Genomic DNA, 223,561 nt, shown 5'->3' with positions numbered 1-223,561 from the left:
AGCATGAAGCCCTGCGCGCGCGGGCAGCCCAGCTCCAGCAGGGTCTTGGCGGCCGCGACGGTCTCGACGCCCTCGGCGACCACCTCGAGTTCGAACGCGTCGGCCAGCGCCAGGATGGCCCGCACGATCGCCAGGTCGCCCGGACTGCTGCCCAGGTCGCGCACGAAGCTGCGGTCGATCTTCACGGTGTCGACGGGAAGTGACTTGAGGTGCGTGAGAACGCTGTAGCCCGTGCCGAAGTCGTCGATCGCGATGCGGACACCGACCTCTTTGAGCGCGGCCAGCGTGTGGCGGGTGGCCTCGATGTCCTGCACCACCACACTCTCGGTGATCTCGAGGCAGACCGCGGAACCATCCACGCCGAACTCGTCGAGGGTGCCGGCGACGGTCGCCGCGAAACCGTCCGAGACCAGTTGCACCGGTGAGACGTTGATGCGCAGGATCGCGTCGCCGGCGGTGCGGCGCGACCTCCAGCGGGCGAAATCGGCGCAGGCCGAGCGCATCACCAGGCGGCCGAGTTTGCCTGCGAGATTGATGGATTCAGCGACCCCGATGAACGACTCGGGCAGCAGCAGCCCCCGCGTGGGGTGCCGCCAGCGGACCAGCGCCTCGGTGCCGAGCACCCGTCCGGTGCGCATGTCGACCTCGGGCAGGTAGTGCAGGACCAGCGCACTGCTGGCCTCGTCTATCACGCCTTCGAGGTGCAGTTCGATGTCGTTGCGGATGGCGTGCTGCGACGCCATCTCCGTGGTGAACACCGCGGTCTTGCTGCCGCCGGTGCTCTTCGCCGACAGCGCGGCCTGATCGGCACGGCGCAGCAGGTCCGATGTGGTGTCGTCGCCGGGGGTGCCGACGGCCACACCGATGCTGACCGTGCGCGCGAGCATCTCGCCGTCGATCACCACCCTGCGCTGCAGCCAGGTCTGCAGCCGGCGGGCGAAGCTCTCGACCGTGCGGACGTCCATCGGCTCGTCGGGCACCACCACGAACTCGTCACCGCCGACGCGGGCGATCACGGCGGGTTTCTCGGTGCCGGCCCGCAGTCGCTCGGCGAACATCTTGATGAACTGGTCGCCGGCGCTGTGCCCCAGGTAGTCGTTGACGGTCTTGAGACGGTCGAGGTCGAGGAAGAGCACCGACACCGGCCCGGGCTGCCCCTCGGCGAGCCGGGCATCGAGGTGCGCCATCAGGGCCCGGCGGTTGAGCAGCCCGGACAGATCGTCGTGTTCGGCGAGGTACTGGAGCTGCTCCTCGGCGGCGATCCGGGCCTGCAACTGCGCGAACAGGGTGGCGATCGCCTGCAGCGCGTTCAGCTCCTCCGCGGTCCACTCGCGGTCGCCGGTCTTGATGAAGCCGAGGATTCCCGAGGTGATCTCACCCGACAGCAGCGGGACGCAGGCCATCGACACCGACGGCACGCCGGTGCCCTCCTCGATACGGCGCTGATAGTCGTCGTTGGTCGGCTCGGGGCGCACGATCAACGGCGTCTTGAGGTATTCGGCCTGCCGGAAGACCGGGTCGGCCTCGGAGAAATAGATCACCCCGATCGGATCCGGATCCGGGAAGGGATCGCGGATCGGCCACTCGGCCACCAGCCTGGTGGCCTTGATGGCATGGTCGTTGTGACGCAGGAAGCTGAAGTCGACCCCGAGGTGGGCGACGACGTCGGCGAGGACCCGGGTGCAGCTGTCGACCACGTTGGTGGCGGTGGCCGCCATCAACTCCGCGGCCGCCGCGGTGACGACCTGATCCAGGCTCCGGGTCATGTGCTCACGGTATCCCGCAGGGCGTTCACCGGGTGGGTGACCACGCTGGTACGGCCGTGTTCACGAACCCTCGCCCGCCAGTGCGAAGCGGCCGTCGGCGGTCTGCTCCACCAGCCCGTCGACAAGCAGCGAATCCAGCGCGCGGTCACGCTGCGCCGGGTCGGTGAGCCACACGACGTCGAGTTCGGCGCGGGAGACCGGTGATTCACTGCCGCGCAGCACGTCGAGCAGGCGACCCCGCACCTGGCGGTCGGTGCCCGCGTAGCGCTGCACCTTCCGGGCCGGTGTCGTCGCCGCGGGGAACCCGAGCGTGCGCCAGGTGCACGACCCGAGCGGGCACAGTCCGCACCGCGGCGCGCGGGCTGTGCACACCGTCGCGCCGAGTTCCATCACTGCGATCGAGAATCGCGGCGCCGCAGCGTCTTCCGGGAGCAGGGCCGCGACGTCGTCGAGGTCGCGGCGGCTCGGCGGGCTGTCGGCGCGGCCGTGCACCGCGCGGGCGATCACCCGGCGGACGTTGGTGTCGACCACCGGCACCCGCTGCCCGTAGGCGAAGCAGGCGACCGCTCTTGCGGTGTACGCGCCGATGCCGGGAAGGGTCAGCAACACCTCGACGTCCGAGGGCACCTCGTCACCGTGTTCGTCCGCGATGACCGTCGCGCACTCGTGCAGACGCTTCGCGCGGCGCGGATACCCGAGCTTGCCCCAGGCGCGCAGCACGTCGGCGACGCCGGCCGCCGCGGTCGCCGAGGGGGTGGGCCAGCGCGCGATCCAATTCAGCCAGACCGGTTCCACGCGGGCCACCGGCGTCTGCTGCAACATGAACTCGCTGACCAGGATCTGCCACGGTGTCACGCCGGGACGGCGCCAGGGCAGATCCCGCTGTTCGCGGTCGTACCACGCCGTAAGGACGGCCGGATCGATCATCTCTCAACCACTCAGGCACAATATGCGGCATGCCGCAGACCAGCCCGGTGACCGCGTGGAAGGCACTCAAGGAGGGTAACGAGCGCTTCGTCGCTGGTCGGCCCGAACATCCGAGTCAGAGCATCGACCACCGTGCCAGCCTCGCCGAGGGGCAGCGGCCCACGGCGGTGGTGTTCGGTTGCGGTGACAGCCGGGTGGCCGCCGAGATCATCTTCGACCAGGGCCTCGGCGACATGTTCGTGGTGCGCACCGCCGGTCACGTCATCGACTCCGCGGTGCTCGGCTCCATCGAGTTCGCGGTGACGGTGCTCGAGGTGCCGCTGGTGGTGGTGCTCGGCCACGACAGTTGCGGTGCCGTCAAGGCCACGCTCACGGCGCTCGACGACGGTGTGGTGCCCGGTGGGTACGTGCGAGACATCGTCGAGCGGGTCACCCCGTCGATCCTGGTGGGCCGTCGAGACGGCCTGTCCCGGGTCGACGAGTTCGAGGAGCGCCACGTCAACGAGACCGCGGTGCAGCTGCGCGACCGGTCCACCGCGATCGCCTCGCGCATCGACGCGGGCAAGGTCGCCATCGCCGGTGTGACCTACCACCTGGCCGACGGCCGGGCCCAGCTGCGCCATCACCTGGGCGACATCGGCGAGGCCTAGCAGGCTTTTGGCTCTTCGCGCGAGCGCTCATCGCGCGACACGCCGGGTCACCTCGGACGTTCCGGCCTGACCGGGCCTTACCGTTGGTGTGTGCTGGATCTGGAACCGCAAGGCCCGCTGCCGACGCAGATCTATTGGCGGCGCAGAGCTCTCGCGCTGGGCATCGCGGTGGTGGTCATCGGGATCGTCGCCGCGGTGGTCGTGATGGTGGTGTCGGGCGGTTCCGGCGCGGAGACGAAGAACGCCGACAAGCAGTCCGCCGCCCCCGCCGAAGCCGGGCCCACGCCGCTGCCGGGGGAGAACCCCGAGGTCAAGACCCCGATCGTGCCGCCGCCCCAGCAGGCGCCGCCGCCCACCCCGACACCCACCGCGGCGGTCGCCCCGCCGCCGGTGCTGCAGGAGGGCGACGACTGCCCGGATTCCACGCTCGCGGTCAAGGGCATCACCAGCCAGCCCGAGTACGTCGTCGGCGATCAGCCGAAGTTCACGATGGTCGTCACCAACATCGGCCTGGTCGCCTGCAAGCGTGACGTGGGCGCGGCCGTGCTGGCGGCGTACGTGTACTCGCTCGACAACACCCGCCTGTGGTCGAACCTCGACTGCGCCCCATCGAACGAGACGCTGGTCAAGACGTTCGCCCCGGGCGAGCAGGTCACCACCGAGGTCACGTGGACGGGGATGGGCTCGGCCCCGCAGTGCCCGCTGCCCCGGCAGCCGATCGGCGCGGGCACCTACAACCTGATCGTCCAGCTGGGCAACCTCCGGTCGTCGCCGGTGCCGTTCATCCTGGCGCCCTCGACCCCGCCGGGTCAGGCGCCTGCGCCCGGCGCGCCGGGTGGGCAGCCCCCGGCTCCCGGCGCGGGCTAGGGCGGTCAGGCCAGCCGGTCGGCGATCGTCGACTCGGCCAGCAGCGACAGACCTTCCCTGATGTGGCGCGCCCACATCGAACCGATGCCGTCCACCGACTGCAGATCGTCGGCGCTCGCGGCGAGCAGACCCTGCAGTGAGCCGAACGACCGCACCAGCAGGTCGACGTGCGCGAACTGCAGGCGGGGGATGCCGGCCATGGCGCGGTAACCGCGGGAGCTCATCGCCGAATCCTGCGCTTCCAGCGTGGACGGGTACCCGAAAACCCTTGCCAGCGTGGTGAAGTCGAGAAGTTCGTTGTCCGACAGCGAATCCAGCTCCTCGAGCGTCGCGCTGACCTGTGCCGGGGTCGGCGGATCGGGGTTGGCGTGGTAGTCGCGCACGATCAGCTCGCGGGCGGTGTCGTTGTCGCCGACGAGTTCCTCGAGCTGCAGTTTGAGCTGACGGCCGTCGGTGCCGAGTTCCACGACGTCGGCGTCGATCTCCAGGCTGATCCGCCGCACCATCTCCAGCCGCTGGACGACGGTCATCACGTCGCGCAGCGTGACGAAGTCCTCGATCTCGGCGGTCGACAGCTGGCGGCTCACCTCGTCGAGGCGGGACTTGTAGCGCTCGAGGGTGGCGATGGTCTGGTTGGCCCGCGACAGGATCGTCGGGGTGTCGGGCACCACGTGCCGTTCACCGGCCACGTACACGGTCACGATGCTCATCGAGTGGCTGACCGAGATCACCGGATAGCCGGTCTGGATCGCGGTGCGCTCGGCGGAGCGGTGACGGGTGCCGGACTCGTCGGTCGGGATCGACGGGTCGGGCACCAGCTGGACGTTGGCCCGCAGGATCCGGGTGCCGTCGCTGGACAGCACCACGGCGCCGTCCATCTTCGACAGCTCACGCAGCCTGGTGGGGGCGTAGCGCACGTCGAGTTCGAAACCGCCGTCGCAGATCGCCTCGACGCTGTCGTCGTAACCGAGCACGATCAGCGCGCCGGTGCGGCCGCGCAGGATGCGCTCCAGACCGTCGCGCAGCGGCGTGCCCGGTGCCAGCCGGCCGAGCGTCTCGCGCAGCGTCGGACGGGCCAGCTGGACGACGTTGCCGCTCGTCCTGGCGGTCTTCACGGCCATCATGCCTCCTGGGTCATCGGCCGCCATTGTCCGCGATGCGGTCCAGCACCCGCAACGCCGCCGAGATGTTCTCGGCGGGCAGCAGCCGCAGACCCGGCGGCACACCCGTCGTGCCGGGCGGGACGACGGCGGTGGTGAACCCGAGCCGGGCGGCCTCCGCCAGGCGGCGGTCCATGCCCGTCACCCGGCGCAGATCACCCGCGAGACCGAGTTCGCCGATCACCACCGAGTTGGCCGGCATCGGCCGTTCCTTGCGCGCCGAGGCCATCGCGATGGCGACGGCGAGATCCGACGACGGATCGGTCAGCCGCATGCCGCCGACCGTCGACAGGTAGATGTCGCACGGACCGACCTGGAGCCTGGCGTGTTTGTCGAGGACGGCGGCGATCATCGCGGCGCGGGCCGAGTCGATACCGCTGACGGCGCGGCGGGGGTGCGGGCCGGTGGGCGGGCCGACCAGCGCCTGTACCTCGCCGATCAGCGGCCGCTTACCGTCGAGCGTCACGGTGACCGCGGTGCCGGCCACCGGGGTGTCCCGCTGGTCGCGGAACAGCCCGGACGGATCGGCCACACATTCGATGCCGTTGTCGTGCAACTGGAAACAGCCGACCTCGTCGGCGGCGCCGAACCGGTTCTTCACCCCGCGCACCATCCGCAGCGTCGAGTTGCGGTCGCCCTCGAAGTGCAGCACCACGTCGACGAGGTGTTCCAGGGACCGCGGCCCGGCGATCGCGCCGTCCTTGGTGACGTGGCCGACCAGCACCATGGCGATGCCGCCGCGGCCCGCGGCTCCCTTGGCGTACTGGGTGAGCGCGGTGGTGACGGCCCGCACCTGGGTGACGCCGCCGGTGACACCGTCGTTGTCACTGGTGGACATGGTCTGCACCGAGTCGACGACGACGAGGCTCGGCTGCACGGCGTCGATGTGGCCGAGCGCGGTCGGCAGATCCGATTCGGCGGCGAGGTAGAGCTCGTCGTGCGCGCAGCCGGTGCGCTCGGCCCGCAACCGCACCTGCCCCGCGGATTCCTCGCCGGTCAGGTACAGCGCCCGCCGACCGGAGACGGCCCAGCGGTGGGCGACCTCGAGGAGCAGGGTCGACTTGCCGACGCCCGGATCACCGGCCAGCAGGGTCACCGAACCGGGAACCAGCCCGCCGCCGAGGACGCGGTCGAGTTCGCTGATGCCGGTCGCGTCGTGTCTGGTCCGGCCCGGGTCGATGCTGCTGATCGGCACGGCGGGGGAGGTGGGTGCCACGGCGCGACGGGCGGGGGCGCCCGCGACGGCGGCCAGGACCGCGACCTCCTCGACGGTTCCCCACGTGCCGCAGTCCGGGCAGCGGCCGACCCATTTGGCGGTGAGGTGCCGGCACTCGGAACAGCGGTATTGCGAACGTGCCTTGGCCACGGGACGACGGTATCGGTCGGGGCCGACAGATCCAGCCCGGCGCCGGCCCGCGGCCGGCGCGTGTCGCGCTGGGGTCAGTGTCCGCCGGAGTGGTCGGCGCCGCCGCCGCTCTCGTCACGCCGCGGCGCCTCGCCGGCGGAGATCGGAACCTGGACGGTGACCTCGCCGCTGCGCTGGAACGTGAACGTGAACGGGTAGGTCAGCCCGTTGGTGATCGGCTTGGTCAGCTTGACGTCGGCGGTGAGCGGTTCGGCCGGCTCGACGCTCTCCAGCGCGGCGGCCTGTCCGTCGGGCTCGCCGGCGACCAGCACGCCGCTCGGCGCGATCGACGCGTCCCCGCGCACCGGCACCGAGCCGATGTCGGAGCGGATCGACACCAGCTTGTCGGGCTGGTCGGGTGAGTCGTTGGTGGCGACGAAGAGCAGTTCGACGTCGCTGCCCGGACGGACGTAGTCCGAGGTCTGCGGGGCGCGCAGGTGGACGTTGCGCAGCGAGATGTCACCGGTCCCCGCGTTGACGCCGTTGACGGCGGGCGCCTGGGTCGCGGTCTGGGAGACCTGGCCGGCTCCGCAGGCGGTCAGGCCGAGTGCCAGCCCGCAGGCGGCCAGCCCGGCGGTGACGGCAGAAGCGCGCGGATGGTTGCGGTTCACTCAAGCCTCCTGCAGAGGGTCGCCCAGCTGTCGTACACAGTTCGACTATGCAGAGTAGTAGGTGACGGTCGGCGGTGACCACGGTGGGCTGCGCGGCGCGAGCAGGCGCACAGTCCAACGGTGTTGCGCGGCACGTACACCGGGGGCCGGTCGGCAGTGGTAACGGCGTTCTCGACCGGTCTCGCGTTGCACGAAAACGACACCCTGTCAAGTCCTGATCTTCATCCGTTGTGCCCCTGACCTGCACAGTTGTTCCGCACGTGTCAGCGGCCCGTGTTAGCATGGACACGTGAAAGGGGCTCGAAACTGATGATTTTCAAGGTCGGAGACACCGTTGTTTATCCACACCACGGTGCTGCGTTGATCGAAGCGATCGAAACCCGAACCATCAAGGGCGAGCAGAAGGAGTACCTCGTCCTCAAGGTCGCCCAGGGCGATCTCACTGTTCGAGTACCCGCTGACAACGCCGAATATGTCGGGGTGCGTGACGTTGTCGGCCAGGAGGGTCTGGACAAGGTCTTCCAGGTGCTGCGTGCGCCGCACACCGAGGAGCCGACGAACTGGTCTCGCCGTTACAAGGCGAATCTGGAGAAGCTGGCCTCCGGCGACGTGAACAAGGTCGCCGAGGTCGTGCGTGACCTGTGGCGCCGCGACCAGGAGCGTGGCCTGTCCGCAGGCGAGAAGCGCATGCTGGCCAAGGCCCGGCAGATCCTCGTCGGTGAGTTGGCGCTCGCCGAGAACACCGACGACGAGAAGGCCACCATCATCCTCGATGAGGCACTTGCCGCCGCGTCCTGACGCGCGATGACCACAGTGGCCGTCGTTCCGGCCGCGGGATCCGGGCAACGGCTCGCGGCCGGGGCGCCCAAGGCGTTCGTGAATCTCGCCGGGCGGCCGATGCTCGAACACGCCATTGCCGGGCTGCGGGATTCCGGTGTCGTCGACAGCATCGTGGTCGCCGTCCCGCCGAGCCGCACCGACGAAGCGAAACTCGTCTTCGGCGGTGAGGCCGTGATCGTCGCGGGCGGCGCCGACCGCACCGAATCGGTGAGTATCGCGCTCGCCGCCGTCGGCGACACCGACTACGTGCTCGTGCACGACGCCGCACGCGCTCTCACGCCACCGTCTCTGGTGGTCCGCGTCGTCCGTGCGCTCGAATCCGGGCACAGCGCGGTGGTGCCCGGACTCCCGGTGGCCGACACCATCAAGGCCGTCGATGCGAACGGCGCGGTGCTCGGCACACCCGAACGGGCGGGACTGCGGGCGGTTCAGACCCCGCAGGGGTTCCACGTCGACGTGCTGCGCCGCGCCTATGCCCGGGTGGGCGAAGGCGGTTTCACCGACGACGCGTCGATGGTCGAACAGGCCGGTGGACAGGTTCAGGTCGTCGACGGCGACCCCCTCGCGTTCAAGATCACCACCCCGCTCGATCTGGTCCTGGCCGAGGCCATCCTGGCGGGCCGGCGGTGAGCCTGCCGCGCGTCGGCGTGGGCACCGATGTGCACCCGATCGAGGCGGGACGGCCCTGCTGGTTGTTGGGCCTGCGATTCGACGGCGCCGACGGGTGTGCGGGGCATTCCGACGGCGACGTCGCCGCCCACGCGCTCTGCGATGCGCTGCTGTCGGCGGCCGGGCTCGGCGATCTCGGCGAGGTCTTCGGCACCGGGCGGCCCGAGTGGGAGGGTGTCAGCGGCGCCGACATGCTGCGCCACGTCCGGGAGCTGTTGCGGGATAACGGTCTGCGGGTGGGCAATGCGGCCGTCCAGGTGATCGGGAACCGGCCGAAGATCGGACCGCGGCGGGCCGAAGCGCAGGAGTTGTTGTCCGGGCTGATCGGCGCTCCGGTGTCGGTTTCGGCGACCACGACCGACGGGCTGGGGCTGACCGGCCGGGGTGAGGGGTTGGCCGCGATCGCCACCGCTCTCGTGGTCGATGAGGGATAACGGCATATCGGCCGGTAAGCTGGCACGTCGTGACCGATCGCGCTGAAGCCGGCCGGTCGGCGACATCGCCGACGGGGCTGCGTCTCTACGACACCATGGCGGGTGCCGTGCGCGATTTCGTGCCGCTGCGACCCGGGCATGTGTCCATCTATCTGTGCGGGGCGACCGTGCAGGGCCTCCCTCACATCGGGCATGTCCGCAGCGGGGTGGCGTTCGACGTCCTGCGGCGCTGGCTGACCGCCAAGGGTTTCGACGTCGCGTTCATCCGCAACGTCACCGACATCGACGACAAGATCCTCAACAAGGCCGCCGACGCGGGGCGGCCGTGGTGGGAGTGGGCGGCGACCTACGAGCGCGCGTTCACCGCCGCCTACGACGCGCTCGGCGTCCTGCCGCCGTCGGCCGAACCGCGGGCGACCGGCCACATCACCGAAATGGTCGAGTTGATCGAGCGGTTGATCCAGCGCGGGCACGCCTATACCGGTGGCGGGGACGTCTACTTCGACGTGTCGACGCTGCCCGACTACGGCAAGCTCTCCGGGCACCGCATCGACGACGTGCACCAGGGTGAGGGCGTCGCGACCGGGAAACGCGATCAGCGCGACTTCACGCTGTGGAAGGGCGCCAAACCGGGTGAGCCTTCGTGGCCCACGCCGTGGGGCCGGGGCCGGCCGGGCTGGCACACCGAATGCGTCGCGATGTGCGAGGCGTACCTCGGCGCGGAGTTCGACATCCACGCCGGCGGAATGGATCTGGTGTTCCCGCACCATGAGAACGAGATCGCCCAGGCCGAAGCGGCGGGGGACGGCTTCGCCGCCTTCTGGCTACACAACGGCTGGGTCACCATGGGCGGCGAGAAGATGAGCAAGTCGCTGGGCAATGTGCTCTCGATTCCCGCTGTGCTGCAACGTGTCCGGGCCGCCGAACTGCGTTACTACCTCGGCAGTGCGCACTACCGGTCGATGCTCGAGTTCTCCGAGACCGCGCTGCAGGACGCGGTGAAGGCCTACGCCGGGGTCGAGGATTTCCTGCACCGCGTCCGCACCCGGGTGGGCACGGTGGTGCCCGGTGAGTGGACGCCGAAGTTCGCCGCCGCACTCGACGACGACCTGTCGGTGCCGATCGCGCTCGCCGAGGTGCACGCCGCGCGCGCCGTGGGCAACCGGGCGCTGGACTCCGGCGACCACGAGACGGCGATGACGCAGGCCCGCTCGATCCGCGCCATGATGGGCATCCTCGGCTGCGACCCGCTCGACGAGCGGTGGGAGTCGCGCGACGAGACGTCGGCGGCGCTGGCCGCGATCGACGTGCTGGTCCGGTGGGCGCTCGACAGCCGTGCCGAGGCGCGCAACCGCAAGGACTGGGCGACGGCCGATCAGATCCGCGACCGGCTCAAGGAAGCCGGCATCGAGGTCACCGACACCGCCGACGGTCCGCAATGGTCGCTGCTCGACGGCGACAGCAAGGATGCCTGACGATGGCGGGTAACTCGAAACGCCGTGGCGCCGTTCGCAAAGCGGGCACCAAGAAGGGCCCGACCGTCGGCTCCGGCGGCGTGCGGCGGCGCGGGCTCGAAGGCCGCGGCGCGACACCGCCGGCCCACGAGCGGCCGCACCACCCGGCGGCCAAACGGGCCGCCAGGGCGCAGAAGCAACAGCAGCGACGTCCGGCACGCAAGACCGACGAGACCGAACTGGTGCTCGGCCGCAACCCGGTGGTGGAGTGCCTGCGCGCGGAAGTGCCTGCCAGTGCCCTGTATGTGGCGCTGGGCACCGAGGCCGACGAGCGGGTCACCGAGGCCGTGCAGATCGCCGCCGACGCGGGCATCCCCATCCTCGAGGTGCCGCGTCCGGACCTCGACCGGATGAGCAACAACGCCCTGCACCAGGGGCTGGCGCTGCAGGTGCCGCCGTACGACTACGCCCACCCCGACGATCTGCTCGCGACGGCGAAGGCCGACGGCGCACCCGCGCTGCTGGTCGCACTCGACAACATCTCCGACCCCCGAAATCTCGGCGCGATCGTGCGGTCGGTGGCGGCGTTCGGCGGACACGGGGTGCTGATCCCGCAGCGCCGCTCCGCGTCGGTGACGGCGGTCGCCTGGCGTACGAGTGCCGGTGCGGCGGCGCGGCTTCCGGTCGCCCGGGCCACCAACCTCAACCGCACGCTGAAGAGTTGGGCCGACGCGGGCCTGCAGGTGGTCGGCCTCGACGCCGGCGGTGACACCACACTCGACGAACTCGACGCCACCGGCCCGGTGGTGGTGGTCGTCGGGTCGGAGGGCAAGGGGCTGTCGCGCCTCGTGCGCGAACACTGCGATGCGGTGGTGTCGATCCCGATGGCCGGCCCGACCGAATCGCTGAACGCCTCGGTGGCCGCCGGGGTGGTGCTCGCAGAGATCGCCCGCCGGCGCCGCGGCTGACTCACACCCCGAACAGCCGCAGGCCGACCCAGAGTCCCGACACCGCCAGAACCAGGGTCAGCGGCACCGTGCACAGCCCCACCACACTGAAGCTGACCACGCCGGTGGGCACGTCAGATCGATGAGTGACGTTGCGCCACAACAGGTTCGCCAACGATCCCACATAGCTGAGGTTGGGTCCGACGTTGACGCCGATCAGTACCGCCAGCACCGCCGCGGGTCCGGCGACCGCCACCAGCGGCAGCAGCACGAGCACGGCGGGCAAATTGTTGACCAGGTTCGACAGCACGGCGGCCACGGCCGCGACCCCCAGTAGAGCGGCGAAGCCGGTACCGTCGGGAAGGAGCGACCCCAGCGCCTCGTCCAGACCGTTGCGCGTGACCGCCTCGACCACCACGCCCAGACACAGCACAAACATCAGGAACGGTACGTTGGCCGACCGGGCGATACCCCGCACGGTGCTGCGGCGCTGTACGAGCCCGCGGACACCGAGCGCCACGGCGCCGGCGAGTGCGGCCCAGGCCGGGGAGACGTCGATCAGGGACGTCACCGCGAAACCGGCCAGCGTCAGGGCGAGCACGACGAGGACGAACACCGGCATCTCCGGATCGGGCAGCGGTTCGTCGCGCCGCGGCGCCGCCGCGAGTTCGCGCGCGAAAACGACCCGTAGAACGGCGTATTCGACCAGCACCGCGGCCAGCCACGGCAACGTCATCAGCGCGGCGAAGTGCATGAACGACAGGCCGGCGGCGGTGAACGCCAGCAGGTTGGTCAGGTTCGACACGGGCAGCAGCAGCGATGCGGAGTTGGCCAGATGGGCGGTGGCGTAGGCGTGCGGGGCCGCCGGGACGGCCAGTGTGCGGCAGGTGGCCAGCACGACGGGGGTGAGCAGGACAACGGTCGCGTCGAGGCTGAGGACCGCGGTGGTGCCGGTGGCGATGACGAACACCACGCCGAGCAGTCGACGGGGATCGCCCGCACCCGACCGGGCCATCCAGACCCCGGCCGCGTGGAACAGCCCGGCGTCGTCGCACAGTTGAGCCAGCACCAAGACCGCCGCGAGGAACCCGACGACCGGTGCCAGCCGGGCGATCTCGGTCACGGCGTCGTCGACGGAGACCGTGCCCGTGGCGATCAGCAGGCCGGCAGCCGGAACGGCTGCGACGGCCTCGGGCCAGCCGCGCGGCCGCACGAGCGCGAACGTGAGCACGACGGCAAGCAGCGCCAACGCGAGGACCAACGCGAAACCCCGTCAGGCCCACGGATCGGCGCGCTGCCACAGCGACGGCAGATGCAGCGGGACGCCGTCCCGGTCGGCCAGCCGGGTCAGGACGCGCATCGTGACGTCGAGGTCGTCGGCCACGTACGGCAGGGCACGCAGCGGTTGGTGCAGCGGCCGGAAGAAGTCGTCCCAATGGATCAGCACCACCCGGCGGCCGCCGACCGCGCGCACGGTCTCGTCCCAGTAGTCGCGCAGGTAGGTCTCCGGCTGCCGCCCGAGTTGCCCGACACCGAGGTAGACCACGTCGGCGTGCCTGCCGTGCAGTGCTCCCGGGACGAATCCGGCGCTGCCGACGACGAGCATGGTGCGCGCGGACGGCCGGTGCCGGACGAGCACCGACCAGGCCTCACCGCACCGGTAGGCGGACGCCCTGGCCGGCGGTGTCACGGGAGCAGTGATGGCACCCGGGAAACGGTCGGGTGGGCAGTGCCCGGACTCGACGAGGGTCAGATCGTAGGCGCCGACGGTGAGGGCGTCACCGGATCGGGCTGTGCGCACGCGGCTTTCGGGTAGCCCGTGGCCGAGCCCGAGTTGCGCGGCCGACGCCCCGCCGATCAGTGCCGCGCCGGTGCGCTCGGCGACCAGGGCCGAGTCGAGCGCGTGGTCGAAGTGGGTGTGCACGGGCAGGACGGCGTCGAGCCGGTCGGAGCGCAGCCTGGCCAGGCAGCCGTCCACCCGCGGCGCCGACGGGGCGATGCGGCGCAACCCGACCGACGCCAGGCCGGGCCGGGAGAAGAAGCCGTCGGTCATGACAGCCGACGAGCCGTCGTCGATCAGCAGGGTGGTGACGCCCGCCCACGTGACGGTCAGCGGGGTCTGCGGGGTGGCGGCGGGGACGTCGAACCACCGCGCGTGATCCCGCAGATCGGGCCGTCCCGCTCGCAGGCGCATGCGCCCCACTGTAGGCATCGCGGTCAGACGGTGCCGCGTTCCGAACTGCGCATCCCAGCGAACGCCGCGGCCAGACAGGCGACGGCCACCACAACGGCGAACCACGGAAACACCGCGGCGAGTTCCCAGGTCGTCGCCGCCCAGCCGGCCACCAGGGTGGGCACCGCCATCGCCGTGTAGGCCGCGAGGTAGAAGGCCGACATGGTCTCACCCCGTCTGGCCGCGGGGACCACGTTCGACAGGTGGCGCAGCGAGCCACCGAAACCGAGCCCGAACGTCGCGCCGAGCAGGGCGGCGGCCACGAACACCAGTGGCCACTGATGGCTGAGCAGCACGGGGATGGTGAGCAGCAGCGAGACGGCCATGCCGATGTCGCCGACGATTGCGGCCCGGCGCGCGGGCACCCGCGTGGCCGCGAGCTGCGCGAGCGCGGCGGCGAACGCCGTCGTCCCGACGACCGCGCCACCGAAGACGAGGTTGTCGATGTGGGTCTGCCGCGCAGCCAGCGAGGGGTACAGCGACAGCAGCACTCCCAGTACCGACCACGACGCCATGGCGCCCAGTGCCGAGAACCAGAAGTCACCCTTGATCTCTTGGGGCACCGCGGGTTTGGCGATGCGGATCCGTCCCCGCGTGCGTGCGCTGTGGGGTTCCCGCAGCGCCAGCAGCCCGGCGCCGACGACTAGGCAGACCACGGCGACGACGGCATACGGCGTGCGCAGCGGATGCGGTGCGTACTGGGCCAGCAGCGCCGATCCGAGGATCGCGACGGTCATCCCGATGTTGAAGCTCACGCCGCTGAGCTGACCGGAGCGCACGCCGTGGTGGGGGCGCAGATCCAGCAGTGCGGCCGCCCCGGCGACGACGATCGAGCCGACCGCGGCGCCGTGAATGGCCCGCGCCAGCAGCAGGAGAGCCATGTTGTCGGCGACCAGGAACACCCCGAGGCCGACCACCAGGGCGGCCAGCGCGACGATGAGCACGGGCTTGCGGCCCACGACGTCCGAGATCTTCCCGGACACCAGGACCGCGCCGAGCGCGGCGACTGCGTAGACCGCGAAGATGATCGTGGTCGCCAGCGGGGAGAGATGCCAGTGGGTTTCGTAGATCCCGTAGAGCGGTGCAGGCAGGCCGGATACGCCGAGCGCGACCCCGCTCAGGACGAGCAGCAACGGGTAGGCCCAGCGCTGCGTATCGTCGCCGATCGAACGGTCGAACGCCACCATCGGTCACCTTCGGGTTTGACGGACATCGAACCCGATCGAGGGTACGCTCGGTTCGGCGATGATCAAACCCGCGTGGTGAAGGACACTCTGATGACCGACGGCACGACGACCGCCGATCCGGTCGGACCGGTGCAGCAGGTGCTCGGCGCGCTGCACGACCCGGTGCGTCTCGAGGTCGTCAGGCGGTTGCACAACGCGGGCGCGCCCCTGCAGTGCGGTGCGCTCTACGACGGCATCAACAAGTCGACGGCCACCCATCACTTCAAGATCCTGCGCGAAGCCGGGATCACCGAGCGGTTGGTGGTCGACGGCCTGACCTATCAGCGTTTGCGCCGCGACGAACTCGAGGCCGCCATCCCGGGGCTGCTCGACAGCGTGGTGCGCAGCGCCAACAGGCAGGCCGGCGTCAGCTGAACGGGGCGATGGTGACGCCCTCGGCGATCAGCCGATCCCGTACGGCGGCGGCGATGTGCACCGCTCCCGGCGAATCCCCGTGCACACACACCGAATGCACCGACACGTCGACCGTCGACCCATCGATCGCGGTGACGCGGCCCTCCGTGACCATCGTGATCACGCGCTCGGCGACCTCGTCGAGATCGTGGACCACCGCGCCGGGCTCCCGTCGCGACACCAGTTGCCCGTCGGGCTGGTAGGCCCGGTCGGCGAACGCCTCGGCCACCGTCTGCAGGCCCAGTTCTCGTGCTTCGGCGAACAGTGCCGACCCCATGAGGCCCAGAACCGGCAACCCGGGGTCCACGGCGTGCACGGCGGCTGCGACCGCGCGGGCCTGATCGCGGTTGGTGACGACCGTGTTGTACAGCGCGCCATGGGGTTTGACATAGGAGACGGCGGTGCCCGCTGCGCCGGCGAGGGCTGAGAGCGCGCCGATCTGGTACATCACGTCGGCGGTCAGATCCTCGTCGGTGACATCGATGAACCGCCTGCCGAAGCCGGCGAGGTCCCGGTAACTCACCTGCGCGCCGATCCGCACTCCGCGGGCGGCGGCCGCCCGGCACACCCGGGCCAGACCCGCGGGGTCGCCGGCGTGAAAACCGCACGCCACGTTGGCCGATGTGACGATCTCCAACATGGCGTCGTCGTCGCCCAACGTCCACACGCCGAATCCCTCGCCGAGGTCGGCGTTGAGGTCGACGGACATCGCTGTCACCGGGTCAGCTTAATGCGGTGACCCGCCCGCGAGCGTGATGCGGTGGTGGGCGGCCCGGATCAGCCCGGCGTCGTGCGTGGCGGCCAGCACCGTGGTTCCGCTGTCGGCGAACTGTCGCAGGTGCTCGGTTACGAGGGCGCTCGCGGCACGATCGAGCCCGGTGGTCGGTTCGTCGAGCAGCAGCAGCGGCGCCTGCTGCGCGAAGGCCTGTGCCAGCAGGACCCGTTGCCGTTGTCCGCCCGACAGGTCGCCCAGGCTGTGGTGTCTGACGTCGTCGAGTCCGAGTTCCGCCAACCACTGCTCGACCACGGCGCGATCGGCACGGGAGGGGCGACGCACCAGACCGAGCCGATGCCACCGACCCATCATCACCGCTTCCGCGGCGGTGATCGGGAAGGCGTCGGTGACAGCGCTGCGCTGGACCGCGAACGCGACGTTCGCCGCGGTGATCTCGACGGTGCCACCGGTCGGGCGCAGGGTGCCTGCGAGCAGGCCGAGCAGGGTCGACTTCCCGGACCCGTTGGGCCCGGTCACCGCGGTCAGGGCGGCTGGGCGCACGGACAGGTTCAGGCCACGGAAGACCGCGGCGCCCGGATAGCCGAAGTCGACGTCGACGAGTGTGACGCGCGCCGGCCGATTGTCCGACTTGTTGATAATGATTTTCATTACTGATAGAACTCTACGCCATGACCGACTGGTTGACCGAACCGTTCGAGGCCGACGTCGTCGTGCGGGCGCTGGCCGCGGGCGTGCTTGCGGCGTGCGTCTGCGCCCTGGTCGGATGCTGGGTCGTGTTGCGCGGCAGCGTGTTCCTCGGCGACGCCATGGCGCACGGGATGCTGCCGGGGGTCGCGGTCGCGGCGCTCGTGGGAGGGAACTTGATGCTGGGCGGACTCGTGGCCGCGGTGGCGATGGCCGTCGGGATCGCCGCTGTCGGCCGGTCAGCGCGGCTCGCATCGGACACGGCGATCGGCCTGCTGCTCGTCGGCATGTTGGCGCTCGGCGTGGTCATCGTCTCGCGGTCGCAGAGTTTCGCCGTCGACCTGACCGGCTTCCTGTTCGGAGACGTGCTGGCGGTGCGCACCGGCGATCTGGCCGTGCTGGCGGTCGCCCTCCTGCTCACCCTCGCCGCCGTCGTCGTCGGCCAAAGGGCCTTCGTGGCCGTCACGTTCGATCCCCGCAAGGCCGCGACGCTCGGCCTCCGCCCCGAGCTGGCGGTGCCCGCGCTGACGGTGCTGGTGGCGATCGCCATGGTGGCGTCGTTCCATGTGGTCGGAACCCTGCTCGTGCTCGGCCTTCTCATCGCACCGCCCGCGACCGCACTGCTCTGGGCGCGCTCGGTACCCCGGGTCATGCTGATCGCCGCGGCCCTCGGGTCGGCCGCCGTCGTGACGGGGTTGGTGATCTCGTGGCACGCGGGAACCGCGGGCGGAGCGACCATCGCCGGAGTCGCCGTGCTGGCGTTCTTCGTCTCGACGGCCGCCAGTCGCCTGCTCACGAGGTGGCGGCGCGCATCCGCGGTGGCGGTCGGCGCGTTCCTGGTGGTGGGTTGCTCAGACGGTGGCGCACCGCCCCCCGGGGAGTCGCCCGCCGGTGGCGCTGACATGGTCGTGATCGACGGGGCGCGCGAGGTCGACGGACCCCTCACCCGGTTGGTGCTCGCCGATCCCGGATCCGGCGCCACCGCGGTCTACGACGCCGAGACCGAGACCGAGACCGCGGTCGGCTCGTTCGGGCCGGTGACGGCGATCAACGGCGACGGACGCTTCGCGTATCTGAGCGCCGGGGACCGAACCACCATCGTGGACGCCGGGACGTGGACGTTCGACCACGGCGACCACAGCCATTACTTCGTCACCGAGCCGGCACGGGTCGGTGGACTGGACGCGGGGGTCGAGTCCGTCGCCGCGAGCAACTCCGTCGTCGCGGTGCGGACAACGGGCGGTGGCGTGGAACTGCTCGACCGTGATCGACTCGGTGACGCCGCCACCGAGCCTCCGCGCGACCTGTCCGTCGGTGAGGGATGGTCAGCAGTCGTGCCGTACGGCAGCAGGTTGGTCGCCGTTACCGGCGCGGGACGGATGCAGGTCGTCGATGCCGATGGCGCCACCGATCTCGACGGTGAATGTCGCGCTCCCACATGGAGTTCGGTGACTCGGCGGGCGGTCGTGCTGGGCTGCCGGACCGGCGCGGTGCGGGTGACCGGCGGTGAGGGACAACTCGCCGTCACCAGCATCCCGTTCCCTCACGGTGTGCCTGCGCGTCGGCCCGCCCGGATGGAGCAACGGGACCGGGCCGACGTGTTCGCCGGTGTCACCCCGGACACCGTCTGGGTCCTCGACAGCAGGCAGCGGTCGTGGACGGTGATTCCCGCTCCCGGCGCGGTCACCGCCAACACCGCCGGTGACGGAACGGCGCTCGTCCTGTACCGCGACGGCACCATCGGGGAGTTCGACGTCGACACCGCCGCAGAGATCGCGCGCGCCGCGGTGTTCGCCGGTCCCGTTCCCGAGGGCGAACCCGCTCCGGTCATCGAGCTCGACACCGACCGCGCGTACGTGAACAACGCCGCGGCGCGGGAGATCTACGAGATCGACTACGCCGACGGCCTGCGGATCGCGCGCGTGTTGCGCACCGAGGTGGCGCCCGGGCTGATGGTGGAGACGGGTCGATGACGCGACGACACCTGGCCTGGCTGCTCGTCCTTCTCTGTTCCGCACTGACCGCGTGTGGTGACCACGGTTCGGCGCGCGGCCGCGAGATCTTCGTGACCACCAACATTCTCGGCGATGTCGTGCGCAATGTGGTCGGCGCCGCAGCACCGGTACGGATCCTGATGCCGCCGAACGCCGATCCGCACTCGTTTGCGCTCTCCGCTCGGGATGCGGCCGCGATATCTGGTGCCGGTCTGATCATCTCCAACGGACTCGGCCTCGAGGAGGGCGTGGCCCGGCACGTGCACACGGCCGCCGACGACGGTGTGCCGACACTGGCGGTGGGGGACGAGGTGGACGCGAACCCTTATGCGGAAGGCGACAGCGTCGGCGCGCCCGATCCCCACTTCTGGATGGACCCGCAACGCATGATCTCCGCTGTGGACGCCGTCACGGCCGCCGTCATCCGGGACGTCGACGGGGTCGACGCCTCGGTCGTCTCGCGCAACGCCGACCGGTACCGGGAACGCCTGCGGGAACTGGACCGGTTCATGACGGACCGATTTCACGACGTCCCCGTCGGGCGCCGCAACCTGGTCACCAACCACCACGTGCTCGGTTATCTGGCTCACCGGTTCGGGTTCCGGGTGATCGGTGCGGTCGTACCGAGTGGCACGACACTGGCCGCGCCGAGCGCTTCGGATCTCCAGTCGCTCGTCGAAGCCGTCGAATCCGCGGACGTGAGCGCGGTTTTCGTCGACACGTCCCAACCGGACCGGCTGGCTCGCGCCCTCGCGGAACAGGCTGGAGTCGCCGTGCGGATCATCCCGCTCTACACCGAATCGCTCGGTGCGGCCGGAACCCCGGGCGCGACGTACCTCGACATGATGCGCGCGAACACCGACGCCATCGTCGCCGGCCTGCGGTAGGCGCAGGCCGACTCGTCACTGCTCGGAAGGGAGCGACATGAAGGATTCGCGGTGGATGTACCGCGTCGGGACACTGCCCTGCGCCGTCGCCGTTCTGGCGGCGTGCGCCGGCACCGGCAACGGTGAGCGCGCCCCCGTGATCGACGAGCCGCTCGTCGCCACCTACGACGGCGGTCTCTACGTCCTCGACGGCAACACCCTCGACGTGAAGCAGGACATTCCGCTCGACGGCTTCCTGCGGGTCAACCCGGCGGGAGACGACGCACACGTCCTGGTGACCACCGACGAAGGATTCCGCATCCTCGACGCTGCCAGTGGACGGCTGACGGACCACACGTTTCCCGCCGCCGACGCCGGCCACGTCGTGAATCACGGCGAACACACCGTGTTGTTCGCCGACGGAACGGGTGAGATCACCGCCTTCGATCCACACGCGCTCGAGAAGGACGCAATGCCGGCGACCGACACGTTCACGACGCCGCAGGCACACCACGGCGTCGCGGTGATCCTGTCCGACGGCACCCTGGTGCACAGTGTCGGCGACTCCGAGAACCGATCCGGAGCTGTTGCCGTGCAGGGCGGTCGGGAGATCGCCCGAAGCGAGGAGTGCCCCGGCATCCACGGTGAGTCGGTCGCCGCCGACGAGGTCGTCGTCCTGGGCTGTGAGAACGGCGTGCTCAAGTACGCAAACGGGACGTTCACCAAGATCCCGAGTCCCACGCCCTACGGACGGATCGGGAACACCCGCGGCCATGAGGATTCGGCCGTGGTGCTGGGCGACATGAAGATCGACCCGGACGCCGAGTTGGAGCGCCCGCAGCAGTTCGCGCTGATCGACACCAGCACCGACCGACTCCAGGTCGTGCCGATGCCGCCGTCGGTGAGTTACTGGTTCCGGTCGCTGGGCCGCGGACCGCAGGCCGAAGCGCTGATCATGGGGACCGACGGAAAGCTCTACGTGTTCGACCCGGTCACCGCGGACGTGCTGAAAACCGTTCAGGTGACCCAGCCCTGGACCGAACCCGGCGACTGGCAGGACCCCGGACCCGCGGTGTTCACCCGCGAGGAGGCCGTCTACGTCACCGATCCGGCGACCAGGCAGATCCACCTGGTCGACCTCCGGGCAGGCACCGTGACGGCGTCGGCGACGCTCGAGCACGCCCCCAACGAGCTCACCGGGGCGGTCGGGCACGACCACTGATCGCGTTCAGTCCCAGCGGTTCTCGGTGACGAACTCGTCCAGCGGGCGGCCCAGTGCCCACCGGTCGAGTTCGAGCACCGGGCGGTCGGGGAACTCCGGCACCGGCCCGAGGCACAGCACCGCGACGGGGTCGGCGCCGTCGGGCATCCCCAGCAGAGCGGCGAGGCGGCGCGGGTCGAAGATCGACACCCAGCCCATGCCGAGCCCTTCGGTGCGGGCCGCCAGCCACATGTTCTGGATCGCACACGACACCGACGCCAGATCCATGTGCGGCAGGGTGCGCCGCCCGAACACGTGTTGCTCGCGGCCGTCGCGCAGGGCGACCACGAGCAGTTCGGCGCAGTCGAGGATGCCCTCGACCTTGAGCGCCAGGAACTCCTCACCCCGGGGGCCGAGCGCCGCCGCGGTGCGGTGGCGCTCCTCGTCGACCAGGGCGTGGATGTCGCGCCGGATGTCGGGATCGGTGATGCGGATGAACCGCCACGGCTGCATCAGCCCTACGTTGGGGGCCGCGTGAGCGGCGGCGAGCAACCTGCCCAGCACGTCGTCGGGCACCTTCTGCCCGGGGACGAAGCGCCGCATGTCGCGGCGTTCGGTGATGGCGCGGTACACGGCGTGGCGTTCGGCGTCGGTGAACGCGTGGTCGGTCACACCGGTCAGCCTAGAATGCGACGATTCTGTCGTGACACATGCCGACGTCCTGATCAGCGCAGCAGAACTCGCGGATCACCTCGCCGAAGGCCGCGCGGTCACCGTCCTCGACGTCCGTTGGCGACTCGGGCAGCCCGACGGCCGCGCCGCCTACGCGAGCGGTCACCTCCCCGGCGCCGTGTACGTCTCCCTCGAGGACGAACTGTCCGATCACACCGTCACCGGCCGCGGCCGTCACCCCCTGCCGCCGGGCGCCGCGGTTCAGGCCGCCGCCCGCAGGTGGGGCGTGCGCGAGGGCGTGCCCACCGTCGTCTACGACGACTGGAACCGCGCCGGTTCGGCGCGCGCCTGGTGGGTGCTGACCGCGGCCGGTATCGCCGACGTCAGAATCCTCGACGGCGGACTGGCCGCCTGGCCGGGTCCACTCCGGACCGGCACGGTGACGCCGCATCCGGGTGACGTGATCGTGGCTCACGAGGATCTGTACCGCGGCGCGCTGCCCACGCTGACCGCCGACGAGATCGCCGCGTTCGACGGCGTGCTGCTCGACGCGAGGGCGCCCGAACGGTTCCGCGGCGAGTCGGAACCGGTCGATCCGGTGGCCGGCCACATCCCCGGCGCCGAGAACGCCCCCAGTACGGACATGCTCACCGCCGACGGCACGTTCCGCCCCGCCGCGGACCTGGCCGCGGTCCTCGACCGCGTGCGCGGGGAGGTCGGCGTGTACTGCGGCTCGGGGGTGACCGCCGCGGTGGTGGTCGCCGTGCTGCGCGCCGCCGGTGTCGAGAGCCGACTGTTCCCGGGTTCCTGGTCGCAGTGGTGCGCCGACCCGGCGCGCCCGGTGGCCGTCGGCGACTGAGCCGCCTCGAATCGCATCTGGAAATGCAAACCGTTATCATTAGCGCGTGGTATTGAACCCTCGACGTGTGCTGGCGACCGGTCTGGCGGCGGTGTTGCTGCCTCTCTCGATGACCGCCTGCTCCGGCGGCGACGATGCGGCGGCGCCGAGCGCGCAGCCCGGCGGCGACTGCCCGGCAGAGCCGCTGTCGGTGGTCGTGAGCGTCGACCAGTGGGGTGGCATCGTCTCCCAATTGGCCGGCCAGTGCGCCGAGGTCTCCACCGTGGTGGCGAGTTCGTCGGTCGATCCGCACGACTTCGAACCCGCACCCAAGGACGCGGCGCTGTTCGAAGGGGCGCAACTGATCGTCCTCAACGGCGGCCACTACGACGAATGGGCCGCCAAGCTGGCGGCCGGATCCGCACCGGACGCGCCGGTGATCGACGCGACCGAGGTCAGCGCCGATGCGGTGAACGCCGACCACGGCAACCCGCACGTCTGGTACGACCCCGCCGCCGTGACGGCGGTGGCCGATGCGGTGACCGCCGAACTCGGCAGGCTCGCACCGGATGCCGCGGCCTACTTCGCCGAGCGTCAGGCCGAATTCGGCGACGCGCTCGCGCCGTATCACCAGATCGTCGGATCGCTGCGCGCCACCGCCGCGGGCAAGACCTACGCCGCGACCGAGAACCTCTTCGACGACATGGCCGCCGCCGTCGGGCTGACCAACCGCACCCCCCAGGGCTATCAGGCCGCCGCGGCGAACGAGAGCGATCCCTCGCCCGCCGACCTCGACGCGTTCCTGCGCCTGCTGACCGACCGCGGCGTGGACGTTCTCATCTACAACGTTCAGACCGAAGGGTCAGTGCCACAACAGATCCGGGCCGCCGCCGAACAGGCGGGCGTCCCGGTCGTCGAGGTGACCGAGTCGATGCCGCCCGAGGCCGCGTCGTTCCAGACCTGGCAGGTCGACCAACTCTCCGCGCTGGCCGAGGCGCTGGGTGTCGGCGGCTGAGCCGGCGCTGACGTTCCGTGACGTCAGCGTGGTCCGGGGACGTCACACGGTCTGGTCGCAGGCCGACTTCGACGTTCCCGCCGGCGGTGTCGTCGCGGTCATCGGCAGCAACGGCGCGGGCAAGACCACCCTGCTGCAGGTGGTGCTCGGCCTGCTGCCGCCCTCGACCGGGCGGGTCGAGGTGTTCGGCCGCCCACCGGGTGTGCTCAACGGGCAAATCGGCTACGTGCCACAGAACTACGGATCCAACGCCGGCGAGGCCGTCCGTGCCAGGGACGCGGTCATGCTGGGCCTCAACGGGCACCGATGGGGTCTCGGCCGGTCCTCGCGCACGGACCGCGAGCGTGTCGAGCGGGCGCTGTCCGCCACCGACGCGACCGCGATCGCCGACCGGCGGCTCTCCCAGCTGTCGGGCGGGCAGCGTCAGCGCATCGCCCTGGCAGAGGCGCTCGTCGGCCGCCCGAGGATGCTCATCCTGGACGAACCGCTGGCCGCACTCGACATGCGCAGCCAGCACGAACTCGTCGCACTGGTCAAGACGGTCAACGAGCAGTTCGGGGTCACCGTGCTGGTGGTCGCGCACGATCTGAATCCGCTGCTGCCGATCCTCACCGGAGCGATCTACCTGCTCGACGGGCACCCGCACTACGACACCCTCGACGGGGTGGTCGACGAGAAGCTGCTCACCCACCTGTACGGCGCCGTGGTCGAAGTGGTGCACACCCCGCAGGGCGATCTCTTCGTGCGGAGGATGCGGTGACGACCTCGGTGCTGGCGCTGTCCTACCAGGACAACTGGTGGCAGATCCTGACGTCGGCCTTCATGCGCAACGCGCTCGTGGGTGGCACCGTCGTCGCCTTGGCCGCCGGGCTGATCGGTTATTTCGTCGTCGTGCGCAACACCGCGTTCGCCGCGCACGCGCTCGCCCACATCGGCCTGCCGGGCGCGACGGGCGCCGTGCTGCTCGGCCTTCCGGTGGCGCTGGGGCTCGGGGTGTTCTGCATCGGCGGCGCACTGGTGATCGGTGCCCTGGGCCGGCGGGCGGCCGACCGCGAGGTGGCGACGGGGACCGTGCTGGCCATGGCGACGGGTCTGGGACTGCTGTTCAACTCTCTGGCGACGCGCAATTCGAGCACGATGACGAACGTGCTGTTCGGCAACCTGCTCGCGATCACCGGTGAGCAGATCGTGTCGTTCGCGGTGCTGCTCGGCGTGCTGGCGGCCGGCATCGGCGTCATCTACCGGCCGCTGTTGTTCACCTCGGTCAACGCGCAGGTGGCCGACGCGAAGGGCGTGCCGGTGCGCGGGCTTTCGGTGATGTTCATGGTGCTGCTCGGTCTCACGGTGACCATGGCCGTCCAGGCGGTCGGGACGCTGCTGCTGTTCGCGTTGGTGGTCACACCAGCGGCGGCGGCGATCATGCTGACCGCCAGGCCCGCGGTCGCCATCGCGCTGTCGACGGCGATCAACCTTGCCGCGGTCTGGGTGGGTCTGGCGCTGTCGGCGATGTTCAACGCCCCGCCCAGCTTCGTCATCGTCACCATCGCCTGCGGTGTGTGGGCGGCGGTGTGGGCCGTCGAACGCGGACTGCGTTCGTCGGCCGATCGTGTGCTGGTGACCTGACGGCGGCCGGATCGGCTAACGTGACGGAGCATGTCCAGGAGTCCGGAGCCGCGGCGACACGCGACCCTGGCCTCGCTGGCGGCCGAGCTGAAGGTCAGCCGCACCACGATCTCCAACGCGTACAACCGGCCCGACCAACTGTCGGCCGAACTGCGCGAGCGAATCTTCACCGCTGCCAAGCGACTCGGTTACCCCGGGCCCGACCCGGTCGCCAGATCGCTGCGCACCCGCAGGGCCGGTGCCGTCGGCCTGATGATCACCGAACCGCTGAACTACTCCTTCAGCGATCCGGCCGCGTTGGACTTCGTTGCCGGCCTTGCCGAATCGTGTGAAGAGGCCGGCCAGGGCCTGCTGCTGGTCGCCATCGGGCCGAACCGCAGCGTGGAGGACGGGTCGGCGGCCGTCCTGGCCGCAGGTGTCGACGGTTTCGTCATCTACTCGGCCAGCGACGACGATCCGTACCTGCCGGTCGTGCAGCAGCGGCACCTGCCGGTGGTCGTCGTCGACCAGCCCAGAGACGTCCCCGGTACCTCCCGCGCCGGCATCGACGATCGGGCGGCGATGCGCGAGCTCACCGAATACGTTCTGGGCCTTGGCCACCGGCAGATCGGGTTGCTCACCATGCGGCTCGGCCTCGAGCGGCCCCACGGCACCTCGCGCCCCGCGATCGCCGATCCGGACCGGTTGCGGACACCGCACTTTCACGTGCAGCGGGAACGCATCGGCGGCGTGTACGACGCGATCGCGGCGGCCGGTCTCGACCAGCGCGCGGTGACGGTCGTCGAGAGCTACGAGCACGGGCCCACCTCGGGCGGTGCGGCGGCCGAGGTGGCATTGGCCGCCAATCCGCGGGTGACCGCGTTGATGTGCACGGCCGACGTGCTCGCGCTGTCGGCGATGGACTATCTGCGCTCGCGCGGCATCTACGTCCCCGGGCAGATGACGGTCACGGGGTTCGACGGGATCCCCGACGCGGTGCGCCGCGGACTCACCACCGTCGTGCAACCCAGCATGGAGAAGGGGCGTCGTGCCGGCCGGCTGCTGCACCGGCCGCCCCGCGACGGGCTGCCCGTCGTCGACATCCTCGACACGCACATGGTGCGCGGCCGCACCGCGGGCCCGCCCGCCTGACTACGTGGCGCTCGTGGCGCGCCACAGGTCGACCGTGGGCGCCAGCGCGTCGACGAGCATCGGCAACTGCGGCGCCATCGCCAGGCAGGCCACCGCGGCGAGCAGCCCCGCCGACTCGGTGATCGCCACCACGCGCTCGTCGAGGGTGCGCAGGCCCAGGTCGGCGGCGGCCGCGTCGTAGGCCTCCCGGCCCTCGGGCCCCACCAGCGCGAGGTCCGACTCCACCGCGCCCAGCGTCACCAGTTCGAAATCCGACCAGTACTCGCCGGCCGCGGTGACGATCATGTTGTGGAACGGGGCGTCGCCGTGAATGGGCTGGACGTCGACGCCGGGGAACTCCGACTCGAACGTCGCTCGTGACGTCAGCACCGGTCCGATGCGCTCCCAGTCCTGGTGCGCGCGAACCAGATCAGCCCTGTCGAGCAGGTCGGGGTGGTGCTCCAGCTCGGCCAGTGCCTCGGGGATGTAGGTGCCGAACTGTGTGAAGAATCCCAGCTCTGCGCCGTCGTGGTCGCGCAGTGCGGCGTGCAGACGCGCCGTCGATGCGCACCGGCGCCGCCAGTCCGGCTCGGCGTCGGTGACCGCGTCGAGATACCGCCAGAAAGTCATCGAAAAGCCATCTCGGACAACGGGTTCGCGCGGCACCAGGGGGCTGGGCGGCACCACCGGCAGCCCACGGTCGGCCAACCAGCCCGCGACCGCGAGCTCGGCTCGCTGCTGCGCCGTCTGCCGGTCCGGGTGTGCGCGGAGCGCAGGCGGCAGCACCGTCGGCACGCGCACCGCCACCGGCGCGGGCGCCAGGTGCACGATGACCGAGAACACGTCGTAGAGCACCCGCGGTTCGTCGACGTGCAGGCCGAGGTCGCGCCCGGCGGCGGTCGCGGCCGCGACGGCGCGGGCGGTGCGCGACGCCAGATCGTCGGGAGACAGCATCGACGGTGGTCCGGTCACACCTGCCGGCGCGCGGCCAGCAGGTACTCCAACGCCTCGGCCACGTCCGCGGGCTCGTCCACCCGATAGGCCGCAGCGGTGTCGCCGGGGCCGACCTTGACCCCGATGTCGCCGTCGCGCATCCGGCGGAACGCCTTCTCGTCGGTCACGTCGTCGCCGAAGAACACCACCGCCGAGGCGTCGTGCTGATCGCGCAGGATGTCGACCGCCTGGCCCTTGTCGGTGTGGATGACCGCGAACTCCTTGACCGCCTTGCCGTCGGTCACCTGCGCATCCCAGCCCGCGGCCGCCCGGTCGGCGCGGCGCATCGCCGCGTCACCGTCGTCCGCTGAGGCGTTGCGCACGTGCAGCGCGACGCTCGCGGGCTTGAGTTCGGTTGTCACGCCGGGATGGTCGGCGGCGATCGCGTCGAGGGTCCGCTTGATCTCGACCAGCAACGCCTCGGCCCGCGCGTCGACCGGCGAGACGAACCCGGTGTCGAACTCAGACCCGTGGCTGCCGACGAGGTGCACCCGCTCGGAGGCTCCGGAGAGCGCTCTGAGGACGGCCAGTGCGCGCCCGGAGATCAGCGAGACCGCGGTGGCGGGCAGCGTGGCGAGCTCCTCCAGGGCCGCCGCCGATGCGGACAACGGGCGGGCGTCGGCGGGGTTGGCCACGATCGGCGCGAGAGTGCCGTCGTAGTCGCAGGCGATCAGCAGTCGGGGACATCGCGCGGCGCGGTCGAGCGCCTGGCGGAGTTCTGTCGGTACGCCGTCGGCCACGCGTTCAGATCTTAGGGCGGTCGCCGTCGCCGATGAGCAGCCGCACCGCCAGGTCGAGCCGTTTGCTCACGTCGGTGGCCGAAGCGCGGCGGGTCAGCCACGCCAGCAGATTCGACAGCCAGACGTCGGAGATGACGCGGGCGATGTGGTACTGGTCCTCGGTCGGTTCACCGTCGCTCATCGCGCGGGCGAACATCGAGTCCATCAGCTTGCCGACGTGATCGACCTCACCGGCGGCCGAGGCGTCGGCGAACACGAATGCGCGCGTCATGGCCTCGGTCAGCAGGGGGTTGCGCTGCATCGCGCGGTTGAGCTTGCCGACCATGAAGTTCAGCCGCTGGTAGGGCGTGCCACCGGCGAGTGCGGCCCGGTCGGTCTTGGCGTCGATCCGTTCGAACTCGCGGCCCAGCGCCGAGACCAGCAGGTGCACCTTCGACGGGAAGTAGCGGTACAGGGTGCCGACGGCGACGTCCGCGCGTTCGGCGACGGCACGCATCTGCACGGCCTCGTAACCGCCTTTCGACGCGATCGCGAGCGTGGCGTCGAGGATCCGCTTGCGCCGCTCCCGCTGCGCCTCGGAGCCGAGTTCGGATTCCGCGAGCACCGCCACGTTCGTCACCTCGCGTGGCCGTGAACCCGAGCCGCTTGCTGGCATTGAGACCTCGGACATGCCGTATGACGCTCCTTCGTTCTGCGTATCCCCCCGGAAACGATACGCATGCCGATCTCCGTTCTCTCACCTCAGCACTGGCGTCACACCGACGTGTCCTGCTGCGATGCCGGTCGACTTGACGGTCGAACACTGTCACCATTAGAACACGTTCTAGTGAGGAGCATCGCCTTCTCACCCGACGCGAGGAGTCCGGAAATGACCCAGTCAGTGCTGTCGGGGTCCGGCCCCGGTACCGACGAGCAGTTTGCTGCCCGGGAAATGGTGCGCGACTGGGCCGCGGCGTCGCACGCGTCGGAAGCCGCCCGCGAAGTCGAGCAGGGCGATGCGGACGCCTGGCGGCGGGCCTATGCGGGCCTGGCCGAACTCGGCATCTTCGGGGTCGCGGTCCCCGAGGACCAGGGCGGTGCCGGCGGGACCGTCGAGGACCTGTGCGCGATGGTCGACGAGGCCGCCGCGGCCATGGTGCCCGGACCCGTCGCCACGACGGCGCTGGCGACGCTGGTGGTGACCGATGCCGACCTGCTCGAGGCGCTGGCGTCCGGGGAACGCACCGCGGGTGTCGGCCTGACGGCCGAGTTGACCGTCGACAGTGCCACCGCTTCGGGCGTCGCGCCGCACGTGCTCGGCGCCGATCCCTCCGGGGTGCTGCTGCTGCCCGCCGGCGACGTGGTCGTCCTCGTCGACGCCACCGCCGACGGGGTGACGGTCGAACCGCTGACCGCGACGGACTTCTCCCGTCCGCTGGCGCGGGTGGTCCTCGACGACGCACCCGCCGTCACGCTGGACGTCACCGCCGGACGGTTGGCGGATCTCACCGCGACGCTGCTCGCCGCGGAGGCGGCCGGTCTGGCCCGGTGGCAGCTGGTCACCGCGACCGAATACGCCAAGGTGCGCGAACAGTTCGGCAAGCCGATCGGCAGCTTCCAGGCCATCAAGCACATGTGCGCCGAGATGCTGCTGCGCGCCGAGCAGGTGTCGGTGGCGGCGGCGGACGCGGCCCGCGCCGTCACCGAGGGCGACGAGCGGCAGCTGAGCATCGCGGCCGCGGTCGCGGCGGCCGCGGGGATCGACGCGGCGAAGGCCAACGCCAAGGACTGCATCCAGGTGCTCGGGGGCATCGGCATCACCTGGGAACACGATGCGCACCTGTATCTACGCCGGGCGTACGGCATTTCGCAGGCCCTCGGCGGCCGCTCGCGCTGGCTGCGCCGCATCGCCGACCTGACCCAGCAGGGGGTGCGTCGCGAGCTGCGGATCGACCTCGACTCGGTCGAGGGGCTGCGGCCCGAGATCCGCGCCGCGGTCGCCGACATCGCGAAGCTGCCCGCCGACCGACGTCAGCCCGCGCTCGCCGAGGCCGGTCTGCTCGCGCCGCACTGGCCGAAACCGTTCGGCAGGGCCGCGTCGCCGGCCGAGCAGCTGCTGATCGACCAGGAGATGGCCGAGGCGCAGGTGGTCCGGCCCGATCTGGTCATCGGCTGGTGGGCCGCGCCGACGATCCTCGAACACGGCAGCCCGGAGCAGATCGAGCAGTTCGTGCCCGCCACCCTGAGCGGCGAGCTGTCGTGGTGCCAGCTGTTCAGTGAGCCGGGCGCAGGGTCCGACCTCGCCGCGCTGCGCACGAAAGCCGTTCGCGTTGATAGGGGTTGGAAGCTCACCGGGCAGAAGGTGTGGACCTCGGCGGCGCACAAGGCGCACTGGGGGGTGTGCCTGGCGCGCACCGATCCGGACGCTCCGAAACACAAGGGCATCACGTACTTCCTCATCGACATGAAATCGCCGGGCATCGTGATCCGCCCACTGCGCGAGATCACCGGCGACGAACTGTTCAACGAGGTGTTCTTCGACGACGTGTTCGTCCCCGACGAGATGGTGGTCGGGAAGGTCAACGACGGGTGGCGGCTGGCCCGCACCACGCTGGCCAACGAACGGGTCGCGATGGCCGGCGGCACCGCGCTGGGCAACCCGATGGAGGAACTGCTGCGCACGGTGGCCGAACGCGGCCTCGACGCCGCCGATCAGGACCGGCTGGGGCACCTGATCCTGACCGCGCAGGTGGGGTCACTGCTGGATCAGCGGATCGCGCAGAAGGCGGTCGGCGGCCAGGATCCCGGTGCGGAGTCCAGCGCCCGCAAGCTGATCGGCGTGCGATACCGGCAGGGGCTGGCGGAGTTCCGGATGGATCTGTCCGACGGCGCCGGCGCCGTGGTCAACCAGCAGGTGCACGACTTCCTCAACACCCGGTGCCTGACCATCGCCGGCGGCACCGAGCAGATCCTGCTCACCCTCGCCGGGGAGCGCCTGCTCGGTCTGCCCCGGTAGCTCAGCCGAAGGTGGTCTGCGCGCAGGCGTCCGGGGTGGTCAGATTCACCCCGCCGTAGACCACCTGGATGTGGCTGCAGACGATGAACACGGCCCGCGAGGCCACCTGACCGGTGGTCCATTCGGTCGGCATCGAGGCCCCGTCGACGCGGTAGCGCTCGATCGGCCCGCCGCCGAACGAGGTCACCGAGATCTCGACGTCGCGCAGCGATTTGTACATCTTCGACAGCACGTTGTTGTGGTTGGCGCCTTTGAGCGCACGCGGTGTGCCCGACGGCGCGCTGTATTCGACTTCCTGCCACACGTTGCGGTCGTTGCTGCGCACGGTGATGGTCTGCCGGGACCAGGCGTCGCCGGGGAAGCCGGTCGGCCCGCCGGGGGTCAGCAGGTTCGCCGTGGTGTCGAACGTGCAGCGGTTGCCCAGGCAGTTCGCGTTGACGTGCATCTCGATCTTGGTCGCCGCATCGACGGCGATGGAGGTCAGCGCCGAGTTGGACGCGGCCGCCGCCGTCGCGGGTTGGGTGAGCAGTGCGGTCAGCAGTGCCGCCGCACCAGCCGCTGCGAGCCTGTTCATCGTGTTGAAGTTAGCCCTTCGCTATTCGTCGTAGGTGACTTCGACCGAATCCGAACGCGGCACCGCCTGGCAGCCCAGGATCAGGCCCTCGTCGAGGTCCGACTGCTCGAGCACGTCGTTGACCTCCATCTCGACCTCGCCGCTCTTCTTGAGCACCGCGCAGGCGCCGCAGTGGCCCTCCCGGCAGGAGAACGGCGCGTCGAGCCCCTTGTCGAGCAGTACGTCGAGGAGTTTCGCGTTGCGCGGCCAGCGGACCTCGTGGGTCTCGCCGTCGAGGGTCACCACGGCGGTCGCGGGGCCCTCGTCGCTGTCGTCCTCCTCGATCACCACCGCGGCGAAGGGATCGGACTCCAGCGATTTGAAGACCTCGATGTGGATCTTGTCCGCCGGGGTGCCCGCGCTGGTCAGGGCCTCCTCGGCGGCGGCCATGAACGGACCCGGACCGCAGATGTAGGCGTCGTGGCCGGTGTACGGGGCGGTCAGACCGGCGAGCGCGGTCGCGGTGGGCAGGCCCTGCACGGACTCCAGCCAGTGCACGACGGTGAGCCGGTCGGAGTACTTCTCGGCGAGCTCCCGCAGCGCGGAGGCGAAGATGACGTTCGCCTCGTCGCGGTTGGCGTAGACCAGCACCACCTTCCCGCCGCCCTCGACCAGCGCCGATTTCAGGATGGCGAGCATCGGGGTGATGCCGCTGCCCGCCGCCAGCAGCAGGAAGTCGGTGTCGAGCGATGTCGGCACGAAGGTGCCCGACGGCGCCAGCACGTGCATCTTCATGCCGGGATGGGCGTTGTCGCACAACCAGTTCGAGGCATAGCCGTCGGCGGTGCGCTTGACGGTCACGGTCAGCGGGTCGTCGGTGAACGGCGAACTGCACAGCGAGTAGCACCGCGCGACGGATCCGGTCCGGTCACTGGGCACGCGCAGCGTGAGGAACTGGCCGGGGGAGTAGCGCAGCCGTTCGGCGGGGATGTCGGCGCCGGCCTTGAAGACCAGCGATCGCGCGTCGGCGGTCTCCTCGACGACGTCGGCCACCTCCAGTTCGAGCACGTGGCTACCGAGTGGCTCGTCCGTCACGACGCGCACCTTTCTGTCCGGTCCGGGATGGCAGAACTAGAACAGGTTACAAAAATGCACCTTCGCAGGTCCAGCCGCTGCAGCGTCACGCTGCTCGACACAAATCGTAACGTGTTCTAATCTTCTTACAGCCCCGTTTCAGTCCCGCATCTTGGAGGCAGGCAGTGACGTCCATTGAACAGCGCGACGCGCAGGCGGTCCTCAGCGGTATCGACGACCTGCTGCCCACCGTGCGTGAGCGTGCGCAGGAAGCCGAAGATCTGCGCCGCCTGCCCGACGAGACGGTGAAGGATCTCGACGAGATCGGTTTCTTCAAGCTTCTCCAGCCGCAGCAGTGGGGCGGTATGCAGTGCGATCCGACGCTGTTCTACGAAGCGGTGCGCCGCCTCGGCAGCGCGTGCGGGTCGACCGGCTGGGTCGCCTCGATCATCGGCGTCCACAACTGGCATCTGGCCCTGTTCGACCAGAAGGCCCAGGACGAGGTCTGGGGTGACGATGCGTCGGTCCGGGTGTCGTCGTCGTACGCGCCGATGGGCGCGGGCACGGTGGTGGACGGCGGTTACCGGGTCAGCGGCGCGTGGCAGTGGTCCTCCGGATGCGACCACGCCACCTGGGCGTTCCTCGGCGGCCCGGTCATCAAGGACGGCAAGCCTGTCGACTTCGGCAGCTTCCTGATCCCGCGCAGCGAGTACCGCATCGACGACGTCTGGAACGTGGTCGGACTCAAGGGCACCGGCAGCAACACCGTCGTCGTCGAGGATGTCTTCGTCCCGCGGCATCGCTTCCTGTCCTACAAGGCGATGAACGACGGCACCGCGGGAGGATTCGAGAACAACACTGCTCCGGTGTACAAGATGCCCTGGGGCACAATGCATCCCACGACCATCAGCGCGCCGATCATGGGGATGGCCTACGGCGCCTACGACGCCCACGTGGAACACCAGGGCAAGCGGGTGCGCGCCGCGTTCGCCGGCGAGAAGTCCAAGGACGACCCGTTCGCCAAGATCCGCATCGCCGAGGCCGCCAGCGACATCGACGCCGGCTGGCGTCAGCTGATCGGCAATGTCGGCGAGGAGTACGCACTCCTGGCCGCGGGCAAGGAGATTCCGTTCGAACTGCGCGCGCGGGCACGCCGTGACCAGGTGCGGGCCACCGCCCGAGCCATCGCCTCCATCGACCTGCTGTTCGAGGCGTCCGGCGCCACCGCACTCGGTATCGACCAGCCCGTGCAGCGGTTCTGGCGCGACGCGCACGCCGGCCGGGTCCACGCCGCCAACGAGCCCGAGCGGGCCTACCTGATCTTCGGAAACGACGCGTTCGGGTTGCCGCCGCAGGACACGATGGTCTGATCTTCCGAGATGACCTCCTACATCAAGCAAACCGAGTCGCAGGTCGACATCTCCTTCGAGTCCACCTCGAGATTCGCGGACGTGCGTGGCAAGGGTCCGGACATGCGCCTGCACTACCACGAGGCGGGCGTCAGCCATTCCGAGACCGTCGTGCTGCTGCACGGCGGCGGGCCCGGTGCGTCGAGTTGGTCGAACTTCTCGAAGAACATCGAGGTGCTGGCGCGGCACTTCCATGTGCTGGCGGTCGACCAGCCCGGGTACGGCCTGTCCGACAAGCACACCGAACACGAGCAGTACAACCGCTACAGCGCCACCGCGCTGCTGAACCTGTTCGACCACCTCGGCATCGAACGCGCGGCGCTGGTGGGCAATTCGCTCGGCGGTGGCACCGCGGTGCGGTTCGCGCTCGACAATCCCGACCGGGCGGGGCGGCTGGTGCTGATGGGCCCGGGCGGGTTGAGCGTCAACCTGTTCGCGCCGGACCCGACCGAGGGCGTCAAGCTGCTGGGCCGTTTCGCCGCGGACCCGACGCGCGAGAACATCGAGAAGTTCCTGCGGATCATGGTCTGGGATCAGAGCCTGATCACCCCCGAGCTGGTCGAGGAGCGGTTCCGCATCGCCAGCACGCCGGAGTCGTTGGCCGCCACTAGGGCGATGGGCAAGTCGTTCGCGGGTCCGGACTTCGAACTGGGCATGATGTGGCGCGAGGTGTACAAGCTGCGCCAGCGGGTACTGCTCATCTGGGGTCGCGAGGACCGGGTGAACCCGCTCGACGGTGCGCTGGTCGCGCTCAAGCAGATTCCCCGCGTACAACTGCATGTCTTCGGCCAGTGCGGACACTGGGCGCAGCTCGAGAAGTTCGACGAATTCAACAAGCTCACCATTGATTTCCTCGGAGGCGCGCAATGAGCATCCGTTCCCTGGGCTATCTGCGGATCGAGAGCACCGACGTCGCCGGGTGGCGGGAGTACGGCCTCAAGGTGCTCGGCATGGTGGAGGGTGCGGGCCAGACCGACGGCGCCCTCTACCTGCGGATGGACGAGTTCCCCGCCCGCCTGGTCATCGTTCCGGGCGAGCGCGACCGGCTGCTGCAGTCGGGGTGGGAGACCGCCAACGCCGCCGGCCTGCAGGAGATCCGCAACCGCCTGGACATCGAGGGCACCCCGTACAAGGAGGCCACGGCCGCCGAACTCGCCGACCGCCGCGTCGACGGGATGATCACCTTCGACGATCCGTCCGGCAACACCCTCGAGGTGTTCCACGGCGTCGCGTTGGAGCACCGCCGGGTGGTCAGCCCCTACGGCCACAAGTTCGTCACCGAGGAGCAGGGGCTCGGTCACGTCGTGCTGACCACGCGTGACGACGCCGAGACGCTGCACTTCTACCGCGACGTCCTCGGCTTCTACCTGCGCGATTCGATGCGCCTGCCGCCACAACTCGTGGGTCGGCCCGCCGACGGTGCGCCGGCCTGGTTGCGGTTCCTCGGGTGCAACCCGCGCCACCACAGCCTGGCCTTCATGCCGGGTGAGACCCCCAGCGGCATCGTGCATCTGATGGTCGAGGTGGAGAACGCCGACGACGTCGGCCTGTGCCTGGACCGGGCGCTGCGCCGCAAGGTGAAGATGTCGGCGACCCTCGGCCGTCACGTGAACGACAAGATGCTGTCGTTCTACATGAAAACGCCCGGCGGCTTCGACGTCGAATTCGGTTGCGAAGGGCTCGAAGTCACCGACGAGAACTGGATCGCCCGGGAGAGTACCGCGGTCAGCCTGTGGGGCCACGACTTCAGCGTCGGCTTCAAGTAACCGCGGATCCACCGTGACCGAGACGACGATCGACCCCCGCACTTTCCGCAATGTGCTGGGCCAGTTCTGCACCGGCATCACGGTGATCACCACCGTGCACGACGGCGCACCCGTCGGGTTCGCCTGCCAGTCGTTCGCCGCGCTGTCCCTCGAACCACCACTGGTCCTGTTCTGCCCGACCAAGGTGTCGCGCTCGTGGAAGGCGATCGAGGCCAGCGGCCGGTTCTGCGTGAACGTGTTGCACGAGAAGCAGAAAGACGTCTCCGCGCGCTTCGGGTCGCGCGAACCGGACAAGTTCGCCGGCATCGACTGGACGTTGTCGAAACTGGGCTCGCCGATCATCGACGGCACGCTCGCGCACATCGACTGCACGGTGCACTCGGTGCATGACGGCGGCGACCACCTCGTGGTGTTCGGATCCGTCCACTCGCTGTCGGAAGGTGGCGCCGACGAGCGCTCGCGCGAGGAGAATTCAGCACGGAAGAAGCCGCGGCCGCTGCTGTTCTACCGCGGCGAGTACACCGGAATCGAACCCGACAAGAACTCGCCCGCGCACTGGCGCGACGACCTCGAGGCTTTCCTCACCGCCACGACTCCCGACACCTGGCTGTAATCCGTGACATATTGACGGTTGTGCCGAACACCGTCATGCGGCTCTCCGCCGCGATGTGCGCCCTCCTGATGGCCGCGGGGTGCTCCGAAAACCGCCAGGGCTCAGCCGAATCCGGGCCCTCACCCGCTGATTCGACCGCGGAGCCTCGCGCCGCCGCGGCCGAATCGCCGGGGGAGATGACCGTCGTCTACGAGGACGCCACGACACCGGAGGCGATCAACGGTCGCAGGATCCTCACCGACAGTGGGCTGCTCGATGCGCTGGCGGCCGACGTCAACGACTCCCTGGTCCTGCCGGAGGACGTCCGACTGATCGGTGCGCAGTGCGACGAGGCGAACGCCTTCTGGAGTTCGGAGGACCGGACCGTCACGATCTGTTACGAGGATGCGGATCTGAGCCTGACCACCTTCGAGCAGGCCGCAGACCCGGACCCCCTCGCCGCCACGATCGGTGCGGAGCGGGCGACGTTCTATCACGAACTCGGGCACGCCACCCTGGACCTGTACGACCTGCCGTTCACCGGGCGCGAGGAGGACGTCGCCGACCAGCTGGCTGCGGTGCTGCTGCTGGAACCCGACGACAGCGGGGTCAGCAACCCGGACGATGTGCGGGCCGCGGTCGCCTATGCGCGGATGTTCGAGGCGAACAGTCAGCAGGACGGCGGGGCGGCCGAGGACTTCCCGTTCTGGGATGTGCACGAATACGACCTGGCGCGGATGTACAACTTCCAGTGCTGGATCTACGGCGCCGATCCGCAGGGCAACGCCTTCATCGTCGACGAGGGTCTGGTCCCCGAGGACCGCGCCGACTCCTGCGAGGGGGAGTACGACCGGATGTCGCGCGCCTGGTGGGACATGCTCGACCCGCATCTGCGTGACGGCTGACGAGTCACGGCGCTCGAGATCGGCGTCGCCGACCCGAACCCGCTGTCGCGCCGGGGATCTGGCGGCTGATGGCCTCGACTCGGGCGGCGTCGACACCCCACGGCTCCGCGAGGCCGAGGCGGGTGTCGAGATCCCAGAGCACGCACTCCTCGCCGGGTCGGGCGACCAGCGACCAGGCGATGACCGTTCGACGCAGTTGTTCGGCCATCGGATCGACCGCGGCCACGACTCCGGCGGGGGCGCCGCCTTCGGGATGATGATGCAGGAAGCAGCCGTAAGCCTCCATGCAGAACGTGGCGTAGCGGGCGGTGCAGAGAATGAACCCGTGCCAGGCTTCGTCGACCGCGCGCGACGGCATTCCGATGACCTGGTTGTCCCAGATCGCCGGAGCACAGCACCGTAGCCACTGCCGCAGACCGGTGGCGACGAGCTCCCGCGGCTGCCACGGACAGGTCTTGAACACGGCCGGAGGCAGCTCCAGATCCGCCACGGCCGCGCTCACCCGATCCAGCCGATGCCTGTTGTGGCGCAGCACATTTTCACTGTATGCGGCGACACCGGATCGGCGTACGCTTTGGCCATGAGCGCCACAGGCATGGTGGTGTCCATTCTCGCGGTGATGACATGTCTGGTCATCACGTCCATCTTCGTCGGCCGTTACCGGCGGGCCCATGACGACGGATCTCACGGCGACCGTTGGACGAGCGGTTCCGGCGGGGGCGGAAGCAGCGGCTGCGGGGGCGGTGGCTGTGGAGGAGGAGGCGGCTGCGGTGGCGGTGGTGGCTGCGGTGGAGGGGGTGGCTGACCATGGAGGTGGCAGCGCTGATCGGTTCGGCCGTGCTGGTGGTCGCGGTGCTCGCCGCAGGCGGCTTCGCGTGGCACCGTCGGCGTGCCCGACAGCTGACCGCTCACGACCGTTACCGGCGCGACATCTCGTATCTGTGGAGTGACAGGGAGGTGCTCCGGGCGAGACGGAGGTCCCGCGCCCGGAACCAGGGGGGTTTCTGGGCGGCCGGTGCGGCCGGTGCCTATTACGTCGACGGTGACGGTGACGGCGGCGGCTGCGGAGGCGGAGGTGGCGGCTGTGGAGGCGGTGGCTGCGGCGGCGGCGGAAGCTGAGCCCTACGGCGCGCCGAGCAGCACATCGCGCTGATCGTCCACCCGGTCGCGGATGGCGTCGACCACCGCGGCCACCTCCGGCCGGCGCAGCGTCTCGGCGCGGGTCACCAGCCAGTAGGTCAACCGCACCGACACGGTCCGCGGCAGCACCCGGACGAGGTCGTCGTGCCGGTCGGCCATGAAGCAGGGCAGCAATCCCAGCCCGGCGGCCGCACGGGTGGCCTCCACGTGGACGAAGACGTTGGTGGAGGTCACCGACTCCCGCATCGCCGGCGCGAAACCGGTGGCCGAGTCCAGGTCGTCGACCTGCAGCATCGAGTCGATGAAGTACACGAGCGGATACCCGGCGAGGTCGTCGACATCTGCCGGCATCCCATGCTCGGCGAGGTAACTGCGCGCGCCGTACAGTCCGAGGCAGTAGTCGCCGAGCCGGATCGCCTCGGCGCGGTGGACCTGGGGTTCGCCCACCACCACTTCGATGTCGAGGCCCGAACGCTGCTGTGAGGCGCGGCGTGTGGTCGCGACGATCTCGACGGCGACGCCGGGGTGGTCGCGCTGCACCCGGGCGGCGGCGGGCGCGGCGATGTAGGCGCTGAACCCGTCGGTCGCCGAGATCCGCACCACGCCCTCGAGCGCACGCCGGCCGGCCGGGTCGACGGTCAGCGACCGGACCGCGGATTCGACGGCCTCGGCGGCGGTCAGTGCCTCGCGGCCGAGTTCGGTCAGCTCCCAGCCGCCGGCCACCCGCGCCACCAGGCGGCCACCGACGGACTGTTCCAGCGCCGCGATGCGCCGCGAGATCGTCGTGTGGTTGAGGCCGAGTTCGTCCGCGGCCGTGGTGTACCGGCCGGTGCGGCCGACCGCGAGCAGGACGAGGAGGTCGTCCGCGCTGGGGCGACGGCCCGACATAGCGGTCATGTGTGCAGTTTCGCAGATCGCGGCTGCGAAGTTGGCCATTGCCGGGGGCTCGACCTGCATGAATACTCACGTGTATGTGTGGCCAGTCACATCCAGGGGACCGATATGTCCCCGGTCATGAATGGAGCCAGCGATGAGCGCCCCGATCCCGTCCCAGCCGGACACCAGCCCACCCGGATCGATCCCGACCGGACTCAAACGCGTCGTGGTCGCCTCCATGGCCGGCACGGTCGTCGAGTGGTACGAGTTCTTCCTCTACGGCACCGCCGCCACCCTCGTGTTCTCGAAGGTGTTCTTCGCCCAGGGCGGTAATGACCTCGACGCGATCCTGGCGGCATTCGTCACGTATGCGGTCGGGTTCGTCGCCCGTCCACTCGGCGGCGTGGTGTTCGGCCACTTCGGCGACAAGTACGGCCGCAAGAAGCTGCTGCAGTTCAGCCTGATCCTCGTCGGCGCAGCCACCTTCCTGATGGGCTGTCTGCCCACCTTCGGCCAGATCGGATACTGGGCGCCGGCACTGCTGGTGACGTTGCGCTTCATCCAGGGTTTCGCCGTCGGCGGTGAATGGGGCGGCGCGGTGCTGCTGGTCGCCGAGCACAGCCCGAACCGCGAGCGCGGATTCTGGGCGAGTTGGCCGCAGGCCGGCGTGCCCGTCGGCAACCTGCTCGCCACTGTGGTGCTGCTCGTGCTCACCGCCACCCTGCCCGAGTCGGCGTTCCTGTCCTGGGGCTGGCGCGTGGCGTTCTGGCTGTCGGCGGTGGTGGTGCTCGTCGGCTACTACATCCGCACCAAGGTCACCGACGCGCCGATCTTCGTCGCCGCCCAGCAGGAGGTCGAGCGAGCCAAGGCCACCTCCTACGGTGTGGTCGAGGTGCTCAAGCGCTACCCGCGCGGCGTGTTCACCGCGATGGGTCTGCGGTTCGGCGAGAACATCATGTACTACCTGGTCGTGACGTTCTCGATCACCTATCTCAAGGTGCAGGTGGGCGCCGACACCAGTGACATCCTGTGGTACCTGCTGGTCGCGCACGCGGTGCACTTCGTCGCGATCCCGGTCGTCGGCCGGCTGTCCGACATGTTCGGTCGCCGCCCGGTGTACCTGGTCGGCGCGGTCCTGGGCGCCACGTGGGGCTTCTTCGCCTTCCCGATGATGAACAGCGCCAACTACGCCGTGGTCACGGCGGCGGTGACGATCGGCCTGGTGATCCACGCGATCATGTACGCCCCGCAGCCCGCCCTGATGGCCGAGATGTTCCCGACCCGGATGCGGTATTCCGGTGTGTCGCTGGGGTATCAGGTCACCTCGATCGTCGCCGGATCGCTGGCGCCGATCATCGCGGTGAAACTGCTCGACGTCTACGACTCGTCGGTGCCGATCTCGGTGTACCTGGCCGTGGCGTGCGCCATCACCCTGGTGGCGGTGCTGTTCAGCCGGGAGACCCGCGGCATCGACCTGGCCGACCTCGACGTCGCGGACCGGGAGGACCTCGCGCGGGTGGAGGCGTCGAGAACCGGTGCCGCATGAGCGATCTGGCCGGACGCACCGCGTTGGTGACGGGCGGTGCCGGCGGCATCGGTGAGGCGTGCGCGCGCGAACTCGCCGCCCGCGGCGCCACGGTCACCGTCGCCGACCGCGACGAGGCCGCCGCCACCGCACTGGCCGACGAGATCGGCGGCAACGCATGGGTGGTGGACCTGCTCGACGTGTCCGCGCTCGAAGGGTTGGCGCTGGACACCGACATCCTGGTCAACAACGCCGGTGTGCAGCGCATCGACCCGATCGTCGATTTCGCGCCGGAGAACTTCCGGATGCTGATGACGCTGATGGTCGAGGCGCCGTTCCTGCTCATCCGCGCGGCGCTGCCGTACATGTACGCGCAGAAGTTCGGGCGGATCATCAACATCTCGTCGGTGCACGGACTGCGCGCGTCGGAGTACAAGGTCGGCTACGTCACCGCCAAGCACGCGCTCGAGGGCCTGTCCAAGGTGACCGCGTTGGAGGGCGGACCGCACCAGGTCACCAGCAACTGCGTCAACCCCGGCTATGTGCGGACCCCTCTGGTCACCAAACAGATAGCCGATCAGGCCAAGGTGCACGGTATCGGTGAAGATGACGTGGTGACCCAGATCCTGCTCAAGGAGAGCGCCATCAAGCGCCTCGTCGAACCATCCGAGGTCGGATCGCTGGTGGGCTGGCTGGCCTCACCGCAGTCCGGCATGGTGACCGGTGCGGCCTACACCATGGACGGCGGATGGAGCGCCCGGTGAGCGAACCACAGTGGACGCCCACCGAGGACGACGTCAGCAAGGCCAGGGTCACCGATTTCGCCCGTTTCGTGCAGCAGCGCACCGGCGCCGACGTGTCCGACTACCACGCGCTGTGGCAGTGGTCGGTCGACGACCTCAACGGGTTCTGGGGCGCGCTGTGGGAGTATTTCGAACTCGGTGACCCGCCCGCCGAGGTGCTCGCCGATCCGGCGATGCCGGGCGCGCGCTGGTTCCCGGGGACGCGGCTCAATTACGCCGACCAGGTCCTCAGGCACGCGCGCGACGATCGGCCCGCCATCCTCTACGTCGCCGAGGGCGGAGACGTCACCGAGATGTCGTGGGGCGAGATGCTCACCGCTGCCGCGGGGTTCGCGCGCACCCTGCAGTCGATGGGCGTGGGACCGGGTGACCGCGTCGCGGGCTACCTGCCCAATGTGCCCGAAGCCGTCATCGCCTTCCTCGCCACTGCGAGCATCGGGGCGATCTGGAGCGCCTGCGGGCAGGACTACACCGCCAAGGCCGCGCTGGACCGGCTCGGGCAGCTCGAACCGGTGGTGCTGGTCGCCGCCGACGGTTACCGCTTCGGCGGTAAGACCCACGACAAGACCGCGGACGTCGCCGCACTGCGCGCGGGGCTCCCGACCGTGCGGGCCGCGGTGTCGGTCTCGCGGATCGGGGTCGGCGCACCCGACGCCGACTGGGTGGACTGGGCGGCGGCGACCGCCGGCGGCGGCACCCTGCAACCGGTCGCCGTGGACTTCGACCACCCGCTGTGGGTGCTGTACTCGTCGGGCACCACGGGTTTGCCGAAGGGCATCGTGCACGGCCACGGCGGCGTCGTGGTCGAACACCTCAAAGCCGTTGCGCTGCAATCTGACATCGGCGCCGAGGACACGTTTTTCTGGTTCACCAGCCCGAGTTGGATGATGTGGAACTTCCAGGTGGCCGGTCTGCTGGTCGGAGCGACCATCGTCTGTTACGACGGCAGCCCGACGTATCCGGCCGCCGACACGCTGTGGGAGATCGCCGCCCGGGTGGGTGCCACGGTGCTCGGCACGAGCCCCGGTTACGTGTTGGCCTGCGATAAAGCGGGTTCCGTTCCGCGTCGGGATCACGACCTGTCGGCGCTTCGGACCGTGGGGATCACCGGCTCGTCACTGCCGCCTGCATCGGCACTGTGGTTGCGCGACAACGTCGGTGCACACGTGCAGGTCGCCTCGATCAGCGGCGGCACCGATGTGGTGTCGGCGTTCATCGGCGGCGTGCGCACCGTCCCCGTGTGGCCGGGTGAGCTCTCGGCGCCGTACCTCGGCGCCGCGGTCGAGGCGTGGGACGAATCGGGTCAGCCGGTCCGCGGTGAGGTCGGTGAACTCGTCGTCACCAAACCGCTGCCGTCGATGCCGGTCACGTTCTGGAACGACGCCGACGGAAGTCGTTACCGCGAAGCCTATTTCGAGATGTATCCCGGCGTGTGGCGGCACGGCGACTGGATCACGATCACCGATCACGGCAGCGTCATCGTGCACGGCCGGTCGGACTCGACGCTCAACCGCCACGGAATCCGGATGGGCAGCGCCGACATCTACCAGGCCGTCGAGCGGATGCCCGAGGTCGCCGAGGCGCTGGTCATCGGCGCCGAGCAACCCGACGGCGGCTACTGGATGCCGCTGTTCGTCACGCTCACCGATGACGCCGAACTGACCGACGACCTCAAGGACCGGATCTGTAAGACCATCCGCACCGAGGTGTCACCGCGGCACGTGCCCGACGACGTCCTGCTCGCCCCCGGGATCCCGCACACCCGCACGGGCAAGAAGCTCGAGGTGCCGATCAAGAAGCTGCTCCAGGGCGGCGATCCGGCGCGCGTGGTCGAACCGACCGCCGTCGACGATCCCACATTGCTGGACTGGTACGTCAGGCAGCGCCGAACCTGACGATGTCGATGCCGAACCGGCCCTCGACGCGCCCACCGACAGGTCAGTTCAGCCAGGCCCCGATGCGGTTCAGTGCCTCGGTGATGTCCGCGGTCGGCCCGGCGAACGACAGCCGGACGAACGAGTTGCCGTGCACGGTGTCGAAGTCGATGCCCGGCGCGATCGCGACGCCGGTGTCGGCCAACAGCTTCGCGCAGAACGAGAGCGAGGTGTCGGTGAGGTGCGAGACGTCGGCGTAGACGTAGAACGCTCCGTCCGCCGGAGCCAGCCGGTCGATGCCGATGGCGCGCAGGCCGTCGAGGAGCAGGCGGCGGTTGTCGGCGTAGTGCGCCAGCAGACCGTCGGCCTCGGCGGTCGACTCGGGGGTGAACGCGGCCACCGCGGCATGCTGCGCCAGCGCGGGCGGGCAGATCGTGAAGTTGCCGGTCAACCGGTCGACGGCACGTTGCAGTTCGCTCGGCACCAGCAGCCAACCCAGCCGCCACCCGGTCATCGCGTAGTACTTGGAGAAGCTGTTGACCACCACGGCTTTTCGTGATGTCTGCCATGCGCAGCTGATCTGTGGGGCGCCGTCGTAGACCAGTCCGTGGTAGACCTCGTCGCTGATCAGCCGGGTGTCCGTGGCCTCACACCACGCCGCGATCGCGGCGAGTTCCTCGGGCGGGATGACGGTGCCGGTGGGGTTCGCGGGGCTGGCGACGATCACGCCCTGCACCGGCGGGTCCAGCGCCGCGAGCATGTCGGCGGTCGGCTGGAAGCGGGTCTCGGGGCCGCACGGGAGCTCCACCACTTCACAGCCCAGCGCCGAGAGGATGTTGCGGTAGCAGGGGTAACCGGGCCTGGCGATCGCCACCCGGTCGCCGACGTCGAAGCAGGCCAGGAATGCCAGCAGGAACCCACCGGAGGATCCGGTGGTGAGGATGACGTCGTCCACGCCGACCGTCAGGCCGAATTGGTCGGCGTACCGTCCGGCGATGGCCTCCCGCAGTTCCGGGATGCCGAGCGCGACGGTGTACCCGAGCTGGTTGCCGTGCAGCGCCGCGATGGCGGCGTCGCGTACCGCAACCGGCGCGCCCGCGCTGGGCTGACCGGCCGACAGGTTGACCAGGTCGCCGTGGGTGCGTTGACGTTCCGCGGCGGCGAGCCAGACGTCCATCACATAGAACGGTGGGATGCCGGCGCGCAGCGCCACGTCCCGCGGCTCTGCGTGCTTCGCGTGCGCTCCACTCATCACATCGAGGCTAGAACATGGGGGTCGGAACGCGGCCGAGCCGCCTAGAGCAGTTGAGCCTCGAGCCGGCGCAGGTGCTCACGCGGCGGTCCGAGCAGCTGCGCACTGCCGTGTGCGCGCTTGAAGTACAACTGGATGTCGCTTTCCCAGGTGATCGCGATGCCGCCGTGCATCTGCACCGCCTCGGCGGCCACCGCGGTGAACGCCTCACTGGCCGAGAACCGTGCGAGCGCCGCGGAGACCGCAGTGGGCTCGGCCAGCGCCTCGTCGACGACGGCCTTGGCGGACTGCACCTTGACGTAGAGGTCGGCCATCCGGTGTTTGAGCGCCTGGAAGCTGCCGATCGGCCTGCCGAACTGCACCCGGTCCTTGGTGTAGGCGACGGTCAGCTCGAGGCACCGGGTGGCCGCGCCGATCTGCTCGGCCGCCACCAGCAGCGCGGCGGTGTCGGCCAACCCGGGGTCGGCCCCGATCGCGGCGGTGCCACCCGGTTCGAGGCGGGACAGCCGACGGGTCAGGTCCATCGCCTCGAGCCGGTGCGCCTCGAAGGACGTCCACCGGCTGAGTTGGCCGTCCGAGACGCCGACCACCACGTCGGCGATGTCCCCGTTGACCACGTACCCGGGGTCGAGGACGACCGCGCCGATCTGCGCCCCCTCGGCCAGCGCCTCGAGCGCCCCGGCGTCCGGTTCGTCGGCCGCCAGCAGCGCGAGCTCGGCCAGGATCGTGCCCAGCAACGGTGTGGGCACCAGGTTCCTGGCCAGCTCCTCCAGCACCACCGCCGCATCGGCGAGTTCCCCACCCGCGCCGCCGAGCTCCTCGGGGACAACCAGCGCCGCCGCGCCGACCTGTTCGCACAGCAGCGTCCACAGCGACTGGTCGTAGCCGCGCTCCGAGCTCATCGCCTCGCGCACCGCCGCAGGTGAGGCGTGCTTCTCCACCAACGCCGCCACGGTTTCGCGCAGCAGGTCCCGTTCTTCGCTCATCAGAAGGCCTCCAGAACCCGTCCGCGGTGCCATGTCGGATCGCCCCATGCAGATCGCAGAGCCTGGACGCGCAGCAGCCACAGGGACAGGTCGTGTTCGTGGGTGAAGCCGATCGCGCCGTGCGTCTGCAGCGCCGACCGCGCGGCCAGCAGTGCGGCGTCCGATGCGGCCACCTTCGCCGCGCTCACGTCGCGGGCGGTGTCGGGCGAGCCGTCGCCGAGCGACAGCGCGGCGCCGTACACCAGGGGCCGCGCCAGCTCGACCGCGATGTGCACGTCGGCCAACTTGTGTTTGATCGCCTGGTAGGAACCGATGGCCCGGCCGAACTGGTGGCGCTGCTTGGCGTACTCCACGGACTGGTCGAGCATCGCCTGCGCCGAGCCGACGAGTTGCGCGGCCGTCGCGAGCACCCCGAACTCGAATGCGCGGTCGACATCCGCCTCACGCGCGGAACCGCCGGCGGTGACCTCGAACAGTCTGCGCGAAGGGTCCACCGATTCGTGCTGTGCGGCGGCGGTGGCCTCGCTGACCGAACCGTCCTGCGCCAGGAGTACCAGCCCGGCGTTGTCGGCGTCCACCGCGCGCGGCACGTGCGGGGGCAGCGCCACGGTGACGACGAGTTCACCGGCGGCCAGCGCGGCGCTGCGCTCGTCCCCGCGCAGCAGAACAGGTGCCACCGCAACGGATTCGGTCGTCGGTCCCGGAACGCACCAGCGGCCCAGCCGTTCGGCGGCGACCACCAGGTCGACCGCAGTGGCGTCGATGCCGTCGTGCTCCTCGGCCACCATCAGCGCGGTCACCCCGAGGTCGGCCAGCGTGGCCCACACCTTGCGGCCTGGCGCGGTGTCACCGTCGGACCACGCCCGCACCGCGGCGGGCACATCGGCGGCCGCCAGCGCGGCGTCGATGCTGGCGGCGAAATCCCGCTGCTGTTCGTCGAGTTCGAAGTTCACTTGGCTTGCCCTTTCGGCTCGCGGGGCAGACCCAACAGCCGCTCGGCGATGATGTTGCGCTGAATCTCGTTGGTGCCGGCATAGATCGGGCCGCCGAGCGCGAACAGCAGACCGTCGGTCCAACTGTCGACCAGCTCGCTGTCCGGGCCGCGCAGGTCGAGGGCCGTCTGGTGCAGCGCCACGTCGAGATCGGACCAGAACACCTTCGTCACCGACGATTCCGCACCGAGCTCACCGCCGCCCGCGATGCGCGTGACGGTGCCGAAGGTGTGCAACCGGTAGGCCTGCGCCTTGATCCACGCGTCGGCGACGCGCTCGGCGAATGCCGGGTTGCGGTCCTTCTGCCATTCCGCCACGAGACGTTCGGCGGGCGCCAGGAACCGCGCCGGACTGCGCAGCGACATGCCGCGCTCGTTGCTCGACGTGCTCATCGCGGCGCGCCAGCCGTCGTTGACCTCGCCGATGACGTCGGCGTCGGGAACGAACACGTCGTCGAGGAAGATCTCACCGAAGCCCGTGTCGCCGCCGAGCTGGGCGATCGGGCGCACCGTCACCCCGTCGGCCTTCAGGTCGAACATGACGTACGTCAGACCCTTGTGCCGCTGCGCCTCCGGGTCGGACCGGAACAAGCCGAAAGCCCGGTCGCCGAAGACGGCCCGCGAACTCCAGATCTTCTGCCCGTTGAGCAGCCACCCCGACTCGGTGCGGGTCGCGGTCGACCGCAGCGAGGCCAGGTCACTGCCCGACTCGGGCTCCGACCACGCCTGCGCCCAGATCTCCTCGCCGCTGGCCATCTTGGGCAATACCCGGTCGAGTTGCTCCTCGGTGCCGTGCGCGAAGAGTGTCGGCGCCAGCATCGAGGTCCCGTTGGCGCTCGCACGCCCGGGTGCACCGGCGCGGAAGTACTCCTCCTCGAACGCGATCCACTGCAGCAGCGTCGCGTCGCGCCCGCCGAACCGCTCCGGCCAGGCGATCACCGACAGGCCGGCGTCGAAGAGCACCTTGTCCCAGCGCCGGTGCTGTTCGAAACCTTCGGCGCAGTCATAGGACTTCGTCGGGAAATCCTCGCGGTGCGCCGCCAGGAATTCGCGCACCTCGGCGCGGAAGTCCTCGGTGGCGTCGTCGAACGTCAGATCCATTCAGGCTCTCTTCCTCAGGAGCGGTTTGACGACCTTGCCGCCCGGGTTGCGGGGCAGCACGTCGAGGAATTCCACCGACCGCGGCGTCTTGAAATTCGCGAGATGTTGTCGCGCATGGGCGATCACGGCCTGCTCGTCGAGGTGTGCGCCCGGTTTGGCGACGACAAAGGCCTTGCCGACCTCGCCGAGCCGCTCGTCGGGCACGCCGATCACGGCCGATTCGGCGACCCCGTCGAGGCGGGCCAGCACCTGTTCGACCTCCGCCGGGTAGACGTTGAAGCCGCCGCAGATGTACATGTCCTTGAGCCGGTCTGTGATCCGCAGGTTGCCCCGCTCGTCGACGGTGCCCACGTCCCCGGTGTGCAGCCAGCCGTCGGCGTCGATCGCCGCGGCGGTGGCCTCGGGGTCGTCGAGATAACCGCGCATCACGTTCGGCCCGCGCAGTAGCACCTCGCCCGCGCCGTGTTCGTCGGGCGAGTCGATGCGCAGTTCGAAGTCGGCGATCGGCCGCCCGCACGTGGTGGCGACCGTCACTGCGTCGTCGTCGGCCCGGCACATCGTTCCGAAACCGCTCGCCTCGGTGAGCCCGTAGGCCGTCAGCACGATGTCGATGTCCAACTCGGTCTGCATGCGTTCGATCAGCACGACGGGGACCACCGCGGCGCCGGTGACCGCGAACCGCAGCGAACTGAGGTCGTAATCCGCACGTTTCGGATGGTCGAGCAGCGTCTGGTAGATCGTCGGCGGGCCGGGCAGCACGGTGATGCGGTGCTCGGCCACCGCCGCCATCGCCTTCTCCGGGTCGAACGTCAGCTGGGGGATCAGCGTGGCGCCGGTCTGCAGGCAGGTGAGGATGCCCGCCTTGTAGCCGAAATTGTGGAAGAACGGGTTGATGCACAGATAGCGGTCGGCGCTGGTGAGCTGCCCGCACTCGGCCCAGGCCGCCGGCGCGTCCAGTGACTGACGGTGCGCGCACAGCACACCCTTGCTGCGCCCGGTGGTGCCGGAGGTGAACAGGATGTCGGACACGTCGTCGGGCCGGACCGCCGCCGCCCGTTCGTCGACGGGAGTGAGATCGGTTCCGCGTGAGACGAACTCGTCCCAGGATGCGACGGACGCGGCGTCTCCCTGTTCCACGGGCACCCGCACGATGTGCCGCAGCGCCGGCAGCGCGGAGCGGTCGAGGTCGGCCGTCCGGTCGGCGCCGAGGAACTCACCGGCCGCGATCAACAGGGGTGCGTCCGTCCGGGCCAGGATGTCGCTCGCCTCGCTGGCGGTGTAGCGGGTGTTGAGCGGGACGACGACCCCGCCCGCGTACGTCGTGGCCAGGCAGGCGACCACCCAGTGCCAGGTGTTGGGTGACCAGATCGCGACCCGGTCGCCTGCGGCGATGCCGAGGTCGATCATCGCCGCGGCAGCCCGGCGCACCTCGTCGCGCAGCTGTGCGTAGGTGAGGCGACGGTCGTCTGTCACCACCGCCTCGCGGTCGCCGTACTGCTCGGCGGTCCGGTCGAGAACGGCCGGGATCGTCCTCGGGGCGGTCGTCATCGATGCTCCCTCTAACAAAGCAAGTGCTTGGTAGGTTAGCCTACAGGGGTGATAGAGGTCCAGGAGTTCCGGGCCGAGGTCCGGCAGTGGCTCGCCGACAACCTGGTCGGCGAATTCGCCGCGCTCAAAGGGCTGGGCGGGCCCGGCCGCGAGCACGAGGCGTTCGAGGAGCGGCTGGCGTGGAACCGCCATCTCGCCGCGGCGGGGCTGACCTGTCTGGGGTGGCCGGTCGAGCACGGCGGGCGTGGCCTGTCGGTCGCGCACCGCGTCGCGTTCTACGAGGAGTACGCGATCGCCAACGCCCCGGCGAAGGTCAACCACTTCGGTGAGGAGCTGCTCGGGCCGACACTGATCGCCTACGGCACCCCGGAGCAGCAGCAGCGGTTCCTGCCCAAGATCGTCGACGTCACCGAACTGTGGTGCCAGGGCTATTCGGAACCCGGCGCCGGCAGTGACCTCGCGAACGTGGCGACCACCGCGGTGCTCGATGAGGAGGGTCAGCACTGGCTTATCAACGGCCAGAAGGTGTGGACGTCGCTCGCGCACTGGGCGCACTGGTGCTTCGTCGTCGCCCGCACCGAGAAGGGCTCCAAGCGCCATGCCGGCCTCTCGTACCTGCTGGTGCCGCTCGATCAGCCCGGCGTCGACGTGCGCCCGATCATCCAGCTCACCGGTGACTCGGAGTTCAACGAGGTGTTCTTCGACGACGCCCGCACCGACGCCTCACTGGTGGTGGGGGAGCCCGGTGACGGGTGGCGCGTCGCGATGGGCACGTTGACCTTCGAGCGCGGTGTGTCGACGCTCGGCCAGCAGATCGAATACGCCCGCGAGCTGTCCGGTGTCGCCGAGCTGGCCAAGAAGACCGGCGCCGCCGACGATCCGCTGATCCGCGATCGGCTCACCAGGTCGTGGGTCGGGCTGCGCACGATGCGGTCGTATGCGCTCGCGACGATGGATGTCGAACAGCCCGGACAGGACTCCGTGTCGAAGCTGTTGTGGGCCAACTGGCATCGCGAACTCGGAGAGATCGCGATGGACGTCGAGGGCACAGCAGGGCTGGCCCTGAAAGACGGCGATTTCGACGAATGGCAGCGCCTGTTCCTGTTCTCTCGCGCCGACACGATCTACGGCGGCTCGAACGAGGTGCAGCGCAACATCATCGCCGAGCGGGTGCTCGGCCTACCCCGAGAGGTCAAAGGGAAGTGAACCTCAGCGAAGCGCCGAAGGAGATCGAGGGCCACGGACTGTTGACCGGCAAGGTCGTCGTGGTGACCGCCGCCGCGGGCACCGGCATCGGTTCGGCCGTCGCGCGGCGCGCACTCAACGAGGGTGCCGACGTCGTGATCTCCGATCACCACGAACGCCGGCTGGGCGAAACACGCGACCAGCTGGTCGAACTCGGCCTCGGCCGGGTCGAGAGCGTGGTCTGCGACGTGACCTCCACCGCGCAGGTCGACGCCCTGATCTCATCGACGACCGCCCGCCTGGGCCGACTCGACGTGCTGGTGAACAACGCCGGCCTCGGCGGCGAGACCCCCGTCGTCGACATGACCGACGAGGAATGGGACCGCGTCCTCAACGTGACCCTGACGTCGGTCATGCGTGCGACCAGGGCCGCGCTGCGCTACTTCCGCGAGGCCGGTCACGGCGGTGTGATCGTCAACAATGCGAGCGTGTTGGGTTGGCGCGCACAGCATTCCCAGGCGCACTACGCCGCCGCCAAGGCCGGAGTGATGGCGCTGACGCGGTGCAGTGCGATCGAGGCCGTCGAGCACGGAGTCCGGATCAACGCCGTCTCGCCGAGCATCGCGCGGCACAGATTCCTGGAGAAGGTCAGCTCCTCCGACCTGCTCGACCGGTTGTCCCAGGGTGAGGCGTTCGGCCGCGCGGCCGAACCGTGGGAGGTGGCCGCCACCATCGCCTTCCTCGCCAGCGACTACTCGAGTTACCTGACCGGCGAAGTGATCTCGGTTTCGAGTCAGCACCCGTGAGCACCTCCGCAGCCGGCCAACCGCCGACCCGCCGCGACGAGCTCCTCGAGCTCGCCGCGACGATGTTCGCCGAGCGCGGGCTGCGGGCCACCACCGTGCGTGACATCGCCGATTCGGCGGGCATCCTGTCCGGCAGCCTGTATCACCACTTCTCCTCCAAGGAGGAGATGATCGACGAGCTGCTGCGCGGTTTCCTGGACTGGCTGTTCGAGCGTTACCACCAGATCGTCGAGACCGAACCGAACCCGCTCGAACGGCTCAAGGGACTGTTCCTGGCGTCGTTCGAGGCGATCGCCACCCGGCACGCCCAGGTCGTCATCTACCAGGACGAGGCCAAGCGGCTGTCGTCCCAGCCGCGCTTCTCTTACGTCGAGGAGCGCAACCGCGAACAGCGCAAGATGTGGATCGAGGTGCTCAACCAGGGCATCGCCGAGGGCTACTTCCGGCCCGACATCGACGTCGACCTGATCTACCGCTTCATCCGGGACACGACCTGGGTGTCGGTCCGCTGGTACCAGCCGGGCGGCCCGCTCACGGCCCAAGAGGTCGGCCGGCAGTACCTGTCCATAGTCCTCGGCGGAATCACCGCCACCCCTCTCGAAGGAGACGAATAATGGCAGTGCCAACCTCGACGGCGTATGTCATCGACGCTGTGCGGACACCCGTCGGCAAGCGCGGCGGCTCGCTGGCCCACATCCATCCGATCGACCTCGGCGTGCACGCGTTCCGCGGCATCTTCGGCCGCGTCGACGTCGATCCGGGCGCGGTGGACGACGTGATCGTCGGCTGCGTGGACGCCCTGGGCGGGCAGGCCGGCAACATCGGCCGCAACGCGTGGCTCGCTGCCGGCTACCCCGAGGAGGTGCCGGGTGTGACCGTCGACCGCCAGTGCGGGTCCAGCCAGCAGGCCATCTCCTTCGGCGCGCAGGCCATCATGTCCGGTACGGCCGACATCATCTTGGCCGGCGGTATGCAGAACATGAGCCAGATCCCGATCGCGTCGGCGATGGTGGTCGGTAAGGAATTCGGTTTCACCTCGCCGACCGGTGAATCGGAGAACTGGCGGCACCGCTACGGCGACGAGGAGATCTCGCAGTTCCGCGGCGCCGAGCTGATCGCCGAGAAGTGGGACATCTCGCGCGAGGAGATGGAGCAGTTCGCCTACACCAGCCACCAGCGGGCGTTCGCCGCGATCCGGGGCGGGCACTTCGACAACGAGATCATCCCGGTCGGTGACTTCGGCGTCGACGAGGGGCCGCGGGAGTCGACGCTGGAGAAGCTCGCCTCGCTCAAGCCGCTGGCCGAGGGCGGCCGGCTGACCGCCGCTGTGGCGAGCCAGATCTCGGACGGAGCGAGCGCTGTGCTGCTGGCCTCCGAGGAGGCTGTCAAGACCCACGGCCTCACCCCGCGTGCGCGCATCCACCACATCAGCGCCCGCGGCGCCGACCCGGTGTTCATGCTGACCGGGCCGATCCCCGCGACCCGTTACGCACTAGAGAAGACCGGCCTGTCGATCGACGACATCGACGTCGTGGAGATCAACGAGGCGTTCGCCCCGGTGGTGATCGCCTGGCTCAAGGAGCTCAAGGCCGATCCGGAGAAGGTCAACCCGAACGGCGGCGCGATCGCACTCGGACACCCGCTCGGTGCGACGGGCGCCAAGCTGTTCGCCACCATGCTCAACGAGCTCGAGCGCACGGGTGGCCGCTACGGTCTGCAGACGATGTGCGAGGGCGGCGGTACCGCCAACGTGACGATCATCGAGCGCCTCTAGGGGCGCCCGCCCTCAGTGGTCGTGCAGGATCACGCCGCGGATGTTGCGTCCGGCACGCATGTCCTCGTAACCCTCGTTGACCTCGGCGAGTTTGTACTCGTGCGTGACCGTCTCGTCGAGTAGGAGCTTGCCCTCGCGGTACAGCGACAGCAGTCGCGGGATGTCGGCGCGCGGGTTGGCCTCACCGTAGAGGCTCCCGAGCAGCCGCTTCTGGAACAGCGTGAACATCATCATGCCCAGGGTCGGCTGGTTGTCGGCCATCGTCGACAGGGCCGTCATCACGACGGCGCCGCCCTTGCGGATGATGTTCGCGGCTTCCTCGAGCATCGTGCCCTCGAGCAGTCCGACGGTCAGGATCGCGGAATCGGCCATCACGCCGCGGGTCAGGTCGGCGACCAGCGCGGTGGCCTCCTCCATCGAGGTCGTGAAGTGCGTGGCGCCGAACCGGAAAGCCAACTCCCGCTTGGACTCCACCGGCTCGATGACGACGATCTTCTCGGCGCCGGCCAGCCGCGCCCCCTGGATCGCACCGCTGCCGATTCCGCCGAGCCCGATGATCACGACGGTGTCACCGGGTGACACATCGGCGGTGTTGACCGCCGAGCCCCATCCGGTGGTGACACCGCAGCCGAGGAGACAGGCCCGCGCCAGCGGGATGTCGTCGTCGATCTTGACGATGGACGCCTCGGGAACGGTGCCGTACTGCGAGAACGTGCCGACCAGTGCCATCACGCCGACGTCCTGCCCGCGGACGTGGCGTCGGTAGGTGCCGTCGAGCTGGGTGCCGGCCATGATCATCGCGCCGAGATCGCACAGGTTCTGGTGGCCGGTCGAGCAGAAGCGGCACCGACCGCAGGCGGGCAGGAACGACGCGACGACATGGTCGCCGGGGGCGAGCCCGACGACGCCGGCACCCACCTCGCGCACGATCCCGGCCCCTTCGTGGCCGCCGATCAGCGGCAGCGGCGCGGGCAGATCGCCGGTACGGATGTGCTCGTCGGAATGGCACAGACCGGTGGCCTCCCAGGACACCAGCACCTCGCCGTCGCCCGGCGGATCGAGATCGATCTCCTCGACCGTCCAGTCGCCCCCGTACTCCCACAGAATCGCCGCGTTGGTCTTCATGCCGGGAGTGTATGAACGGACGGAGTCAGATCACCGGCGAATGCCGTTATTGCGCCAGCGCCAACCCGCCGAGCGCGATGATCCAGCTCGCGAAACTGCCGACCAGGAAATACTCCGTCACCTCGTCGATGCCGATCCCCAAGTCGCCGTTGCCATTCCCCTCTTTGATCTGCGCGGCGGCCTTCTGCGCGTTGATCTCCGGGAACCGGATGATGCTCTTGGCGGCGACGACGGCGGTGGCGGCCGCCAGCTGCCCGGCCAGCCCGAGACCCAGGATCAGCAGTCGCTCCATCGGTCCGAGCAGCCGCCCGCCCTTGAGCCGGTCCGACGCCTGCGGTTGTCCGGCGGGTTTGACCGCACCGACCGACGCCAGCACCAGGCGCACCAGCTGGTTGCCGGTGACCAGCTGCAGGAGGATGACGGCCACCACCATCAGGAGCCGGTCCGCGCTGATGGCGCCGACGGCAGGGAGCTGCGTCCAGTCCGACCAGCGGCCCACCAGCCCGGCGACCTCGGAGGCCCACCCGGACAGCATGACCAGTGCGGCGGCGGCCGCCGCCAGCACCAACAGCGGGGCCCACGGCCGTCGGCCGGTGCGTTCCGCCCGCGCCCCGAGCACCTCCCACGCGATGCCTGCGGCAGCGGCGAGCGCGAGCAACGGGAGGTCGCCGCGGTGCCACAGACCGGCCAGCAGCGCGCACCCCACCACCGCCACGGGGACGATGGCGACGGGCAGCCAGGCGCGGGGGGTGATCCGCCGGACCAGGTCGGCGACACCGATCGCGATCAGCAGGACGGCCAGTGCGCTCATCGGACACCGCGCAGATGGGTAGCGGCCAACACGAGCAGGTCCAGCCCGTCGCGGCCGGCGCGCTGCGACACCGCCGAGGCGCTGACGTGCTCGGCGGCGGCGATGTCCTTCTTGGTGTGGTTGCTCAACAGGCCCTTCAGGATCCGCAGTGATCGGTCATCGAGTGATCCAAGCAGGTGGTCCCGACACAACAGGGCGGCGTTGACGGCGTCGACGTCCGGCCCGGTGGTGTCTGCGGCTCGGCGGTACGACGTCCGCACCGCCGCGAGGCCGGGTTGCCGCTGGGCCGTGGCGGTCCACTCGATCGCCTCGCGCGCCGCCCACCAGCCCGGGCCGTCCTGGATGCCGGTTTCGGCATCGAGCACGGTGACGGGTCCCCAGCCGATGCCGAATCGGATGTCGATGTCCGGTGCGACGGCGAGGCGCACGGTCAAAGCGGCGTCGATCGCGGCGCCGACGCTCGGATGGATGCCCTGGAACTCGTCGCCGACGGTGAATGCGAACCCGGCGTCACGAAGTGCGGCGCCGAGGTGGCGGTGCAGTGCGCGCCGGTCGGGGGCGCGGCGGGAGGCGACCACGTCACCGATCACCGCGGCCGTCACTGAAGGCTGTAGCTTAACTTCCGCCATATGAAGACCATAGCTTAATTCTGGAGGAATTCACCTATGTGCTTCATCAGGCTCTCACTCCACGAGTGCCGCGGCCGCCCTCAGGTGAGTGACGGCGTCGTCGACGATCGACGGCACCAGTTCCGCGCACGAGGGCAGATCGTCGAGGATCCCGGCGACCTGACCGGACGCCAGCACGCCGGCGTCGGTGTTGCCGTCGACCAGTCCGGCCTTGAGCAACATCGGGGTGTTGGCCGCCATCACGACCTGCGCCCAGGTGAGTTCCTTGCCGTGCCGCATGGCCAGGCCGTCCTTGACCATCGACCGCCATGTCATCCCGGACATCTTCTTGAACTTCTGGGCGTTGCCCACGGCCGCGGCGAAACCCCGCACCGGCGAACCGCTCTCGAGCTTCTCGACCAGTCCGGTCCGCAACACGCGGTGCGGCATCCCGTCGACACGGGTCGACACCACGGTGCCGTCCAGGGCGGCCTGCAGGTACCGCTGTTTGACGGCGTCGGGCACGGTCGAATCCGAGGTGAGCAGGAAGCGGGTGCCCATCGCGACTCCGGCGGCGCCGTACGACAGCGCCGCGGCGAGGCCGCGTCCGTCGAAGAAGCCGCCCGCGGCGATCACCGGCATGCCGGTGCCCGCGACGGCATCGAGCACCGACGGCAGCAGCAGCGTGGTCGCGATCGGACCGGTGTGCCCGCCGCCCTCGCCACCCTGCACGATGACCGCATCGGCACCCCATCCGGCGACCTTCTTGGCGTGTTTGGCCAGGCCGACCGAGGGGATCACGACGACGCCGGCCTCTTTGAGCTTCGCGATGAGGTCCGGCTTCGGCGCCAGCGCGAAGGACGCCACCTTCACGCCCTCGCGGATCAGCAGGTCGACGCGCTCGTTCGCGTCACCGGCGTCGGCGCGGATGTTGATGCCGAACGGTTTGTCCGTGGCGGCCTTGACCTTGGTCACCGCCGTCTGCAGTTCCTCGAGCGTCATGGTCGCCGAGGCCAGGATGCCCAGGCCGCCGGCGTTCGACGTCGCCGACACCAGACGCGCCCCGGCCACCCAGCCCATCCCGGTCTGCACCACGGGATGTTCGATGCCGACCAGTTCGGTGAGCGGGGTATTCAGCCTGGTCACGATCGGATTTCCCTGTCGCGCAGCGACTTCGGATCGATCACCTCGCGGATCAGGCGGAGCTCCTCGCCGGACGGCTCGCGGGTCACCTCGGCGGTGTCCAGACCGTGGACGACGAAGGAGGTGTTCTCGGCGACCTGGTCGGCGTCGACGCCCGGATGCAGCGACAGCGCGCGCATCTGGTGGTCGGGGCCGTTGAAGTCGAAGACCCCCAGGTTGCTCACGACCCGGTACACGTCGAGGAACCGGTACGCCGGATTGTCGGGGTCCACCTTGTCCCACCCGACGCCGGACACGATGTCGACCTGTTCGCCGAACACCCTCTTGCTGTGGCCGCCGACCCAGTAGCTGGTGGCGTGGTTGATGGTGTTGCCGGGTGCGCCGCGCACGCCGAACATCTGTCGCTTCGAATGCTGGATCGGGCCGAAGGCCGACAGGTTCTGGTTGCCGTAGCGGTCGATCTGGTTGGCGCCCATGACGACGTGGCGTCGCCCCCACGTGAGCGTCTCGAAGACGCGCCCGAAGGGCATCCAGCCCTCGATGGCGCCCGTCGCGCCGAGCGCGGGAGTGTCGGCGAGCAGCCGGGCCTCTCCGTCGGTCAACAGGATGTCGGGGGAGAAGGTCAGGCGCGCGAGCCGGGCGCCGATCGACACCATGTTCGCCATCGGGCTGACCATGATCTCGCCGGCATCGCGGAACAACTCGGCGCACGCGACGGCGCACACCTCGGCACGGGTCACATCGGTCATTTCGCGGCTCCCTGCTGTTCGGCGAACTTCCGGACCGCGGCCTGATAGTCGTCCTCGCTGCCGGACAGGTATGTCTTTCTGAACTCGGCCCACGACTCGTCGGACCCCGCGGCCTCGGCGTAATGCCGCTGGAACTTCTCGTCGCGGCGGTAATCCGGTTCGGCAGTGGTGAAATGGGCACCGTTGGGCGCCTCGACCACGGCGTCGACCATCATCCGGTTCACCAGCAGTGCCTGTGGCGGAACGGCCTTGACGAGCTCGTCGGTGGACACCACCCGCTCGACGCTCATCAGCCGCTTCTGTGCCGACATGAGGAACAGGTCGTCGAAGTAGGGGTCGATCCCGGTGTAGGCCGCGTTGCCCTGTGTGTCACCGAGATTCAGATGCACCAGGGCGACGTCCAGGTTCAGCGCGGGCATCGCGATGAGCTCCTCGTAGCCGTCTCCCGTGGGGTACGGCGAGCGCACCGTCTTGAGCTCGTCTCCCCAGAATGCCCGGACGTCGCTGCCGAGCCCGGCGCGGATCGGCAGGAACGGGAGGCGCTGCGCGGCGGCCTGCAGGCCGCACCGCAGCATGCCCTCGTCCATCTCGCGCGCCTCGATCGATCCGCTGGTGCGCGCCTTGGAGAACCACGGGTCGTAGAACGGCGGCGAATCCAGCGATACGAACCCGTAGTAGACCCGCTTGACCTTGTTCGCCGAGCACAGCAGTCCGAGATCGGGCCCGCCGTAGGTGACGACGGTGAGGTCGGTGACATCGGTGCGCAGCAGGGCGCGGATCAACGCCATCGGCTTGCGCCGCGAGCCCCAGCCTCCGATGCCGATGGTCATCCCGCTCTCGATGGAGGCGACCGCCTCGTCGAGAGTCGTCGTCTTGTCGGCCATCACTTCCCCTCGCCCTTCGATGTCCCCGCGAACGCGTCCCGGTGCTCGTCGGAGACGCCGGCCAGATTGAGCTCGAACGTGAAGCCCTGCTCCATGCGGTACCTGGCGTTGACCGGTTGGACGTCGATGAAGTTGAGGGCCTCCTTGGCCGCGCGGATCACCCGGGTGTCCTTGCTCGCGATGTCGCGGGCGACCCGCAGCGCGGACTCGTCGAGGTCCTCTCGCGGCACCACCTCGTGCACCGATCCGAAATGGTGCAGTGTCTCGGCGCTGACGGTCGACGCGGTGAAGAACATCCGGCGCATCAGGTGTTGCGGCACCAGCCGGGACAGGTGCGTGGCGGCGCCCAGCGCGCCACGCTCGACCTCGGGTAGGCCGAACTTCGCGTCGTCGGACGCGACGATCACGTCGGCATTGCCGACCAGGCCGATGCCGCCACCGACGCAGAAGCCGTTGACCGCGGCGACCACCGGAACCTCGCATTCGTACACCGCGCGGAAGGCGTGGTAGCAACCGCGATTGGCGTCGATGAGCGCGGTGAAGCCCTCGGTGTTCTGCATCTCCTTGATGTCGACACCGGCGTTGAAGCCGCGGCCCTCGGCCCGCAGGATCACCACGTGCGTGCTGCGGTCGCGGCCCGCGGCGGTGATCGCGTCGCCGAGTTCGAACCAACCCCGCGACGGGATCGCGTTGACGGGCGGGTAGTCGACGGTGACCGAGACGATGCCCGGTTCCACGGTCTCTGTGGTGATTGGCATGCAAACTCCTGGGGTCGCTACCTAAGCAAGCACTTGCTTGGTACGCTAGCACAGTGAGCGACACCGCTGGAATCAAACTGGGACTCGACGGCCGGGTGGTGTTGGTGACCGGTGGTGTCCGCGGTGTCGGCGCCGGGATCAGCGCCGTCTTCGCGGCTCAGGGCGCCACGGTCGTGACCTGCGCGCGGCGGCCGGTCGAGGGCAGCCCGTACGAATTCCACCCCTGCGACATCCGCGACGACGATTCGGTGAAGGCGCTCGTCGACGCGATCGTGGGCGCGCACGGCCGCCTCGACGTCGTGATCAACAACGCCGGCGGGTCGCCCTACGTGCCCGCCGCCGAGGCCTCGGCGAAGTTCAGCAGGAAGATCGTCGAGCTGAACCTGCTTGGCGCGCTGTCGGTGTCGACACACGCCAACGCCGTCATGCAAACCCAGAAGTCGGGCGGCGCCATCGTCAACATCACCAGTGTCAGCGCCAGGCGGCCCACGCCGGGCACCGTCGCCTACGGTGCGGCGAAGGCCGGGGTGGAGAACATGACCACCACGCTCGCCGTCGAGTGGGCGCCCAAGGTCCGGGTCAACTCGGTGGTCGTCGGGATGGTGGAGACCGAACAGGCCGAACTGTTCTACGGCGACGCCGACTCGATCGCCGCGATCTCCCGCAACGTGCCGTTGGGCCGGCTGGCCAAACCGGACGACATCGGCTGGGCGACGGCGTTTCTCGCCTCCGATGCGGCGGCCTACATCAGCGGCGCATCGCTCGAAGTGCACGGTGGGGGCGAACCCCCGCACTATCTGTCGACCACCACCGCAGACATCAAGAAGTAAGAGGAGACAACACATATGGGACTGCTCGACGGCCGCGTGGTCATCGTGACGGGTGCGGGTGGCGGTATCGGCCGTGCGCACGCACTGGCATTCGCCGCCGAAGGCGCGCGGGTGGTGGTCAACGACATCGGTGTCGGCCTGGACGGATCCCCGGCCGGCGGCGGCAGCGCCGCGCAGAGCGTGGTCGACGAGATCACCTCCGCCGGTGGCGAAGCCGTCACCAGCGGTGCCAATGTGGCGGACTGGGCGCAGGCCGAAGGCCTGATCCAGACCGCGGTCGACTCCTTCGGAGGGCTCGACGTCCTGGTGAACAACGCCGGCATCGTGCGGGACCGGATGTTCGCCAATACCAGCGAAGAGGAATTCGACGCGGTCGTCGCCGTGCACCTCAAGGGGCACTTCGCGACCATGAAGCACGCCGGGGCCTACTGGCGGGCCAGGTCCAAGGCGGGGGACGCGGTGGACGCCCGCATCATCAACACCAGTTCGGGCGCCGGCCTGCAGGGCAGCGTCGGGCAGGCGAACTACAGCGCCGCCAAGGCCGGCATCGCCGCGCTGACGCTGGTGGCCGCCGCCGAGATGGGCCGCTACGGCGTCACGGTCAACGCGATCGCCCCGTCCGCCCGCACCCGGATGACCGAGACGGTGTTCGCCGAGATGATGTCCACTCAGGACGCCGATTTCGACGCCATGGCACCGGAGAACGTCTCCCCGTTGGTGGTGTGGCTCGGCAGTGTCGAGGCCCGTGACGTGACCGGCAAGGTGTTCGAGGTCGAGGGCGGCAAGATCCGCGTCGCCGAGGGCTGGGCGCACGGCCCGCAGGTCGACAAGGGTGCCCGGTGGGACCCGGCCGAACTGGGACCGGTCGTCACGGATCTGCTCGCCAGGGAGCGGCAACCGGTGCCCGTCTACGGCGCCTGAGGCGCTACGGTTCGCAGACGACGATCGGGATCTCCCGGTCGGTCCACGACCGGTAGTTGTCGAAGTCCGGGTACATCTCGGTGAGTCTCGGCCAGTACAGTTCGCGCTCGCCCTCGGTGGCCACCCGGGCGGTCAGCGTCAGCACCTCGTCCTTGATCTGCACCTGCACAGTCGGATTCGCCCGCAGGTTCAGGTACCACATGGGGTGCTTGTCGCTACCGCCGCGGGATGCGACGAGGATGATCCGGGCGCCGTCGCGCAGGAAGATCAGCGGACTGACGCGGGGTTCGCCGGTCTTGCGGCCGATCGTGGTCAACAGCGCCACCGGCGCCTTGCCGAACGAGCCGCCGAGGCGGCCGCCACTGACTTTGTACAGCAACGTGTTTCCGCGCGACATCCACTTGATGAAGAAGTCGGCTGCCGGTGAGTTCAGTCTGCTGGGCGGTGACTTCGGCATGGTGGTCTCCTATGCTCGGTGGATGGACACTGTTTCCGACACCGACCGCATCGCTGCGGCGGACGCCTACGTCGACGCACTCGCCACCCACCGGGCCGACGCCGTGCCGTTCGCGCCGGGCTGCGTGCGGGTCGAGGTCGGACTCAAGACCGGATTCTCCGGAAAACACCTGCGCCGCAGCCTGACCGGTGGACCGCAGTACCGGATCATCGCCGCGACCACCGACCGAACCTTCCGCGTCGTCGGCGACGAGGTCCATGCGACGTTCACGGTCGTCACCAAGGCCAGGGTCGCCGGTCGTCGCGTGGTCGCCCACGTCGACGAGACATTCCTGATCCCGGCGTCCGACGGTCTCATCCACCACATCCGCGCGAGGATCCGGCCCGCAGTGGTACCCGCCTAGCGCCTCAGATCCGCTCGATGATGGTGCCCGTCGACAGGGCCCCGCCCGCGCACATGGTGATCAGCGCGGTCGACTTGTCCGTGCGCTCGAGTTCGTGCAGGGCCGTCGTGATCAGCCGGCTGCCGGTGCTGCCCACCGGGTGACCCAGCGCGATCGCGCCGCCGTTGACGTTGACTCGGTCCATATCCGGTTCGTGCACCCGGGCCCACGACAAGACGACGGAGGCGAACGCCTCGTTGATCTCGACGAGGTCGATGTCGCCGATCTTCATACCGGCCTTCTCGAGCACCTTGGCCGTCGACTGCACCGGGCCGTCGAGGTGGTAGTACGGCTCCGCACCGACCAGCGCCTGGCTGACGATCCGGGCCCGGGGGGTGAGGCCGAGCGCACGGGCTTTGTCCTCGTCCATCCAGAGCACCGCGGCTGCGCCGTCGGAGATCTGCGACGACGTGCCCGCGGTGTGGATGCCGCCCTCCATGACGGGCTTGAGCTGCGACAGTCCCTCCAGGGTGGTGTCGCGCAGGCCCTGGTCCTTGGACACCGGTGCGCGGTCGGAGGTCGGTTGCTTGTTCTCATCGAGCACCGGGGCCACGATCGGGGAGATCTCCCGGTCGAAGCGGTTCTCGGCCCACGCCTGCTTCGCCTTGGCTTGCGAGGCGAAACCGAACTGGTCGATGTCCTCGCGGGTGATGCCACGGCGCTTGGCGATGCGTTCGGCGGCCTCGAACTGGTTGGGCATGTCGATGTCCCACGACTCCGCGCGGATCTTGGACCGATCGGGCCCGGCGTTCGCGCCGAGTCCCACCCGGCTCATCGCCTCGACACCGCACGCGATACCCATGTCGATCGCGCCTGCGGCGATCAGCCCGGCGATCAGGTGGTTGGCCTGCTGGCCGCTGCCGCACTGGCAGTCCACGGTGGTGGCGCCCACGTGATCGGGCAGCCCGGCCGTCAGCCAGGCGACGCGGGTGATGTTGTTCGACTGCTCGCCGTATTGCGTGACGCAGCCGCCGATGACCTGTTCGACGTCCCCCGCGTCCACGCCGGCCTTGTCGACCAGCGCCTTCTGCACCGCGCCGAGAAGTTCGGTCGCGTGCAGGCCCGACAACCATCCGTTCCGCTTGCCGATCGGGCTGCGGGTGGCTTCAACGATGACAGGGTTACCCATTGCGTCAGGCTAGAACACGTTTCATTCGTCTGACAAGCAGCGATGCCGCCGTGCCTTTCATCTGCGGTGGAGCCGTGTTTTACTGACACTAGAACACGTTGCAATTGAGGAGAGCTTTCTATGCCCGGCCCTAACTCGTGCCCCGTCGCCCCGGACTTCGACTTCCTCGACGCGACCCTGAACCTCGAGCGGCTTCCCGTCGAGGAACTCGCCGAACTGCGCAAGTCCGAGCCTATCCACTGGGTCGACGTGCCCGGCGGTACGGGCGGCTTCGGCGACAAGGGCTACTGGCTTGTGACCAAGCATGCCGACGTCAAGGAGGTGTCCAAGCGCAGCGACATCTTCGGCAGTTCCCCCGACGGCGCCATCCCGGTCTGGCCGCAGGACATGACGCGCGACGCGATCGACCTGCAGAAGGCCGTCCTGCTGAACATGGACGCCCCACAGCACACCCGTCTGCGCAAGATCATCTCCCGAGGCTTCACCCCCCGCGCCGTCGGACGGCTCGAGGACGAATTGCGGGCGCGCGCACAGAAGATCGCCGAGACCGCCAAGGCCGAGGGCTCCGGCGACTTCGTCGAACAGGTCTCCTGCGAGTTGCCGCTGCAGGCCATCGCCGAACTGCTCGGTGTGCCGCAGGACGATCGTGACAAGATCTTCCGGTGGTCCAACGAGATGACCGCCGGTGAGGATCCGGAGTACGCCGACGTCGATCCCGCGATGTCGTCGTTCGAGTTGATCCAGTACGCGATGAAGATGGCCGAGGAGCGGGCCAAGAACCCCACCGAGGACATCGTCACCAAGCTCATCGAGGCCGACATCGACGGTGAGAAGCTCTCCGACGACGAGTTCGGCTTCTTCGTCGTGATGCTCGCGGTGGCCGGCAACGAGACCACCCGCAACTCGATCACCCACGGCATGATCGCCTTCTCGCAGAACCCCGAACAGTGGGAGCTCTACAAGAAGGAGCGGCCGGAGACCGCCGCCGACGAGATCGTCCGCTGGGCCACCCCGGTCTCGGCGTTCCAACGCACCGCCCTCGAGGACACCGAACTCGGCGGCGTGAAGATCAAGAAGGGCGAGCGGGTGGTGATGTCCTACCGCTCGGCCAACTTCGACGACGAGGTGTTCGAGAACCCGCACTCGTTCGACATCATGCGAAACCCCAACCCGCACGTCGGGTTCGGCGGTACCGGCGCCCACTACTGCATCGGCGCCAACCTGGCCAAGATGACCATCAACCTCATCTTCAACGCCGTCGCCGACCACATGCCGGACCTCAAGCCGATCGGTGATCCGGAACGGCTGAAGTCGGGCTGGCTCAACGGCATCAAGCACTGGCAGGTGGACTACACCGGCAAGTGCCCCGTCAGCCACTGACGCCGACTACCGGGATCAAGGAGGATTCGGGTGGATTTCAGTCCAGACGAAGGGCAGCAGGCTGTCGCCGATGTGGTGACGTCGGTGCTCGAGCGCGACAACAGCTGGGAAGCTCTGGTTTCCGGGGGCGTCACGGCGCTCGGAGTGCCCGAGCGCCTCGGCGGTGACGGAGTCGGGTTGGCCGAACTCGCCACCGCGTTGACGGAGATCGGCAGGCACGGCACCATCAGCCCGGCGCTCGCCACGCTCGGCCTCGGGCTCGTACCGATACTCGACCTCGCGTCCGAGGCCCAGCAGGACCGCTACCTGGCGGGTGTGGCCGAGGGTGCGATCCTGACCGCGGCGCTCAACGAACCGGGCGCGGCGCTGCCCGACCGGCCGGCGACAGGACTGTCCGGCGGACGCCTCAACGGCACCAAGGTCGGCGTCCCGTATGCCGGTGCGGCGGAGTGGATTCTGGTCAGCACCGACAGTGGTGTCGCGGTGGTCTCGGCGTCCGCCGACGGTGTACAGATCACCGAGACACCGACGTCGAACGGCGGGGACGAAGCGGCGGTCACCTTCTCCGACGTCGCGGTCGACGACGCCGATGTGCTCGCCTCCGGACTGGAGGCGGTCCACCGCGCGAATGCGCTGGCACTGGCCGCGACCGGAGCGTTCGCCGCCGGCCTGGTGGCCGGCGCGCTGCGATTGACCGCGGACTACGTCGCCAACCGGCATCAGTTCGGACGCCCGCTGTCGACGTTCCAGACCGTGGCCGCCCAGCTCGCCGAGGTGTACATCGCCTCCCGCACACTGGATCTGGCAGCCACGTCGGTGGTCTGGCGGCTGGCCGAGGGGCGGGACGCCGACGACGACCTCGAGGTGCTCGGCTACTGGCTGACCTCGCAGGCGCCGCCGGTCATGCAGACCTGCCACCACCTGCACGGCGGTATGGGTATGGACATCACCTATCCGATGGACCGCTATTACTCGACCATCAAGGACCTGTCCCGGTTGCTGGGTGGCCCGTCGCATCGCCTGGATCTGGTGGGAGCCTGAGCATGTTCATCGACCTGACCCCCGAGCAGCGGCAACTGCAGGCCGAACTGCGGCAGTACTTCTCCACCTTGATCTCCCCCGAGGAGCGGGAGGCGATGGAGACCGACCGCCACAACGAGGCGTACCGCGCGGTGATCAAGCGGATGGGCTCAGACGGCAAGCTCGGCGTCGGCTGGCCGAAGGAGTTCGGCGGCTTGGGTTTCGGCCCCGTCGAGCAGTCGATCTTCGTCAACGAGGCCGCCCGCGCCGACGTCCCGCTGCCCGCGGTCACACTGCAGACAGTCGGTCCGACGCTGCAGGTGTACGGCACCGAGGCGCAGAAGAAGAAATTCCTGCCCGCCATCCTCGCCGGCGAGGTGCACTTCGCGATCGGCTACTCCGAGCCCGAGGCGGGCACCGATCTCGCGTCGCTGCGGACCTCGGCGGTGCGGCACGGCGACGAGTACATCGTCAACGGCCAGAAGATCTGGACCACCGGTGCCCACGACGCGGACTACATCTGGCTGGCGGTCCGCACCGACCCGGAAGCCGCCAAGCACAAGGGAATCTCGATCCTGATCGTCGACACCAAGGATCCCGGATACTCATGGACGCCGATCATCCTGTCCGACGGCGCCCACCACACCAACGCCAGCTACTACAACGACGTCCACGTCCCCGCCGACATGCTCGTCGGTGAGGAGAACGCCGGCTGGAAGCTGATCACCACCCAGCTCAACCACGAGCGTGTCATGCTCGGCCCGGCGGGCAAGGTCGCCGGTATCTACGACCGCGTGCACGCGTGGGCGTCGAAGCCGGGGTCGAACGGCGTGACACCTCTCGAGAACGACAACGTCCGACGGGCGCTCGGCGAGATCCGCGCGGTCTGGCGGATCAACGAACTGCTCAACTGGCAGGTCGCCGCGGCGGGGGAGACCATCGCGGTCGCCGACGCCGCCGCCACGAAAGTCTTTTCGACAGAACGCATTCAGCGGATCGGCCGGCTCGCCGAGGAGATCGTCGGCAGCTACGGCAACCCCGCCGAACCCGACACCGCCGAACTGCTGCGATGGTTGGACAGTCAGACCAAGCGCAACCTCGTCATCACGTTCGGCGGCGGGGTCAACGAGGTGATGCGCGAGATGATCGCCGCATCGGGCCTGAAGGTGCCGAGGGTTCCCAGGTGAGCGCGGACCTGCAGTCGGGCATCGAGAAGATCAAGGCGGCGGGCAGGAGCGAACCGCGCGCCGGCCGGGATCCGGTGAATCAGCCGATGATCCACCACTGGGTGGACGCCATCGGGGACAAGAACCCGATCTACGTCGACGAGGAGGCGGCCAAGGCCGCCGGGCACCCCGGCATCGTGGCACCGCCGGCGATGATCCAGGTGTGGACGATGGGCGGACTGGGGGCGGGCCGCTCAGAGGACGATCCGCTGTCGAAGATGATGAAGCTCTTCGACGACGCGGGTTATGTCGGGGTGGTCGCGACCAACTGCGAGCAGACCTACCACCGGTATCTGCAGCCGGGCGAAGAGGTCACCATCCACGCCGAGATCACCGACGTGGTGGGGCCCAAGCAGACCGCGCTGGGTGAGGGTTTCTTCATCAATCAGTTGATCACGTGGTCGGTTCCCAACGGCGCCTCCGGTGACGAGATGGTCGCCGAGATGAACTGGCGCATCATGAAGTTCATGCCTCGCGCCGAGGACAAGCCGGCGGTGCCCGACGATCTGGATCCGGACAAGCTGATGCGGCCCGCGTCGTCCAAGGACACCCAGTTCTTCTGGGATGGCGTCAACGCTCACGAGTTGCGGATCCAACGTCGCCCCGACGGCACGCTGCAGCACCCGCCGGTACCCGCACTGTGGCAGCCCGCCGAGGCAGCGGTCGACTATGTCGTCTCCTCCGGCAACGGCACCGTCTACAGCTATGTCGTGCACCATGCGCCGAAGGTGCCCGGCCGTAGCCTGCCGTTCGTCGTCGCCCTCGTCGAGCTGGAGGAAGGTGTTCGGATGCTCGGTGAGCTGCGTGGCGTCGACCCCAGCGAAGTGCAGATCGGAATGCCGGTGCGCGCAACGTATATCGACTTCCCGGACAGTGATGTGAGCCCCGCGTGGACGCTGTATGCATGGGAGCCGGCGGCATGAGCGCACCCACCGCGGAGGTCGGCACCACGCTGCCCGAGCTCCAGATCCACGGCGATCCCACGTTCATCGTGTCCACGGCGATCGCCACCCGCGACTACCAGGACGTCCACCACGACCGGGACAAGGCGCAGGCGAAGGGGTCCAAGGACATCTTCGTCAACATCCTCACCGACACCGGTCTGGTGCAGCGTTACCTGACCGACTGGGCGGGCCCTGCGGCGCGTATCAAGTCAATCGGCCTGCGCCTGGGAGTCCCGTGGTACGCCTACGACACGATCACGTTCACGGGTGAGGTGACCGCCGTCGACGGCCGCGTCGCCACCGTGAAGGTGGTCGGCGCCAACAGTCTCGGCAACCACGTGATCGCCACGGCGACACTCGAACTGGGGGACCGCTGATGCTCTCCGGCAAGGCCGCGATCGCGGGTATCGGCGCGACCGACTTCTCCAAGAACTCGGGCCGCAGTGAGCTTCGACTCGCCGCGGAGGCGGTGCTCGACGCGCTGGACGACGCCGGCCTGAGGCCGTCGGATGTCGACGGCTTGGTGACCTTCACCATGGACTCGAACCTGGAGACCGCCGTCGCGCGCTCCACCGGAATCGGCGACCTGACGTTCTTCAGCCAGATCGGTTACGGCGGAGGGGCCGCGGCGGCCACCGTGCAGCAGGCGGCGCTGGCCGTCGCGACCGGTGTCGCGGAGGTGGTGGTGGCCTACCGCGCCTTCAACGAGCGCTCCGGGCACCGCTTCGGCCAGGTGATGACCGGTCTGACGGTCAACGCCGACTCCCGCGGCGTCGAGTACAGCTGGTCCTACCCGCACGGTCTGAGCACGCCGGCCGCATCGGTGGCCATGATCGCCCAGCGCTACATGCACGAATTCGGGGCCACCAGCGCCGATTTCGGCGTGGTCTCGGTGGCTGATCGCAAGCACGCCGCGAACAACCCGAAGGCGCACTTCTACGGCAAGCCCATCACCATCGAGGACCACCAGAACTCGCGGTGGATCGCCGAGCCGCTGCGGCTGCTCGACTGCTGTCAGGAGACCGACGGCGGCGTCGCGATCGTGGTGACCACCCCGGAGCGGGCCAAGGATCTCAAGCACCGGCCGGCGGTCATCGAGGCGGCCGCGCAGGCCGCAGGCTCCGACCAGTTCACCATGTACTCGTACTACCGCGAGGAACTGGGACTTCCGGAGATGGGCCTCGTCGGGCACCAACTGTGGGAGCAGAGCGGCCTGTCGCCCGCCGACATCCAGACCGCGGTCCTCTACGACCACTTCACGCCGTACACCCTGATCCAGCTCGAGGAGCTGGGCTTCTGCGGTCGAGGTGAGGCGAAGGACTTCATCGCCGGCGGCGCGATCGAGATCGGTGGGCGGCTGCCGGTCAACACCCACGGCGGCCAGCTCGGCGAGGCATACATCCACGGGATGAACGGCATTGCCGAAGGGGTGCGCCAGCTGCGCGGCACGTCGGTGAACCAGGTTCCCGACGTCGAGCACGTGCTCGTCACCGCGGGCACAGGTGTGCCGACCTCGGGATTGATCCTCGGCTGAAGTTCTCGCCGGCGATCGACCCAGCTCACCACGCAGACCCTGTTGGCATCGCTCGATGGTGTGCTGGCGAACAATCGCACGTCGACGGTGTTGCCCACTGGCCAACCGCCGGTGCCTGTCGGCTCCTCCGGTCCTGCGCGTGTCCCTCTCTGTCAGCGCCGCAGCGCGCTGTGTCCGACGCTCGACGTCGGGTCAAGTCGGACGTGACCGTTCGCGATGGCGGTCCGAGCGCTCCGAAGTTTTGCCAGATCAGCGACCGTAGTCTGAGTCAAGCCTGAGAGCGGACCTCTACCTGCATTTGTTCCGACGCAACTTCCGCGAAAATAACCTGGCTATTTGTGCCGGTAATTCGCTAGATCTGCGCTAGCTTGTTGCAAGCCGGTATGCGCACAGCGTTGTATCGGGAGCCACCCAGCGGAGGTCGCGCAACCAAGGCCGGGGACAGCAGGAGTTCGTCGGTGGACGTTGCGTCGGGGGCAGGGGCTCACGGCGGTGATGAAGCCGACCCACTGAACGACGGGGAGGTGTGAGCTGGCGTACGTCGAAGATTTTGCTCAGCGAGCGTTACCGGGGTGCACATGAGGCGTCTCACCCGCGAACGAGCCCGTCCAGTGGTCTCATCGCGCAGCGTCACCCCTTGAAAGCCAGGTCGCGTCAGACGTAGTGGCGACCACCTCACACAGCGAGTGCGTCAGCCAGCATCGGCATTGCGGGCAGAGCCCGCCCACGACCCCTCTCGCCTCACCGAATTACCAGCAGCAGAGACCTTCGCTGCCCTGATCAGCTCAAGGAAGCCACCATGTCCGAAACACAAACTGAAACCTCCGTTGAAACCGCGCCCACCGGCCGGCACCGTTCTCCGCGGGGCAGCGCCGCGACACGCTGGCGCAGGCCGGCCAGAGTCGCAGCGGCGACGATCTTCGTCGCCTGCCTGGCCCTCGGATTCGGTCTGCAACCGATGAACCGCGCCCCCGAGGGAGGCCTGTCCTACGAACTCACCAGCGGTGGCTGCTCGACTGCCACCACGCAGGAACGTTCTCTCGCGGACCCGTCACCGTCGTCGTGGTTCACCAACATCCGGCGGTGTGAAGCCGCCGAACGCCCCGCATCGTTGTGGAACCACTTCACCAGCGAGATCGAGGCCGCTTCTGACCGATTCCACGGATTTCTTCACCACGTCCTGCGCAAGTTGAGGTTCTTCTTCCACTGGCATCACGGGCACGGTGGCGGCGGCAACAACGGCCAGAACGGCAACAACGGCGACAACGGCGACAACGGCAACAACGGAAACCAAAGCCTGGCATTCGTCGTCTCGTAGCGGTGCGCCCGTGCTGGAGCGCTGAAGAACCTTCAGTGCTCCAGCACCTTCCTCGGAGGCAAGATGAAACGGAACGAAAAAACCCGCGCACGAGCGCATTTCGACGAGACGCCGTTGGGTCAAGTCCTGATAAGTGGTCTGGTGATCCTCATCATCACGACCGGCGTCGTGTGGAACCTCCCCAGCGCCGCCCTCACCCGCCCGATCACTCCTGCGCTCGGTCCCGTAGCGGGATCCACTGGTCTACAGCAGGGTTGGGGAATGTTTGCGCCGAATCCTTATCGACGGCGCAAAGATCTCGAGGTTCACGTCACCATGGCCGACGGCACCGAACGCGTCTGGGAGGTGCATAGGGGCGACAGAATCATCGGATCTTTCGTCTGGACCCATTGGCAACAACTGGCGAACCAGGCCATCGACAACCCTCGCGTTCGAGCGAGATTCGCGTCCTGGGTGGTGCGTGACGTGACTCGTCCGGGTGAGCGAGCCGTCCGAGTCAGGATGATCTCGCGGATCGAAGATCTCGCTCCGCCGGGTGACGCAACGCCACAGGACGTCGTGGTCAAAACGGTGTACGACAGGCGAATTGCGAGGATGCCCTGATGAGGGCTGGTAGCGGTGGACTTCGCGGACCGGCGAGTTTGATCGCCTCATGGCGACGGTTCTGGTTCGAGCCGGAACCCGCTTATCCGCTAGGTCTCGTGAGGATGGCGTTCGGTGCCGTTGCCGTCGCGTGGACGCTGGCTCTCGCACCGGATCTGTTCGAGCTTTTCGGTGAACAAGGCGCGGTGGCCAGCCCGTCGTGGGATTACCGGTGGAGTGTCCTCGAGGTGCTGAACACCAACCAGGCTCTGGTCGCCGTTTGGATCTCGCTGCTGCTGTCGGCGCTGGCGTTGACGGTCGGCTGGCACAGCCGAGTGGCCGCCGTCATCGTCTTCATCCTCATGCAGTCGTTCATCAATCGCGGACGCGCAGTATTCAATGCCGGCGATGTCCTGCTGAGCATCGAAGCGCTCTTCATTGCGCTATCGGCTTGTGGCGCGGCCATATCGCTCGACCAGCGTCGGAGAGTCCGTTCCTTCTGGTCGGCGCAGGTACGCGCACCGTGGGCGATTCGCTTGTTGCAGATCCAGCTCTCACTCATCTACCTCGCCACGGTCCAGGAGAAGCTCACCGGAGAGACTTGGCTGCGGGGCACGGCGGTTTCGTTCGCGTGGCGTGCGGATCAACAGTGGGCGATTCTCCCCGCTCCCGACTGGATCGCGAACAACGCCATGCTTGTGAACGTCGCGAGCTGGGCCACCTTGGTCATCGAACTGGCGATAGCCGTTCTGGTGTGGAACAGCCGGTGGCGGCCCTGGGTGCTGTCACTCGGGGTGCTGTTGCACTTGGCGATACTGGTGAACCTCAACGTCGGATTCTTCAGCTTTGCCGTCTTCATCCTGTACCTGGCCTTCGTCCCGTATGACACAGTGCGGCGGCTTCCCGAGACGGTCCGCCGGCAGTGCGGTGACATCGTCGGCACACTCCATGCGCTTCGGGCGAGGCGTGCCGATCCTTCGATTGCACAGCCGGTAGCCCCCACCGCGGAGAAGGTCGTCGGCGAGCTCAACGGCATCAATGAGGATGGCCTCGATGTTGCGGTGCGGTCGGACGCCAGATCGTCGCTGAGTTAGGGCCGCGACTCGCGCGACGGTCGCGGGATGTGTCCGCGGGTTTGGTGCTGTCTCCTCGGTGTCACCACCGGTAGAGTTTGCTGACGAAGATGTCGTGACCGCGGATACAGGGGGCCGTGCGCGTGGGAATCATGCCGGACAGCAGCCCGTACGGCTCGCAGACCGTGACGGGTCCCGGATGGCCGAACGTCGACGAGGAGACCCTCGCGGCCACCGCCGCCTCCTACGAGGCGCTTGCGGCGAAGCTCAGCGGATCCGTCGTACCGCAGCAGCAGGGCCAGTTGATGAAGCTCTCCGACGCCTGGGAGGGCGGCGGCGCCGACGCCAGGGCGGGGGAGGCGAGCACGATCATCGGCGGGCACGAGGCGAACGCAGCCCATGCCGCGGCGATCGCCGCCAAGCTGCGGGAGATGGAGGTCGCCGTGGTCCGCACCAAGACGATGGTGAACACGATCGCCCAGGAGACGCAGCACGAATGTGAGGCGATCCAGGCGCTGCCGTTCAGCAATACCCAGCAGCTGGTCCAGAGCCGCATCAAGATGGGTTTGTCCCAGAACATCGCGCAGGTCACGGCCAGTTCGACCGAATTGGCCAACACCTTCGGCGTCCCGCCGAGCATCCCCACCCCCGGCGTCCCGCCGACGGTTCCCGGCCAGCAGGCCGCCCAGGACGCCGCCAAGGGAGCGGGTCAGGCGGGTGGGCAGGGGTCCCAGCAGGGCATGCAGATGATGACGCAGATGGCGTCGATGGCCGGACAGTTGCCCCAGCAGTTCGGTCAGATGATCACCCAGGCGCCGCAACAGCTGATGCAGCCGCTGCAACAGTTGTCCCAGCCGCTGCAGCAACTCACGTCGATGTTCGGCCAGGGCGGCAAGGCCGATTCCCTGGGCGCAGCCGGGCTGCCGTTCTCGTCGTTCTCGAACCATCCGCTGGCAGGCGGGTCGGGGGCGGGCGGGGGCAGCGGGATGATGCGTGCGGCGTCGTTGCCAGGGTCAGGCGGAGTGTCGGCGCAGACGCCGCTGATGGCCGGGCTGGTCGGGACCAATGCGGTCTCCGTCGCGCCCGCCGAGCCGGTCGTCGCGGGGTCGGCGGCCGTCGGTGGTGTGGCCCCGGTCGCCGCGGGGGCCACCGGCGGGATGGGTGGCATGGGTGCGCCGATGGGCATGATGGGCGGCCGCGGTACGAGCGGTGGCAGCACGACGGCCGGGCTGGCCGCACCGGCGCCGCTCGAGTATGACCTCGACGAGGACGTCGACGATGAGTGGTGACACGCGTGCGGGAGGAGTCGACAGCTGATGGATCCGCTGAAGAAACCCGAGGGCATCTCGTGGGACGCGGCGACGGTGGAACTACCGGAGATGCCGATGGTGCCGCCGGGCCAGGATGCGATGAGTGCCACCATTTCCGCGGTGCTTCCGACGCTCGCCGCTCCACTGATGGCGAATGTCACTGCGCTGCAGGCGAAGGAGGGCATGTTCTCCGGCAAGCTGGTCACCGCGCAGTCGGCCTACCAGAACGCCGACGATTCCGGGGGGCAGGCCGTCGGCCAGATCACCGGCATGCTGGGGCAACTCGGGCAGATGGGCGGCCAGGCCGCGAGCTCGGCGGGTCAGGCCGGCGGCGGAGGTCAGGGCGGCGGAATGTTCGGGTCGCTCATGCAGCAGGCGATGCAGGCCGCCCAGCAATTCGGCGGACAGGGCGGTGGTGCCCAGACCGCCGGCGGGCCACCGCCACCTGCGCCGGCCGCGCCTGCGCAACCGCCGCAGCCCCCCCACGCACAGTACGCCCGTGAGAGTGAACCCGAGCCCGGCGACGAGACGAAGCGCGAGGAGGAGCAGCGGACACCGCTTCTGCACGCCGAGGGCGCGGGACCGAGCGAGGAGCAGTCGAACGCCGGCCCGGCGCCCGTCGCGCCGCAGACCCCGGCGACGGAGGCCGAGATCGAGGACCTCGCCCGCCGGATGCTGTAGCCGTGATTCCGGCTTGACCCTCCCCTCAGGGGAGACTCCACGCTGGGGTCATGACAGGAAACAGAAGCAGTGAGGGCATCCGGACGTCGTGGGGCGAGCTCCCCGCCGTCATCAGGACCTATCTCGTCGCGGAACGAGACCTGGACGCGGACAGGGCGATCACGACGTTCACCCCCGACGCCGAGGTGACCGACGAGGGCGTCACCCACCGCGGACGGGATGAGATCGCGGCGTGGCTCGGCAAGGCGGGCAGCCAGTACACGTACACGACCGAGTTCGACCACTCCACCATGGCCGGTGCGGCCCACGCCGACGTGGTGCAGCACCTGGAAGGCGACTTCCCCGGCGGAGTCGCCGACCTGCACTACCGGTTCACCCTCGACGGTGAACTGATCAGCCGTCTGGTGATCGAGCCCTGAGCCATGACGAGGAACTGGTTCATCACCGGCGGGACGCCGGGTGGGTTCGGGATGGCCTTCGCCGAGGCCGCGCTCGAGGTCGGCGACCGCGTGGTGCTCACCGCACGGCGGCCCGCCGAATTGGACACGTGGGCACGAACACACGGTGACCGCGTGCTCGTTGTGCCGTTGGACGTCACCGACGCCGCACAGGTGCGGGACGCGGTAGCGGCGGCCGAGGACTTCGGCGGCATCGACGTACTGGTCAACAACGCCGGACGCGGGTGGTACGGGTCCGTCGAAGGCATGAGCGATCGGGACGTCCGCGGGATGTTCGAGCTGAACTTCTTCTCGGTGGTCGCGGTCATCCGCGCGGCGTTACCCGGTATGCGCGCCAGGGGCAGTGGGTGGATCGTCAACGTGTCGTCGGTCGCGGGGCTCCACGGGGTCGCCGGCTTCGGGTTTTACAGCGCAACGAAATTCGCGCTCGAAGGTCTCACCGAGGTGCTACGGGACGAGGTTTCGCCGTTCGGGATCCGCGTGTTGGCGGTGGAGCCCGGCGCGTTCCGCACCCGCGCCTACGCCGGTTTCGCCGACGAGCCCGTCGACGAAGCGATCCCGGACTACCACCCGATGCTCGAGGAGGTCCGGGCGGCCATGATTGCCCAGAACGGTTCCCAGCCGGGGGACCCGCAACGCGGCGCGCGGGCGGTGATCTCGGCCATGGCCCAGGATCCGCCGCCGCACCGGCTCGTCCTCGGCGGCGACGGGTTCGATGTCGCGGTGGCGACGCTCGAACAGACGCTGACCGACCTCCGCCGCAACGAAGCGCTGTCCCGCGGCGCCGACTTCTCGGCCCGGTGAACATCAGGCCATCCGTCGAACGTGTCCTCGCCGCTCGCGACCGAGGGCGCTCGTCACCCCTCGGTGAGCGGGGTGAGCCGGAACACCGGCCAGCCGATCTCCGTCCGCCACTCCTGCGGGTCGTCGGTGTCACGCGGGCCCACCCGGTAGATCTCCTGGATCGGGCCGTCGACGGCCAGGGCGTGGTCGACCACCCAGGCGCCGAGCCGGCCGTAGGTGACGTCGATGTCGTCGTGCCGCCCGGGATGCACGGCGACAGCGAGATCGGCGGGCGGCAAGTCGAGAACCTCGATCCGTCCCGACGGACGCGGGTCGCGGACCGGACGGAAGACGGTGAACGCACCGGCGCCCTCGGTGAACAGTTCGTTGGCGTAATGCCCGCCGGGCGGACCCGTGCGCTCCACCGGTGCGAACTCCTCGTCCAACTCCGCCATCGCGGCGTCGTACCAGGCCAGTGATTCCTCGAGGGTGATATGCCCGCTGATCGCTGCGACGGTGCGGGCCGGCACCGACCGCATCTCGACTGCGGTGTCGGCGGGATCGGGATGCAGAAGCCGGCGAAGCGAGACGACGGCGGCCCGGGTCCGGTCGAGCTCGGCCTCGAGGCGCTTCAGATGACTGGCGATCACGTCGGCCCGGTGTTCTGGATCCCCGCTCGCCAGAATGGATTTGACCTCGGCCAGAGGTACGTCGAGCTGACGCAGCTTCTGGATGACCTGCGCGGTGGGGATCTGTTCGGAGGTGTAGTAGCGGTAGCCGGTGAAGCGGTCGACGGTGGCGGGCTCCAGGAGTCCGGCCTCGTGGTAGCGGCGAAGCGTGCGCACGCTCAGGTGCGTCACGGTCGCGAATTCTCCGATCGACAGTCCGGGACGCATGGCTGGATGCCTGACCCTAGGCCGGTTTCAGCTCCACACCCGAGAGTGCCACGGCGTTGTCGCGGCTCGGCGCGGTGATCGTCGCGAGGAGTGTGTCGTTCTCTTTCCACACATTGGCGCGCAGCGTCTCGCCCGGGAACACCACACCCGCGAATCGGGCGCCGTAGGAACTCACCCGTGCGACGTCACCGTCGAGGAACTCGTCCACGATCGCCTTGCACGCGATGCCGTAGGTGCACAGTCCGTGCAGGATCGGCCGCGGAAAACCTGCTGCCGCAGCGAAATCCGGGTCGGAGTGCAGGGGGTTACGGTCGCCGCACAGCCGGTACAGCAGGGCCTGCTGCGGCAGGATCGGCAGGTCGATCTCGGCGTCGGGTGCGCGGTCCGGCGGTTCGGCCGACGTCGACGGTCCGCGCTCACCGCCGAAACCGCCCTCCCCGCGGGCGAAGATCGAGCGCTTCTGCGTCCACAGCAGTGTTCCGTCGGGGTCGGTGACCGTGGTCTCCGACCAGATGACCGCGGCCTTGCCCTTGTCCCAGATGTCGGTGAACCGGGTGACCGCAATCCCGGTGCCCGACGGGGGGATCGGCCCCGGAACGGTCACCGCCTCGCTGGCGTGCAGCACCTTGGACAGTTCGATGTCGATGCCGGGGAACTGCACCGACGGCGGCTCGGTCATGTGGAAGCTCTGCGCCACATTGCCGAACGTGGGCAGCACCTGCGGGGTGTTGTCCACCAGGTACCGCAGCTCACGCTTGTCCATCGGGTCGACGCCCGCACCCAGCCCGAGGTGGTAGAGCTGGACATCGCTGCTCGTCCACGAGAACTCGGCGGGGGGGAGTTCGGCGCCCAGCGCCTCGTCCACATTGATCGGCATGGCTTCAGCCCTTCCCGGCCAGGTGGAGCGCCGCGAGATATCCGAACGTCATCGCGGGACCGATCGTCCCGCCCGGACCCGGGTACGTGTGACCCATGACCGGTGAGCTGACGTTGCCTGCCGCATAGAGACCCTCGATCACCGACCCGTCGTCGCGCAGGGCTCGGCCGTGCACGTCGGTGCGCACACCGCCCTTGGTGCCGAGATCGCCCGGCACCATCTTCGCCGCGTAGAACGGTCCGTGACTGATCTCGCCGAGGTTCGGATTCGGCTTGTTCGTCGGGTCGCCGTAGTAGCGGTCGTAGGCACTCTCACCGCGGTGGAAGTCCTCGTCGGTGCCCGACCGCGCAAACCCGTTGAAGCGCTCGATCGTCCCGGCGAGCGCATCGGCGGGCAGTCCGGCCTTATCGGCCAGCTCGGCCAGGGTGTCGGCCTTGACGATCACGCCCGACTCCAGCCACTTGCTCGGAATCCGTTGTCCCGGCTGCAATCCGGCGAATATATAGCGGTCGCGGTACTGCTGATCGAAGATCAGCCAGGCCGGGATGTTCTCACCCGGACCGGGACCCTGCCCGTACTGGCCGCCGTACATGTGGTGACACGCCTCGACATACGGCATCGACTCGTTCATGAACCGCTTACCGGACATGTTCACGATGATCGATCCGGGGGAGTTGCGTTCGGACAGCGCGAACCAGGGCGAGCCGACCAGCGGCACCGTCGGGCCCCACCACGCGTCCTCCATCAATTCCAGCGCAGCGCCCAGCTTCTCGGCGGCCAGGATGCCGTCCCCGGTGTTGGCCTTGGCCCCGACCGTCCATTCCGTCGTGATCGGTGCGCGCTGGTACTTGACCCGCATCTGTTCGTTCTGCTCGAAACCGCCCGATCCCAGGATCACGCCTCGGCGGGCGCGGATCAGACGCGGCTCGGCCCCGCCTCCGTCCCGGGCATCAACGACATAGATCCCGCGCACCACGCCGTCCTCGACGTAGAGATCGGTCAACGCGGTGTTGAGCAGCACCGGCACCCCGGCTTCGCGCAAGCCGATCCGCAGCGGGGCGATCAGCGCGCGGCCCATCCCGACGAGGTTCTTGCCGGTGGCCTTGGCCCATGTCGCGCGCATTCCCACCTTGAGGCTGCGCAGCACGCCGCGCGGGTGGCGCTTCAGCTGGTTCAGCCGGACATAGTCCTGCTGCATGACCACCATGTTCATCGGGACCTTGCCGTACGGCGGTTCGAGACCGGGCAGATCCTCCCCGAGTTTCTTGGCGTCGAACGGTTTGGGCTCCACCGAGCGCCCGGTGGGCTTGCCGCCGGGGGTCTCCGGGTAGTAGTCGGAGTAACCCGGCACCCAGCACAGCTTCAGCGGCGAGTGCTCGAGCACGAACGAGAGCATCTCCGGTCCGCGGTCGAGATAGGTGTCGATGCGCTCCGGGGCGACGACGTCGCCGATGATCGCGCGCAGGTATTGCCGGGCCGCCTCCGGGGTGTCCTTGACCCCGTCGCGCTTGAGGATCTCGTTGTTCGGGATCCATACGCCACCACCTGACCGCGCAGTGGAACCCCCATAGTGCGGAGCCTTCTCAACGACTATCGTCGAGAGACCCTGGTGAGCTGCGGTGAGGGCGGCGACCATGCCGGCGGCACCGCTGCCCACCACGATGACGTCGTACTCCTGTCCGGTCATGTAGAACACGTTATAGAATTGCGCGGCCGACCCACAACTGTGCCGGTCGACGAAACGAGGGGACTTCACTGAAAATGCTCAGTTCCGCGGTCCGTGAGCAGCTTGCCGCCGATCTCGCCCAAGCCGAGCGCAGCCGGGTGCCGATGAAGCCCCTCACCGACGCCCACCCCGACATCGACGTCGTCGACGCCTACGAGATCCAGCTGATCAACATCCGCCAGAAGGTCGCCGAAGGCGCCCGGGTGATCGGCCACAAGGTCGGCCTCTCCTCGGAGGCCATGCAGAAGATGATGGGTGTCGACGAACCCGATTACGGCCATCTGCTCGACGAGATGCAGGTGTACGAGGACAAGCCGGTCAAGAGCGCCAACTACCTCTACCCCCGCGTCGAGGTCGAGGTCGGTTTCATCCTCGCCGACGATCTGCCGGGTGCGGGCTGCACCGAGGAGGACGTGCTCGCGGCCACCGCGGCCTTCGCCCCCGCGATCGAGTTGATCGACACCCGGATCACCGACTGGAAGATCAAACTCTGCGACACGATCGCCGACAACGCCTCGTCCGCGGGGTGGGTGCTCGGCGAGGCGCGGGTGTCGCCCAAGGACATAGATATCAAGTCGATCGACGCCGTGCTGACCAACAACGGTGAGACGGTGGCCGAGGGCCGCAGCGATGCGGTGCTGGGCAATCCGGTCACCGCGGTGGCGTGGTTGGCCCGCAAGGTCGAGAGTTTCGGTGTCCGCCTCAAGGCCGGCGACATCGTGCTGCCCGGCTCGTGCACACGTGCGATAGATGCACCTCCCGGGAGCCATTTCGTGGCCGACTTCGCCGGGTTAGGTTCAGTACAGCTCAGTTTCGAATAGGGAGAGTCATATGCCGGGGAAGCTTCAAGTCGCGATCGTCGGGTCCGGCAACATCAGCACCGATCTGCTCTACAAACTGCAGCGCTCGGAGTACCTCGAACCGCGTTGGATGATCGGCATCGACCCCGAGTCTGAAGGGCTCGCGCGCGCACGCAAACTCGGCCTGGAGACCTCGCACGAGGGCGTGGACTGGCTGCTGGCCCAGGACGAGAAGCCCGATCTGGTGTTCGAGGCGACCAGCGCCTACGTGCACCGGGCGGCGGCACCGCGCTACGAGGAGGCGGGGATCCGCGCCATCGACCTCACCCCGGCGGCGGTGGGCCCGGCGGTGATCCCGCCGGCCAACCTGCGTGAGCATCTCGACGCGCCGAACGTCAACATGATCACGTGCGGTGGGCAGGCCACCATCCCGATCGTCTACGCCGTCGCCCGCGCGGTCACCGAACAGGGCGGCACCGTGCCCTACGCCGAGATCGTCGCCTCGGTGTCGTCGAGTTCGGCGGGGCCCGGCACCAGGGCCAACATCGACGAGTTCACCAAGACGACGAGCAAGGGCGTGGAGACGATCGGGGGTGCGCGGCGCGGCAAGGCGATCATCATCCTCAACCCCGCCGATCCGCCGATGATCATGCGCGACACCATCTTCTGCGCCATCCCCGAGGACGCCGACCGCGACGCGATCGCCCAGTCGATCCGCGACGTCGTCGCCGAGGTGCAGACGTACGTGCCCGGCTACCGCCTGCTCAACGACCCGCAGTTCGACGACCCGTCGATCAACTCTGGCGGGCAGGCCGTGGTGACCACATTCGTGGAGGTCGAAGGCGCAGGCGACTACCTGCCGCCGTACGCGGGCAACCTCGACATCATGACCGCGGCAGCGGCCAAGGTCGGCGAGGAGATCGCAAAGGAATCCCTCTCTCTGGCAGGAGGTGCACAGGCATGAGCACCCAGGACATCTACTTCAACCCGATCTGGGACGTCCGGATGACGGACACGTCGCTGCGTGACGGTTCGCACCACAAGCGCCACCAGTTCACCAAAGACGAGGTGGGGGCCATCGTCGCCGCACTCGACGCCGCGGGCGTGCCGGTGATCGAGGTGACGCACGGTGACGGCCTCGGCGGGTCGAGCTTCAACTACGGGTTCTCGAAAACCCCTGAGCAGGAACTGATCAAGCTCGCGGCCGAGACCGCCAAGGAAGCCAAGATCGCCTTTCTCATGCTGCCCGGCGTGGGCACCAAGGAGGACATCAAGGAGGCGCAGAACAACGGCGGGTCCATCTGCCGCATCGCGACCCACTGCACCGAGGCCGACGTGTCCATCCAGCACTTCGGTCTGGCTCGCGAGCTCGGCCTGGAAACCGTCGGCTTCCTGATGATGAGCCACACCATCCCGCCCGAGAAGCTCGCAGAACAGGCCCGCATCATGGCCGACGCCGGATGCCAGTGCGTCTACGTCGTCGACTCCGCGGGCGCGCTGGTGCTCGAGGGTGTGCGCGACCGGGTCGCCGCACTCGTCGCCGAACTGGGCTCGGATGCTCAAGTCGGTTTCCACGGCCACGAGAATCTCGGTCTGGGCGTGGCCAATTCGATCGAGGCGGTACGTGCCGGGGCCAAGCAGATCGACGGATCGTGCCGCCGCTTCGGCGCCGGGGCGGGCAACGCGCCGGTCGAGGCGCTGATCGGGGTCTTCGACAAGATCGGCGTCAAGACCGGCATCGACTTCTTCGACATCGCCGACGCGGCCGAGGAAGTCGTCGCGCCGGCGATGCCCGCCGAGTGCCTGTTGGACCGCAACGCCCTCATCATGGGCTACTCGGGTGTCTACTCGAGCTTCCTCAAGCACGCCATCCGCCAGTCCGAACGCTACGGGGTCCCCGCACACCAGCTGTTGCACCGGGCCGGTCAGCGCAAGCTCATCGGCGGCCAGGAGGACCAACTCATCGACATCGCGCTGGAGATCAAACGCGAGATGGACAGCGGCGAGCCTGTCGCCCGCTGACGGCGGCCTCCCGGCGGTAGGCTGTGCAGCGCCGACGCCAACCGCGAGGGGTGCTGCGACATCGGAGCTGTTCTGAACGACCGGGTGCGCGTGATCGTCCGTCCGCGGGCGCGCGGTCTCATCCATCTCGTATCGGCTTTCTTCGCGGTCGTGGCCTGCGCGGCCCTGGTGCCGGCGGCATGGGCGGGCACGGGTTCGTCACGGGCCGGGTGGGCCGCGCTGATCTACGCCACCGCGATCGTCGCCATGTTCACCGTCAGCGCGGTGTATCACCGGGTCCGCTGGACGTCACCGGTGGCCGAGAAGTGGATGATGCGGCTCGACCACTCGGTGATCTTCGTGTTCATCGCCGCCACATACACCCCGTTCGCGGTGCTGGCGCTGCCTCCGGACATCGGGCTGCGGGCCTTGATCATCGTGTGGACCGGCGCCGCCGCCGGCGTCGCGCTCAAGATGATGTGGCCGTCATCGCCGCGATGGGTGGGCGTACCCCTCTACTTGATGCTCGGCTACGTGGCGGTGCTGTTCGCCGAGGCGCTCCTGATCGGCGCGGGATTCGCCGTCGTCGCGCTGCTGGTGGCCGGCGCGGCGCTCTACACCGTCGGCGCCGTCTTCTACGGCGCCCGTTGGCCCAATCCGTGGCCGGACACCTTCGCCCACCACGAGTTCTTCCACGCGTTCACCGCGGCGGCGGCGGTCTGCCACTTCGCCGCCATCTGGCTCGTCGTTCAGTAGTCGGACCCGCCAGGCACGATAGGGCACATGCCGACTCGTGACGAAGCCCAGGCGCTGCTCGAACAGCTCGCCGGACCGCAGGCGACCCTGCGCGAGGACCAGTGGACCGCGATCGAGGCGCTCGTGGTCCATCGCCGCCAGGCTCTCGTGGTGCAGCGCACGGGCTGGGGTAAGTCGGCGGTGTACTTCATCTCCGCCAAACTGCTGCGGGCGGCGGGCCGCGGGCCCACGGTCATCGTCTCCCCGCTACTGGCGTTGATGCGCAACCAGGTCGCCGCCGCCGAGCGGGCCGGCGTGCGGGCGGCCACCATCAACTCCGGCAACGTCACCGAGTGGGAGGACATCCACGCCAGGGTGCAGGGCGGCGACCTCGACGTCCTGCTGGTCAGTCCCGAACGGCTCAACAACCCCGACTTCCGGGACAGTGTGCTGCCCGCGCTGGCGGCCGACGCCGGTCTGGTCGTGGTGGACGAGGCGCACTGCGTGTCGGACTGGGGGCACGACTTCCGTCCCGACTACCGCAGGATCCGCACCCTGATCGCGGAGTTGGGTCAGGACATCCCGGTGTTGGCCACCACTGCCACCGCGAACGATCGCGTGGTCGACGACGTGGCCGCCCAGCTCGGTGTGGGCGGGCGCGACACACTCGTGCTGCGCGGCGGGCTCGACCGCGAATCCCTCCGGCTCTCCGTGGTCCAGGCGGGAAACCCCGCGCAGCGGGCCGCGTGGATCGCCGCGCACATCGGTGACCTGCCGGGTTCGGGCATCGTCTACACACTCACCGTCGCCCAGGCCCACGACATCGCGGCGCTGCTGCGCGAACACGGTCACCCCGTCGCGGCCTATACGGGCTCCAACGATCCGGCCGAGCGCGAACAACTCGAGGCCGACCTGCTGGCCAACCGGGTCAAGGCGCTGGTCGCCACCTCGGCGCTCGGCATGGGATTCGACAAACCCGACCTCGGCTTCGTGGTGCATCTCGGGGCACCGTCCTCACCGATCGCCTACTACCAGCAGGTCGGGCGTGCCGGCCGCGCCACGTCGAGCGCCGAGGTGGTTCTGCTGCCCGGCCGCGAGGACCAGGAGGTCTGGCGCTATTTCGCCTCGGTCGCGTTCCCGTCGGAAGCGATGGTGCGCAACGTGATCGACGTACTCGAGACGGACCGGCCGCAGTCCACGCCCGCGCTCGAGCCGCTCGTCGACCTCAACCGCAGCCGGCTGGAGATGGTGCTCAAGGTGCTCGATGTGGACGGGGCGGTCCGGCGGGTCAAGGGCGGCTGGGTCAGCACCGGTCAGCCGTGGAGCTATGACGAACCCCGCTACCGCAAACTCGACGAGGCGCGGCGCCGCGAACAGCAGGCGATGCTCGACTACCAGAGCACCGAGGGGTGCCGGATGGCGTTCCTGCGCCGCCAACTCGACGATCCGGACCTGCGCGAAGGCGACCGGTGCGGCCGGTGCGACAACTGCACCGGCACCCGACTGTCCGGCGAGGTGGACGCGGCCGCGGCGGAGGACACCCGTGAGCGGCTGATGCGTCCCGGCGTCGAGCTCAGCCCGCGCAAGCAGTGGCCGTCCGGGCTGGGCAAGTTGGGGCTCGACCTCAGCGGCCGCATTCACGACGGCCCCGCGACCGGCCGGGTGATCGGCAGGCTCACCGATCTGGGGTGGGGCGCGCGGTTGCGCAAGCTGCTCGACGAACCCGACGCGGAGGTCTCCGACGACGTGGTCCGCGCCGCCATCGACGTGCTGGCCGCATGGGACTGGCAGCAGCGTCCGGTCGCCGTGCTGGCGATGGACTCCGGCACCCGTCCGATGCTGATCCGGTCGCTGGCGCGCCGGCTGGCCGAACTCGGTCGGCTCACCGACCTCGGCACCCTGCAATACCGCTCGGGACGACGGCCGGTGACGGCGGCGAACTCCGCGTACCGGGTTGCGGCTCTTGTGAATTCGTGGGAGACGCCGACGCTGGACGTGTCCGGTCCGGTACTGCTCGTCGACGATCTCGCCGACACCGGGTGGACCCTGACGATGGCGGCGCGGGTGGTCCGCGCGGCCGGGGCGCCCGCAGTGCTGCCGTTCGCGCTCGCCGCGGTCAGCTGACCGACAGCAGACAGCCGCCCTGCGTGGACGCAGGGCGGCTGCCCGTCGAGCTGTCTATCGGGGAAGCGGGACGAACAGGCCGTCGTTGACCCACACACCCCACGCCGTCACGGCCGGGTTGAACACGACCCGCAGCGGCTCGGTCACACCGGGGATGCCCGGTGGCAGCCAGACCGTGGGGATGCCGAAGTAGGCCGGATCGTCCCAGTGGCCCGGCGGCACCCCGTAGAGCGGGTTCGGCGCGACGCCCACTGCCGGGTCCTTCATCACCTGCCCAGGCGGTCCGAACGGGTTGTGCCCCGGCGGGTCGCCGGGAAGCCACACGTCGTCGCCGGGCACCGGCGGGTTCGGCTTGGGACCGTTCGGTTCGGCCTGCGCAACCCCGGTGCCGAGTCCCATGGCGGCGAAGCCCAGCGCACCGGCCATCGCGGACGTGGCCGCGAGTGTCTTGATCTTCATGGATGAACTCCTCCTTGACGGCACCACTCGGGGCGGCGCGCGTCGACTCGTTGTTCACATCCGACCGTCGACGTTCGACGGTTCGGTTCCGAAGACCCCCCTGACGCCGATCCAGATACCCGTCACCTTGCGATGTGAAACAAACCGACTCGACATCGCCTGCTAGCGGGAGGGTTTCGCACCGCCGATCTGGCGGGTGACGGCGTCCGCGGTGGCCACCACGCGCCGTGCGCGCCGGACGATCTCGGTGGCGCTCAGCGATCGCCCGACATGCAGGGACACCACCATCGCCTGACGGCGGTGTTGATCGAAGACCGGTGCCGAGATCACGCTGATGTCGTGCCGCTGGCGGGCGTCGGCGGCGGTGTTCTCACTGCGCAGGTACACCCGCTCGCCGATATCGGACACCATCTCCCCGAGCAGGGCGCGCAGTTCGTGCGGCAGCGTGCTGGACATTCCGGCCATCAACGCATACAGGCGTTGTCCAGCAGGGGTCTGCCGTTCGACCAGGTAGCCGTCGGTGCGGCACTCGGCGATCACCCGGTTGAGCCGGTCGCCGTCGGTACGCAGCGGGATGGTCGGTTGCTTGGCCAGCCACGCCGCCACCGCGGCGTCGTCCCACAGCACGAACATCAACCCGACAGGTGGGGCGAACGGGTAACTCTGCCCCACCTGCACGGGCGGGGGAACCGCGTGCGGTGCCACGAGATCGAGGACGGTGATGCGGTCGTCGACGACCGCCGAGAGGGCGGCTGTGCTCCCGGCCGCCGCGCACAGCCGGCGCAGTTCGTCGCGGGCGGCCGGGCTGACGCGCATCGACTCCTGGGCGGTGTGACCGAGTGCGATCAACGCCGGCCCCAACCGGTAGGACTTGTCCCGCGTGTCGCGCACCAGGTAGCCGGCTTCGACGAGAGTGCTCACGATGCCGAGGCACGTCGGCTTGCTGAGATCCAGCCGCCGTGCCAGATCGGAGAGGCCGAACCGTTCGTGGGGATGGCGCGCGAGGAAGTCGAGAACCGCCACGACGCGCTGCGTGGGCGGCGACCGGCGGCCGGCGACGGGATCCTGAGGCACGTCAGAAATGTACCTCTTCGGTACAAATATGGAACAGCAGTTTCACGTGGTCCGTTGACGCCGATGAGAACACGTTCTAGTTTCAGAGCGTGTTCACCACACCGCTGGCCGAGGCGATCGCCGAGGCCGAGAAGCTCGTCGCCGCCGCCCCGTTCATCGATTCCGAGGCCGACCTGCTCGAGGGGCTGCAGTACCTCGCGGGCTGTATCGCCGCGTGCACACATGTCGCGTTCGACTACGACCGCGACCATCCGTTCCTGCACAGCGGCACCGGCCCGTTCACGAAGATGGGCCTCGACAACCCCGACACCCTCTATTTCGGCACCCGTGTCCAGCCGGGCCACGAATACGTGGTCACCGGAAAGCGCGGCACCACCACCGACGTCAGCTTCCAGCTGCTCGGCGGCGAGTACACCGACGAGGTGGTCCCGGACAGTGAGACCGCATTCGACGACCGCAAGCTCGACATCGCCGCCGACGGCACGTTCGAGTGGCGCTTCACTCCCGAGGTGCCGTCGCAGCTGGTGATCCGCGAGGTCTACAACGACTGGTCCGCCCAGCGCGGCACGTTCGCGATCGCGCGCACCGACACCGCGGGCACGGCGCCGCCGCCGCTGACCCGCGAGCTCATCGAGAAGCGTTACGCCGTCGCGGGAAAGCAACTCGTCCAGCGCGTCAAGACATGGCTGCAGTTCCCGCAGTGGTTCTACAACGACACCCCGCCCAACACCATGGTGTCGCCCCGACTCACCCCCGGCGGCCTCGCGACGCAGTATTCGTCCGCCGGACAGTTCGACCTCGCCGAGCACCAGGCCCTGGTCATCACCCTGCCGGTCACCGATGCGCCCTACCTGGGCTTCCAACTCGGCAGCCTCTGGTACATCTCGCTGGACTACATCAACCACCAGACATCGCTGAACGGCACTCAGGCGCAGGCGGATCCGGACGGAAAGATCCGCATCGTCGTCTCGGACCAGAATCCCGGGGTGGCGAACTGGGTCGAGACGCTGGGTCACCGCAAGGGGTTCCTGCAGTTCCGCTGGCAACGGGTGTCGCGCGAACTCACACCCGCCGACGGGCCCACGGTGGAACTGGTCGACGTCGACGAGGTCGCCGCGGCGCTGCCCCACTACGAATCGAACAAGATCTCGGACGAAGACTGGCGTGCGCGGATCGCGCTGCGTCAGAAGCAGATCGGCGAAAGAATGGTGGGCTGACATGGCGTTCGGACTCCTGCAGGACAAGGTCGTCGTCATCAGCGGCGTCGGACCTGCGCTCGGCACAACACTGGCGCGGCGTTGCGCCGAGGAAGGCGCGGACCTGGTGCTCGCCGCGCGCACGGTCGAGCGGCTGGAGGACGTCGCCGCGCAGATCACCGGCCTCGGACGACGGGCGCTGTCCGTGGGTACGGACATCACCGACGAAGCGCAGGTGAACAAGCTCGTCGAGGAATCGGTCGCGGCCTACGGCAGGGTCGACGTGCTGATCAACAACGCGTTCCGCGTGCCGTCGATGAAACCGTTCGCCAGCACCACGTTCGAGCACATGCGCGACGCCATCGAGCTGACCGTCTTCGGCGCGCTGCGCATGGTGCAGGCGTTCACGCCGGCGCTGGCCGCGGCCAACGGGTCGGTCGTGAACGTCAACTCGATGGTGGTGCGCCACTCGCAGGCCAAGTACGGCGCCTACAAGATGGCCAAGTCGGCGCTGCTCGCCATGTCGCAGACGCTGGCCACCGAGCTCGGTGAGCAGGGCATCCGGGTGAACTCGGTGGCTCCCGGATACATCTGGGGTGACACGCTCAAGAGCTACTTCAACCACCAGGCGGGCAAGTACGGGACGACCGTCGACGAGATCTACCGGGCGACCGCGGCGGCGTCCGACCTCAAGCGGTTGCCCACCGAGGACGAGGTGGCGTCGGCGATCCTGTTCATGGCCAGCGATCTGTCCAGCGGGATCACCGGGCAGACACTGGATGTCAACTGCGGGGAGTACAAGGCCTGACGATGAGCACACACACCCCGAGAACAGATGTGGGCACGGTCGAGGATCTGCACGCGTCGGCCGTGAAGGCCTGCGGTCTGGACGATTTCGGCTCCGACGACGACAACTATCGAGAGGCCCTCGGCGTGCTTCTCGAGTCCTACCGACGCGATGCCGACCTCACCGAGTTCGGCAGCAAGATGCAGCGGTTCTTCGTCCGCAATGCCCTTGTCGCCCGGCTGGTGTCCGAGGCGGCGTTCAAGCAGTATCCCGAACACGCCGACGTGCCCATCCGGCGGCCGATCTTCGTCACCGGACTGCCGCGGACCGGCACCACGGCCGTTCATCGGCTGCTCGCCGCCGACCCGCGGCATCAGGGTCTGGAGTTGTGGCTGGCCGAATTCCCGCAACCGCGCCCACCGCGCGAGACCTGGTCGCAGAACCCGGTGTTCCAGCAACTCGATGCGCAGTTCACCAAGGCGCACGAGGAGAACCCGGACTACACCGGCCTGCACTTCATGACCGCCGACGAAGTGGAGGAATGCTGGCAGTTGCTGCGGCAGTCGCTGCATTCGGTGTCCTACGAGACGCTGGCTCACGTGCCCACCTACTCGCAGTGGCTGGCGCGCCAGGACTGGACCAAGCCCTATCAGCGGCACCGGCGCAACCTTCAGCTCATCGGGCTCAACGACCGCGAGAAGCGCTGGGTGCTCAAGAATCCCAGCCATCTGTTCGCGCTGGACGCGCTGATGGCTACGTATCCGGACGCGCTCGTGGTGCAGTGCCACCGCCCGGCCGAGACGATCATGGCGTCCATGTGCTCCCTGGCCCAGCACACCACCGAAGGCTGGTCGAACACGTTCGTCGGCGACGTCATCGGCGCCGACTCGATGGAGACGTGGTCGCGCGGACTGGAGTTGTTCAACGCCGAACGCGCCAAACATGATCCGGCGCAGTTCTACGACCTGGACTACTTCGCGCTGATCAAGGATCCGATCAGCGTCGTCGAGGACATCTACCGCAACTTCGGTATCGAGTTCACCGAGTCGGCGCGCGAGGCGATGACGAAGACTCACGAGGCGAGCCAGCAGGGTCCTCGCGCACCGAAACACACCTACTCGCTGGCCGACTACGGCTTGACCGCCGAACAGGTCAGGGAGCGCTTCGCGGGTCTGTGAGCTCACCGTCGCCGGGGGAGGGTGCGGTGGAACTCTCCTCCAGACACCCCTCTGCGACAGCGTGTTTGATGCTGTCGGCCAATCTCGGGCAGGTCCTGGTCCGAGCCGGCTGCCCGCCGGCCTCACGGATCTCGGTGAAGTGCGCGCAGCGCTGCGACGCGTCGGAGTTCCACTGCACCGAGGTGTGGCCGCGCCCGAGTTTCTTGACCTTGACCGAGACGTGGCAGAACCGGCAGTCGACCTCCACCAGGCCGGAATTGAGGTAACGCTCGCGGTCCCGGCGCGTCGCCTCGCGCACCGCCGCCGCCCGTTCCTCGTCGTCGGCGAAGCTCGGCGCCTTCGACCAGCTCTTGCGGCCGCCGGGGGAGGGTGCGGGGTGGTCGTGATCGTCGTCGTGGGCGCCGTGCAGCAGGAGCATCGACCGGGCCAGACGGTCGACCTCGGCGTCCTGCTCCTCCGGTGAGGTCATGACGTCGGCTGTTCGGCTTTCTCGGCCTCGGCCTCGCGGCGCGCGAGGTTCTCCTGGACCTCGGAGTTCCAGTACTCGTTGGCCGCGGTGGTGTCGACCTCGACCTCGAAGCGGTCGGTCATCTCGGGGGTCACATCGGCGACGTCGACGTAGAACTGCTGATACCAGCGACGCAGCTGGTACACCGCGCCGTCCTCTTCGACCAGCAGCGGGTTGTCGATGCGCGTCTTGTGCTTCCAGATCTCGACGTCCTGCAGGAAGCCCTTGCTGACCCCGTCGGTGAACGTCCGCGACAGTTTGTCGGTCATCTTCTCGTCCATGCCCTTGGGCTTCTCGACGATGACGCCCCACTGGAGCACGAACGAATCCTGCGTGACCGGATAGTGGCAGTTGATGAGGATGGACTCGGCCTTGTAGCCGCCGTAGTTGTTGTGCAGCCAGTTGATCATGAACGACGGCCCGAAGTACGACGCCTCCGAGTCGAGGTGTGCCTCACCGTAGGTGGTGCCCATGTCGTTGACGTCGGGCCGGCCCACGTTGTGCAGATACTGGCTGGCGATATGGCCTTCGAAGACGTTCTTGAAGTACGTCGGCAGCCCGAAGTGGATGTAGAAGAAGTGCGCCATGTCGGTGACGTTGTCGATGATCTCGCGGCAGTTGGCGCCCTCGATCAGGATCGAGTTCCACCGCCAGTCGGTCCACTCGTCGCTGGCGAACTCGGGGATCTCCGGGATGCGCACCTCGGGGGGCGGCGGGTTGCCCTCGTGGTCGTGCCAGACGAAGAGAAGCCCGCTGCGCACGTCGGTGGTCCAGGCGCGGGTGCGGGCCAGTCGCGGTGTCCGCTTGGCGTAGGGCACGAGCTTGCACTTGCCGTCGCCGCCCCAGCGCCAGTCGTGGAAGGGGCAGGCGACCTCGTCGCCCTTGACGGTGCCCTGGGACAGGTCACCGCCCATGTGCCTGCAGTAGCCGTCGAGGATCTTGACGTCGCCCTTCGAGTCGGCGAACACGACGAGTTTGGTGCCGAACGCCTCGACCGAGTGCGGTTCGCCGTCGAGGTAGTCCGTGACCGGGCCGAGGCAGTGCCAGCCCCTGGCGTAGCGGTCGGGCAGGGTTCCGGTGTCGATCTCGCGTATGCCGCTGTGTGCGGTCTCGGTACTCACCTGGGCGCCTCCAAAGTCCTGGCCTCGATGTCGAGCCCTCTAACTAGAACACGTTACAGTTTTGTCCGCTGGTCTCGCAATCACTGGCGCGTGACCTGGGGCATACCCCTCCGACGGGGGTTCTGAACGGATATCGGCCCGGCCCCTGCCGCCGGCCCGCCGTTGGCCGTACGGTTGCCGCATGCGAGTCGGTCAGGTCGGCGGAATGTGGCGGTATCCGGTCAAATCCCTCGGTGGCGAGGCCCTCGAGCAGGCGGAATTCGGCCCGCGCGGTGTGCACGGCGACCGGTTGTGGGCGGTGCGCGACGTGGAACGGGACATCACCGCGACCGCCCGGCGGGTACCGGCGCTGCTCAAAGCGACCGCGCGCTACTGCGCGCCGCCCCCGCCCGACGCCGGCCCCGGCCGGGTTCCCGACGTCGAGATCACGTTCCCCGACGGCACGGTGGTGCGCTCCGACGACGCCGCCGTCCACGCCGAACTGTCGGAGCTGGCCGGTCGGGAGATGCGGCTGACCGCATTGCCGCCCGCGTCCGACACCAGCCTGCACCGGCTGGGCCTCACCGACCGCAACCATTCGCCGATCGCCTCACTGCGCTCCGATTTCGGGATCGCCGACGGCGAACGCCTGCCCGACCTGTCGATGATGCGGATCTCGGACCTGACGATGTTCGCCCGCTACTCGACGCCGCCCGGCATGTTCGTCGACCTGGCACCCGTCCACGTGATGACGACGGCCAGTCTGGCGACCATCGGCGCCGCGATCGGCGAGGCCGACGTCGACGTCCGTCGTTTCCGCCCCAATGTGCTGCTGGCCGCCGACGACTCCGGTGACGGACTCCCGGAGGCGCACTGGACGGGCGGGCACCTGATGCTCGGCGGAACGGTGCTCGAGGTGACCATGCCGACCATCCGCTGTGTGGTGCCCAGTCGGGCGCAGCCCGGCCTGGAGGTGGACCGCCGGATCACCAGGGCGGTCGCCGACCGGGCGGACCGATGCCTGGGCAGCTACTGCTGGGTCGACACCGGCGGGGTGGCCGGCGTGGGCGACGAGGTGACGTTGAAGCCGTACCGGCGCAGCGCGCTCGCCGACGCCGCGAAACGAGGGAAACGCATGGTCTTCGGACTCGCCACCACGGCGGTCGGCCGGCTGGCGCGGTAGGCCGTCAGGCCTGTTGCCAGCCCGAGTGGATGTAGGTGTCGGCGAACCGCTTCATCGAATCCTTCTTCTTCTCCAGCGGCGCATCGAAGCTCAAGCCGTCGAACATCCACGGGATCACGATGTTGTCGGTGACACCGGCCTCGGCGAGCTCGCGGTGGCCGTCGACGCCGAACTTGTCGATGCACACCGCCTGGAACTCGAACGGCTCACCGTCCCGGCCGAACTCGACACGCAGATCGTTGAGCTTGCGGATCGTCTCGGCCAGTTGCGCACCGGTCATCATGGCGCTGGTCCAGCCGTCACCCACCCGCGCCGCCCGCTTCAGTGCGACGTCGGTGTGGCCGCCCACGTAGAACGGCACCGGTTCGGACGGCGCCGGGCTCATCTGCAGCCGGTCGAAATCGAAGAACTCGCCGTGGAATTCGACCATGCCGCCGGCCAGCACCAGTCTGATGACCTCGATCATCTCGTCGACCCGCTTGCCGCGCCGGGCGAACGGCACCCCGCACCACTCGAACTCCTCCGGCGCCCAGCCGATTCCGACACCGAAGCCGAACCGGTTGTGCGTCAGGTTCGCCACCGATCCGACCTGGCGGGCCAGCAGCAGCGGGTTGCGCGACCCGAGTTTCATCACGTTGGTGTAGAACCGCAGCGTCGAGGTGACCGCACCCATCGCCGCGGCCGCGATCAGCGGGTCCACCCACGGCGTGTCGGCGCTCCACATCCGCGAACCATCGGGCGTATACGGATAGTCCGCCGCCTGCTTCTCCATGTAGAACAGCGAATCCGGCAGCGCGATCGCGTCGAAACCGACCTCTTCAGCGCATTTCGCGATCTCCGTCAGTTCATCGATGGGACCCATCGCGATACTGACCGTGTACTTCATGGTCACGACTGCGTCCGCTTGTCGGAGCTCACCACCCACATCGAGTAGTACTGCGATCCACCGCCGTACGCGTGCCCCAGGGCCTTAAGGGCGCCCTCGACCTGGTGCTCACCGGCCTGGCCCATCACCTGGATGGCGGCCTCGGCGAAGCGGATCATCCCCGACGCGCCGATCGGGTTCGACGACAACACACCGCCCGACGGGTTCACCGGAAGCCGGCCGCCGATCGCCGTCTCACCGGCCTCCGTGAGCTTCCAGCCCTCACCTTCGGCGGCGAAGCCGAGGTTCTCCAGCCACATCGGTTCGAACCAGGAGAACGGGACGTAGATCTCGGCCACGTCGATCTCGTCGATCGGGCTGCTGATCCCGGCCGCCTCCCACAGCGCCTTGGCGGCGTCCCGGCCGGCCTGCGGGTTCACCTGATCGCGGCCCGCGTAGGCCAGCGGTTCGGTGCGCAGCGCGGTGGCGTGGATCCACGCCACCGGATGTCCTTCGCCGACACGCCGATCCGCCGTCTCCTCGTCGCCGATCACCAGCGCGCAGGCACCGTCGGACGACGGGCAGGTCTCGTCGAAGCGGATCGGGTCCCACAGCATCTGCGAACCCAGCACCTTTTCCAGCGTGATGTCGGGCTGATGAAGGTGGGCCAGCGGGTTCTTGGCGCCGTTGAGCCGGTCCTTGACGGCGACCATGGCCCCGATGTGCGTCGGGGCGCCCGAACGGCGGATGTAGGCGCGCACGTGCGGTGCGAAGTAGCCGCCGGCGCCCGCTCCGACCGGCTTGGTGAACGGCACCGGAATGCTCAACGCCCACATGGCGTTCGATTCGGACTGCTTCTCCCACGCCATGGCCAGCACGCGACGGTACTTACCGGACTGCACCAGGCTGGCCGCCACCACGGCGGTCGAACCACCGACCGAACCGGCGGTGTGCACGCGGATCATCGGCTTGTTGGTGGCGCCGACGGCGTCGGTGAGGAACAGCTCGGGCATCATGACGCCCTCGAAGAAGTCCGGCGCCTTGCCGAGCACCACGGCGTCGATGTCGTCCATCGTGGCGCCCGCGTCGGCCAGCGCCCGGTCGATGGCCTCGCGCACCAGGCCGTTCATCGACACGTCCTGGCGTTTGGCGACGTACTTGGTCTGCCCGGTGCCGAGCACCGCTGCCATGTTCTTTGTCATCAGTTCCTGCCGTCCCTTCCCTCGAGGACCGCGACCAGATTCTGTTGCAGCGCAGGGCCGCTGGTGGCGTGTGCGAGCACCCGCCGCGCCGAGCCGTCGAATATGTGGCGGGCCGCGAAGCCGATCCGTTCCAGGCCGGCCGAGAACATCGGATTGGCCGCCAGCGGACCGCCGGACGGATTGACCTTCGTCGAATCCGACAGCCCGATGGCCTCTTTGAGGATGAGGTGCTGGTGGGTGAACGGCGCGTAGATCTCGGCGACGTCGATCGAGCCGGTGTCGCCGCCGGTGGCCGCCTGCGCGGAGGTCGCCGTCGACGGCGACGTGGTCAGATCGCGGGCGCCCAGGACCGGCGTCTCGATGCGGTGCTCGAAACCCGTGATCCAGGCCGGGTTCTCGCGGAGTTCGCGGGCCCGGTCACCGGCGGCCAGCACGATCGCCGAGGCGCCGTCGGTGATCGGGGCGATGTCGTGACGACGCAGGGGGTCCGCGAAGTAGGGCCGTTCGAGCAGTTCCTCGACGGTCTTCGCGGGCTTCTCGGAATCGGTGCGGCCGGCGGCGGCGAACGAATCCAGTGCCACCTGGGCCATCTGCTCGGCGGTCCACTTCCCGGCGTCCAGTCCGAGCCGCGCCTGCAGGCCGGCGATCGACACCGAGTCCGGCCACAGCGGCGCCACGGTGTACGGGTCCGTCTGCAGTGCCAGCACGCGGCGCAGCGTGCCCGCGCTGGACTTGCCGAAGCCGTACACCAGCGCGGTCTCCACCTCGCCGGTGAGGATCTTGATGTACGCCTCGTAGAGCGCCCACGCGGCGTCCATCTCCACGTGCGACTCGTTGATCGGCGGGACGGCGCCGATGGAGTCGATCGCCGAGATGAACGAGAAGGCGCGTCCGGCTAGGTAATCGGACGATCCGGAGCACCAGAAGCCGATGTCGGCCTTCGTGATGCCGAGGTCTTCGTAGAGTTCGGCGAAGCACGGCATCAGCATCTCGACGCCGTTGGTGGTGCCCTCGGTGCGGCGCACGTGTGGTGCGTGCGCGAAGCCCACCACTGCTACATCGTTCGAGCCTGTCATGAAGGGCCTCTCTAGAGGTGATGCTTGTAGGTGTCGTACTCGGCGTCGGGCTCGCCCGTCGGCCGGAAATGGCTGATGTTGTCGATGCCCAGCCCCCACTCCTCGCGGGGCTTCCACACCGCCTCCACCCGCATGCCCATCCGCACCTGGTCGGCCTCGATCTCGGTGACCAGATGCAGGAACGGGATGTCGGCACCGTCGAGCAGCACGTAGGCCGCCACGTACGGCGGCTTGATGCGCTGGCCGGCGAACGGGATGTTGATGATCGCGAACGTCGTCACCGTGCCCTTGTCGGGAAGTTCGACGAACTCGGTGGTGGGCCGACCGGTGGCCGGATCCGCTTCGCGCGGCGGGAAATACAGCTTGCCGTCCTTGCCGGTGCGGGCGCCCAGCAGCTTGCCTTCCTGCAGGGCCCGCAAGAAGGTGCTCTCCGGCGCCGACGCGGTGTGCTGGATCTCGATGGCGCTGGGCACCACCAGCATCGTCACCGGGTCCTTGTCCGACGGTTCGCCCTCGGGCTCCGCGTCCTCCCCGAGCGCGAAGTACGCGATGTCGGTCATCGCGCCGACGGGCTCGTCGACCCAGTGCGCGTGCACCCGCGTGCCGGCGCTGATCTTGTCCGCGTCGCCCGCGTCGACCGCGTGCAGCAGGGGGGTGTCGGCGCCGTCGAGTTTGATCAGCGCCCACGCGAACGGATGCTGCAGCGGCTGGCCCTCGAGCGGTTCGGGCTGCCACGTCCACGACACGACGGTGCCGACACCGGCCACCGGTACGATCTCCGTCAACCGTTCGTAGGTCACCGGGTCGTATTCGGCAGGCGGCACGTGTACGCGTCCGTCGGAGCCCCGCACGCCGACGATGCGCTTCTCGCGCAGTGCGGTGAAGAACTGGCCGAGCAGTGGCCCGACCGAACGGGTGTAGTCGAAGGACAACTTCAAAGGCGCCGAGAGGGGCGGTTCATGCGTCTCGATCAGCGCCGGGCTGCTTTGGCTGGCGGTCACAGCACAAAGTAGAACAGGTTCTAACTATGGTTTCAAGGGACCGTCTAGGCAGGCTAGGGAAGGCAACGCGATGAAGCTCGGACTCCAGCTCGGATATTGGGGCGCACAGCCGCCGACCAACCACGCTGAACTCGTCGCGGCGGCCGAGGAGGCGGGGTTCGACACCGTCTTCACCGCCGAGGCATGGGGTTCGGACGCGTATACGCCGCTGGCCTGGCTGGGGGCGTCGACGCAGCGCATGCGGCTGGGCACCTCGGTCATCCAGCTCTCGGCGCGGACGCCCACCGCGTGCGCGATGGCGGCCTTGACGCTCGACCACCTGTCGGGTGGGCGCCACATCCTCGGCCTCGGGGTGTCCGGTCCGCAGGTCGTCGAAGGCTGGTACGGGCAACGCTTCCCGAAGCCGCTGGCACGCACGCGTGAGTACGTGAACATCCTGCGCCAGGTGTGGGCCCGTGGGGCGCCGGTGACCAGCGACGGCCCGCACTATCCGTTGCCGCTGAGCGGGGAGGGGACCACCGGGCTGGGCAAGGCGCTCAAGCCGATCACCCATCCGCTGCGGTCCGACATCCCGATCATGCTCGGTGCCGAGGGGCCGAAGAACGTCGCGCTGGCCGCCGAGATCTGCGACGGATGGCTGCCGATCTTCTACACCCCCCGCATGGCCGACACCTACAACGCATGGCTCGATGAGGGGTTCGCCCGCCCGGGTGCCCGTCGCAGCCGCGAGGACTTCGAGATCTGCGCGACCGCTCAGGTCGTCATCACCGACGATCGGCCCGCCACCTTCGAGATGATGAAGCCGTTCCTCGCGCTGTACATGGGCGGGATGGGCGCCGAGGACACCAACTTCCATGCCGACGTCTACCGGCGGATGGGTTACTCCGAGGTGGTCGACGACGTCACCAAGCTGTTCCGCAGTAATCGCAAAGACGATGCGGCCAAGGTCATCCCGGACGAACTCGTCGACGACGCCGCGATCGTCGGCGACATCGACCACGTGCGCGAGCAGATCAAGCTCTGGGAAGCCGCCGGTGTGACCATGATGGTGGTCAGTGCGCGCTCGGCCGAACAGGTCAGGGAACTCGCAGGGCTGGTGTAGACAGTTCTTGCGACCTGTCTAGAACACGTTCTAGATTGACCGGATGACGGATACGGTCTCGCAGCACACGATCCAGGACACGGTGCTCACCATGCCGGTGCGCATCCGCAAAGCCAACACCCACGTCGCGATGTTCTCTGTCGCCGCACCCGCCGCCCAGCGCATGATCGACTACACAGGTCTGCGGGTGTGCGAGTACCTGCCCGGTCGGGCGGTCACGATGCTCATGCTGGTGCGCTACGTCGACGGTGACCTCGGGAAGTACCACGAGTTCGGCACCGCGGTCATGGTCAACCCGCCCGGTTCGAACGCGAAGGGCCCGGGTGCGCTGGCGTCCGCCGCGGCGTTCATCCACCACCTGCCCGTCGACCAGTCCTTCACTCTGGAGGCCGGCCGCCGCATCTGGGGATTCCCGAAGATCATGGCCGACTTCACCGTGCGGGAGACGCCGCGATTCGACTTCGAGGTCAGTGAGAAGGATACGTTCATGGCCGGCATCGAGTTCGGCCGCGGCGTGCCGATCCCGTCGGCGCTCACCGCCCGGCCCCAGATCCTCAAGACGTACACCTGTACCGACGGTGTGCTGCGGGAGATCCCCTGGGAGATGCGCAACAGCGGGATGTCGGTGCGGCTGGGCGGCGCACGGCTGCGGCTGGGTGACCATCCCTACGCGCGCGAACTCGCCGCACTCGGTTTGCCGAAACGGGCCTTCGCGAGCCAGGCGTCTGCCAATGTCGAGATGACATTCGGTGACGCACAGGAGATTCGATGACGCAGACGTTGAGCACCAAACCGGACGTCGACCTGACCGACGGCACGTTCTACGCCGACGGGCCGGCCGCGCGGGAGGCCTACCGGTGGATGCGGGCCAATCAGCCGGTGTTCCGCGACCGCAACGGCCTCGCGGCGGCCACGACGTACCAGGCCGTCCTCGACGCGGAGCGCAACCCGGAGTTGTTCTCGTCGACCGGCGGCATCCGGCCCGACCAGCCGGGGATGCCGTACATGATCGACATGGACGACCCGGCACACCTGTTGCGCCGCAAGCTCGTCAACTCCGGGTTCACCCGTAAGAGGGTGATGGACAAGGTGCCCTCGATCGAGCGGCTGTGCGACACGCTGATCGACGCGGTGTGCGAACGGGGCGAATGCGACTTCGTCCGCGACATCGCCGCACCGCTGCCGATGGCGGTGATCGGCGACATGCTGGGGGTGCTGCCGCAGGAGCGCGAGATGCTGCTGACGTGGTCCGACGACCTGGTCTGCGGCCTGAGCTCCCACGTCGACGAGACGGTGATCCAGAAGTTGATGGACACGTTCGCCGCCTACACGGCGTTCACCATGGACGTGATCGCCAAGCGGCGGGCCGAGCCGACCGACGACCTGTTCTCGGTGCTGGTCAACGCGGAGGTCGAGGGTTCGCGGATGACCGACGACGAGATCGTCTTCGAGACGCTGCTCATCCTGATCGGCGGGGACGAGACGACCCGGCACACCCTGTCCGGGGGCACCGAGCAGATCCTGCGGCATCGCGACCAGTGGGAGCGCCTCGTGGCGGACGTCGACCTGCTGCCGGGTGCGATCGAGGAGATGCTGCGCTGGACGTCGCCGGTGAAAAACATGTGCCGCACGCTGACCGCCGACACCGAGTTCCACGGCACGGAGCTGAAGTCGGGCGAGAAGATCATGCTGATGTTCGAGTCGGCCAACTTCGACGAGTCGGTGTTCGGTGATCCGGACAGCTTCCGGATCGACCGAAATCCCAACAGCCACATGGCATTCGGGTTCGGCACGCACTTCTGCCTGGGCAATCAGCTGGCGCGGTTGGAGCTGCGACTGATGCTCACCAAGGTGTTGCAGCGCCTGCCCGATCTGCGGTTGGCCGACGACGCCGCCGTCCCGCTGCGGCCGGCCAACTTCGTCAGCGGCCCTGAGTCGATGCCGGTGGTGTTCACGCCGACCGCGCGGGTGCTCGACTGACTTGGCTGACTCGCCGAGTGTGCGCTCACTGCGAAAAAAGTGGTGAGATTTCGCAACAGCTTCACACTCGGCGGGCCCAGGCGGCTTGCAGCCGACCGATGATGCCCCCTTCGGTGTCGCGTGAGGTGACCCGGATGTCGATCCAGCCGAGTTCGGTGACGTCGTCGTGCCTGTGGATGTCCCTGTTGAAGCGGTCCGGGTCGCGGTGGTGGGCGCCTTCGTAGTCGAGCGCGACCTTCATGTGTTCCCAGCCCATGTCCACGACGGCGACGAGCTGACCGTATTCGTCGTACACGGGGATCTGCGTCTGCGGGGGAGGGAACCCGTTGCGGATCACGAGGAGCCGCAGCCAGGTCTCGCGTGGTGATTCGGCGCCCGGGTCGACGAGGCCGAGGGTGCGTCGGGCCCGGTGGATTCCGCGACGGCCCCGGTACCGCTCGGCCAGGAGTTCGACGTCCGCGATCTTCAGGTGTGTCGCTCGGGCGAGCGCGTCGATCGCCGCAACGGCCTGCCCCTCGGGATTCCGGCAGGCGATGTCCAGGGCGGTTCGGGCCGGCGTCGTCACCGGGACGCCGTTGACCACTTCGATCTCGTCGTCCGGCAGGCGGTCCCACCATGTGTGGATGCCTGACGGTGGATGACGGTTGTCGTGGATGATCTCCGCGGGTCGATGCGCGTCCACCCATCTGGCGCCGTGAAGGGCGGCAGCAGAGCCGCCGCCGAGCACGCCGCGGCGTCGCGACCACAGCCAGGCGGCCGTCGCGCGCGCCCTCGCCGTCAGATCGGTGCCGCGCGGCACATAGACACCGGGGTAGACCACGGCGAACCGACTGCGCAAGGCGTACGGGCTCAGCCGTCCCGCCGCGACCGCCTCGCTTCCGATGAACGGCTCATCGCCCATGCGGGGAGTCTGCCTTCGGAGACCGACAGGCTCGCGAGTGTGAACTGGTTGCGAAAACCTCAGCGGAATTTCGCAGAGGGTTCACACTCGGCGCGAAGGGCGCTACTTCATCTGGAAGTTCGGCGGCCGCTTCTCCTTGAAGGCCCGCGGGCCCTCCTTCGCGTCCTCGGAGAGGAAGACCTCGATGCCGATCTTCGTGTCGATCTTGAACGCGTCGTTCTCGTGCATGCCCTCGGTCTCGTGGATCGACCGCAGGATCGCCTGCACCGCCAGCGGGCCGTTGTTGTTGATCACCTCGGCGATCTCGAGCGCTTTGTCCAGTGCGGTGCCATCCGGGACCACGTGGCCGATCAGCCCGTACTCGAGCGCCTCGGCCGCGGTGATGTGGCGTCCGGTCAGCAGCAGGTCACACGCGATGGTGTACGGAATCTGACGCACGAGGCGGACCGCCGACCCACCCATCGGGTACAGGCTCCACTTCGCCTCGGAGATGCCGAATTTCGCGCTCTCACCGGCCACGCGGATGTCGGTCCCCTGCAGGATTTCGGTGCCGCCCGCGATCGCGGGACCCTCGACGGCGGCGATCAGCGGCTTGGTGAGCCGGCGGCCCTTGAGCAGACCGTCGATGCGCGAGGGGTCGTAGCTGCCGTCCTTGAACGAATCGCCCGGCGGTTTGGCCGTCGCGGCCTTGAGGTCCATCCCGGCGCAGAAGTAGCCGCCGGCCCCGGTGAGGATGCACGAGCGGATCTCCGGATCGTTGTCGACGCGGTCCCACGCCTCGACCATGATCGAGAGCATCTCGGTCGAGAGCGCGTTGCGCGCCTCGGGCCGGTTGAGCGTCAGGATCAGCGTGTGTCCGCGCTGCTCGATGAGGGCGTCGGGACCCTTCTCTGGCTCCGTCACAAGTGTCCGCCTTCCAGCGTCGATGCCACAGACTTGTCAGGAAATGTAACACGTTCTAGTTTGGGTCCGTGGCCCTGAACATCGCCGATCTTGCCGAGCACGCCATCGACGCCGTGCCTGACCGTGTCGCCCTGATCAGCGGCGACGAAACGCTGACCTACGGCCAACTCGAGGAGAGGGCCAACCGCCTGGCGCACTACCTGATCGATCGGGGTGTGAAGAAGGACGACAAGGTCGGCCTGTACTGCCGCAACCGCATCGAGATCGTGATCGGCATGGTCGGCATCGTCAAGGCCGGCGCCATCGCGGTCAACGTCAACTTCCGCTACGTCGAGGGCGAACTGCGGTACCTGTTCGAGAACTCCGACATGGTCGCGCTCATCCACGAGCGCCAGTACAGCCCCCGGGTCGCGAACGTGAAACCCGAGATCCCGGGCCTCGAGACCGTGCTCGTCATCGAGGACGGCAGCAGCGAGGACTTCTCCGGCTGCGGCGGTGTCGAGTTCTACGCCGCGCTGGAGCAGGGTTCGCCCGAACGCGACTTCGGCCCGCGCAGCGAGGACGACATCTACCTGCTCTACACCGGCGGCACCACCGGTTTCCCCAAGGGCGTGATGTGGCGCCACGAGGACATCTACCGGGTGCTGTTCGGCGGCACCGACTTCGCCACCGGCGAGCCGATCGCCGACGAGTACGGCCTGGCCAAGCAGGCTGCCGAGAACGCCCCGATGGTCCGCTACCCGATTCCGCCGATGATCCACGGGGCGACGCAGTCGGCCACCTGGATGGCGTTGTTCGCCGGCCAGACCGTCGTGCTGGTGCCGGAGTTCGATCCCGAAGAGGTGTGGCGCACCTGTGCGGAGCACAAGGTCAACCTGTTGTTCTTCACCGGCGACGCGATGGCCCGCCCCCTGCTCGATGCGCTGGTTCGGCACCGCGACAGCGGCGAGGAGTTCGATCTGTCGAATCTGTTCCTGCTCGCCAGCACCGCGGCCCTGTTCTCGCCGGCGCTGAAGGATCAGCTGCTCGAACTGCTGCCCAACCGGATCATCACCGATTCGATCGGCTCCTCGGAGACCGGCTTCGGTGGCTCGAGCGTGGTGGCCAAGGGGCAGACTCACACCGGCGGCCCGCGCGTCACGATCGACAAGAACGTCAAGGTGATCGACGACGACGGCAACTTCGTCCAACCCGGCAGCGGGGTGCGCGGGATGATCGCCAAGTCCGGTCACATCCCCCTCGGCTACTACAAGGACGAGAAGAAGACCGCCGAGACGTTCCGCACGATCAACGGTGTGCGCTACGCGATTCCGGGTGACTACGCGACCGTCGAGGAGGACGGCAGCGTGACGATGCTCGGCCGCGGATCGCAGTCGATCAACAGCGGCGGCGAGAAGATCTACCCCGAAGAGGTCGAGGGCGCGCTCAAGGGCCACCCCGACGTGTTCGACGCCCTCGTGGTCGGCGTGCCCGACGAACGGTACGGACAGTGCGTCGCGGCCGTGATCGCACGGCGCGAAGGCGCCACCCCGTCGCTGGCCGAACTCGACAGCTTCATCCGCAACGAGATCGCCGGCTACAAGGTGCCCCGCAAGATCTGGTGGGCCGACGAGATCCAGCGCACCCCGGCCGGGAAGCCCGACTACCGCTGGGCCAAGGAACAGACCGAGTCGCGTCCCGCGGACGAGACGCACGCCAATCACGTTGGAGCCAAGTAACCATGCGTACCGAACTGTGCGACCGCTTCGGCATCGAATATCCGATTTTCGTGTTCACACCGTCGGAGAAGGTCGCCGCCGCCGTCACCCGCGCCGGCGGGATGGGTGTGCTGGGATGCGTCCGGTTCAACGACTCCGACGACCTCGAGAACGTCCTGCAGTGGATGGACGAGAACACTCTCGGCAAGCCCTACGGCGTCGACGTCGTCATGCCCGCCAAGATCCCCACCGAGGGCACCGCCGTCGACATCAACAAACTGATCCCGCAGACGCATCGGGAGTTCGTCGACAAGACACTCGCCGACCTCGGGGTGCCGCCGCTGCCGGAGGACGAGGCCCGCAACGAAGGAGTGCTGGGCTGGCTGCATTCGGTGGCGCGCTCACACGTCGAGGTGGCGCTCAAACACCCGATCAAGCTGATCGCCAACGCGCTGGGCTCCCCGCCGAAGGACGTCATCGACCAGGTGCACGAAGCCGGGGTGCCCGTCGCGGCGCTGGCCGGTAGCGCCAAACACGCTCAGCGACATGTCGACAACGGCGTCGACATCGTCGTCGCCCAGGGCCACGAGGCCGGTGGGCACACCGGTGAGATCGGTTCGATGGTGCTGTGGCCGGAGATCGTCGACGCGTTGAACGGGCAGGCGCCCGTGCTGGCGGCCGGCGGCATCGGCACGGGGCGGCAGGTGGCGGCGGCGCTGGCGCTCGGCGCGTCCGGGGTGTGGATGGGTTCGGCGTTCCTGACGTCGGCGGAATACGATCTCGGACACCGCAAACCGAGCGGGGTGTCGACGATCCAGGAGGCGATGCTGCGGGCGACGTCCAGCGACACCGTGCGCCGCAGGATCTACACCGGTAAACCGGCACGGCTGTTGAAGACCAAGTGGACCGAGGCGTGGGACGCCCCCGAGGCGCCGGAACCGTTGCCGATGCCGCTGCAGAACATCCTCGTCAGCGAGGCGCATCAGCGGATGAACGAGTCGGACAACCCGGACACGGTGTCGATGCCGGTCGGTCAGATCGTCGGCCGGATGAACGAGATCCGCCCGGTCGCCGACATCATCGCCGAACTCGTGTCGGGTTTCGACGAGGCGTCGAAGCGGCTGGACGGCATCCGCGAGGGCTGACCGCTTCCGCCTGCTCCGGACGGGGCGCTACCGTGGCGCAGTGACGTCCGGGGACCGCATCGTGTTGACGAGGTGGACGCCCGGACTCGCGTTGTCGATGGTGGTCTTCACCGCGCTGCTCTGGGTGGTTCCACTGGTCGAGGCGTTCCGTGCCGGTGACGACCGCGGTGAGCGGATCTCGTTCGGCGTCGCGAGCGCGCTGCTGGCGATCCCGTTCCTGTGGGTCTGCCTGCGTATCCCGAAGACGCTGCGCGGCATGGGCATCGAGGTCGACGAAGACGGTGTCCACCCGTTCGACGGCGCCCGGACCGACACCATCGCGTGGCACGAGATCGCGGCGATGGGTTTTGGCGCCCGCATCGGCACGTTCCGCCGGGCGTCGACGCGACGGCTCACGGGGCTGGAGATCTACCTGACGGATGCGGCCCACGCTTCGCGACATCCGAGGCTCGAGCACGACTGGCAGGACCTCGCGCCGCCGGCCCCGGGTCTGTCCGCGGGGTGTTACCGCTTCACCGTCTCGCCGTACGGCGCAGCGGCCCAGCAGGTCGAACGGGCGGTGCGCCGTTTCCGGCCGCACCTGTGGCGCGGACCGTTCGTCCACGAGGGCGCGGGTCAGCGGGTGATCGGGTAGACCGGATCCGCGCAGTCGGTGCCCTCTGCGGACAGGTGCCGCTTGAGCACCTTGAACGTCTCGGTGCGCGGCAGGCTCGAACTGACCCGGACGAACGACGGCCACTGTTTCGGCCCCAGGTCCGACTGTTCGGCGAGGAAGGCCTGGAACTTCTCGACCGCGAACTCTGCGCCCGGCCGCAACACGAGGGCCGCCATCACCCGGTCGCCCACCGCGGGGTCCGGAACCGGATAGACGGCCACCTCGACGACGTCGTTGTGGCGCAGGAGGACTCGCTCGATAGGCGCGGTTCCCAGGTTCTCCCCGTCGACTCGCATCCAGTCCCCGAGGCGGCCCGCGAAGTAGATGAACCCGTTCTCGTCGCGGTACGCCAGGTCCCCGCTGTGGTACATGCCGCCGGCCATCCGCTCGGCCTCGGCCGCGTCGTCGTTGTAGTAACCCCGGAACTGGCCGCGCCCGTTGGGATTGACCAACTCCCCGACCTTGCCGGGCGGGCACGGTTCACCGGTGTCGACATCGACGATCGCCACGTCGTCGGTCAGCGGACCGAGGGACCCCTCGGGAGTGTCGGGCGTCCGGGCGATCGCCACCCCGCCCTCGGTCGAGCCGAAACCGTCGACGACGACCACGCCGAACCGTCGCGCGAACCGGTCGAGGTCGCGAGGTGCACCCTCGTTGCCGTACAGGATCTTCAGCGGATTGTCCGCGTCGTCGGAGCGCGGCGGTGTCGCGAGGATGTACGACAGCGGCTTGCCGACGTAGTTCGCGTAGGTGGCGCCGTAGCGGCGGACATCCGGAATGAACTGCGACGCCGAGAACTTCCGGCGCAGCGCGAGCGAACCGCCGGCGGCCACCCCCACCGCCCATCCGGCCATCACCGCGTTCGAGTGGAACAGCGGCATCGACAGATAGCAGACGTCCGACGGGCCGAGACCGAACCGGTCGGCGAGCATCCGACCCGGGAATGCCACCTTCTCGTGCGTCACCCGTACGGCCTTCGGTTCGCCGCTGGTGCCGGAGGTGAAGATCAACATGAACAGGTCGTCGGGATCCGGGGTCCCGAACCGCACCGGGGCATCGCGGTGGGCGTCCAACTCGTTGCGCCACTGCGCCGACTCGACGTCGATGAACTCCACGCCGTCGGGCACCGGGGCGCCGCCGTCGGCGAGCACCACCTGACAGTCGGCCCGCTCGATGTCACCGGCCAACGCCGCACCGCGGCGTGTCGGGTTCAACCCGACGGGCACCAGACCGCAGAGCGCGGCCGCGACCAGCACGCTGGAGAAGAACGGGGTGTTGCCCAGCAGCACACCCACATGCGGTGGTTTGTCCGGGTCCAACCGCGCCCGCAGCGCCGACGCCACCGCCGCCGCCGACCGGATGTGCTCGCGCCAACTGACGAAATCCCCGTCGGCGTACACCCCGCGGTCGTCGACGTCGAGCAACGGCGCCAGGAGGTTCGAGACGGTGGGGGCAGGGCCCACGGTCACACCGGGGTGTCGGCCAGTTCGCGCCCGATGCGCAGCAACTGTCCCGTCGCGCCGCCGACCGCGAACTCGGTCTGCTTGGCAGACAGGAAGTACCGATGGATGGGGTGGTCGGTGTCGATGCCCACACCGCCGTGCACATGGACCGCCGTGTGCGCGACCCGGTGGCCGGCCTCGGCCGCCCAGAACGCCGCACTCGCCACGTCGATGTCGGCGGGCAGCCCCTCCGAGACACGCCAGGCCGCCTGGGTCAGCGTCAGCCGAAGACCCTTGATGTCGATGTACCCGTCGGCCAGGCGCTGCGAGACCGCCTGGAAGCTGCCGATGGGCCGCTCGAACTGCTCGCGTTCACGGGCGTACACCGCCGTCAGTTCCAGCGCCCGGTCCAGCACCCCGAGCTGGTATGCCGCGCGGCCGAGGCCGTGCCGGACGGTCAACCACGCCAGCGCCTCCGCATCGCCGACCACCCGGTCGGCGCCGAGTTCGACACCGGACAGCTCCAGGTGACCGATACTGCCGTGACCCGTCGTGTCCAGCACGTCCACCGAGACACCGGGATCGCCCGCGGCGACCAGGAACACCTGCACGCCGCCGTCGCCCTCGGCGGGCACCAGGAACGCATCGGCGACCGGGCCGAACGGCACGAGCGTGCGCGAACCCGTCAACCGGTGGCCCGCGCCGTCGCTCTGCGCCTGGACCGGGCCCTGCCCCATCTCGCCCTCGAGCGCGACGGTCAGCACCTTCTCACCGGCGACGGCCGGCGCCGCCCAATCCTGCTGCAGCTGTTCGGATCCGAAGGTCGATATGGCGCCCGCGGCGAGCACCACCGATTCCAGATACGGGACCGCGGACAATTGGCGACCCAGAGCCACGAGCACCGCGACCTCCTCGAGCACTCCGAACCCGCCGCCGCCCAACGCCTCCGGCGCCGTCGTGGACAGCACGTCGGCGTCGATCAGCTTGCGCCACAGGTCACGGTCGAAGCGATGCTCGAGCGTGTCGAGTTCGCGCTGGTGTTCGGGTGTGCACACCGACTCGGTGATGGTGCGGACCAGGCCGCCGAGGTCGTTCGCGGCCTCTGTCGATGAAAAATCCATGATGCTCCTTACCGGTTGACCCGGGGCAGGCCGAGCGCGACCATGCCGATGATGTCGCGCTGGATCTCGTTGGTGCCGCCGCCGAACGTCAGGATCAGGCAGGACCGGTGCATGCGCTCGACGCGTCCGCGCAGCAGCGCGCCGGGGGAGTTGGGACGCAGCGTGGCCGCGGTGCCCAGCACCTCCATCAGCAGGCGGTAGGCCTCGGTCGCCAATTCGGTGCCGAACACCTTGGCCGCCGATGCGTCGGCCGGGGACGGCGCCGCCTCGGTGGACGCCAACTCCCAGTTGATCAGCTTGAGGACTTCGGCCTTGGCATGTACCCGGGCCAGGTTCAGCTGCACCCACTCGGAGTCGATCAACCGCCTGCCGTGGGCGTCCTTGGTGTTCTGCGCCCATTCCCGGACGCCGTCGAGCGCGACGAAGATCGGCTGCGCCGACACCAACGCGACGCGCTCATGGTTCAGCTGGTTGGTGACCAGCTTCCAGCCCGCGTTCTCCTCGCCGACCAGATTCGAGACGGGTACCCGCACGTCCTGGTAGTAGGTGGCGCTGGTGTCCACACCGGACATCGTGTGCACCGGCGTCCAGGAGAAGCCCTCGGCCGTGGTGGGCACGATGAGCATCGAGATGCCGCGGTGCTTCTTGGCCTCGGGGTTGGTCCGCACCGCCAGCCAGACGTAGTCGGCGTAGGCGATCAGCGACGTCCACATCTTCTGGCCGTTGATGACGTACTCGTCGCCGTCGCGTACCGCGGTGGTGCGCAACGACGCCAGGTCGGTGCCCGCACCGGGTTCGGAGTAGCCGATGGAGAAGTGCAGATCGCCCGAGGCGATCTTGGGGAGGAAGAACTTCTTCTGCTCTTCGGTGCCGAACGCCATGATCGTCGGCGCGACGCTGTTGATCGTCAGGAACGGCACCGGGACGTTTGCGATCGCGGCCTCGTCGTTGAAGATCAGGCCGTCCATCGGCGGGCGGGCCTGACCGCCGAACTCCTTGGGCCACGACAGCGTCAACCACCCGTCCTTGCCCATCTGTGCGACGGTCTCGCGGTAGACGTTGCCGCGTCCCATCTCACCGTCGTTGCTCGCGAGCGCCTCGGCGCGCTCGGGCGTCATGAGTTTGGTGAAGTACGACCGCAGTTCGCGGCGCAACTCCTCCTGCTCGGGGGTGTAGCCGATCCGCATTCGCGCCGTCCTCACTGTGCCGCGTCTCGGGCGACCCGCCGGGCCGCCCACTCCACCAGGTTGTAACACGTTCTAGTCTTGGGGTCCAGACCGGTGTTGTGCACACGCCGTCCCGGCGGGTCGTATTCTGGCCCCCAAGTTCGGGCGGGCCGCCCGAACGGCTGTCGCGAGGAGGTTGTCATGCGAGTGGAAGTCGACCGGGACCGGTGTGAGGGCAACGCGGTCTGCGTGGGAATTGCGCCTGACTTGTTCGATCTGGACGACGACGATTACGCCGTCGTCAAGCACGACCCGGTGCCCGCCGACATGGAAGACGTGGCCGAGCAGTCGATCGCCGAGTGCCCGCGCGCCGCCTTGAACCGCAGAGACTAGAGGTATTCATAAAAGTGACGACTCCCCGTAACGACCTGACCGATCTGTCCGGCCGCGTCGCCGTGGTGACGGGCGCCGCAGCCGGCCTGGGACGCGCCGAGGCGATCGGGCTGGCCGCCGCAGGCGCCACCGTGGTGGTCAACGACATGTCCGCCGCGCTCGACGCCTCCGACGTCCTCGACGAGATCGCCGCCGCCGGGTCCAAGGGCGTCGCCGTCGCCGGTGACATCAGCCAGCGCTCGACCGCCGACGAACTCGTCGAGACCGCCGACGGACTCGGCGGGTTGAACATCGTCGTCAACAACGCGGGCATCACCCGCGACCGGATCCTGTTCAACATGTCCGACGAGGAATGGGACGCGGTGATCGCGGTCCATCTGCGCGGGCACTTCCTGCTGACCCGCAACGCGGCCACGTACTGGCGCGCCAAGGCCAAGGCGGGTGACGGGAAGGTCTACGGTCGCATCGTCAACACCTCGTCGGAGGCGGGTCTGTCGGGTCCGGTCGGTCAGCCCAACTACGGGGCGGCCAAGGCGGGCATCACCGCGCTGACGCTGTCCGCGGCCCGGGCGCTCGACCGGTTCGGGGTGCGGGCGAACGCGATCGCTCCCCGGGCCAGGACCGCGATGACCGCCGGGGTTTTCGGGGAAGCGCCCGACCCCTCGACCGATGGGGTCGACCCGCTGTCGACCGACCATGTCGTCACGTTGGTGCGGTTTCTCGCGTCGCCTGCATCGGAAGCGGTCAACGGGCAACTGTTCATCGTCTACGGTCCGAAGGTGACGTTGGTGGCGGCACCCGTCGCGGAGGCCCACTTCGCGGCGGAATCCGACGCGTGGGACTTGGACGACCTGAGCGAAACGTTGCGGGGTTACTTTGCTGATCGCGACCCCGAGCGTGGATTCTCGGCAACCGCGCTGATGGAGTCGCGAGACTGACAGTCTCGGTTGTCATGCCTCTGATCGAGGTAGAACACGTTACAGAATGACCTGGATCACACCTGCGTTGACCTGCGCAAATAGGGGCGTGACGACGGATTTTGTCGTTCTTTGACACTGCGAACGTGTTCTAGTTAGTATGATCCGGCTCACTGAGCGCATCGTCTGAACCAGGGGTGGGAAGGCCGTCCCGGCGAGATTTCACCGAATCTTCGCCGCGACCGGAGTTCGCAGCACCCCGCCCGAGAACGGAGCCGAGGTTGAAGGAACAGCTCGCGGCGCCGGCCCGGGCGGTCGGCGGATTCGTCGAGATGTCGATCGACACGTTCGTGAAGACGTTCCGCAGGCCGTTCCAGTTTCGGGAGTTCCTCGACCAGACCTGGATGATCGCGCGGGTCTCGCTCATCCCGACCCTCCTGGTCGCCATCCCGTTCACCGTGCTCGTGGCGTTCACGCTCAACATCCTGCTGCGCGAGATCGGCGCTGCGGACCTGTCGGGTGCGGGCACCGCTTTCGGCACCATTACCCAGCTCGGGCCCGTGGTCACCGTGCTGGTGGTGGCGGGCGCGGGTGCGACCGCCATCTGCGCGGACCTCGGGGCCCGCACCATCCGCGAAGAGATCGACGCGATGCGCGTCCTGGGCATCGACCCGATCCAGCGCCTCGTGGTGCCGCGCGTGCTGGCCTCGACGTTCGTCGCCCTGCTGCTCAACGGGCTGGTGTGTGCGATCGGCCTGGCGGGCGGCTACGTGTTCTCGGTCTTCCTGCAGGGGGTGAACCCCGGCGCCTTCATCAACGGTCTGACGGTGCTCACCGGCCTCGGTGAGCTGGTGCTGGCCGAGATCAAAGCCCTGTTGTTCGGCGTCGTCGCCGGCCTGGTCGGCTGCTATCGCGGGCTGACCGTGCAGGGCGGCCCCAAGGGCGTCGGCATCGCGGTCAACGAGACCGTGGTCTACGCCTTCATCTGCCTGTTCGTCATCAACGTGATCATGACCGCCGTCGGCGTCCGGGTGCTGGTGCGGTAGCAATTATGGGCCTTCACGCGAAGAGAACGACATCATGAGTTTCGACGCCACGGTTCGACTACGCCGCGCCTTTGGCTGGGTGCCCGGTGCGGTGGACACCATGGGTGAGCAGGCGCTGTTCTACGGCGAGACCATCCGCTACATCCCCAACGCGGTCACCCGGTACCGCAAGGAGACCATCCGGCTCATCGCCGAGATGACGATGGGCGCGGGCGCGCTGGTGATGATCGGCGGCACGGTCGGCGTCGCGGCGTTCCTGACGCTGGCCTCCGGCGGTGTGATCGCCGTGCAGGGTTACTCGTCGCTGGGCAACATCGGCATCGAGGCGCTGACCGGCTTCCTGTCGGCGTTCCTCAACGTCCGCATCGTCGCGCCGGTCATCGCCGGCATTGCGTTGGCGGCGACCATCGGTGCAGGCACGACCGCGCAACTGGGCGCCATGCGGGTCGCCGAGGAGATCGACGCCGTCGAGACGATGGCCGTGCATTCGGTGTCCTACCTGGTCTCGACGCGTCTGATGGCCGGGTTGATCGCGATCGTGCCGCTGTACTCGCTGTCGGTGCTCGCGGCGTTCTTCGCCGCCCGGTTCACGACCGTATACATCAACGGGCAGTCCGCCGGCCTCTACGACCACTACTTCAACACGTTCCTGGTGCCCAGCGATCTGCTGTGGTCGTTCCTGCAGGCCATCGTCATGTCGATCGCGGTGATGCTCGTGCACACCTACTACGGCTACAACGCCTCCGGCGGACCGGTCGGTGTCGGCATCGCCGTCGGCCAGGCGGTGCGGACGTCGCTGATCGTGGTCGTCACCATCACCTTGTTCATCTCGCTCGCCGTCTACGGCGCCTCCGGCAACTTCAATCTGTCGGGCTAGGGGGTGGCAGACATCGACGCGAAGCGCAGTCACGTACGCATCGCCGCCGCGATCATGGCTGCGATCGTCGCCGCCGCCGCGGTGTTCACCTATCTGTCGTACACCGCGGCATTCACCTCGACCGACACCGTCACCGTGGTCTCACCGCGCGCCGGCCTGGTCATGGAGACCGAGGCGAAGGTGAAATACCGCGGCATCCAGATCGGCGAGGTCAAGGAGATCGAGTACGCAGGAGACCGGGCGAAGTTGACCCTGGCCATCCGTAGCGACGAGATGAAGTACATCCCCGCCAACGCGCCCGTGCGCATCGCGGGCACAACGGTGTTCGGCGCCAAGTCGGTCGAGTTCATCCCGCCGGAGAACGCGCAGCAGACGTCGTTGCGACCCGGGGCCGAGGTGCAGGCCTCCAACGTCCAGCTCGAGGTCAACACGTTGTTCCAGACCCTGACCGACGTGCTCGGCAAGATCGACCCGATCAACCTCAACGCCACGCTCAGCGCTCTGGGGGAGGGTTTGCGCGGCAACGGCGACGACATGGGCGCGCTGCTGGAGGGCCTCAACTACTACGTGGGTCAGCTCAACCCGAAACTGCCCACGCTGCAGGAGGATCTGCGCAAGGCCGGTGTGGTGGCCAACATCTACGGCGACGCAGGACCGGGCATCGCGCGAATCCTCGACAACGCCCCGACCATCAGCAACACGATCGTCGATCAGCAACACAACCTGAACACGACGCTGCTGGCCGCCACGGGTCTGGCGAACAACGGCACGGCCACGTTGGAACCGGCCGCCGACAACTACATCGCCGCGATCCAGCGGTTGCGGGCGCCGCTCAAGGTGGCCGGCGAGTACTCGCCGGAATATGGCTGCATGCTGAAAGGCACCGCCCGAGCGATCGAGAGGTTCGCACCGATCATCGGCGGTATCCGGCCGGGCCTGTTCGTGTCGTCGAACTTCCTGCCCGGGTCGCCTGCGTACACGTTTCCCGAGAGCCTTCCCATCGTCAACGCCACCGGCGGTCCGAACTGCCGGGGGCTACCTGATCTGCCGAGTAAACAATATGGCGGCTCGTGGTACCACACCCCGTTCGTGGTCACCGACAACGCCTATGTGCCGTACCAGCCGAACACCGAGGTGCAGTTCGACGCTCCGTCGACGGCGCAGTTCCTGTTCAACGGCGCGTTCGCGGAAAAGGACGAGTACTGATGAGCGCTTGCGCGAAGAAGCGAGAGCACTGATGAAGCGCGAAGGAAACCTGCTCAACGTCGGCATCTTCACGGTGGCGATGCTGCTCGTGGCCGCGATGCTGGTGGTCGTGTTCGGCGAATTCCGGTTCGCCTCGGGCAACTCGTATCACGCGAACTTCACCGAGGCCTCGCGGTTGAAGGCCGGTCAGGACGTGCGGATCGCGGGCGTTCCGGTGGGCACGGTGACGGACATCAAACTCAACGACGACAACACCGTCGATGTCGCGTTCGACGTCCACAACAAGTATCAGCTCTACACCTCGACCAGGGCCGTCGTCCGTTACGAGAACCTGGTCGGCGACCGCTATCTCGAGATCATCAGCGGGCCGGGCGAACTGCGCAAGCTGCCGCCCGGGTCGACGATCCCGAAGCAGAACACCCAACCGGCGCTCGATCTCGACGCGTTGCTGGGCGGGCTGCGCCCGGTGCTCAAGGGTCTCGACGGCGCGAAGGTCAACGAGCTCAGCAGCGCGGTGATCGAACTGCTGCAGGGGCAGGGCGGCGCGCTGGCGAACCTGTTGGCCACCACGGGCTCGTTCAGCCAGAACCTGGCCGCCCGCGATCAGCTCATCGGTGACGTGATCACGAACCTCAACACCGTGCTGGGCACCGTCGACGAGAAGGGTGCGCAGTTCGACGCCAGCGTCGACCGGTTGCAGCAGCTGATCACCGGCCTCGCGCAGGGCCGGGACCCGATCGCGGGCGCCATCGAACCGCTGGCTGCCGCGGAGAACGACCTGACCGAGATGCTGAAGGCGTCGCGCCGCCCCCTGCAGGGCGTCATCGAGAACGCCCGGCCGCTGGCCCAGCGACTCGACGAACGCAAGGCCGACGTCAACAAGGTGATCGAACCGCTCGCCGAGAACTACCTGCGACTCAACGCCCTCGGCGCCTACGGGTCGTTCTTCAACATCTTCTACTGCTCGGTCCGGATCAAGGTCAACGGTCCGGCCGGCAGCGACATCCTGATCCCGTTCGGTGGACCGCCGGATCCGTCCAAGGGGAGGTGCTCCGAGAATGGCTAGACCCGACAGCGCCAATCCGCTCCGGACCGGCATCTTCGGCATCGTCCTGGTGACCTGCCTGGTGTTGGTGTCATTCGGCTACACCGGTCTGCCGTTCTTCCCTCAGGGCAAGTCCTACGAGGCCTACTTCACCGACGCCGGCGGCATCATCCCGGGCAACGACGTGAACGTCTCGGGCATCACGGTCGGCAAGGTCGACGGCGTAGAACTCGCCGGCGACGTCGCCAAGGTGAACTTCACCGTCGACCGCAAGGTCCGCGTCGGAGACCAATCGATGGTCGCGATCAAGACCGACACGGTGCTCGGCGAGAAGTCCCTGGCCGTCACCCCGCAGGGCGCCGGGTCCTCGACGGTGATTCCGCTGGGGCGCACCACCACCCCGTACACGCTGAACACCGCGCTGCAGGATCTCGGCAACAACGTGGGCGAGTTGGACAAGCCGCGCTTCGAGCAGGCGCTGGCCACACTGACCGACTCGCTGCGCGAGGCCACCCCGCAACTGCGGGGCGCGCTGGACGGCATCACGAACCTGTCGCGCAGCATCAACGCCCGCGACGAGGCGCTCGAACAGCTCCTCGGCCATGCGAAGCGGGTCTCAGACACGCTGGCGCAGCGCGCCGGTCAGGTCAACCAGCTGATCGTCGACGGCAACCTGCTGTTCGCCGCGCTCGACGAGCGGCGCCAAGCGCTGAGCAATCTGATCGCCGGGATCGACGATGTCGCCGAACAGCTCTCGGGCTTCGTCAACGACAACCGCCGCGAATTTGGGCCCGCGCTCGAGAAACTCAACCTGGTGATGGACAACCTGCTGGAGCGCCGTGAGCACATCAAGGAGGCGCTGCGCAGGCTGCCGCCGTACGCCACCACACTCGGCGAGGTCGTCGGTTCGGGCCCCGGTTTCCAGGTCAACCTGTACGGTCTGCCACCCGCGCCGCTGGCCGAGGTGCTGCTGGACACCTACTTCCAGCCCGGCAAACTGCCGGACAGCCTCTCCGACTACCTGCGCGGCTATATCTCCGAGCGCATGATCATCAGGCCGAAGTCGCCATGACAAAAGGGGAGTCAGTGAAGTCGCACGGCCGTTGGATGCGGGTGGGCCTGGCGGCGCTGCTCGTGGTGACGCTGGCCGTCGGCATCTACCTGGTGTGGCCGTCGCGCACGGGCAACAAGATCACCGCCTACTTCACCTCGGCGGTCGGCCTGTACCCGGGTGACGAGGTGCGCATCGTCGGCGTCCCGGTCGGGAAGATCGACACGATCGACCCGAGGGCCGAAGACGTCAAGGTGACGATGACGCTCGACCACGGTGTGCAGGTCCCGGCCGACGCCAAGGCGTTGATGATCGCGCCGAACCTGGTCGCCGCCCGCTTCATCCAGCTCACCCCCGCCTACACCGGCGGTCCGGTCATGGAGGACGGCGCCGCCATCGGTCTGGACCGCACCGCTGTCCCGGTCGAGTGGGACGAGGTCAAGGAACAGCTGACCGCGTTGAGCTCCCAACTCGGCCCGCAGCAAGGCTCGATGCAGGGACCGCTGAGTGCGTTCGTCAACCAGGCCGCCGACACCTTCGACGGCAACGGCGACTCGTTCCGGCAGGCGTTGCGCGAACTGTCGCAGACCGCGGGCCGGCTCGGCGACTCCCGCACCGACCTGTTCGGCACCGTGCGCAACCTGCAGGTGCTGGTGAACGCACTGTCGAACAGCAACGAGCAGATCGTGCAGTTCTCCAACCATGTGGCCTCGGTGTCGCAGGTACTGGCCGAGAGCACCGCCGACCTCGAGGGCACGCTGGGCACGCTCAACCAGGCGCTCCTGGACGTGCGCGACCTGCTCGACGAGAACAACGATGCGCTCATCGGCCAGATCAGCCGGTTGGCCGACTTCACCCAGATCCTCACCGACCACAGCGAGGACATCGAGCAGATCCTCCACGTGACCCCGAACGGTCTGGCCAACTTCTACAACATCTACAACCCGGCCCAGGGCACTGTCGGCGGTCTGCTGACCCTGCCGAACTTCGCCAACCCCGTGCAGTTCATCTGCGGTGGAACGTTCGACGCTGCCGTCACCACCGACAACTACAAGCGCAGGGAAATCTGCCGCCAGCGCATGGGCCCGGTGTTCAAGCGGATCACGATGAACTTCCCGCCGCTGCTGGCCCATCCGATCAACAGCATCACGGCCTACAAGGGCCAGATCCTCTACGACACCCCGGCGACCGAGGCGAAGGCCGAGACTCCCGTGCCGTACCTGCAGTGGCAGAACGCACCCGGCGTGACCCCGCCGGACCCCGCGAAAGCGCAAGAGGATCTCAACGCGCTGTTCCTGCCGCCGGCCCCCGCCGCCCCCGCGGCGCCACCACCGCCGGGCAACTCGCTTAACGGCGTGCCGCTGGCGCCGCTCCCGGCCGAGGAAGGTCACCGATGACTTTGCGACGCAACGTGTCCCGGGTGGGTTACCGGTCGATCGTGCTCGGCAGCGGGGCGCTGCTGCTGGCCGGCTGTCAGTTCGGCGGCCTCAACTCGCTGAACATGCCCGGCACGGCGGGCCACGGCGCCGGCTCCTACAAGATCACCGTCCAGTTGCCGGATGTGGCGACGCTGCCGCAGAACTCGCCGGTGATGGTCGACGACGTCACTGTGGGGAGCGTGTCCGGCATCGATGCGGTGCAGCGTTCCGACGGCACGTTCTATGCCGCCGTCGAGCTCGCACTCGACGGGAACGTGAACCTGCCGGAGAACGCGACCGCTAAGGTGGCCCAGACCTCGCTGCTGGGGTCACAGCACATCGAGTTGTCGGCGCCGGAGGGCGAGCCGGAGATCGGCAAGCTCAAGGAGGGATCCCAGATCCCGCTCGACCGCACCGGCCGTTACCCGACGACCGAAGAGGTGCTGTCGTCACTCGGCGTCGTGGTCAACAAGGGCAACCTCGGTTCGCTGCAGGACATCACCGACGAGGCCTACGCCGCGGTGGCAGGTCGACAGGACAAGTTCACCGACCTGGTCCCGCGTCTGGCCGAGCTGACGACGTCGCTGGACCGCCAGACCGCAGACATCATCGCCGCGGCCGAGGGGCTCAACCGGTTCGCCGGGATCCTGGCCCGCAGCAGGGACAGCCTGGGCCGCACGCTCGACACGCTGCCGGCCGCGCTGGAGGTGCTCAACAACAACCGCGCCAACATCGTCGACGCCTTCGCCGCCCTGCGCAGGTTCGCCCTCGTGGGGTCGCGGATCCTGTCACAGACCAAGGACGACTTCGCCGCAGACTTCAAGGACCTCTACCCGGTCATCAAGGCGCTCAACGACGACGCCGAGGACTTCATCAAGGCGCTCGAGTTCCTGCCGACGTTCCCGTTCCACTACACGTACCTGCGCAACGCGGTTCGCGGCGACTACCTCAACGTGTTCGTGACCTTCGACCTGACGCTGCGGCGCCTCGGGGAATCGGTGTTCAACACCTCGCTCGGGCTGGACCCGAACATGAAGCGGATGAGTGAAGTCGTCAACCCGCCGGACTTCCTCACCGGCGCGATGGCCAACCTGTCGGGTCAGGCGGCCGATCCGTTCAAGATCCCGCCCGGCACGGCCACCCAACACGAGGCGGCGCCCTGATGCTGACGCGGCTGAGCAAACTGCAACTGTCGATCTTCGCCGTCGTCACGGTCCTGACCGTCGGCGCGATCTCGCTGTTCTATCTGCACGTGCCCGCGGCGGTGGGCATCGGCGCCTACAACGTGGAGGCGAAGTTCACCGCCGGCGGCGGGCTCTACGAGAACGCCAACGTCACCTATCGCGGCGTGACGGTGGGCCGGGTCGAGAAGGTCGGTCTCGCCGACGACGGCGTCGTCGCGCAGATGCGGCTCAACAGCGGCACCCCGGTGCCCGAGAACGTCACGGCCACGGTCAAGAGCGTCTCGGCGATCGGCGAGCAGTACATCGACCTGGTGCCGCCGGAGAGGGCGTCGAAGTCGATGCTGCGCGACGGGGCGGACATCGGGCTGAACCGCACCGCGATCGGTCAGGACATCTCCGGGCTGCTCGAAGAGGCCGACCGGCTGGTCTCCAGCGTCGGCGACAGCCGGATCCAGGACGTGCTGCGTGAGGCGTTCAAGGCGTTCAACGGTTCCGGTCCCGAGCTGTCTCGGTTGATCCAGTCCTCGCGTCTGCTGGTCGACGAGGCCAACGCGAACTACGACGAGGTCGCTCAGCTGATCGATCAGGCCGGTCCGTTCCTCGACGCGCAGATCCGCAGCGGCGACGACATCCGGTCGCTGGCGGACGGACTGGCCGACGTCACCGGCAACGTGGCCGGGGCCGACGCGCAGCTGCGCGCGACCCTGGAGACGGTGCCCGGCACCACCGAGGCGGCCAACACCACGTTCGAGGGGATCCGGCCCACCTTTCCGGTGCTGGCCGCCAATCTGGCGAACTTCGGGCGCATCGGGGTCATCTACCACAAGTCGCTCGAGCAGGCGCTGGTGATCTTTCCGGCCCTGTTGGCCGCGCTGAACACCGTCGCGGGCGGGGTGCCGGCGGATGAAGGCGGCAAGCTGGACTTCAAGATCCACCTCAACGACCCACCGACCTGTTCGGTCGGGTTCCTGCCGCCGACGTCGATCCGCTCGCCGGCCGACACGACGCTGCGGGACCTGCCCAGGGACCTGTACTGCAAGGCCCCGCACAACGATCCGACGGTCGTGCGCGGCGCCCGAAACTATCCGTGCATGGAGTTCCCGGGCAAGCGCGCGGCGACCATTCAGCAGTGCCGGGACCCCGAGGGGTTCGTGCCGATCGGCAGCAATCCGTGGCGTGGCCCGCCGGTGCCCATCGGCGAACCGATCCAGGATCCGCGAATGATCCTGCCGCAGAACAAGTTCCCGTTCATCCCGCCGCAGGTCGACCCCGATCCGGGGCCGCCGGTGGTGCAGCTTCCGCCGGGCGTGCAGCCGGGCCCGGGGCCGGCGCCACATGCGCCGTTCCCGCTGCCGGTGCCGCCGAACGACCCGGGTGTTCCACCGCCGCTGCCGTACTACGCGCCGCCGGACCAGTTGGTGCCGCCGTACGGCCGACCGGCGCCCGCGCCACCGCCTCCTCCGCCGTCGCTGGCGCCGCCGCCACCGGCCGACGCTCCGCCGGTGCCCGCACCGGAACCTGCGCCGGGTCCCGGCCCGCTGCCGGGTCGGTTGCCCGGTCCGTTGCCGGCGGAGGCCCCGATGGCCAGCGGTCCGACGACGGCCACGTACGACTCCAGGACGGGCGTGTTCGCCGATCCCGCCGGAGGGGTTGGCGTGTACGCCCCGGGAGCTGACAAACTGGCGCCTGCGGAAAACTGGGCAGACCTGATGATGGCTCCAAGGCAGATGTGAGATGACTGAACAATCGGCTTCGACCGCGAAGCCGGTGCGTCGACGTGCGTCGCGCGCGGCCGGCCCGGCGAGAGGCAGCGCCACCGAACCGGTCGGCCTCCGGGTGGAGGCACCGGCGACCGTCCGGGTGCGCAGCCCCCTCCCGGCCGCCCCGCCGCCACGCCGCCAACCGCACCGCAAGCTGGTCGCCGCGGTGGCGCTGGGAGTGCTGGCACTGGCGTTGGCCGCGGTGACCACGCTGGTCGGGGTGTGGTCGGCGCAGCAGCGCGACGCCGATGCGACGCAGGCTCGCGAGCAACGGTTCGTCGACACGGCGTCGCAGACTGTCGTCAACATGTTCAGCTACACCCAGGACACCGTCGACGAGAGCGTGAACCGGTTCGTCGACGGGACCAGTGGTCCGCTGCGCGACATGCTCAGCCAGGGGGAGAACGTCGACAACCTCAAGGCGCTGTTCCGGGAGACCGAGGCCAGTTCCGAGGCCGTCATCAACGGGGCCGCGCTGGAGAAGCTCGACCCCATCGCCGACAACGCGTCGGTGCTGGTCGCCGTGCGCGTGACCATCACCGACATCGACGGCAACAACCAGCCGTCGCAGCCGTACCGGTTGCGGGTGATCGTCCACGAGGACGACAACGGCCACATGACCGGGTACGACCTCAAATATCCCGACGGTGGTAACTGATGGGGAAGTGGCCGACCCGGCTGGCGGGTGTGGTGAGCGTGCTGTGCGCGGTGGTCTTCGTGGCGCTGGCCGCGGTGGGCGGCCTGCTGTTCTGGGAACGTGTCGAGACGCGCGGTGCTCAGGAGGCTCGCGCCGAACTGGCCCCGCTGGCCGCCGAGCAGATCCCGAAGGTGTTCGGATACGACTACCAGACCGTCGAGCGCAGCCTGACCGAGGCGTACACCATGTTGGCGCCGGAGTTCCGCCAGGAGTTCCGCGACCGCGCCACCAAGGACATCATCCCGCAGGCGCGCGAACGTCAGGTGGTCAGCCAGGCCAAAGTCGTCGGCGTCGGTGTGCTTGACGCGCAACGGGATTCGGCACAGGTCATGGTGTACCTGAACCGTACGGTCACCGAGAAGAACGGCAAGCCGATCTACGACGGCAGCCGGCTGCGGGTCGACTATGCCAAGGTCGACGGCAGGTGGATGATCGACTACATCACGCCGATCTAGTCTCGGACCGGTTTGGCGCCTGCGCGGGTGTCGGCGAGCGCGTCGAGGAACGCCCTGGCCCACCGGTCGACGTCGTGGGCGAGGACCTGCCTGCGCAGCGCGCGCATCCGTCGGCGGCCCTCTTCGGGGTCCTGGTTCAGCGCCGCCTCGATCGCATCCTTGACGCCTTCGAGGTGGTGCGGGTTGGCCAGGTACGCCTGACGGAGTTCGGCTGCGGCACCGGTGAATTCGCTGAGCACCAGCGCGCCCCCCAGATCGCTGCGGCAGGCCACGTACTCCTTGGCGACCAGGTTCATCCCGTCGCGCAGCGGGGTGACCAGCATGACGTCGGCGGCCACGAAGAACGCGATCAACTCGTCGCGGGGAATCGGCCGGTGCAGATAGTGCACGATCGGGTGGCCGACGTCGCCGAACTCGCCGTTGATGTGGCCGACCTGGCGTTCGATGTCCTCCCGCATCTCGATGTAGCTCTGGACGCGTTCCCGGCTGGGGGTGGCCAACTGCACCAGCACGGTGTCGTGTCTGTCGACGCGGCCGTCCTCGAGCAGTTCCGAGAGCGCCTCGAGGCGCACGTTGATGCCCTTGGTGTAGTCGAGCCTGTCCACCCCGAGCAGGATCTTGCGCGGGTTGCCCAGCTCGTTGCGGATCTCACGGGCGCGCTGGCGGACGGCGCGGTTGCGGGCCTTGCCGTCGAGTTCGTCGGAGTCGATCGAAATGGGGAATGCGCCGACCTTGACCGTGCGGAACCCGACCTGCACCTCGCCGAATCGCGACCGCACGCCCACCGTGGCGCGGGAGGTGTTGGCGCCGGTCAGGCGACGGGCCAGGTAGAGGAAGTTCTGGGCGCCGCCGGGCAGGTGGAAGCCGACGAGGTCGGCGCCGAGCAGGCCCTCGATGATCTCCGTGCGCCACGGCATCTGCATGAACAGCTCGACCGGCGGGAACGGGATGTGCAGGAAGAAGCCGATCGTCAGGTCGGGCCGCAGCATCCGCAGCATCTTCGGCACCAACTGAAGCTGGTAGTCCTGCACCCACACCGTGGCGCCCTCGGCCGCGGCGCGGGCGGTCGCCTCGGCGAAGCGGCGGTTGACCTCGACGTAGCGGTCCCACCACTTGCGGTGATAGATCGGCTTGACGATCAGATCGTGGTAGAGCGGCCACAGGGTGGCGTTGGAGAAGCCCTCGTAGTAGTCGGCGACGTCGTCGGCCGACAGGGAGACGGGGTAGAGCTGCAGACCGTCGTCCTCGATCGGGTCCTCCGGGCTGTCCGGGATGCCGGCCCAGCCGATCCACGCGCCGTGGCGTTTGCGCAGCAGCGGTTCGAGCGCGGTGACCAGACCGCCGGGACTCCGCTTGAAGGACGTGCTGCCGTCGGGCAGCCGTTCCATGTCGATCGGCAGCCGGTTGGCCACCACGACGAAGTCGGAGTCTCCGGAGCCGACGCCTGGGTCGCCCTCCGAAGCCACCTACGCCTCGAGCTTCGACGGTCCGATGCCGAGCATGGACAAGAAGACGCGACATTCGTCGGCGTCGACGGCGTATGCGGCGACGACTTTGCGGGCTTGGCGTGCGGTGCTGTCGGCCAGCGGCTCGACGTCGCCGATATCGGCTGGATCAGACTTTGCAGGCATGTTCCAACTCTAGGCGACCGGCGCGCGGGCCTGCGACACGCCCGCGTAGGGTGCTGCTGTGGCAGACGCCGAGCAGGTGACCTACGAGACCCTCGACGACGGGCGCATCGCGCGGATCTGGCTGAACCGGCCGCATACGCAGAACGCCCAGTCCCGGACGCTGCTGGTGCAGCTGGACGAGGCGTTCGGGCGCGCGGAGGCCGACGATCAGGTGCGGGTGGTGATCCTGGCCGCGCGCGGCAAGAACTTCTCCGCCGGCCACGACCTCGGATCCGAGGAGGCCATCGCCGAACGCGGCCCCGGTCCCGCACAGCATCCGACGTTCCGGATCAACGGTGCGACCAGGCCCGCCATCGCGGAGAAGATCTACCTGCAGGAGTGGCACTACTTCTTCGAGAACACCCGGCGGTGGCGCGATCTGCGCAAGATCACGATCGCCCAGGTGCAGGGCAATGCGATCTCGGCGGGGCTGATGCTGATCTGGGCGTGCGACCTCATCGTCGCCTCCGACGACGCGAAGTTCAGTGACGTGGTGGCGGTCCGGCTGGGCATGCCGGGTGTCGAGTACTACGCCCACCCGTGGGAGTTCGGCCCGCGCAAGGCCAAAGAGCTCCTGCTGACCGGAGATTCGATCGACGCCGACGAGGCGCACCGCCTGGGCATGGTGTCGAAGATCTTCCCGCGCGCCGAACTCGAGGACAAGACGGTCGAGTTCGCGCGCCGGATCGCCGCACTGCCGACGATGGCAGCACTGCTGGTCAAGGATTCGGTCAACGCCGCCGCCGACGCGATGGGGTTCACCGAGGCGCTGCGGCACGGCTTCCACATCCACGAACTCGGGCATGCGCACTGGGCGGCGCACAACGAGAATCGCGTGGCCGTCGGCATGCCGCCCGACGTGCCGGACTGGCGCGAGCTGGGCGCACCGAAGTTGGCCCGGCGCGACGAGCCGTGACGTATAACTAGAACGCGTTTCAGTTCGGGGCGCGTTCTGGTCTCACGACGAAGGGGTCGCGGTGCAGCTGTCCTTGGCGGATAGAACGTATGTGGTCACCGGCGGTGGCAGCGGTATCGGCAAGGGAGTCGCCGCGGCGATCCTCGCCGCCGGCGGCGACGTGATGCTCGCCGGCCGCAACGCCGACCGGCTCGCCGCCACGGTCGACGAGCTGTCCGCCGCGGGCGGTGAGGGGGCCGGCGAGGTCCGCTACGAGCCCACCGACGTAACCGACGAGGACGAGGCGGCCCGGCTGGTCGAGGCCGCCACGGCATGGCACGGGCGGTTGCACGGCGTGGTGCACAGCGCGGGCGGATCGGAGACCATCGGCCCGATCACCCAGATCGACTCCGACGCCTGGCGGCGCACGGTGGATCTCAACGTCAACGGCACGATGTACGTGCTCAAGCACGCCGCCCGGGAACTGGTGCGTGGCGGCGGGGGATCGTTCGTCGGGATCTCGTCGATCGCCTCGAGCAACGTGCACCGCTGGTTCGGTGCGTACGGGCCGAGCAAGGCCGCGCTCGACCACATCATGAAGCTGGCCGCCGACGAGCTCGGCCCGTCGTGGGTCCGGGTCAACGGTATCCGCCCGGGCCTGATCCAGACCGACCTCGTCGGGCCCATCCTGGAGTCGCCGGAGGTGTCGGCGGACTACCGCGCGTGCACCCCGCTGCCGCGGTTCGGCGAGGTCGCCGACATCGCGAATTTGTCGGTGTTCCTGCTCAGCGACGCCTCGTCGTGGATCACCGGGCAGGTCATCAACGTCGACGGCGGACACAACCTGCGGCGCGGTCCGGACATGTCCGGGATGCTCGAGCCGCTCTTCGGGGCAGACGGGCTACGCGGGGTGGTCTGAGCGCCGCAAGCCCGTCGTGAGTGTGTATTGACGGCGGCGAGTGTGAACACAGGGCGGCGAAATCGACTGAATTTCGCCGTGAGTTCACACTCGGTCCCTCGGCACGCTCAGGACGTGACGATCTCTCCGTTGCGCGTCTTCTCGGCCGCGAGGCGCACGGCGTTGACGATGCCCTGGTATCCGGTGCACCGGCAGAAGTTGCCCGAGAGCCCTTCGCGGATCTCCTCGTCGCTCGGGTCGGGGTTGTCCGCCAGCAGTGCGGTGATCGACGTGACGAAACCCGGTGTGCAGAAACCGCATTGCAGCCCGTGGCACTCCTTCAGCGCGGACTGCACGGGGGAGAGCCGACCGTCGGGCACGGCGATGCCTTCGACGGTGGTGACCTCCTGACCGTCGGCCTGTACGGCGAACACCAGGCAGGAGCGGACCGCCTGCCCGTCGAGCAGCACCGTGCACGCGCCGCACGCCCCGTGCTCGCAGCCGAGGTGGGTCCCGGTGAGCCCGCAGTTCTCGCGCAGGAAGTCGGCCAACGTGATGCGAGGCTCGACCACTCCGCGACGGGTGCGCCCGTTGACCGTCACCTCGACCGGCAGCTCATGCATGGATCATCTCCTCCGAAGTCACCTGTGCGGCGGCCGACGTCAGCGCACGCGAGACCATCGCGGCACCGACCCGGCGCCGATAGCTCGCCGAACCCTGCAGATCGGCGGGCACGTCCGAGAGTGCGGCCAGCGTGAGCCCGCCGACCTCGTCGGCGTCGATGTCGGACAGCCGCGCCCCGACGAGAGCCTGCTCGCCGTCGGTGCCGCGCAGCGGCGTCGACCCCAGGCCCAGCAACCCGATACCGCACTGTGTCACCCGGTCGTCACCGTCGACCTCCAGGGCGACCGCCGCGCCGGCGATCGCGAAATCGCCGTGTCTGCGCGCGAATTCCTCGACAGCGAAGCCGCACCGGCCGGTCCACACCGGGAACCGCACCGCGGTCAGGATCTCGTCGGCCGCGAGCGAGGTCTCCCACAGCCCGGTGAAGAGGTCCGCGGCGGCGACGTCGCGGCGGCCGCGACCCGACACCGCCTCGACCTGCGCGTCGAGCGCCAGCGCGACGGCGGCGTACTCGGCGGCGGGATCGGCGTGCGCGATCGCGCCGCCGAGGGTGCCGCGGGTGCGAATCTGGAAGTGCCCGATGTGCGGGGTGGCCAGCGTGAGCAGCGGCACCGAATCGGCCACCTCGTCGTCCAGTCCGACCAACGCGTGCGGTGTCGCCGCGCGCACGACGATCTGCCCGTCGACGAGGTCGATGCCCGTCAACTCGCCGATCCGCGAGATGTCGATCAGGTGCTCGAAGTGCGTCAGCCGCATGGCCAGCATCGGCACCAGGCTCTGTCCGCCGGCGAGAATCTTGGCGTCCTCGCCGAACTCGGCGAGCATCTGCACCGCCTCGGCGACCGTGTCCGGGCGGTGGTAGGCGAACGGTGCGGCTTTCATGACGACAGCAGGCGAACGAGTGCGGCCTGCAGGTCCTCGGCCAGCACCGCGGCAGGGTTCGCGCGATGGCGGCGCCGGCCGATCAGGAAGCCCACCGCGGCGCCGGCCGCCACGCCGGCGACCACCGGGGCGAAGCGTTTGGCCATCGGCACCGCCACCACTTTGAGCAGGTCGACCGAGTCGCCGGCGGCAGGCTGCGCGGCGGCGGTGGCCGCCTCGGCCGTGGGCGCCGTCGTCGCCTTCGGCGCGTCGCCGAGCACGTCGGCCTCGAGGGCCTTGGCGAACTGGCCGATGAGGTTGGTGGCGACGTCGGCGAGCACGCCGCGGCCGAACTGGGCGGCCTTGCCGGAGATGGTGAGGTCGGTGTTGATCACGACCTGCGTCGCGTCGCCCTCGTCCTTGAGTTGTGCGGTGACGACGGCGGCGGCGTTGCCGTTACCCCGTGTCTCCTTGCCCGAGGCCTTGAGCACGACCCGCTGGGCGGCGGCGTCCTTCTCCTGGAACGCGGCAACCCCCTTGTAGGACACCGTGATCGGGCCGACCTTCACCTTGACCGCGCCGGTGAACTCGTCGCCGTCGACCGACAGCAGGGTCGCGCCGGGCAGGCAGGGCGCCACGCGCTCGACGTCGGTGAGCACCTCCCAGGTCTTGGCGGCAGGCACCGCCACCCGGAATTCGTTGTTCAGTTCCACGGCTAGTGGTCCTCTCGGTTCGCTTGTTCGAGCAGTTCGACGATGGTCGCGGGGGTGGCGGGCAACTGGGTGACGGTGACCCCGAGCGGGGCGAGCGCATCGTTGATCGCGTTGATCACGGCCGGTGTCGAGCCGATCGCGCCACCCTCGCCCGCGCCCTTGTAACCGCCGACGCCCGGGCCGGGGATCTCCACGTGGCCGAACTCGATCGGCGGCACCTCGGTCGCCGTCGGCAGCAGGTAGTCGACGAACGTCGACGACAACGGGTTGCCGTCGGCGTCGTAGACCAGGCTCTCCAGCAGCGCACCGCCGATGCCCTGCACCGTGCCGCCGGCCACCTGCCCCTCGACGATGTTCGGGTTGATCATCGGGCCGACGTCCTCGCTGACGATGTAGCGGGTCAGCGTCACATGGCCGGTCTCCACGTCCACCTCGCAGGTGCAGGCGTGGGTGGCGTTGGCCCAGTGGATCATCGCCATCGAGGTGAAGCGCGCGGTCGCCTCCAGCGTCGCTGTTCCGCCCGGCGGGAGGTGCTCGGGCTGGTAGTGCGCGCGGTAGGCGATGTCGGCGAACGTGACGCTCTTGTCGGGGTGGTCGCGCACATACGCCTTCGATCCGCCCAACTGGATGTCAGCCGTCTCGACGCCCAGGAAGTGGGCGGCCATCGCAACGATCTGCTTGCGCAGGATGGAGCCGGCCTCGTTCACCGCGCCCGCGGTCATCGGAGCGCTCCGGCTGCCCTGTGTGCCGGCGCCGTAGGGCGTGACGGCGGTGTCGCCTTGGATGGTCGACACGTCGTCGATGTCGGCGCCCAGCGCATCGGCGGTGAGCTGAACGACGGTGGTCTCCAGACTGTTTCCCGTCGACCCGCCGTTGACGTAGACGTTGATCTTGCCCGTCGGCTCCATCCGGATCGTGCAGCCCTCGGTGCCGAGGTGGCCGGTGGCCGCACCCGTGGGTTCGATGTAGGTGGAGAAACCGAGCCCGATGTAGCGGCCCTCGGCGAGGGCCTCGGCCTGTTCCTTGCGGAAACCTTCGTGGTCGAGGATCTTGACGGCCTGCTCGAACGTGTCCGCGGGGGCGACATGGTCGTACGGCATGCCGTTCGGGTTGAAGTACGGCATCTCGTCGCCGCGCAGGATGTTCTTGCGGCGCAACTCGACCGGGTCGATGTCGAGTTTGCGCGCGGCGATGTCGAACATGATCTCGCGCGCGAGTGTCTCGTACTGCCAGGGGCCGCGGTAGGCGTGCAGGCCCGCGGTGTTGGAGAACACCGTCTTGTAGTTGAAGCTGGCCTTCGGAACCCGGTACGGGCCGGGGAAGAACATGCCGATCGCCGCGGTGGTGAGCACCGGGTACGGCGTCGGATACGCGCCGACGTCCTGGGAGAAGTCGATGTCGACGGCGAGGATGGTGCCGTCGTCGTCGAAGGCCATCCGCGCGGTGCCGTCGACGTGGCGGGCCTGCCCTGCCGACATGAGGTTCTCGCGCCGGTCCTCGATCCACTTCAGCGCACTGGGCACCTTACGCGCGGCCAGCATGATGACCATGTCCTCACGCATCGGTACGACCTTCTGCCCGAACCCGCCGCCGGTGTCGCGCATGATCACCCGGACCTTCTGGGCCGGGATGCCGAGCAGGCGGGCGGTGAACGCGCGGAGTTCGTGGGGTGTCTGGGTGGATGCCCACAGGGTCAGATCGCCTGTGGTGGCCTCCCATTCGACCACCAGGCCGCGGGTCTCGATCGGAACGGGCACGTACATCTGCTGGTAGATGTTCTCGCTCACCACGCACGCCGCGGAGGAGAACGTCTCCTCGTCCGGTGGCGCACCGCCCATCCCGCCGGCGACATTGTCCGGGTACTGCTCGTGGACGACCGTCTCGGCGTTCACCGCGGTGCGGAAGTCGGCCACCGCGGGCAGCGGTTCGTAGTTCACCTCGACGGCGTCGACCGCGTCCTCGGCGACATACCGGGATTCGGCGACGACGAGCGCGACGGGATCGCCGACGAACTTCACCTCGCCTTCGGCCAGGGGCGGGCGCGGGGTGTCGGGGACGTCCTTACCGGCGACGGCGTGCCAGGCCTCGACAGCGTCGCCGTTGAGGTCCTCGGCGGTGTAGACCGCGTACACCCCGGGCATGGCCAGGGCGGCGGAGGCGTCGATCCCGTGGATCCTGGCCCGGGCGAAGGGGCTGCGGACGAAGCAGGCGTGCAGCATTCCGGGGCGCTGGATGTCGTCGACGAAGGTGCCGCGGCCGGTCAGCAGCCGGTTGTCCTCGACCCTTGCGACCCGGGTGCCCGAGTAGCGGGTGGCGACGGTGTCGGTCATCGGTGATCGCTCCATTCCGTCGGATTGCTTCTGCGCGTAAGCGGTGGACGCGGGAGGAAGCAAGAGTGTGGTTATCGTAAGTGATAAGACATCTGCCCAAAAGGGAGAGTGTCATTTCCGCTGGTAGAGGCGGGCAGGTGGGGGGAAACTCACTGCTCAGCGTGCCAGCCCGGCGGCGTCCGCGCATCCGAATGACGAACAACGCCCGTCCCCGGGCGCGCGGATTCGCCTGACAGCCACACCGGCATCTGTCAGGCTTCGGCATCGTGGCGCTGACGACGCAGGGCACATCCCCGATCGAGGCGCAGGCGCACGGGCCGCGGCGGGCCTGGGCGGCCGTCGCGCTGTTGGCGGTCGTCGGCACGCTCAACTACGCCGACCGCTTCCTGCCCGCCGTCCTCGCCGAGCCGATCAAGAACGACCTGGCGTTGTCGGACACGGCGATCGGAGTGATCAACGGCTTCGGCTTCCTCATCGTCTACGCCGTGCTCGGCATCTTCATCGCCCGCTTCGCGGACCGCGGCGCGTTCGGGTTGGTCGTCTCGGTGTGTCTGGGGCTGTGGGGTGTGATGACCATGGTCGGCGGGGCCGCGCAATCCGGGGTCCAGCTGGCGCTGACCCGGGTCGGGGTGGCGGTCGGAGAGGCGGGCAGCACTCCCGCCGCCCACGCGTACGTGGCCCGCAATTTCGCACCGGAACGGCGAGCCGCCCCGCTGGCGGTCATCACACTGTCGATCCCGCTGGCCAGTGCGGCGAGCCTGATCGGCGGCGGGCTGTTGGCCCAGTCCTTCGGCTGGCGCACCGCTTTCGTGGTGATGGGCGCCATCAGCGTGGCGTTCGCACCTCTGGTGCTGGTGGTGCTCGGACGCCGCCAGGCCATGCCCGCCCTCGACCGCGGGCCTCGAACCCGCACGGCCAAACCGTGGGACCTGCTGCGCGAACCGAGCTACGTGCTCATCGTCGCGGGTGCGGCGTGTATCTCTGTCGCGGGGTATGCGCTGACCACATTCGCCCCGGCCTTCCTGATCCGCAGCCATGGGATGTCGATCGGTGAGGTGGGCCTGCGGTACGGGATCGCCAGCGGTGTGGCCGGCATCGTCGGCCTCCTCGTGGTGGGTCGGGTGGCCGACCGGCTGGCCACCCGTGACCCCCGGTGGCTGCTCTGGTTGGTGGCAGCGATGACGGCGGTGCTGCTGCCGTGCTCGGTGGCGGCGTTCCTCGTGGGCAGTCCCACACTGTGCGTGGTCTTCATCGCGCTGAGCTACGTCATCGGCACGGCGTACATGGCGCCGTCGATCGCGGCGATCCAGCGTCTGGTCGTCCCGGAGCAGCGGGCCACCGCATCGGCGGTGTTCCTCTTCTTCGGCGCGGTGGTCGGATCGGCCGGACCGTTCCTCGCCGGCCTCGTCAGCGATGCGCTGACCGCGCAGCTCGGCAGCGCCGCGCTGGGCCGCGCCCTACTGGTCGTGGTCCCCGTGGCGCAGGTGGCGGCCGTCGTCTGCTATCTCGTCGCCAGTCGGCGCTTCCTGGCCCGGATCACGGTGTGAGGCGGTCAATCCGGTGATCCGGCACAACGCCTGGAACCCGTCGTCGCTTCCGGGCCAGTGGCGCCGCACCGACTCCAGCCCTGCCCGGCGCACCACGCTGCGCAGCACCGCGACGACCACGATCGCGTCGTCGGCGTAGCCCAGCACCGGAACGAAGTCGGGGATCAGGTCGAAGGGCAGCGCGAGGTAGGCGAGCAGCAGCATCAGGCGCACCCGGACCCCGGCGGGCAGCGATGTGTCGGCGGCCAGCCTGCGGATGAGCCGCAGGACGTCGGGCAGGATCCGCAGTGCCTCGCGCAGCAGGCCGCCCCGGGGCCGCACGGCGATCAGCACGGCGATGAGCACGAGCCAGGTCACCACGAGACCGACACCGATGCCGATCGCGATCTCCCACACGGTCGGTCCTCAGATGATGGGGTCGTCGCCCGGTCTGAGCAGCCGCAACCAGCGGTAGCCGTAGCCGTCGAGGCCGACGTCGAGCCTGCCCTTCGCGTCCATCTCATGGACGGACAAGCCGTCCAGCAGGTCGACGAGCGTGGATCCCTCCGGCGCGTCGGCGATCTGGATCGGCACCATGCAGCGGTCGGCGCCGAAGTTGTGCAACGCCACCATGGTCCACCCGCTCTTCTCCCGGCAGCAGTGCGCGAGCACCGCGGGGTTGGGTTGATCGAGCACCTCGGCCGTCGACCAGCCGATCTCGGGTTGCTGGCGGTAGGTGTAGATCAGGTCGCGGATGAACCACCAGAACGACTGGTGGTCGTGGCGCTGGTCGGCGACGTTGACCTGTTCCGGCCCGTACAGGCCGTCGGTGACGGGCCGTGGGAGCCGCCTCGGGGCGGCCCTGGAGAAGCCGCCGTTGGCGTCGCGGGTCCATTGCATGGGCACCCGCACCGCGAAACGCCCTGGGACGTCGAGGTTCTCGGCCATGCCGATCTCCTCGCCGTAGAACAGCACCGGGGTCCCGGGCAGCGAGAACGCCAGCGAGTAGACCATGCGCATCCGCCGCTCGTCGCCACCGAGCATCGACGGCAATCGCCGTCGCAGTCCGCGGCCGTAGAGCTGCATGTCCGGCTCGGGACCGAACGCGTCGAAGACCTCCTGACGTTCGGACTCGCCGAGTTTGTCGAGTGTGAGCTCGTCGTGATTGCGCACGAAGTTCGCCCACTGGCTGGTCTCGTCGAGCGGCGGGCGTTCGCGCAGCGCCGCGGCGATCGGTCCGGCGTCACCGCGCGCCATCGACAGGTACAGGTTCTGCATGCCGATGAAGTCGAACTGCATGTTGAGCCCGTCGCCGTCGGGGCCGCCGAAGAACGACTTCTGGTCGTCGTAGGGCACGTTGACCTCCCCGAGCAGCACCGCATCGCCCACCCGTCGGGTGACGAAGTTCCGGACGTCACCGAGGTACTCGTAGGGGTCGAACGCGCCGGGGTCTCCCGGCGCACCGTCGCGGGCGAACAGGAACGGGACCGCGTCGACCCGGAAGCCCGAGACCCCCAGCTGCAGCCAGAAACCCAACGTACGTGAGATTTCTTCCTGCACTTGTGGATTCGCGATGTTGAGGTCGGGCTGGTGTTTGTAGAAGTGGTGCAGGTACCACTCGCCCGTCTTGGGATCCTTCTCCCAGAGGCTGTCCTCCTGGTCGGGGAAGACGACGTCGGACGGGCTCGACGGCGGCTCGGTCTCACTCCACACGTAGTAGTCGCGGTACGGATCGTCCTTGCTGCGCCGGGCGGACTTGAACCACGGGTGTGCGTCGGAGGTGTGGTTCATGACGAAGTCGACGATCACCCGGATGCCCTTCGAACGAGCGGTCCGCACCAGCTCGACGAAGTCGCCGAGGTTGCCGAGGCGCTGATCGACACCGAAGAAATCGGTGATGTCGTAGCCGTCGTCCTTGCGGGCGGTGGGATAGAACGGCATCAGCCACAGACAGGTGACGCCGAGGTCGAAGAGATACTCGATGCGCTCGGTCATGCCCCGGATGTCGCCGGTGCCGTCGCCGTTCCAGTCGTAGAACGTCTCGATGTCCGCGCAGTAGAAGACGGCGTTCTTCCACCAGAGGTCACCGGTCTCGATCTTCCTCATGCGATCGCCGCGCTCGGCGCCGGCGCCGTCGGCGCGAGCTGCGGCAGCACGTGCTCGCCGAAGGCGTCGATGAAACCCGCCTGCTCTTTGCCGACGAAGTGCAGGTAGAGCTCCTTCCACCCCTGCTCGACGTACTCGGCGAGCCATTCGGCGTGGCGGCCCAGGTCCGCCGAGACCCGCACCGCGCCGCCTACCTTCTCGGTGGAGACCGCGCCGCCGATGATGTCGAACGCCTCGACCGTCTCGGTGTCCCACGACACCGGCGGGTCGAACACGTTGTTGCGCCACTGGTCGTGGGCGATCGCCATGGCTTCGTCGTCGGTGCCCGCCCAGCTCAGGTGGATCTGCAGCCGGGCCGGTCCCCGCCCGCCGGCCTCGCGATACGCGTCGAGCACCGCTTTGAGCTTGTCCGGCGGCTGATTGACGGTGATCAGGCCGTCCGCCCAGGCGGCGTGGCGGGCCGCTGTCTGCGGCGTCACGGCGGGCCCCACGAGGTCGGGCACCACCTCGGGCAGCGTCCACAGCCGGGCCCGGTTGACCTCGACCAAGCCCTCGTGGCTCACCTCCTCACCGCGCAGCAGGCGCCGGATGACGTCGACACATTCGACGAGGCGCGCGTCGCGGACCTCCTTGCGGGGCCACGCCTGGCCGGTGATCCGCTCGTTGGACGCCTCGCCCGAGCCCAGCGCGGCCCAGAACCGGCCGGGGAACATCTGAGCCAGCGTGGCGATGGCCTGCGCGATGATCGCCGGGTGATAGCGCTGTCCGGGGGCGTTGACGACCCCGAACGGCAGGCCGGTGGTCGCGAGAGCCGAGCCGAGGAAGGCCCAGGCGAAACCGGACTCCCCCTGCCGCTCGCTCCACGGGCTGAAATGGTCGGAGGACATGCCGGCGGTGAAGCCGGCCTGCTCGGCGTGCTGGACGTCCTTGAGGAGCTGGGCGGGGTCGATCTGCTCGTGTGAGCAGTGGAAGCCGATGACGGTCATCGCCCTGGCATACCCCGGAACGCGGTGACGCCAACGTCAGTCGTCAGTCGCCGCTGCCCTCGTCGTCACCCATCCGGCGGTGCCGATTCCCACAACGGCGGACCAGCGGCGAAACTCCGTGGGCATACTCGCGACTCCTAACCGGTGAAACGTTCCTCCAGACGCATGAACGGCAAGGCGGAGAAGGACTCGCAGGGAGCGCACAGACCGGGCCCCAACCGTGGGTAGCCACATCCATGGCAATCGTCGATGGCCACCGTTGAATCTCCGCTGAGCACGAGCGGCAGATTACCCAGACCGGCGTGAATCCAACCCGGGTTTGCGGCGTGGAGCCCCCTGTCAGGATTGAACTGACGACCTTTCGCTTACAAGGCGAGTGCTCTACCACTGAGCTAAGGAGGCGGGTGACGCAGAGTTTATCCGGTCACTCCTCCACGTCGATCACCCGTTGGGAGCGCACCGCGGTGGTGGGCGTCGTCGGGGTCCGCCGGCCGAGCCTGCGACCGGGCAGCGGGATCCGGTCGGCGATGTTGCTCAGCGGGTTCACCACCTGACTCAACGCGATCACGGCCTCACGCAGCGCTTCGACCGTCGGCGCCAGCGCTTCGAGGCCCGGCGTCAACCGGTTCAGGGTGTCGGCCACGTCGGCGAGCTGTTCGAGCGGTCCGTTGCGGGCGGTCAGCTTGTCGACCAGCCCACCCTCGGCCAGCAGCCGGTCGGCGATACCGTCCTCGGCCAGCAGCCGTTCGACCAAACCGTCCTCGTCGAGCAACTGGTCGACCAGGCCGCCCGGTTCGATGGCGCGCATCAGCCCGCCGTCGTCCTGCGTCAACCGGTCCAGCACGCCGCCCGGCGCGGTGAGACGGTCGACGACCCCACCCGGTTTGAGCAGGCGGTCGATGGGTCCGTCCGGGGCCAGGGCGCGCCCGAGGGGCTGGTCCTCGTCCATCAGCCTGGCCAGGCGGTTCGCTCGTTCCACCGCGTCGTTGATGCCGAGCAGACCGGCGAAGGCACCCGGGTTGGCGGTGACCCCCGGATCCTCCCCGAGCGTGGCCTTGGCCACGCCGATCGCCGAGGTGGCGATTCCCAGACTGGTCTCCGCGGCGGCGAGCCCGATGCGCGCCGGTGCGGTCGCGAGCTGCATCAGGTTCTTGCCGAAGTCCATGCCGCCAGTCTATGGACTGTGCAAGCCCGAACTCACAGAGATCTCACAGCCAACCCGCAGCATTACTCCAAGCCGTGGGGCGGACATTGAAGTCCATGGCCGTGGCTGCACTTCCCGACACCACCCCCGAGGCGCGGGTTCTCGTCGTCGACGACGAGGCCAACATCGTCGAACTGCTGTCGGTCAGCCTGAAGTTCCAGGGTTTCGAGGTGCACACCGCCTCCGACGGGGCCTCCGCGCTCGACAAGGCCCGCGACGTGCGTCCCGACGCGGTGATCCTCGATGTGATGATGCCCGGCATGGATGGGTTCGGCCTGCTCCGCCGCCTGCGGGCCGACGGTATCGACGCTCCGGCCCTGTTCCTGACCGCGCGCGATTCGCTGCAGGACAAGGTCGCGGGGCTGACCCTGGGCGGCGACGACTACGTCACCAAACCGTTCAGCCTCGAAGAGGTCGTCGCACGGCTGCGGGTGATCCTGCGGCGCACCGGCCGCGGGACCGATGAACCGAAGACCTCGCGGCTGAGCTTCGCCGACATCGAACTCGACGAGGACACCCACGAGGTGTGGAAGGCCGGCGAACCGGTGTCGCTGTCGCCGACCGAGTTCACCCTGCTGCGGTACTTCGTCATCAACGCAGGCACCGTGTTGTCGAAGCCCAAGATCCTCGATCACGTGTGGCGCTACGACTTCGGTGGCGACGTCAACGTCGTCGAGTCCTACGTGTCGTATCTGCGTCGCAAGATCGACACCGGTGACCGGCGGTTGTTGCACACGCTGCGCGGGGTGGGGTACGTCCTGCGCGAGCCGCGATGAGCGCTTGCGCGAAGAGCCGAAAGCCCAGGTAGTGCGCGGGGGTGTGCCACTGTGGCTCGGCCTGGTGGCCGCGACGCTGGTGCTCGTGGCGTTGGGGCTGCTCGCCTCCGGTATCGCGGTGACGTCGATCATGCGGCACAGCCTGGAGAGCCGGGTGGACCAGACCCTGCTCGACGCCTCGCGCAGTTGGGCCCAAGCGCCGCGACAGCTGCCCGCGCGGCCGCTGGCAGGACCCAACCCGGCCCGGCCGCCGTCGAACTTCTATGTGCGCGGCACCGGGCCCGACGGACGGATGTGGACAGCGGTCAACGACCGCGAGGCCGAACCGGTCCTGCCGGCCTCCAACGACGTCGGCCCTGTCCCGGTCACCGTCGGGTCGGTGAACCACTCCGACGTTCAGTGGCGCGCGATGACCGTCCGCGGCCGCGGCGGTGCGCTGACCACGGTGGCGATCGACCTGTCGGAAGTGCAGTCGACGGTGCGCGCCCTGGTGTGGTCGCAGGTGGGTATCGGCGCGGCGGTGCTGCTGGTGCTCGGAGTCGCGGGTTATGCGGTGGTGCACCGCAGCCTGCGTCCGCTCGCGGAGGTCGAGGAGACGGCGGCGGCGATCGCGGCGGGTCAACTCGACCGTCGGGTGCCCCAGCGGGATCCGCGCACGGAGGTGGGGCGACTGTCGTTGGCGCTCAACGGAATGCTGGCCCAGATCCAGCGGGCCGTCGCGTCATCGGAGTCGTCGGCGGACGCCGCACGCACCTCGGAGGAGCGGATGCGCCGATTCATCACCGACGCCAGCCACGAGTTGCGCACGCCGCTGACCACGATCCGCGGGTTCGCCGAGCTGTACCGCCAGGGCGCCGCCCGCGACGTCGAGATGCTGATGAACCGCATCGAGAGCGAATCGCGCCGGATGGGCCTGCTGGTCGAGGATCTGCTGCTGCTGGCGCGTCTCGACGCGCAGCGACCGCTCGAGCGGCATCGGGTGGACCTGCTCACGCTGGCCACCGACGCGGTCCACGATGCACAGTCCATCGCGCCCGAGCGCACGATCACGCTGCAGGTGCTCGACGGCCCGGGGACGCCAGAGGTTCTCGGTGACGAAGCGCGATTGCGGCAGGTGCTGGGCAATCTCGTCGCCAATGCGTTGCAGCACACCCCGAAGCACGCCGGCATCACGGTGCGGGTGGGCACGGACGAACACAGCGCCGTCCTGGAGGTCTGCGACGAGGGGCCCGGTATGACGGAGGAGGATGCGCGCCGGGTGTTCGAGCGCTTCTATCGCACCGACTCGTCCCGGGCCAGGGAGAGCGGCGGGACCGGGCTCGGGCTGTCGATCGTGGATTCGCTGGTGCTGGCCCACGGCGGGACGGTGCGTGTGACGACGGCGCCCGGGCGGGGCTGCCGCTTCACGGTCAACCTGCCGCGCTTCAGCGACGTTCCGGTCGAAACCGCCTGACTGTCACACGAGTTCGGCGAGCGCGGCTTTGATCTTGGCCTGGGCCTCGTCGAGGGACTCCGGCGACGGGTTTTGCTCGACGTGCGCGAACCCGAAGTCGGTGAGGTTGTAGGCGGGAAAGACGTGCACGTGCAGGTGCGGCACTTCGAGGCCGGCGATGATGACGCCTGCGCGTGCGGCGCCGAAGGCCTTGACGACGGCCTTGCCGATCAGCTGTGACACCTCCATCACGCGGGCGAACACGGGGGGTTCGATGTCCTGCCACTGGTCGATCTCCGCGCGCGGCACCACCAACGTGTGCCCCTGCGTCATCGGCTGGATGGTGAGGAACGCGACGATGTCGTCGTCCTCGTAGACGAATCGGCCCGGCAGTTCCCCGTTGATGATCTTCGTGAAGACGGTCGCCATGGCCCCGAGCATAGTGAGGCTCCACCCGCCGAATGTGCGCTGACTGCGAAGAACGGGCCGGATTCTCGCAGTGAGTTCACACTCGACGGGAGATCAGCTCGTGCAGTTCCTCCACGGTCCACGGCGGCGAGTCGTGGTGGTCGCGGTACCCGAGCAAGCCGGGGGACTGCCGGGCGAACTCGCCGACGAACCCACCGGCCGCGATGAAGATCCGGCCGGTCACGTCCCGGGCGTGGTCGCTGACCAGGTAGGCGTACGTGGGCGCCACGTACTCGGGCGGGGCGGCGTCCAGGGCGCCCTGCAGACTCACGTCGTCGAGCAGGCCGCGGCGGTTCAACTCCGTGACGTGCGACTCGTATCCGGCGCCGGTCGACAGCCGGGTCCTGGCGCCCGGGCACACCACGTTCGCGCGCACGCCGTGCTCCTTGAGCTCCGCGGCGATCGCCGATGTCAGCCCGTTGACCGCCCCCTTGCCCGCCGGGTATCCGGTGCCGCCGTAGTCGCCGAGGAAGGCGAACGAACTCGTGTTGACGATCGCTCCACCGCCCTGCGCCACCATGCGCGGCGCGGCGGCCCGGCACGTCTCGAACACCGTGCCCAGATGCGCGTCGAGCAGGTCTCGGAACTGAGCCGAGCTGACGTTGAGGATCGACGAACCGGGCGGCTCCGCGGTACCCGCACAGTTGACCAGGATGTCGATGCGCCCGAATTCGCGCACACACCGTTCGACCAGTGCGTCGGCCGTCTCGGGGTCGGCGGGCGAACCCGCACAGCCGACACCCGAGATTCGTTGCGCGGCGCGGTCGACGGCATCGGCGTCGCGTCCACTGACCACCACCCCGGCGCCCTGTGCCGAGAGCAGTTCGGCCACCGCGAGGCCGATACCGCGAGAACCACCGACGACGACCGCGCCGCGGCCCGCCAGCGGTCGTGACCCGCTAATCGCCCTGGGCCTCTTCGAAGGTCATCGAATTCATGTTCCAGTAGCCACGCAGGTTCGTGATGAGGCCGCTCTGGTCGACCCGGTAGGTGAACACCCCGCGGACGGTCGCGACGAAGCCGTTCGGGAACTCGGTGCGCAACACCAGGATGTAGGCGATCTCCGACGGAGAACTGGACGGGAACGTCGCCTCACAGGTGACCGTGAGCGTGTTCGGGCCGATGTTGGCGTCGTAGAACGCCGCGACGGCGTCCTTGCCGCGCACCCCGTTGCCGTCCGGGTTGGTGACCGCCTCGCCGATCGGGTCCTCGATGACGACGTCGTCGGCCATCAGGGCCAGCCAGCCCTCTTTGTCGCCGGACTGGACGCAGCGCCACGACGCGCGCGACGCTGCGACCACCGGAGACTGCTCGACCGTGGTCATGGCTTACCAGTCGTTGTCGGTGTAGCGGATGACGCCGCGGATGTTCTTGCCCTCCAACATGTCCGAGTAGCCTTCATTGATCTGCTCCAGCTTGTACTGCCGGGTGATCATGTCGTCGAGGTTGAGCTTGCCCGCCTTGTACATCGACAGCAGCTGCGGGATGTCGAAGTGCGGGTTGCCGCCACCGAAGATGGTGCCCTGCAGGTTCTTCTGCAGCAGGGTCAGCATCGCGAGGTTCAGCGTCACCTGGGTGTCGAGCATGCTGCCGATGGCGGTCAGCACGCAGGTGCCGCCCTTCGACGTGAGGTTCACGTAGTTGTCGACGTCGTTGCCGTGCAGTTCGCCGACGGTGACGATGACCTTCTTGGCCATCAGCCCCTGGGTGACCTCCGCGATGCCGGCGAACGCCGACTCCAGGTCGGGGTAGGCGTGGGTGCCGCCGAACTTCAGCGCGGCGTCGCGCTTCCACTCGACCGGTTCGATGACGAAGACGTTGCGCGCGCCCGCGTTGACCGCGCCCTGCAGCGCGGACATGCCGACACCGCCGACGCCGACCACCGCGACGTCGTCGCCGGGCCGGATGTCACCGGCCCGCACGGCCGAGCCGTAGCCGGTGGTGACACCGCAGCCGACCAGGCAGGCGACCTCGAACGGCACCGACGGATCGATCTTCACCACGGAGCTCTTGTGCACGACCATGTACGGGCTGAACGTGCCCAGCAGGGTCATGGGGAAGACCGGTTGTCCGTTGGCGTGGATGCGGTGGGTGCCGTCGGAGACCGCGGTCCCGTTGAGCAGACCGGCGCCCAGATCGCACAGGTTGCGCAGGCCCGCCTGACACGACGGACAGCGGCCGCAGGACGGGATGAACGACAGCACGACGTGGTCGCCGGGGGCGAGGTCCTCCACGCCCGGTCCCACCTCGGTGACGACGCCGGCGCCCTCGTGCCCGCCGAGCACCGGGAAGCCGGCCATCGGGATACCGCCGGTGACCAGGTGGTGGTCGGAGTGGCACATGCCCGACGCTTCCATCCGGATCTTGACTTCGTCCTGAACCGGGTCGCCGATCTCGATCTCCTCGATCGACCACGGTTTGTTGAACTCCCAGATGAGGGCGCCCTTGGTCTTCATGTTGCCTGCTTTCCTTCGGAGAACGTCTCGGCCACCAGCCTAGTGACGTGGATCTCAGCGGATCTCTCGACGGGTGTCAAACTACACATCCGTCGCCGGGGTCACCAGATCGGGACGGGTGACTGCCCCAGCGGGTAGTAGCCGGGCAGCCTCTCACCCGACAGCGACCGCTCGATGCGCTTCTGCATGGTCGGGGTGAGGTCCCCGGACTCGATCAGCTTCGCGTACCCCTTCGCCACGTGGCCGAAGTCGAAGAAGTCGCGCTGCCACTCGATGAGCAGTTGGTCGTTGAGCCGGAACCAACTGCCGCCGATGCCGTAGATCTCCGCACGGGTGCCGTCGCTTCTGTTGGCGATCTGCTTCCAGAATCCGACGATCTCGTTCTGCTTCTCGTCGATCAGCGTCCTCTGGTACTCGTAGACCCAGTTCTCCAGGCCCTCCATCTCCAGGCCGAGGGCGATCTCGGCGATCTCTTTCTTGCCGACGCACATGACGTCTTCCTTGGGGCCGATGTTCCAGCCGTAGGTGGCGTCGTCGGTGTAGAACTCCGCCAGCGGTTTCCAGTCACCGGCCGCCTCCGCGTCCTGATTGGCCTTGAGCCAGCGCTCGACCCAATCCTCGAGTTCCTCGCGTGACGCCATTGTCAGTTCTCCTTCTCCACAATGGACAGTGCCCTGGTCGGGCACATGTCGACGGCCCGCTCGACATCCTCACGGAGGTCGTCGGGTGGTTCGGTGTCGAGGATCTCGACGATTCCGCGCTTGGGCACCGAGAACACATCCGGTGCCTCGAGCTCGCACATCGCATGGCCCTGGCACAGGTCGGAGTCGAGTTCCACTCGATAGCAACCCATCTGCTCAGTCCTTCACACGCCTGCGGTAGCGGACCTTCGCCGGACGCTCCAACTGCACCACCATCTTGGAGTGGTCGTTGCGGTAGCTCTCGGCCGGCTGTGCCATCTCAAAGTCGTACTCCCGCAACAACACCGAGAAGATCGCCTTGATCTGCATCGTGGCGAACGCCGCTCCGACGCACCGGTGGCGACCCGCACCGAACGGGATCCAGGTCCACCGGTTCACGACGTCCGCCTGCTCGGGCTTGTCGTAACGGTCGGGCCTGAACGCATCGGGATCCGGGAAGTCCTCGGGGATCCGGTTGCTGATGGCGGGCGAGGCGGCCACGAAATCGCCCTTGTGGATGGGGAATCCGGCGACCTCGAACTCGCCCTGGGCGACCCGCATCAGGATGATCAGCGGGGGGTGCAGCCGCAGGGTCTCCTTGACCACGTTGTCCAGCTTCGGAATCTGGCGCAGCGCGTGGAAACTCACCTCCTGGCCGTCGGCGTACAGGTCGTCGAGCTCCTGCTGCACCTCGGCGTAGATCTCGGGGTGACGGATCAGTTCGATCAGCGTCCAGGACGAGGTCCCCGAACTCGTGTGGTGGCCGGCGAACATCAGCGAGATGAACATGCCGGTGACCTCGTCGGCGGAGAAGCGCGGATTGCCCTCCTCGTCCTTGATCGAGACCAGCACGTCGAGCATGTCACGGTCGGACTTGTCCTTCGGGGGGTTCGCCACCCGCTGGTTCATGATCTCCTGAACCAGCGCAACGAGTTTCACCCGAGCTTCGTCGCGGCGCTGGAAGCTCTCGATCGGCAGGTAGGGATCGACGTAGCACAGCGGGTCGGTGCCGCGTTCGAGTTCGTGGTAGTACTCGGCGAAGCGGTGGTCGAGCTGCTCGCGGAACTTCAGGCCGATCAGGCACGCGGTCGAGGTGTAGATGGTCAACTCCGCGAAGAAGTCCAACAGCTCGATCTCGCCCTCGTCGCCCCAGTCGGCGATCATCTTGGTGACTTCGCCCTCGATGGTCGCGGCGTGGCTCTTCATGTGCTCGCCGCGCAGCGCGGAGTTGTGCAGCATCTCCTTGCGTCGTTCCGGGCTGGCGTCGAACACCACCCCCTTGCCGAAGATCGGCGTCATGAACGGGTACGCCTCGGCCTGGTCGAGATCCTCGTCGGCGGAACGGAAGAAGAACTCGTTGGCCTCGGCGCCGGAGAGCAGGATGACGTGCTTGTCGACGAGTTGGAACCAGCCGACGTCACCGCACTCCTCGCGGATCCGCTTCATCAGGCCGATCGGATCGGTGCGGAACTCCTCGAGATGGCCGTGTTCTTCTTCGCCGCCGGAGACCCGGGGCACGACTGCGGTGGTCACGTCAGATTCTCCTCGTTGAGCTTCAGCTGCCGGCGTTCCTCGGGGCCGTCCGCGAGCGGGGCCTCGGGCTGCAGTTCCATGTTCGCGATGAAGCCGCCGCGGGGGGTCTCGGCGACGAACGTGATGGCCCGGGCCAGATCCGCGGCGCGCAGGAAGTAGTCGTGCCGTGCCTGACCCCACTTGGCCCAGTCCTCGAGCGCCGGCCCGATCAGCTCGGCGGGCAGGCTCCAGCCCATCGACGTCTTCGTCGGTCCGGGATGGACGATCGAGGCGCGCACGCCGGTGCCCTCGAGTTCCATCTGCAGGTTGGTGACCATCGCGACCAGGGCGGCCTTGGCGGCGCCGTAGGCGCCCATGTGCGGCCGCTGACGCAGCGCCACATCGGATCCGACGAAGATGAGATCGCCGCGCCGACGAGCGATCATGCCGGGCAGCACCGCCGAGGCCACGCGGTTGGCGCCGATCAGATGGATCTGCACCTGGGATTCGAACTGTTCGGTGCTGATGTCGGCCAGCTTGCCGAAGTACGTGTCGCCGGCGCCGGCGACCAACACCTCGATGTCGCCGAGCTCGGAAGTCGTCTGCTCCACGGCGGCCTTCACCGAATCCGGATCGGTGACGTCGAGGTGTACCGCGATGGCCTCGCCGCCCTCGGCGCGGATGGTGTCGACGATCTCCTGGCACTTCTCTACCCTGCGGGCTCCGAGTGCCACCGGGAAGCCGCGCGCGGCAAGCTCGATCGCGGTCGCCGCGCCGATGCCGGAGGAGGCGCCGGCCACCAGCGCGGGGCGACGGTCGGGCAGGGGATCAAAACGGGGCATCAGCGAATCTCCACGTGTATCGGAAGGTGGGCGAATCCACGCACATTGCTCGAGTGGACGCGGACCGCGTTGGCCTCGTCCACCTCGTATCCGCGGATGCGCTTGAACAACTCGGCCAGCGCCACGCGCGCCTCCATACGCGCCAGGTGCGCACCGAGACAGAAGTGCGCTCCGCTACCGAAACTCATGAGCTTGGACCCGATCTCGCGTCCGATGACGTAGTCGTCGGGCTTGTCGAAGACACGCTCGTCTCGGTGCGCCGACCCGGGCAGCAGCAGCAACACGTCGCCGTCGGGGATCCGGGTGTCGTAGAGCGTGAGCTCACCGGCGACGGTGCGGGCCAGGATCTGGCTCGACGTGTCGTAGCGCAGCGTCTCCTCCACCCAGAGGGGAACGCGGTCGAGGTCCTGATACACCGGCGCCAGCTGGTCGGGGTTGCGGTGCCCCCAGAATGCCGCGTTGGCAAGCAGTTTGGTGGTCGTCTCGTTACCGGCGATGACCATCAGGAACATGAAGCCGATGATCTCGTCGTCGGTGAGGCTGTCCCCGTCGATCTCGGCCTCCAGCAGCGCCGAGGTCAGGTCGTCGGTCAGCTTCTTGCGCCGCTCGGCCACCATCTCCTGGTAGTAGACGATGAGGTTCAGCGACGCCTCCACCGCGGAGGCGGGGACGTCGGTGACGCCCTCCTCGCGGTGCATCACCGCGTCCGCCCAGGCCCGCACCTGCACGCGGTCGGCGGCGGGGACACCCATCAACTCCGAGATGACGTCCATGGGCAGTTTGCCGGCGAATTCGTCGACGTAGTCCACGGTTCCGTCGCCGGCGTTCTCGAGCATCGCGTCCAGGTGCTGGACCGCGATCTCGGTGACGCGCGGTTCGAGTTCGCGGATGCGCCGCGGGGTGAAGCCCTTGGAGACCAGCGTGCGCAACCGCAGATGGTCGGGATCGTCCATCGCCAGGAACGACATCGTCTTCGACGCGTGCGGACCCCGCGACGCCGGATCCAGTGAGACGCCGAACTTGTTCGACAGCGTGGTGCTGTTACGGAAGCCCTGCAGCACGTCGGCATGGCGCGACAGCGCCCAGAAGCCCAGTTCCTCGTTGCGGTAGAGCGGAGCGTCGTCGCGCAACCGCTGGTAGTACGGGTACGGATCTTCGTGGAAGTCGTAGTCGTACGGGTCGAGTGTCACGTCAGTGGTCGTCACTGTGCGTCTCCCAAGCATCTGTCATCGGTCCTCCCGAGACCTCTGTCATTGGTCCTCTCCGAGGCTTCTGTCATTGGTCCTCTCCGAGGACGAGCCCGACGACGTAGGTCAAGCGGTCGGCGATCTGGTGGTAGGTGAAGGCGCCGCTGCCGGCGTTGACCAACGCGCCGAAGAACGTCATCTCCAGCGCCGACACCTTGCGGGGTTCGGCGCCGGGCCCGATGGCGGAGGTGATGCGCTTGTGGATCTCGGCGCCGATACGGTCACGGGCCGTGCGGACGGCGGCGTCGCTGTTGCTCAGCAGCGCGGTGGTGCAGGCGGCCGCGACCTCGGGTTCGTCGGCAAGGATCAGCGTCATGCTGCGCAGGGCCTTGTCCACGCGCGTCATCATGCTGTCGTTGACATCGGTGAAGTAGGGCACCTGGCGGATCAGGTCGAGGTAGACCTCGGCGATCAGGTGGTTCTTCGACGAGAAGTACGTGTAGGCGGTGGCCGGGGCGACCTTCGCGCGCGCCGCCACGGCGCGGACCGTCAGGTCGGCATACGACGATTCGCGCAGCATCTCGACCCCGGCGGACAACACCTTGCGGAAGGTCTCCTCCTGCCGGCGGTTGCGCGGCACCTCGGGGACCGCAGCCACTGCATCGCTGGACACATGTCCAAGTTAGCCGACCGGAAGGGAGCGGGGCAAGCGTTGTTTTCAAGTGTCGAGTGCTTGCCACCTGGATGGATCGGCGTCTAAGGTTCGAGGAAAGACCGCCGGACAGTTGTCCAGTGAAGGGGAGTGGGAGTGCGGATGGCGATACTGGCCAACGGCGAGAGCCGGCTGCTCATCGACGGAAAGCTGGTCGCGGGCGCCGCGGGGACGTTCCCCACCGTGAACCCGGCCACCGAAGAAGTCCTCGGCGTGGCGGCCGACGCCGACTCCGACGACATGGGCCGTGCCATCGCGGCGGCGCGCACGGCTTTCGACGACACCGACTGGTCGACGAACACCGAGTTGCGGGTGCGCTGCCTGCGTCAGCTCAAGGACGCGCTGCGCGAACACGTGGAAGAGATGCGGGAACTGACCATCGCCGAGGTCGGTGCGCCCCGGATGCTGACCGCCGGCGCGCAACTCGAGGGGCCGATCGACGACCTCGCCTTCGCCGCGGACACCGCCGAAAGTTACGAGTGGCGCACCGATCTCGGACACGCCACCCCGCAGGGCATCCCCACCCGGCGCACGCTGGCCCGCGAGGCCGCCGGCGTCGTCGGCGCCATCACGCCGTGGAACTTCCCGCATCAGATCAACCTCGCCAAGGTCGGGCCGGCGCTGGCCGCGGGCAACACGCTGATCCTCAAACCCGCACCGGACACCCCGTGGTGCGCGGCGGCCGTCGGCGAGATCATCGCCGAACACACCGATTTCCCGCCCGGTGTGATCAACGTCGTCACCTCCGGCGACCACGGCGTCGGTGCGCTGCTGTCGCAGGATCCGCGGGTCGACATGGTGTCGTTCACCGGGTCGACGGCGACCGGACGCGCCGTCATGACCGACGCCGCCGCGACCATCAAGAAGGTGTTCCTCGAACTCGGCGGCAAGTCGGCGTTCCTGGTGCTCGACGACGCCGACCTGGCCGGCGCCTGCTCGATGGCGGCGTTCACCGCCGCGATGCACGCAGGGCAGGGTTGCGCGATCACGACCCGCCTGGTGGTGCCGCGCGCCACGTACGACGAGGCCGTCGAGGCGGCAGCGGCCACCATGGGGTCCATCCGACCGGGCGACCCGACCAGCAAGCGCACCGTCTGCGGGCCGGTGATCTCGGCCCGCCAGCGCGATCGGATCCAGGGCTACCTCGACCTGGCACTGCAGGAGGGTGGCCGATTCGCCTGCGGCGGTGGGCGTCCGGCCGACCGCGACACCGGATTCTTCATCGAGCCGACGGTGATCGCGGGGCTCGACAACAGCGCCCGCGTGGCCCGTGAGGAGATCTTCGGCCCGGTGCTGACGGTGATCGCCCACGACGGTGACGACGACGCCGTCCGCATCGCCAACGACTCGCCCTACGGATTGAGCGGCACGGTGTTCAGCGGTGACGACGAGCGCGCCCAGGCGGTCGCCGCGCGACTGCGGGTCGGCACCGTCAACGTCAACGGCGGCATCTGGTACTCCGCGGACGCGCCGTTCGGCGGCTACAAGCAGTCCGGGATCGGCCGTGAGATGGGTGTGGCCGGCTTCGAGGAGTACACCGAGATCAAACTCATTGCGACGGCAGCGAATTAAGGAGCTTCGATGGTCAACTACGGCGACGAGTTCAAGGACAAGGTCGCGATCGTGACCGGTGCGGGCGGCGGCATCGGCCAGGCGTACGCCGAGGCGCTGACGAGGGAGGGCGCCGCGGTGGTGGTCGCCGACATCAACGTCGAAGGCGCCCAGAAGGTGGCCGACGGCATCAAGGGCGAGGGTGGCAATGCCCTGGCCGTGCGCGTCGACGTCTCCGAGCCGGATTCCGCCAAAGAGATGGCCGCCCAGACGCTCTCGGAGTTCGGCGGCATCGACTACCTGGTCAACAACGCCGCGATCTTCGGCGGCATGAAACTCGACTTCCTCATCACCGTCGACTGGGACTACTACAAGAAGTTCATGAGCGTGAACCTCGACGGCGCGCTGGTGTGCACCCGCGCGGTCTACCGCAAGATGGCCAAACGCGGTGGCGGCGCGATCGTCAACCAGTCGTCGACCGCGGCGTGGTTGTACTCGAACTTCTACGGTCTGGCCAAGGTCGGCATCAACGGCCTGACCCAGCAGCTGGCCACCGAACTCGGCGGACAGAACATCCGGGTCAACGCGATCGCACCCGGGCCCATCGACACCGAGGCCAACCGGACCACGACACCGCAGGAGATGGTCGCCGACATCGTCAAGGGCATCCCGCTGTCGCGGATGGGGCAGCCCGAGGACCTGGTCGGCATGTGCCTGTTCCTGCTCTCGGATCAGGCCAAGTGGGTGACCGGCCAGATCTTCAACGTCGACGGCGGCCAGATCATCCGGTGATGAGCGCTTGCGCGAAGAACAGAGGGCACACGTGACAGAACTCAAGTACGGCTACATCGGGCTGGGCAACATGGGTGCGCCGATGGCCACGCGGCTGACCGGCTGGCCGGGCGGGCTGATCGTGTTCGACGTGCGCGCCGGCGCCATGGCGCCGCTGGTCGAGGCCGGTGCGACGCCCGCCGACAGTGTCGCCGACGTCGCGGCGGCCGACATCATCAGCATCACCGTCCTCAACGACGCACAGGTGCGCACCGTCGTCGGCGAACTCGCGCCGCGGGTCAGGCCGGGCACGGTGATCGCGATCCACTCGACGATCAGTCCGGAGACGGCCGTCGAACTCGCTGAGGAGTTGCGGGGGAACGGCGTCCACGTGGTCGACGCCCCGGTCTCCGGAGGTGGCGCGGCGGCGCAGAAGGGTGAGCTGGCGGTCATGGTCGGCGCCGACCGCGAGGTCTACGAGCGGATCAAGCCGGCGTTCAAGCAGTTCGCGTCGATGGTCGTCCACGCGGGCGAACCGGGCGCGGGTACGCGGATGAAGCTGGCGCGCAACATGCTGACCTTCACCGGATACGCCGCGGCGTGTGAGGCCATGCGGCTGGCCGAACAGGCCGGCATCGACCTGCAGCAACTCGGTCGCGTGGTGCGCCACACCGACGCGCTGACCAGTGGGCCCGGCGCGATCATGGTGCGCGACACGATGACTCCGCTGGATCACGACAACTTCCTCTACGAGTCGTTCCTGCACGCCCGCGGTCTCGGCGAGAAGGACTTGAGCCTCGCCCTCGCGCTGGGTGAGAAGGTGTCGGTGAACCTGCCCCTGGCGAAAGTGGCACTGGACAATCTCGCGGACGGTCTCGGAGTGCCGCACGTGGAGTCGAGCGAAGAGGAGTAGCCGATGGACGAGTTGCGCCGCAAAGGCCTCGAGAAGATGAACGAGGTGTACGGGTGGGAGATGCCGAACATCGAAGGCGATCCGTACTTCGACCTCACCGTCGACCACCTCTTCGGCACCATCTGGACCAAGCCGGGCCTGTCGATGCGGGACAAGCGACTGATGACGCTGTCGGTGGTCACCGCACTCGGCCTGCAGGACCTTGCCGAAGTGCAGGTCAACGCGGCCCTGCTCAACGAGGAACTGACCGAAGAGGAACTCAAGGAGATGGCCATCTTCCTGACCCAGTACGTCGGGTTCCCGCTGGGCTCCGGTCTCAACGGCACCATCTCCAAGGTCGCCGCGAAGCGGCGCAAGGCCGCCGAGAAGGGTCAGGGCGAGGACCGGAAGGCCAACGTCAACGCCGCGGTGAAGATGAACACGGGGAACTCGCTCGATGATGAGTAGGTACGCCGCGCTCTCGCGTGAGGAACTCGCCACGCTGGTGCCCGAGTTGCTGTTGATCGGCCAGCTGATCGACCGGTCCGGAATGGCCTGGTGCATATCGAATTTCGGCCGCGAGGAGATGCTGCAGATCGCGATCGAGGAGTGGGCCGGCTCCAGCCCGCTCTACACCAAGCGGATGCAGAAGGCGTTGAAGTACGAGGGCGTCGACGTCATCACGATCTTCAAGGGGCTGCAGCTCGACATCGGGGCGCCGCCGCAGTTCATGGACTTCCGCTACACGGTGCACGACCGCTGGCACGGCGAATTCCACCTCGACCACTGCGGCGCGCTGCTCGACGTCGAGCCGATGGGCGAGGACTACGTCCGCGGTATGTGCCACGACATCGAGGATCCGACGTTCGACGCCACCGCGCTGGCCACCAACCGTCGGTGCCAGGTGCGCCCGATCCACCGTCCACCGCGCACACCGGCCGACCGTCATCCGCACTGCCGGTGGACGGTGATCATCGACGAGTCCTATCCCGAGGTCGACTTCATCCCGCAGCTCGACATCGTGGGCGCCAGCCGCGCCTATCACACCGAGCTGGCGCCGATCGACCCGGACGACGAAGGCATGGCCGACTATTCGGGCCCGTTGCTGTCCGACCTCGACTTCGGTGCGTTCTCGCATTCGGCGCTGGTGCGCATCGCCGACGAGGTGTGCCTGCAGATGCACCTGCTGGTGCTGTCGTTCAACCTCGCGATCCAGGCGCGTACGAAAGACGATGCGGCGTTGGAGCGGACGATCCGCACCAAGCAGCTCATCGGCATCGCCGGCGTAGCGGCCGAGCGTATTCACAAGGCGCTCAACCTGTCCAAGGACGTCAAGGGTGCGCTGCGGGTGCTCGAGCTGCACCCCCTGCTGAACCCGGCCGCCTACGTCTGGGCAGACGTGGACCCCGGCTTCCTGCATGTGCGCCCGTCGCCGGCCCACGAGGACGGCTCGTGGATCTCGCTGGTCTCCCCGGCCGTCGACCTGCCGCTGCAGGCCATCGTGCAGGCGGTGGACCCCCATCTGCGGGCCGAGGTCTCCGGTACCGAGAGCGACTGGACCGTGCGCGTGATCGCGACCGACACCGCGGCCAAGGAACTGCCGGAGGTCGAGGTGTGCAAGTTCAGCGGAGGGGCGGAGTTCACGTTCCAGCCACGAAAGTCGTTGCCGCTGACCGTCGTCTGAACTCCGACCGCCTTCTAGACTGCGGTGAGATCACTCTTCTGCGGATATCTCGTGATCTGGTAGCAGTCTCGGCGGGGTGTTCCGATCACTTTCTGCCAACCGTCGGTCAATCACTGCCAACGGGATGGATGGCCCTGACCTGCAGGTTGTTGCAGTCAGACCGGCCAGGAAATCCCTCCAGACCGAACGGACACGAAGAGGTACGGACATGAACAAGTTCGGATTCGCCACCATCATCGCCGGCGGACTGGCCACCGGATTCCTGGCCTTCGCCGCTCCCGCCCAGGCCGCCCCCTCCGGGCCGGGAAACGCCGCCGACACCATCAGCAGCCTGGACGACCGCGGCTACCAGGTCCGCGTCACCCAGCAGGGCATGAACAAGCCGCTCGACCAGTCCAGCATCGTCTCGGTCCGCTACGACAACGACGACCGCGTCGTCTACGTCACCACCCGCTGACCGCTCGAGTCCCCCGCCGGGACTGCGGTGAGATCACGAAAACCCTTGTAAAGGTGATCTCACCGCAGCCTCGGCGTTTTGCACCGCGTCAGCGGCGCACCGCGGCGCCGACCCAGCGACGCAGATACTCGCGCAGCGCGTCGCCGGTGCGTGGCGGGCGGCCCGGGTCGATGACGAACGACTGGATGATGCGCAGCAGATACTCGGCCAGCTCGTCGAGGTCGTGTTCGCTGAACCCGAGCCCCGTCCAGTCGACGTCGAAGCGCCGGACCATCGCCTCGGCGAACTGCAACGCCACGTCGGAGGTGACCGATTCCGAATGGGCGTCGGCGCGCCCGGGTGTGACCAGCAGGCCGATGTGCTTGTCCTCGGGCAGCCACTCCAACGCCGTGGCGATGGCCTCCGTCACCGCGTCCGCGGGTTCGGTGATGCCCCGCACGTGCTCGGCCAGCCGGTCGAGGAAACCGGCCGCGGCATGGACCGCCGCCTCCACCAGCAACGCCTCGGTGCTGGGGAAGTACCGGTAGACCGTCTGGCGGGTGACGCCGAGGGTGCGGGCGACATCGGCGATGCTCAGATCGGCTCCGCGTTCGTCGATCGCCCGGCCGGCGGCGGCCAGAATTCGTTCGACGGCTTCCTCGTCGCTGGCAGGCGCCGAACCCGACCAGCCGTGGGTGCGCATGCGCAGATGCTACTTGGGGCCCTCCTCAGCCCCGGTAGCTGACCGGCATCTCCTTGACCCCGTTGATCCAGCCGGACCGCAGCCGTTGCGGTTCACCCAGTTTCGCGATGTCCGGAATCTGGTCGGCCAGCTCGCTGAAGATCAGCTTGATTTCCATGCGGGCCAGGTTGGCGCCGATGCAGTAGTGCGCCCCGTTGCCACCGAACCCGAGATGGGGGTTGGGGTCGCGCAGGATGTCGAAGTCGAAGGGTGACTCGAAGACGGCGTCGTCGAAGTTCGCCGAACTGTAGAACAGGCCGGCGCGCTGGCCCGCGCGGATCGTGACTCCACCGAGTTCGACGTCGGCCAGCGCGGTGCGCTGGAAGCAGTGCACCGGGGTGGCCCACCGCACGATCTCGTCGACGGCGGTCTCGGGCCGTTCCCGTTTGTAGAGCTCCCACTGGTCGGGGTGGTCGAAGAACGCGTTCATCCCGTGGGTCATCGCGTTGCGGGTGGTCTCGTTGCCTGCCACGGCGAGCAAAATGACGAAGAACGCGAATTCGATGTCGCCGAGCGACTCACCGCCTTCCCCTCCCACGTCGGCCTGCACAAGCTTCGTGACGATGTCGTCGGCCGGGCAGCGCCTGCGCTCCTCGGCCATGGTGTAGGCGTAGCCCATCAGCTCGGCGTTGGCGACCGTGGGATCGGAGTCGAAGTCCGGGTCGTCGGTGTTCATGATGCAGTTCGTCCAGTGGAAGAGCTTCTCCCGGTCGGCCTCCGGAACACCGATCAGGTCGGCGATCGCCTGCAGCGGCAAGGGCATCGCGATGTCGTCGACGAAATCGCCGGAGTCGCGTTCCCGGGCGGCCGCGACGATCTGACGCGCGGACACCGCCAGCTTCTCCTCGAGCGCGGCGACGGCGCGCGGGGTGAACAACCGCGACACGATCTTGCGCAGCCGGGTGTGTTCCGGTGCGTCGTGGTTGATCAGCAACGCCTTGGTGAGGTCGAGCTGTTCGGCGGTGACACCCTCGGGCAGGCGCATCACGGCGCCCTTGGCGTTGGTCGACCACAGGTCACCGTTGCGCGAGATCGCCTTGATGTCCTCGTGACGGCTGATCACCCAGTAGCCGCCGTCGTCGAAGATCGACTCCTCCTGCTCGTTCCACCAGACCGGCGCGGTCTTGCGCAGTTGCGCGAACTCGTTGACCGGGATACCCCCGAGCAGGACGTCGGGATCGGTGAAGTCGAATCCGGGGCCGAAGGGGCATCGGCTCTCCATGGTCGTCATGATGGCCGCCTCTCATGTGACGCTGAACACGCTCACCGACGACCATACACTCTGTCGTGATCTGTATGCCCGGCTCGGGGTTTAGGGTGCACATGTGCGCGTCCTGGTAATCGGATCCGGTGCCCGTGAACATGCCCTGCTGCTGGCGTTGCGCCGCGACCCCGAGGTCGAGGCGCTGGCGGTGGCGCCGGGCAACCCGGGCACGGCCGCGCTCGCCGAACAACACGACGTCGACATCACCTCGGGTGAGGCCGTCGCCGACCTCGCCCGCCGGGTCGGCGCAGACCTGGTGGTCATCGGACCCGAGGTGCCGCTGGTGCTGGGCGTCGCCGACGCCGTGCGCGCCGCCGGGATCGCGTGCTTCGGCCCCAGCCGCGACGCGGCCCGCATCGAGGGTTCGAAGGCCTTCGCCAAGGACGTGATGAACGCCGCCGGGGTGCGCACCGCGGCCAGCGAGATCGTCGACAACCCCGGCCACCTCGACGCCGCGCTCGACCGCTTCGGCCCACCCGCCGGCGAGGCCGCGTGGGTGGTGAAGGACGACGGACTCGCCGCGGGCAAGGGTGTGGTGGTGACCGCCGACCGCGACGCGGCCCGAGCCCACGCCGCAGGCCTGCTCGACTCCGGCCACCCGGTTCTGCTCGAGTCGTTCCTGGACGGTCCCGAGGTGTCGCTGTTCTGCGTCGTCGACGGCGAGACCGTGGTGCCGCTGCTGGCTGCCCAGGACTTCAAACGCGTCGGTGACGGCGACACCGGGCCCAACACCGGCGGTATGGGCGCCTACGCCCCGCTGCCGTGGCTGCCCGGCGAGGTCTACACCCGGATCGTCGACGAGATCGTCAAACCCGTTGCCGCGGAGCTCGTTCACCGGGGTAGTCCGTTCTCCGGCCTGCTGTACGCCGGCCTGGCGATCACGTCGCGCGGACCGGCCGTCGTCGAGTTCAACTGCCGCTTCGGCGACCCGGAGACGCAGTCGGTGCTGGCGCTGCTCGAGTCCCCGCTCGGACAGCTCCTGCACGCGGCGGCGACCGGGCGGCTCGCGGAGTTCCCGGACCTGCAGTGGCGCGACGGCGCCGCCGTGACAGTGGTCGTGGCCGCCGAGAACTATCCCGGACGGCCCCGCGTCGGTGACGTGATCACCGGCGCCGACGCCGACGGCGTCCTGCACGCAGGCACCGCCCGCCGCGACGACGGCGCCACCGTGTCGTCGGGCGGCCGGGTGCTGTCAGTGGTGGGCACCGGCGCCGACCTCGACGCCGCCAGGGCCGCCGCGTACTCGACGCTGTCCTCGATCCGCCTGCCCGGCAGCCACTTCCGCAGCGACATCGGGCAGGCGGCTGCCGAAGGCAGGATCAGCGTCTAAGCGCTGACGAGAGGCGCCATCCACGTGATCTCCGCGGGCAGCTGCGCACTCCAGAACCCGACGTCGTGCCCGCCGGGGGAGAACCCGCCTGCCGGTGGATTCGGCAGCTGCGCGATGAACTGCTCGGTCGCCGAGTAGAACGGATCCGATGTGCCGCAGTCGATCCGGATCGGGATCGACGCCAGCTCCGGACGGCCCCAGACACTGTTGGCGGCGTAGTCGTCGGCGCCGTCGAACGCACCGGGAGCACTCGCACCCGCCGACGTCCACAGCGCCGGGCTGACCGCGCAGATCGCCGCGGTGCGCTCGGGCCCCAGCCTGGCGCCCAGCAGCAGGGCTCCGTACCCGCCCATCGACCAGCCGAGGAACCCGACCCGCGACGTGTCGAGGCCCTCGCCGTCGAGCATGGGGATCAGCTCGTCGAGCACCATGGCCCCGGAATCCTCCCCGGAAGCCCGTCTGTGCCAATAACTTCCGCCGCCGTCGACGGCCACGACCGCGAACGGCGGGAGCCCGGCGGCGACCGCTTCCGCCAGACCACGCTCGACCCCGCCCGCCATCACCTGGGCCGCGTCGGCGCCCTTGCCGTGCAGCGCGATCACCGGATGTAGCGCAGTCGTCTGGCCGGGTGGCCGGGCGATCGCCCAGTTGGTCTCGACGCCACCGCGGGCGGCCGAGACGAACGACCCGGCGCGGTAGGTGGGGGACGCCGCGGCGGGGGCGGCCGCGGCCAGCGCGTGGGCACCGGCCGCGCCCGCGGCGGCACCCGCGGCGAGGCGCAGGGCGGCGCGACGACTCAGGGACGCGGACATGGCGGCCATCTTGCCACCGGAACAGCGCGGCCCGGCCCGCGGTCGCCCTGCCTGAAGAAAGCCTGGGGTTTGCGCGAAACGACGATGCCCAACCCGGGTGGCTGGCAGCATGCTAACCGTGACGGCAGCAGTCACTCCCAAGGGGGAACGCAGGCGGTACGCGCTGGTCAGCGCGGCCGCTGATCTGCTGTGTGAAGGGGGATTCGACGCCGTCCGGCACCGCGCGGTCGCGCGCCGGGCGGGGCTGCCGCTGGCGTCGACGACGTACTACTTCTCGTCGCTGGACGACCTGATCGTCAAGGCCGTCGAGTACGAGGGAACCCGGGAGGCCGAGCGCCTGCAGGAACGGGTGGCGGCGTTGTCGCGGCGCCGTCGCGGCGCGGAATCCACCGCGGATGTGTTGGTGGATCTGTTACTCGGTGACGACGCACCCGGGGCCCGCGGCAGCGAGGAGTTGATCTCCCGCTACGAGCGCTACATCGCGTGCGCCCGCCAGCCCGCGCTGCGCGACGTCCAGCGGCGCATCCTGCGGCAGCGCACCGATGCGGTGGTCGCGGTGATGGAACGCTCCGGCCGGACGGTGCGCGCGGATTTCCTCACCGCACTCGTCTGCGCCGTCGACGGCGCCGTGGTCGCCGCCCTGGTCGGTGACGGGGACGGTCCGCGCGCGACCGCACGGGCCACCCTGATCGACGTCATCGACGTCCTCGCCCCGGTGGGGTGAGCGCGCACCCGGCAACGATTGCGGCAATGATGCTGCGACGAGGTCGTCGCTGCCCGATGATGATGACCGAGCAACAGTGACGGAGGAGCGCATGAGCCAGCCAGACACGGTCAGGGAGCAGCCCGAGCTACGCCGGGTGATGGGCCCCGGGCTGCTGCTGTTGTTCGTCGTCGGCGACATCCTCGGCACCGGCGTCTACGCGCTGACCGGTGACGTGGCCGCCGAAGTCGGTGGGGCAGCGTGGCTTCCGTTCCTGGTGGCCTTCCTCATCGCCACCGTCACCGCGTTCAGCTACCTCGAGCTGGTCACCAAGTATCCGCAGGCGGCCGGGGCTGCGCTCTACGCGCACAAGGCTTTCGGACTGCAGTTCATCACGTTCCTGGTCGCCTTCGTGGTGATGTGCTCGGGCATCACGTCGGCCTCGACCGCATCACGGTTCTTCGGTGCCAACCTCATCGAGGGCTTCGGCCTCGACTGGGGCACCGGAGGTGTGGCCGCCGTCGCCCTCGGGTTCATGGCCATCCTGGCGGCGGTGAACTTCCGGGGCGTCGGCGAGAGCATCAAACTCAACGTCGTCCTGACCATCATCGAGGCCACCGGCCTCATGCTCGTCCTCTTCGTGGGCCTGTGGGCGTTCACCCGCGGCGGAGACGTCGACTTCTCCCGCGTCGTGGCCTTTGACACCGACGACGACAAGAACGCGTTCATGGCCGTCACCGCCGCGACCTCCCTCGCGTTCTTCGCGATGGTCGGCTTCGAGGATTCGGTGAACATGGCCGAGGAGACCAAGGATCCGGCCAAGACCTTCCCGAAGGTGCTGCTCTCCGGGCTGACCATCGCCGGCATCGTCTACATGCTCGTCGCCGTCGTCGCGGTGGCGCTGGTGCCCGTCGGCGAACTCGCCGAGAGCGACACCCCGTTGGTCGAGGTGGTCAAGGCCGGGGCGCCCAGCCTGCCGATCGACGACCTCTTCCCCTTCATCTCGATGTTCGCGGTCTCCAACACCGCGTTGATCAACATGCTGATGGCCAGCCGGCTGATCTACGGGATGGCCCGACAGCACGTGCTGCCGCCGGTTCTGGGCACCGTCCACCCCCGGCGGCTGACGCCCTGGGTGGCCATCGTGTTCACCACGCTGATCGCGTTCGGCCTCATCTTCTACGTGAGCGTGTTCGCCAGCAGCAGTGCCATCTCGGTGCTCGGGGGCACGACGTCGTTGCTGCTGCTGGCGGTGTTCGCCGTCGTCAACGTCGCGGTGCTGCGACTGCGGCGCGACGTGAAGGCCGGTGGCGGGCACTTCACGACGCCCACGGTGTTGCCGATCATCGGCTTCATCGCGTCGCTGTATCTGGTGCTGCCCTTCTCCGGCCGCTCCGCCCAGCAGTACTACGTGGCGCTGATCCTCGTCGCGATCGGGATCGTGCTCTTCTTCATCAACAGGCTGATCAACCGCAGGCTCGGCATCCCCGACGCCGGGATCACCGACCCGACCCACCTGGCGGAGCGGTCGGACTGAGCGTCGGCGTCACGATCGAGCCGGTGGTGTCGTCGCCGTAGGTGGTCACGTCGGCCGGTCGGCGGGTGGCGTACAGCGCGACGTAGGCGCAGACGACCGCGTCGACCGGGTCCTCGGCCCGCCGCAGTTCGGACTTGCGCGTCGCCGCCTGCACGGCTGTCCGCAGCGTGCGCCACGTCGCGTCGCCCGCCACGTCGAGCGGCGGGTCGGCCGCGGCGAGCGATTCGACCAGGGACATCAGCCGGAGCAGTTCGCCCCGCAACTGCGCCACGTCGCGTCCGGGTTTCTGCTTGTACTTCAACGTCTTCGGCAACCCGAACAGTGCCACCGTCGCGGCGTGCGGATAGACCTCGACGGCGGGCCGGTCCAGCGCCGCGGCCAACCGGGCGCCGCGGCTGCCCGCGGCGAACCAGGGATGGCCGGTGTTCGACGGGTGGCAACCGGCCTCGAAGGCGCGGAAGTCGCGGTTGAGCGCCGCCTCGCACGGCCGGTTCCCGCTCGGGTTCGTCACGACCAGGGGAGCGTCGATCGCCAGCAGGCACTCACCGGCGGTGTAGGGCCCGAGGCGGGCCAGGATGTCGTCGTCGGTCGTCGCGGCCGACAGGTGCACCAGCCTGCCGCCGGAGTCGGCGACCGCAACGCCGGTGGGACTGCGCTCACCCCACGCGAGGTCGATCCCGACGAAGTACACGTGACCAGCCTGCCCGATCCGCGCCGTAAGCTGTGTGTCTGTGACGATCCCGAACGTGCTGGCCAACCGCTACGCCAGCGAGGAGATGCGGGCGATCTGGTCGCCGGAAGCGAAGATCGTCGCCGAGCGCCGGCTGTGGCTGGCGGTGCTGCGCGCCCAGACAGAGCTCGGCGTCGACGTGCCCGACGGCGTGATCGGCGACTACGAACGCGTTCTCGAACAGGTGGACCTGGCGTCGATCGCGGCGCGCGAACGGGTCACCCGCCACGACGTCAAGGCCCGCATCGAGGAGTTCAACGCGCTGGCCGGGCACGAGCACGTGCACAAGGGCATGACCAGCCGCGACCTCACCGAGAACGTCGAACAACTGCAGATCCGCCGCTCACTGGAGCTCGTGCACGCCCACGGCGTGGCGGTGGTCGCGCGGCTCGCCGAGCGGGCAGTCAGCTACCGCGACCTGGTGATGGCGGGCCGCAGCCACAACGTCGCCGCGCAGGCCACCACACTGGGCAAGCGGTTCGCCTCCGCCGCCGAGGAGACCCTGCTCGCGCTCGGGCGGGTCGAAGAGTTGATCGCGCGTTACCCGCTGCGCGGCATCAAGGGGCCGATGGGCACCGCGCAGGACATGCTCGACCTGTTCGGCGGGGACACCGGCAAACTGGCCGACCTCGAGCGGCGCGTCGCCGAATTCCTCGGATTCCGAGACGTTTTCACCAGCGTCGGCCAGGTGTACCCGCGTTCGCTCGACCACGACGTCGTCTCCGCCCTGGTGCAGCTCGGCGCGGGTCCGTCCTCGCTGGCGCACACCATCCGGCTGATGGCCGGCCACGAACTGGTGACCGAGGGGTTCGCACCCGGCCAGGTCGGATCCTCGGCCATGCCCCACAAGATGAACACCCGGTCGTGTGAACGCGTCAACGGCCTGCAGGTGGTGCTGCGCGGCTACGGCTCGATGGCCGCCGAACTGGCCGGCGCGCAGTGGAACGAAGGCGACGTGTTCTGCTCGGTGGTGCGACGGGTGGCGCTGCCCGACGCGTTCTTCGCGATCGACGGGCAGACCGAGACGTTCCTGACCGTGCTCGACGAGTTCGGCGCCTACCCGGCCGTCATCCAGCGCGAACTCGACCGCTACCTGCCGTTCCTGGCCACCACCCGCATCCTCATCGCCGCCGTTCGGGCCGGGGTCGGCCGCGAGACCGCGCACGAGGTAATCAAGGAACACGCGGTGGCCGTCGCCCTGGCCATGCGGGAGAAGGGGCAGGAGCCCGACCTGCTCGACCGGCTGGCCGCCGATCCACGCCTGCCGCTCGACCGCGTGGCGCTCGAGGACGCGCTCGCGGACAAGCAGGCGTTCAGCGGGGCCGCCGGTGACCAGGTGGACCGCGTCGTCGAGGCGGTCGACGAACTCGTCGGCCGGTATCCGGATGCCGCCAAGTACACCTCGGGCGCCATCCTGTGACGCGTGCGGCGGAGCTGTCGCAGATCGACTTCACCGATCTGGACAACTTCGCGGACGGGTTCCCCCACGACCTGTTCGCGCTCCACCGCCGCGATGCGCCGGTGTACTGGCACGAACCCACCGAGCACACACCCGACGGGGAGGGCTTCTGGTCGGTCGCGACGTACGCCGAAACCCTTGCCGTGCTGCGGGATGAGGACACGTACTCGTCGGTGACCGGCGGTGAACGGCCCTACGGCGGCACCCTGCTCCAGGATCTGCCGATCGCCGGTCAGGTGCTCAACATGATGGACGACCCGCGGCATTCACAGATCCGCCGCCTGGTGAACTCGGGTCTGACCCCGCGCATGATCGCGCGCGTGGAGGACGATCTGCGGCAGCGGGCCAGGACACTGCTCGACGAGGTCGCCGACGGTGAGGCGTTCGACTTCCTGCCGCAGGTCGCCGCCGAACTGCCCATGCAGATGATCTGCATCCTGCTCGGTGTCCCGGAGGACGACCGGCACTGGCTGTTCGAGGCCGTCGAGCCGGGTTTCGACTTCCGCGGTTCGCGCAAGGCCTCCATCGACCGGTTGACGGTGGAGGACGCCGGATCCCGCATGTACGCGTACGGCTCGGACCTGGTGGCGCGCAAGCGCGCCGAACCCGGCGACGACATGCTGTCGGTGGTCGCCGCCGAATCGTGGCTGTCCGACGCCGAGCTGTACCTGTTCTTCTATCTGCTGTTCAGCGCAGGCGCGGAGACCACGCGCAATGCGATCGCCGGCGGTCTGCTCGCGCTGATGGAGAATCCGGCCGCGTTCGACGCGCTGCGCGCCGACTCGTCGCTGCTGCCGACCGCGATCGAGGAGATGGTGCGCTGGACGTCGCCGTCACCGTCGAAGCGTCGCACCGCGACCCGTGACACCGAACTCGCCGGGAACCGGGTGCTGACAGGGCAGAAGGTGCTCGTCTGGGAGGGGTCGGCGAACCGGGACGCCGCGGTGTTCGCGGACCCCGACGTGTTCGACATCGGGCGAAAACCCAATCCGCACCTGGGATTCGGCCAGGGTGTGCACTACTGCCTGGGCGCCAACCTCGCGCGGCTCGAACTGCGGGTGCTGTTCGAGGAGCTGCTCTCGCGGTTCACGTCGGTGCGGCTGGTCGCGCCGGTCGAATGGGCGCGCAGCAATCGGCACACCGGGATCCGGCACATGGTGGTCGAACTGCGGTGATCCCGGCGCGGATTCGTGCGAGTGTCGGGTTCTGTCACGCGATCCCTCCGAAGGCGTGACACAACCCGACACTCGACGGCTGCACCCGGTCAGAGGTGGCGGGCGATCCCTGCGGCCCGCAGTTCCAGCGACGCCAGCCCGCGGATCGCCGAGACGTCCTGATTGCGCCACGCCCCGACCGGGTCGGCGTCGACGCTGACCAGTTTGGTCAGCGGGCGGTTGGCCAACGCCCGCAAGGCCAGCAACTGCTGACCCGCAGGCGTGGCGGCCAGCGTGATCGCGGTCCACTTGCGGCGCACGAACCGGACCCGCAGGAACACCCACGGCATCGCGACCGCCAGGATCGGCGGCGACGCGACCGCCAGCGCGAGCACCCACGCCAGCCACGAGGCGGTGGTGTCGAGGTTGTGGCCGGCGTTGGCGATGTCGAGTGCGGCCTCGCCCGCCGCGTTGAGCGGACCGCGCAGCGCGTCGCCGAGCAGCGGCACGTCGTTGGTCTGGTCTCCCGCCGACTCGAGGTTGTCGGCGATGCCGTTCGCCCCGTCCTCCACCTGGCGACCCACCTGCGCGATGGTCGCCACCGCCGAGTGCACGGCCATCCCGACGAACAGCCAGATCAACACCCACACCGCGATGACGATGTCGCTGATCAGCTGTCCGAAGAGTCGGCCGGGGGTGGTGGCGTAGGGCACAAACCGCGAAGTCATGTGTGTAGATGCTGCCCGATAGGCTGACCCGATGCGCCCCGCTCTGTCCGACTACCGGCATCTTGCCAGCGGCAAGGTTCGCGAGCTGTACCGCATCGACGACGAGCACCTGCTGTTCGTCGCGACCGACCGCATCTCGGCCTACGACCACGTCCTGTCCTCACAGATCCCGGACAAGGGCCGCATCCTCACCGCGATGAGCGTGTTCTTCTTCGACCTCATCGACGCTCCCAACCATCTCGCCGGCCCACCGGACGACCCGCGCATCCCCGAAGAGGTGCTGGGCCGCGCGCTGGTGGTGCGCACGCTGGAGATGCTGCCCGTCGAGTGCGTGGCACGCGGGTACCTCACCGGCTCGGGGCTGATCGACTACCGCAAGAACGGCACGCTGTGCGGACTGACGCTGCCGGCCGGCCTCACCGAGGCGAGCAAGTTCGCCGAACCGCTCTACACCCCGGCGTCCAAGGCCGAACTCGGCGCACACGACGAGAACATCGACTACGCCGCGACCGTCGACCTGGTCGGGGAGAAGCGGGCCGAACAGTTGCGTGACCGCACGCTGCAGATCTACACCCAGGGCGCCGAGCACGCGCTGACGAAGGGGATCATCATCGCCGACACCAAGTTCGAATTCGGGGTGGATCAGTCCGGTGAACTCGTCCTCGCCGACGAGGTGTTCACCCCCGACTCGTCGCGGTACTGGTACGCCGACGCCTACCGCGAGGGTGAGGTCCAGGCCAGCTACGACAAGCAGTTCGTCCGCAACTGGCTCACCGGCCCGGACTCCGGCTGGGACCGCGCCGCAGATCAGCCGCCGCCTCCGCTTCCGGCGGAGATCGTCGACGCGACGCGGGCGCGCTACATCGAGGCTTACGAACGCATCTCGGGTCTGCGCTTCACCGCCTGGATCGGGGCGAGCGCATGACCGTTCCGCCGCAGGCCAAGCGGGTAGAGCACCGCCGCGAACACCACGGGGACGTGTTCATCGACCACTACGAGTGGCTGCGCGACAAATCCGATCCCGAGGTGCTCGCCCACCTCGAGGCCGAGAACGTCCACACCGAAGAGCGGACGGCTCATCTTGCGGCGTTGCGGCAGAAGATCTTCGACGAGATCAAGGCTCGTACCAAGGAGACCGACCTGTCGGTACCGACCCGGCGCGGGGACTGGTGGTACTACGGCCGCAGCTTCGAGGGCAAGCAGTACGGGGTCCACTGCCGTTGCCCTGCAACGGATCCCGCGGACTGGAGACCCCCGCTGCTCGACGAGAACACCACCATCCCGGGCGAGCAGGTCCTGCTCGACGAGAACGTCGAAGCGGAGGGACACGAGTACTTCGCGCTCGGGGCGGCGACCGTGAGCATCGACGGCAACATCCTGGCCTACTCCATCGACACCGTCGGCGACGAGCGGTACACGCTGCGCTTCCGGGACCTCCGCACCGGTGAGCAGTACGACGACACGATCGTCGGTATCGGAGCGGGCGCCACCTGGGCCGCCGACAACCGCACCGTCTACTACACCACCGTCGACGACGCGTGGCGGCCCGACACCGTCTGGCGGCACCGGCTGGGTGCGAACCTGCCGGCCGAGCGGGTGTATCACGAACCCGACGAGAAGTACTGGCTCGGCGTCGGCCGCACCCGCAGCGACAAGTACCTCGTCATCGCGGCGGGCAGCGCCGTCACCTCGGAGGTGCGCTACGCCGACGCGGCCGAACCGGATGCGGACTTCGCGGTGGTGTGGCCGCGCCGCGACGGGGTCGAGTACTCCGTCGAACACGCGGTGGTCGGCGGTGAGGACCGGTTCCTCATCATGCACAACGACGGCGCGGAGAACTTCGCGCTCGTCGAGGCGCCGGTGACGGATCCGACCGCGACCCGCACCCTCATCGAGCACCGCGAGGACGTGAGGCTCGACGCGGTCGACGCGTTCGCCGGGCACCTCGTGGTGAGCTACCGCGAAGAGGCGCTGCCCAAGATCCAGCTGTGGCCGCTCGGCGCCGACGGATCCTACGGCCGCGCCGAGGACATCACCTTCGACACCGAGTTGACCTCGGCGGGTCTGGGCGGCAACCCGAACTGGGATGCGCCGAAACTCCGGATCGGAGCGACGTCGTTCGTCACCCCGGTGCGGATCTACGACCTCGACCTCGCCACGGGGGAGCGGACCCTGCTGCGCGAGCAGCCGGTACTCGGCGGGTATCGCCCCGAGGACTACGTCGAACGGCGGGAGTGGGCGATCGCGCCGGACGGCGCGCGGGTGCCGATCTCCATCGTCCACCGTGCGGGCCTCCAGTTTCCGGCGCCGACCCTGTTGTACGGCTACGGCGCCTACGAGTCGTGTGAGGACCCGCGGTTCTCGATCGCCCGGCTCTCGCTGCTGGACCGCGGCATGGTGTTCGCCGTCGCTCACGTCCGCGGCGGCGGGGAACTGGGGCGCCCGTGGTACGAGCACGGCAAGCTGCTGGAAAAGGGCAACACCTTCACCGACTTCATCGCCGTGGCAAGGCATCTCATCGCCACCGACACCACACGCCCGCAGAATCTGGTGGCCCTCGGCGGCAGTGCGGGCGGCCTGTTGATCGGCGCGGTCGCCAACCTGGCACCCGAACTGTTCGCCGGGTTTCTGGCGCAGGTGCCCTTCGTGGACCCGCTGACCACCATCCTCGATCCGTCGCTGCCGTTGACGGTCACCGAATGGGACGAGTGGGGCAACCCCCTCGAGGACGAGATCGTCTACCACTACATGAAGTCCTACTCGCCGTACGAGAACGTCGTCGCCAAGGACTATCCGCCGATCCTGGCGATGACCTCGCTCAACGACACCCGCGTCTACTACGTCGAGCCGGCGAAATGGGTTGCCGCCCTGCGGCATGCGAAGACCGACACCAATCCGGTGCTGCTCAAGACCGAGATGAGTGCCGGCCACGGCGGGATCAGTGGCCGGTACGAACGGTGGAAGGAGGCCGCGTTCCAGTACGCCTGGGTGCTCGCCACGGCGGATCCCGACACCTACGCGTCGGACAACTAGACACTGTCAAGACCCGACTAGGATGGCGGGGTGGCCAAGTCGAGCTACCACCACGGTGACCTGAAGTCGGCGATCCTCGCGCAGGCCGCCGAACTCGTCGCCGAACGCGGTGCCGACGGCGTTTCACTGCGGGAACTCGCCCGCGCCGCGGGCGTGTCGCACGCGGCCCCCGCGCATCACTTCACCGACCGTCGCGGGCTGTTCACGGCGCTGGCCGCCCAGGGATGGCGGATGCTCGCCGAGGCGCTCGCCGGGTCCGGTCCGGACTTCCTCCACGCGGCGAGCGCCTACGTCCACTTCGCGCTCGACCATCCCGGCCACTACGAGGTCATGTTCGACAAGTCGCTGATCGACGAGGCCGATGTCGAACTGCGCGAGGCGAAAGCGGCCGCGGGCGCGGAACTGAGCCGCGGCGTCGGCACGCTCACCGATGCCCGGTCCCGGTCCGATCCCGATGCTGCGGCGCTCGCGGCGTGGTCGCTGGTGCACGGATTCGTCATGTTGCGACTCAACGACTTGATCGCCACCGAAGGCGATCCGCTCGCCCAGATCGAGCGGGCCGCCACGATGCTGTTCGGCGGCGAGCCGCGTGCGGTAGCGTCCGGGCATGACTGAGTCGTACCTGCTCGACATCGAACTCAACACCCTCGACGGCACCTCGACGTCCCTGCGGGAGCTCGCCGACGGCGCCGTGCTCGTGGTGAACGTCGCGTCGAAATGCGGTCTCACGCCGCAGTACAGCGCGCTGGAGAAGCTGGCCCAGGACTACGGTGACCGCGGTCTGACGGTGATCGGTGTGCCGTGCAACCAGTTCATGGGGCAGGAGCCCGGCACGGCCGAAGAGATCCAGACCTTCTGTTCGACCACGTACGGTGTGACGTTCCCGCTGCTGGCCAAGACCGACGTCAACGGCCCGGACCGCCACCCGCTCTACGCCGAACTGACCCAGACCCCCGACAGCGGCGGCGAGGCAGGCGACGTGCAGTGGAACTTCGAGAAGTTCCTGCTCGCGCCCGGTGGCCAGGTGGTCAACCGGTTCCGGCCGCGCACCGAACCCGACGCCCCCGAGGTCGTCTCCGCCATCGAGGCCGTGCTGCCCAACTAGACAGCTGCCGTCGACGTCACGGCAACCGTCGAGACACCTCGGGTTGACATGCTGCACGCGTGGCTGGACAACTGATCCTCTCGATCTCCCACGTCAGTGCGCGCACCCTCGCCGACGTCGCCGGCTTCCGCGCCGAACTCGACGCCCGCGGTGTTCCCGCGTCGTTCCTGGTCGCGCCGCGCCTGAAGGGCGGATACCGGCTCGACCGGGACGCATCGACCGTCGAATGGCTGCGTGACCGGCGGGCGGCCGGGGACGCGATCGTGCTGCACGGTTTCGACGAGGCCGCCACCAAGAAGCGACGCAGCGAGTTCGCCTCGCTCGCCGCGCACGAGGCCAACCTGCGGTTGATGGGCGCCGACCGCGTGCTCGAGCACCTCGGGCTACGCACCCGGCTGTTCGCCGCACCCGGGTGGACGGTGTCCCAGGGGACCGCCATCGCCCTGCCGCGCAACGGTTTTCGGGTGCTTGCGGGGCTCAGTGGCGTGACCGACCTGGTCCGCGGAACGACGGTGCGGGCGCGCGTGGTGGGCGTCGGCGCCGGGTTTCTGACCGAGCCGTGGTGGTGCCGCACCGTGGTGCTGGCGGCCGAGCGGACCGCCCGGCGCGCCGGCACGGTCCGGCTCAACGTCTCGGCCAAACACCTCGGCCGGATCGGGCCGAGGCGGGCGGTGCTCGACGCGATCGACCTCGCGTTGATGCACCGGTGCACACCGGCGGTGTACCGGTGGGAGCCCCGCGCCGCCCTGCGCGACGCCGCTTAGACCACCGCGGTTCAGAATTCGGTGCCGTTCTCCTCGTCGAGGACCTGGAAGTCGGTGTCGGTCATCTCGCTGAGCCGGCCGTAGAAGATCCCGCGCGCGCTCGGATCGATGATGCCCTGGTGGATCGGCACCGCGTGGGTGGGTGCGACGGCCCTCAGGTAATCGACCGCTTCGGAGATCTTCATCCACGGCGCCGCCGCGGGGGTGGCCAGCACGTCGACCGGTTCGCCGGGCTCGAACAGGGCGTCGCCGGGGTGCATCAGGCGGGCCGGGTGGTCACCGTCGCCGACCAGATACGAGATGTTGTCGATCTCGGGCAGCTCGGGATGGATGATCGCGTGGTGGCCACCGACCCCGCGCACGGTCAGGTGGCCGACCGTGAACTCGTCTCCGGCGTGCACCGCGCGCCACGAACCGCCGAGCTGCTGGGCGGTCTGGGGATCGCAGTAGAGCGCTGCCTGAGGGTTCGCGTCGAGCAACGCCGGTAGGCGATCGACGTCGGCGTGATCGGGGTGCTGATGGGTGATCAGGATCGCCGACAACCCCGTGATGCCCTCGAATCCGTGGGAGAACACGCCCGGATCGAACAGAATTGTGGTCTCCGACGCCGAGGCACCGGGAAAGCTCGCGAGTAGACACGAATGGCCGAAATGGGTCAATTCCATGGCTATATTGTGGCGCTCAGGCGGGGGCCGGTGGTGGGGGTTCGGATGCGGTTGCTGATGGTGGCGGTGCTGGCGAGTTGCGGGCTGGCGTTGGGGACGCCGGCCGTGGCCACCGCGAACCCGATGGACTGCCCGCCCAATTGCGACCGGATTCCGGCGTCGGCGTGGATCGCACCGACCTCGATTCCGCTGTACGACGTGTATCGCTGGCCGAACCTGTCCTCCCTGTCGGTCACCGCGGTCACACCCCGGTTCCGGTTCGAGGAGACCTGTGCGACACCCGCGCCGGCCACCGAGGACCCCCGCGCCACGGCGGTCGCGGCCAAGGCGGCGGTCACCTCGCCGGACGGCCAGTGGTCTCTGCAGGCCCAGGTCGTGCACTGGCGCGGGGAGACGTGGCGGGGCGGCCAACTGGCGGCCGCCGCGTTCGACGACGCGGTCGCGGCGTTGCGCGCATGTCAGCGCACCGCGCCGTCGGCGTCACCGTCGGTGACGACCACGGAGCTGAATCGGATGGCGGCGGTCGTGAGCGGAGCTGATCGCTCGGTGCTGCATCAGTACCTCGTCGTCGACCCGCGCAACAGCACCGTCGCCGAACTCGCGCTGTGGTCCACGGCGCGGTCGTCGGTCACCTGGCGTCCGGTACCGGACGCCTCGGTGCTCGACGCGCTGAGCGCGCCGCTGTGCACCGCGTACATCGGCTCATGCCGGTAGACGGCGAAGCGCTGCGACACCGGTAAAGTCGTCGTCGTGGCGAAGGTGGTGGTGCACGTGATGCCCAAGGCCGAGATCCTCGACCCCCAGGGTCAGGCGATCGTCGGGGCCTTGGGGCGTCTCGGTGTGACGGGTGTCTCAGATGTCCGGCAGGGCAAACGATTCGAGTTGGAGATCGACGGCGAGGTCACAGACGAGACGGTGGCCGAGATCGCCGAATCGCTCCTGGCCAACACCGTCATCGAGGACTGGTCGGTCACCAGGGAGGGCGCATGAACGCGCGCGTGGGGGTGATCACCTTCCCGGGATCGCTCGACGACATCGACGCGGCGCGTGCCGTGCGGCTCGCCGGGGGTGAGCCGGTCAGTCTGTGGCACGCCGACGCCGACCTCAAGGGTGTCGACGCGGTCATCGTGCCCGGCGGCTTCTCCTATGGCGACTACCTGCGGGCGGGCGCGATCGCGAAGTTCGCGCCGGTCATGGGTGAGGTCATCCGCGCGGCTGAGGGCGGTATGCCGGTGCTGGGCATCTGCAACGGCTTCCAGGTGCTGTGCGAAGCCGGGCTGCTGCCCGGTGCGCTGACCCGCAACATCGGCCTGCACTTCATCTGCCGCGACACCTGGCTGCAGGTCGCCTCGAACACCTCGGCGTGGACGACCCGGTACGAGAACGGCGCCGATCTGTTGATCCCGCTGAAGTCGGGGGAGGGACGATACGTCGCCAGCGAGAAGGTGCTCGACGAGCTCGAAGGCGAGGGCCGGGTGGTGTTCCGCTACCGGGAGAACCTCAACGGGTCGATGCGCGACATCGCCGGGATCAGCTCGGCGAACGGACGTGTCGTCGGCCTCATGCCGCACCCCGAACACGCCACCGAGGCGCTCACCGGGCCTTCCGACGACGGTCTCGGGCTGTTCTACTCCGCGCTCGACGCAGTGCTGACGGTCTAGTTTCGGCCGATGCCAGCCAGCGCCCGAGCCCTGTGCGACTTCATCGACGCCTCGCCTTCGCCCTTCCACGTGTGCGGCACCGTCGCGAGCCGTTTGCGTGACGCCGGGTTCACCGAAGTGGCCGAGGCCGACCAGTGGCCGTCGGCCCCGGGCGACTACTTCACGGTGCGGGCCGGCTCTCTGGTCGCGTGGCGCGCCGGTGACGACCCGCGCGCACCGTTCCGCATCGTCGGCGGGCACACCGACAGCCCGAACCTGCGCGTCAAACAGCACCCGGACCGGTTCGTGTCCGGATGGCGCATCGTGGCCCTGCAGCCCTACGGCGGGGCGTGGCTGAACTCGTGGCTGGACCGTGATCTCGGCATCAGCGGCAGGTTGTCGATCCGCGTGGGTGACGCGATCGAGCACCGCCTGATTCGGGTCGACGAGCCGATTCTGCGGGTGCCGCAGTTGGCGATCCACCTCTCCGATGACCGCAAAGGCGTCAGCCTCGACCCGCAGCGGCACGTGAATGCTGTTTGGGGCGTGGGCGGTTCGCCCGGATCATTCCTGGGGTTCGTCGCCGAGCGGGCGGAAGTCGCCGAGGACGCCGTGCTCGCCGCCGACCTGATGACCCACGACCTGACACCGTCCACACTGGTCGGCGCCGACCGCGAAATGGTCAGCGCGCCAAGGCTGGACAATCAGGCGACGTGCTACGCGGGGCTGGAGGCGCTGTTGGCTTCCGAGCCCGGGGACATGGTGCCGGTATTGGCGCTTTTCGACCATGAAGAGGTCGGCTCCACATCCGACCACGGTGCTCAATCCGAGCTGCTGCCAACGGTTTTGGAGAGAATTACACTGGCCGCCGGCGGGCGACGTGAGGACCTGTTGCGTCGGATGTCGGGTTCGGTGGTCGCCTCGGGCGATATGGCGCACGCGACTCACCCGAACTATCCGGAGCGGCACGAGCCGGGCCATCTCATCGAGGTGAACGCCGGGCCGGTGCTCAAGGTCCAGCCCAACCTGCGCTACGCCACCGACGGGCGCACGGCGGCGACGTTCGCGCTGGCCTGTGCACAGGCGGGGGTGCCGATGCAGCGCTACGAGCACCGCGCCGATCTACCGTGCGGATCGACGATCGGTCCGATGACGTCGGCGCGCACCGGGATTCCGACGGTGGATGTCGGCGCGGCACAGTTGGCGATGCACTCGGCGCGCGAACTCATGGGTGCCGACGACGTGGGGGCGTACTCCGCAGCGCTGCAGGCGTTTCTGTCACCGGCCTGATCTATCGTCGGCGCCATGGCGATGACCGTGGAGATGATCACCTTCGACTGCACCGATCCCGATGCCCTGGCCGAGTGGTGGGCCGCCGCGGTCGGCGGTGAGGTGAGCGCCTTCGAGCCGGGTGAGTTCGTCGTCGTGATCCGGGAGGGTGGGCCGCGACTCGGCTTCCAGAAGGTGCCGGACGTGACGCCGGGGAAGAACCGCGTGCACCTCGATTTCACCGCCGCCGACGTCGAGGCCGAGGTGGCGCGCCTGGTCGGCCTCGGTGCGGCCGAGACGGGCAGGCACAGCTTCGGGGAAGAGTTCAGCTGGGTCGTTATGGCGGATCCTGCCGGCAACGCGTTCTGCATCGGGAGCGCGTGACGGACACACCCTGCGAATGGGTCCAGCCGAAATCAGACGAGTTGCGGCGGTGACTGTGCCGAATCATGCAGGTCACCGGGTTCGGCAACAAGCGATTCGTTTTTGCACGCAACCATCTCTCAGGTTGAGCTCAGGTTCTCTTCAGATCTTCTCAAGCTTGCTGTTATGTTCGTCACACGTCAGGCGCAGGTGCTGGCGGAACGGCGGTCAGTGGGGGGCCGCCCGGCGAGGCCAAGGCCTCCTGCCATCGGCTCTGTGGGGGACAGAGTCGACCGGCAGGAGGCCTTGTCGCATCTCGGGTCGCGATCGCGGCGCCGCCTGGAGAGAGCCGTCGTGTTGCTGTTGCTGATCGCGGTGTCCGCCGTTCTGGCCGGGTGGGGACGACGCATTCGTGAGCTGACCAAATTAGCTGTCGATATCACCGGCAGGTAAAGTATGCGTCCTTTGGTTTTCCAGGCGGGGGATGGTTCTCAGCCGATGAGCGGCCGTCGTGTGCGCAAACGCGCTACTCTGGCGAAAGATCTGTCGCACGCTGAATATTGCCTATGGCGACACGTTTCGACGGTCGATGCGGCTCCCTACGGGCCTGCCGCGACGCTCGGGAGCGACCGACGCGCATGCGGTATGCGGCCGAAGCCACGCCGTTGAACTGCTTGAATACCGACCAGCCGAGCGTCATCGGCAGAGGCCGCCTCACCTGGAACGGGTGCCGCCCGAAGACTTCGAAATTCCGGCAAGATCACCGGTGGTAATCCCGGGAAGTTGCTGGTACGCGCTGTGGCCACGATGTTTCCTAGTTGACCGTGCAACCTTCTCTCAGGAGAAACTCAGCCTCGTCTCATGATCTTGATAATCGGTGTTATTTTCCTCACACAACATCAGGAAGTTGCTGGAGGGGAACAGGCGTGGCGAAACACTGGGGCGGATCAGCCCGGACAAGCATCAAGAAGGCGGCAATCGCGGGGGGCGTGGCGGCCACGTCCGCCGCAATGACGATGGGACTCACGGCTCCGTCGGCCAGCGCGCTGCCTCTCGTTGAAGCGAGGGCGGTCGCCGCCGAGGTGCAGAACCTCGCGTTGACCGATGCGCTCAACCTCGCGCCGCTGCTCGGGGCGCTGGGTGTCGATCTCGGGAGCATCAACGGCCCACTGGATGCACTCGAACTGGCCGGAATCAACTTGGTCACGACCGGTCCGCCGTTCGGTCTCGCCGCGCTGTTCGGACTCAACCTCGGCTACGTACCCGCATTCCCACCACTCATCGTCGATGAGGTGACCGGTACCGACACGGTCGTGAACGGCGCCGCACTGGCCGCGGTCCTCGGTCCGCTGTTGTCGCAACTCCTCGGCCCGGAGGGCGCCGCTTTCGCGCCCGTGATCGGTGGTCTTCTCGGGGGCGCGCGCGTTCCGATCGTGATCGGCTTCGGTCTCGGGTCGCTGGCGGTCGGAATCGCGTATCCCCAGATCGAGGAGTACTTCACCGAAACCGATCGATCACCGAACACTTTTCTTCCGCTGATTCTGTTGCGCAATCCTGGCCGAGCCGACGGCGGCATCGCGGCGCGGTTCGCACCCGTGCTCGACCCGTTCTTGCGGATCTTCGGCTACGAGAGCGTCGTCACACCAGATGTGGAGAACTCTGGGAATCCGCTGCTGGGCAACGCATTCCGACCCATCAAGATCGACGCCACCGTCGAGTATGACACGCTGTCAGACTTCCCCTCGTGGCCGAACCCGTTCTCGCTGGCCAACTCGGCGGCGGCGTTCGCCTTCCCGACGTACATCCTGCGCGGCGCCGATCTCGGGGCAGTCGGCGAACAAGCGGAGGCCGGCCTACCGGCAGTCCTCGCGAGCCTGCTCGGGCTTCCAGGCGGCAACGGCAACTTGTTCCTCACCGTTCCCGTCGACAGTCTGCCGCTGCTGGAGCCCTTCCGGTATCCGACCGACTTCGCCAACCTCTTCACCGGCGGGGTGTTCGGTTTCACCAACCCGTTCGCCGACGCGATCGAACCGGCGCTGAAGATCCTGGTCAACCTGGGCTACACGAACGTCACCCAGGACATGAGCATTCCGCTCGATCCGTATCCCCGCGACTTCTCGGGGAACTTCGGCAGCGAGTACGCGCCGTTCTTCACCTTCCCCGAGAACGTCGACTGGGGCCAGGTGCCCGGGGATCTCGTCACGGCGTTCGCCGCGGGTGTGCAAAACTCCTTCTTCACCGGCATCCCCGGCGTCCGGGGACCGCTGGCCGGCCCGAACCCGCTGGCGATCATCGCCGGCCTGCTCGGTCTGCCGACCGGTCCGGCGGAGCTGCCCGATCTGTTGAACGCCTTCCCCGATCTGGCCGAGCTCATCGGCGGCAATCTCGTTCTGCCCGACCTGAATTCGACCAGCGCACTCGCGGCGGCCGCGGCACCGCCGGTCGGCGGCTCCGACGATCCGCTGACGCGACTCGGCGAGACGCTGGCGCGGACCCTCAACATCGCCTTCGAGCGCGAGGCGCCGGTGGAATACACCCCGCCCACGAGCCCCGTGGACTCCGCGTTCGACGTGGGCGAAGGCCTCGGCGCCAGTGGCCTTCGGTTGCTCGCCGCGACGGTGCTGGGACCGACACGCCTGGCGGCCCTCGCCGAGGGCGGTCCGGAAGCGCTGGCGGATCTCATCGAGAACACCGTCGACGCCCCACTGTGGATCGCCGACCCGGCGCTCTACGGGCTGCGCGATGCGCTGCCCGCGGACGCGGCCGGCAACGTCACCGCCTTCCGCGACAGCCTGTGGGCCCTCACGGAACGCATCAACGAGGCGCTGCTCGGCGCCCTCGCGGATCTGCCCAACGCGCCGGCCGACGTCCGGATCACGAAGGACGACGCCGCGGGCGACGTGGGCGATGAGGACATCGAAGCCACGCTGAAGGTGGCGGGGGCCGAACAGCCGGGTCAGCCCGCCGGCGATCTCACCTCCGATCTGCCGCCGGCGGACAACTCGGGCGACGCTCCGAAGGTCGTGCTCGACGGCGAGGAGAACGCAGCTCCCAACGGTGACGAGGAGAAGGCCGTCAACCGTGGCCCGCAGTTCAGGGGCGGCCAGATCTCGAAGGCCATCGAGCGGTCGATCGATCAGGTGGGCGACCGCCTGAACGACGCCGCCGACGACCTGCGGGATGGGGTCAAGAAGGCCCTCACCCCGCCGTCGAGGACCACCACAACCGACAACGACACCGCCGACACCGCCAACGAACCGGCGCAGTAACAGCGCGAGACCCCAAGGCCTCCTGCCATCGACTCTGTGGGGGACGGAGTCGACCGGCAGGAGGCCTTGTCGCGTCTCGGGTCGCGATCGCGACGCCGCCTGGAAAGATCGCCGTCGTGTTGCTGTCGCTGATCGCGGTGTCCGCCGTGCTGGCCGGGTGGGGGGTGCTGGCCCGGCGCATGGAGCGATGGCGCGTCACCGCCCCCATGGTGATCGTCCTGGCCGGGATGGTCATCGGGCTCGCCACCTCCGACCGCGTGGCGGACGGCCTCAACACCGAGATCGCCGAGCACGTCGCCGAAATCATCCTGGCCATCCTGCTTTTCGTCGACGCCACCGACGTGCGCGGCGGCCTCTTCGGCTACGAGCCTAAGGCCGCGCTGCGGGTCCTGTTCGTGGCACTGCCCCTGGGTATCGCCGCCGCCCTGGTCCTCGGGCTCTGGCTGCTGCCCGGTTCGTCGTGGGCGGTGCTTTTGGTGATCGCCTGCATCGTCGTGCCGATCGACTTCGCACCGGTGTCGTCGATCCTGCGTGACCGGCGAGTGCCCGAACGGGTGCGCGATCTGCTCAACGTCGAGGCCGGGTACAACGACGGCATCGTCTCGCCGCTCTTCATCTTCGCCCTGGTGCTCGCCGACCAGGACACCCGCGCCGACACCCCGCTGCAGGCGATCGAGGCGGCGGTGCCTCAGGCCGCCAAGGCCATCCTGGTGGGCCTTTTCGTCGGCACCCTCCTCGCGCTCGCGGTCAACGCCGCGCAGGAGCGGGGCTGGACCACCCACCAGTCCCACCGCCTGGTCCTCGTCGCCGCGCCGCTGCTGGCCTTCGGCCTGAGCCTGGCCATCGACGGCAACGGCTTCGTGTCGGCGTTCGTCTGCGGCATCGCGTTCAGATATCTGCGGCACTCCGACGACGTCCACAACGACCTCGAACTCGTCGACGACGTCGGGTTCCTGCTCACCGTCGGTATGTGGTTCGCCTTCGGCGTGGCCGCGGTGGCCATCTTCGAGGGCGGCGTCACGCTCGGCGCCGTCGTGTTCAGCCTGCTGGCGCTGACCGTCGTCCGCATTTTCCCGGTGCTGATCGGCATGCTCGGGACCCGCTTCGAACCGCCCGAACGCCTGCTCGTCGGCGGGCTCGGGCCACGGGGGACCACGACGATCGTGTTCGGTCTGCTCGCGTTCAACGTGCTCGACGGGACCGACGAGCACACCGTGGGCCTGGTCGTCGTGCTGTGCGTCCTGGGCAGCGTCGTCCTGCACGGGGCGGCGGCGCCAGCGGTCGCCCGGGCCTACGCCACGCGGTACCCGTCGTCCCGCGACGCGGAGCGCACCGGCCCGGGGAAATAGACTGTCGGCGTGACGCAGGAGCTTGCCCCCACGCTGGACACCGTCGAGCGCGCCGCAGCCACCCCCGACCAGCCACAACCGTTCCGGGAACTGGGCCTCAAGGACGACGAGTACCAGCGCATCCGCGAGATCCTGGGCCGCAGGCCCACCGACGCCGAACTGGCGATGTACTCGGTGATGTGGAGCGAGCACTGCTCGTACAAGTCCTCGAAGGTGCATCTGCGCTACTTCGGGGAGACCACCACCGAGGAGATGCGCGCGACGATGCTCGCCGGTATCGGCGAGAACGCCGGCGTGGTCGACATCGGCGACGGCTGGGCGGTCACGTTCAAGGTCGAGTCCCACAACCATCCCTCCTACGTCGAGCCGTACCAGGGGGCGGCCACCGGGGTCGGCGGCATCGTCCGCGACATCATGGCGATGGGCGCGCGGCCGGTGGCGGTGATGGACCAGCTCCGGTTCGGCGCCGCCGACGCCCCCGACACCAAGCGGGTGCTCGACGGTGTGGTGCGCGGCGTCGGGGGATACGGCAACTCCCTCGGCCTGCCGAACATCGGGGGGGAAACCGTCTTCGACCCCTCCTACGCGGGCAACCCGCTCGTCAACGCGCTGTGCGTGGGCGCGATGCGCAAGGAAGACCTGCACCTGGCGTTCGCCTCGGGCGCGGGCAACAAGATCATCCTGTTCGGTGCGCGGACCGGGCTCGACGGCATCGGCGGCGTGTCGGTGCTGGCGAGCGAGACGTTCGGCGGTGACGAGGGAAGCGGCCCCGGCCGCAAGAAACTGCCCTCGGTGCAGGTCGGGGACCCCTTCATGGAGAAGGTGCTCATCGAGTGCTGCCTCGAGCTGTACGCCGCTGGCCTGGTGGTCGGCATCCAGGACCTCGGCGGGGCCGGACTGTCCTGTGCGACATCCGAACTCGCATCCGCCGGTGACGGCGGGATGCACGTCGACCTCGACCAGGTCCCGCTGCGCGCGGCCAACATGACACCCGCCGAGATCCTGTCGAGTGAGTCGCAGGAACGCATGTGCGCGGTGGTCACCCCCGACAACGTCGAGGCGTTCCTCGACGTCTGCCGCAAGTGGGACGTGCTGGCCACCGTGATCGGCGAGGTGACCGACGGGGACCGGCTCGTCATCACCTGGCACGGCGAGACCGTCGTCGACGTACCGCCGCGCACCGTGGCCCACGAGGGGCCGGTCTACGAACGGCCCGTCGCCCGCCCGGACACCCAGGACGCGCTCAACGCCGACACCTCGGCCGACCTGCCTCGGCCCGCCACCGGCGACGAACTGCGCGCCACCCTGCTGGCCATGGTCGGCAGCCCCCACCTGTGCAGCCGCGGCTACATCACCGAACAGTACGACCGTTACGTGCGGGGCAACACCGTGCTCGCCGAACACGCCGACGGCGGTGTGCTGCGCATCGACGAGGCCACCGGCCGCGGCATCGCGGTCTCGACCGACGCCTCCGGCCGCTACACCGCACTCGACCCGTACACCGGTGCGCAACTCGCCCTGGCCGAGGCCTACCGCAACGTCGCCGTCACCGGCGCGACACCGGTCGCGGTGACCAACTGCCTGAACTTCGGCTCCCCCGAGGACCCGGGCGTCATGTGGCAGTTCAGCCAGGCGGTGCGCGGACTGGCCGACGGCTGTGCCGCCCTTGGCATTCCGGTGACCGGCGGCAACGTCAGTTTCTACAACCAGACGGGAACCACCGCGATCCTGCCGACCCCGGTCGTGGGGGTGCTCGGGGTTCTCGACGACGTCAGGCGGCGTATCCCGACCGGGCTCGGCACCGAACCGGGCGAGACGCTGATCCTGCTCGGCGACACCCGCGACGAATTCGACGGCTCCATCTGGGCGCAGGTCACCGCCGGGCACCTCGGCGGTCTTCCCCCGAAGGTCGATCTCGGGCGCGAGAAACTGCTCGCCGACGTGCTCACCGCCGCATCGCGTGACGGATTGATCTCCGCCGCACACGATCTGAGCGAGGGCGGGTTGATCCAGGCGGTCGTGGAGGCGGCGCTGGCCGGCGAAACCGGTTGCCGCATCCTGATTCCCGAGGGCTTCGAGAGTGGAACTGGCCCGTTCACCTTCCTCTTCAGCGAGTCCGCGGGCCGGGTGCTCGTCGCGGTGCCCCGCACCGAGGAGAGCCGCTTCCGTTCGATGTGCGAAGCCCGCGGCCTGCCCGCCACCCGCATCGGTGTGGTGGATCCGGGCAGCGATGCGGTCGAGGTGCAGGGCCACTTCGAAGTGCCGCTGGCGGAGTTGCGCACCACCTCCGAGGGCGTGCTGCCCGGACTGTTCGGGTGAGAGCGCAGACCGACCACACCGCCGGTGACACCGTCACCGACACCCCCGAACGCCCGCGGCGCCACCCGGTGCTCGTCTGGGCGTGGGGCCTCATCCGGCTCGACTTCACCGGCGCCGCCGTCGGCGCCCTGTTCTTCTGCCTGTCCCTGACCCCTTCTCTGCTCCCGCGCGGCTGGCTCTTCCAGGGCCTGATCGGAGGGTTGAACGCCGCCATCGGCTACGGCATCGGCGTCTTCATCTCGACGATGGTGGGCCGTTTCGTCTTACGGGGCCGACCCTGGTGGCCCCCGTCCCGGCGGACGCTGTCCGCGCTCAAGGTCGGCATCGTCGGGCTGGCGGTCGCCGCGTGCCTCCTCATGCTCATACCCGCCGCCGCCTGGCAGCGGCAGGTCTCGGCCGAGATGGGTCTGCCGGGACCGGAGACGTCGGCCTACCTTCGTGTGCTGGTGGTCTCGGCGCTCGCGGCCGGGGTGTGCGTCGCGGTCAGCCGCGTCGTGCTCGACATCATCAAGACGCTGGCTCGCTGGCTCATCCGCCGGTGGCGGCTGAGCGACGAGATGGCGCTGCTGATCGGCACGGCGGTCATCGTCGTCCTGCTCATCACGTTGATCAACGGCGTACTGCTGCAGGGGTTCCTCGCCGGTGCCAGCCGCGTCTTCCAGCCGCAGAACACCACGACGCGCGAGGGCGTTAGTCAGCCCGACCAACCCGAAAGATCCGGCAGCGCAACATCGTTCGCGTCGTGGGAGAGCCTCGGCTATCAGGGGCGTAACTTCGTCGCCAGCGGACCGGACGCGCAAGAACTCCAGCGGGTCAACGGCAGGCCCGCACAGGAGCCGATCCGCGTCTACGCCGGGTTGCAGACCGCCGACACCGATGAACAGCGAATCGCCGTGGTGCTCAGTGAACTCGAGCGGACGGGGGCCTTCGACCGCGAACTGCTCGTGATCGTGCCCACCACGGGCACCGGGTGGGTCAACCCGGTCGCCGCACGGGCGATCGAGCTGATGTACAACGGCGACACCGCGATGGTGGCGATGCAGTATTCGTATCTGCCGAGCTGGATCTCGTTCCTCGGCGACCAGCAACGGTCCATGGAGTCGGGTCGCATGCTGATCGACGCCGTGCAGCAGCGGTGGTCGCAACGTCCGCCTCAGCAGCGCCCGAAACTCGCTCTCTACGGCGAGAGTTTGGGCTCGATGGCCGGACAGGCCGCGTTCGCGTGGCTGCCCGACATCGGCGACATGGGCTTCTCGTCGGTGCTGTGGGTCGGGCCGCCCAACGCCAGCTCGCTGTGGAAGGCGATCATCGATCGCCGCGACCCTGGCACACCGGAGGTCGAACCGCGCTACGACGGGGGCCGCACGGTGCGGTTCTCCCAGGCCGCCGATCCGGCCGAGATCGCCCGCGACACGCAGGCGCCATGGCAGGGCACCCGAGTGCTGTTCCTGCAGCACGCGTCCGATCCGATCGTCTGGTACTCACCGGATCTGCTCACCGCCCGCCCCGATTGGCTGCGCGAGCCGCCGGGTCACGACCGCACCGCCTCGATGCGCTGGTATCCGATCATCACGTTCTGGCAGGTGGGTGCCGATATGACCAACGCGTCGAGCATGCCGGGCGGACACGGGCACAACTACGGCGACTCCGTTCTCGACGGCTGGGTGGCCGTCGCGCCGCCACCCGGGTGGACCCCGGGGGACACCGAGCGTGTCCGGAGCGCGATGCAGAACGTCAGCGGTCCCGAATACTGATGCGCCGCAACGAGGCAACCGCACTGACGCTGGCCGGCGTGTTGGTCGCGCTGAGTGGTCTGGTCAGCCCGCGGCTGCCCGAGCGGTGGGCCGCGGTCGCACACGGCGCGTTCAGTGCGGCGCTGGCGGTCGCCGCCGGTGCGCCGCTCGGACTGCGTAGTGCGGCGCTGCGGAGTGGACTGCGCACCGGCGGGGTCGCCGCGGCTGTCGTGACCACCGGCGTCGCCGCGGCCAGCGCGGCGCCCGGGGTCCGCGCCGCGTTGAACGCTCGGAATCTCCCTGCGGCGCCGTCATATTGGCTGATGCTGCGCATCCCGCTCGGGACGGTGTGGGCCGAGGAAGTCGCGTACCGCGGGGTGCTGGGACACCTCGCGGCCGCCGCGTTCGGACCGACGCGGGGGCGGCTGCTGCAGTCGGTCGCCTTCGGTCTCTCGCACATCGCGGACGCCCGCGCCGCCGGGGAGCCGCTGGCCGGCACCGTCCTCACCACCGGGGTCGCGGGATGGGTCTTCGCGCGGCTGGGGGAGCGGTCCGGCAGTCTGGTCGCGCCGATGCTCGCGCATCTGGCGCTCAACGAGTCCGGTGCCCTGGCCGCGCTGGCCGCCCAGCGGCGGCACGGGGTCAGGGATTGATGGTCAACTCGCCGAGCTGGCGCCCCCACACGTAGTCCATCGCGAGCGGTTGGCCGAGTTCGGCGTGGTTGTACGGCGCCAGGCTGTAACCGGCGTCGATCACCAGATAGGGATGCGGCCACAACTCGCGGGTGATCTTCTGCCAGCAGCCCGGCCTGCCGCCCGGTCCGCCGCGGGCGTTGATCCGGGGCAGGTTGTCCGGGTACACGTAGGGGTTGCCCGCGCCGAGCACGGTCCCCGCGGCCCGCAGCGCGTAGCCGTTGTCCCCGCCCAGCGTCCGGTGGATTTCCGGCGCGACGTCGTGATAGTTGCGGATCGTGCAGAAGATCATGCCTCGGTAGTCATCCAGCAGCTTGGCGGTCGGCCGCAGATCGGTGGCGTCGCGGACCAGATAGGGACCGGCCCGCTGCAGCGTCTCGGCGCCCGACGTGAAGCCGGCCGCCGCGAGCAGCGCCGTGTCGAGGTCGGAACGGCGGGCGTGCACCGTGGCCGCCGTGACGGCGGCGTGGTCGAGTGCCGAGAACAGGTCAGGCGAGGCCTCGGCATAGATGTCGGCCAGATCCGCGGCGCGTGCGACGTCGAAACGCAGCTGGGGCATGCGGGGATTGAGGTCGTCCAGGATCGCGACAGCATCGTCGAGCGATCCGCCGAACCGTGCCCCGAGCCCGGAGAGCGCCGCGGCGGTGGCGGCGAGGGTTCGATTGAGCTTCACCGGATCCACCTGCTCGGCCAGGCCCATCACCGTCTCGAACAACGTGTTGAACTCGGTGGTCACCCCCACCGCCCGAATCGGGGTGTCGGGCGAAAGCGGTCCGAGCGCAGGGTGATCTGGTGACCGCAGCGCGACGTACTTGTTGCCGAACACGGTGCTGGCCCGGATGTCGGCGACCACGTTGGCGGGGATGGCGCGCAGGTACCGCGGGTCCACCGCCAGCGTCAACTCGGCCGGCGCGGCCGCGTCGGCGCGGGCGGCGATCGACGCCGCCCTGCCGATCTCGACCCCGTTGAACGTCACCTTCGCGCCCGGATCGACCACCAGCCCGGCGCGCGAGGACAACAGCGTCACCGTCACCCGCTCGTCGAAAGCGCCGCGGAACTGCAGGGAGATGGCCGCGGCCACAACGCAAACCGCGGCGATCGCGACCGCGCCCGCCACCCGGTACGGCGGGTGACGGCGGCGACTGGCCACTTTGCGACACTAAGGTATGGCAGCCCGCCGCACGGCCGATCCGGCGCAGACCCGCGCTGCGGTGTCGGCCGTCGTCGACTGGCTGCGTGACGACACCGCACCGGCACCCGACCGCAACCGGATCGCCGAGGCGGTCCGATTGACCGCCCGCACCGTGGCCGCGCTCGCCCCCGGGGCCAGCGTGGAGGTCCGGGTGCCCCCGTTCGTCGCCGTGCAGTGCATCGCGGGACCCACCCACACCCGGGGCAATCCACCCAACGTCGTGGAGACCGACCCGCGCACCTGGTTGCTGGTCGCCACCGGCCTGCTGCCCTTCGACGAGGCGGTGGTGAGCGGTGCGCTGCAGCTGTCCGGATCCCGTGCCGCCGAACTGGCGGCCTGGCTCCCTGTCGTGACCCCGGGGAATGCCGCCGCGAAATAGATGTTTCACCACACGTCGCCGATTCCCATAACCGGGTATACGGCCCGTAGACTCAGACACGTCAGCCACAGCCCCTTGGGAGCAGCCATATCGTGAGCGGCCACCACGACATCGAGCCCGAGAACGATCCCCGCGAAGAATGCGGCGTCTTCGGGGTCTGGGCCCCCGGTGAGGATGTGGCCAAGCTCACCTATTACGGCCTGTATGCGCTACAACACCGCGGACAGGAGGCCGCGGGTATCGCGGTCGCCGACGGGTCACAGGTGTTGGTCTTCAAGGATCTCGGCCTCGTCAGCCAGGTGTTCGACGAGCCGACGCTGGCCGCCATGCACGGACACGTCGCGATCGGGCACTGCCGCTACTCGACCACCGGGTCGACCACCTGGGAGAACGCCCAGCCCGTCTTCCGCAACACCCTGGCAGGCACGGGGGTGGCGGTCGGCCACAACGGCAACCTGGTCAACACCACCGAACTCGCCGCCCGCGCCCGGGAGGCCGGCCTGATCAACGGCCGCACCCCGGGTGCCGCGACCACCGACTCGGACATCCTCGGTGCGCTGCTCGCCCACGGCGCCGCCGACGCCACCGTCGAACAGGCGGCCCTCGAACTGCTGCCGACCGTGCGCGGCGCGTTCTGCCTCACCTTCATGGACGAGAACACCCTCTACGCCGCCCGCGACCCGTACGGCGTCCGCCCGCTGTCGCTCGGGCGGCTGGACCGCGGCTGGGTGGTGGCATCGGAGACCGCCGCGCTCGACATCGTGGGCGCGTCCTTCGTCCGCGACATCGAACCCGGCGAGCTGCTGGCCATCGACGCCGACGGCGTGCGGTCCACGCGCTTCGCCAACCCCACGCCGAAGGGGTGCGTCTTCGAATACGTCTACCTGGCCCGGCCCGACAGCACCCTGGCCGGCCGGTCCGTCCATGCCACCCGCGTCGACATCGGCCGCCGGCTGGCCAGCGAGATGCCGGTCGAGGCGGATCTGGTGATCGGCGTCCCCGAATCCGGCACACCCGCCGCCGTCGGATACGCGCAGGGATCGGGCATCCCGTACGGCCAGGGCCTGATGAAGAACGCCTACGTCGGCCGCACCTTCATCCAGCCGTCGCAGACGATCCGCCAGCTCGGCATCCGTCTCAAACTCAACCCGCTCAAAGAGGTCATCCGCGGAAAGCGGCTGATCGTCGTCGACGACTCGATCGTGCGCGGCAACACCCAACGGGCGCTGATCCGGATGCTGCGCGAAGCCGGCGCCGTCGAGGTCCACGTCCGCATCGCCTCCCCGCCGGTGCGGTGGCCGTGCTTCTACGGCATCGACTTCGCCACACCCGCGGAGTTGATCGCCAACGGCGCCGAGGACGAGGACCAGATGCTCGACGCCGTCCGCCGCGCGATCGGCGCCGACACCCTCGGCTACATCTCGCAGCAGGGCATGATCGCGGCGACCGAACAGCCCGCGTCCCGGCTGTGCTCGGCGTGCTTCGACGGCGACTACCCGATCGAGCTGCCCGGCGAGTCGGCGCTCGGCAAGAACGTCATCGAGCACATGCTCGCCACGGCCGCCCGCAGCGGGATCCCGCTGGAAAAGGTCGACAACGACAACGCCTCGGCGCTGCGCAGACCCTGACGGGTCGGCCGTCGTGCCGACCCTGACGCCCCTACTGGGCGACCGCGGGACTGAACCGCAACAGCTGACGCCTGCCCCCGGTGGCGGCGGTGCCGTTCTGCCGCAGCGCCGCGGCGACCGCCTCGCGGTAACCGGTCAGGCCCCCCGGCGGGCGCGGGATGACCGTGTCGATGTCGTGTTCGTGCACGACCGCATCGCATTCCAGCGATTCGACCAGCGGCCGGGCCAGCCCCGACGAGATCGGCGTGACCAGACCGACCCACCGACTGGCCAGCGTCGGCGTCAACCACGGCAGCACCACGAACCGGCGGGGGCGCAACCCGGCGAGGTCGGCGTAGACCTGCATGGCATCGCCGTACTCGAGGACGTCGGGGCCCCCGATGTCCCATGTCCGCGACGTCGGCACCACCGCGGTGGCGGCCTCGACCAGGTAGTACAGGGCGTCGTCGATGGAGATCGGCTGAATGGTGTTGTGCACCCACTTCGGCGCGGTCATGACCGGCAGCCGGTCGGTCAGGTGGCGGATCATCTCGAACGACGCCGACCCCGACCCGACGACGATGCCGGCCTGCAGCACCACCGTCTCGATTCCGGAGTCGATGAGGATCTCGCCCACCTCGGTGCGCGAGGCCAGGTGCCGCGACAGCTCGACACCCTCGGGATGCAGGCCGCTGAGGTACACCACCCGCCGGACCCCCGCCTGCTCGGCCGCGGCCACCACGTTGCGGGCCGACTCGGCTTCTTCGGCGACGAAGTTCGCCGACGTGCCCATCGAGTGCACGAGGTAGTAGACGACGTCCACCCCGTCGAAGGCCGCCGCGAGCGAATCACGATCCGTCAGGTCGCCCTTCGCCACCTCGACCTGTGCGCGCCACGGCGCGTCATCGAGCTTGCCGGGGGTGCGGGCCATCGCGCGGACCTGCAGGCCCCGGTCGAGCAGTGCGGGGACGAGTCGACCGCCGATGTAGCCCGTCGCGCCCGTCACCAAGCACCGGATGTTGTCCACCACGCCAGATCTCCGTTCCGTTGCCGTCCCCTGTGATTCGGAGCCGGTACGCGCACGGATGACCGCCGAACGGGTCAGGCAAACCCACAGCCGGGATCGGGTGCGTCGTCGGCGAGTGGCGCACCGGCCGGATTGAGGTAGAGAACCTGCAGGACCAGCGGTGTCGGACCGACGTTGCGGCCGATGTGCACGTAGCCCGGGCCGCCCTTCTCGCTGATGTCCTGACCGGCGACATAGAAACCGTCGACCGAACAGTCCGCCCGGTGGTGCAGCAGCACGCCCTCCTTGACGGTGGCAAACAGCTGACCCGGATGGGAATGCCAGCCGGTGCTCCCACCCGGGGCGATCGTGATCTCCCGGAAGACGTAGTCGGTCCCGGCGTCCGTCATCTCCCACAGGATCGTGCCCTGGGTGTCCCGGGCAGGGGTGGCCGCCGCGGTCGCCGCCTGCGCCGTGGCTGCCGCGAAAGTGATTGCCGCGGCCATGATGGCAACGCGCGTGGGGTTCATGGGCGCCAACGGTGTCACACCGGTGACCCGGCCGTGGGGAAACGCGCAGGCAGGGATCGCCGATGGCGTTTACCGTCTCCACGCCGCGACCGGTAGCCTTTCCCTCGATGACCGAGCGCGCCGAACAACACGGCATTTCCTATGCGTCGGCCGGTGTGGACATCGAGGCCGGTGACCGCGCCGTCGAACTCTTCAAACCGCTGGCCGCGAAAGCCACCCGCCCAGAGGTGCGTGGCGGGCTCGGCGGGTTCGCCGGCCTGTTCGCACTGCGCGGCGGCTACCGCGAACCCGTGCTGGCCTCGTCGACCGACGGTGTCGGAACCAAACTGGCCGTCGCCCAGGCGATGGACAAGCACGACACGGTCGGGCTCGACCTGGTCGCGATGGTCGTCGACGACCTCGTGGTGTGCGGCGCCGAGCCGCTGTTCCTGCAGGACTACATCGCCGTCGGGCGCACGGTTCCCGAGCGGGTGAGCCAGTTGGTCGCCGGGATAGCCGAGGGCTGCGTACTCGCCGGCTGCGCGCTCCTGGGCGGCGAGACGGCCGAACATCCCGGCCTGATGGCCCCGGACCACTACGACATCTCGGCGACCGGGGTCGGCATCGTCGAGGCCGACGACGTGCTGGGTCCCGACCGGGTCCGCCCCGGTGACGTGATCATCGCGATGGGATCGTCGGGCCTGCACTCCAATGGCTACTCATTGGCCCGCAAGGTCCTGCTCGAGATCGACCGGATGAACCTGGCCGGCCATGTCGAGGAGTTCGGTCGCACCCTGGGCGAGGAGCTGCTCGAGCCGACCCGCATCTACGCCAAGAACTGCCTGGCGCTGGCCGCCGAGACCCAGGTGCGCACGTTCTGCCACATCACCGGCGGCGGGCTCGCGGGAAACCTCGAGCGTGTCGTGCCCCATGGTCTGATGGCGGAACTCGACCGCGGCACCTGGACGCCCGCGCCGGTGTTCCAGATGATCGCCCAGCGCGGCCGCATCGAGCGCACCGAGATGGAGAAGACGTTCAACATGGGCATCGGCATGGTGGCCGTCGTCGCTCCGGAGGACACCGACCGCGCGCTGGCCATCCTGACCGCCCGCCACATCGACAGCTGGACGCTCGGAACCGTCAAGAAGGGCGGCAAGGACGAGCCACGGGCGCTGCTGGTGGGTCAGCACCCGCGGTTCTGAAGGTGCGGCGGTACTAGCGGCGCCAGTCGTCCTCGGGTGCCCACTGGTCCTCGGCCAAGCCGTCGCCGTGGTCGATGTCGTCGGACCCGCCCGACAGCTCGCGCTGTAGCCGTTCGAAGTCAGTTTGTGGCGAGCTGTACTTCAGGTCACGAGCAACCTTCGTCTGCTTCGCCTTCGCCCGGCCGCGGCCCATAGGGGACCCCCTCGCGCAATAACGGAGCGGCCCTGAGAACAGGCGGCTCCGATTCTCCGATGTCGTTATTGTCCTGCCAACACTTTAGCGTGCCCGCCCGCCGTGTGCTGGCATGCCCTCGTCAGCGGTGACCAGACTCACCGGCCGCCGCCCCGGAGCCGCTCCACGGCGAGCCGGCCCGCGCCCACGTGTTCGGTGTCCGGCAGGGAGTCGGCGTCGATGACCGCGGTCGCCTCGACCTCTCCGCCGGTGGTCAGCGGCGTGTCAGCGGGCAGGCCCCGCTTGACGAGCGCGAGCGCCACCGGACCGTCGTCGATGTGCTCGACGACGGTGCCCAGCCGCCCGACGGTGCGGCCGCCTGCGAGCACCGGGTCACCGGTGGAGGGGCGGTCAGTGGTCCCGTCGAGGTGCAGCCGAACCAGCATGCGGGGCGGTTTTCCCAGGTTGTGGACGCGTGCGACCGTCTCCTGTCCGCGGTAGCAGCCCTTGTCCAGGTGCACCGCGCTGCCGATCCAACCGACCTCGTGCGGGATGGTGCGTTCGTCGGTGTCGACGCCGAGCCGGGCTCGCAGGGTGGCCACCCGGTGCGCCTCGTAGGCCCACACCCCGGCCGGGCGGACGCCCGCGGCGGTGAGCCGGCTCTGCCAGTCGTCGGCCTGCGCCCGGGGCACCACCAGGTCGACCTCGAGTCCGGCGGCGGGCAGCCGTCGCACGAAACCACCGCCCGGCAGCGCCGTCGCGGCCGATTCCGCCGGTAGCGAATCCAGCCCCAATGCGTCGAGGACGGGCGTGTCGGCCAGCGCGGGACCCAGCAGTGACAACACCGCGAGGTCCGCGGGCTCGATGGTCACGTCGGCCCAGAACACCATCTTGCGCAGGTAGGCCAACAGCGGATCGCCCCGCCAGGGCTCGGTGTCGAGGTGGAGCGCGCCGCCGAGTTCGGTCTGCCACCAGTGGTCCTCCACCCGGCCCTGACCGTCGAGGCTCAGGTTCTGGGTGACCGTGCCGTCGGGTTGTTCGCTGACATGCTGGCTCGAGATGGTGTGCAGCCAGGACCGGCGTTCACCGCCCGTCAGGGTGAGGGTGGCGCGGTGCGAGCGGTCGACGACGACGGCGCCGTCGGCTGCGGCACGCTGTTCGCCGAGCGGGTCGCCGTGGTGCCACACCGCCCCGGCATCCGGTCCTTCGGGCACGGGTACTGCTGACATAGGTCAACTCTACGGGTCTACGCTGGTGGGCCATGGCGAGCGGACCCGCTGTGGTCGTCACCCTCGACGGTGTCGTCCACGACGCGCAGACACCCCTGTTGCATGCCGACGACCTGGCCGCCGTCCGCGGTGACGGCATCTTCGAGACCCTGCTGGTACGCGACGGTCGTCCCTGTCTGCTGGAGGCGCACCTCGGGCGGCTCACCCAGTCGGCGCGGCTGATGGAGCTGCCCACCCCGGATCTGCCGGGCTGGCGTTCGGCGGTGACCACCGCGGTGCACCGCTGGACGGCGGACGGCGGTGACGAAGGGGTGCTGCGGTTGGTGTACAGCCGGGGCCGCGAAAGCGGCGGAGCGCCCACCGCTTTCGTCACGATCGGTGCGCTGCCGGGCCGGGTCGCGGCCGCCCGCCGGGACGGGGTGGCGGCGCTGACGCTGGCGCGGGGGCTGCCGACCGGCGCCGCCGACCTGCCGTGGCTGCTCGCGGGAGCGAAAACGCTGTCCTACGCGGTGAACATGGCCGCGCTGCGGCACGCCGAGAAGCAGGGCGCCGGTGACGTCGTCTTCGTCAGTTCCGACGGCCACGTCCTGGAGGGGCCGCGGTCGACGGTCGTGATCGCCACCGAGATGGAAGACGGCGGATTGGGGCTGCTGACCCCACCGCCGTGGTATCCGATCCTGCGCGGCACCACCCAGCAGGCGCTGTTCGAGGTGGCGCGCAACAAGGGGTACGACTGTGACTACCGGGCGCTGGTCCCTGCTGATCTGATTGCGGCACAAGGTGTTTGGCTGATATCGAGCATCACGCTGGCGGCCCGGGTGCACACGCTCGACGGCGCGCGGCTGCGGCCGACGCCGCTGGCGGGCGAGATGGCCGCGCTGGTCGACGCGGCCATCGTCAGCGATCGCTGACGGCGTACCGATAATTCCTTGTCGGTGCGAGCATCCGCGGGTACGGTCGCTCGTACACAGGGAAGGAGGTGGTCCGACAAATTGAGTGACTTATGGACATGTGAGGTGGCTGCCCGCTAGCAGCACCGGGGAAGTCGAGCACCGACCTGAGTGCGCTGGCGAATTCCCCGCAGTCACCCGGCCCCCGAGCCCCTCGGTCCGTCCAACCAGGAACCAACGGCTCGGGGGTCGCCCATATCCGGGGGTCTTGACGCTCCCGCGTCAGCCCGGTCCCGGCGCCAGCGACGCGCAGGACTTCAACGCCTCGTCCCACGCCGCCCGGTCCACACCGGCGGGTGGTCCGGTGTTCGGGCCGGGCGCGGCGGGCACACCGTGCTCGTTGAGGCACTCCGCGTACGAGCCGTGTCCGCTCGGGTTCGACGAGGGGCCGGTCTCCGACGGCGACTCCTCGGCCGAGCACGCCGCCAACAGCCCCGCGGCGGCCAGAACCGCCGTGATCGTCCGCACGCCCACTATCCGGCGAACCTCGACAGCCGCGCCGACAGGTGGGGCACCAGCCCGCCGTCGGCGTCCACGCGTTCCTCGACGTAAGCCAGATCGCCGCCCTCGACGATGCCGTAGAGCCGCTTCGCGCCGCCGACGAGCATCCCGGACTTGCTACGGGCCAGCGCGTCGGTCACCAACTCCCACGACGACTGGTTGCGTGGGCGGCCGTAGAACAATTCGATGTAGCCGGCCGAATGGGCGAGCAGGAGTTCGATCGCCTGCGATTCGGAAGGGTCACCGGGGTCGGTGACGAAACGCCAGAACCCCGTCTCCCGCAACCACACCCGCTCGTACTCACCCGACTCGGTCAGCCGCCACGATCGGGCTTCCCAGTTCAGGTAGTCGCCACCGTCGTGGGAGACGACGATCTGCTGACCGAACCGGTAGTCGCCGTGGGGGCCACGGCCTTCGCCCTCACCGCGCCACACGCCGACCAACGGCAGCAGCGCCAGCAGCGAGTCGTTGAAGTCGACGCCCTTGCGCAGGTTTGCGGTGTCCGCGGGCAGGGGCAGATCGTCGAAGGCGGGGATGTTGCGCGACGCAGTGACTTTGGCCCGTTCGGCGGCGTCCGCTACGGCACGGTCGCCGGATGTCGAGAAGATGGAACCGGCGGGGTCTTCGGGGTCGTGCGGCGCGGTCACGACTCGTCGGTGATGAGGCGGTACAGCGCGTACAGCGCGAACCACGTGATCACCAAGGTGCACACCACCAGCAGGATTTCGTAGAACAGGACCACGGCACCAGTCTAACCGCCGGCGGAACGCGGTTCGCGTCCGGCCGGTCAGCCGATCTTGTACTCGAACTGGGGGCAGAAGGCGCCCGTGGCCGCCCCGATGAAGACGCCGGCCTGATAGTCGGTCCAGTCGGTGACGCTGAGCAGATCGGACACCTCGTCGGCGAAGGTGGCGCCGTTGCTCCAGTCCGAGCACACGGCGTGGCCGGTGTCGAGGACGGCCGGGGTGTCGACCGCCTCCCACACGATGCCCTCGTTGCGGATGACGGTGAGGAAGTCCTCCTCGGGCCCGGCGGCGGCAACGGGTGCGGTTGCCAGTGCCACGGCGCCGATTGCGGAAGCGGCCGCGCAGACGAGCGTCACGTTCATGATCAGTCCTGTCAACGGGGTGGACACCTGCGACAAGGCAGGAATTGACCACATCGTGACCGACCGCCGTGGGATGTGCAGCGAATTCACAGAAATTTGCGAATCCGTCAACGCGCACGCCGGGGCGGGACGCCCCGGCGTGGCGAACGATCAGTCCGTCAGGCGGGACTGAATTGCCGGACTCCTCGTCAGGCGACCTTGACGTCGACCTCGTGGATCCCGGCGCCCGACGGGGCGACGGTGGCGTCGCCGTTGCCGACCTTCGACAGCGCGCGCAGCGTCCAGGTGCCCGGCGCGGCGAAGAACCGGAAGTCTCCGGTGGCCGACGCGACGACCTCGGCGGTGAACTCGTCGGAGGCGTCCAGCAGGCGCACGAACGCGCCGCCGACCGCCTGGCCGGAGCCGTCCACCACACGACCGGTGATCACGGTTTCCTTCTCCAGGTCGACGCTGGCGGGCAGTACCAGGCCTTGCTTAGGAGGAGCGCACATATGTCTAACTTCCCAACTCGATCGGGGCCCCCACCAGGGAGCCGTATTCCGTCCAACTGCCGTCGTAGTTCTTGACGTTCTTGTGTCCCAACAGTTCCTGCAGGACGAACCACGTGTGTGAGGACCGCTCACCGATGCGGCAGTAGGCGATGGTTTCCTTCTCACCGTCCAGGCCGGCGTCGGCGTAGATCTTGGCGAGATCCTCATCCGACTTGAAGGTGCCGTCCTCGTTGGCGGCCTTGCTCCACGGCACGTTGATGGCCGTGGGGATGTGGCCGGCGCGCTGGCTCTGCTCCTGCGGCAGATGCGCCGGGGCGAGGATCTTGCCGGAGAACTCGTCGGGGGAGCGCACGTCGACCAGGTTCTTGGCGCCGATCGCGGCGATCACCTCATCGCGGAAGGCCCGGATGGTGTTGTCGGGCTGCTTGGCGGTGTAGCTGGTCGCCGGGCGGTCCGCCGGGTCGCTGGACAGCGGACGGCCGTCGAGCTCCCACTTCTTGCGGCCGCCGTCGAGAAGCTTGACGTTCTCATGGCCGTACAACTTGAAGTACCAGTAGGCGTAGGCGGCGAACCAGTTGTTGTTGCCGCCGTAGAGGATGACGGTGTCGTCGTTGCCGATGCCCTTGTCGGACAGCAGCTTCGAGAACTGCTGCTGGTCGACGAAGTCACGCTTGACCTGGTCCTGCAGTTCGGTCTTCCAGTCGAGCCGAACGGCGCCGGGGATGTGGCCGGTGTCGTAGGCCGAGGTGTCCTCGTCGACCTCGACGAACACGGTGTTCGGCGCGTCGAGATTGCTCTCGGCCCAGTCGGTGGTGACCAGGACGTCGGAGCGAGCCATCGATGATCCTTTCGTTGCTTACTTCGAAGTCATGCGGAGGTGGGGACCCGGCGGAGCCGGGCTGCGAGCGGGTAGAGCCGGCAGCCCAGGCAGATGCCGAAGGCCGCGTTGAGAAACGCCGCGAACAGGGCGAACGCGGTGAAGACCAGACCGACCGCGGACCAGTCCGCGGCGAATGCGATGGCGCCGACGGCGGCGAAGACGAGGCCGACGAGCTGGGCGAACTTCAAGGGGGCCGCGGGTTCGCGGTCGGTGGCCGGGCCGAGGCGGGGCGCGACGAGCACGCGGAACACGATGCCGTAGGGGTGCTGCCGGGGACCGCGCAGGGCGCCGATCACGAAGACGACGCTCTGCGCACCGAGCAGCACCGCCGCCGCGAGCGGACTCACGGCGGACACCACCAGCGTCGCGACCAGCACACCGGTGGTCACCCAGGCGGTGAACCGGGGACCGCGGACGTCGACCCGGGGGTCCGGCACGGTGTCGGTCGGCGTGGACATGTGGTCATACTCCTGTTGCGTTGGATGTCTGGTTGTGGACAGGCCAGAGCCGCTAGCTCGAGCGAACGCGACCATGGCCGCGCGAGGACGCTCAGCTACAACAACAACAGCAACAACCCGCGGTGCGGCACAGATCGACTGCGCGGCGCTTGGTGAGCATCAGCTCGAGGCGGGCGAACACGCGGCCAGCTTACCCAATGACAGGGTGATCAGGCCAACAGTGGCTCCAGCACGGACCGCAGGTCAGCGACCTTCGGCACGCCCGACGTGCGGTAGCGCGGACGGCCGTGGGCGTCGAAGATGATCGTGGTCGGCAGCGACAGGACCGAAAGCCGCCTGGCCGCTTCCGGATTGGCGTCCATGTCGATCTCGACGTGCGCGACCTCGGGCAGCTCTCGGCACACCTGGTCGACCACGCGGCGCACGGCGTCGCAGGGCCCGCACCATACGGCGCTGAAGTGCAGGACGGTCGGACCCGTGTCCGAGAGGCCGAGCCCCGAGGTGTCGATGTTCGCCGCGGCGGCCTCGCCCTTGAGCAGGCCGGCGCGCAGGGTGATCAGGCGGCCCACCACGAGCGCGATCCCGAACACCGCGATGAGCACCGCGATCACGACGATCCATGACGAGCTCATGGTTGTCTGAACCCGTCGAGTGTGATGGTCATGTTGTCGGCGATGCCCTCGATGATGACATCCGAACCGCGCGCACCCTGAGCGGTCGGCGCAATCGCGAACGGAAGTCGCTGGCCCGGCATGCTGGCGCTGAACGCGTCCAGGACCGCGGCGGTCTTGTCCTCGGGCACCGCCTGCTCGGCCGTGCCCGCGCCGGTCAGCACCTCGGTGGCCGTCATCACCAACGTCGTCCGGTCCGGTCCGCTGACGGACAGGTCGACCGCGACGGACACCCGCTCGTCGAAGCCCGCCGACTCCGGGGTGCCGGTGAACACCACACCCTTGTTGCTGGAGATCCCGGATTCGGTGGTGCCGCCCGTCGCGTCGTTGGTCTCCCCGGTCGGGGCCTCGACCAGCAGGTCCGGGATGCCGATGAAGCGGCCGACGTGCGTGGAGTTGATGATGATGCGGCTCTCCACCTTGCCGACGGGCAGCGGTGCGTCTGGGCGGACCAGCCAGGACGTCTCGCTGAGGTCGACGTCGTGCAGGGTCGCTTCCAGCGATGCCTTACCCACCACGGGGTGATCCACGCCACTGGCGCGGACCTCCACCTCGCCGTAGCGGTGATCCATCGCCTGGGTGGCGAACGGGAACCCGATGATCCCCACCCACGGGTCGGCATCGAGGTTCGCGACGTCGCGCAACACCCGTGACCAGCGGTATTCGGCGTAGATGGCGGTACCGAAATCGACGCCGACCGCCCCGACGACCAGTGCGGTCACCGTCGCGACGAGCCCGATCAGCACCTTGCGCATCGGCACATTCTGGCGCACCCGGATTGCGCGGCCCGACTTGACGCGGCTGATTTGCCGGTGGCGCGCTATCGTTACTTGACCCAACGGCCGGTAACGGTCGTGTGTCAGGCACAAATCTGGGAGATCACCGCACATCGACGTCGGCCGACGCCCCCGGACTGCTGGAGGGCCTGTGGATCTACTGCTGTTGACCGTCGACCCGCACCCCGAGTCGGTTCTGCCGTCATTGTCGCTGCTCGCGCACAACGTGCGGGCCGCGCCGACCGAGGTCTCGTCGCTGCTGGAAGCCGGCACCGCCGACGTCGCGATCGTCGACGCCCGCACCGACCTGGCCGCCGCCCGCGGCCTGTGCCGGTTGTTGGGCACGACAGGGACGTCGGTGCCCGTGGTGGCCGTCGTCACCGAGGGCGGGCTCGTGGCCGTCAATCACGAGTGGGGCCTCGACGAGATCCTGCTGCCCGGGACGGGGCCCGCCGAGATCGATGCGCGCCTGCGGTTGCTGGTCGGGCGCCGCGGTGGGGTGGCCAACCAGGAGAACGCCGGAAAGATCAGCCTCGGCGAACTCGTGATCGACGAGGGCACCTACACCGCCCGGCTCCGTGGCCGCCCCCTCGACCTGACCTACAAGGAATTCGAGCTGCTCAAATACCTCGCCCAGCACGCCGGCCGGGTGTTCACCCGCGCCCAGCTGCTGCAGGAGGTGTGGGGCTACGACTTCTTCGGCGGCACCCGCACGGTCGACGTGCACGTCCGTCGCCTGCGCGCCAAACTCGGGCCCGAATACGAATCGCTGATCGGCACCGTGCGCAACGTGGGCTACAAGGCGGTGCGGCCCGCCCGCGGCCGCCCACCGGCACCGGAGACCGAACTGTCCGACGACGAGGACGACTACGAGACGCCCGACAGCGTGCCGCCCTCGTTGGCGGACCCGTTGCGCGCACCGTGACGTCGATCGACTGGCGGAGCGCACTGACCGGCGGCGAGCAGGACAGGATCCGCGACGTCGTCGCCGCAGCGACCCGCCACGACGGCGTCTCCCCGGTGGGAGATCAGGTGCTGCGGGAACTGTCCGCCGACCGGACGCGGCACCTGCTGGCCGTCGACCCGGACGCCGGAGAGGTCGTCGGCTACCTCAACCTCGCGCCCGCCTCCGACACCGCACCGCCGATGGCCGAACTGGTGGTGCATCCCGAATTCCGGCGGCGCGGAACGGGGGCGGCCATGGCCCGCGCGGGACTCGCCGAAGGCGGTGTGGGAGCGCGGATCTGGGCGCACGGCAACCTCGAGGCCGCGCAGGCGACCGCCCGCGCGCTCGGCCTCCGGGTGGTGCGCGAACTGCTGCAGATGCGTCGCCCCCTCACCGACCTGCCGCCGGTCACGGTGGCCGACGGTGTCCGTCTGGCCACCTACTCCGGAGCCGGAGATGACCGGGAGTTGTTGCGCGTCAACAACTCCGCGTTTGCGTGGCACCCCGAGCAGGGCGGCTGGACCGAGGCCGACATCGCTGAACGGCGGGCCGAGTCGTGGTTCGAGCCCGGAGGGTTGTTCATGGCGTTCGACGACGCGTCGGGTGACCTGCTCGGATTCCACTGGACGAAGATCCACGGACCGGACCTCGGTGAGGTCTACGTCGTCGGCGTCGACCCGGCCGCCCAGGGCCGCGGTCTGGGCGCCACACTCACGCTCACCGGACTGCACCATCTCGCCCGTCGACTGTCGGATTCCTCACAGCCGACCGTGATGCTCTACGTCGAAGCCGACAACACCGCGGCGGTGAAAACGTATCGGCGCCTGGGATTCGACGTCTTCTCCGTCGACGCCGCGTACGCCGCCGCAGCCGGCAACCTGTGAGATCACTGAACCTGTTCACCACGCGTTAACCCGCGATAGGCGAACCGTCCACCAGCGCCGCATACGTTGCGCGGTGAGTTCGAAGCCGTCTACGAAAGTGGGATAAGTGAAGCTCAAGAGCATGGGCATGGTGGTGTCCGCCACAGCGATCGCCGCGCTGACGCTGACCGCGTGCGGCAGCGACAACAACGCGGGCACCGCCCAGACCACCGGAGCATCCGGCACCGATTCGGCCGGCGCCGAGTGCGGTGGCAAGAATTCGGTGACCGCAGAGGGTTCGACCGCCCAGCAGAACGCGATCGCCGTGTTCAACCAGGTGTGGGGCCAGAAATGCGCGGGCAAGAACCTGTCCTACAACCCGACCGGATCCGGCGCCGGCCGCGAGCAGTTCGTCGCGGGCAACGTCGACTTCGCCGGGTCCGACTCGGTGATCAAGGAGGAGCAGGCGCAGCAGGCGGCCGAGCGGTGCGGCGGCAACCCGGCATGGAACCTGCCGCTGGTGTTCGGCCCGATCGCGCTCGCCTACAACATCGAGGGCGTCGACGGCCTCGTGCTCAACGGTGACACCCTGGCCAAGATCTTCCAGGGCCAGATCAAGACCTGGAACGACCCGGCCATCGCCGGGCTGAACCAGGGCAAGACGCTGCCCGACACCCCGATCACCCCGATCTTCCGTTCGGATTCGTCGGGCACCACCGACAACTTCCAGAAGTACCTGGCCGCGGCCGCCCCGCAGACGTGGACCAAGGGCGACGGCAGCGAATTCCAGGGCGGCGCGGGCGAGGGCGCCCAGAAGTCGGCGGGTGTCGCACAGGCCGTGCAGGCGACCCCGGGTTCCATCGGCTACGTCGAGAAGGGCTTCGCCGACCAGGCCGGCATCCCCTACGCCCAGATCGACAACGGCGGCGGTCCGGTGGAATTGACCGACGAGACGGCAGGCAAGGCCATCGACGCCGCGCAGTTCGCCGGCGAGGGCAACGACCTGGCACTCGACCTCGACTCGCTGTACGGCACCAAGGAAGCCGGGGCGTACCCGCTGGTGCTGGCCACCTACGAGATCGTCTGCTCCAACGGATACGACGCCGAGACGGCCGCCGCGGTGAAGTCCTTCCTCACCGTGGCCGCCAACGACGGACAGGGTGGCCTGTCGGCCGCCGGCTATGTCCCGCTGCCCGACCGCTTCAAGGAGCGGCTGCTGGGATCCATCGAGGCCATCGGCTCGACTGCCTGACCCTGGTGGCGCCGCGACACGAACACGGTGAGGATGGAATGCGAATCCGATGACCGACAGGCTGGATGTGACATATCCCAATCCGACGGAACGGGGATCGGGCGAGGCCGTGGCCGCGCCCTTCCCCGAACCGGAACCCATCTCCACCGACCCGTCGCGCCACGCCAAGGTGAGGTTCGGCGACCGGGTCTTCCGCGGGCTCGCGGAGGGCTCGGGGGTCCTCATCGTCGCCATCATCGTGGCGATCGGGCTCTTCCTGCTGTGGCGCGCGGTTCCCGCCCTGTCACGCAACGAGGCGAACTTCTTCCTCTACGGCGGTAACTGGGTCACCACCGACACGTCGGCGATGCAGTTCGGCATCCTCGACCTGCTTCAGGTGACCGTGTTCGTGTCGGTGTTCGCACTGGTGCTGGCAATGCCCGTGGCCCTGGGCATCGCCATCTACCTGACCAACTACGCGCCGAAGCGGGTGGCGGGTCCGCTGGGCTACATGGTCGACCTGCTGGCCGCGGTGCCGTCGATCATCTACGGCGTGTGGGGTCTGTACGTGCTGGCCCCGGCGATCAAACCGTTCGCGGTGTGGCTCAACGACACTCTCGGCTGGTTGTTCCTGTTCGAGACCGGCAACGCGTCGGTGGCCGGCGGCGGCACGATCTTCACCGCCGGCATCGTGCTCGGGGTGATGATCCTGCCGATCATCACCGCGGTCACCCGCGAGGTGTTCGTGCAGACGCCACGCGGCCAGATCGAGGCCGCGCTCGCGCTGGGCGCCACCCGCTGGGAAGTGGTCCGCACGACGGTGTTGCCGTTCGGCATGTCCGGCTACATCAGCGGCGCGATGCTCGGTCTGGGCCGCGCGCTCGGTGAGACGATCGCGCTGCTGATCATCCTGCGCGGCACCCAGCAGGCGTTCGGGTGGTCGCTGTTCGACGCCGGTTACACGTTCGCGAGCAAGATCGCCGCCGCGGCAAGCGAGTTCAACGACCAGTACAAGGCCGGCGCCTACATCGCCGCCGGCCTGGTGCTGTTCATCCTGACGTTCGTGGTGAACTCGCTGGCCCGCGCCGCGGTGTCCGGAAAGGATCGGTCCGCATCATGACTCCGCCCGCTTCCCCCGCGGCCACCCTGGACCGGCCCGTCAAGGTGCCCACCTTCCAGGGGGTCAGCACCCGGCGCAAGATCACCAACGGCGTCGCCACCGTCCTGGTGACCGCCTCCGTGGTGGTCGCGATCGTCCCGCTGCTGTGGGTGCTGTTCACCGTCGTCTCGAAGGGCATCGGCGCGGTCACATCGTCGACCTGGTGGACCAATTCGCAGGCGGGGATGACGGCGTTCCAGGCGGGCGGCGGGGCGTATCACGCACTGGTCGGCACCGTCCTGCAGGCGTTGGTGTGTGCGGTGATCTCGATCCCCGTCGGCGTGTTCGTCGGCATCTATCTGGTCGAGTACGGCGGCGGCACCCGGTTGGGCAAGGTCACCACCTTCATGGTCGACATCCTCACCGGGGTGCCCTCGATCGTGGCGGCGCTGTTCATCTACGCGCTGTGGGTGGCGACACTGGGCTTCGAGCGGTCCGGTTTCGCGGTGTCACTCGCGCTGGTGCTGCTCATGATCCCGGTGATCGTGCGCTCGACCGAGGAGATGCTGCGGGTCGTGCCGATGGACCTGCGCGAAGCGAGTTACGCACTGGGCGTTCCGAAGTGGAAGACGATCTCGTCGATCGTCATCCCGACCGCGCTGTCGGGCATCGTGACCGGCGTGATGCTGGCGCTGGCGCGCGTGATGGGCGAGACGGCGCCGCTGCTGATCCTGGTCGGCTACGCCCAGGCGATGAACTTCGACATGTTCGGCGGCTTCATGGGATCGCTGCCCGGCATGATGTACGACCAGACCTCGGCAGGCGCCGGTGCGAATCCGGTGCCCACCGACCGCCTCTGGGGCGCGGCGTTCACGCTCGTCGTCCTCATCGCGCTTCTCAACGTCGGCGCGCGTTACCTCGCCAAATTCTTCGCCCCTAAAAAGGTCTGAGCAGGTTTAGGAGAAACCACCATGGCCAAGCGTCTGGACCTCAAGGACGTCAACATCTTCTACGGCGCGTTCCACGCGGTCGCCGACGTCTCGATGTCGGTGCCCCCGCGCAGCGTCACCGCGTTCATCGGTCCGTCGGGCTGCGGCAAGTCCACGGTGCTGCGCACGCTGAACCGCATGCACGAGGTCATTCCCGGTGCGTACGTGAAGGGTTCGGTGCTGCTCGACGGCGAGGACATCTACGGCGCAGGCGTCGACCCGGTGGGCGTGCGCAAGACCATCGGCATGGTGTTCCAGCGCCCGAATCCGTTCCCCACCATGTCGATTCGCGACAATGTGGTGGCCGGGCTCAAGCTGCAGGGTGTGCGCAACCGCAAGACCCTCGACGAGGTCGCCGAGCGCTCCCTGCGGGGCGCGAACCTGTGGACCGAGGTCAAGGACCGCCTCGACAAACCGGGCGGCGGGCTGTCGGGCGGTCAGCAGCAGCGGCTGTGCATCGCCCGGGCCATCGCCGTGCAGCCCGACGTGCTGCTGATGGATGAGCCGTGTTCCGCGCTCGACCCGATCTCGACGCTGGCGATCGAGGACCTCATCGCGGAGCTCAAACAGGATTTCACCATCGTCATCGTCACCCACAACATGCAGCAGGCGGCGCGGGTGAGCGATCAGACGGCGTTCTTCAACCTCGAGGCGACCGGTAAGCCCGGCCGGCTCATCGAGATCGACGACACCGAGAAGATCTTCTCCAACCCGCGGCAGAAGGCCACCGAGGATTACATCTCCGGCCGCTTCGGCTGACCTCCGTTCCACGACCAGACACAGAATCGCCCTGAATCGAGAGGATTCAGGGCGATTCTGTGTCTGCTCGGGGTGCCGGACTAGCGCGGCGTCGGGATGACCTCTTCGGTCGGGTAGGCGCCGGTCACCTGGAAGATGACCCGGCGCGCCACCTCGACGGCGTGGTCGGCGAAGCGCTCGTAGAACCGGCTCAGCAGCGTCACGTCGACGGCCGCGGTCACGCCGTGCTTCCACTCCCGGTCCATCAGGACCGTGAACAGGTGACGGTGCAGATCGTCCATCGCATCGTCTTCCTCCTGGATGCGGGCCGCCTTCTCGGGATCGCGTGTCTCCAGCACCTCTTGGGCTGCGTTGCCGAGTTCGACCGCGACGCGTCCCATCTCGGCGAAATAGCCGTTGACCTCTTCGGGCAGCACGTGCTGCGGATGACGGCGCCGCGCGATCTTGGCGACGTGGAGGGCCAACGCGCCCATCCGGTCCACGTCGGCGACGATCTGGATGGAACTGACCACGGCGCGCAGATCGCCTGCGACGGGAGCCTGCAGCGCCAGCAGCACGAACGCCGCCTCCTCGGCGCGTGCACTCATCGTGGCGATCTGATCGTGGTCGGAGATGACCTGTTCGGCCAGGACCAGATCGGCCTGCAGCAGTGCCTGTGTCGCGCGCTCCATCGCTCCGCCGGCCAGGCCGCACATCTCACCGAGTTGATCGGTGAGGGCCCCTAGTTGCTCGTGGTACGCGGTTCGCATGTGTCCAGACTAGAGGTCACAGCGGGCGTCGTCACGGAGCCACGGGTGAACTGACGGTGAATGCCACCTGCCCAAACGCTTCGGGGCGGGGCTATTCGCAGCTGGTGTCGGCGGCGTTGGTGACGTTGAGATCCTCGGGCAGGGGAGCCGGTGTGCTGCCGGTGTCGTGTAACACGTTCACCTGAACGGGCGAGCCGCTGGGCGTGGGGGCGGCGACGGTGTCGAAATCGCTGCCGAGCACCACCTGGACGATGTCGCCCATCCCGCCGACCCGCTCGATGGTGGGGTTGGCGAACGACGACGCGACCGTGGCCGCCGCCTGCTCGTTGCCAGGGGAAAAGAAGACCGTCGTCGCGGTCATCGCGCTCGGATAGTCGTCGGGTGTCGTGACGTTGAACCCGTATTGCTGGAGCGCTTCGGCGGTCGTCGCGCCGAGTCCGGTCTGCCCGGTCGAATTCGACACCTGCACCGTGACGTCCTGCGGTTCGGTGGCGACGGCGTTGACCAGTTCGGCGTTCGGTTGTGAGTCGGATCCGGCGGTCTCGGCCTCCGGATCCGCCGTCGTCGACTCCGGGGTGCCCGGCACCGGGGTGTTGTCCGCGTTCTTCTCCCCGGGCAGCGGGTCGTCGTTGATGATCGCGGTGAACAGCGCGCGCATGTCGTCGGTGCGGGGGGTCTCGTTGCCGTACTCGTCCGCGTAGCCGGTGGTCGGCACGGTGACGAAGCTGATCCGTCCCGCGGTGACCCCCTGGATCGACTGGCCCAGTGTCACCAGGTCGCGGGTGTCGATGTTGTCGACGTAGCTGTCGTCGATGAACATGTTGACCACGTTGTTGAGCTTGGACAGCGAGAAGAACACTTCCTTGGAGATCAGCGAACGCAGCAGCGACGACAGGAACCGTTGTTGGCGCTTGATGCGGCCGTAGTCGCCGTTGATCTCGGTGGTGACCTGGCGCGCGCGCACGTAGTTGAGCGCGGTGTGCCCGTCGACCATCTGGCGGCCGGCGACCGGCAGCACGGTGCCGAGTTCGTAGTCCTCCAACGGTTCGGTGCTGCACACCTCGACACCGCCGAGCGCGTCGACCATCTTGGAGAACCCGGCGAAGTCGACGGCCATGAAGCGGTTCACCGACAGACCGGAGAGCTTCTGCACGACCTTGACCAGACACTTCGGCCCGCCGACCGCGTACGCCGAATTGAGCTTGTACTCGGTGTAGACCGTTTCCTGCCCGTACATCGGCGACTCCGGGTCCTCGATCGGGCCGTAGGCGCCCGTCTCCGGGTTCCAGGGTTCGCATTCCATCGGATCGATGGACAGGTCACGGGGGAAGGACACCGCCACGACGCGTTTCCGGTTGGCCGGGATGTTGACCAGCATCACGGTGTCCGACCTGGCCCCGGCGGCGTCGTCGGTGGTGCCCGCGCCCATGCCGCTGTTGTCGCCGATGCGGCTGTCCACGCCGACGATCAGGAAGTTCTCGTCACCGAACTGGGCGTTCGGATCGACGATGTCGCGGCTGTCCTGGTCCAGCGCCGACACCCGGTTCATCAGGCTGTTCTTCGACGACTGCCACTGCCAGGCGCCGCCGGTGAGAACCAGTGCCAGCACCGCGAGCAGCGCGGCCGCCGAGCGTCCGGCCAGGATGATCCGGCGGCGTCGGTGCGGTTCGTCTTCGGCCCCGCCCGCCCCGCCGTCGCCGATGCGGTACGGCGGCACGCGGTCACGCGGATCCGCGGCCAGGACGGGCAGGTTGTCGGCGTACGCGCCGGTCGCCGCGGGGATGATCTCGGTGTCCTGGCGGTCCGGGTCGGCCGCCTCGCGGACGGGTTCGCGGATCGCCTCGATGACCTCGGTTTCCGGGGCGGGCGGTTCGGGTTCGGGCTCCGGGTCGGGCTCCGCGCGCCTGCGCTTCGGCGTGATCTCCGCCGGGGCCGCGCCGTCGCCGTTGAGTTTGGCGATCAGGTCGGCGACGGTGACCGCACCCGCGGTGTGGCTGCCGCTCGGCTCTCCCGATTCGTCGGTCTCGTCCGTCCCGTCGGGGGCGTCGACGTCCGCTTCCGGTTCGGGTTGCGCGCGTCGGAGGGGTTCACTGCGTTCCCACGGCGCGGCACCCGCCGATCGCCGGCTGGATCGGGTAAGCCATTCGTTGTCCCAGTCGGATTCCGGTTCGCGGGGACGCCGAGGGTCGGGAGTGGCATCAGCCCCGTGGCTGTCGCCGTCACTCATCTCCAACCGGCCTCCGACTTCGCGTGGTGCGCGCCGAGAACGCGCGCAGTGCTCACTGTCTTGTAGCAGCGCATCGAGAACTCCGCCACCGGAGCCGGGCTGCAGCGAGAACCACATCGTAACGAGCGTTCCTGTGAGGCATCCAGCCGGCGAACGTCTCGAGAACGTCTCGGTATCGCTACTGGTCAGCCTCCGGAGTGCATGACGTCCGCACCCGCGGGCACCGTGCAGTCGTCCGGGTCGGCCAGCCAACCCTCCGGCAGGGACACCGACGCGGCCGAGCCTTGACGACCGCGCGGGCCCGTCGCGGCGGGCGGGAAGGGCACGTCGGGATCGAGACGGTCGAGCAGCTCGGACAGCTCGGCGCGCGTCTTGACCAACGCGAGCGCCCGGCGCAGATCCGATCCGGCGGGGAATCCGTGCAAGTACCACGCGACGTGCTTGCGGATGTCGCGCATCGCCTTGTCCTCGCCGAAGTGGTCGGTGAGCAGTTCGCCGTGCCTGCGGATGATGTCGGCGACCTCGCCGAGAGCGGGCGGCACGGGCAGCGGGCGGCCGGTGAACCTGGCGGACAGTTCGGCGAACAGCCAGGGGCGGCCCAGGCAGCCGCGCCCGATCACCACCCCGTCGCAGCCGGTCGCGGCCATCATCGCCAGCGCATCGTCGGCGTCGAAGATGTCGCCGTTGCCGAGCACCGGGACGGAGCTGACGTGTGCCTTGAGGGCGGCGATCTGGTCCCAGTCGGCGGTGCCCGAGTAGCGCTGCGCCGCGGTGCGGGCGTGCAGCGCGACGGCGGCCGCCCCTTCCTCGGCGGCGATGCGCCCGGCGTCGAGGTGGGTGTGGTGGGCGTCGTCGATGCCGATCCGGAACTTCACCGTGACGGGGATGTCGGTGCCCTCGGTGGCGCGGACCGCCGCGGCGACGATCTGGCCGAAGAGTCTGCGCTTGTAGGGCAGCGCGGCGCCGCCGCCACGCTTGGTCACCTTGGGCACCGGGCAGCCGAAGTTCATGTCGATGTGGTCGGCCATCCCGTCGTCGACGATCATCTTCGCCGCGGCGTAGGTGGTGGCCGGGTCGACGGTGTAGAGCTGCAGCGATCGCGGCGACTCGTCAGGGGCGAACGCGGTCATGTGCATGGTGACCGGGTGGCGTTCGACGAGTGCGCGTGCGGTGACCATCTCGCAGACGTACAGGCCGCTGACGGTGCCCGCCCTGGCCACCTCGAGCTCACGGCACAGCGTGCGGAAGGCGACGTTGGTCACGCCGGCCATCGGGGCCAGCACCACCGGGCTGGACAGCTCGATGGAGCCGATCCGCAGCGCAGTGCGCGCGGGACTTACGACGCTGATGACGCGAGCACCTTACCGGCCCTCTTCTCGGCCATCTTGGCTTCGCGCTCGAGGCGCTTCTGCTTGGCGGTCTCGAACTTGTCGCAGGCCTCCTGGAGCTCCTCGACCAGCACGCCGAGGTCGTCGCGCATGCGGGCGGCCTCACCGCTGAAGTCCTCGCGCTCGAAGATGCGCCACTTCTTGAGCACCGGCATCACCACGTCGTCGAGGTGGATCCGCGGATCGTAGACACCGCCGACGGCGATGATCACGGCCTTGCGCCGGAACTCCGGCACGGTGTAGCCGGGCATCTTGAAGTTGCGCAGCACGCGGTGCAGCGAGTGCATGGCCTGGTCCGGTGCGATGTCGAAGCCCGCCTCGGACACGTCGCGGTAGAAGATCATGTGCAGGTTCTCGTCGGCCGACACCCGCTGCAGCAGCTGATCGGCGACCGGGTCCTGACAGGCCTTACCGGTGTTGCGGTGCGAGACGCGGGTGGCGAGCTCCTGGAACGTCACGTAGATGACCGAGTCGAACAGGCTCTCGGCGAACAGCTCGCCCTGCTGGTTCTGGCCGGGGGAGAAGCCGCGGGTCATCTGCTCGACGCGCAGTTCCTCGAGCTGGACGGGATCGACTGCGCGGGTGACGACGAGGTAGTCCCGCAGCGCGATGCCGTGCCGGTTCTCCTCGGCCGTCCAGCGGTTGACCCACTGCCCCCACGCCCCGTCCATGCTCATGTTCATCGCGATCTCGCGGTGATAGGACGGCAGGTTGTCCTCGGTGAGGAGGTTCTGCACCATCGCGGTCTGGGCGACCTCGGAGAGCTTCGACTGCTCGGGATCCCAGTCCTGACCGCCCAGCGCGTAGTAGTTCTTGCCGTCCGACCACGGGATGAAGTCGTGCGGGTTCCAGTCCTTGCGCATGGTCAGGTGCCGGTTGAGCAGCTTCTCGACGACCGGCTCCAGCTCGTGCAGCAGGTGCAGGTCGGTCAGGTTCTCGTGCATCGGTGCTCGTCCTCCTCGCGGTGCAGAGCTCGTGGGGGAGTTATCTGTACCTGTTGGTTGCACTCAACATATGTGTGTACCCGAGTGACATCAAGTTCCGTTCGGCGAGTGTCACGTGGGTCACGGGGCGTCCGTTCGGCCTGCGGGATCCGCGTGTCCCAGGCGGTGCGGCGTCCGTGCGGAGTACCCGCGATCGGAGCCCGCCACGCTCGCGGGGTCAGTGGCTGGTGACCCGGCTGAGCAGCATGTCGACGCAGTAGTCGATGAACTGTTCGCGGGTGGCGCCCAGTCGGCCGTCCAGATAGGCGGTGAACAACGCGGTCAGCGCGCCGATCAGTCCGGTGGCGGCCATCGCCTGGACGGCGGGGTCGGTGATACGGGTGAGCTTGCGCTGGACCAGTTCGATGAAGTTGGGCATCCACTCCGCGCCGGACTGGGTGAGCACGGGTTCGGATGCGGGCGCGAGCAGGAGCACCCGGCCGCGGGTCGGGTCGTCGACCATCAGCGCGACGAAGCGCTCGACGGCGTCGCGCGGTGTCTCGGCGTTGAGCAGGGCCGACATCGCGCGGGTGCAGACGTCGTCGTAGGCGGCGCGGACGAACTCGTCGCGGTCGACGAAGCTCTCGTAGAAGTAGCGCTCGGTCAGACCGGCTTCCCGGCACACCGCGCGCACGGTCAGCGCGGGCCCGCCCGCACCGCCGAGCAGTTTGACGCCGGCGGCGATCAGTTCGTCGCGGCGCAACGCCTGGCGGTCCTGGAGGGGGACCCCGGACCAGCGCCCGCGTCGTTGACCGGAAGACACATGGCTCCTAAGCTCTCGTGACAACGTACGTAGTCAATTTGTGTCACTGACGCCGACAGGAAAGTGCACCAGTGAGTCAAGATACTTCCGAGGTACCCGTAGCGGCCAGCGATTCCGCCCCTGTGGCCAGTGGATGTCCGGTGACGTCGGGCGGCTACGACGGGCCGCCGCCGCTGGGGCCGGACTCGCTGACGTGGAAGCTGTTCGGCGACTGGCGCGGCCTGCTCCAGGGCCCGTGGGCGGGCTCGATGCAGAACATGCACCCCCAACTCGGCGCCGCCGTGCAGGAGCACTCCATCTTCTTCCTCGAACGGATGCCGCGCCTGCTGCGCTCGCTGTACCCGATCGGCGGGGTGGTGTTCGACGGCGACCGAGCCCCGCAGACCGGGGCCGAGGTGCGCGACTACCACATCGGCATCAAGGGCGTCGACGATCAGGGCCGCCGCTACAGCGCGTTGAATCCCGACGTCTTCTACTGGGCGCACTCCACGTTCTTCATGGGCACGATCCTCACCGCCGAGCGCTTCGGCGACGGCCTCACCGAAGCCGAGAAGCGCCAGCTGTTCGACGAGCACATCACCTGGTACCGGATGTACGGGATGAGCATGCGCCCGGTGCCGAAGACGTGGGAGGAGTTCCAGCAGTACTGGGACCACATGTGCCGCAACGTACTGGAGAACAACTGGGCGGCCCGCGAAGTCCTGGACCTGTCGACGATGCCGAAACACCCGTCGCTGCAGTGGATTCCGAACTGGATGTGGAAGCTGAACCTCAAGGTGCTCGGACCGTTCGCGGTGTGGGTGACCGTCGGCCTGTACGACCCGCCGGTGCGGGAGTTGATGGGCTACAGCTGGTCCCGGCGGGACGAGCGGCTGCACCGACTGTTCGGCCGTGCCGTCAATCTGACGTTCAAACTGCTGCCCGGGCGCAGGCGCTACCATCCGCGCGCCCGCTCGGGGTGGGACCGCGAAGCCGGCCGGCTGCCCGCCGACCACCCGCTGGTGCACACGCCGGCCAGGAACCTGCCGCCGGTCGAGTACCGCGACAGCCCGATGCACTACAGCCCCAGGGTCTGATCGCCTGGACGGCGCGTCACACCGCGGATTCGACTGCGACCCTTGCCTTCTGCTGTCTGCGCTGGCGTTCGACGGCGGCCAGGTAGAACGCCCAGGCCGACGCCGAACTGGCGAACAGGATGAAGCCGATGAAGAGCCAGGCGTGGTTCACGCCGCGCCTGCGGCCGTCGACGATCACCCAGACCGGGAAGATGAGCACGCTCATGATCGTGTAGTCCTGGCTGGCCGAACTGGCCGCCGGGTTGTCGTAGCCGAGCATGATGAATTCCGACCAGCTGCCCGGGCCCCAGATGAAGTTGTGCAGACCGTCCGACGGCGCGTACTGCTCGACGTACTGGTTGTTGAAGTAGTAGCCGAGCGCGATCGAGGCGATGCCGACGACGTAGTAGAAGGCTTCGAGCGCGGAGACCTGTGCGCCGGCAGGCAGGCGTGCGTAGATCTGCGGATTGGTTCGGATGAGGACGCCGACGACGACCAGGCCGAGAATCCCGTGGAGGAGGAGCGAGACCATAACGGGAGTCTCGTGACCGTCCAAAGTTTTGTCAATATTGACATAACTTGGGTGCGGTACCTTGCGTGCATGGTTCGGCCCGCCCAGACCGCCCGCAGCGAGCGCACCCGCGAGGCGCTGCGGCAGGCGGCGCTGGTGAGGTTTCTCGCCCAGGGTGTGGAGGAGACCTCGGCCGAGCAGATCGCGGCGGACGCCGGGGTGTCGCTGCGGACGTTCTACCGCCACTTCGCCTCGAAGCACGATCTGTTGTTCGCCGACTACGACGCGGGCCTGCAGTGGTTCCGCACGGCCCTGGCGAAGCGGTCGGCCGACCAGACGCTCATCGAGGCCGTGCATGCGGCGATCATGGCCTCGCCGTACGACGATGCGGCGCTGCCCAAGATCGCGATGCTGCGCTCCCAGGAGCTCGATCCGGGCCGCGTCTCGCGCCACATCCGCCAGGTCGAGACCGAATTCGCCGATGCGATCGAAGAGCACCTCACCCGCGACGACGCGCCCGAACCCGGCAGCGATGCGCGGATGCGGATCACGGTCACCGCCCGCTGCATCGCGGCCGCGGTGTTCGGCGCGATGGAGGTCTGGATGCTCGGCGGCGACCGGTCGCTGCCCGAATTGGCGCGGCTGACCCGCGAGGCGCTGGACACCGTGGCGGGCGGGGTCGGCCTCGGCTGACCGCAGTTTTGTCAATATTGACAAAACTTGAGGTGACGTGTCAGCCTCGGTCGATGGCGGACTTCGACGCGATCGTCGTCGGCGCGGGGCACAACGGGCTGACCGCGGCGACCCTGCTGCAGCGCGCCGGGCTGCGCACCCTGTGCCTGGACGCCAAGCTCTACGCCGGCGGAATGGCCTCCACCGTCGAGCTTTTCGAGGGTTTCCGGTTCGAGATCGCCGGCTCCGTGCAGATCCCGACATCGGCGACGGTGAGCCGGGAGCTGGGCCTCGACACCCTGCCGACCGTGGACCTCGACGTGATGTCGGTGTCGCTGCGCGGCGTCGGCGACGAGCCCGTCGTCTACTACACCGACCCGATGAGACTGCTGACCCACCTCAACGAGGTACACGGCGCGGACGCGGTGAACGGCATGGCCGGGCTGCTGGCGTGGTGTCAGGCGCCGACGCGCGCGCTGGGCCGGTTCGAGGCCGGCGCGCCACCGAAGTCGATCGACGAGATGTACGCCTGCGCGACGAACGAGTTCGAGCGGTCGACGATCACCGACCTGCTGTTCGCCTCGGTCACCGACGTGCTCGACCGGTACTTGCCCGACCGCGAGAAGCACGGCGCGCTGCGGGGGATGTTGTCGCTGCTGGCGGTCAACACCACCTACCGGGGCCCGCAGACCCCCGGCACCGCCGCCGCGCTGGCGTACGGGTTCGCCGTTCCCGACGAGAACGCGCTGCTGGTCAAGAAACTGCGGGGCGGCATCGGGGCGCTGACCGAGCACCTGCGGGAGCAGTTCGAGTCCACCGGGGGCGAGTTGAGACTGCGCTCGCCGGTGGCCGAGATCCTCGTCGCCGGCGGCCGCGTCGCCGGTGTGCGCCTCGACGACGCGTCGACGATCGCCGCGCCCGTCGTCGTGTCGGCGGTCGCACCGGATCTGACGGTCAACGGGTTGCTCGATCCCACCGCGCTGCCCGCGGAGGTGCGGGAGCGGTTCGCACGCATCGACCACCGCGGGAGCTACCTGCAGATGCACTTCGCGCTGGACGGTGTCCCGGAGTTCGCGGCGCCCTACGAACTGCTCAACGATCCGGCCATGCAGTCCAACATCGGGATCTTCAGCACCCCCGAGGAACTGCAGCAGCAGTGGGAGGACTGCCGGCGGGGCATCGTGCCCGCGGATCCGTCGATCGCCCTGCAGATCCCGTCGGTGAACGATCCGGGGCTCGCGCCCGCAGGCCGGCACGCCGCGTCGGCCTTCTCCCTGTGGTTTCCGATCGCCGGCCCCGGCCAACCGTCGAGCTACGGCGAGATGAAGGCCGAGATGGGGCGTCGCGTGATCGACAAGATCAGCAGACTGGCGCCGGGCTTCGAGGATCTGATCATCCGGCACACGACCTTCACGCCCAAGCACATGGGCACGATGTTCGGCGCTCCGGGCGGCGACTACTGCCACGGCCTCATCCACCCCGACCAGATCGGTCCCAACCGCCCGGGACCGAAAGGATATGTGGATCAGCCCATTCCGATCGACGGACTGTATCTGGGCAGTGCGGGCTGCCACGGCGGGCCGGGGATCACGTTCGTGCCGGGATACAACGCGGCGATGCAGGTGCTCACCGACCGGTGAGGCCGCATGTGGTGCCCCCACCAGGGCTCGAACCTGGGACCTGCGGATTAAAAGTCCGTAGCTCTACCAACTGAGCTATAGGGGCGCGGTGCACCACAATACTGCGTCGGCTGCCGACCCTGGTTTTGGGTTTGAGCTACCGGTGTCCTAAGCTATCGAAGCTCCCAACGGAAACGTTGCGAGTACCCCGGAGAGATTCGGCTTGGCCCCCTTCGTCTAGCGGCCTAGGACGCCGCCCTTTCAAGGCGGTAGCGCGGGTTCGAATCCCGTAGGGGGTACACGTGACCGATCGGTTCGGAGTCACACAGTAAGGCCCTGTGGCGCAGTTGGTTAGCGCGCCGCCCTGTCACGGCGGAGGTCGCGGGTTCGAGTCCCGTCAGGGTCGCCATCACGGCGAGGCATCGAGGTTGGCGACGAGCCGGTGCCTTCCGGCCAGGTAGCTCAGTTGGTACGAGCGTCCGCCTGAAAAGCGGAAGGTCGCCGGTTCGATCCCGGCCCTGGCCACCATGACGGGGTTTCATCCCATGTCTTCTCCGGCGCCGCCGTACGATGCTCGCTGATATGACCGTGACAAGCGAGGCCCCGAGCGCGGTGGAGGACAAGAACAACTTCCGCCAGCGGCTCCTCGACGCGCTCGAGGAGTCGATCGCCGAGGACGGGTACGGCAAGACCACCGTCGCCGACATCGTGCGGCGCGCCCGCACCTCGCGGCGCACGTTCTACGAACACTTCGACAGTCGCGAGGCCTGCTTCCTGGGCCTGCTCGCCGAGGCCTACGCCGGCCAGGTCCAGCAGATCTCCGCGGCCGTCGACCCGAACTCGCCGTGGCAGGCTCAGGTGCGCCAGGCCATCGAGGCGTGGATCTCCTCGGCGGAGTCGCGTTCGGCGCTGATGTTGAGCGCCACCCGCGACCTGCCCGCCCTCGGCGCGGCGGCCCGCGACCTCCAGCGCGAGGTGACCGAGAACTTCATCGACATGGTGCAGGCGCTGGGCGGCACCGACGAATTCCGGTCCGCGGGCATCGGGCCCGTGTCGCGTCCCCGCGTCGTCATGCTGCTCGGCGGTCTGCGCGAACTGACCGCCATCACCGTCGAGGACGGCGGCCGCATGAGCGACATCACCGAGGAAGCGGTCGCCGCCTCGATCGCGCTGCTGCGGCCCGACGCGCCCTGACCCGAGCCGTCACACCCCGACCGCGCGCTCGAGTTCCTTGAGCGAATCCTCCAGGTGACCGAGCAGTCGCTGCAGGTGGGGCACGCTGCCGCGGGCGCCGACCAGCCCGAAGTCGAGGTTGTCGCCGTTGTTGGCCATCGTGATGTTGAGCGCCTGGCCGTCGAGGGCGATCGAGAAGGGATAGTTCCCGTCGAGGCGGGCGCCGCGCCAGTACATCGGCACCTGGTTGCCCGGCACGTTCGAGATCACGATGTTGAACGGCGGGGGAGCGGTCGAGACGAATCCCGGTACCGCGCCCAGCCCGAGGGGCGCGATCATCGACGCGGACAGCGCCAACTGCTGCGTGCGCGGCAACTGGGAGAACACCTGCTTGTTGCGGCGCATCGACAGGCTGATGGTGTCGAGGCGGCGGGCCGGATCATCGTCGTCGGTGGCCAGGTTGCACAGCACGACGCCGGTCATGTTCCCACCCGCGTCGGCCTCGTCCTCGGTGCGCAGGCTCACCGGCACCATCGCGATGAGCGGAGCGTCCGGCAGTGCGTTCTGCTCGATGAGGTAGAACCGCAGGGCGCCGGCGCACATCGCGAGGATGACGTCGTTGACCGTCGCGCCGGTGGCCCGCTTGACCGAGCGGATGCGTTCCAGCGGCCAGGACTGTGCCGCCACCCGGCGCGCCCCGCCGATGGGCACGTTGAACATCGTCTTCGGCGCACCGAACGGCAACTGCAGCTGTTGTTCGAGCAACGCCGCGCGCGCCAGCCCGAGTGTCGAGGGAGCAAGGGCGGCAACCAAACCCACGCGGTCGGTGACGCTGCGCAGCAGTGACTTCGACTCCGGTTCACGGGTGCGCCGCCTCGGCGGCAGGTTCCACGGCACCCGCACCTCGGTGTCGTCGGGATCGGTCGACAGCGTGCGCTGGGTCAGCTTGAGCGCCGACACCCCGTCGATGAGTGCGTGGTGGAACTTGACGTACACCGCGAAGCGTCCGTCGCTGAGCCCTTCGACCAGGTGCGCCTCCCACAGCGGACGGTGCCGGTCGAGCAGCCCACCGTGCAGCCGCGACGTCAACTCCAGCAGTTCACGCACCCGCCCCGGCGTGGGCAGCGCCGACCGGCGCAGGTGGTAATCGAGATCGACCTCGTCGTCGACGGCCCAGGCGAGGTTGGCGACGCCGCCGAGCACCGTGCCCGGATGCTTGCGGAACGTCTCCTGGAAGTCGGTCTGCTCCACCATCGCCTGGTGGATCTCACGCAGGAACTCCGCCCCCGAGGCGCCGTCCGGGGGTTCGAACAACTGCAGCCCGCCGACATGCATCGGATGCTCCCTCGACTCGACGAGCAAGAACATCGAATCGGTCGGCGAGATCAGCTTCATCGCGGTCCCTTCGGGGTTGTGGATCTCCTTTGTATGCCCACTCTTCGGTCCCGGCAACGTTTTGCCGGTCGCAGACCGGGAACTTCCCGCCCATGTCACTGCGCGTCGCCGTCACCGGACCCACCGGGGACATCGGGATCTCGGCAATCGAGGCGCTGGAGGACCATCCCGACGTCGGGCAGATCGTCGGAATGGCCCGGCGTCCGTTCGATCCCGCCGCGCGGGGCTGGACGAAGACGACCTACCGGCAGGGCGACATCCTCGATCGCGAGGCGGTCGACGCACTGGTCGCCGACGCCGACGTCGTGGTGCACCTGGCGTTCATCATCATGGGATCGCGGGACGAGAGCGCGCGGGTCAACCTGGCGGGCACACGCAACGTGTTCGAGGCGACGGTCGCCGCGGAGCGCCCACGCCGACTCGTCTACACCTCGTCGGTCGCCGCCTACGGCTACCACTCCGACAACCCGGTGCCGATCACCGAGGACGTGCCGCCACGCGGTTCGTCCGAGCACTACTACTCCGAGCAGAAGGCCGCGTGCGAAGCGGCGTTGGCCGAGATCACCGGCGGATCCGCACTGGAGGTGTACGTGCTGCGGCCGTGCATCGTGGCCGGGCCGAAGGCGCCCGCCCTGGCCGACGCCATGCCGTGGAACCAACTGCCCGGTCCCGCGCGCCGGGTGACGCAGGCGCTGCCGTTGCTCAAACCGCCGTTCCCGGACCCGGGTACGCCGCTGCAACTGGTGCACCACGACGACGTCGCGGCGGCGATCGCGCTGGCCGTCACCACCAGCTCGGCGCCGCCCGGTGCCTACAACATCGCCGGCGACGGGGTGCTGTCGATGTCCGACGTCGCGCAGGCCCTCGGCGCCCGTCCGGTCCGGGTGCCGAGGGTGGCGGCCGTCGTCACCTCCGAGGTGATGTCGCGGCTGCCGTTCGTGCCGTCGGTGCTGGAGTGGCTGCACGCCGGCCGGACGTCGGTGGTGATGGACACGTCCAAGGCCAGGGATCAACTCGGATGGACGCCGAGATACACCGCCGCCGAGACGCTTTCGTCGCTGGCGAGCACCATCCACTAGTCGCCGGTGTCGGCGGGCCCGCTCGGGGTGGCGCCACCTTCGCTGGACCAGTCGACGCGGTCGTCCGCGCCTTCGGCCGGATCGCTGATGACGTCGTCCTTCGCGTTGTCGGGACCCTTGTCGGACTGCGTGGTCTTCGGATCGTCGCTCACGAGCGGGCGGATACCCTGCCGGTGCCGGGCGGAAACCGGCTCACCTGGCGCGCAGCCGATCGACCCAATCCGGCGGCACGCGGCCGCGTGGACCGGGCGCGGGTTGATCCTCGGGGTGGCTCTGGGGGTCGGCGAGCGCGGGGCCGTCGTAGTACGTACCGGTCTCGTAGTTCCAGAACCAGTCTTCGCCCGGCTCGAAGGACCGGATGATCGGATGCCCCGTCTCCCGCCAATGCGTGGACGCGTGGCGGGACAGGGAGTCGTCGCAGCAGCCGATGTGTCCGCACGCCGCACACCGGCGCAGATGCACCCACCAGCCGCGTGCGGCCTCGCACTCCTCGCAGCCGGTCCCGCTCGGCGGCGCGGACGGGTTGATCGCCTCGGTCATACCCGGCGACCCTACGCCGGGAGTAGGGTCGCCGCTGTGGCCATCCGTGAGTCGCGCGAGGTCGTCATCGAGGCCCCGGTCGACGAGATCCTGCCGATCATGCTGGATCTCGAGGCGCTGCCCGAATGGTCGGCGGCGCATCGCAGTTCGGAGGTACTCGAACGCGACGAGCAGGGCAGGCCGATCCGCAGCCGTGCCACCGTCACCACCGTCGGCATCACCGACGTGCAGGAGATCGCGCTGACCTATCACGACGACGGCTACGGCTGGACGCTCGTGAGCTCCACCTACCAGCGCTCGCAGGAGGCGCGCTACCGGCTGATCCCCGAAGGCGACCGGACCCGTGTGCGTTTCGAGGTGACCGTCGACCCGGTGATGCCGATGCCGGGGTTCATGTTGCGGCGCGCCGCCAAGGGCGTGCTCGACACCGCCACCGTCGGATTGCGGAAGCGGGTGCTCGAGGTGCGCGGGCGCGCCAACTGATCCCGCGGGTCCGGCGCGGTCGCTAAGGTCAGCCCATGGCAGTCAGCGATTCGCGCGAAGTCGTCATCGAAGCAACCCCGGCCCAGATCCTCGACGTCATCGCCGACGTCGAGTCCACCCCCTCCTGGTCGTCGCAGTACCAGAGCGCCGACATCCTCGACACGTATCCCGACGGCAGGCCGCGCCAGGTCAAGATGAAGGTCAAATCCGCAGGCATCACCGACGAGCAGGTGATCGAGTACACCTGGACCGACAGCAAGGTCAGCTGGACGCTGGTCAGCGCCGGCCAGCTGAAGGCGCAGGACGCGTCGTACACCCTGACCCCGGACGGCGATAAGACCAAGGTCCGTTTCGACATCAAGGTCGACCTGTCGGTGCCGCTGCCCGGTTTCGTTCTCAAGCGGGCGATGAAGGGTGCGATGGAGACCGCGACCGACGGTCTGCGCAAACAGGTTTTGAAGGTCGCCAAGGGTGGCAATTAGCCTCCATGGCCATCACCGAATCGCGCGAAGTCGTCATCGAAGCCAGCGCCGACGACATCCTGGAGGTCCTGTTCGACCTCGAGTCCCTGACCGAGTGGTCGTCGGCGCACCAGAAGGTGGAGATCCTCGAACGGGACGACGAGGGGCGGCCCAGACGCTCCCGCCAGGTCGTCAAGATCGTCGGGGTGAGTGACGAGCAGGTGCTCGACTACTCGGTGCACGACGACGGCGTGAGCTGGACCCTGGTCAGCTCGAAACAACAACGTGCACAGGACGGCCGGTACACGCTCACCCCGGACGGCGACGGGACCCGCGTGCGGTTCGACCTGACCGTCGACCCGACCGTGCCGCTGCCGGGATTCCTCGTCAAGAAGGGCGCCAAAGGCCTGATGGAGACGGCCACCGACGGTCTGCGCAAGCGGGTCCTCGAGATCAAAGCCGGCTGAGCATCCCGACTTCGGCTGAACCCGCCGGTAGCGACGCGCCGGTCACTACATTGAGCCTCATGGCCGTTCGCGCGTCACGTGAAGTGGTCTTCGATGCGTCACCGGAGGCCATCCTCGACGTGCTCGCCGACATCGAGGCGCTGCCGACGTGGTCCTCGGTGTACCGGAAGGTCACGGTGCTCGACCGCCACCCCGACGGGAGGCCGCGGCGGGTGGAGGCCACCCTGCGGCTGATGGGCGTCACCGACAACGAAGTCCTCGAGTACCACTGGGGCAAGCACTGGGTGGTGTGGGACGCCGAGGACACGTTTCAGCAGCGCGGGCAGCACGTCGAGTACAACCTGACGCCCGAGGGGGACCGAACCCGCGTGCGGTTCGACGTCATCGTCGACCCGTCGGTGCCGATCCCGCAGTTCCTGGTCAAGCGGGCGAAGAAGATCGTCCTGCACTCGGCGACGGAGGGGCTGCGGGCGCGCGTGATGGAGAAGAAGGCGCACTCTGAGTGATCACTGGCGGCGCAGCACCTGCAACCGCCGGATCGCCTCGTCGAGGGTGTCGTCGCGCTTGCAGAACGCGAAGCGCACCAAGTGATTCCACCGATCGATGTGCGGTGAGTCCGGATCGCAGAACGCCGACATGGGGATCGCCGCGACCCCGGCCCGCTCGGGGAGGTCGGCGCAGAACGCGGTGCTGTCGTCGTAGCCGAGCGGACGCGGGTCCGCGCACAGGAAGTAGGTGCCCGCGCTGTCGTGCACCGCGAACCCCAGCTCGGTCAGCGCCGAGCCGAGCCGGTCGCGTTTGGTCTGGAAGGAGTCGCGCAGCGCGCTCACCCACGCGTCCTCGTGGTCGAGGGCATGGGCCACCGCCGGCTGGAACGGCGCACCCCCGACGTAGGTGAGGTACTGCTTGGCGGCTCGCACGCCGGCGATGAGATCTGCTGTGCCGCAGACCCATCCGACCTTCCATCCGGTGACGTTGAACATCTTGGCCGCACTCGAGATGGTGACCGTGCGTCCGGACATGCCCGGATAGGCCGCCAGGGGCCGGTGTCGGTGGCCGTCGAAGACGAGGTGTTCGTAGACCTCGTCGGTGATGACGAGCAGATCGTGGGCGACGGCGAGTTCTGCGATCGCGGTGAGTTCGGCGTCGGAGGCCACCATGCCGGTGGGGTTGTGCGGGGTGTTCACGATCAGTGCCCGCGTGCGCGGCGTGATCGCGCGGCGCAGACCGTCGACGTCGATCGCGAAGCCGCGGCCGTGTTCGGTCATCGGAACGGCGACCCGGTGACAACCCGCCATCGCGATCACCGGTGAGTACGAATCGTAGAACGGTTCGACGAGCAGCACCTCGGAGCCGGGTTCGACCAGACCGATGACCGCGGCGGCGATCGCCTCGGTGGCACCGTTGGTCACCAGCACCTCGGTGTCGGGGTCGTAGTCGACGCCGAAGGCCCTCTTGCGTTGCGCCGCAATGGCTTCGCGCAGCGGGGCGATGCCGAGCCCGGGTGGGTACTGGTTGACCCCGTCGGCGATGGCCTGCCGGGCCACCTCGAGCATCGACGCCGGACCGTCCTCGTCCGGGAAGCCCTGCCCGAGATTCACCGCGCCGATGCGGGCGGCGAGCGCCGACATCTCGGCGAACACCGTCACCGCGTACGGCCGCAGCCTCGACACCGTCATGGCCCGAGCGTAACGACGGGAATGAAATCGCGGCGCGAGGCGTCTGCACCCGACGTGGCTTTCAGATTCGATGACGACGCAACCCTGCTGACACCGTTGCAGGTGGGTGACACGGTCGCCGGGAACCGGGTGTTCATGGCTCCGCTGACCCGGTCCCGCGCGCAGGCCGACGGCACGCCGTCCCACCTCGCCGCCCGGTACTACGCCCAACGGGCGTCCGCGGGCATCGTCATCACCGAGGCCACGGCCATATCGCGCAACGCCAACGGCGCCTACCTCGACACCCCCGGCATCTACACCGACCGCCAGCAGGACGCGTGGGGGCAGATCGCGTCGGCGGTGCACGCCGAAGGCGGTCGGATCTTCATGCAGCTGTGGCATGTCGGCCGGATGGGACACCCCGACATCAGCGGTGTCCGCCCGGTCGCGCCGTCGGCGGTGGCGGCGGACCTGGTGACCCACACGCCCGGCGGGAAGAAGCCGCTGGTGGTGCCGAGGGCGCTCGAGACCGAGGAGATCCCGTCGCTGATCGCCGATTTCCGGGCCGCCGCGCGACGGGCCGTCGACGCCGGGATGGACGGGGTCGAGATCCACGCCGCCAACGGATACCTGCTGCACCAGTTCGCCTCTGCGGCGGTCAACCGGCGCACCGACGCCTACGGAGGATCGGCCGAGAACCGGGCGCGGCTGATCGCCGAGGTGGTCGAGGCCGTGGCCGACGAGATCGGGGCCGGCCGCGTGGGACTGCGCATCTCGCCCGGCAACGGCGCGGGAGATGTGCGCGAGGACGATCCGATCGCCGTCTACGAGGCGCTGCTGGAGCGGATCGCCCCGCTGGGCATCGCCTACCTGCACGTGTTGATCGATCCGACCCAGACGACCTTCGGGGTCATCCGGGCGCTGTGGCCGGGGGTGTTCGTGCTCAACACCGGCCGGGAGACCGACACCGACTTCTGCCAGCTGGAGAGTTTCGCCGAATGGGGTGCGGTCAGTGCGGTGGCCGTCGGCCGGGCGTGGCTGGCCAATCCGGACCTGATGGAGCGGCTCACCGTCGGCGCGCAGCTCAACGAACCCGACGTCGCCACCTTCTACGCACCCGGGCCGGCCGGCTACATCGACTACCCGACGCTCGCCGAACTCGAGGCCCGCGAATCGGCGTAGGGCTTCTCCCGCGCGAGCAGACAGAGAATCGCGTTCTGACCAGCCGTGGAGGGCGATTCTCTGTCTGCTCGGCAGAACCGGTGACCGGCCAACCAACAGGTTGGTTTGGGCTGTTACGCTGCGCGCATGTCTGAAGAAGCCTTCATCTACGAGGCGATCCGCACGCCTCGCGGCAAGCAACGCAACGGTTCGCTGCACGAGGTCAAGCCGCTCAACCTCGTCACCGGCCTGATCGACGAACTGCGCCGCCGGTTCCCGGACCTGGACGAGAACCTGATCAGCGACGTCGTGCTGGGCGTCGTGTCCCCGATCGGTGATCAGGGCGGCGACATCGCCCGCACCGCCGTGCTCGCCGCGGGCCTGCCCGACACCACCGGTGGCGTCCAGCTCAACCGGTTCTGCGCCTCGGGTCTGGAAGCCGTCAACACCGCCGCGCAGAAGGTCCGCTCGGGCTGGGACGACCTGGTGCTCGCCGGTGGCGTCGAGTCGATGAGCCGGGTGCCGATGGGCTCCGACGGCGGCGCCTGGGCGACCGACCCCGAGACCAACTACCGCATCGGCTTCGTGCCGCAGGGCATCGGCGCCGACCTGATCGCCACCATCGAGGGCTTCTCCCGTGAGGATGTCGACGCCTACGCCGCCCGCTCGCAGGAGCGCGCGGCCGCGGCCTGGTCGGGCGGCTACTTCGCCAAGTCGGTGGTCCCGGTGCGTGATCAGAACGGTCTGGTCATCCTCGACCACGACGAGCACATGCGTCCCGGTTCGACCGTGGAGAGCCTGGGCAGGCTCAAGACCGCGTTCGACGGGATCGGCGCGATGGGCGGCTTCGACGACGTGGCGCTGCAGAAGTACCACTACGTCGAGAAGATCAACCACGTCCACACCGGCGGCAACAGCTCGGGCATCGTCGACGGGGCCGCGCTGGTGCTCGTGGGTTCGGAACGTGCGGGCCAGTCTCAGGGCCTGACCCCGCGCGCCCGCATCGTCGCGACCGCGACCAGCGGCGCCGATCCGGTCATCATGCTCACCGGCCCGACGCCGGCGACGAGGAAGGTGCTCGACCGCGCGGGCCTGACCGTCGACGACATCGACCTGTTCGAGCTGAACGAGGCGTTCGCGTCGGTGGTGCTGAAGTTCCAGAAGGACCTGAACATCCCGGACGAGAAGCTGAACGTCAACGGCGGTGCGATCGCGATGGGCCACCCGCTGGGTGCCACCGGCGCGATGATCACCGGAACCATGGTCGACGAGCTCGAACGCCGCGGCGCCAAGCGTGCCCTGATCACGCTGTGCGTGGGCGGCGGCATGGGCGTGGCCACCATCATCGAAAGGGTTTAACGACCATGGCTGAGAACACCATCACGTGGGAGCAGGACTCCGACGGCATCGTCACCCTCACGCTGGACGACCCGACCGGATCGGCCAACGTGATGAACGACCACTACAAGGAGTCGATGCACAACGCCGTCGAGAGGCTTGTGGCCGAAAAGGATTCGATCACCGGCGTCGTCATCACCAGCGCGAAGAAGACCTTCTTCGCCGGCGGTGACCTCAAGAGCATGATCAACACCGGCCCGGACGACGCGGAAGCGGTGTTCGAGAACGTCGAGTCGATCAAGGCCGACCTGCGCAAGCTCGAGACCCTGGGCAAGCCGGTCGTCGCCGCGATCAACGGCGCCGCGCTGGGCGGCGGCCTGGAGATCGCGCTGGCGTGCCACCACCGCATCGCCGCCGACGTCAAGGGTTCGGTCATCGGCCTGCCCGAGGTCACGCTGGGTCTGCTGCCCGGCGGTGGCGGCGTCACCCGCACCGTGCGCATGTTCGGCATCCAGAAGGCGTTCATGGAGGTGCTGAGCCAGGGCACCCGGTTCAAGCCCGGGAAAGCCAAGGAGACGGGTCTGGTCGACGAACTGGTCGGCAGCATCGACGAACTGGTCCCCGCGGCCAAGGCGTGGATCAAGGCCAACCCCGAAGCCCACACCCAGCCGTGGGATGCCAAGGGCTACAAGATGCCCGGCGGCACGCCGAGCAGCCCCGGCCTGGCGAGCATCCTGCCCTCGTTCCCGGCCCTGTTGAAGAAGCAGCTCAAGGGTGCGCCGATGCCGGCGCCGCGCGCCATCCTCGATGCCGCGGTCGAGGGCGCCCAGGTCGACTTCGACTCGGCGTCGCGTATCGAGAGCCGCTACTTCGTCTCGCTGGTCACCGGTCAGGTCGCCAAGAACATGATCCAGGCGTTCTTCCTGGACCTGCAGACCATCAACGGCGGCGGCTCCCGCCCGGACGGCATCGCCAAGACCGAGATCAAGAAGATCGGCGTGCTGGGCGCGGGCATGATGGGCGCGGGCATCGCCTACGTCTCGGCCAAGGCCGGCTACGAGGTCGTGCTCAAGGACGTGTCGCTGGAGAACGCGCAGAAGGGCAAGGCGTACTCGGAGAAGATCGAGGCCAAGGCACTCGAGCGAGGCAAGACCACCCAGGAGCGCAGCGACGCCCTGCTCGCGCGCATCACCCCGACCGGTGACCCCCAGGACCTCAAGGGTGTCGACTTCGTCATCGAGGCCGTGTTCGAGAACCAGGAACTCAAGCACAAGGTGTTCCAGGAGATCGAGGACATCGTCGAGCCCAACGCGCTGCTCGGCTCGAACACCTCCACGCTGCCGATCACCGGTCTGGCGACCGGTGTGAAGCGCCAGGAGGACTTCATCGGCATCCACTTCTTCTCCCCGGTCGACAAGATGCCGCTGGTCGAGATCATCAAGGGCGAGAAGACCTCCGACGAGGCCCTGGCCCGGGTGTTCGACTACACGCTGGCCATCGGCAAGACGCCGATCGTGGTCAACGACAGCCGCGGCTTCTTCACCAGCCGCGTCATCGGCACCTTCGTCAACGAGGCGCTGGCCATGCTGGGCGAGGGTGTGGAGCCGGCGAGCATCGAGCGGGCCGGCAGCATGGCGGGCTACCCGGCGCCGCCGCTGCAGCTGTCCGACGAGCTCAACCTCGAGCTCATGCAGAAGATCGCGACCGAGACCCGGAAGGCCACCGAGGCCGCGGGCGGCACCCACGACACGCATCCGGCGGAAGCCGTCGTCAACAAGATGATCGAGATCGGCCGTCCGTCGCGGCTCAAGGGCGCCGGCTTCTATGAGTACGTCGACGGCAAGCGCACCGGTCTGTGGCCGGGTCTGCGCGAGACCTTCGAGTCCGGCAAGGCCGACATCCCGCTGCAGGACATGATCGACCGGATGCTGTTCGCCGAGGCGATCGAGACGCAGAAGTGCCTCGACGAGGGTGTGCTCACCTCGACCGCCGACGCCAACATCGGCTCGATCATGGGCATCGGCTACCCGCCCTACACCGGCGGCAGCGCGCAGTACATCGTCGGATACGAGGGTGCACACGGCCGCGGCAAGGAGGCCTTCGTGGCCCGCGCCCGCGAGCTGGCCGAGCGCTACGGTGACCGGTTCACCCCGCCGTCCTCGCTGACGTAGTTCGAGCGACTGCAAGGCCCCCGAAACAACGGCGTTTCGGGGGCCTTTGCGGTTGACTGGCCCGGTGGGCTTCATCGAGACCTTCGCAGCAGGTTTCACGAGCTACGGCGACAGTCCCTGCATCGAATTCGAAGGGCGCTGGCACACCGGCGACGAGGTGACGGGGTACGCCGCCGCCGTCGACACCGCCCTGGCCGACGCCGGCGTGGGCCCGCACGCGCCGATCGGTCTGGTGGTGCGCAACAGGCTGCCCCACGCCGCCACGATCGCCGGGTCTCTCGCCGGTGGGCGCTGGGTGTCGATGATCTACTCGTTCCAGTCGCCCGAGGCGATCGCCCGCGACATCGAACAGCTGCGACCGGCCGCCGTCGTCGCCGACGAGCAGGACTGGACCGAGCCGGTGGTCGCCGCCGCGACACGCTGCGGTCTTGCCGGGGTGGCGATTTCGGCGCAGGCGCCGCGCGTCGTGACGGTGCGCCGGGGAGCGCCGGTGCCGGCCTCTCCGTCCGCGGGCTTGTCGATCCTCACCTCCGGCACGACCGGTCCGCCGAAGCGGCAGGCCATCGGGGAGGCGGTGCTGGAGCGCACGGTGTTCAGCGTGACCGGCGGCCTGTTCGCCGAACCGACCGATCCGCCGGAACTGTCGTACTGGCCGTTCGGCGGGATCGGGGTCTGCCAGTTGATCGCCGGCTTCGCCACCGGTAAGCGGATCGTGCTGCTGGAGCGCTTCAGCGTCGACGACTGGGTCCGCGCGATCCGCACCCACCGCATCCCGCGGGCCGGGGTCCAACCCGCGGTCGTGCGAATGCTTCTCGACGCCGACGTGCCGCCCGGCGATCTCGCCTCGCTGCAGTTCCTGATCAGCGCATCCGGCCCGCTCGACCCGGCGACCCGTGACGAGTTCGAGCACCGCTTCGGCATCCCCATCCGGTTGGCCTACGGCGCAACGGAATTCGCCGGGTCGGTGTGCGCGTGGACGCCGGAGATGGTCGAGCAGTACGGCGAGGCCAAGCGGGACAGCGTGGGGCGTGCGCTGCCGGACACCCGGGTCCGCATCGTCGACCCGGACTCCGGCGACGAGGTGCCCACCGGCACGCAGGGGGTGCTCGAGGCGCGAATCGAGGTCCTCTCACCGGACTGGATCCGCACCACCGACATCGCTTCGATCGACGACGACGGCTTTGTCACCCTGCACGGACGCGCCGACGGCGCGATCATCCGGGGCGGGTTCAAGATCTTGCCCGAGACGGTCCGGCAGGTGCTGCTCGACCATCCGGGGGTGCGTGACGCGTGCGTGGTCGGCGTAGCCGACGACCGGTTGGGTCAGGTGCCCTTCGCCGCGGTGGAACCCGCCCGCGGACAACCGGTTCCCGGTTCCGAGCGGCTGCGGGAGTGGGTGCGTGCCGCGCTGCCCGTCCACCACGTTCCCGTCGCCGTCGTCGTCGTCGACGAACTGCCGCGCACCCCGTCGCTCAAGGTGCGGCTCCCCGACGTCGCGGCGCTCTACGAGTCCGCGCGGGTGAACACGTAGTAGCGCGCCGCGCCCGTACCGCCGCGGTCCATCTCCGATTCGACGCCCGAGGACAGCAGCGTCCAGTCGGCGGCGAAGCGCCGCTCGATCTCGGCCGGCTCGATACCCGGCACGCCGAAGGATCCGCCCGGGACGAACGCCACGATGACCAGGTGTGCACCGGGTGCGGCGACCGCGGTGACCTCGCGGACGTAGGCGTCGCGGTCGTCCCCGCTCATACCGTGCAGGCACCCGTTGTCGACGATGAGCGTGAAACCGCTGCCCACCCCTTCGGTGCTCAGCCGCGTGGCGTCCGCCCGCACGAAGCCGGCCGTCACCCCCTTGGCGGCGGCCTTGGCGCGGGCCTTGGCCACCGCCTTGTCGACGTAGTCGGCGCCGGTCACCGTCCAGCCGTGTTCGGCCAGGTAGATCGATGTGTCGCCGGTGCCGCAACCGATGTCGAGCGCGGTGCCCGGCGGAAGGGCGCGATCCCCCTCGACGAGACCGCGCAGGCTCGCGGCCAGCGGGTGGCCGTCCCACGGCGTGATGCCGAGGCGGTAGAAGGCCGTGAACAGGCGGTGCCGCGAGGACATCAGAAGGAGCCGAGGTCCGACGACAACCAGTGTTGCGGGCGGAGGTGGATCACCACGCTCTCCCCGTGCTCGCGGCGGGCCATCTCCAGGTAGGGCTCGACCGCCTCCGGCGGGAGATAGCGTTCGGTCACCTCGACGAGGTGCTCGTCGGTGCCGGGTTCGATGCGGCTGACCGGACCGTCGACCGCGACGTAGCGCACGGACGGCTCGACGCGTTCGACCATCAGCGAGAAATGGCCGGCCGCCTCGATCAATCGGTGTTTTCGGGAGCCGGCCCCGGTGAGCACCCACGGCTGGCCGCCGGGGGAGTACTGGTACCAGACCGGGACGGTCAGGGGGCCGCGGTCCGGTCCGGCGGACACCGAGAGCGCAGCGACGTGGGGTTCGGCGAGGAACTGTTCGCGGTCGTCTTTCGATAGGGCCATGTCCGCGAGGGTAATGACGACCACGGACAGCGTCCGCAAGTCTGCGGGAATCCGTGTGGCTCGCGGCTACAGTCGAGATCATGCGCTTCGGCTTGTTCATCCCGCAGGGCTGGCGGCTCGATCTGGTCGGCATACCGGTCGACCGGCATTGGCGGGTGATGTCCGACCTGGCCACCTACGCCGACGGCGCCGCGTGGGACTCGCTGTGGGTCTACGACCACTTCCACACCGTGCCGGTGCCCACCGACGAGGCCACCCACGAAGCCTGGTCGCTGATGGCCGCCTACGCGGCGACCACCTCGCGCATCAAACTCGGCCAGATGTGCACGGCGATGAGTTACCGCAATCCCGCTTTCCTGGCGAAGGTCGCCGCGACGGTCGACGTCATCTCCGGCGGCCGGGTGCAGATGGGCATCGGTGGCGGCTGGTACGAACACGAATGGCGCGCTTACGGTTACGGTTTCCCGTCGGCCGGTGCGCGGTTGGGCAGGCTGGACGAGGGTGTGCAGATCATGCGGGACGCCTGGCGCGACGGGCGTGCCACCCTCGACGGTAAGCACTACCAGGTCACCGACGCGATCGTGCAACCGAAACCGCTGCAGGACAACGGTATTCCGTTGTGGATCGCCGGCGGGGGTGAGAAGGTCACGCTGCGCATCGCCGCGAGATACGCGCAGTACACCAACTTCACCTCCGAACCGGAGGGCTTCAAACACAAGTCGGAGGTGCTCGCCGAGCACTGCCGCGAGGTCGGCACCGAGTACGACGCGATCGTGCGCTCGGCGAACTTCAACGCCGTGATCGGCGACTCCGAGGACGACGTCGCCGCGCGGGTCGAGCGAGTGCGGGAGCGGCAGGTCGCGGTGGCCGACAAGAAGGCCGTCGACGCGATGCTGTCGACCGCGACGTCGCCCGAGTCGGCCAGTGGGACACCGGAACAGGTCATCGAGAAGCTCTCCCGAATGCGTGACCTGGGCTGTGAGTACGCCATCATGTACTTCCCCGAAGCGGCCTACGACCGGTCGGGTGTCGACATGTTCGAACAGACGGTGATCCCCGCGCTCGCGTGATTGCCCGGACAGGAAGTGGGAACATCCAGACCATGGAGAAGATCTCTCTCACCGCGTTGGCCCGTGAACACCTCGAACTCGCCCGTTCGCGCAACAGCGGCCGCAGCGCCCACACCGTGTACGGCGGGCACGAGCACACCCTGCGGCAGACGCTGATCGCGTTGACCGGGGGTAACGGGCTCGACGAGCACGAGGCGCCCGAGGAGGCGACTCTTTACGTCGTGACCGGCCGCGTGCGGTTGGGTGACGGCACGTCGCACTGGGAGGGTTCGGCGGGCGATCTGATCGTCATCCCGAAGACCCGCCACGACCTGGCCGCGCTCGAGGACTCCGCGGTGTTGCTGACCGTCGTGAAGCCGGTCGGCCCGTACACCTGAGGCGGCTCAGGGCTGCCCGGCGATGATCTTCGGCGGTGCGGGAGGCGGGCCCGGCGCAGGCGCCGGCGGCGGGTCGAAGTATCCGGGCGGCGGCGGTCCGTCCAGCGGGTAGTACCCCGGGGGCAGCGGCGGGCCGGCGGCTTCGGGTCCCTCGGCGGGTGCGAGCGCGGGCGTCGATGACTCCGGCGCCGTGAACGAGGTGTAACCCGGCGGCAGCGGTGGCGGGGGACCCGCCCCCGGCGGTGGTGGGGTGTAGGCCGGCATCTGGTCCGGCATCCCGATTCCGTAGGGGTTCTGGGCCTGGTGCCAGGCGTCGCGGAGGAAGCCGAGCGGGCCGTCGCCCGAGCCGTACTGCTGGTTCTGCACCTGCGGCACCGGCGGCGGGCCGACCGGTGGCGGCGCGGGCGGGGGCACGGGATCCCCGGCGGCCACCACGGCGGGCGGACCCGGAACGGGGG

General features: G+C 68.7%; 229 protein-coding genes, 5 tRNA genes and 1 pseudogene (1 of these 235 cut by a window edge). 132 read left to right on the top strand and 103 right to left on the bottom strand.

From position 1 onward, the window contains the following. Together AU196_RS01160 and AU196_RS01155 are read right to left on the bottom strand one after the other, a co-directional pair. Positions 1-1,766, bottom strand: partial view of a putative bifunctional diguanylate cyclase/phosphodiesterase gene (locus AU196_RS01160; RefSeq protein WP_059093238.1) — the 5' portion only. Its footprint begins 106 nt before the window's first position; only the first 1,766 of its 1,872 coding nucleotides appear in the window; its start codon is at positions 1,764-1,766; its stop codon lies off the left edge, out of view. 60 nt (positions 1,767-1,826) lie between these two features. Beyond that, positions 1,827-2,693: an iron-sulfur binding domain-containing protein gene (locus AU196_RS01155; protein WP_059093237.1), complete on the bottom strand. Its 867-nt coding sequence runs from the start codon at positions 2,691-2,693 to the stop codon at positions 1,827-1,829. A 29-nt stretch (positions 2,694-2,722) separates the two neighbouring features. On the opposite strand from AU196_RS01155, the gene AU196_RS01150 reads away from it, so the two are divergent. Then, positions 2,723-3,343 carry a carbonic anhydrase gene (locus AU196_RS01150; RefSeq protein WP_059093236.1) on the top strand — a complete coding sequence of 207 codons (621 nt, stop codon included), beginning with the start codon at positions 2,723-2,725 and terminating at the stop codon, positions 3,341-3,343. A gap of 90 nt (positions 3,344-3,433) precedes the next feature. After that, complete coding sequence (locus AU196_RS01145) at positions 3,434-4,210, top strand: hypothetical protein (protein WP_059093235.1); 777 nt, start codon at positions 3,434-3,436, stop codon at positions 4,208-4,210. Between the two features lie 5 nt (positions 4,211-4,215). On the opposite strand, the gene disA is transcribed toward AU196_RS01145, so the two are convergent. The 3 genes from disA to AU196_RS01130 all read right to left on the bottom strand — a co-directional run bounded on the left by disA (position 4,216) and on the right by AU196_RS01130 (position 7,386). Then, positions 4,216-5,331, bottom strand: a complete 1,116-nt coding sequence (gene disA / locus AU196_RS01140; protein ID WP_059093405.1) for a DNA integrity scanning diadenylate cyclase DisA — start codon at positions 5,329-5,331, stop codon at positions 4,216-4,218. Positions 5,332-5,344: 13 nt separating this feature from the next. Next, entirely contained in the window at positions 5,345-6,736 is a 1,392-nt protein-coding gene (gene radA / locus AU196_RS01135; RefSeq protein ID WP_059093234.1) for a DNA repair protein RadA, read from the bottom strand. A gap of 74 nt (positions 6,737-6,810) precedes the next feature. Continuing rightward, positions 6,811-7,386 carry a copper chaperone PCu(A)C domain-containing protein gene (locus AU196_RS01130; RefSeq protein ID WP_059093233.1) on the bottom strand — a complete coding sequence of 192 codons (576 nt, stop codon included), beginning with the start codon at positions 7,384-7,386 and terminating at the stop codon, positions 6,811-6,813. 309 nt (positions 7,387-7,695) lie between these two features. On the opposite strand from AU196_RS01130, the gene carD reads away from it, so the two are divergent. Genes carD through rlmB form a run of 5 tightly spaced genes read left to right on the top strand, consistent with a single transcriptional unit; the run spans position 7,696 to position 11,751 of the window. Then, complete coding sequence (gene carD / locus AU196_RS01125; RefSeq protein ID WP_059093232.1) at positions 7,696-8,184, top strand: RNA polymerase-binding transcription factor CarD; 489 nt, start codon at positions 7,696-7,698, stop codon at positions 8,182-8,184. A gap of 6 nt (positions 8,185-8,190) precedes the next feature. After that, a complete protein-coding gene (gene ispD, locus AU196_RS01120) occupies positions 8,191-8,856 on the top strand; it encodes a 2-C-methyl-D-erythritol 4-phosphate cytidylyltransferase (RefSeq protein ID WP_059093231.1) in 666 nt (221 codons plus the stop codon). A gap of 2 nt (positions 8,857-8,858) precedes the next feature. After that, complete coding sequence (gene ispF / locus AU196_RS01115) at positions 8,859-9,329, top strand: 2-C-methyl-D-erythritol 2,4-cyclodiphosphate synthase (RefSeq protein ID WP_197415676.1); 471 nt, start codon at positions 8,859-8,861, stop codon at positions 9,327-9,329. 29 nt (positions 9,330-9,358) lie between these two features. Further along, positions 9,359-10,804: a cysteine--tRNA ligase gene (cysS, locus tag AU196_RS01110; protein WP_082695573.1), complete on the top strand. Its 1,446-nt coding sequence runs from the start codon at positions 9,359-9,361 to the stop codon at positions 10,802-10,804. A 2-nt stretch (positions 10,805-10,806) separates the two neighbouring features. Continuing rightward, a complete protein-coding gene (gene rlmB / locus AU196_RS01105; protein WP_059093229.1) occupies positions 10,807-11,751 on the top strand; it encodes a 23S rRNA (guanosine(2251)-2'-O)-methyltransferase RlmB in 945 nt (314 codons plus the stop codon). Between the two features lies 1 nt (position 11,752). Here the strand turns inward: rlmB and AU196_RS01100 are convergent, their stop codons facing one another. The 3 genes from AU196_RS01100 to AU196_RS01090 are packed head-to-tail and all read right to left on the bottom strand — an operon-like array spanning position 11,753 to position 15,150. Then, on the bottom strand, positions 11,753-12,991 hold the full coding sequence (locus tag AU196_RS01100; RefSeq protein WP_059093228.1) for an SLC13 family permease: 1,239 nt from the start codon (positions 12,989-12,991) through the stop codon (positions 11,753-11,755). 12 nt (positions 12,992-13,003) lie between these two features. After that, positions 13,004-13,924: an MBL fold metallo-hydrolase gene (locus AU196_RS01095; RefSeq protein WP_059093227.1), complete on the bottom strand. Its 921-nt coding sequence runs from the start codon at positions 13,922-13,924 to the stop codon at positions 13,004-13,006. 23 nt (positions 13,925-13,947) lie between these two features. Further along, a complete protein-coding gene (locus AU196_RS01090; RefSeq protein ID WP_059093226.1) occupies positions 13,948-15,150 on the bottom strand; it encodes an MFS transporter in 1,203 nt (400 codons plus the stop codon). Between the two features lie 90 nt (positions 15,151-15,240). On the opposite strand from AU196_RS01090, the gene AU196_RS01085 reads away from it, so the two are divergent. Beyond that, complete coding sequence (locus tag AU196_RS01085) at positions 15,241-15,564, top strand: ArsR/SmtB family transcription factor (RefSeq protein ID WP_059093403.1); 324 nt, start codon at positions 15,241-15,243, stop codon at positions 15,562-15,564. On the opposite strand, the gene AU196_RS01080 is transcribed toward AU196_RS01085, so the two are convergent. Together AU196_RS01080 and aztA are read right to left on the bottom strand one after the other, a co-directional pair. After that, a complete protein-coding gene (locus tag AU196_RS01080; protein WP_197415675.1) occupies positions 15,557-16,312 on the bottom strand; it encodes a LamB/YcsF family protein in 756 nt (251 codons plus the stop codon). The two genes, AU196_RS01085 and AU196_RS01080, sit on opposite strands and share 8 nt — an antisense overlap. 18 nt (positions 16,313-16,330) lie before the next feature. After that, positions 16,331-16,987: a zinc ABC transporter ATP-binding protein AztA gene (aztA, locus tag AU196_RS01075; RefSeq protein ID WP_059093224.1), complete on the bottom strand. Its 657-nt coding sequence runs from the start codon at positions 16,985-16,987 to the stop codon at positions 16,331-16,333. Between the two features lie 20 nt (positions 16,988-17,007). Here aztA and aztB point away from each other — a divergent pair, with 20 nt between their 5' ends. Genes aztB through aztD form a run of 3 tightly spaced genes read left to right on the top strand, consistent with a single transcriptional unit; the run spans position 17,008 to position 21,105 of the window. Continuing rightward, positions 17,008-18,996, top strand: coding sequence for a zinc ABC transporter permease AztB (aztB, locus tag AU196_RS01070; protein ID WP_059093223.1), 1,989 nt, complete (start codon positions 17,008-17,010; stop codon positions 18,994-18,996). Further along, the gene (locus AU196_RS01065; RefSeq protein WP_059093222.1) at positions 18,993-19,904 is read left to right on the top strand and encodes a metal ABC transporter substrate-binding protein; all 912 of its coding nucleotides are present in this window, start codon (positions 18,993-18,995) and stop codon (positions 19,902-19,904) included. Before aztB ends, AU196_RS01065 begins: the two co-directional genes overlap by 4 nt. A 37-nt stretch (positions 19,905-19,941) precedes the next feature. Further along, positions 19,942-21,105 (top strand): zinc metallochaperone AztD, encoded by a 1,164-nt coding sequence (gene aztD / locus AU196_RS01060; protein WP_059093221.1) that lies wholly within the window; start codon positions 19,942-19,944, stop codon positions 21,103-21,105. Between the two features lie 6 nt (positions 21,106-21,111). On the opposite strand, the gene bluB is transcribed toward aztD, so the two are convergent. After that, positions 21,112-21,756, bottom strand: coding sequence for a 5,6-dimethylbenzimidazole synthase (gene bluB, locus AU196_RS01055; protein ID WP_059093220.1), 645 nt, complete (start codon positions 21,754-21,756; stop codon positions 21,112-21,114). A gap of 31 nt (positions 21,757-21,787) precedes the next feature. Between bluB and AU196_RS01050 the strand changes: the two genes are divergently transcribed. The 5 genes from AU196_RS01050 to AU196_RS01030 all read left to right on the top strand — a co-directional run bounded on the left by AU196_RS01050 (position 21,788) and on the right by AU196_RS01030 (position 26,363). Beyond that, entirely contained in the window at positions 21,788-22,615 is an 828-nt protein-coding gene (locus AU196_RS01050) for a sulfurtransferase (protein WP_059093219.1), read from the top strand. Positions 22,616-22,724: 109 nt separating this feature from the next. After that, positions 22,725-23,609, top strand: a complete 885-nt coding sequence (locus tag AU196_RS01045; RefSeq protein ID WP_059093402.1) for a metal ABC transporter solute-binding protein, Zn/Mn family — start codon at positions 22,725-22,727, stop codon at positions 23,607-23,609. Further along, entirely contained in the window at positions 23,596-24,369 is a 774-nt protein-coding gene (locus AU196_RS01040; RefSeq protein ID WP_059093218.1) for a metal ABC transporter ATP-binding protein, read from the top strand. The genes AU196_RS01045 and AU196_RS01040 overlap by 14 nt, the downstream gene beginning before the upstream one ends. Next, positions 24,366-25,232 carry a metal ABC transporter permease gene (locus tag AU196_RS01035; RefSeq protein ID WP_059093217.1) on the top strand — a complete coding sequence of 289 codons (867 nt, stop codon included), beginning with the start codon at positions 24,366-24,368 and terminating at the stop codon, positions 25,230-25,232. Before AU196_RS01040 ends, AU196_RS01035 begins: the two co-directional genes overlap by 4 nt. A gap of 30 nt (positions 25,233-25,262) precedes the next feature. Next, entirely contained in the window at positions 25,263-26,363 is a 1,101-nt protein-coding gene (locus tag AU196_RS01030) for an Rv3575c family transcriptional regulator (protein WP_059093216.1), read from the top strand. On the opposite strand, the gene AU196_RS01025 is transcribed toward AU196_RS01030, so the two are convergent. Genes AU196_RS01025 through kstR form a run of 3 tightly spaced genes read right to left on the bottom strand, consistent with a single transcriptional unit; the run spans position 26,364 to position 28,685 of the window. Continuing rightward, on the bottom strand, positions 26,364-27,296 hold the full coding sequence (locus AU196_RS01025; protein WP_059093401.1) for a phosphotransferase: 933 nt from the start codon (positions 27,294-27,296) through the stop codon (positions 26,364-26,366). Positions 27,297-27,310: 14 nt separating this feature from the next. After that, entirely contained in the window at positions 27,311-28,075 is a 765-nt protein-coding gene (gene otsB / locus AU196_RS01020) for a trehalose-phosphatase (protein ID WP_059093215.1), read from the bottom strand. Positions 28,076-28,079: 4 nt separating this feature from the next. After that, complete coding sequence (gene kstR / locus AU196_RS01015; protein WP_167535186.1) at positions 28,080-28,685, bottom strand: cholesterol catabolism transcriptional regulator KstR; 606 nt, start codon at positions 28,683-28,685, stop codon at positions 28,080-28,082. A gap of 258 nt (positions 28,686-28,943) precedes the next feature. Here kstR and AU196_RS01010 point away from each other — a divergent pair, with 258 nt between their 5' ends. Next, positions 28,944-31,070, top strand: coding sequence for an acyl-CoA dehydrogenase family protein (locus AU196_RS01010; protein ID WP_059093213.1), 2,127 nt, complete (start codon positions 28,944-28,946; stop codon positions 31,068-31,070). A gap of 1 nt (position 31,071) precedes the next feature. Here AU196_RS01010 and AU196_RS01005 read toward each other — a convergent pair whose 3' ends face one another. Further along, on the bottom strand, positions 31,072-31,644 hold the full coding sequence (locus AU196_RS01005; protein WP_059093212.1) for a hypothetical protein: 573 nt from the start codon (positions 31,642-31,644) through the stop codon (positions 31,072-31,074). Between the two features lie 21 nt (positions 31,645-31,665). After that, positions 31,666-32,718, bottom strand: a complete 1,053-nt coding sequence (locus tag AU196_RS01000) for a ferredoxin--NADP reductase (RefSeq protein ID WP_059093400.1) — start codon at positions 32,716-32,718, stop codon at positions 31,666-31,668. Between the two features lie 164 nt (positions 32,719-32,882). On the opposite strand from AU196_RS01000, the gene hsaA reads away from it, so the two are divergent. The 5 genes from hsaA to AU196_RS00975 are packed head-to-tail and all read left to right on the top strand — an operon-like array spanning position 32,883 to position 37,369. Further along, positions 32,883-34,067: a 3-hydroxy-9,10-secoandrosta-1,3,5(10)-triene-9,17-dione monooxygenase oxygenase subunit gene (gene hsaA, locus AU196_RS00995; RefSeq protein ID WP_059093211.1), complete on the top strand. Its 1,185-nt coding sequence runs from the start codon at positions 32,883-32,885 to the stop codon at positions 34,065-34,067. 9 nt (positions 34,068-34,076) lie between these two features. Beyond that, positions 34,077-34,976 (top strand): 4,5:9,10-diseco-3-hydroxy-5,9,17-trioxoandrosta-1(10),2-diene-4-oate hydrolase, encoded by a 900-nt coding sequence (gene hsaD, locus AU196_RS00990; protein ID WP_059093210.1) that lies wholly within the window; start codon positions 34,077-34,079, stop codon positions 34,974-34,976. Beyond that, positions 34,973-35,872 carry an iron-dependent extradiol dioxygenase HsaC gene (gene hsaC, locus AU196_RS00985; RefSeq protein WP_059093209.1) on the top strand — a complete coding sequence of 300 codons (900 nt, stop codon included), beginning with the start codon at positions 34,973-34,975 and terminating at the stop codon, positions 35,870-35,872. Before hsaD ends, hsaC begins: the two co-directional genes overlap by 4 nt. A 13-nt stretch (positions 35,873-35,885) precedes the next feature. Next, positions 35,886-36,485, top strand: a complete 600-nt coding sequence (gene hsaB, locus AU196_RS00980) for a 3-hydroxy-9,10-secoandrosta-1,3,5(10)-triene-9,17-dione monooxygenase reductase subunit (protein WP_059093208.1) — start codon at positions 35,886-35,888, stop codon at positions 36,483-36,485. Between the two features lie 35 nt (positions 36,486-36,520). Then, the gene (locus AU196_RS00975; protein ID WP_502687199.1) at positions 36,521-37,369 is read left to right on the top strand and encodes a DUF4344 domain-containing metallopeptidase; all 849 of its coding nucleotides are present in this window, start codon (positions 36,521-36,523) and stop codon (positions 37,367-37,369) included. A 4-nt stretch (positions 37,370-37,373) separates the two neighbouring features. On the opposite strand, the gene AU196_RS00970 is transcribed toward AU196_RS00975, so the two are convergent. Next, positions 37,374-37,904, bottom strand: a complete 531-nt coding sequence (locus AU196_RS00970) for a UCP032817 domain-containing protein (RefSeq protein ID WP_059093207.1) — start codon at positions 37,902-37,904, stop codon at positions 37,374-37,376. 272 nt (positions 37,905-38,176) lie between these two features. On the opposite strand from AU196_RS00970, the gene AU196_RS25750 reads away from it, so the two are divergent. Then, positions 38,177-38,488 carry a hypothetical protein gene (locus tag AU196_RS25750; RefSeq protein ID WP_197415664.1) on the top strand — a complete coding sequence of 104 codons (312 nt, stop codon included), beginning with the start codon at positions 38,177-38,179 and terminating at the stop codon, positions 38,486-38,488. Between the two features lie 3 nt (positions 38,489-38,491). Here the strand turns inward: AU196_RS25750 and AU196_RS00960 are convergent, their stop codons facing one another. Further along, a complete protein-coding gene (locus tag AU196_RS00960) occupies positions 38,492-39,445 on the bottom strand; it encodes a LysR family transcriptional regulator (protein ID WP_059093206.1) in 954 nt (317 codons plus the stop codon). Between the two features lie 94 nt (positions 39,446-39,539). Here AU196_RS00960 and AU196_RS00955 point away from each other — a divergent pair, with 94 nt between their 5' ends. Genes AU196_RS00955 through AU196_RS00945 form a run of 3 tightly spaced genes read left to right on the top strand, consistent with a single transcriptional unit; the run spans position 39,540 to position 43,608 of the window. Then, on the top strand, positions 39,540-40,931 hold the full coding sequence (locus AU196_RS00955) for an MFS transporter (RefSeq protein ID WP_059093205.1): 1,392 nt from the start codon (positions 39,540-39,542) through the stop codon (positions 40,929-40,931). Then, positions 40,928-41,674, top strand: a complete 747-nt coding sequence (locus AU196_RS00950) for an SDR family oxidoreductase (RefSeq protein ID WP_059093204.1) — start codon at positions 40,928-40,930, stop codon at positions 41,672-41,674. The genes AU196_RS00955 and AU196_RS00950 overlap by 4 nt, the downstream gene beginning before the upstream one ends. Beyond that, on the top strand, positions 41,671-43,608 hold the full coding sequence (locus AU196_RS00945; RefSeq protein ID WP_059093397.1) for an acetoacetate--CoA ligase: 1,938 nt from the start codon (positions 41,671-41,673) through the stop codon (positions 43,606-43,608). Before AU196_RS00950 ends, AU196_RS00945 begins: the two co-directional genes overlap by 4 nt. A 43-nt stretch (positions 43,609-43,651) precedes the next feature. On the opposite strand, the gene AU196_RS00940 is transcribed toward AU196_RS00945, so the two are convergent. Genes AU196_RS00940 through fadD3 form a run of 5 tightly spaced genes read right to left on the bottom strand, consistent with a single transcriptional unit; the run spans position 43,652 to position 49,465 of the window. Next, positions 43,652-44,839, bottom strand: a complete 1,188-nt coding sequence (locus AU196_RS00940; RefSeq protein ID WP_059093203.1) for a pyridoxal phosphate-dependent aminotransferase — start codon at positions 44,837-44,839, stop codon at positions 43,652-43,654. 44 nt (positions 44,840-44,883) lie between these two features. Then, the gene (ipdE2, locus tag AU196_RS00935; protein WP_059093202.1) at positions 44,884-45,825 is read right to left on the bottom strand and encodes an acyl-CoA dehydrogenase IpdE2; all 942 of its coding nucleotides are present in this window, start codon (positions 45,823-45,825) and stop codon (positions 44,884-44,886) included. Further along, the gene (locus AU196_RS00930; RefSeq protein WP_059093201.1) at positions 45,825-46,778 is read right to left on the bottom strand and encodes an acyl-CoA dehydrogenase family protein; all 954 of its coding nucleotides are present in this window, start codon (positions 46,776-46,778) and stop codon (positions 45,825-45,827) included. The genes ipdE2 and AU196_RS00930 overlap by 1 nt, the downstream gene beginning before the upstream one ends. Beyond that, on the bottom strand, positions 46,775-47,917 hold the full coding sequence (locus AU196_RS00925; RefSeq protein ID WP_059093200.1) for an acyl-CoA dehydrogenase family protein: 1,143 nt from the start codon (positions 47,915-47,917) through the stop codon (positions 46,775-46,777). Before AU196_RS00925 ends, AU196_RS00930 begins: the two co-directional genes overlap by 4 nt. Next, on the bottom strand, positions 47,918-49,465 hold the full coding sequence (gene fadD3 / locus AU196_RS00920; protein WP_059093199.1) for a 3-((3aS,4S,7aS)-7a-methyl-1,5-dioxo-octahydro-1H-inden-4-yl)propanoate--CoA ligase FadD3: 1,548 nt from the start codon (positions 49,463-49,465) through the stop codon (positions 47,918-47,920). Positions 49,466-49,513: 48 nt separating this feature from the next. Between fadD3 and ipdE1 the strand changes: the two genes are divergently transcribed. The 4 genes from ipdE1 (at position 49,514) to fadA6 (ending at position 53,230) form a co-directional block, all read left to right on the top strand. Continuing rightward, positions 49,514-50,671 carry an acyl-CoA dehydrogenase IpdE1 gene (gene ipdE1 / locus AU196_RS00915; RefSeq protein ID WP_059093198.1) on the top strand — a complete coding sequence of 386 codons (1,158 nt, stop codon included), beginning with the start codon at positions 49,514-49,516 and terminating at the stop codon, positions 50,669-50,671. Then, complete coding sequence (gene ipdF / locus AU196_RS00910; protein WP_059093197.1) at positions 50,668-51,456, top strand: (5R,7aS)-5-hydroxy-7a-methyl-1-oxo-2,3,5,6,7,7a-hexahydro-1H-indene-carboxyl-CoA reductase; 789 nt, start codon at positions 50,668-50,670, stop codon at positions 51,454-51,456. Before ipdE1 ends, ipdF begins: the two co-directional genes overlap by 4 nt. A 62-nt stretch (positions 51,457-51,518) precedes the next feature. After that, positions 51,519-52,070, top strand: a complete 552-nt coding sequence (locus AU196_RS00905; RefSeq protein WP_231737273.1) for a TetR/AcrR family transcriptional regulator — start codon at positions 51,519-51,521, stop codon at positions 52,068-52,070. Then, complete coding sequence (fadA6, locus tag AU196_RS00900) at positions 52,070-53,230, top strand: steroid 3-ketoacyl-CoA thiolase FadA6 (protein WP_059093195.1); 1,161 nt, start codon at positions 52,070-52,072, stop codon at positions 53,228-53,230. The genes AU196_RS00905 and fadA6 overlap by 1 nt, the downstream gene beginning before the upstream one ends. A gap of 12 nt (positions 53,231-53,242) precedes the next feature. Here fadA6 and AU196_RS00895 read toward each other — a convergent pair whose 3' ends face one another. From AU196_RS00895 to echA20, 7 genes are read right to left on the bottom strand one after another with little or no spacing between them, the layout of a single operon-like run. Next, the gene (locus AU196_RS00895) at positions 53,243-54,355 is read right to left on the bottom strand and encodes an NDMA-dependent alcohol dehydrogenase (RefSeq protein ID WP_059093194.1); all 1,113 of its coding nucleotides are present in this window, start codon (positions 54,353-54,355) and stop codon (positions 53,243-53,245) included. Positions 54,356-54,401: 46 nt separating this feature from the next. After that, the gene (locus tag AU196_RS00890; RefSeq protein WP_059093193.1) at positions 54,402-55,166 is read right to left on the bottom strand and encodes a hypothetical protein; all 765 of its coding nucleotides are present in this window, start codon (positions 55,164-55,166) and stop codon (positions 54,402-54,404) included. Next, positions 55,163-55,795 (bottom strand): SatD family protein, encoded by a 633-nt coding sequence (locus tag AU196_RS00885; protein WP_059093192.1) that lies wholly within the window; start codon positions 55,793-55,795, stop codon positions 55,163-55,165. The genes AU196_RS00890 and AU196_RS00885 overlap by 4 nt, the downstream gene beginning before the upstream one ends. A gap of 54 nt (positions 55,796-55,849) precedes the next feature. Beyond that, on the bottom strand, positions 55,850-56,920 hold the full coding sequence (gene ipdC, locus AU196_RS00880; RefSeq protein ID WP_059093191.1) for a (3aS,4S,5R,7aS)-5-hydroxy-7a-methyl-1-oxo-octahydro-1H-indene-4-carboxyl-CoA dehydrogenase: 1,071 nt from the start codon (positions 56,918-56,920) through the stop codon (positions 55,850-55,852). Then, positions 56,917-57,666 carry a cholesterol ring-cleaving hydrolase subunit IpdB gene (ipdB, locus tag AU196_RS00875; protein WP_059093190.1) on the bottom strand — a complete coding sequence of 250 codons (750 nt, stop codon included), beginning with the start codon at positions 57,664-57,666 and terminating at the stop codon, positions 56,917-56,919. Before ipdB ends, ipdC begins: the two co-directional genes overlap by 4 nt. Beyond that, the gene (gene ipdA / locus AU196_RS00870) at positions 57,663-58,550 is read right to left on the bottom strand and encodes a cholesterol ring-cleaving hydrolase subunit IpdA (RefSeq protein ID WP_059093189.1); all 888 of its coding nucleotides are present in this window, start codon (positions 58,548-58,550) and stop codon (positions 57,663-57,665) included. The genes ipdB and ipdA overlap by 4 nt, the downstream gene beginning before the upstream one ends. Continuing rightward, on the bottom strand, positions 58,550-59,308 hold the full coding sequence (echA20, locus tag AU196_RS00865) for a (7aS)-7a-methyl-1,5-dioxo-2,3,5,6,7,7a-hexahydro-1H-indene-carboxyl-CoA hydrolase (protein ID WP_059093188.1): 759 nt from the start codon (positions 59,306-59,308) through the stop codon (positions 58,550-58,552). The genes ipdA and echA20 overlap by 1 nt, the downstream gene beginning before the upstream one ends. A 53-nt stretch (positions 59,309-59,361) precedes the next feature. Here echA20 and AU196_RS00860 point away from each other — a divergent pair, with 53 nt between their 5' ends. Both AU196_RS00860 and AU196_RS00855 read left to right on the top strand, forming a co-directional pair. Further along, positions 59,362-60,138 (top strand): SDR family oxidoreductase, encoded by a 777-nt coding sequence (locus AU196_RS00860; RefSeq protein ID WP_082695571.1) that lies wholly within the window; start codon positions 59,362-59,364, stop codon positions 60,136-60,138. A gap of 15 nt (positions 60,139-60,153) precedes the next feature. Further along, positions 60,154-61,059, top strand: a complete 906-nt coding sequence (locus AU196_RS00855) for an SDR family oxidoreductase (protein ID WP_059093187.1) — start codon at positions 60,154-60,156, stop codon at positions 61,057-61,059. Between the two features lie 4 nt (positions 61,060-61,063). On the opposite strand, the gene AU196_RS00850 is transcribed toward AU196_RS00855, so the two are convergent. After that, complete coding sequence (locus AU196_RS00850) at positions 61,064-61,516, bottom strand: nitroreductase family deazaflavin-dependent oxidoreductase (RefSeq protein ID WP_059093186.1); 453 nt, start codon at positions 61,514-61,516, stop codon at positions 61,064-61,066. Between the two features lie 22 nt (positions 61,517-61,538). Between AU196_RS00850 and AU196_RS00845 the strand changes: the two genes are divergently transcribed. Further along, positions 61,539-61,919, top strand: coding sequence for a DUF8021 domain-containing protein (locus AU196_RS00845; RefSeq protein WP_059093185.1), 381 nt, complete (start codon positions 61,539-61,541; stop codon positions 61,917-61,919). 4 nt (positions 61,920-61,923) lie between these two features. Here the strand turns inward: AU196_RS00845 and AU196_RS00840 are convergent, their stop codons facing one another. Next, positions 61,924-63,087, bottom strand: coding sequence for a steroid 3-ketoacyl-CoA thiolase (locus tag AU196_RS00840; RefSeq protein WP_059093184.1), 1,164 nt, complete (start codon positions 63,085-63,087; stop codon positions 61,924-61,926). A 120-nt stretch (positions 63,088-63,207) separates the two neighbouring features. Here AU196_RS00840 and AU196_RS00835 point away from each other — a divergent pair, with 120 nt between their 5' ends. From AU196_RS00835 to AU196_RS00775, 13 genes are all read left to right on the top strand, one after another. Beyond that, the gene (locus AU196_RS00835; protein ID WP_059093183.1) at positions 63,208-64,467 is read left to right on the top strand and encodes a cytochrome P450; all 1,260 of its coding nucleotides are present in this window, start codon (positions 63,208-63,210) and stop codon (positions 64,465-64,467) included. Positions 64,468-64,497: 30 nt separating this feature from the next. Next, positions 64,498-65,508 (top strand): acyl-CoA dehydrogenase family protein, encoded by a 1,011-nt coding sequence (locus tag AU196_RS00830; RefSeq protein WP_059093182.1) that lies wholly within the window; start codon positions 64,498-64,500, stop codon positions 65,506-65,508. 2 nt (positions 65,509-65,510) lie between these two features. Beyond that, positions 65,511-66,674, top strand: a complete 1,164-nt coding sequence (fadE29, locus tag AU196_RS00825; RefSeq protein ID WP_059093181.1) for an acyl-CoA dehydrogenase FadE29 — start codon at positions 65,511-65,513, stop codon at positions 66,672-66,674. Further along, positions 66,671-67,636, top strand: a complete 966-nt coding sequence (locus AU196_RS00820) for a bifunctional MaoC family dehydratase N-terminal/OB-fold nucleic acid binding domain-containing protein (RefSeq protein WP_059093180.1) — start codon at positions 66,671-66,673, stop codon at positions 67,634-67,636. The genes fadE29 and AU196_RS00820 overlap by 4 nt, the downstream gene beginning before the upstream one ends. Then, the gene (locus tag AU196_RS00815; protein ID WP_059093395.1) at positions 67,633-68,034 is read left to right on the top strand and encodes a MaoC family dehydratase; all 402 of its coding nucleotides are present in this window, start codon (positions 67,633-67,635) and stop codon (positions 68,032-68,034) included. The genes AU196_RS00820 and AU196_RS00815 overlap by 4 nt, the downstream gene beginning before the upstream one ends. Continuing rightward, positions 68,034-69,191: a 17-hydroxy-3-oxo-4-pregnene-20-carboxyl-CoA lyase gene (gene ltp2 / locus AU196_RS00810; RefSeq protein ID WP_059093179.1), complete on the top strand. Its 1,158-nt coding sequence runs from the start codon at positions 68,034-68,036 to the stop codon at positions 69,189-69,191. The genes AU196_RS00815 and ltp2 overlap by 1 nt, the downstream gene beginning before the upstream one ends. A gap of 799 nt (positions 69,192-69,990) precedes the next feature. After that, positions 69,991-70,509, top strand: coding sequence for a hypothetical protein (locus AU196_RS00805; protein WP_157545903.1), 519 nt, complete (start codon positions 69,991-69,993; stop codon positions 70,507-70,509). Positions 70,510-70,572: 63 nt separating this feature from the next. After that, on the top strand, positions 70,573-71,112 hold the full coding sequence (locus AU196_RS25405; RefSeq protein ID WP_157545900.1) for a hypothetical protein: 540 nt from the start codon (positions 70,573-70,575) through the stop codon (positions 71,110-71,112). After that, positions 71,112-72,185, top strand: coding sequence for an HTTM domain-containing protein (locus AU196_RS00795; RefSeq protein ID WP_082695570.1), 1,074 nt, complete (start codon positions 71,112-71,114; stop codon positions 72,183-72,185). The genes AU196_RS25405 and AU196_RS00795 overlap by 1 nt, the downstream gene beginning before the upstream one ends. A gap of 122 nt (positions 72,186-72,307) precedes the next feature. Then, positions 72,308-73,453 carry a hypothetical protein gene (locus tag AU196_RS00790; protein WP_059093394.1) on the top strand — a complete coding sequence of 382 codons (1,146 nt, stop codon included), beginning with the start codon at positions 72,308-72,310 and terminating at the stop codon, positions 73,451-73,453. 27 nt (positions 73,454-73,480) lie between these two features. Then, on the top strand, positions 73,481-74,155 hold the full coding sequence (locus AU196_RS00785) for a hypothetical protein (protein WP_059093175.1): 675 nt from the start codon (positions 73,481-73,483) through the stop codon (positions 74,153-74,155). A gap of 50 nt (positions 74,156-74,205) precedes the next feature. Beyond that, positions 74,206-74,574, top strand: coding sequence for a nuclear transport factor 2-like protein (locus AU196_RS00780; protein WP_059093174.1), 369 nt, complete (start codon positions 74,206-74,208; stop codon positions 74,572-74,574). 3 nt (positions 74,575-74,577) lie between these two features. After that, a complete protein-coding gene (locus AU196_RS00775; RefSeq protein ID WP_059093173.1) occupies positions 74,578-75,417 on the top strand; it encodes an SDR family NAD(P)-dependent oxidoreductase in 840 nt (279 codons plus the stop codon). A gap of 53 nt (positions 75,418-75,470) precedes the next feature. Here the strand turns inward: AU196_RS00775 and AU196_RS00770 are convergent, their stop codons facing one another. Genes AU196_RS00770 through kstD form a run of 3 tightly spaced genes read right to left on the bottom strand, consistent with a single transcriptional unit; the run spans position 75,471 to position 78,856 of the window. Beyond that, entirely contained in the window at positions 75,471-76,292 is an 822-nt protein-coding gene (locus AU196_RS00770; protein WP_059093172.1) for a MerR family transcriptional regulator, read from the bottom strand. Positions 76,293-76,308: 16 nt separating this feature from the next. Further along, the gene (gene chsH3, locus AU196_RS00765; RefSeq protein WP_059093171.1) at positions 76,309-77,169 is read right to left on the bottom strand and encodes an enoyl-CoA hydratase ChsH3; all 861 of its coding nucleotides are present in this window, start codon (positions 77,167-77,169) and stop codon (positions 76,309-76,311) included. Between the two features lie 4 nt (positions 77,170-77,173). Next, positions 77,174-78,856 carry a 3-oxosteroid 1-dehydrogenase gene (gene kstD, locus AU196_RS00760; RefSeq protein WP_059093393.1) on the bottom strand — a complete coding sequence of 561 codons (1,683 nt, stop codon included), beginning with the start codon at positions 78,854-78,856 and terminating at the stop codon, positions 77,174-77,176. Positions 78,857-78,930: 74 nt separating this feature from the next. On the opposite strand from kstD, the gene AU196_RS00755 reads away from it, so the two are divergent. From AU196_RS00755 to AU196_RS00735, 5 genes are all read left to right on the top strand, one after another. Beyond that, a complete protein-coding gene (locus tag AU196_RS00755; RefSeq protein ID WP_059093170.1) occupies positions 78,931-79,716 on the top strand; it encodes a 2-keto-4-pentenoate hydratase in 786 nt (261 codons plus the stop codon). A 10-nt stretch (positions 79,717-79,726) separates the two neighbouring features. After that, positions 79,727-80,659, top strand: coding sequence for an acetaldehyde dehydrogenase (acetylating) (locus tag AU196_RS00750; protein WP_059093169.1), 933 nt, complete (start codon positions 79,727-79,729; stop codon positions 80,657-80,659). Further along, complete coding sequence (gene dmpG, locus AU196_RS00745) at positions 80,656-81,717, top strand: 4-hydroxy-2-oxovalerate aldolase (protein WP_059093168.1); 1,062 nt, start codon at positions 80,656-80,658, stop codon at positions 81,715-81,717. Before AU196_RS00750 ends, dmpG begins: the two co-directional genes overlap by 4 nt. 84 nt (positions 81,718-81,801) lie before the next feature. Continuing rightward, positions 81,802-82,452, top strand: coding sequence for a PAQR family membrane homeostasis protein TrhA (gene trhA / locus AU196_RS00740; protein WP_353647235.1), 651 nt, complete (start codon positions 81,802-81,804; stop codon positions 82,450-82,452). A 27-nt stretch (positions 82,453-82,479) separates the two neighbouring features. Further along, positions 82,480-84,555 carry a RecQ family ATP-dependent DNA helicase gene (locus AU196_RS00735; protein ID WP_059093167.1) on the top strand — a complete coding sequence of 692 codons (2,076 nt, stop codon included), beginning with the start codon at positions 82,480-82,482 and terminating at the stop codon, positions 84,553-84,555. A gap of 54 nt (positions 84,556-84,609) precedes the next feature. Here AU196_RS00735 and AU196_RS00730 read toward each other — a convergent pair whose 3' ends face one another. Both AU196_RS00730 and AU196_RS00725 read right to left on the bottom strand, forming a co-directional pair. Further along, on the bottom strand, positions 84,610-85,014 hold the full coding sequence (locus AU196_RS00730; protein WP_059093166.1) for a hypothetical protein: 405 nt from the start codon (positions 85,012-85,014) through the stop codon (positions 84,610-84,612). Positions 85,015-85,176: 162 nt separating this feature from the next. Beyond that, positions 85,177-86,088, bottom strand: a complete 912-nt coding sequence (locus AU196_RS00725; protein ID WP_059093165.1) for an IclR family transcriptional regulator — start codon at positions 86,086-86,088, stop codon at positions 85,177-85,179. Positions 86,089-86,177: 89 nt separating this feature from the next. Here AU196_RS00725 and AU196_RS00720 point away from each other — a divergent pair, with 89 nt between their 5' ends. The 3 genes from AU196_RS00720 to AU196_RS00710 are packed head-to-tail and all read left to right on the top strand — an operon-like array spanning position 86,178 to position 89,249. Beyond that, positions 86,178-87,305: a hypothetical protein gene (locus AU196_RS00720; RefSeq protein ID WP_059093164.1), complete on the top strand. Its 1,128-nt coding sequence runs from the start codon at positions 86,178-86,180 to the stop codon at positions 87,303-87,305. Between the two features lies 1 nt (position 87,306). Then, positions 87,307-88,092 carry an SDR family oxidoreductase gene (locus AU196_RS00715; protein ID WP_059093163.1) on the top strand — a complete coding sequence of 262 codons (786 nt, stop codon included), beginning with the start codon at positions 87,307-87,309 and terminating at the stop codon, positions 88,090-88,092. 2 nt (positions 88,093-88,094) lie between these two features. Next, positions 88,095-89,249 (top strand): sulfotransferase family protein, encoded by a 1,155-nt coding sequence (locus AU196_RS00710; protein ID WP_059093162.1) that lies wholly within the window; start codon positions 88,095-88,097, stop codon positions 89,247-89,249. On the opposite strand, the gene AU196_RS00705 is transcribed toward AU196_RS00710, so the two are convergent. Together AU196_RS00705 and AU196_RS00700 are read right to left on the bottom strand one after the other, a co-directional pair. Beyond that, positions 89,224-89,718 (bottom strand): hypothetical protein, encoded by a 495-nt coding sequence (locus AU196_RS00705; protein WP_059093161.1) that lies wholly within the window; start codon positions 89,716-89,718, stop codon positions 89,224-89,226. The two genes, AU196_RS00710 and AU196_RS00705, sit on opposite strands and share 26 nt — an antisense overlap. Next, a complete protein-coding gene (locus AU196_RS00700) occupies positions 89,715-90,878 on the bottom strand; it encodes a 3-ketosteroid-9-alpha-monooxygenase, oxygenase component (protein WP_059093160.1) in 1,164 nt (387 codons plus the stop codon). The genes AU196_RS00705 and AU196_RS00700 overlap by 4 nt, the downstream gene beginning before the upstream one ends. 181 nt (positions 90,879-91,059) lie before the next feature. On the opposite strand from AU196_RS00700, the gene AU196_RS00695 reads away from it, so the two are divergent. Next, the gene (locus tag AU196_RS00695; RefSeq protein ID WP_231737242.1) at positions 91,060-92,040 is read left to right on the top strand and encodes an MOSC domain-containing protein; all 981 of its coding nucleotides are present in this window, start codon (positions 91,060-91,062) and stop codon (positions 92,038-92,040) included. Positions 92,041-92,044: 4 nt separating this feature from the next. Here the strand turns inward: AU196_RS00695 and AU196_RS00690 are convergent, their stop codons facing one another. Genes AU196_RS00690 through AU196_RS00675 form a run of 4 tightly spaced genes read right to left on the bottom strand, consistent with a single transcriptional unit; the run spans position 92,045 to position 96,184 of the window. Then, positions 92,045-92,926, bottom strand: coding sequence for a TIGR03619 family F420-dependent LLM class oxidoreductase (locus AU196_RS00690; RefSeq protein ID WP_059093159.1), 882 nt, complete (start codon positions 92,924-92,926; stop codon positions 92,045-92,047). 2 nt (positions 92,927-92,928) lie between these two features. Continuing rightward, positions 92,929-94,107: a thiolase family protein gene (locus AU196_RS00685; protein ID WP_059093158.1), complete on the bottom strand. Its 1,179-nt coding sequence runs from the start codon at positions 94,105-94,107 to the stop codon at positions 92,929-92,931. Further along, positions 94,107-95,183, bottom strand: a complete 1,077-nt coding sequence (locus tag AU196_RS00680; protein ID WP_059093157.1) for a thiolase family protein — start codon at positions 95,181-95,183, stop codon at positions 94,107-94,109. Before AU196_RS00680 ends, AU196_RS00685 begins: the two co-directional genes overlap by 1 nt. 11 nt (positions 95,184-95,194) lie before the next feature. After that, on the bottom strand, positions 95,195-96,184 hold the full coding sequence (locus AU196_RS00675; RefSeq protein ID WP_059093156.1) for a Zn-ribbon domain-containing OB-fold protein: 990 nt from the start codon (positions 96,182-96,184) through the stop codon (positions 95,195-95,197). Positions 96,185-96,254: 70 nt separating this feature from the next. Between AU196_RS00675 and AU196_RS00670 the strand changes: the two genes are divergently transcribed. From AU196_RS00670 to AU196_RS00660, 3 genes are read left to right on the top strand one after another with little or no spacing between them, the layout of a single operon-like run. Next, a complete protein-coding gene (locus AU196_RS00670; protein ID WP_059093155.1) occupies positions 96,255-97,286 on the top strand; it encodes an LLM class F420-dependent oxidoreductase in 1,032 nt (343 codons plus the stop codon). 43 nt (positions 97,287-97,329) lie between these two features. Beyond that, on the top strand, positions 97,330-98,058 hold the full coding sequence (locus tag AU196_RS00665) for an acetoacetate decarboxylase family protein (protein WP_059093154.1): 729 nt from the start codon (positions 97,330-97,332) through the stop codon (positions 98,056-98,058). Between the two features lie 8 nt (positions 98,059-98,066). Continuing rightward, a complete protein-coding gene (locus AU196_RS00660; RefSeq protein WP_197415673.1) occupies positions 98,067-99,266 on the top strand; it encodes a cytochrome P450 in 1,200 nt (399 codons plus the stop codon). Positions 99,267-99,327: 61 nt separating this feature from the next. Here AU196_RS00660 and AU196_RS00655 read toward each other — a convergent pair whose 3' ends face one another. Beyond that, a complete protein-coding gene (locus AU196_RS00655) occupies positions 99,328-100,167 on the bottom strand; it encodes a type IV toxin-antitoxin system AbiEi family antitoxin (protein WP_059093152.1) in 840 nt (279 codons plus the stop codon). A gap of 102 nt (positions 100,168-100,269) precedes the next feature. After that, positions 100,270-101,070, bottom strand: a complete 801-nt coding sequence (locus AU196_RS00650; RefSeq protein ID WP_059093151.1) for a crotonase/enoyl-CoA hydratase family protein — start codon at positions 101,068-101,070, stop codon at positions 100,270-100,272. Positions 101,071-101,138: 68 nt separating this feature from the next. Here AU196_RS00650 and AU196_RS00645 point away from each other — a divergent pair, with 68 nt between their 5' ends. Genes AU196_RS00645 through AU196_RS00635 form a run of 3 tightly spaced genes read left to right on the top strand, consistent with a single transcriptional unit; the run spans position 101,139 to position 104,546 of the window. Beyond that, the gene (locus AU196_RS00645; RefSeq protein ID WP_059093150.1) at positions 101,139-102,788 is read left to right on the top strand and encodes an acyl-CoA synthetase; all 1,650 of its coding nucleotides are present in this window, start codon (positions 101,139-101,141) and stop codon (positions 102,786-102,788) included. Positions 102,789-102,790: 2 nt separating this feature from the next. Next, positions 102,791-103,912, top strand: coding sequence for an NAD(P)H-dependent flavin oxidoreductase (locus AU196_RS00640; RefSeq protein ID WP_011562003.1), 1,122 nt, complete (start codon positions 102,791-102,793; stop codon positions 103,910-103,912). A gap of 40 nt (positions 103,913-103,952) precedes the next feature. Further along, on the top strand, positions 103,953-104,546 hold the full coding sequence (locus AU196_RS00635) for a hypothetical protein (protein WP_231737239.1): 594 nt from the start codon (positions 103,953-103,955) through the stop codon (positions 104,544-104,546). Here AU196_RS00635 and fadD17 read toward each other — a convergent pair. The 3 genes from fadD17 to AU196_RS00620 are packed head-to-tail and all read right to left on the bottom strand — an operon-like array spanning position 104,528 to position 108,317. Then, positions 104,528-106,030 (bottom strand): long-chain-fatty-acid--CoA ligase FadD17, encoded by a 1,503-nt coding sequence (gene fadD17, locus AU196_RS00630; protein ID WP_059093389.1) that lies wholly within the window; start codon positions 106,028-106,030, stop codon positions 104,528-104,530. The genes AU196_RS00635 and fadD17 overlap by 19 nt on opposite strands. Positions 106,031-106,032: 2 nt before the next feature. Next, positions 106,033-107,130 carry an acyl-CoA dehydrogenase family protein gene (locus AU196_RS00625; RefSeq protein ID WP_059093149.1) on the bottom strand — a complete coding sequence of 366 codons (1,098 nt, stop codon included), beginning with the start codon at positions 107,128-107,130 and terminating at the stop codon, positions 106,033-106,035. Positions 107,131-107,138: 8 nt separating this feature from the next. Next, positions 107,139-108,317 carry an acyl-CoA dehydrogenase gene (locus tag AU196_RS00620; protein WP_059093148.1) on the bottom strand — a complete coding sequence of 393 codons (1,179 nt, stop codon included), beginning with the start codon at positions 108,315-108,317 and terminating at the stop codon, positions 107,139-107,141. 180 nt (positions 108,318-108,497) lie between these two features. On the opposite strand from AU196_RS00620, the gene AU196_RS00615 reads away from it, so the two are divergent. The 12 genes from AU196_RS00615 (at position 108,498) to AU196_RS00560 (ending at position 120,345) form a co-directional block, all read left to right on the top strand. Further along, entirely contained in the window at positions 108,498-108,689 is a 192-nt protein-coding gene (locus tag AU196_RS00615; RefSeq protein ID WP_011561998.1) for a ferredoxin, read from the top strand. Positions 108,690-108,703: 14 nt separating this feature from the next. Continuing rightward, a complete protein-coding gene (locus AU196_RS00610; protein ID WP_059093147.1) occupies positions 108,704-109,627 on the top strand; it encodes a 3-oxoacyl-ACP reductase in 924 nt (307 codons plus the stop codon). Positions 109,628-109,887: 260 nt separating this feature from the next. After that, a complete protein-coding gene (locus AU196_RS00605) occupies positions 109,888-110,652 on the top strand; it encodes an MlaE family ABC transporter permease (RefSeq protein WP_011561996.1) in 765 nt (254 codons plus the stop codon). A gap of 34 nt (positions 110,653-110,686) precedes the next feature. Then, entirely contained in the window at positions 110,687-111,529 is an 843-nt protein-coding gene (locus AU196_RS00600; protein ID WP_011561995.1) for an MlaE family ABC transporter permease, read from the top strand. A 3-nt stretch (positions 111,530-111,532) separates the two neighbouring features. Continuing rightward, positions 111,533-112,735, top strand: a complete 1,203-nt coding sequence (locus AU196_RS00595) for an MCE family protein (protein WP_011561994.1) — start codon at positions 111,533-111,535, stop codon at positions 112,733-112,735. Between the two features lie 31 nt (positions 112,736-112,766). Continuing rightward, positions 112,767-113,801 carry an MCE family protein gene (locus AU196_RS00590; protein ID WP_011561993.1) on the top strand — a complete coding sequence of 345 codons (1,035 nt, stop codon included), beginning with the start codon at positions 112,767-112,769 and terminating at the stop codon, positions 113,799-113,801. Further along, positions 113,794-114,852, top strand: coding sequence for an MCE family protein (locus AU196_RS00585; protein ID WP_011561992.1), 1,059 nt, complete (start codon positions 113,794-113,796; stop codon positions 114,850-114,852). The genes AU196_RS00590 and AU196_RS00585 overlap by 8 nt, the downstream gene beginning before the upstream one ends. Continuing rightward, entirely contained in the window at positions 114,849-116,228 is a 1,380-nt protein-coding gene (locus AU196_RS00580) for an MCE family protein (protein WP_221222924.1), read from the top strand. The genes AU196_RS00585 and AU196_RS00580 overlap by 4 nt, the downstream gene beginning before the upstream one ends. After that, positions 116,225-117,412: an MCE family protein gene (locus tag AU196_RS00575; RefSeq protein ID WP_059093145.1), complete on the top strand. Its 1,188-nt coding sequence runs from the start codon at positions 116,225-116,227 to the stop codon at positions 117,410-117,412. The genes AU196_RS00580 and AU196_RS00575 overlap by 4 nt, the downstream gene beginning before the upstream one ends. Then, positions 117,412-119,166 (top strand): MCE family protein, encoded by a 1,755-nt coding sequence (locus tag AU196_RS00570; RefSeq protein ID WP_059093144.1) that lies wholly within the window; start codon positions 117,412-117,414, stop codon positions 119,164-119,166. The genes AU196_RS00575 and AU196_RS00570 overlap by 1 nt, the downstream gene beginning before the upstream one ends. Position 119,167: 1 nt before the next feature. Then, a complete protein-coding gene (locus AU196_RS00565; RefSeq protein ID WP_011561988.1) occupies positions 119,168-119,851 on the top strand; it encodes an Rv1363c family protein in 684 nt (227 codons plus the stop codon). Then, complete coding sequence (locus AU196_RS00560) at positions 119,851-120,345, top strand: Rv1363c family protein (RefSeq protein WP_059093143.1); 495 nt, start codon at positions 119,851-119,853, stop codon at positions 120,343-120,345. The genes AU196_RS00565 and AU196_RS00560 overlap by 1 nt, the downstream gene beginning before the upstream one ends. Here the strand turns inward: AU196_RS00560 and AU196_RS00555 are convergent. Together AU196_RS00555 and AU196_RS25400 are read right to left on the bottom strand one after the other, a co-directional pair. Continuing rightward, on the bottom strand, positions 120,342-121,811 hold the full coding sequence (locus AU196_RS00555) for an alpha,alpha-trehalose-phosphate synthase (UDP-forming) (RefSeq protein ID WP_059093142.1): 1,470 nt from the start codon (positions 121,809-121,811) through the stop codon (positions 120,342-120,344). The two genes, AU196_RS00560 and AU196_RS00555, sit on opposite strands and share 4 nt — an antisense overlap. Beyond that, the gene (locus tag AU196_RS25400) at positions 121,812-121,976 is read right to left on the bottom strand and encodes a hypothetical protein (RefSeq protein ID WP_011561985.1); all 165 of its coding nucleotides are present in this window, start codon (positions 121,974-121,976) and stop codon (positions 121,812-121,814) included. A 58-nt stretch (positions 121,977-122,034) separates the two neighbouring features. Here AU196_RS25400 and AU196_RS00550 point away from each other — a divergent pair, with 58 nt between their 5' ends. Continuing rightward, complete coding sequence (locus AU196_RS00550) at positions 122,035-122,931, top strand: enoyl-CoA hydratase (RefSeq protein WP_011561984.1); 897 nt, start codon at positions 122,035-122,037, stop codon at positions 122,929-122,931. A 61-nt stretch (positions 122,932-122,992) separates the two neighbouring features. After that, positions 122,993-123,829, top strand: coding sequence for an SDR family oxidoreductase (locus tag AU196_RS00545; protein ID WP_059093141.1), 837 nt, complete (start codon positions 122,993-122,995; stop codon positions 123,827-123,829). A 107-nt stretch (positions 123,830-123,936) separates the two neighbouring features. Here the strand turns inward: AU196_RS00545 and AU196_RS00540 are convergent, their stop codons facing one another. Genes AU196_RS00540 through AU196_RS00525 form a run of 4 tightly spaced genes read right to left on the bottom strand, consistent with a single transcriptional unit; the run spans position 123,937 to position 128,336 of the window. Further along, positions 123,937-124,431 (bottom strand): (2Fe-2S)-binding protein, encoded by a 495-nt coding sequence (locus AU196_RS00540; RefSeq protein ID WP_059093140.1) that lies wholly within the window; start codon positions 124,429-124,431, stop codon positions 123,937-123,939. Beyond that, positions 124,424-125,314 carry an FAD binding domain-containing protein gene (locus AU196_RS00535; protein WP_059093139.1) on the bottom strand — a complete coding sequence of 297 codons (891 nt, stop codon included), beginning with the start codon at positions 125,312-125,314 and terminating at the stop codon, positions 124,424-124,426. The genes AU196_RS00540 and AU196_RS00535 overlap by 8 nt, the downstream gene beginning before the upstream one ends. Further along, entirely contained in the window at positions 125,311-126,006 is a 696-nt protein-coding gene (locus tag AU196_RS00530) for an SRPBCC family protein (RefSeq protein ID WP_059093138.1), read from the bottom strand. Before AU196_RS00530 ends, AU196_RS00535 begins: the two co-directional genes overlap by 4 nt. A gap of 2 nt (positions 126,007-126,008) precedes the next feature. Then, positions 126,009-128,336 carry a xanthine dehydrogenase family protein molybdopterin-binding subunit gene (locus tag AU196_RS00525; RefSeq protein ID WP_059093137.1) on the bottom strand — a complete coding sequence of 776 codons (2,328 nt, stop codon included), beginning with the start codon at positions 128,334-128,336 and terminating at the stop codon, positions 126,009-126,011. Positions 128,337-128,602: 266 nt separating this feature from the next. Here AU196_RS00525 and AU196_RS00520 point away from each other — a divergent pair, with 266 nt between their 5' ends. Beyond that, positions 128,603-129,883, top strand: a complete 1,281-nt coding sequence (locus AU196_RS00520) for a spinster family MFS transporter (RefSeq protein WP_231737237.1) — start codon at positions 128,603-128,605, stop codon at positions 129,881-129,883. Between the two features lie 9 nt (positions 129,884-129,892). On the opposite strand, the pseudogene AU196_RS00515 reads toward AU196_RS00520, so the two are convergent. The 5 genes and pseudogenes from AU196_RS00515 to AU196_RS00495 all read right to left on the bottom strand — a co-directional run. Further along, positions 129,893-130,279: pseudogene (locus tag AU196_RS00515) on the bottom strand (YkvA family protein); the annotation flags it as partial. 9 nt (positions 130,280-130,288) lie between these two features. Then, on the bottom strand, positions 130,289-131,968 hold the full coding sequence (locus AU196_RS00510; protein WP_059093135.1) for an alpha-amylase family protein: 1,680 nt from the start codon (positions 131,966-131,968) through the stop codon (positions 130,289-130,291). Beyond that, positions 131,965-132,954, bottom strand: a complete 990-nt coding sequence (locus AU196_RS00505) for a TIGR03885 family FMN-dependent LLM class oxidoreductase (RefSeq protein WP_059093134.1) — start codon at positions 132,952-132,954, stop codon at positions 131,965-131,967. The genes AU196_RS00510 and AU196_RS00505 overlap by 4 nt, the downstream gene beginning before the upstream one ends. Before the next feature lie 327 nt (positions 132,955-133,281). Continuing rightward, positions 133,282-133,356 (bottom strand) — tRNA-Thr (locus AU196_RS00500). Positions 133,357-133,378: 22 nt separating this feature from the next. Beyond that, positions 133,379-134,119 carry an MlaD family protein gene (locus AU196_RS00495; RefSeq protein WP_059093133.1) on the bottom strand — a complete coding sequence of 247 codons (741 nt, stop codon included), beginning with the start codon at positions 134,117-134,119 and terminating at the stop codon, positions 133,379-133,381. A gap of 95 nt (positions 134,120-134,214) precedes the next feature. Here AU196_RS00495 and AU196_RS00490 point away from each other — a divergent pair, with 95 nt between their 5' ends. Beyond that, positions 134,215-134,934: a response regulator transcription factor gene (locus tag AU196_RS00490; RefSeq protein ID WP_059093132.1), complete on the top strand. Its 720-nt coding sequence runs from the start codon at positions 134,215-134,217 to the stop codon at positions 134,932-134,934. 4 nt (positions 134,935-134,938) lie between these two features. Further along, complete coding sequence (locus tag AU196_RS00485) at positions 134,939-136,387, top strand: sensor histidine kinase (protein ID WP_197415662.1); 1,449 nt, start codon at positions 134,939-134,941, stop codon at positions 136,385-136,387. 3 nt (positions 136,388-136,390) lie between these two features. Here AU196_RS00485 and AU196_RS00480 read toward each other — a convergent pair whose 3' ends face one another. The 10 genes from AU196_RS00480 to AU196_RS00435 form a co-directional block, all read right to left on the bottom strand. Next, positions 136,391-136,795, bottom strand: coding sequence for an HIT family protein (locus AU196_RS00480; protein ID WP_059093387.1), 405 nt, complete (start codon positions 136,793-136,795; stop codon positions 136,391-136,393). Between the two features lie 76 nt (positions 136,796-136,871). Next, complete coding sequence (locus AU196_RS00475; RefSeq protein ID WP_082695568.1) at positions 136,872-137,720, bottom strand: SDR family NAD(P)-dependent oxidoreductase; 849 nt, start codon at positions 137,718-137,720, stop codon at positions 136,872-136,874. Positions 137,721-137,733: 13 nt separating this feature from the next. Further along, positions 137,734-138,159 carry a nuclear transport factor 2 family protein gene (locus AU196_RS00470; protein WP_059093129.1) on the bottom strand — a complete coding sequence of 142 codons (426 nt, stop codon included), beginning with the start codon at positions 138,157-138,159 and terminating at the stop codon, positions 137,734-137,736. A 3-nt stretch (positions 138,160-138,162) separates the two neighbouring features. Then, positions 138,163-139,290, bottom strand: a complete 1,128-nt coding sequence (locus AU196_RS00465) for an NDMA-dependent alcohol dehydrogenase (RefSeq protein ID WP_059093128.1) — start codon at positions 139,288-139,290, stop codon at positions 138,163-138,165. 101 nt (positions 139,291-139,391) lie between these two features. Next, entirely contained in the window at positions 139,392-139,931 is a 540-nt protein-coding gene (locus AU196_RS00460; protein WP_059093127.1) for a nuclear transport factor 2-like protein, read from the bottom strand. A gap of 2 nt (positions 139,932-139,933) precedes the next feature. Then, complete coding sequence (locus tag AU196_RS00455) at positions 139,934-140,143, bottom strand: ferredoxin (RefSeq protein ID WP_059093126.1); 210 nt, start codon at positions 140,141-140,143, stop codon at positions 139,934-139,936. Positions 140,144-140,147: 4 nt separating this feature from the next. After that, positions 140,148-141,503: a lanosterol 14-alpha demethylase gene (gene cyp51, locus AU196_RS00450; RefSeq protein ID WP_059093125.1), complete on the bottom strand. Its 1,356-nt coding sequence runs from the start codon at positions 141,501-141,503 to the stop codon at positions 140,148-140,150. Beyond that, positions 141,500-142,324, bottom strand: a complete 825-nt coding sequence (locus AU196_RS00445) for an SDR family oxidoreductase (RefSeq protein WP_059093124.1) — start codon at positions 142,322-142,324, stop codon at positions 141,500-141,502. The genes cyp51 and AU196_RS00445 overlap by 4 nt, the downstream gene beginning before the upstream one ends. Beyond that, positions 142,324-143,529 (bottom strand): cytochrome P450, encoded by a 1,206-nt coding sequence (locus tag AU196_RS00440; protein WP_502687194.1) that lies wholly within the window; start codon positions 143,527-143,529, stop codon positions 142,324-142,326. Before AU196_RS00440 ends, AU196_RS00445 begins: the two co-directional genes overlap by 1 nt. A gap of 70 nt (positions 143,530-143,599) precedes the next feature. After that, positions 143,600-144,184, bottom strand: a complete 585-nt coding sequence (locus AU196_RS00435) for a TetR family transcriptional regulator (protein WP_059093122.1) — start codon at positions 144,182-144,184, stop codon at positions 143,600-143,602. Between the two features lie 141 nt (positions 144,185-144,325). Between AU196_RS00435 and AU196_RS00430 the strand changes: the two genes are divergently transcribed. The 6 genes from AU196_RS00430 to AU196_RS00405 all read left to right on the top strand — a co-directional run bounded on the left by AU196_RS00430 (position 144,326) and on the right by AU196_RS00405 (position 149,578). Beyond that, positions 144,326-145,795 (top strand): aldehyde dehydrogenase, encoded by a 1,470-nt coding sequence (locus tag AU196_RS00430; protein ID WP_059093121.1) that lies wholly within the window; start codon positions 144,326-144,328, stop codon positions 145,793-145,795. Positions 145,796-145,804: 9 nt separating this feature from the next. Then, positions 145,805-146,566, top strand: a complete 762-nt coding sequence (locus tag AU196_RS00425; RefSeq protein ID WP_059093120.1) for an SDR family oxidoreductase — start codon at positions 145,805-145,807, stop codon at positions 146,564-146,566. 31 nt (positions 146,567-146,597) lie between these two features. Next, positions 146,598-147,458, top strand: coding sequence for an NAD(P)-dependent oxidoreductase (locus AU196_RS00420; RefSeq protein ID WP_059093119.1), 861 nt, complete (start codon positions 146,598-146,600; stop codon positions 147,456-147,458). Positions 147,459-147,461: 3 nt separating this feature from the next. Then, complete coding sequence (locus AU196_RS00415) at positions 147,462-147,905, top strand: carboxymuconolactone decarboxylase family protein (RefSeq protein ID WP_059093118.1); 444 nt, start codon at positions 147,462-147,464, stop codon at positions 147,903-147,905. After that, a complete protein-coding gene (locus tag AU196_RS00410) occupies positions 147,895-149,121 on the top strand; it encodes a hypothetical protein (protein ID WP_059093117.1) in 1,227 nt (408 codons plus the stop codon). Before AU196_RS00415 ends, AU196_RS00410 begins: the two co-directional genes overlap by 11 nt. A gap of 208 nt (positions 149,122-149,329) precedes the next feature. Beyond that, on the top strand, positions 149,330-149,578 hold the full coding sequence (locus AU196_RS00405; RefSeq protein WP_059093116.1) for a hypothetical protein: 249 nt from the start codon (positions 149,330-149,332) through the stop codon (positions 149,576-149,578). A gap of 88 nt (positions 149,579-149,666) precedes the next feature. Here AU196_RS00405 and AU196_RS00400 read toward each other — a convergent pair whose 3' ends face one another. Together AU196_RS00400 and AU196_RS00395 are read right to left on the bottom strand one after the other, a co-directional pair. Continuing rightward, on the bottom strand, positions 149,667-150,260 hold the full coding sequence (locus tag AU196_RS00400) for a TetR/AcrR family transcriptional regulator (protein WP_059093115.1): 594 nt from the start codon (positions 150,258-150,260) through the stop codon (positions 149,667-149,669). Positions 150,261-150,285: 25 nt separating this feature from the next. After that, positions 150,286-151,530 (bottom strand): cytochrome P450, encoded by a 1,245-nt coding sequence (locus AU196_RS00395; RefSeq protein ID WP_059093114.1) that lies wholly within the window; start codon positions 151,528-151,530, stop codon positions 150,286-150,288. 94 nt (positions 151,531-151,624) lie between these two features. Here AU196_RS00395 and purD point away from each other — a divergent pair, with 94 nt between their 5' ends. Next, complete coding sequence (gene purD, locus AU196_RS00390; protein WP_059093113.1) at positions 151,625-152,893, top strand: phosphoribosylamine--glycine ligase; 1,269 nt, start codon at positions 151,625-151,627, stop codon at positions 152,891-152,893. Here purD and AU196_RS00385 read toward each other — a convergent pair. Continuing rightward, complete coding sequence (locus AU196_RS00385; RefSeq protein WP_059093112.1) at positions 152,890-153,714, bottom strand: alpha/beta hydrolase; 825 nt, start codon at positions 153,712-153,714, stop codon at positions 152,890-152,892. The genes purD and AU196_RS00385 overlap by 4 nt on opposite strands. A gap of 100 nt (positions 153,715-153,814) precedes the next feature. On the opposite strand from AU196_RS00385, the gene AU196_RS00380 reads away from it, so the two are divergent. Together AU196_RS00380 and AU196_RS00375 are read left to right on the top strand one after the other, a co-directional pair. After that, complete coding sequence (locus tag AU196_RS00380) at positions 153,815-154,429, top strand: TetR/AcrR family transcriptional regulator (protein ID WP_059093111.1); 615 nt, start codon at positions 153,815-153,817, stop codon at positions 154,427-154,429. A 91-nt stretch (positions 154,430-154,520) separates the two neighbouring features. Beyond that, on the top strand, positions 154,521-155,945 hold the full coding sequence (locus tag AU196_RS00375) for an APC family permease (RefSeq protein WP_059093386.1): 1,425 nt from the start codon (positions 154,521-154,523) through the stop codon (positions 155,943-155,945). Here the strand turns inward: AU196_RS00375 and AU196_RS00370 are convergent. Next, on the bottom strand, positions 155,908-156,636 hold the full coding sequence (locus AU196_RS00370) for a DUF429 domain-containing protein (RefSeq protein WP_059093110.1): 729 nt from the start codon (positions 156,634-156,636) through the stop codon (positions 155,908-155,910). The two genes, AU196_RS00375 and AU196_RS00370, sit on opposite strands and share 38 nt — an antisense overlap. A 40-nt stretch (positions 156,637-156,676) precedes the next feature. Here AU196_RS00370 and purB point away from each other — a divergent pair, with 40 nt between their 5' ends. Together purB and AU196_RS00360 are read left to right on the top strand one after the other, a co-directional pair. Then, positions 156,677-158,095 carry an adenylosuccinate lyase gene (gene purB / locus AU196_RS00365; RefSeq protein ID WP_059093109.1) on the top strand — a complete coding sequence of 473 codons (1,419 nt, stop codon included), beginning with the start codon at positions 156,677-156,679 and terminating at the stop codon, positions 158,093-158,095. Then, entirely contained in the window at positions 158,092-159,309 is a 1,218-nt protein-coding gene (locus AU196_RS00360) for a cytochrome P450 (protein ID WP_059093108.1), read from the top strand. Before purB ends, AU196_RS00360 begins: the two co-directional genes overlap by 4 nt. Before the next feature lie 89 nt (positions 159,310-159,398). Here the strand turns inward: AU196_RS00360 and AU196_RS00355 are convergent, their stop codons facing one another. Beyond that, positions 159,399-160,016, bottom strand: coding sequence for a hypothetical protein (locus tag AU196_RS00355; protein WP_059093107.1), 618 nt, complete (start codon positions 160,014-160,016; stop codon positions 159,399-159,401). A gap of 31 nt (positions 160,017-160,047) precedes the next feature. Here AU196_RS00355 and AU196_RS00350 point away from each other — a divergent pair, with 31 nt between their 5' ends. Genes AU196_RS00350 through AU196_RS00330 form a run of 5 tightly spaced genes read left to right on the top strand, consistent with a single transcriptional unit; the run spans position 160,048 to position 164,918 of the window. After that, positions 160,048-160,941, top strand: coding sequence for a phosphoribosylaminoimidazolesuccinocarboxamide synthase (locus AU196_RS00350; protein ID WP_059093106.1), 894 nt, complete (start codon positions 160,048-160,050; stop codon positions 160,939-160,941). Continuing rightward, positions 160,938-163,049, top strand: a complete 2,112-nt coding sequence (locus AU196_RS00345) for a S9 family peptidase (protein ID WP_059093105.1) — start codon at positions 160,938-160,940, stop codon at positions 163,047-163,049. Before AU196_RS00350 ends, AU196_RS00345 begins: the two co-directional genes overlap by 4 nt. Positions 163,050-163,079: 30 nt before the next feature. Beyond that, positions 163,080-163,664 carry a TetR/AcrR family transcriptional regulator gene (locus AU196_RS00340; protein WP_059093104.1) on the top strand — a complete coding sequence of 195 codons (585 nt, stop codon included), beginning with the start codon at positions 163,080-163,082 and terminating at the stop codon, positions 163,662-163,664. Continuing rightward, positions 163,657-164,154, top strand: coding sequence for a glutathione peroxidase (locus AU196_RS00335; protein ID WP_059093103.1), 498 nt, complete (start codon positions 163,657-163,659; stop codon positions 164,152-164,154). Before AU196_RS00340 ends, AU196_RS00335 begins: the two co-directional genes overlap by 8 nt. A 59-nt stretch (positions 164,155-164,213) precedes the next feature. Further along, a complete protein-coding gene (locus tag AU196_RS00330; protein ID WP_059093102.1) occupies positions 164,214-164,918 on the top strand; it encodes a DUF2334 domain-containing protein in 705 nt (234 codons plus the stop codon). A gap of 11 nt (positions 164,919-164,929) precedes the next feature. On the opposite strand, the gene AU196_RS00325 is transcribed toward AU196_RS00330, so the two are convergent. Further along, positions 164,930-165,583, bottom strand: coding sequence for an MBL fold metallo-hydrolase (locus tag AU196_RS00325; protein ID WP_059093101.1), 654 nt, complete (start codon positions 165,581-165,583; stop codon positions 164,930-164,932). A gap of 45 nt (positions 165,584-165,628) precedes the next feature. Between AU196_RS00325 and AU196_RS00320 the strand changes: the two genes are divergently transcribed. From AU196_RS00320 to AU196_RS00275, 10 genes are all read left to right on the top strand, one after another. Beyond that, positions 165,629-166,297 (top strand): hypothetical protein, encoded by a 669-nt coding sequence (locus AU196_RS00320; protein WP_059093100.1) that lies wholly within the window; start codon positions 165,629-165,631, stop codon positions 166,295-166,297. Between the two features lie 36 nt (positions 166,298-166,333). Further along, on the top strand, positions 166,334-166,573 hold the full coding sequence (gene purS / locus AU196_RS00315; protein ID WP_059093099.1) for a phosphoribosylformylglycinamidine synthase subunit PurS: 240 nt from the start codon (positions 166,334-166,336) through the stop codon (positions 166,571-166,573). Next, complete coding sequence (gene purQ / locus AU196_RS00310) at positions 166,570-167,244, top strand: phosphoribosylformylglycinamidine synthase subunit PurQ (protein WP_059093098.1); 675 nt, start codon at positions 166,570-166,572, stop codon at positions 167,242-167,244. The genes purS and purQ overlap by 4 nt, the downstream gene beginning before the upstream one ends. A 9-nt stretch (positions 167,245-167,253) precedes the next feature. Beyond that, complete coding sequence (locus tag AU196_RS00305) at positions 167,254-168,513, top strand: M18 family aminopeptidase (RefSeq protein ID WP_059093097.1); 1,260 nt, start codon at positions 167,254-167,256, stop codon at positions 168,511-168,513. A gap of 15 nt (positions 168,514-168,528) precedes the next feature. After that, on the top strand, positions 168,529-168,876 hold the full coding sequence (locus AU196_RS00300; protein ID WP_059093096.1) for a VOC family protein: 348 nt from the start codon (positions 168,529-168,531) through the stop codon (positions 168,874-168,876). Positions 168,877-169,865: 989 nt separating this feature from the next. After that, a complete protein-coding gene (locus AU196_RS00295; protein WP_231737235.1) occupies positions 169,866-172,124 on the top strand; it encodes a PE-PPE domain-containing protein in 2,259 nt (752 codons plus the stop codon). A 116-nt stretch (positions 172,125-172,240) separates the two neighbouring features. Continuing rightward, a complete protein-coding gene (locus AU196_RS00290) occupies positions 172,241-173,473 on the top strand; it encodes a cation:proton antiporter (protein ID WP_059093094.1) in 1,233 nt (410 codons plus the stop codon). A 33-nt stretch (positions 173,474-173,506) separates the two neighbouring features. Further along, complete coding sequence (gene purL, locus AU196_RS00285; RefSeq protein WP_197415672.1) at positions 173,507-175,792, top strand: phosphoribosylformylglycinamidine synthase subunit PurL; 2,286 nt, start codon at positions 173,507-173,509, stop codon at positions 175,790-175,792. Then, positions 175,789-177,546 (top strand): alpha/beta hydrolase, encoded by a 1,758-nt coding sequence (locus AU196_RS00280; protein WP_059093092.1) that lies wholly within the window; start codon positions 175,789-175,791, stop codon positions 177,544-177,546. Before purL ends, AU196_RS00280 begins: the two co-directional genes overlap by 4 nt. Continuing rightward, entirely contained in the window at positions 177,546-178,178 is a 633-nt protein-coding gene (locus AU196_RS00275; protein ID WP_059093091.1) for an Rv0804 family intramembrane glutamic endopeptidase, read from the top strand. The genes AU196_RS00280 and AU196_RS00275 overlap by 1 nt, the downstream gene beginning before the upstream one ends. Here the strand turns inward: AU196_RS00275 and AU196_RS00270 are convergent. Beyond that, a complete protein-coding gene (locus tag AU196_RS00270) occupies positions 178,168-179,367 on the bottom strand; it encodes an MCE family protein (RefSeq protein ID WP_059093090.1) in 1,200 nt (399 codons plus the stop codon). The genes AU196_RS00275 and AU196_RS00270 overlap by 11 nt on opposite strands. A gap of 16 nt (positions 179,368-179,383) precedes the next feature. Here AU196_RS00270 and AU196_RS00265 point away from each other — a divergent pair, with 16 nt between their 5' ends. Then, entirely contained in the window at positions 179,384-179,788 is a 405-nt protein-coding gene (locus tag AU196_RS00265; protein WP_059093089.1) for a sterol carrier family protein, read from the top strand. Positions 179,789-179,880: 92 nt separating this feature from the next. After that, positions 179,881-181,416 carry an amidophosphoribosyltransferase gene (gene purF / locus AU196_RS00260; protein WP_059093088.1) on the top strand — a complete coding sequence of 512 codons (1,536 nt, stop codon included), beginning with the start codon at positions 179,881-179,883 and terminating at the stop codon, positions 181,414-181,416. Positions 181,417-181,447: 31 nt separating this feature from the next. Here the strand turns inward: purF and AU196_RS00255 are convergent, their stop codons facing one another. Both AU196_RS00255 and AU196_RS00250 read right to left on the bottom strand, forming a co-directional pair. After that, entirely contained in the window at positions 181,448-182,425 is a 978-nt protein-coding gene (locus tag AU196_RS00255) for an NAD(P)H-binding protein (protein WP_059093087.1), read from the bottom strand. Between the two features lie 71 nt (positions 182,426-182,496). Further along, a complete protein-coding gene (locus tag AU196_RS00250; protein WP_082695567.1) occupies positions 182,497-182,931 on the bottom strand; it encodes a cupin domain-containing protein in 435 nt (144 codons plus the stop codon). 107 nt (positions 182,932-183,038) lie between these two features. Between AU196_RS00250 and purM the strand changes: the two genes are divergently transcribed. Further along, on the top strand, positions 183,039-184,112 hold the full coding sequence (gene purM / locus AU196_RS00245) for a phosphoribosylformylglycinamidine cyclo-ligase (protein WP_059093086.1): 1,074 nt from the start codon (positions 183,039-183,041) through the stop codon (positions 184,110-184,112). 13 nt (positions 184,113-184,125) lie between these two features. Here the strand turns inward: purM and AU196_RS00240 are convergent, their stop codons facing one another. Together AU196_RS00240 and ygfZ are read right to left on the bottom strand one after the other, a co-directional pair. Continuing rightward, entirely contained in the window at positions 184,126-184,305 is a 180-nt protein-coding gene (locus AU196_RS00240) for a DUF3073 domain-containing protein (RefSeq protein ID WP_059093085.1), read from the bottom strand. Positions 184,306-184,442: 137 nt separating this feature from the next. Continuing rightward, a complete protein-coding gene (gene ygfZ, locus AU196_RS00235) occupies positions 184,443-185,513 on the bottom strand; it encodes a CAF17-like 4Fe-4S cluster assembly/insertion protein YgfZ (protein ID WP_059093084.1) in 1,071 nt (356 codons plus the stop codon). Between the two features lie 32 nt (positions 185,514-185,545). On the opposite strand from ygfZ, the gene AU196_RS00230 reads away from it, so the two are divergent. Continuing rightward, entirely contained in the window at positions 185,546-186,424 is an 879-nt protein-coding gene (locus AU196_RS00230; RefSeq protein ID WP_059093083.1) for an aminodeoxychorismate lyase, read from the top strand. 261 nt (positions 186,425-186,685) lie between these two features. On the opposite strand, the gene AU196_RS00225 is transcribed toward AU196_RS00230, so the two are convergent. From AU196_RS00225 to lmeA, 9 genes are all read right to left on the bottom strand, one after another. Then, positions 186,686-186,937 carry a hypothetical protein gene (locus tag AU196_RS00225; protein ID WP_059093082.1) on the bottom strand — a complete coding sequence of 84 codons (252 nt, stop codon included), beginning with the start codon at positions 186,935-186,937 and terminating at the stop codon, positions 186,686-186,688. Further along, positions 186,937-187,611 carry a heme-binding beta-barrel domain-containing protein gene (locus tag AU196_RS00220; RefSeq protein WP_059093081.1) on the bottom strand — a complete coding sequence of 225 codons (675 nt, stop codon included), beginning with the start codon at positions 187,609-187,611 and terminating at the stop codon, positions 186,937-186,939. Before AU196_RS00220 ends, AU196_RS00225 begins: the two co-directional genes overlap by 1 nt. A gap of 140 nt (positions 187,612-187,751) precedes the next feature. Then, a complete protein-coding gene (locus tag AU196_RS00215; RefSeq protein WP_059093080.1) occupies positions 187,752-188,072 on the bottom strand; it encodes a DUF732 domain-containing protein in 321 nt (106 codons plus the stop codon). A 188-nt stretch (positions 188,073-188,260) separates the two neighbouring features. Further along, positions 188,261-188,563, bottom strand: coding sequence for a DUF1416 domain-containing protein (locus AU196_RS00210; protein WP_059093079.1), 303 nt, complete (start codon positions 188,561-188,563; stop codon positions 188,261-188,263). A 4-nt stretch (positions 188,564-188,567) separates the two neighbouring features. Continuing rightward, positions 188,568-189,401: a sulfurtransferase gene (locus AU196_RS00205; RefSeq protein WP_059093078.1), complete on the bottom strand. Its 834-nt coding sequence runs from the start codon at positions 189,399-189,401 to the stop codon at positions 188,568-188,570. A 29-nt stretch (positions 189,402-189,430) separates the two neighbouring features. Beyond that, entirely contained in the window at positions 189,431-189,901 is a 471-nt protein-coding gene (locus AU196_RS00200) for a DUF4395 domain-containing protein (RefSeq protein ID WP_059093077.1), read from the bottom strand. A gap of 91 nt (positions 189,902-189,992) precedes the next feature. Further along, complete coding sequence (locus tag AU196_RS26305; RefSeq protein WP_353612150.1) at positions 189,993-190,082, bottom strand: Ms5788A family Cys-rich leader peptide; 90 nt, start codon at positions 190,080-190,082, stop codon at positions 189,993-189,995. Positions 190,083-190,110: 28 nt separating this feature from the next. Further along, positions 190,111-190,533 (bottom strand): thioredoxin family protein, encoded by a 423-nt coding sequence (locus AU196_RS00195; protein ID WP_059093076.1) that lies wholly within the window; start codon positions 190,531-190,533, stop codon positions 190,111-190,113. Further along, positions 190,530-191,327, bottom strand: coding sequence for a mannan chain length control protein LmeA (gene lmeA, locus AU196_RS00190; RefSeq protein WP_059093075.1), 798 nt, complete (start codon positions 191,325-191,327; stop codon positions 190,530-190,532). Before lmeA ends, AU196_RS00195 begins: the two co-directional genes overlap by 4 nt. Before the next feature lie 172 nt (positions 191,328-191,499). Here lmeA and AU196_RS00185 point away from each other — a divergent pair, with 172 nt between their 5' ends. The 6 genes from AU196_RS00185 (at position 191,500) to pstB (ending at position 197,235) form a co-directional block, all read left to right on the top strand. Beyond that, positions 191,500-192,273, top strand: coding sequence for a winged helix-turn-helix transcriptional regulator (locus tag AU196_RS00185; RefSeq protein ID WP_059093074.1), 774 nt, complete (start codon positions 191,500-191,502; stop codon positions 192,271-192,273). Beyond that, positions 192,270-193,178: a mycothiol synthase gene (gene mshD / locus AU196_RS00180; RefSeq protein ID WP_059093073.1), complete on the top strand. Its 909-nt coding sequence runs from the start codon at positions 192,270-192,272 to the stop codon at positions 193,176-193,178. The genes AU196_RS00185 and mshD overlap by 4 nt, the downstream gene beginning before the upstream one ends. A 121-nt stretch (positions 193,179-193,299) precedes the next feature. Next, complete coding sequence (pstS, locus tag AU196_RS00175; protein ID WP_157545944.1) at positions 193,300-194,409, top strand: phosphate ABC transporter substrate-binding protein PstS; 1,110 nt, start codon at positions 193,300-193,302, stop codon at positions 194,407-194,409. Between the two features lie 49 nt (positions 194,410-194,458). Next, positions 194,459-195,508, top strand: a complete 1,050-nt coding sequence (pstC, locus tag AU196_RS00170) for a phosphate ABC transporter permease subunit PstC (protein WP_059093071.1) — start codon at positions 194,459-194,461, stop codon at positions 195,506-195,508. Continuing rightward, positions 195,505-196,437 (top strand): phosphate ABC transporter permease PstA, encoded by a 933-nt coding sequence (gene pstA, locus AU196_RS00165; RefSeq protein ID WP_059093070.1) that lies wholly within the window; start codon positions 195,505-195,507, stop codon positions 196,435-196,437. The genes pstC and pstA overlap by 4 nt, the downstream gene beginning before the upstream one ends. Before the next feature lie 21 nt (positions 196,438-196,458). Further along, positions 196,459-197,235 (top strand): phosphate ABC transporter ATP-binding protein PstB, encoded by a 777-nt coding sequence (gene pstB, locus AU196_RS00160; RefSeq protein ID WP_059093069.1) that lies wholly within the window; start codon positions 196,459-196,461, stop codon positions 197,233-197,235. An 80-nt stretch (positions 197,236-197,315) separates the two neighbouring features. Here pstB and phoU read toward each other — a convergent pair whose 3' ends face one another. The 5 genes from phoU to AU196_RS00135 all read right to left on the bottom strand — a co-directional run bounded on the left by phoU (position 197,316) and on the right by AU196_RS00135 (position 203,345). Beyond that, positions 197,316-197,984, bottom strand: coding sequence for a phosphate signaling complex protein PhoU (gene phoU / locus AU196_RS00155; RefSeq protein ID WP_011561891.1), 669 nt, complete (start codon positions 197,982-197,984; stop codon positions 197,316-197,318). A 91-nt stretch (positions 197,985-198,075) separates the two neighbouring features. Next, entirely contained in the window at positions 198,076-200,211 is a 2,136-nt protein-coding gene (locus AU196_RS00150; protein WP_059093068.1) for an LCP family protein, read from the bottom strand. A 185-nt stretch (positions 200,212-200,396) separates the two neighbouring features. Next, the gene (dusB, locus tag AU196_RS00145; RefSeq protein ID WP_286140972.1) at positions 200,397-201,560 is read right to left on the bottom strand and encodes a tRNA dihydrouridine synthase DusB; all 1,164 of its coding nucleotides are present in this window, start codon (positions 201,558-201,560) and stop codon (positions 200,397-200,399) included. Next, complete coding sequence (locus AU196_RS00140; protein ID WP_059093067.1) at positions 201,548-202,543, bottom strand: acyl-ACP desaturase; 996 nt, start codon at positions 202,541-202,543, stop codon at positions 201,548-201,550. Before AU196_RS00140 ends, dusB begins: the two co-directional genes overlap by 13 nt. 217 nt (positions 202,544-202,760) lie before the next feature. Next, entirely contained in the window at positions 202,761-203,345 is a 585-nt protein-coding gene (locus tag AU196_RS00135) for a TetR/AcrR family transcriptional regulator (protein WP_059093066.1), read from the bottom strand. Between the two features lie 71 nt (positions 203,346-203,416). Between AU196_RS00135 and AU196_RS00130 the strand changes: the two genes are divergently transcribed. After that, positions 203,417-204,421, top strand: coding sequence for an oxygenase MpaB family protein (locus AU196_RS00130; RefSeq protein WP_157545891.1), 1,005 nt, complete (start codon positions 203,417-203,419; stop codon positions 204,419-204,421). Between the two features lie 16 nt (positions 204,422-204,437). Here AU196_RS00130 and AU196_RS00125 read toward each other — a convergent pair whose 3' ends face one another. Further along, complete coding sequence (locus tag AU196_RS00125) at positions 204,438-204,932, bottom strand: DUF2834 domain-containing protein (RefSeq protein WP_059093064.1); 495 nt, start codon at positions 204,930-204,932, stop codon at positions 204,438-204,440. A 69-nt stretch (positions 204,933-205,001) separates the two neighbouring features. Here AU196_RS00125 and AU196_RS00120 point away from each other — a divergent pair, with 69 nt between their 5' ends. Together AU196_RS00120 and AU196_RS00115 are read left to right on the top strand one after the other, a co-directional pair. After that, positions 205,002-205,604: a TetR/AcrR family transcriptional regulator gene (locus AU196_RS00120; RefSeq protein WP_059093063.1), complete on the top strand. Its 603-nt coding sequence runs from the start codon at positions 205,002-205,004 to the stop codon at positions 205,602-205,604. A 53-nt stretch (positions 205,605-205,657) separates the two neighbouring features. Beyond that, a complete protein-coding gene (locus AU196_RS00115; RefSeq protein ID WP_059093062.1) occupies positions 205,658-207,223 on the top strand; it encodes a phytoene desaturase family protein in 1,566 nt (521 codons plus the stop codon). 9 nt (positions 207,224-207,232) lie between these two features. Here the strand turns inward: AU196_RS00115 and AU196_RS00110 are convergent. Beyond that, positions 207,233-207,308, bottom strand: a tRNA-Lys gene (locus tag AU196_RS00110). A 120-nt stretch (positions 207,309-207,428) separates the two neighbouring features. Here AU196_RS00110 and AU196_RS00105 point away from each other — a divergent pair. From AU196_RS00105 to AU196_RS00090, 4 genes are all read left to right on the top strand, one after another. Then, positions 207,429-207,501: transfer RNA gene (locus AU196_RS00105), tRNA-Glu, on the top strand. A gap of 33 nt (positions 207,502-207,534) precedes the next feature. Next, a tRNA-Asp gene (locus tag AU196_RS00100) sits at positions 207,535-207,611 on the top strand. 42 nt (positions 207,612-207,653) lie between these two features. Beyond that, a tRNA-Phe gene (locus AU196_RS00095) sits at positions 207,654-207,730 on the top strand. A 54-nt stretch (positions 207,731-207,784) separates the two neighbouring features. After that, positions 207,785-208,396, top strand: a complete 612-nt coding sequence (locus AU196_RS00090; RefSeq protein ID WP_059093061.1) for a TetR/AcrR family transcriptional regulator — start codon at positions 207,785-207,787, stop codon at positions 208,394-208,396. Positions 208,397-208,405: 9 nt separating this feature from the next. Here the strand turns inward: AU196_RS00090 and AU196_RS00085 are convergent, their stop codons facing one another. Continuing rightward, a complete protein-coding gene (locus AU196_RS00085; protein WP_059093060.1) occupies positions 208,406-209,770 on the bottom strand; it encodes a WS/DGAT/MGAT family O-acyltransferase in 1,365 nt (454 codons plus the stop codon). Between the two features lie 92 nt (positions 209,771-209,862). On the opposite strand from AU196_RS00085, the gene AU196_RS00080 reads away from it, so the two are divergent. Beyond that, positions 209,863-210,849 (top strand): NAD-dependent epimerase/dehydratase family protein, encoded by a 987-nt coding sequence (locus AU196_RS00080; protein WP_059093059.1) that lies wholly within the window; start codon positions 209,863-209,865, stop codon positions 210,847-210,849. On the opposite strand, the gene AU196_RS25745 is transcribed toward AU196_RS00080, so the two are convergent. Continuing rightward, positions 210,846-211,001, bottom strand: coding sequence for a hypothetical protein (locus AU196_RS25745; RefSeq protein ID WP_172800665.1), 156 nt, complete (start codon positions 210,999-211,001; stop codon positions 210,846-210,848). The two genes, AU196_RS00080 and AU196_RS25745, sit on opposite strands and share 4 nt — an antisense overlap. A gap of 40 nt (positions 211,002-211,041) precedes the next feature. Then, positions 211,042-211,389 (bottom strand): UBP-type zinc finger domain-containing protein, encoded by a 348-nt coding sequence (locus AU196_RS00075; protein WP_059093058.1) that lies wholly within the window; start codon positions 211,387-211,389, stop codon positions 211,042-211,044. Positions 211,390-211,425: 36 nt separating this feature from the next. On the opposite strand from AU196_RS00075, the gene AU196_RS00070 reads away from it, so the two are divergent. From AU196_RS00070 to AU196_RS00055, 4 genes are read left to right on the top strand one after another with little or no spacing between them, the layout of a single operon-like run. Continuing rightward, a complete protein-coding gene (locus AU196_RS00070; RefSeq protein ID WP_059093057.1) occupies positions 211,426-211,872 on the top strand; it encodes an SRPBCC family protein in 447 nt (148 codons plus the stop codon). A gap of 35 nt (positions 211,873-211,907) precedes the next feature. After that, on the top strand, positions 211,908-212,354 hold the full coding sequence (locus AU196_RS00065; protein WP_059093056.1) for an SRPBCC family protein: 447 nt from the start codon (positions 211,908-211,910) through the stop codon (positions 212,352-212,354). Positions 212,355-212,359: 5 nt separating this feature from the next. Then, the gene (locus AU196_RS00060; protein ID WP_059093055.1) at positions 212,360-212,800 is read left to right on the top strand and encodes an SRPBCC family protein; all 441 of its coding nucleotides are present in this window, start codon (positions 212,360-212,362) and stop codon (positions 212,798-212,800) included. A gap of 59 nt (positions 212,801-212,859) precedes the next feature. Beyond that, positions 212,860-213,306 carry an SRPBCC family protein gene (locus tag AU196_RS00055; RefSeq protein WP_059093054.1) on the top strand — a complete coding sequence of 149 codons (447 nt, stop codon included), beginning with the start codon at positions 212,860-212,862 and terminating at the stop codon, positions 213,304-213,306. Here AU196_RS00055 and AU196_RS00050 read toward each other — a convergent pair whose 3' ends face one another. Beyond that, entirely contained in the window at positions 213,307-214,479 is a 1,173-nt protein-coding gene (locus AU196_RS00050; protein WP_059093053.1) for a pyridoxal phosphate-dependent aminotransferase, read from the bottom strand. It abuts the gene before it with no gap. 54 nt (positions 214,480-214,533) lie between these two features. Here AU196_RS00050 and AU196_RS00045 point away from each other — a divergent pair, with 54 nt between their 5' ends. From AU196_RS00045 to AU196_RS00030, 4 genes are all read left to right on the top strand, one after another. After that, positions 214,534-215,640: an alkene reductase gene (locus AU196_RS00045; protein ID WP_059093383.1), complete on the top strand. Its 1,107-nt coding sequence runs from the start codon at positions 214,534-214,536 to the stop codon at positions 215,638-215,640. A 126-nt stretch (positions 215,641-215,766) separates the two neighbouring features. Beyond that, on the top strand, positions 215,767-216,978 hold the full coding sequence (locus tag AU196_RS00040; RefSeq protein WP_059093052.1) for an acetyl-CoA C-acetyltransferase: 1,212 nt from the start codon (positions 215,767-215,769) through the stop codon (positions 216,976-216,978). Between the two features lie 5 nt (positions 216,979-216,983). Beyond that, on the top strand, positions 216,984-219,128 hold the full coding sequence (locus AU196_RS00035; RefSeq protein WP_059093051.1) for a 3-hydroxyacyl-CoA dehydrogenase NAD-binding domain-containing protein: 2,145 nt from the start codon (positions 216,984-216,986) through the stop codon (positions 219,126-219,128). Positions 219,129-219,192: 64 nt separating this feature from the next. Continuing rightward, a complete protein-coding gene (locus AU196_RS00030) occupies positions 219,193-220,659 on the top strand; it encodes a class I adenylate-forming enzyme family protein (RefSeq protein ID WP_231737233.1) in 1,467 nt (488 codons plus the stop codon). Here AU196_RS00030 and AU196_RS00025 read toward each other — a convergent pair. Beyond that, positions 220,632-221,231, bottom strand: coding sequence for a class I SAM-dependent methyltransferase (locus AU196_RS00025; RefSeq protein ID WP_059093049.1), 600 nt, complete (start codon positions 221,229-221,231; stop codon positions 220,632-220,634). The two genes, AU196_RS00030 and AU196_RS00025, sit on opposite strands and share 28 nt — an antisense overlap. Beyond that, positions 221,231-221,656, bottom strand: coding sequence for a pyridoxamine 5'-phosphate oxidase family protein (locus AU196_RS00020; protein ID WP_059093048.1), 426 nt, complete (start codon positions 221,654-221,656; stop codon positions 221,231-221,233). The genes AU196_RS00025 and AU196_RS00020 overlap by 1 nt, the downstream gene beginning before the upstream one ends. Positions 221,657-221,736: 80 nt before the next feature. On the opposite strand from AU196_RS00020, the gene AU196_RS00015 reads away from it, so the two are divergent. Both AU196_RS00015 and AU196_RS00010 read left to right on the top strand, forming a co-directional pair. After that, a complete protein-coding gene (locus AU196_RS00015; protein ID WP_059093047.1) occupies positions 221,737-222,726 on the top strand; it encodes an LLM class F420-dependent oxidoreductase in 990 nt (329 codons plus the stop codon). A 32-nt stretch (positions 222,727-222,758) separates the two neighbouring features. Next, complete coding sequence (locus AU196_RS00010; protein ID WP_059093046.1) at positions 222,759-223,103, top strand: cupin domain-containing protein; 345 nt, start codon at positions 222,759-222,761, stop codon at positions 223,101-223,103. Between the two features lie 6 nt (positions 223,104-223,109). Here the strand turns inward: AU196_RS00010 and AU196_RS00005 are convergent. Next, positions 223,110-223,561: hypothetical protein (locus AU196_RS00005; protein WP_059093045.1), on the bottom strand; the 452-nt coding region annotated here is incomplete at its 5' end.

The sequence above is a fragment of the Mycobacterium sp. IS-1742 genome, assembly GCF_001500125.1.
Classification (GTDB): Bacteria; Actinomycetota; Actinomycetes; order Mycobacteriales; family Mycobacteriaceae; genus Mycobacterium.
This window is presented reverse-complemented; position numbering and strand designations above follow the sequence as displayed.

Excerpts from the sequence above, each read along its gene's own strand:
- AU196_RS01155 (WP_059093237.1), bottom strand. The coding sequence starts at position 2,693 with ATGATCGATCCGGCCGTCCTTACGGCGTGGTACGACCGCGAACAGCGG.
- AU196_RS01150 (WP_059093236.1), top strand. The coding sequence starts at position 2,723 with ATGCCGCAGACCAGCCCGGTGACCGCGTGGAAGGCACTCAAGGAGGGT.
- disA (WP_059093405.1), bottom strand. The coding sequence starts at position 5,331 with ATGGCCGTGAAGACCGCCAGGACGAGCGGCAACGTCGTCCAGCTGGCC.
- carD (WP_059093232.1), top strand. The coding sequence starts at position 7,696 with ATGATTTTCAAGGTCGGAGACACCGTTGTTTATCCACACCACGGTGCT.
- ispD (WP_059093231.1), top strand. The coding sequence starts at position 8,191 with ATGACCACAGTGGCCGTCGTTCCGGCCGCGGGATCCGGGCAACGGCTC.
- rlmB (WP_059093229.1), top strand. The coding sequence starts at position 10,807 with ATGGCGGGTAACTCGAAACGCCGTGGCGCCGTTCGCAAAGCGGGCACC.
- AU196_RS01095 (WP_059093227.1), bottom strand. The coding sequence starts at position 13,924 with ATGCGCCTGCGAGCGGGACGGCCCGATCTGCGGGATCACGCGCGGTGG.
- AU196_RS01090 (WP_059093226.1), bottom strand. The coding sequence starts at position 15,150 with ATGGTGGCGTTCGACCGTTCGATCGGCGACGATACGCAGCGCTGGGCC.
- AU196_RS01085 (WP_059093403.1), top strand. The coding sequence starts at position 15,241 with ATGACCGACGGCACGACGACCGCCGATCCGGTCGGACCGGTGCAGCAG.
- AU196_RS01080 (WP_197415675.1), bottom strand. The coding sequence starts at position 16,312 with ATGTCCGTCGACCTCAACGCCGACCTCGGCGAGGGATTCGGCGTGTGG.
- aztA (WP_059093224.1), bottom strand. The coding sequence starts at position 16,987 with ATGAAAATCATTATCAACAAGTCGGACAATCGGCCGGCGCGCGTCACA.
- aztB (WP_059093223.1), top strand. The coding sequence starts at position 17,008 with ATGACCGACTGGTTGACCGAACCGTTCGAGGCCGACGTCGTCGTGCGG.
- AU196_RS01065 (WP_059093222.1), top strand. The coding sequence starts at position 18,993 with ATGACGCGACGACACCTGGCCTGGCTGCTCGTCCTTCTCTGTTCCGCA.
- aztD (WP_059093221.1), top strand. The coding sequence starts at position 19,942 with ATGAAGGATTCGCGGTGGATGTACCGCGTCGGGACACTGCCCTGCGCC.
- AU196_RS01045 (WP_059093402.1), top strand. The coding sequence starts at position 22,725 with ATGACCGCCTGCTCCGGCGGCGACGATGCGGCGGCGCCGAGCGCGCAG.
- AU196_RS01030 (WP_059093216.1), top strand. The coding sequence starts at position 25,263 with ATGTCCAGGAGTCCGGAGCCGCGGCGACACGCGACCCTGGCCTCGCTG.
- AU196_RS01025 (WP_059093401.1), bottom strand. The coding sequence starts at position 27,296 with ATGCTGTCTCCCGACGATCTGGCGTCGCGCACCGCCCGCGCCGTCGCG.
- AU196_RS01010 (WP_059093213.1), top strand. The coding sequence starts at position 28,944 with ATGACCCAGTCAGTGCTGTCGGGGTCCGGCCCCGGTACCGACGAGCAG.
- AU196_RS01005 (WP_059093212.1), bottom strand. The coding sequence starts at position 31,644 with ATGAACAGGCTCGCAGCGGCTGGTGCGGCGGCACTGCTGACCGCACTG.
- hsaD (WP_059093210.1), top strand. The coding sequence starts at position 34,077 with ATGACCTCCTACATCAAGCAAACCGAGTCGCAGGTCGACATCTCCTTC.
- hsaC (WP_059093209.1), top strand. The coding sequence starts at position 34,973 with ATGAGCATCCGTTCCCTGGGCTATCTGCGGATCGAGAGCACCGACGTC.
- AU196_RS00975 (WP_502687199.1), top strand. The coding sequence starts at position 36,521 with ATGCGGCTCTCCGCCGCGATGTGCGCCCTCCTGATGGCCGCGGGGTGC.
- AU196_RS25750 (WP_197415664.1), top strand. The coding sequence starts at position 38,177 with ATGGAGGTGGCAGCGCTGATCGGTTCGGCCGTGCTGGTGGTCGCGGTG.
- AU196_RS00960 (WP_059093206.1), bottom strand. The coding sequence starts at position 39,445 with ATGGCCAACTTCGCAGCCGCGATCTGCGAAACTGCACACATGACCGCT.
- AU196_RS00955 (WP_059093205.1), top strand. The coding sequence starts at position 39,540 with ATGAGCGCCCCGATCCCGTCCCAGCCGGACACCAGCCCACCCGGATCG.
- AU196_RS00950 (WP_059093204.1), top strand. The coding sequence starts at position 40,928 with ATGAGCGATCTGGCCGGACGCACCGCGTTGGTGACGGGCGGTGCCGGC.
- AU196_RS00940 (WP_059093203.1), bottom strand. The coding sequence starts at position 44,839 with ATGAGTGGAGCGCACGCGAAGCACGCAGAGCCGCGGGACGTGGCGCTG.
- ipdE2 (WP_059093202.1), bottom strand. The coding sequence starts at position 45,825 with ATGAGCGAAGAACGGGACCTGCTGCGCGAAACCGTGGCGGCGTTGGTG.
- AU196_RS00925 (WP_059093200.1), bottom strand. The coding sequence starts at position 47,917 with ATGGATCTGACGTTCGACGACGCCACCGAGGACTTCCGCGCCGAGGTG.
- fadD3 (WP_059093199.1), bottom strand. The coding sequence starts at position 49,465 with ATGACGACCGCCCCGAGGACGATCCCGGCCGTTCTCGACCGGACCGCC.
- AU196_RS00905 (WP_231737273.1), top strand. The coding sequence starts at position 51,519 with ATGTTCGCCGAGCGCGGGCTGCGGGCCACCACCGTGCGTGACATCGCC.
- fadA6 (WP_059093195.1), top strand. The coding sequence starts at position 52,070 with ATGGCAGTGCCAACCTCGACGGCGTATGTCATCGACGCTGTGCGGACA.
- AU196_RS00895 (WP_059093194.1), bottom strand. The coding sequence starts at position 54,355 with ATGAAGACCAACGCGGCGATTCTGTGGGAGTACGGGGGCGACTGGACG.
- AU196_RS00890 (WP_059093193.1), bottom strand. The coding sequence starts at position 55,166 with ATGAGCGCACTGGCCGTCCTGCTGATCGCGATCGGTGTCGCCGACCTG.
- AU196_RS00885 (WP_059093192.1), bottom strand. The coding sequence starts at position 55,795 with ATGGCGGAAGTTAAGCTACAGCCTTCAGTGACGGCCGCGGTGATCGGT.
- ipdB (WP_059093190.1), bottom strand. The coding sequence starts at position 57,666 with ATGACCGATGTGACCCGTGCCGAGGTGTGCGCCGTCGCGTGCGCCGAG.
- ipdA (WP_059093189.1), bottom strand. The coding sequence starts at position 58,550 with ATGGCCGACAAGACGACGACTCTCGACGAGGCGGTCGCCTCCATCGAG.
- echA20 (WP_059093188.1), bottom strand. The coding sequence starts at position 59,308 with ATGCCAATCACCACAGAGACCGTGGAACCGGGCATCGTCTCGGTCACC.
- AU196_RS00855 (WP_059093187.1), top strand. The coding sequence starts at position 60,154 with ATGGGACTGCTCGACGGCCGCGTGGTCATCGTGACGGGTGCGGGTGGC.
- AU196_RS00850 (WP_059093186.1), bottom strand. The coding sequence starts at position 61,516 with ATGCCGAAGTCACCGCCCAGCAGACTGAACTCACCGGCAGCCGACTTC.
- AU196_RS00845 (WP_059093185.1), top strand. The coding sequence starts at position 61,539 with ATGGACACTGTTTCCGACACCGACCGCATCGCTGCGGCGGACGCCTAC.
- AU196_RS00840 (WP_059093184.1), bottom strand. The coding sequence starts at position 63,087 with ATGGGTAACCCTGTCATCGTTGAAGCCACCCGCAGCCCGATCGGCAAG.
- AU196_RS00835 (WP_059093183.1), top strand. The coding sequence starts at position 63,208 with ATGCCCGGCCCTAACTCGTGCCCCGTCGCCCCGGACTTCGACTTCCTC.
- fadE29 (WP_059093181.1), top strand. The coding sequence starts at position 65,511 with ATGTTCATCGACCTGACCCCCGAGCAGCGGCAACTGCAGGCCGAACTG.
- AU196_RS00815 (WP_059093395.1), top strand. The coding sequence starts at position 67,633 with ATGAGCGCACCCACCGCGGAGGTCGGCACCACGCTGCCCGAGCTCCAG.
- ltp2 (WP_059093179.1), top strand. The coding sequence starts at position 68,034 with ATGCTCTCCGGCAAGGCCGCGATCGCGGGTATCGGCGCGACCGACTTC.
- AU196_RS00805 (WP_157545903.1), top strand. The coding sequence starts at position 69,991 with ATGTCCGAAACACAAACTGAAACCTCCGTTGAAACCGCGCCCACCGGC.
- AU196_RS25405 (WP_157545900.1), top strand. The coding sequence starts at position 70,573 with ATGAAACGGAACGAAAAAACCCGCGCACGAGCGCATTTCGACGAGACG.
- AU196_RS00795 (WP_082695570.1), top strand. The coding sequence starts at position 71,112 with ATGAGGGCTGGTAGCGGTGGACTTCGCGGACCGGCGAGTTTGATCGCC.
- AU196_RS00785 (WP_059093175.1), top strand. The coding sequence starts at position 73,481 with ATGGATCCGCTGAAGAAACCCGAGGGCATCTCGTGGGACGCGGCGACG.
- AU196_RS00780 (WP_059093174.1), top strand. The coding sequence starts at position 74,206 with ATGACAGGAAACAGAAGCAGTGAGGGCATCCGGACGTCGTGGGGCGAG.
- AU196_RS00775 (WP_059093173.1), top strand. The coding sequence starts at position 74,578 with ATGACGAGGAACTGGTTCATCACCGGCGGGACGCCGGGTGGGTTCGGG.
- AU196_RS00770 (WP_059093172.1), bottom strand. The coding sequence starts at position 76,292 with ATGCGTCCCGGACTGTCGATCGGAGAATTCGCGACCGTGACGCACCTG.
- chsH3 (WP_059093171.1), bottom strand. The coding sequence starts at position 77,169 with ATGCCGATCAATGTGGACGAGGCGCTGGGCGCCGAACTCCCCCCCGCC.
- kstD (WP_059093393.1), bottom strand. The coding sequence starts at position 78,856 with ATGACCGGACAGGAGTACGACGTCATCGTGGTGGGCAGCGGTGCCGCC.
- AU196_RS00755 (WP_059093170.1), top strand. The coding sequence starts at position 78,931 with ATGCTCAGTTCCGCGGTCCGTGAGCAGCTTGCCGCCGATCTCGCCCAA.
- AU196_RS00750 (WP_059093169.1), top strand. The coding sequence starts at position 79,727 with ATGCCGGGGAAGCTTCAAGTCGCGATCGTCGGGTCCGGCAACATCAGC.
- dmpG (WP_059093168.1), top strand. The coding sequence starts at position 80,656 with ATGAGCACCCAGGACATCTACTTCAACCCGATCTGGGACGTCCGGATG.
- AU196_RS00735 (WP_059093167.1), top strand. The coding sequence starts at position 82,480 with ATGCCGACTCGTGACGAAGCCCAGGCGCTGCTCGAACAGCTCGCCGGA.
- AU196_RS00730 (WP_059093166.1), bottom strand. The coding sequence starts at position 85,014 with ATGAAGATCAAGACACTCGCGGCCACGTCCGCGATGGCCGGTGCGCTG.
- AU196_RS00715 (WP_059093163.1), top strand. The coding sequence starts at position 87,307 with ATGGCGTTCGGACTCCTGCAGGACAAGGTCGTCGTCATCAGCGGCGTC.
- AU196_RS00710 (WP_059093162.1), top strand. The coding sequence starts at position 88,095 with ATGAGCACACACACCCCGAGAACAGATGTGGGCACGGTCGAGGATCTG.
- AU196_RS00705 (WP_059093161.1), bottom strand. The coding sequence starts at position 89,718 with ATGACCTCACCGGAGGAGCAGGACGCCGAGGTCGACCGTCTGGCCCGG.
- AU196_RS00695 (WP_231737242.1), top strand. The coding sequence starts at position 91,060 with ATGCGAGTCGGTCAGGTCGGCGGAATGTGGCGGTATCCGGTCAAATCC.
- AU196_RS00690 (WP_059093159.1), bottom strand. The coding sequence starts at position 92,926 with ATGAAGTACACGGTCAGTATCGCGATGGGTCCCATCGATGAACTGACG.
- AU196_RS00685 (WP_059093158.1), bottom strand. The coding sequence starts at position 94,107 with ATGACAAAGAACATGGCAGCGGTGCTCGGCACCGGGCAGACCAAGTAC.
- AU196_RS00680 (WP_059093157.1), bottom strand. The coding sequence starts at position 95,183 with ATGACAGGCTCGAACGATGTAGCAGTGGTGGGCTTCGCGCACGCACCA.
- AU196_RS00670 (WP_059093155.1), top strand. The coding sequence starts at position 96,255 with ATGAAGCTCGGACTCCAGCTCGGATATTGGGGCGCACAGCCGCCGACC.
- AU196_RS00665 (WP_059093154.1), top strand. The coding sequence starts at position 97,330 with ATGACGGATACGGTCTCGCAGCACACGATCCAGGACACGGTGCTCACC.
- AU196_RS00655 (WP_059093152.1), bottom strand. The coding sequence starts at position 100,167 with ATGGGCGATGAGCCGTTCATCGGAAGCGAGGCGGTCGCGGCGGGACGG.
- AU196_RS00640 (WP_011562003.1), top strand. The coding sequence starts at position 102,791 with ATGCGTACCGAACTGTGCGACCGCTTCGGCATCGAATATCCGATTTTC.
- AU196_RS00625 (WP_059093149.1), bottom strand. The coding sequence starts at position 107,130 with ATGGATTTTTCATCGACAGAGGCCGCGAACGACCTCGGCGGCCTGGTC.
- AU196_RS00620 (WP_059093148.1), bottom strand. The coding sequence starts at position 108,317 with ATGCGGATCGGCTACACCCCCGAGCAGGAGGAGTTGCGCCGCGAACTG.
- AU196_RS00615 (WP_011561998.1), top strand. The coding sequence starts at position 108,498 with ATGCGAGTGGAAGTCGACCGGGACCGGTGTGAGGGCAACGCGGTCTGC.
- AU196_RS00600 (WP_011561995.1), top strand. The coding sequence starts at position 110,687 with ATGAGTTTCGACGCCACGGTTCGACTACGCCGCGCCTTTGGCTGGGTG.
- AU196_RS00590 (WP_011561993.1), top strand. The coding sequence starts at position 112,767 with ATGAAGCGCGAAGGAAACCTGCTCAACGTCGGCATCTTCACGGTGGCG.
- AU196_RS00585 (WP_011561992.1), top strand. The coding sequence starts at position 113,794 with ATGGCTAGACCCGACAGCGCCAATCCGCTCCGGACCGGCATCTTCGGC.
- AU196_RS00580 (WP_221222924.1), top strand. The coding sequence starts at position 114,849 with ATGACAAAAGGGGAGTCAGTGAAGTCGCACGGCCGTTGGATGCGGGTG.
- AU196_RS00575 (WP_059093145.1), top strand. The coding sequence starts at position 116,225 with ATGACTTTGCGACGCAACGTGTCCCGGGTGGGTTACCGGTCGATCGTG.
- AU196_RS00570 (WP_059093144.1), top strand. The coding sequence starts at position 117,412 with ATGCTGACGCGGCTGAGCAAACTGCAACTGTCGATCTTCGCCGTCGTC.
- AU196_RS00565 (WP_011561988.1), top strand. The coding sequence starts at position 119,168 with ATGACTGAACAATCGGCTTCGACCGCGAAGCCGGTGCGTCGACGTGCG.
- AU196_RS00560 (WP_059093143.1), top strand. The coding sequence starts at position 119,851 with ATGGGGAAGTGGCCGACCCGGCTGGCGGGTGTGGTGAGCGTGCTGTGC.
- AU196_RS25400 (WP_011561985.1), bottom strand. The coding sequence starts at position 121,976 with ATGCCTGCAAAGTCTGATCCAGCCGATATCGGCGACGTCGAGCCGCTG.
- AU196_RS00540 (WP_059093140.1), bottom strand. The coding sequence starts at position 124,431 with ATGCATGAGCTGCCGGTCGAGGTGACGGTCAACGGGCGCACCCGTCGC.
- AU196_RS00535 (WP_059093139.1), bottom strand. The coding sequence starts at position 125,314 with ATGAAAGCCGCACCGTTCGCCTACCACCGCCCGGACACGGTCGCCGAG.
- AU196_RS00525 (WP_059093137.1), bottom strand. The coding sequence starts at position 128,336 with ATGACCGACACCGTCGCCACCCGCTACTCGGGCACCCGGGTCGCAAGG.
- AU196_RS00510 (WP_059093135.1), bottom strand. The coding sequence starts at position 131,968 with ATGAGGAAGATCGAGACCGGTGACCTCTGGTGGAAGAACGCCGTCTTC.
- AU196_RS00505 (WP_059093134.1), bottom strand. The coding sequence starts at position 132,954 with ATGACCGTCATCGGCTTCCACTGCTCACACGAGCAGATCGACCCCGCC.
- AU196_RS00495 (WP_059093133.1), bottom strand. The coding sequence starts at position 134,119 with ATGGACTTCGGCAAGAACCTGATGCAGCTCGCGACCGCACCGGCGCGC.
- AU196_RS00490 (WP_059093132.1), top strand. The coding sequence starts at position 134,215 with ATGGCCGTGGCTGCACTTCCCGACACCACCCCCGAGGCGCGGGTTCTC.
- AU196_RS00480 (WP_059093387.1), bottom strand. The coding sequence starts at position 136,795 with ATGGCGACCGTCTTCACGAAGATCATCAACGGGGAACTGCCGGGCCGA.
- AU196_RS00470 (WP_059093129.1), bottom strand. The coding sequence starts at position 138,159 with ATGACCACGGTCGAGCAGTCTCCGGTGGTCGCAGCGTCGCGCGCGTCG.
- AU196_RS00465 (WP_059093128.1), bottom strand. The coding sequence starts at position 139,290 with ATGAAGACCAAGGGCGCCCTCATCTGGGAGTTCAACAAACCGTGGTCG.
- AU196_RS00460 (WP_059093127.1), bottom strand. The coding sequence starts at position 139,931 with ATGGCGTCACGCGAGGAACTCGAGGATTGGGTCGAGCGCTGGCTCAAG.
- AU196_RS00455 (WP_059093126.1), bottom strand. The coding sequence starts at position 140,143 with ATGGGTTGCTATCGAGTGGAACTCGACTCCGACCTGTGCCAGGGCCAT.
- AU196_RS00445 (WP_059093124.1), bottom strand. The coding sequence starts at position 142,324 with ATGCCCCGTTTTGATCCCCTGCCCGACCGTCGCCCCGCGCTGGTGGCC.
- AU196_RS00430 (WP_059093121.1), top strand. The coding sequence starts at position 144,326 with ATGGCGATACTGGCCAACGGCGAGAGCCGGCTGCTCATCGACGGAAAG.
- AU196_RS00425 (WP_059093120.1), top strand. The coding sequence starts at position 145,805 with ATGGTCAACTACGGCGACGAGTTCAAGGACAAGGTCGCGATCGTGACC.
- AU196_RS00415 (WP_059093118.1), top strand. The coding sequence starts at position 147,462 with ATGGACGAGTTGCGCCGCAAAGGCCTCGAGAAGATGAACGAGGTGTAC.
- AU196_RS00410 (WP_059093117.1), top strand. The coding sequence starts at position 147,895 with ATGATGAGTAGGTACGCCGCGCTCTCGCGTGAGGAACTCGCCACGCTG.
- AU196_RS00405 (WP_059093116.1), top strand. The coding sequence starts at position 149,330 with ATGAACAAGTTCGGATTCGCCACCATCATCGCCGGCGGACTGGCCACC.
- AU196_RS00400 (WP_059093115.1), bottom strand. The coding sequence starts at position 150,260 with ATGCGCACCCACGGCTGGTCGGGTTCGGCGCCTGCCAGCGACGAGGAA.
- AU196_RS00395 (WP_059093114.1), bottom strand. The coding sequence starts at position 151,530 with ATGACGACCATGGAGAGCCGATGCCCCTTCGGCCCCGGATTCGACTTC.
- AU196_RS00385 (WP_059093112.1), bottom strand. The coding sequence starts at position 153,714 with ATGGCCGCCATGTCCGCGTCCCTGAGTCGTCGCGCCGCCCTGCGCCTC.
- AU196_RS00380 (WP_059093111.1), top strand. The coding sequence starts at position 153,815 with ATGCTAACCGTGACGGCAGCAGTCACTCCCAAGGGGGAACGCAGGCGG.
- AU196_RS00375 (WP_059093386.1), top strand. The coding sequence starts at position 154,521 with ATGAGCCAGCCAGACACGGTCAGGGAGCAGCCCGAGCTACGCCGGGTG.
- AU196_RS00355 (WP_059093107.1), bottom strand. The coding sequence starts at position 160,016 with ATGACTTCGCGGTTTGTGCCCTACGCCACCACCCCCGGCCGACTCTTC.
- AU196_RS00350 (WP_059093106.1), top strand. The coding sequence starts at position 160,048 with ATGCGCCCCGCTCTGTCCGACTACCGGCATCTTGCCAGCGGCAAGGTT.
- AU196_RS00345 (WP_059093105.1), top strand. The coding sequence starts at position 160,938 with ATGACCGTTCCGCCGCAGGCCAAGCGGGTAGAGCACCGCCGCGAACAC.
- AU196_RS00335 (WP_059093103.1), top strand. The coding sequence starts at position 163,657 with ATGACTGAGTCGTACCTGCTCGACATCGAACTCAACACCCTCGACGGC.
- AU196_RS00325 (WP_059093101.1), bottom strand. The coding sequence starts at position 165,583 with ATGGAATTGACCCATTTCGGCCATTCGTGTCTACTCGCGAGCTTTCCC.
- AU196_RS00320 (WP_059093100.1), top strand. The coding sequence starts at position 165,629 with ATGCGGTTGCTGATGGTGGCGGTGCTGGCGAGTTGCGGGCTGGCGTTG.
- purQ (WP_059093098.1), top strand. The coding sequence starts at position 166,570 with ATGAACGCGCGCGTGGGGGTGATCACCTTCCCGGGATCGCTCGACGAC.
- AU196_RS00305 (WP_059093097.1), top strand. The coding sequence starts at position 167,254 with ATGCCAGCCAGCGCCCGAGCCCTGTGCGACTTCATCGACGCCTCGCCT.
- AU196_RS00300 (WP_059093096.1), top strand. The coding sequence starts at position 168,529 with ATGGCGATGACCGTGGAGATGATCACCTTCGACTGCACCGATCCCGAT.
- AU196_RS00295 (WP_231737235.1), top strand. The coding sequence starts at position 169,866 with ATGACGATGGGACTCACGGCTCCGTCGGCCAGCGCGCTGCCTCTCGTT.
- AU196_RS00275 (WP_059093091.1), top strand. The coding sequence starts at position 177,546 with ATGCGCCGCAACGAGGCAACCGCACTGACGCTGGCCGGCGTGTTGGTC.
- AU196_RS00265 (WP_059093089.1), top strand. The coding sequence starts at position 179,384 with ATGGCAGCCCGCCGCACGGCCGATCCGGCGCAGACCCGCGCTGCGGTG.
- AU196_RS00250 (WP_082695567.1), bottom strand. The coding sequence starts at position 182,931 with ATGAACCCCACGCGCGTTGCCATCATGGCCGCGGCAATCACTTTCGCG.
- purM (WP_059093086.1), top strand. The coding sequence starts at position 183,039 with ATGACCGAGCGCGCCGAACAACACGGCATTTCCTATGCGTCGGCCGGT.
- AU196_RS00240 (WP_059093085.1), bottom strand. The coding sequence starts at position 184,305 with ATGGGCCGCGGCCGGGCGAAGGCGAAGCAGACGAAGGTTGCTCGTGAC.
- ygfZ (WP_059093084.1), bottom strand. The coding sequence starts at position 185,513 with ATGTCAGCAGTACCCGTGCCCGAAGGACCGGATGCCGGGGCGGTGTGG.
- AU196_RS00230 (WP_059093083.1), top strand. The coding sequence starts at position 185,546 with ATGGCGAGCGGACCCGCTGTGGTCGTCACCCTCGACGGTGTCGTCCAC.
- AU196_RS00215 (WP_059093080.1), bottom strand. The coding sequence starts at position 188,072 with ATGAACGTGACGCTCGTCTGCGCGGCCGCTTCCGCAATCGGCGCCGTG.
- AU196_RS00210 (WP_059093079.1), bottom strand. The coding sequence starts at position 188,563 with ATGTGCGCTCCTCCTAAGCAAGGCCTGGTACTGCCCGCCAGCGTCGAC.
- AU196_RS00205 (WP_059093078.1), bottom strand. The coding sequence starts at position 189,401 with ATGGCTCGCTCCGACGTCCTGGTCACCACCGACTGGGCCGAGAGCAAT.
- AU196_RS00200 (WP_059093077.1), bottom strand. The coding sequence starts at position 189,901 with ATGTCCACGCCGACCGACACCGTGCCGGACCCCCGGGTCGACGTCCGC.
- AU196_RS00195 (WP_059093076.1), bottom strand. The coding sequence starts at position 190,533 with ATGAGCTCGTCATGGATCGTCGTGATCGCGGTGCTCATCGCGGTGTTC.
- lmeA (WP_059093075.1), bottom strand. The coding sequence starts at position 191,327 with ATGCGCAAGGTGCTGATCGGGCTCGTCGCGACGGTGACCGCACTGGTC.
- pstS (WP_157545944.1), top strand. The coding sequence starts at position 193,300 with ATGGGCATGGTGGTGTCCGCCACAGCGATCGCCGCGCTGACGCTGACC.
- pstC (WP_059093071.1), top strand. The coding sequence starts at position 194,459 with ATGACCGACAGGCTGGATGTGACATATCCCAATCCGACGGAACGGGGA.
- pstA (WP_059093070.1), top strand. The coding sequence starts at position 195,505 with ATGACTCCGCCCGCTTCCCCCGCGGCCACCCTGGACCGGCCCGTCAAG.
- pstB (WP_059093069.1), top strand. The coding sequence starts at position 196,459 with ATGGCCAAGCGTCTGGACCTCAAGGACGTCAACATCTTCTACGGCGCG.
- phoU (WP_011561891.1), bottom strand. The coding sequence starts at position 197,984 with ATGCGAACCGCGTACCACGAGCAACTAGGGGCCCTCACCGATCAACTC.
- AU196_RS00150 (WP_059093068.1), bottom strand. The coding sequence starts at position 200,211 with ATGAGTGACGGCGACAGCCACGGGGCTGATGCCACTCCCGACCCTCGG.
- AU196_RS00140 (WP_059093067.1), bottom strand. The coding sequence starts at position 202,543 with ATGCACGAGAACCTGACCGACCTGCACCTGCTGCACGAGCTGGAGCCG.
- AU196_RS00125 (WP_059093064.1), bottom strand. The coding sequence starts at position 204,932 with ATGGTCTCGCTCCTCCTCCACGGGATTCTCGGCCTGGTCGTCGTCGGC.
- AU196_RS00120 (WP_059093063.1), top strand. The coding sequence starts at position 205,002 with ATGGTTCGGCCCGCCCAGACCGCCCGCAGCGAGCGCACCCGCGAGGCG.
- AU196_RS00115 (WP_059093062.1), top strand. The coding sequence starts at position 205,658 with ATGGCGGACTTCGACGCGATCGTCGTCGGCGCGGGGCACAACGGGCTG.
- AU196_RS00090 (WP_059093061.1), top strand. The coding sequence starts at position 207,785 with ATGACCGTGACAAGCGAGGCCCCGAGCGCGGTGGAGGACAAGAACAAC.
- AU196_RS00085 (WP_059093060.1), bottom strand. The coding sequence starts at position 209,770 with ATGAAGCTGATCTCGCCGACCGATTCGATGTTCTTGCTCGTCGAGTCG.
- AU196_RS00080 (WP_059093059.1), top strand. The coding sequence starts at position 209,863 with ATGTCACTGCGCGTCGCCGTCACCGGACCCACCGGGGACATCGGGATC.
- AU196_RS00075 (WP_059093058.1), bottom strand. The coding sequence starts at position 211,389 with ATGACCGAGGCGATCAACCCGTCCGCGCCGCCGAGCGGGACCGGCTGC.
- AU196_RS00065 (WP_059093056.1), top strand. The coding sequence starts at position 211,908 with ATGGCAGTCAGCGATTCGCGCGAAGTCGTCATCGAAGCAACCCCGGCC.
- AU196_RS00060 (WP_059093055.1), top strand. The coding sequence starts at position 212,360 with ATGGCCATCACCGAATCGCGCGAAGTCGTCATCGAAGCCAGCGCCGAC.
- AU196_RS00055 (WP_059093054.1), top strand. The coding sequence starts at position 212,860 with ATGGCCGTTCGCGCGTCACGTGAAGTGGTCTTCGATGCGTCACCGGAG.
- AU196_RS00050 (WP_059093053.1), bottom strand. The coding sequence starts at position 214,479 with ATGACGGTGTCGAGGCTGCGGCCGTACGCGGTGACGGTGTTCGCCGAG.
- AU196_RS00040 (WP_059093052.1), top strand. The coding sequence starts at position 215,767 with ATGTCTGAAGAAGCCTTCATCTACGAGGCGATCCGCACGCCTCGCGGC.
- AU196_RS00035 (WP_059093051.1), top strand. The coding sequence starts at position 216,984 with ATGGCTGAGAACACCATCACGTGGGAGCAGGACTCCGACGGCATCGTC.
- AU196_RS00025 (WP_059093049.1), bottom strand. The coding sequence starts at position 221,231 with ATGTCCTCGCGGCACCGCCTGTTCACGGCCTTCTACCGCCTCGGCATC.
- AU196_RS00020 (WP_059093048.1), bottom strand. The coding sequence starts at position 221,656 with ATGGCCCTATCGAAAGACGACCGCGAACAGTTCCTCGCCGAACCCCAC.
- AU196_RS00015 (WP_059093047.1), top strand. The coding sequence starts at position 221,737 with ATGCGCTTCGGCTTGTTCATCCCGCAGGGCTGGCGGCTCGATCTGGTC.
- AU196_RS00010 (WP_059093046.1), top strand. The coding sequence starts at position 222,759 with ATGGAGAAGATCTCTCTCACCGCGTTGGCCCGTGAACACCTCGAACTC.